Genomic DNA, 230,686 nt, shown 5'->3' with positions numbered 1-230,686 from the left:
GATATCACCAGCGGAACCATGGGTGGCGGGCTCAACGGACAGGTCATCACTCAACTAGCAGGAACCATTCTCATAAACAGCGGCACAGCCAGTTCCCAAGCCTTCGATGGCAGCACAAAATACACGCTGGTCGGGGGCATCTTCAGACGCACCACTTCTCACGTGCTCCGTCTTGGCCAAAACTCTAACATCAGCAGCGTCGAGTTTAACATCGTAGGCGGACTGTTAGATCTATCCTCTTCAGCTGGATCTACCGGACTTGTCTTCATGGGGACCGACTCGGTACTCAACATCTCAGGTGGCACTGTGGATGTTTCAGGCAACCAGATCTACCTCCACGATTCATCCAACCACACCGATACAGCGATCATCAACTTCGAGGAAGAAAGCGCCGGTGATGTCACCTGTGCCTTGCTCAAGTTTAGTTCGGCTAAGCTAGGTTACATCAATTTCGAGACAGGCTCCAACGGTACGCTCACGGTGACCGATGACATCTCCGACGCTAGTACTGGCCTTACTTTCGAAGATCTCTGGAATTCAGGGCGCCTACGCTACATGGACGAAAACACAGGAAATTTCTCAGATCATTTCCAAGTTTCAGGAAGTACCCTTTCCCTGAAGTAGGCTTTCCAAAAAAATAACCCACTTCGCGTAATACAAACGCATTTCAGGTCATCTAATGGTAGGCGTATTCAGCTCATTAGAGTTGGGTCGCCTCTACCTCAATTACACACACTGAAATGAAACGAACCATACTAGCTACACTTGTTAGCTCAACCCTCGGTATCGTGGTCAGCCAGGCAGCCACGATTTCTCTCTCACAAGCGATCGATGACACAACGGCTGGAGATTTAGTCAATGCGACTGCTCCCGTCAGCGGAGAGGTCTTTGATACAGAGACTGAAGCTCTGACCTATCTGGTCACCATTGATGATAGCGCAGACACTGGAGCCATCTTCACCGCCCATATCAACCTCGTAGGCATCTCCGGCTCAACAGCCACCAATGGCAATGACGGGCTGTTCTGGAACAGCGCAGGCATTGTGATGAGCTCTGATAACAACCAGACACGTAATGTCACCTTTACTCTGTCAGACATCACCCAAACCTCCGGCCCAGCTGCGAGTCTTAACTTTGATGGCTTCACCGCCTTTGGAATCAACAACGGTGGAGGCTCCAAGCTCTATTCACTTGATGGTGCAGACGGCAGCGCCCTAACAGCAAACTCTGGCACAGAGACTCTCGCTTCTCCTGTCAGTACCTTCACCGTGTCTGCCCACAACAGCGCTACGGCCAATTTTCGCATTGATGAAGTTTCTGCGGATTTCACGGTCTCTGCGATTCCTGAACCAAGCACCTCGGCCATGATCGGTTTGGTCGGTCTTGGCTTGATCGCTCGCCGCAGGAAGTAATCACTCGCCACTTCTCACTCAGCCCGGCTAGCACACTGCTTAGCCGGGCTTTTTCTATAGGCAAAGTCAGGTAGCACGCGTAACTTAATAACATGCACGGAAAATCATGCTGCAGCCCTAGCAAGCAAGCCGGAGACTCTACGGAGAGACCCGACACGCAGCCTAGGATCCTCTCCCCCATGGCTGGCAGCCATGAGGCCATGAGCTTGATTCCTGCTGATTCTTTTCTGATGGGCGATGATAGCGAAGAGATTTGGGTGGATGATGCCGAAGCCCCCGTGCGCGAGATCACTCTGGATGCCTTCTACATCGATCAATATGCCGTTACTAACAAAGACTTTGAGTCCTTCGTCGAAGCCACGGGATACCAGACCGATGCCGAACGGCACGGCTGGTCCTTTGTTTTCTACCTGCAGATTACTGAATCCCACTTCAAGCGCATGACGCTGGAGACAGCCGAGGGCACCGAATGGTGGATCAAAACGCCCAAAGCCTGCTGGAAAAGGCCCGGCGGCCCGGGAACAAACATCCGCCAAATCATGGATCACCCAGTCACCCATGTCTCCTGGAATGATGCTCAGGCTTTTGCCGTATGGGCGGGCAAACGTCTCCCCACCGAAGCCGAGTGGGAATGTGCCGCCCGTGGAGGTCTGGTTAGAAAACATTTTCCATGGGGAGATGAGCTCACCCCCGGCGGCAAACACCGCTGCAATATCTGGCAGGGCCAGTTCCCCATCGAAAACACCGAGGAGGACGGCTACCTCTTCACCGCACCGGTCAAATCCTTCCAGCCTAATGGCTACCAGCTTTACAACACCTCGGGCAATGTCTGGGAATGGTGCCAGGACTGGTACGACTTGGACTTCCCCGTGCATGGCAGCAGGGTGAACCCGACTGGCCCGGATCAGGGCAGCGAGCGCATCATCCGCGGCGGTTCCTTTCTCTGCCACGCGTCCTACTGCAACCGCTACCGGAACTCAGCCCGTACCAGCGCCACTCCGGACTCCTCTACCAGCCACATGGGCTTCCGCTGCGCCATGAATGCGTGAGTTTACGCATTCATTCTGTGCCACTTGCGAAAAAAGACTCCTAAAATGTCTATTTTTTTCTAAGTTCTCCTCTCTTGGTGTGTCCTAACTAATAGGAAGGCTTTTGTCACAAATGAAGGCATGCACGCCAATAAAGGTAATGGAACCAGAAAGCGACACAGTACCGGTATCGCCCAGCGATAAAGCACCGATCGAGGATTGGTTCCAGAACGAGGAGTCACCACTCCTGCGCTACGCCTACACCCTCGTCAAACGCAGGGAAGTGGCTGAAGAGGTCGTGCAGGAGGCCTTCATGCGTTTGCATCAGCACTGGCATGAAGTCGACCAGCCCAGACCCTGGCTCTACCGGGCCGTGCGCAATCTTTCCCTCAACCACCTCCGCAAGCACAAGCGCGAGGACCTGACGGAGAGAGAAGACGAGAGCTCGGAGCAGGACTGCCCGGACGATCAGGCCAGCCGCATGGAAGTCATGGTCAACGTGCGCATGCTGATGGCAGAGATGAAGCAAGATGACCGCGAGCTACTCCGCCTCAAGTACGAGGAAAACCTCTCCTACGCTCACATCAGTGAGAAACTCAACATCGGAATCGGGAACGTAGGCTACCGCCTGCACAACGTCCTCAAAACGCTTGGCGATTCGCTGCGCCAGGCAGGCATAGAAGGGAGCAAAGGATAATGCACTCCCACCCAACGCTAACAAGTAAAGGAGCACAGTCATGAGTGATGATAAGATAGAAGCCTGGAATGACCCGGAAGTCGAAGCCCGCATCATCGCGATGGTAATGGGTGAGGCCAGCGATTTCGAGCAGGCCGAGCTCCAGCGCCTCATGCAGGAGGATCCCGCCCTGCAGCGCTTTCACGATGAAATGCTCGCGCTGCACGAGAACATCGCTCTGGCCTCGGCACCAGATCAGGACGACGAGTGGAAGCTTCCCCCAAAGAGACGCTCTGAACTGCTAGAACACTTTGGCACTAAATCCGAGGACGAAACGGTGGCTCTCCCGACACCTTTACCTCTCACCTCCCCCTACAAGACCTTTAAGCATCAATGGCGAAGTGCTACAGGCATCGCGGCCTGTCTCGTCATCACGGTGGTCATCGTCGCTGTGATGAATCCCAATCAGGAGATCTATAGACAAGTGGCCCTAGCAAGCAAAGAAGCTCCTGAAATCATGAGCTTCTCGGCCGGAAGTGACGCCGACATGAGCCAGGAGAAACCAGAGGTCGCCAATCAGGTCGAGCGCAAGCCTTCCGCCCCCTCATCCAGCATGGCCGAGGTCATCGCATCACAGACAAAATCCCCCATCATTGTACCCGCACCCCAAATGGAAACAAACCAACCATCGATCGACTTCGGCGATGGTGACGACTTCGGCGGAGGCTGGGGCAACGCTGATGGACAACTTGCAAAGAATGAAGCTTCACATTTCGCAAGAATAGCGAAGGAAGACGCTTTTAGTGATGAAGTAAGGGTCGAGTATGGAGCAAACTACGACTACGGAATATCCAACGAATCTAGCAAAGCTGATTTGGCCAAAAAGAAGTCAACTACAGCCCAAGAAGACCCGACCGCCAGATTCTCCTATCGATCAGGATCCAGCCAGATGGCTAAGGGCAGTGTGGGAAAAACCAGTGCAGGCGTTACTGTGAATGATGTCAGGGGTGGCTTGAAATACGATCTTGCAGCTGACATCACCCGCTCCAATGCCGAAGACACCGCAGACAGTCAGGTCATTCTGGGTAACCTCATCCAACGAGAAGTGGCCGTGAGAGCCAGTAGAACCAATGAAGCTGATGCAGCCTTCCTCGCAGGCCGCAAAGCCTATGCTGAAAAGGATTACGAAACGGCCATTGCTGAATACCGTAAAGCAGAGGCTATGCTACCGGCAGGGCCTGTTGCTGAACAGCGTCGCAAAGCTTTTCAGGACCATCTGCATGACGGAAACATCGCACTGAGCCAGCAGTACCGCCGCACTGGCCGCTATCAGGAAGCACGACAGCTACTCCAGCAGGTCTTGGAAAAAGATCCTAGCCATTCTGATGCAAAGCAACAGCTCACTTATCTGGAGTCACCTATTCAAACGAGCCCAGTGCTCACCTATGAGCATGCCAAGCAAGTCGACGAAGTCCGCAAGGGGCTCTATCAAGCAGAGGGGCTGACCAACCTGGGTCGCTTCGACGAAGCAGAGGAAAAATACAAGGAAGTGCTCCGCAGCGACCGTTACAACCAAGCCGCACGCCGAGGCCTGGAGAAAATCGCCAAGTTGAATAGCGACTACTACCGCGCGGCTTATGACCACACCCGCTCCGAAATGCTGCGTCAGGTGGATCAGGCTTGGGAAATAGACGTTCCTCCAACTCTGCTCTACCCAACAGAGTATGAGCCACCGGAGCTCCCGAATGACACTGCACAGAAGTCCGAGAGCTACGAAAACTTGCTCGCCAACTGGATGAGCGAAGAGCAAAGCGTCAACAACAACGACCTAACACATCTGCTTCCTTCACTAGAATCAGACAAGACTCCAGATTCCGAGAGCTCCACAAAAAAGTTGGAAGAGAAAAAACAAGCTCCGCCTCTCAACGAGGAAATTCCTGCTGCCGAGCAGCCTGAATCCACCTTCTCCCTCAACGTCAGTGATGTCTCCTTCAAGCTGGCCCAGGCAGCCATGCTGGAGCGCAACACCTGGCCAGCAGCGGAGAGCGTCCGGATTGAAGAATTCGTCAATGCCTTCGACTACGCTGACCCGACACCGAGCATGCAGGAAAAGGTTTCCTGCGCCATCGAGCAATCCGTGCATCCCTTCCGTCAGCAGCGCAACCTCATGCGCATCTCCATGAGTACCGCAGCGCAGGGGCGTAACCAACCACTGGACCTCACCATCCTGCTAGATAACTCAGGGTCCATGGACCGCGAGGACCGTGAAGCCGCCGTACTCAAGGCCATGGAAGTGCTCGGCAAGCAGCTGGGACCGAATGACCGCATTACCCTGATGAGCTTTGCTCTGGATACCCGCCTGCTCGCCGACCGCATCACTGGAGACAAGGCAGCCGGGCTGGTAGAGCTCGTCTCCCGCATCCCAAGTGAAGGCGGCACCAATCTCGAGAAAGCCGTCAAAGCGGCTCACAAGCACGCCCTCAGCTCACGCCGTGAGAATAGCTCCAGCCGAGTCATCATCCTGACAGACGGCGCAGCCAATCTAGGCAATGCCGATCCGGAGAAGCTGACCACGATGATCGAGAAGATGCGTGAGCATGGCATCGCCTTCGATGCCTGTGGCATCGGCACCGAGGGGCTGGACGACGGCATCCTGGAAGCCCTGACCCGCAAAGGCGACGGACGCTACTACCTGATCAACCGGGCAGAGGATGCGGATGCCGGCTTTGCCCGCCAGGTAGCTGGAGCCCTCCGCCCAGCCGCCCAGAATGTGAAGGTGCAGGTGATCTTCAATCCGGACCGCGTTTCCAAGTACCGCCTGCTGGGCTTTGAGAAGCACCGCTTGAAGACGGAAGACTTCCGCAACGACAAAGTAGACGCGGCTGAAATGGCCGCGGAGGAAAGCGGAAGCGCACTCTATCAGTTCGAGCCTAATCCAGAGGGCCAGGGAGACATCGGCGAAGTCTTCGTCCGTTTCCGCGACATGGAAAGCGGCCAGATGGTCGAACGCAGCTGGACAATCCCCTACCAAAAGGACGCCACCCATCTCAATGAGGCCAAGCCCTCCATGCAGCTGGCCGCCACCGCAGGTCTGCTGGCAGACAAGCTGCACGGCACCGACTCGGGCACTACGGATTTCAATCAGTACAACAAAGTCCTCGGCTCACTGAGAGCCCAGTTCCCCAGTGACCAGCGCGTCCAGCAGCTGATCCAGATGTGCGAAAAAACCAAATAAGCACACCCCCCTGTTTTTTTTACAAGCTGTTTACACAACTTCTAACATCCATCTTTTACCATTTACCCTATGAAACGATTTCTGTGTGTCGAACGCAAGTCTACCGGACTTGCCACTCTCGTGGCCAGTGCCGCCATTGGGCTTATCCCATTGGCGGCCATTGGCCAGAATCAGATCAATACTTCCACGAGCACTGAAGGCTCCGGAAAGGTCGTCTTTACTGCAGAAGGCTTGCCTCCTAAAGCTCCTCTCTTCTTCACGGCCAAAGCCCTGAATGAGGTCAAGATCCAGCCATCCTCCGTCACACAGACGATTTCGCTGGATTTCAACATCGTGCAAGGGGAAGCAGACAAGCTCAGCCTGGAGATCACGGGGGACACCAGAAACCTCAGCGTGCAGGGGCCGAACCTCAAGCATTGGTCGGTGCGCCACGATGTCAGCACCAACGAAGCCTATCTCGACCTCATTCCCAATGACCCGAAGGCCAAAGCCATCAGCGCCAAGATCCTGAGAAATGCCACCGAGCTGGATAAGGAACTCCAAGTCACCACCCTCAGCCCCGGACAAGCGACAGGATTCCGCCAGGAGACCAAGATCAGCTGGTCGCCGGGTCTTCAAGTGAATCTCCAGCAGGCCAATGGCTGCCAGCCGCTCAAGGTCAACACCTCCAATCCCTACGAACTTTCCCTACTCTCGACGGCAAACAACTCCATCGTGCTCGGAACCAGTGCCAGCGGTGCGACTATCGGCAAGATCAATCTCCAGCAACTCAAACTGAATGCCACTCTCAGTGAGAACAAGGAAAGCGCCACTATCACTCTGAGTGGCACCGCCTCTGTGAGATCCTCTGAAGGCGGGGAAATCACCCTCCTAACCGGCCCGCTCGCCCTGAAAGAATTTCCTCACGGCGCTGGCTACTCACTGGATATTCTCAGAGGCAAAGGACTCAATAGCAGCTACACGCTCAAGTTTAGCGAAGCTGGCGAATACCCCATCAACATGGTCTTCGCCGCCTCACTCTACGAACCTCAGGGCTGGCAGGGCCTGACCTTCTCCATCCCTCACAGCGCCATCGTCCCCCTCACCCTCTCCGGTATTCCTGCCGGCTATAGCTTCAAACAGGATGCGCTCGTCGTCCCCCAACAAGACACCAGCGGAAACTGGACTGGCTTCCTCCCAGCCACGGGGATTTGCCAAGTCTACTGGAAAGACCAGAAAGCCGACGCCCAGGGAGAACTCTTCTTTACCACCAAAGCACTGGTGGATGTGCAGGTCGGTGCAGGCATGCTGAAAGAGCTCACTCGCATCGAGACGAAAATCATGCAGGGGAAAATGCGTACCATGCGCCTCACCTTGGACGGCCCCGGAGATATCCTTGCAGTACACGGTGACCAGGTAGGCAACTGGAAGGTCTCTGGAGAAGGCGACCAGCGTCAGCTGGAAATCACTTTCACAGGTGAACGTAACGTGATCAACCCTATCACCATCCAGACCCAGTACCCTCTGGGTCAGTTCCCAGCCAAGGTCAAACCACTCCGCATCACCCCGGAAAATGCCCTGCGTCATTCAGGTCACGTCAGACTCAGCAACCACGGCGCTGTTAGGCTAGGTGTCTCCAATCAGCAAGGCATGATGCAACTGGCCCCAGAGCAATTCCCTGGAGCCAATCTCCCCAGCAAGCCGCGCCAGGTCTTCGTCTACCGCTTTCCCTCTGCCCAGCGCGACTGGGAAGTCGTGGCCGACCAGATCCTGCCAGAGGTGGGAGTCAACCAGGTCCTCGTCTACAAGCTGTCCGAGGCCGATCGCGAGGTCTTGGCTAACATCGAGCTCGATATCCGCGAGGCACCACTCCGTGAGTGGGAAATGCGTATCCCTGCCGACTACGCCGTAGCCAGCGTCACCGGTGCCGAGGTCGCCCAGATGATCGTGGGCAGCACCGTGACCAACGGAGAGCGCAGCCTAAAAATTAATTTCTCCAAGGAAGTCATCGGCCGTCAGCTGATCCACGTTCATCTCTCCCTCAACAAATCGACCAAGGCCGGCGACTGGAAACTCGTAAAGATCAACTACCCTCAGGCCAAATCCGTACGAGGCAATCTGGGAGTCGAAGCCGCGCTCGGCTGGAGACTCGTCCCGAAGGACATCAAGAAACTCGTAGAAACCCCACTCGCCTTTTTCCCTAAACGTTCCGCAGCTCTGCAGCAGGCATTCCGTCTGCGCGATGCCGACTGGGAAGCCACCATGACTGTGGAGTCTCTCCCACAGAGCATCCAGGCAGACGTCTTCCACCTCTACTCCCTGCGCGAGTCCATGGTCTACGGAAGTGTGCTGATCAACTACTTCGTGGTGGGTTCACCGATGAATGAATGGAAAATACTCGTACCCGGACTGAGTGAGAAAAACGGTCTGGGTAATGTGATTGTGGAAGGTCAGAATGTCCGCAGCTGGAGACAAGATGGCGATCAACTCATCGTCACGCTCAATCAGCCGACACTCGGCGGATCCACTCTGTTAGTTTCCTTTGAACAGCCGATGGACGCCAAGGGTGGCACGCTGGAACTGGGTAAAGTAAGACCGATGGACGCCCTCAATGAAGGTGGATTTATCCAGGTAGTCAGCCCCACTCAGGTCAAACCCTCCATTCTCGTTTCCAATGGCTTGCTCAAGCTTGGCGCATCCGAGCTCCCCGCGGAGTATCGCCTGATGAGCAGTGCTCCCTCTCTAGCAGCCTGGCAATATGCCTCCCGTGACTTCGAGCTCAGCATGAACGTCGAGTGGTATCAGCCAAGTTCCACCCTCGGCCAAGTCGTCGACTTTGCCACCTTGGATACTGTCGTCTCCCGAGACGGACAGGTAGTCACCGAAGCCAGCTTCTTTATCAAGACCCGAGGACGCAAAGCCCTTGAGCTGACCCTTCCTGAGAACTCCACACTCTGGGAAGTTCGTGCAGATGGCGAAAGCCTCAATGCCCGCAAAGACGGCAGCCACATCCTTGTGCCGCTGCCGCCGAAGAACGACCCGAATGCTCCAGTCAAAGTCACGCTTCGCTATGGCAGCACCTCGGAAAATGCCTCACGCCCTACTGCGGGAACTCCATCACTCGCCGCTCCCATTACCATCAGCGAATGGAAAATCACCAGCGACAGTGATCATCTGCTCGAAGTGATAGACGGCAACGCCAAGCCCAGCGAACCCAACCTCACGGAGACAGGATTTGAATGGCAAATGAAGTACCCGTTCCAGATCCTAGGCATCTTGCTCTTGATCATCGCTTCCGTATGGACGCTTCGCAGAGCCAAGAGCGGCGGCTGGATACCAGCCCTGGGAGTGCTCTGGATCATTCTCGCTTTTGTCTTTTCGGTCAACTTGGCCACCAAAGCTTCGAGCGAGCGCAGAGTGAACAAACAGAGTTTTGAAGTCGTCACCCCAGTTGTCTCACCTGAGCAACCACTAGTCATCACCATGTCTAACAAAACAGTCAACGAAGCCATGATCTCGAAAGGATGGATTGCGGTTGGAGCTCTCGGTGCCATCGCATTGATCGGAGGAGTCGCCCGCCGGGAATTACGCAATCCACTCGTCCAGTCAGGAGCTGCGGCACTGATTCTTCTTGGCATCCTTGGCCAGCATGGGGGAGCGATTGCCTTCTACGGCATTCTGGCTGCCATCTGCTGCCTGCTCTTCATCCTGCTTATCCAGCAGTGGCTACAGGGCTCCATGATGCGCCGCGCAAAGAAAGCAGTGACCACGGCCGCCACCGCCGTGCTCGCCATGTCTCTCTGGTTTGGCTCCGGCGATGTCTCCTCAGCCAGCGAGATTGCCGATTCCATTTCCCAGAACTGGAGCATCAAAGCGGAACGCCTGGAGGCCAGCATGGAAGTCAAGTGGACGGCCAAGGCTGGCGAAAGCATTGTGCTCCTGTCCAATCCTGCCGTCTTGAAAAACATCCAAGCGGAAGGCGCCCAAGTCAGCAAAGGCAACAACAATGGCCAGCTTACCTGGTACCTGATCGCGCAGCGTGATGGACTGATCACCGCTTCGGTGAGCTATGAGATGCCGATGCAGAACCTCACGGACCATCTTTGGACCGTACCCACTGGCCCAAGCGCCGCTCATCGACTCTCGGTCACTGTGGATCAACCCAACTGGGAAGTCAGCTCAGCCAATGCCATCAGCCAGGAGCAGAAAACGACACTGGCTGCAGGGCTCAGCGGTGCCGACATGGTTCTTACTCCAGTCACGGCAGCTGCGCTCAGCCTACGCCCTGCCAGCAGAGATCCTGAAAAGGAACCCACACGTTTCTTTGTAGAATCTGCAGACATCTATCTACCGTCTCCCGGCGTTGTCGATGGTTACCATGAACTCTCCATACGTCCAGTCAGCGGCCAAATTTCTTCTCTCACCATCGACACCCCGGCTGACATCATGATCGGTGATGTGATGGGCCACAATGTGGAAAGCTGGCGCTTCAACCCGGACAATAAAACTCTCAGCATCGATCTAGCAAAACCGGCATCACGTGAATTTCAACTCACTGTCACCAGCCAGCGCGGACTGGCCGAGCTCCCACAGGATTTATCCTTGGCTCCCCTGAGCGTTCGCGAGGCAGACACCGTGGTAGGCATCTTAGGCCTGGCATTCTCCGATGACGCCCAGCCGGACAACATCCAGACTGAAGGTCTGGCTACCGCTAACATCGGTGATTTTAAAGCCAGCCTCCTGCAGCAAGCCCAAGCAGTCCACAGCGGCTTCACTCTCCACAAGGTCTACCGCTACAATAAGGAAAACGCACAGCTCTCCCTCAAGATCGAACCCGTGGAGGCCGAACTCAGGGTCACTACAAATCAGGTACTCTCGCTGGGTGAAGAGCGTATAGTCTTCTCGATCACTGCGAATGTGAATATCCTCAGAGCAGGTATTTTCGAACTGCAGTTCCCTATTCCACAGGATCTGGAGATAGAATCTATCAGCAGCCCTGCCCTGCGCGACTGGACCGAGATCGAACGTAACAAGCAACGCATCGCCGTGCTCCAGCTCAATGGCAGAACCATCGGTGCCCAGCAATTCTCGATCACCATGGCCGGACGCTCCCCTGCGGCCAATGGTAGCGCTGCTGAATGGCAAGTCCCGCACTTCAGCATCCTCAATACCGTGAGACAGACAGGTGACCTGCGTATCTCTCCGAACCCTGGCATTCGTATCCGCACCATCAACAGGCAGCACATTTCCCAGCTCGATGCACGCACTGCCGGTAGCAACCGCAAAGGAGACCTGGCATTCAAGCTCCTGCAATCAGACTGGAAGCTCAGCATCGGAATCGAGAAGCTGGATCCCTGGGTCAAAGCGACCGCACTGCAGGAAGTCACCCTGCGTGAGGGCCAGACCAGAACGCGCCTCAGCCTGAACTACACCATCGAAAACGCTGCAGTCAAAACCCTGCGCGTCCAACTCCCCGGCCTTAGCGAGGAAGAAGCCCGCACCGTGCGTGGCAGTGGCGCCTCCGTGAAAGAGATCGTAAAGTTAGATGGAGATATCTGGGAAATTAGGCTCCGCCGTGGAATCATCGGCAATGTGCCTGTGGAAATTGAATTCCAGCGCGCAGTCGAACAACGCGGCTCAGCAGAAAGCATCACGCCCATCAAACTCGTTGATGCCCGCCAGGTCACCCAGTTCGTCACCGTGCGTGCCAGCGGACGGCTCGATATGACACCGTCTGAGACTGCTGGATGGCGCACGCTCGACTGGGCGAACATCCCAGCCCAACTCCGCAACCCAGCTGAGGGCAACGTCCCAGGCCTTTGCTATCAGGTAACTGTCCCTGACATGGCCATGAAGATTGCGGTCAAGCGCCACGACATCGCAGACACTCTGAAGCTACGCATCGTCAATGGCACACTCACTTCAGTCTTCAGCGACCACGGCGCTGCCCTAACCATGGTGGAGTTGAAAGTCCGCGTGGTGGAAAAGCACACCATGCGCGCCATGCTCCCTGAAAAAGCAGAGCTCTTCAGCGTAATCGTCAATGGCGAGAGCGTGGATGTGGTGCGTCAGGGTGACGAGCATCTCTTCTACGTGACTCCGGGAGCCGAGGATGACCGCCACGCGGACGTCCGCATCGTCTACCGTGACCTTGGCGAAGCCGATACTCAAAAGAATATCGCGCTGGATGGCCCTCGATTCAATGCCCCCATCGAGAAGATTGATTGGTTTGTTAGATTACCGAAGGGCTACCAACTCGCCAGCCGCGACCAGTCATTCGACCTCATCGATGCCCATGGTGTAGAGAGCAGCTACAGCGAAAGCCAGTACCAGGAGACCATGCAGTCGAAGCGTCAGGCTGTGGTAGAAAAAGCACAGGATCAGATGGTGCAGGCCAATGACTGGATCAGTAAAGGCGAGTACAAGAAAGCCGAGCAAGTCCTCAACCAAGTCTCCAGCAACAGAGCCGTGGATGCAGCCTCTAACGAAGATGCCCGAGTCCAACTCCGCAAGCTGCGTAACGAGCAAGCCCTCATGGGCCTGAACACCAGACGCCAGAAGATCTACCTCGATAATGCCGCTGTAGGTAATACGGCCAACATGAATGCCGCGCTGGAAGAGGCCGCCAAGATCAACCCGGTTTTCAATGGCGACACCAACTACAACCCATCCGACATCGACAAGCTCCTCAGCGGAAACACGCAGGAAGAACGTCAGGCCATGCTCAGCATTGCCAACCGCATGGTCAGCCAGCAACTCGCCGCCCAGCCAGCTCCGCAGGCGATCGAAATCACCATGCCGGAGAGTGGACAACTGCTCCACTTCCACCGCGGGGTACAGCTCAATGCGGACAGCCCGATGACTCTGGAACTCAGCGTAGCCCCTGAGCACGGATCCAGCTGGTGGATGCCGCTCTATCTGATCATCCTGCTGGGTGCTGCTATCTGGGCCATTCTTCTACTCAGAAAATAAGACCGCCCCTTGCTACTGAAAGATGTCTGGTGATGTGCTAGTATGTTTCTTGCTATTCACTCACCAGACTATCATGAAATCTCTACTTCTTATTTCCGCACTCGCCGTATCCAGCATCAGCTCAGTATTCGCCGAAGAAAAAGTCCCCAAGTGGACCTCACTCTTCAATGGCAAGGACCTCACTGGCTGGGTGGACGTGAACACCTCTCCTGAAACTTGGAAGGTCAAAGACGGCATCCTCATCTGCACCGGCAAGCCCATCGGCGTAATGAGGACCGAGAAGCAATACGAGAACTTCGTCCTGCATATCGAGTGGAAGCACATGGAAGCTGGCGGCAACTCAGGCGTCTTCGTCTGGAGCAATGCCACACCAGCACCCAACCGCCTGCCACTCGGCATGGAAGTTCAGATGTTAGAACTGGACTGGCCCAAGCTCTACCCAGACAAAAACGGTAATCCCCGCCCCATCGCCTACGTTCATGGCGAACTCTTCGGAGCCAATGGTTTGACCGCCGTACCAGACAACCCAAGAGGCCAGCGTAGCAAATCGGTCGAGAATCGCTGCAAGCCGCGCGGTGAATGGAACACCTACGATGTCGTCTGCGTGGACGGCGTCATCAAACTTTCCGTGAATGGTAAATTCGTTAACGGCATGAGCCAGTCCTCCATGCGAAAGGGATACATCTGTCTGGAATCCGAAGGTGCTGAGATCCACTTCCGCAATATCAAGATCATGGAACTCCCCGGCGGCACCGCAACAGCTGAACAGACCGCTCCGGTGATCACCGAGAAACAGAAATAAATCTTCTGTTAGTCTCCCATTGCTTTCCAAAGAAAAAGCCGGTCACGGAATTCCGCGACCGGCTTTAAAGTTACTTAGGTGTAACGGCTGATTACATCATGCCGCCCATGCCACCCATACCGTGGTCATGACCGTGGCCACCACCTGCAGCTTCTGGCTCAGGGATGTCGGTGATGAGACACTCGGTGGTAAGGAGAAGACCGGAGATGGAGCATGCGTGCTGAAGAGCGGAGCGTGTGACCTTAGTCGGGTCAACAACACCTGCTTCAACGAGGTCGCAGTACTCGTCAGTAGCTACGTTGTAGCCGTTGCTACCGTCTGCATCCTTCACCTTGTCAACGATGAGAGCACCTTCACGGCCTGCGTTGAGGGCAAGCTGGCGAAGTGGAGCTTCAACGGCACGGCGAACGATCTCAGCACCTGTAGCTTCGTCACCTGCAAGCTCAAGAGTATCGAGAGCTGCCTGTGCGCGGATGAGTGCAGTACCACCACCTGGGACGATACCTTCTTCAACAGCTGCACGTGTAGCGTGGAGAGCATCGTCTACGCGATCCTTCTTCTCCTTCATCTCTGTCTCAGTAGCAGCACCAACGTTGATCACGGCAACACCACCTGCGAGCTTGGCAAGACGCTCCTGGAGCTTCTCGCGGTCGTAGTCGGAAGTAGTTTCACCAATCTGACGGCGGATCTGGTTCACACGGCCAGTGATGGCATCGGAACCACCTTCACCTTCAACGATGGTGGTAGCGTCCTTGGAGATAGAGATACGCTTAGCGGAACCAAGGTCGTCGAGCTCAACAGCCTCAAGCTTGATGCCAAGCTCTTCAGTGATGACCTTACCACCGGTGAGGATGGCGATGTCTTCGAGCATAGCCTTACGACGGTCACCGAAACCTGGAGCCTTAACTGCAGCGATGTTGAGAGTACCGCGGAGCTTGTTCACTACGAGAGTAGCGAGGGCTTCACCTTCAACGTCCTCAGCAATGATGAGAAGTGGGCGGCCTGTCTTGGCTGCTTTCTCAAGGAGTGGAAGCATGTCCTTCAGGGAGGAGATCTTCTTCTCGTGGATGAGGATGAGAGCGTTGTCGAGGGAGCACTCCATGCTCTCTGGATCAGTCACGAAGTAAGGAGAAAGGTAGCCCTTGTCGAACTGCATACCTTCAACCACGTCGAGAGTGGTTTCGATACCCTTGGCTTCTTCAACGGTGATGGTGCCGTCTTTGCCAACCTTGTCCATCGCTTCAGCAATGATGTCACCGATCTCTGTGTCCCAGTTAGCGGAAACAGTCGCCACCTGAGCGATTTCCTTGGTGTCGGAAACTTCCTTGGAGATCTCTGCAAGGCGAGCAACGATTGCCTCGGATGCCTTGAGAATACCACGCTGGAGGCTGATTGGGTTAGCGCCAGCTGTTACGTTACGAAGACCTTCCTTGTAGATTGCTTCAGCAAGAACGGTCGCTGTGGTGGTACCGTCACCAGCAACGTCGGATGTCTTGGAGGATACTTCACGGATGAGCTGAGCGCCCATGTTCTCGTATGCGTCCTCAAGCTCGATTTCCTTAGCAACAGAAACACCATCCTTGGTGATTGTTGGGGAACCGAACTTCTTGTCGATGATTACGTTGCGACCGGATGGTCCAAGTGTTGCTTTAACAGCTGCAGCGAGCTTCTCCACACCGCGGAGAAGGGACTGGCGTGCCTTTTCGTCAAATTCTAATTGCTTAGCCATAATGTTTATAAAAGTTTTTTGTTAGATCGTTTAATTAACCTACGATGCCGAGGATGTCGGACTCCTGAAGGATGAGGTGATCAACACCATCCACCTTCACGTCAGTTCCGCCATACTTGGAGATCAGAACGACATCGTTCACCTTGACGGAGAATTCGAAGTCGCTTCCATCTTCGTTCTTACCGCCTGTACCAAGGGCAACCACAGTAGCTTCTTGTGGCTTTTCCTTGGCTGTATCAGGGAGAACGATACCGCCTGCGCTGACTTCATCAGCTTCGATGCGCTTAACGAGTACGCGCTGTCCGAGTGGTGTAATGCTAGACATAATGTTTAGTTCGTTTGTTTTATTGTTTAGATTATTGTTTTTGTTAGTTCGCTACATGGAAGCAGCTAAAAAGTTTAGGTCATTAGTCAGGGGTCAATAGTCATTAGGTAGATGCCGCTTGCCCGATGGAGGAAATGTAAGCGTTAAGCCGCTTCTTCAGCGTTTCCAACTTCGCATAGAGCTGTCGTGCCATTTCGTCTGGAATCACCCCCCTTCTTGCAGCTTTTTCCACCCAAGTCTGGGTTTCTTGCAGACTACCTCGAGCATAGAAGCAGAACTTCTGATTCTCCTTATAATGGAAGCGCCCGTAGCCTTCAGTGAGATTCGCAGCTATCGAATCCGTACTGCGTACTAACTGCAGCCCAAGTGAGCTTTTAGCAAAGCCATCCCAGGATACGACCAAAGCCCAGATCTCCTCAGCGAGGCTCATCGCTTCGCGGTAGATTTCCAAGTCGTTGATCGTTTTTGAAGACATAGGCTTTTACTTTTAGCAAAGTCACGGGTGAACCTAACCACCCGTGACTAATGACTTGTCAACTAATGACAGCCGTCAGGCTTAGTCTTCTACGACTTCAGCGTCGACAACCTTTCCTTTAGCTTTCTTTGGCTCGCCAGATTCTGAGTCATCGGCTGGCTCAGCTGTTGGAGCTGGACCGCCTGCTGCACCTGCAGCCTGGGCTGCCTGGGAGAGCTGCTGAAGCATCGCTTCGAGATCAGCCTTGGCAGACTTGATCTTGTCGAGGTCGTCCTCTTTGAGGGCTTCCTTGACGGCATCGATCTTGCCTTGGATCTCAGTCTTGAGTTCAGCTGGAGCTTGGTCACCCATTTCTTCGAGTTGCTTCTCGACTTGGTGAGCCATGCTGTCTGCCTCGTTCTTGACCTGCACTGCTTCTGCACGCTGGGCGTCTGCCTCTGCGTTCTCTTCAGCTTCGCGCTTGGCCTTCTCGATTTCTTCGTCAGAGAGACCGCTGGAGCCTTCGATGGAGATCTTCTGCTCTTTGCCGGACTTTTTGTCCTTGGCGGAAACGTGAAGGATACCGTTGGCGTCGATATCGAAGGTCACTTCGATCTGAGGCATACCGCGTGGTGCCGGCTCGATGCCGTCCAGGCGGAAGTTACCGAGGATCTTGTTGTCTTCGAACATCTTGCGCTCACCCTGACAGATGCGGATGTCCACAGCTGGCTGGTTGTCCGCAGCGGTGGAGAAAGTCTGGGACTTCTTCGCTGGGATGGTGGTGTTACGCTCGATCATTGGAGTGGCGATGCTACCTGCTGTCTCGATGGAGAGAGTCAGTGGAGCCACGTCCAGAAGAAGAACGTCGTTCACGTCACCCTGAAGAACACCACCCTGAATCGCAGCACCGATGGCTACCACTTCATCCGGGTTCACACCCTTGTGTGGTTCCTTACCTGCAAGCGCCTTGGCTGTTTCCACAACCTTAGGCATGCGGGTCATACCACCGACGAGCACGAGCTCGTCCACCTCGCTGGCAGATACACCTGCCTCCTTGAGACAGTCGAGTACTGGCTTCTTCGTGCGAGCGAAGAGGCTGTCAGTAAGCTGCTCAAGCTTGGAGCGGCTGATGGTAAGCTGGATGTGCTTAGGACCGTTCTGGTCTGCTGTGATGAACGGAAGGTTGATGTCGTAGGACTGGGAGCTGGAGAGGGAGATCTTCGCCTTCTCAGCTTCTTCCTTGATACGCTGCAGAGCGTCTGGCTGACCGGAGAGGTCAATACCTTCGTTGCTCTTGAACTCGTTCACAACGAACTCGATGAGTGCGTTATCCCAGTCGTCACCACCAAGCTGGGTGTCACCGTCAGTTGCAAGTACCTCGAAGACACCGTCACCGATTTCCAGCACGGAGATATCGAAGGTACCACCACCAAGGTCGTATACCGCGATCTTCTCGTCGGACTTCTTGTCCAGACCGTAGGCAAGAGCTGCTGCGGTAGGCTCGTTGATGATACGGCGAACTTTAAGTCCTGCGATCTCTCCAGCTGCCTTAGTAGCACTACGCTGGGAGTCGTTGAAGTAAGCTGGAACAGTGATCACTGCTTCAGTGATGGTTTCACCGAGCTTGGACTCAGCATCGCTCTTAAGCTTGCCGAGAACCATGGCAGCGATTTCCTGCGGGCTGTATACTTTGCTTTCTCCAGCTACATCCACCTTGATGTGGGCGTCGCCGTTGTCTGCCTTCACGATCTCATAAGGCATGCGCTTGTCTGCGTCTGTAAGCTCGTCGAACTTGCGACCGATGAGACGCTTAGCGGAGAAGATCGTGTTTCTTGGGTTGGTAACAGCCTGGCGCTTGGCAGCTTGACCTACCAGACGCTCACCACTCTTAGTGAATGCCACTACGGATGGAGTAGTGCGTGCACCTTCGGAGTTTTCCAAAACTGTCGCCTCGCCACCGTCCATGACGGCCATACAGGAGTTGGTTGTACCCAAGTCGATTCCTAGAATTTTAGCCATAATCTTTGTTTCTTTCTATTGAGGTTAAATATCAGCCTGCATGCCTTTGGCGCGCGCAGGCGCGTTCTTACCATTTACTAACGCAGGTTTCATGCCACCCGCCCAAGCAAAGAACCAACCCTCTCTATATCAACAAAACACAATGGAACCCGTAACAGCACGCTCCTTCAAACACCCCTCAAAAGGGACAAAATGACACGCCAGCGCGACACAGTAGCGCGCCATAGTGACACAGAATAAGCGGACAAGCTGTCACGATGACCTGCACACTTTTTAGCTAGTCATCGTCAAAATTCACTCTTCCCATGGCTAACAATGTCCTTTATGAAATGATGCCCTAACGCGCACGTACTCTTACAACGCTATTAATCAACTATACTTAACCTAACTATGAGTAACGCTAAAGCCAGCTCTACCGGAACCGTCATCCGGTTATCGATCATGATGTTCCTCCAGTTCTTTATCTGGGGAGCATGGTATGTAGCCCTCTGGGGATTCCTTGACCAAAACGGCATGACTGCCATCGGTGCAGGTGGATCCTACGACGCGGCCGCCTATACAGTAGCCCCTATCGCAGCCATCCTAGCCCCACTTACCTTGGGACTCATCGCTGACCGATTCCTCAATACAGAGAAAGTTCTCTCAATCCTCTTCCTTATTGGTGCAGCACTACTGTACTACGCACCAAGCCTAGCCTCTGCTGGAGCACCAGACTCACTTCTTGGTCAGTTTAGCCATCCTATGATTCTCTGCTTGTTGGCTTACATGATCTGCTTCATGCCAACTCTCGGCCTGACAGCAAGTCTCTCCTTCAGCCACCTCGACAATGCCGAGAAGCAGTTCCCCATAGTACGCGTACTAGGCACCATTGGCTGGATCGTGGGTAACTGGGTGATGTGGGGATCACGCATGTTCACAGGAGAACAAGCACTGGTCAATGAAGCTAAAGAAGGCCTAGCAGCCGCTACAGAAAGTGGAATCCAGGCAGATATTGCAACAGCTACAGAAAAATTGAATTCTGTAATGGCTAGCATTTCATTCTCTGACAATTCCCAGCACATCTTCACCGCTGCAGCCATTGCTTCTGCGCTACTTGGCATCTACTGCCTCACCCTTCCAAAAACAGCTCCTCCATCCAAAGGTAAGAAAATCGCTGTCGGCGAAATCGTCGGTAAAGACGCTTGGGGCCTCCTCAAAAACAAGAGCTTCTTCGTATTCGCTCTCGCCAGCTTCTTGATCTGTATTCCACTCGCTGGATACTACGCTAAGGGCTACGGATATGTCGGGGAAATGGGCGTCACTCTCTTCGGCTCCACCACAGGCGCCATGAGTACCGGCCAGATGTCTGAGATCATCTTCATGCTCATCATGCCATTCTGCTTCGCCCGACTTGGAGTAAAATGGATGCTCACTATCGGCATGGCAGCCTGGGTAGCACGTTATGGTCTCTGGGGCTATGCATTCGGCCAGGAAGGCCCAATGCTAACTCTGCCAATCTTCATTGGTATTCTCCTCCACGGTATCTGCTATGACTTCTTCTTCGTCACTGGCATGATCTACACCGACAAGAAAGCACCACCAGCCATCCGCAATCAGGCCCAGTCTCTCGTTGTGATGCTTACCCAAGGCCTCGGTCTTGGTATCGGAGCTCAGCTCTTTGGTCAATGGACTGGAATGTGCACCTCAGACGGCGTAATTGACTTTGCCAAATTCTGGTATGTTCCTGCAGCATTTGCTCTGGGAGTCATGGTTCTCTTCTTCATGTTCTTCTGGGACAAAGTGAAGACCGACGATGTGGATCTGGAAGAAGCCGCCGAGGCAGCGACTCCGGATTCCGAGTCTGCCATGTAAGTCACTGGACAGACAAAATCGAAACCTTTCAAACACCCGGCTGCTTAGCCGGGTGTTTTTGTTTCTTATCCTGTCAGGATCTGAAAGATCGTGGTATATGATGGCGTCTCCCTGCTGTGTGATTGCTTGCCGCATTCACGGACGCAAGGACCCAAAAAACGACGAATTAAGCTCATGACTGAAATCAACCGCCGCCAAGCACTCGGCAAACTCGCCACACTAGCCACTGTATCGATTGTTCCAAGCCGCGTTCTTGGACTCTCAGGCCAGACACCACCATCCGAGGAACTCACCCGCGCCATCATCGGCTGCGGCGGCATCTGTACCAATCACCTGGGCCGTCCGGGCCGCTTGCTCGCTCTCTGTGATGTGGATTCTTCCCGTCTCGCTGGCCGCATGAAAGAGGTTCAGGGCAAGGGCAACAAAGAAGTCAAAGGCTATCACGACTTCCGCGAGATTCTCGAGCGCAAGGACATCGACATCATTCACGTAGCCACCCCGCCTCACTGGCATGCCTACATGGCGATGGCTTCCTCCAATGCCGGCAAGGCCGTCTGGGGCGAGAAGCCGATGAGCCGTACCATCGGTGAAGGCATGGCCATGCGCGACCTGATCAACAAGAACCAGACCGCCTTCCGCCTGAACACTTGGTTCCGCTTCAAGAGCAAATTTTATGGCTCCAATGTCCTCGCCCGGGACGTCCGCAAGGTCGTGGCCAGCGGCATGCTTGGAGACGGACCACTCAAGGTCACCCTCAGTGGGGTCACCGGCTTCAACTGGAAATTCAACTGGGTGGGCAAGACCGAACTTCCCATCATGGAGGTGCCTGAGGTACTGGATTACGACTCCTGGCTTGGACCTGCACCGTACCGCCCGTACTCCCGCCACAGAACCCACGGCACCTTCCGCGGCTACTGGGACTACGATGGTGGCGGACTGGGAGACATGGGGCAGCACTACCTCGATCCCGTTCAGTATATCCTCGGCAAGGACGATGAGCTTCCTGTTTCCGTGGAAATCGATGCCGACCCACAGGATACCGATGCAGTCGGCAGCTGGCGCCGCATCACCTACAAGTACGCAGACGGAACAACCATCGTACTGGATGGCGCAAACAAGGACAAGAACGCCGCCTTCATCGAAGGTTCCAAAGGGAAAATCTTCAGAGGCTTCAAGTCGGACATCCCAGACTTCGAGAAAAAGGTCGCCCAACTCCCCGACCCTCCAGCACAGGTCACCGATTTCCACCAGGCCATCCGCGAGAAGAAGCTCTTCGCTCTGAACCAGAACAACGGCTTCAACTCCTGCACCTTGGTCAACCTCGGCAAGATCGCCCACCGCACCAATACCAACATCACTTTTGATCCAAAGAAAATGGAAATCACCAACAGCAAGCTGGCTAACTCACTCATCCATCAGCCGGATCGCCCCAAATGGGATCACCGCAGCCTCATCAAAGGCTAATAGGGCACCATCCACCCTTGCCCCCCGACTCCCCCCCACTTATGAATTCACCAGCACTCAAACTGTAACCACACGAATATGATTAAGATCCTCTGCGCCGGCGCCGGCCACATGGGCCGCTCACACGCACTCGCCTACCACAATATCCCTGAATTCGAAATCGTTGGCATCTGCACCCGCTCTGCAGGTTCCCGTGAAAAGCTTAATGACGAACTCGGTGGCGGCTACGCCCTCTACGACGACTTCTATAAAGCTCTGGAGGAAACCAAGCCAGACGCCGTCTCCATCTCCACTTACCCAGACACGCACGCTCCTTATGCCAAGGCAGCCTTCGAGGCTGGCTGCGATGTCTTCATCGAGAAGCCACTCGCTGAGACCGTGGAAGAAGCCGAGGAAATCGTCGAATCAGCCAAGGCAAACGGCCGCAAGCTGGTAATCGGCTACATTCTCCGCCACCATCCATCCTGGCAGAAATTCATCGAGATGTCCCATGACCTTGGCAAGCCGCTCGTCATGCGCATGAACCTCAACCAGCAGTCTTTCGGCGACAACTGGAACACCCACAAGAACCTCATGTCCTCCATCTCTCCGATCGTGGACTGCGGTGTTCACTACGTGGACGTGATGTGTCAGATGACACGCTCCAAGCCAGTCCGCGTAGCTGGTCTCGGTGCACGTCTCACCGACGAGCTTCCTGAGGGCAAGATCAACTACGGCCACCTCCAGGTCACCTTCGAAGACGGTTCTGTAGGTTGGTACGAAGCTGGCTGGGGCCCAATGATGTCCGAAACCGCTTTCTTCGTGAAAGACGTGGTTGGACCTAACGGCTGTGTCACTATCGAAGCCAAGGATGCCGCCGGCGAAGGTGCCTCTGCAGACGTGGACGCGCACACCAAGACGAATACCCTGCGCCGCCACTTCTCCGAACTCGACGAGAACAACCAGTTCGTCAAAAAGGACGAATGGGTAGAGACTGGCGATGAGCCAGATCACGACGGCCTTTGCCACCGTGAGCAGGAATACTTCCTCAAAGCCATCCAGGAAAACATCGATCTAACCGATCACATGGACGATGCAATCAACTCCATGAAGATCGTAGCCGCTGCGGACAAGTCATTCCGCACTGGTGAGATTGTTCATCTGTAGGCTTGCAGAATCAACTGCCTCCAGAAATTGTAGGTCATGTCTGGAAAACCGGAGTGGATTTACAAATCTGGAGGCAAATTTTTTTATGCCAATGGCGACAACCTCACTACCGAGGTTCAAAGCCAGTTTGCGCAGAATGCTGAAGCTGTAGCCCAGCAGAGCATTCAGAAGAATTCTTGGAAACAATCCTCGGACAATACTCCCTTCGGTATGTCCGCCACCGCTTGGAAGGCTAACAACAGCTGGGAGCACTACACTCCGAAGTTCGAATCGATCTCTCGTGCCAAAGCTGTAGGCGAGGTTTACTACGTACTCAGCCTCCCTAACGTCAGCGGGCTTTTCAAAAAAGACCTCAATAGCGACGAGGAGCACCGGATCTTTCACAAGGACCAGATCGACATTGCCGAGATCCGCCACCACCCCAAGTCCAAGTACATTGCGGCTTCTCTCCGGAACAAGGACAATGCCCACATCGTGGTCATGTCTAACCACAAGTTTGACTACAAGATCCTAACGGATGGAGACGTCTTTGACTCCAGCCCTAGCTGGGACCAAGAGCACGGCACCTCCATTCTCTACCAGAGCAGTGGTATCGGGCGAGATGAAGATGGCTACTACGCAGGCAGGACACCCAGCAGTATCGAGCAGATCTGCGTCAAAACCGGTGAACACCAAACCCTGCTAGAAGATGCCGAGCACGATCTGCTAGCTCCGCAGACTGACGCCGAGGGCAATTTGTATTTCATCCGCCGCCCGATGGAGAACTCTAACCGCAAACTCCCTCTCCACAAAGTGGCTCTGGAGACCATTCTCATTCCATTCAGAATCGCCAAGACCGCTTATCTGGTAGTCGACAGCATTTCCAAGCTCACCAGGAAAAAGCCTTTGGCCAATTTGGGACCTGAGGACAAACCCCAGCAGCCCCAGAAATGGAAGAACATCAAAGGCGTGATGGTCGACCTCAGCAAAACCAAATCCCCTAAAGGTGAGGATGAGGCATCGATTGTCCCCCATTCCTGGAAACTCATCAAACGTCTCAAGGATGGAAGCGAACAGGTGCTCAAGACAGCCCTGCTTGACTTCGACGTCAGGCACGATGGCGCCATTCTGGCCTCTGACGGGCGCAAGATCCTCTCCATCATCGGAGGCAAGACCCAGACACTCCTCAAGACGGACGGAATTGCAGACGAAGTGAGGTGGATGTGAGCCCTTTGAGGGTGGAAATGCAAAAAAATTACAACTACCCCAGAAGCCCAGAATTCCTTGTGGCGCCTGTCTCAGACGAGATTGGCGCCTTCTTTTTGGCAGCCAATTCAAACGACCGAGAGAAAAACCTGCTTTACATGCCAATCGGAACCATGGTGTATTCTATGCAATATTTATTTCTATAACCCGATCTTATATCACGAGAGTTATCATACTCTGTGGTCTGAGATCACATTATAATCAGGTTTACCCCACCCCTGACCTAGAGCCCGTTCTCCCCGGAGAGCGGGCTTTCTTCGTTTTGTCTAACTCATTCTATCAGGGCGCTTGAGCACAAATTTGATTGCGAAAACAACACCCCTCCAGACTCCAACAGCATTCATCTTTTCGATTAAAACCATTAATCCCCCGATACTCACACTATCATAAACCCAAACCATAAACCTATTATGTGCTTCCGCTCGATCACACAACTAGCACTTTTAAGTACTAGTCTCACACTACCGCTCTACGCCCAGAGCACGATGAACCTCAACGCTCTAGCAGACTCCTACGCGAACGCTTCGCGTTCGAATAAAAACTACGGGGAAAGCATCGACCTTACACTCCGCTCCGGCAACAAGATTGCATTCCTCAAATTTGAGGTTCCTGAGCTGCCCGGTGCCATTCTCTCTGCTGAGCTCCAGCTCTATGCCATGAATGCTGCCAGCCAGATCGGTATCCATAACGTTGACGACGACTCTTGGCAGGAAAACACCCTCAACTGGGACCTCAAGCCCGACCACACCCTGACAGCTGCTACCTCTGGTGCTCTCATTGCGAATGCCTACAACACATTCGACGTCAGCTCCCTTGTCAACAGCTCCGGAGTACACAGCCTGGCCCTGCTTTACGGGGACAAAGGCAACATCGATATCAGTAGTCGTGAAACCAACTTTCAACCCATCCTGCACATCACCTATGATGACAGCAATGTGGCACCCAATGGCAGTGATGACGAGTTCTACGTCATCCACGACACAGACCGCACGATTTCCGGCTCCGGTGTACTCAGCAATGACCAAGACCCGAATGGTGACACACTCACAGCCAAGCTGCAATCCGCGCCTACCCGAGGCAGCGTCACACTCAATGCAGACGGATCTTTTGTTTACACCCCCACTCCAGGAGAGTTCGGGGTAGATTCATTCACCTACGTAGCAAATGACGGCTACCTGGACTCGGCACCAGTGACCGTCACCCTCTATCTGCGCGGCTACTCATTCCTTCTCCCCAGCGCGGAACTGGACAAGCTGGAAGGCGATCTGGGGATTGATCTTAGCCTAGACCAAGAACTGGATCTCATCTGGGCAGTCAATCCCCCACCTGCCGACAGCTCCCGACTGAATCAATCCAATGCAAGGATCGAACAACACCGTAAGTCCGACTTCTCACTGAACTTGCTGGATTCAAATGGAGTTCCACTTACCGGAGCCTCAGTCAGCGCAAGCTTGAAGAAACGCCAGTTTCGTTTTGGCGGTGTACTTAGCCTAAAACATTTCGCCGGTGCTAACACCGACGGACTGAACGGTCAGGCATACAAAGATAAGATCAAAACTTACTTCGATGCGGTAGGCCTGATGAACGGCCTGAAACCCAAGCTCAGTGCTGGCAATGAACAATACCTTCCTGACTTCTTCCAGTGGTGCCAGCAAAATGATGTACCGGTGCGCGGCCACTTGCTTCTCTGGCCTGGTGGCAACCACCTCAGTGCCGAGGTCGAAGCCAAGACCACTGCCATCGAGCAAAGCGAAGACCCCACAGAGATCGCCACCCTCACTGCTGAGCTTCGCACTCTAGTCGATAATGAGATTACCACCTGGGCCGCGACCTGGGATGTGTACGAGTGGGACGTCCTGAATGAGATTCTCTCTAACCAACGTCTCCAGAATATCTTTGGCGATGCCGAAATGATTCGCTGGTTCTCACTAGCCCAGCAGAACATGGTCGACCCAAATGCTGATCTATTACTCAACGACTACCAGATCATTTCCTGCAAAGAAGAGAGCCGAATCGCGGCCTACAAAGAGCGTCTGGACTATCTCGTGAATAACGGCGCAGCTATCACAGCCATCGGTTTCCAGTCCCGCTACAAATGGAGACATGAAGACCCGGAAACACTCTACAACCGCTTGGACCAATTCTCTTCCTACAACATGAAACTGGTAGGCACTGAATTCGAAATCAAGACATCCCCTGGAGTATTCGAGCCCAATGAATACACCCGGGCCAGAATGACCGCTGAAACCATGACGGCCTACCTTTCTCACCCTAAGGTCACCTCCCTCTTCGCCTGGGATTTCGGCAAAGACTACAGTGAGCGCGCCTTGTTAGACTCCAGTGGAAACCCAAAACTGAACGGCCTCGTCTGGTACTACCTGAACCGGATCCGCTTCACGAGTGCAGCTTCCACAGATTCCGATGCCGACGGCATGGCGAGCTTCAGAGGCTTCCATGGTGAGTATGAAGTCACGGTAGAGCACGAAGGCAGAAGTTTCACCACGAACATCAATCTCACCGATGGCTCCGCACAGGAGGTCAACCTACCATTCTCTGGCACCGTGAGCAGCAACTACGCTCCATCTGAAGACACATTCGTCTACGATAACAATGAAACCCTAACGCCATACAACTGGCAGCGTTTCGATCTCCGCACGGATCCTGACGGCCCATACAGCAGAATCGCCTATCTGAAGTTCGACCTCTCACAAATGTCTGGGGAAGAAGTGAGCACCATCCTGAGACTCTACTCCGAAGTCGCTACTACTTCACTTTCCATCTATCAGGTAGATGATTCCAGCTGGAATCAAGAGACTCTCAACTGGACGAACAAACCGGATCTGGGAACCCTGCTCGCCACCGTCAGCACCCAGGACAACACCTGGGTAGAGATCCCGCTCAACTTTGCGGATAACCCCGGCGTCATCACCCTAGCGATCATAAACAATCTGGATCAGATAGCCAAAGTGTCTTCCTCCGAGTCCAGCAATCCTCCATCACTGGTGACCACAGAGCCCTACACTGCTCCCTGACATCAGTACATTCTATTTCCCAAAGACCACGGCCTCAGAGCCTAACCAGCTCTGAGGCCTTTTTCTGCGGCTGAAACAATTTACGCATACACACAAGAATCATGAGAAAACTAACAAGCTCGTGAGAAGGTTTCGGCACAGCACTTGCAAAAGCCGATACCTGAGCCCCCCGATAAACATGACCACCCGCACTCTCTACACCCATGCTCACCCGCTCACTAAGCCTGATTATTCTATGCCTGGCCACGATTGTCCCTACGCTCACAGCACAGACCATCGTCGATGTTCCTGTATCTGCTGACACTTGGGTCAATGACGCGCGACCGACGAGGACCTACGGTGACAGCAGCAAGATGCGGCTGAAGTCCTCTGGTAAAATCGGCTTCCTCCAGTTTGACGTAGAGGGCATTCCCGGAACCATTCTCTCAGCCGAGCTTCACCTCTACGCCCTAAGCACGACGAGTGAAATCACGATCCACGATGTTGCAGACGACACATGGGATGAGAAACAGCTCATGTGGGACAACAAGCCGGACATCACCACTCTAGCCACAGCCACAGGCAGCACTACAGCGAATAGCTATACTTCCTACGACCTCGGCAACTTGATCACCATGAACGGCCTTCACAGTCTGGCCCTGCAAACCAGCAGTACCAGTTTCGTGGACCTCGGAACACGAGAAGCCTCACAAGGCGCCTTCCTTCGAATCACCTATGATAACAGCAATGAGGCCCCCGAGGGGAAAGATGATGAGTTTTATGTGATCCATGACACCGCCCGCACTATCAGCCAGCCTGGTGTACTCAGTAATGATACGGATGCCAATGATGACGCCATCACCGCCGTTCTTGAGTCCACCACAACCAAAGGCAGCCTCGCTCTCAGTGCCGACGGCTCATTCGTCTACACTCCGACTCCCGGTCAGTACGGCACGGATAGTTTCACCTACCGGGTCAGTGATGGGAATTTCCAGTCAGATCCCGTAACCGTCACCCTCTATCTTCGTGGGCGCGCGATTCTTCTCAGTGACGCCGAGAGAGACCAATTGGAGAACGATCTAGGCATTACGCTAGGCCTGAACCAAGAGCTCGATCTCATTTGGGCGGTCGATCCACCACCTGCCGACAGTAGTCGTCTGGATCAGGCGCATGCCAGGATAGAACAACACCGTAAGTCTGACTTCACTCTTCAGATCATGGACGCAAACGGCAATGCCCTCCAGAACGCCGCCATCCATGCCAGCCTCAAGAAACGGAAGTTCCGCTTTGGTGGCGTGCTCAGCCTCAAGCATTTTGCCTCGGCAGATACAGATGGCCACCACGGCCAGGCCTATAAGGACAAAATTAAAACTTACTTTGATGCCGTCGGCCTGATGAACGGCCTGAAACCCAAGCTAAGAGGTGGATTCGAGGAATACCTGCCAGACTTCTTCGACTGGTGTTCCAATCATGATGTCCCGGTTCGCGGCCACCTTCTCCTGTGGCCCGGAGGTTCACACCTCAGTGCAGACATCGAAGCCAAGACGACAGCCATCGAGGAAAGTGAAGACCCCACCGAGATTGCCACCCTCACAGATGAGCTGCGTACCTTGGTAGACAATGAAATCACCAGCTGGGCTGCCAAGTGGGATGTCTATGAGTGGGATGTCCTCAATGAGATCCTCTCTAACCAGCGACTGCAAAACATCTTTGGGGATGCGGAAATGATCCGTTGGTACAATCTGGCCGAGCAAAACAAAGTCAACCCAGACGCTGATCTCCTGCTCAATGACTTCCAGATCATTTCCGGTAAAAACGAAAACCGCATCGCCACCTACAAGGAGCGCCTGGATTACTTGATAAACAACGGGGCTCCCATCACAGCCATAGGCTTCCAATCCAGATTCAAGTGGCAGCAGGAAGATCCAGAAACCCTCTATGACCGTCTCGAACAGTTCTCCAGCTACAACATGAGCCTGGTAGGTACGGAATTCGAGATCAAGACTACGCCGGATGTCTTTGAGCCAGATGAGTACCTGCGCGCACGTATGACCGCCGAGATCATGACCTCCTACTTTTCCCACCCTAAGGTGACAGCGCTCTTTGCCTGGGACTTTGGCAAGGACTACAGCGAGCGCGCACTCATCGATCAGAATGGAGACCCGAAACTCAATGGACTGGTCTGGTACTACCTCAGCCGCATCCGCTTCAACACTTCGGCGGACACCAACAGCAATACAGGAACCGCTCAATTCAGAGGCATTCATGGAGAGTACGAAATCACCATTGAGCACGAGGGTCGCTCTTATAGCACCACCATCAACCTGTTAGACAATAACACACAAGCTATCACCATTCCTTTCGCCGCTGCCGAAAGCCGGGAATACTCCGTTGAAGCAGACACTTTCGCCTTTGAGAACAACCCGGACTTAAGCCCGGAGAACTGGCAGCGCCTCGAACTGAGGACACAAGCAGATGGCCCATACACGCGCATCGCCTTCCTGCGCTTTGACTTGCACGGTCTGCACGGCACAAATGTATCCACAATTCTCAAGCTCTATTCAGAACTAGGCAGAGACTCTCTCTCGGTCCACCTTGTAGAAGACTCCAGCTGGAACGCTCAGAACCTGAACTGGAACAACAAGCCCGCACTAGGCACAAAACTAACAACCGTCAGTTTACAGGATGAAGCCTGGACAGAAATACCACTCACACTCTCTCAAGGTAATTCAGGCTACCTCACCTTGGCTCTGGTGAATGACAATGACACCCTCGCGAAGATATCCTCCTCAGAGTCATCGAACCCTCCAAGCTTGTTAGTCACAAACACCTTTGAAGACAACGATCTCGATGGCCAATCTGATCTACTAGACGACGATGATGATAATGACAAGCTCCCGGACAGCTACGAAGCTAGACACGGCCTGGACTACCTCAATATCACGGATGGCAATGCAGACCATGATCTCGACGGAGTAAGCACGGCACTCGAGTTTGTACTCGGCCTCTCTGCCAGCCAAGCTGGCGACTCCCCGGTAAACATCGAACACTCAGCCGATGGCACCACCACTCTTGCCTACCAGCTCAGACAGAACGAGGATCTGACTGGGGGCACGCTTTCACTGGAGTTCTCTACAGAGCTGACTTCCTGGCAGCCTCTCAATGAAACGAATCTGAGCAGCGCAGGTCTATCCCCACTATGGCAACAATCCTCCAAGGCGAACCCTGACGGAGACCTGGAGACCTTCAATATTCAGCTTCCAGATTGCGAGCAAATCTTCATCCGTGCCAAAGTCCAGACGAGCCCTTAAATCAGGATTCTTCTTCACAGCAGACGTACTTTCCAATAGGGTACGTCTGTTATGTGTCGCCATTTCCCCATCCTCTTTTTATTGTCACTGATCTCCGTCTCCTGCGGCGGGCTCGAATACGGAAAAGTCTCCTACTCGGACTCACCCAAAGTCATCAATGTCTCCCACTATGACCCCAAGGAGAAACAGCGCTCCGGGAGGTCCTACACGCCTCTGAACCAAGCCGCGCTACGTGCGAATGGAGCACATGGCCTGATTGCCCGCTGCGCCAAGGGCCCTACCTTGGATACCAAGTGCGCTGACTTTCTGGTAGGGGCAGAGCGGCAAGGCATGCTATTGGGCTCCTACTACTATCTGTTGCCTGACTCAGATCCCCACTACCATGCGCATCGCTTTATCAAGCGACTACGCTCAATCAAGGCTTCACGCGGTCTGCGTACGGACCGGATTCTTCTGGTGGCAGATATCCACACGGACTGCAGCATCAGCCGGGCTGTCCACTTTGTCTCTGAGATCAAAAGCATCACAGGCAAATACCCCGTGATCTATATCGAGAACGGACCAGGCATACGGGCCAGACTCAATGCCGCCAGTGCCCGTGAAAAATCCATCCTCCGCCAATGCCCCTACTGGCTGGCACTGTACTCAGACAAACATGCCGGCTTAGAAACCCCGCTCAGACTCACCCAAGCATCCGGCATCTGGTCCAATTGGGTCATGTGGCAGTACGGTGGAGTCTGGTGGAAGAACGGACGCTCCGTTCCCCACAACTATCACCGTGGCAGCTGGCACACCCCCAAGTATTTCGGTAATCTGGACCGCCCGATAGAACGTAGCGGATTCAATGGCTCTACTTCTGAACTGTATTCGTTCTGGAATTCCCGCGCCTGGAAGTGGTAAGCCATGCGCAACCAAGAACCGCACTGTGAAACTCGACGCCTATCTCGAACAAGCCAGACCTCTTTCTCTCACCGCTCGCGCCGCGATCTCCCTCCACATCACGGAAGCCTACTTCCTGAAAAAAGGACTCAAGCACGAGATCGTTGATGAGTTTTTCGATCATCTCTGGCAACACCCCTTACAGCAAGAACCCAAAGCTTTCTCAGAGTGGGAAGCTCGTCGCGGAGATCTGGTCGATTTCGGGCTGACGGATGACCTTCCCGATGATCTGGAAGGCCTGCTCGAACCCGCTGGTATTACTGTGGAGGAATTGTTCCATGTCGTTGAAGCGCCTGTAGAAATCCTCTGGGGGAACTTCTTCCGAACAGCTGACGATGAAACCTCACTGGCCTACCTGAAGAACTCACTCGTAATCGCCGAGCGCAACGGCATCATCTTTCCCACCCTCAGCCCCTACAAAGAGTCCCTCTTTGCCGACAATCACGGCTGGGGCAACCCGATCTCACAAATCACCCGGGATGAATGGAGAAAATCTGGCAGCATTGGCGCTCTCGGCCATTAGGCACTTGCCAGATTACCCTACACGCGAAACACTCACCATCATGTTCGAACTTAGCGGCAAAATCAAAGTTATCGAGGACACTCAAAGCTTCAGCAGTGGCTTTACCAAGCGTGAATTCGTCCTCACCACCAGCGACTCCAAGTACCCTCAGGACATCAAGTTCGAGACTGTCAAAGACAAGACCAGCATGCTGGACAAGCTCTCCGTAGGCCAAGAGATTACTGTCAGCTTCGACATCAGAGGCAATGAGTACAATGGTCGCTACTATGTGAACCTTAACTGCTGGAAGATCCAAGCCGGTGGTGCCCAGCCAGCGGCAAAAGCCCCGGTTAAGGAGCCAAACTTTGACAACCCGTTTGGTGATGAAGAAGAGCCATCCGCAGATGAGCTGCGTGGCAACTACGATGACGACGACATCCCGTTTTAAGCATCTCTGCTGAGTAGATCAGCAACTACCTCGGCCTGCTTGCGATGAATCTGTAGGTGCAAGCCAAACATCACATGCCAACTATGTGCGTTAAGCATCCCAAACACGGGATGCTTTTTTTGTTCAGTCGATCTCAGTCCTTTGTAGCTATCGACAGCCTTCAGGTAATCCTCCACGGACTGCTTAAACTCATCGAGAGCCTTTTGCCCCAGTTCCCCTTTCGGCATCACATCCTTCTTGGGATCGATCACGTGCTTCATGGGCTCTTGTGTCACCAAGGAGGTCACCACCTCACGGATCGAACGGTTCACTATGGCATTGTGCTCACAGATGTCTAACAAAGACCACTCTCGCATATCCGGGTCCACCCCCATCATCGCGGGAACGCGGACATGTTCCCCCCATTTCTCTCTCGGAACATAATGCATCAGCCCGAGATAGCGCCGGAGCTCATCCCTGATCTTCTCGGTTGCTACCGCCCGGGAAGTCAGTTTCATTCTGGCACGTACCAGAAATCTAATCATCCGCTTATTCACATAGATAGACTACACAAAAAGCTATCTGAAAAAATATGAATTTATGCTACAAATATCCAAGATGTTATCTCTCACGCCATTCGGGCCCAGCGCCTGGCTCGTTCTGCACCCTGATCACTCCAAGCTCAAAGCCCTAGGTAGGGCCCTGGAACAGGAAGCACCCGCAGACTTTGTAGATTACACTCTTGGCTATGAGTCACTACTGATCCTCTTCCGAGTCCCAGTGCCCGAGGCAGTCGTGAGAGTTTATCTGGATTCCCTGACTTTAGACGCTTCCGAAGACACAGCCTCCACGCATCACCACATCCCGGTAAGCTATGACGGCCCAGACCTGGAGGACACAGCCAAAGCGCTGAAACTAACTTGTGAGGAATTAATTCAGCTTCACTCATCTGCGCTCTATCAGGTGCGCTTCCTCGGCTTTAGCCCCGGCTTCCCTTACCTAGATGGACTACCCGAACGCATTCACCTTCCTCGCCGTAGTTCACCCAGACCTCGCATGAACCCTGGTGCTGTGGCTATTGGGGGAGGTCACGCCAGCATCTACAGCATCGCCAGCCCTGGTGGCTGGCATTGGCTAGGCAACACAAACTTTCCCGTCTTCGACCCCCAAAAAAATGATGAGTCCGCCTTTGCCCTAAAGTCTGGTGACACTCTAACTTTCATCCCCCAGAATGACTAAACCTATCGCCATCGCAAAGACCACAGGAGTCGGCCTCAGCTATCAGGATCTTGGCCGCCACGGCTGGACCCAGTATGGAGTAGCCCCGGCTGGAGCCATGGATAAACATGCCTTCAGCATTGCTAACAAACTACTCGATAATCACCCTAATGATCTCTGTCTGGAAATGACACTGGGGTGCGTCAGTTTGCACTTTCTTGCCGATACTTGGATTTCCCTGTCTGGAGCGGCGCGCTGTGACCAACTCCCCCGCTGGTCAGCCCGCAGAGTCAAAGCTGGCGACCAGGTCATCATTCATCCAGCCAAATTTGGAATCTGGAGTTATCTCGCTATTCCCGGCGGCTTCTCAGCCCCCTCACAGTTTGGCAGCGCGTCCAGACATGAACGATCCGCACTAGGCCAGGCCATCTTCCAGAATTCTGAAATCAATTGGAATGCCAAGTCAGATCCCTACCCGGGCATCGCCGCACGTTACATGCACTCCTCAGAAATCAGAGACTATTCCACACCGCCAGCGATCCGGGTATTCCCGGGCCCCCACGAGATCCCTCAAGCAATTCTCGATCAGCTCTTCTCGGACACCTGGTCAGTTTCCCCGCAGTCTGATCGGACAGGCTTCCGACTCGACGGTACAACTCTCGACTTCAAACCCAGTATCCGCAGTCTACCGGTACTGCCCGGCACCATTCAACTACCTCCATCTGGGCAACCTATCGTCACCTTGAACGATGGCCCCACATGCGGAGGCTACCCGATACTTGGTATCATCCATCCAGAGGACCTTTCTTACTTCGTCCAGCATGCTCCCGAAGCATCCGTCCACTTCACCCAATGCCCAAACCCATGATTAAACATATCCTCATCAATTGCGATCTCGGCGAATGGGAAACCTCCGAGAAGACAGCCAGCCTGATGGATCATATCCACTTGGCTAACATCGCCTGCGGAGGCCATGCAGGCAGCAAGGAAACTATCCAGTATTGTGACAGCCTAGCCCGCCAAAAAGGCGTCCTGACCGGAGCTCATCCCGGCATCATGGGGAACAAGGGCCGAACACTACCCATGGGCTTCACTCATGAAGACTTTGTCCACCTGATAGAGAACCAAATTCAATTCTACCTCGATGCCGGTGCTTATCTGCACCACATCAAACTCCATGGCGCCCTCTACCACCTTAGTGAACAAGATACCTCAATCCGTAATACGCTGCTAGACTATGTAGCGAGTCACGATACTAAAATCGTTTGTCTCGCGGGTGGAGCTGTAGCTAGAGCCGCTCAGGATAGGAATCTCCCCATTCTCCAAGAAGCATTTTTAGACAGAAACTATCTCCCCGATGGCCAGCTGGTACCGCGGGACTCTGACAATGCTCACATTCACGACCTAGATCAAATCAAGGCTAGGATCGAAAAGCTTGACCAAAAAGGAACCCTCGAGGACGTGGACGGCAATCCCCTCCCGGTAACTGTTGACACTCTCTGCATCCACTCAGATTCGCCTAACAGCCAAGAAATGGCACGCATCGCCATCAACGCGCTTACTTGATGGTAATCGTGACTTTTTCAGCGTCGTGATCCTTGGTTGTTGGATCCGGCTTGTACATGTAGATCGCAAAACCGCCGGATAGCGGTGACTCCCCATACTGGTAGGGCGAGAATTTGACCGACTCACTGCCACCACGCTTAAACACCATCTTGTGTTTACCGAGCATCGGGCCGTCGATCTCTATCTCCTTACTTTCACCTCCAAATTTCAGCGTCTCCCAGAAATTATATTTCCGCTTGTTCCCGTCGATCATTTCCTGCTTCACCCGGCAACGCTTGGAAAACTTTTCACTGGCGTCCATGTCCGTGGTTTTACCCACGAAATGGCGTACTCGATACACCATATTGTCCTTTGACTGGAGTTCTTGGCTCGGGTCTGCACGAAACCAGGTGGTCACCGCATTTTTCTCAAAACCATAGATCACTTCACAGGTCGTACCTCCGCGCCTGGTACCGACAAAGCGGACTTGTGAGGGGTTCTCTGCTGCTTGGGCATAGTCTTCAAAACTCTCAAACCAGAATTTCTCCCGGTCATTGGCCTGTTGTTCATAGATATCTACATCAATGCTGATGAACCATTTCTCATTCACTTTACCATCCACGATGGGATGGATCTTCATGCTCCCTGACTTGCTCACTCTCGCCACATAGTCATCACCGCGGTAGAGAGCGTACAGCCCCTTACCTTCACCGCTGGCCAACACTGGCAATCTCTTCTGAGAACCACTGACCACCTCCGCAGTTTGACTCTTCTGCCCCTCCAGAAACGCTTGATCCGCCTCACTCAGATCAGAGGCCTTCACCTGAATTTCTCGACCGTTTTGCATCTTCAGGGTCACCACATCGCCATTCTGCTGAATCAGTTCAGCTTCCACCTTGGTTCCCGCCTTGCTCGTCCATTGCCGCTCGGCTGCTACTGCTATCCATGGCCACAAACCACAAAATATCGCCGATAATACCACCACCTGATTCGTTTTCATAGCTATCTCATTACACCATAAACTTAGAGAATCAAGCTGAAATTTGTCATACAGATATAACAACTAGGGCACAAAAAAGGCGCCCCACCAGACCGTGGAGCGCCTCCTGAAAAAGTAATCAGCTAGGCTTACTTCACCAACTGCATCTTGCTGACGCGGCCAGTAGCATTCCAGTCCTGCACGTAGAGGTTGCCCTCTTTGTCAAAACTCAAGCCATGAGGCGCCGTAAAGATACCCAGAGTCTGGTCTTCCGGCTTCACGCCAAAACCAGCCCACTGCTTCTTGTTCGGGTTGTCCCCCACGAAGGAGACAGGAGTGCCGTTCTTGTCGAGAATCACCACGCGAGCTTCCAGCTCAGCTACGGCACAGTAATCACCGAAGAATGAGACTGAGCAAGGACGACGCAGATGTGTGGAGTGTACGCCGATCCAGTTACCCTCGAGGTCCAGGTGAACCAAACGGCGGTTCTCGCGGTCACAAACGAGGAGACGTGGCTCACCGAAACGAGTATCGATACCGAGTCCGTGACAAGTCTTGAACTTGTTCTCACCAGCACCACGGCCACCGAAAGACTTAAGCAGCTTACCTTCCTTATCAAACTTGTGAATGAGGTTAGAACCGTAGCCCATGCTCACGAAAATAGAGCCGTCTGGAGCCACAGCAATTCCTGTGATCCCTCTCGTTCCCCCCTGAATTTCACCAGTCTTTTCATTGGGAATTTCCATGACAACATTGCCTTCCAGGTCCACCTTCACGGCACGCAGTTTGGTTTTCTCCTTCAACTGTCTGTTACCATAAGCGTTGAGCTGAGCTCCGTAAATGAACTGCTTGTCTCCCTCGGTCACCATCTGCATGCCATGGATACCACGGGCTTCAGAAGCAATGGCTCTCACAAAGGTGCCATCCGGCTTGAAGACGCACATGGACTTTTCACCATCCGTACTCACATAAATGAGGCCATCTTTATCCACAGCCACTCCACCATGTGTAGGTCCGAGCTTGGCATTTTCTGGAAGCTTACCAAATCCTGGAACGGTCTCATAAGTGAACTGACCATTACCGGTACGAATCACTTCCGTGATTTCCTTACCCTTTGGCGGGTGCTCGTGTCCTTCGTGAGCGTGAGCCACACCTAGCAGGGTGAGACTACAGAGAGCTGTCGTTATTGCTGTGAATTTCATATCGTATTGTTCTGATTATGCGCGTTCGTCTTACGTGACTGATGGAGGCTAGCTTTCAGTGGTTTGGTATTACAACCGTAAAGAATAGCCTCTGACGAAATATGCACACATTTTTGCATGCAACCCCCGAAAAAACCACTTTAAACCCAATATTGTTTCTTTTGTGAAACTTTATTCTCGTTTAAGATGTACTTAACAAGCAGCAACACCATTCACATCTCATATGAAGACAGACAACATAGCACCAATCACCTCCAGACGCAGCTTTCTCCAAAAAACTGCGCTGGGAGCCTTCTCTCTGCCCGTCCTTTCCTCACTCGCTCAAGCCGAAGAACTGATGAAAGGAAAAGTCGTAGGTCCGGTTCTCGGGCATATCGACGCCTCCACCATCTGTTGCTTCGTCCGAGCGCCCAAGGAGGGGACAATTGGCCTGGAACTCAAAAACTCCAGCGGGAAGACTATCCAGCAACTGACAGCCAAGGCGGTCCAAGACAATGACCTCTGTGTCCAATTTACCGTGACAGGCCTGGAAGCCAATACGGAATACCACGGCAAATTCCTTCATGAACAAGGTCAGCCACTCTTTGAGGGAGCCAATTTCATCGTCCAGACCGCCGCATCCCCTGAAGACAACAAACCCGTCATTCTGGGTATGGGCTCCTGCATCTCCAACGATAAGTTCAATGATATCTGGAAACAGGCCAAGGCTCAGAAGATTGAAGGCTTCTGTCTACTGGGTGATTCACCCTACATCGACAGCAACAAGCTGGAAAAAAACCGCCAGCGCCGGCGAGACTTCTGGACCACGCTCCCCGCTCTCAAATCCCTGGCTCGGGAAATCCCCTTCTGGAATACCTGGGACGATCACGACTTCGGCAAGAATGACTCAGACGGCCTGATGCCGAAAAAAGAAAACATCCGCAAGGCATTCATCGAGTACAATGCACTCGCCAACTACGGCGAGAACAACGCGGGCATCTATACCAGCTTCCGTAGAGGACCGCTGGAAGTCTGGCTGATCGATGACCGCTGGTTCTCTCAGACTGAACCTTCTTGGGCCGACCCAAAGCAAAAGACCTGTATCGGCAAGAAGCAGTGGGAATGGCTACAACAATCACTCAAAGCCTCCGACGCCCCCTTCAAACTTCTCTGCACCGGCATGGTGTGGTACCCCAAAGGGAACAAAGAAAAAGATCACTGGGAAACTTACTCAGCAGAACGCGAGGCAATCTTCCAATTCATCAAGAAGGAGAAAATAGCCGGCGTCGTGCTGATTTCGGGCGACATCCACGTCAGTCGCCATCACGACTACGGTAAGGATCGCCTGGGCTACCCGCTGCATGAATGCGTGGTTTCCCCTATGCATAGCAGTGTGATCAAATCACTGGATGTCCCTCATCCAGCCAAAGTTTGGAGCAAGCCAGCTCCCAATGTCTTCATGACTGTCAAGGCAGACCAGAAACAAGCAGAGTTTACTTGGATCAACATGGCCGGGAAAAAACTGTACCAGTTCTCCCTCTCGGCCGGCGAGCTCACTCAAGCCTGATTCATTCGGCGCAATTAACGGCGAGGCCCACGATAGCGACTCTTGCGAGCGTCGCTATCGTCTTTGGTTTCGTCATCCTTGTAGCCGAGAATACCGTAGCGCTTGAGGTTCTTGATGAAGGTCTTGGCATCTGTCCCCACTTCCTCATCCGTGGTGATCGCCCCCAATAGTCCGTCACCCTCCTCAAGCTTGCCCACCGTGGAACTAGCCTGATCGAGGAAAGCCCCAGCCTTCTTCGCGGTATCACTAAGGCTACTCACGGCAACGGGCACCTCGGCAAGTGCTGGCTCCAGCTTCTTGATTTGCTCGTTGGCAGAGGCAAAGGTCTTGTCCGCAGAATCCGCCGCATTCTTCACGGAAGTGATAGCCCCCCGCAGATCCTGCATAACTGGATCCAATTGCTCACTGGCATTTTTAAACTTTGCAGAAGTCTGCTCCAGATTGGCAAAGGTCTCTCTCAGGTTGTTGGTGTTCTGGTCGTCCAGAATTTCAGAATTCACCTTCTCCAGCGTTTCACTCAAACGGCCTGCAACAGCACGGATGTCATCCAGAGCAGCATCTACCTTCAGGAGACTAGTACGCGCATCCTTCATCAGTCCGCGTGCGTCACGCGCCACAGACTCAGCATCGGACTGCAGGGCATCCAGACCACCGGCACCACCACCCATAATGAAGTCTCCATCTGCATAGTATTGCTCACTCTTAATTTCCGGAGGCACAACCACAACCATCTTGTCCCCTAACAAAGTAACAGATTGGATCAGAAACTCAGACCCTTTGTACAGTTTGACCCTCTCATCCACACTGAGCTCGACCATGACAGTCAAATCATCTGTCAGACGTGGCTTGTTGATCACCTTACCCACCCGGGCTCCGCCCATGCGCACTTCACTTCCCTCGATCAGACCTGACGCATCTTTGAATTCCACAAAGAGCGTGTACTCCCCCTTGAATTTGTCACTGAATTTGCCGAACTGCAAAATCAGCCCACCCAAAGCGAGCAAGCCGACTAGCACGAATAATCCGACAAGCGTTTCCGAGCGCTTTTCTTTCAGACCCATACGCCCATCATCGGCTGATTCCAAATACTTGCAAGCCCGATTTGGCGGAGCGCGTCCCACCAAATCGGGCTTGGATAAATGTTTGCACGGCCTAACACCGAGATATTGTGGGTAAAAATCCTTAGTTCACCCGCTTATTGGTCTTGTTATCGATGATCACTGGCCAGTCCGGGCAAGGCTTGTTATCAGGAGCCGCCTGCTGAGGGCCAGCCCAGTAGTGCCAGGCTTCCAGGCTCACTTGATCCTTATCACGGTCAAAGCTAATCACCGCATAACCTGGAGCACGATCATACAAACGCGCGGGCTCGCGCTCAGTATCCACCATGTTGTTTACGGCATGCATGGTAATCTTGTTACCAAAGCCATCAATGTAGTCACCGGTATAGCGAGGCATCCCTTCCTTCCAGTTCCCGCCTTTATCGTTAGGGAACCAGCGGCGCGGCCAAAGGTTCGCCGTCGCTGGAGTTGAAATCCAGAAAGGACCATCACGGAACTCATCAATGCCGTATTGGCCTGTAGTACCCAGATGCTGGTCACCATTCACATGGATCGCACCTGCCTTTGCCATCAGACGCAGGGCATCGTTACGGCGGTTTTGAGGCCAGCCATTCGAGTCATAGTCACCTCTTGGCACCTCGCCCTCAGGATATTCACCTGGTTTCGGAGCACCGCCAAAGATTACTTTGGCATCATCCTTGATGTCCGGTGGCAGTGTAGAGGTACAGGTCCATGGGGAAGCCGAGAGCACCGCTCTAAACTGAGCATTCTCCGGACGTGTTTCCGACCAGCCTTTAAGGAAAGTCATCTGCTTCTCACCGAGCAAACGGGCATTTTCTACATTCATGCCATCTGTCTTCGGGTTCCAAGTATCACTCTGAGGCCAGCCGTTACGGATCTTAGCCTCTGGCAGCAGTACGCGCGGTGGTGACTTGTATTGGCGGTCTGCAATCACCGCGAAATCAATGCCCGCATACACAAAGGAGGTAAAGTAGTCGGTGATACCAGACTCGTTAGACTTCACTTTAGGCCCATCAGGCAGGTTTCCTGTCTGAGTCCGATGCACGACGTTCACAAACTCAGCATCCATCTTATAGCCACCAAAGTCTTGGCAGCCATAGAAACCATACTTCTTGATATCGGCCAAGCGAGCCCCGTCACCCCAGATATTTCCATGAAATACATCATGATCATCCGGGATAGTGACCGAAGGGATATCCTTCAAGAGACCGCCCCAGCTCCAGCCGTGCATGTAGTACTTACGCAGGTAGCTCAAAACCGCGCGGTCATCACCACGGGCTCCGACGAGACCATATCCTCCAATCGGCTCATAGATCTGGTCACCCAGGAAAGTGATCGCATCCGGCTTTTGTGCCGTCACGTTATCCACTAACAAATTGTGAGGGAATCCAGTGGAGTCGTTACAGGAGAGCGCGGCCAGCTTGACTGTTCCTTTGAGCGGAATCTTGCGAACGTGCCCATCGTAGCGAGCTTCTTCACCATTGGCCTGCTGGTAGACTACCTGATATTGATGGTCTTTGCTCGTGTCTACCTTGGTATCAAAGCGGACAGTACGGGATTTGGGATCAATCTCATCTTCCGCCACTTTCTTGCCATCCACGTGTAGCTCGACCTTGCGCGGACCATTGCCCACAGGAGCCATCAGAGCAACCAACCTCAAATTCCCCTCTTCGGTCAATGTCTGCTGAGTCCACATGACCGGACCAAAAGTTCTATCCTTGTGAACCTTCACTGAGTCCCCGGAGATCTGGACGTCACTGAACGCGAAACGGAATTCCCCGCCGCGCTTCTGACTATTCTTAGCGATGGCCTTAGGAGCTGCCTGCTCTGCTGGACGCTCGAGCAGCTTCTCACCGTGGGCGATCAACGCGGCTCCACCTTCCAACCAGCTACCGTGAACACGACGGCTCGCGCTAGTGAGAGTTTCACCTTTCGCATCCTTAACCACGAGAGTCAGCTGATAGAATTCACCATCCGCCTTGGCATCGATTGCCAGTGTCGTATCTTTCAGTGCTCCATTGACCTTTTTCGTCTCGGTAAACTTTTTCCCAATGAACAAACTACCGTCCGCAGTCACACCGATATCAAAGCCTTTGCCATAGACTGCCGTATCGCGGTAATCATTGAAATTTCCTCGGCGGCCCAACTGGAGGCCAACTACTCCAAAACCTTCTATCTTTTCACTGACTTGGCTGACCTTCACACTGGCATTAAAATCCTTACCAGCCTTTACCTCCACGCCCAGCAAAGCCACGCTGCGATCTCCCCCGGAATGCGTATTAAAAACCCGGCCATCCTTCAGACGCCAGTCTTCCATGGGGTTGGTCCACATGTCCGCTGATGCCCACGGACGGTCAACATTTTCAGGCAAAGCCGACTTGTACTCGTCGGCTTGTAGTCCTGCTACTAGAGTTGAAAAAAGTATCAAAGTGCGTTTCATCTCTAGCAAGCTAATCAAGCAACCCGTTTATGCAAGGCGATTAGAAAGCGGAGACAGCAAAACACCTACAACCAACTCCATATCAGTACCCTTCACCACTCACCACCCGAATCCCCTTCAACGAAATTCTTCAATTCAGGATCTTCAGAAGCCTGCAGTTCCTCAGGAGTCCCCTCCCAGTAGATTTGCCCGGTCTTCAGAAAGACGATCCGGTCTGCAATGCGGAACACACTGCGCATTTCGTGGGTGACAATGACATTGGTCATCCCATGATCACGCTGGAGGCACTTCACCAAGTGATCGATAGAATCCGCCGTGATAGGATCCAGTCCAGCATGAGGCTCGTCGTAGAGCACGCACGCCGGCTTATCCACGATCGCCCTGGCAAGAGCCACGCGCTTGCGCATTCCACCAGACAGATCAGCCGGCATCTTGTCCTCCTGACCTGGCAGCCTGACAATCTCCAGAGACTCAGTCACCAAGCGTTCGATCTCCTTCTCGTCTTTCAGACCAGACTCCAGCAAAGGAAAGGCGATATTCTGCCCCACTGTCATGGAATCAAAGAGCGCCCCATTCTGAAACATCATCCCCATCATCTTGCGCACCGGGCCCAGCTGACGCTCGCTCATCCGGGAAATATCCGTCCCTTTGACCCACACTTTTCCCTCCAACGGGCTCAATAGCCCAAGGAAATGCTTCATCAGCACACTCTTCCCTCCACCAGAACCTCCCAACAACAGTAAGGTCTCTCCCTCATAGACATCCATGGTCACACCACGCAGCACGTGGTTATCACCAAACCTCTGGTGGACATTCTCAACCCGGATCAATGGCTCTCTGTCAGGCACACTTACTAACTAGCCCCGAATCCCAAATCACAAAAGGAAAATTAGCCTTTCTTAGCCTTCAACACCTCTACTGCACGCAAACCTAAAAAGTAAGCTACACACCCGAGCAACCAAGAGAGACACAGCAGTAGTACCAGATAGGAAGTATCACTTTCCATGAACTCAGCTCGTTTCCCGACATTCACATAGCTGTATATATCAAACACGCCTCTGCTCAAAAGCTCTCCCGGATCCTTGAACATTGCCCAGTCAAGCCACTTTCGTCCGCCATTAAAAACAGAGAGGAACGCCAAACCCCAGTAGATGCTCACACCTATTAGCAGGCTCGATGGCAGCCACTCAAAACTCCGAAGAAATTCCTTCCGCTCTTCCGGCGGCCCTCTCCAGAAACAACTCCATCTAGCCTGAAGCTTTTTCAGCAATTTTTTAATAATCCACCCCAACACAGATACTTTCACCCCTTTAATAAAAGAGGTGATCACCATTAACATGGCGAATACAGCGGCAAAATCTCCTTCAGACTCTACCCACTTGTGACAACACCTCATGGCCCACCCGCCATAGATACTCTCACCCTCACGCCATGCGGACTCTCTAAATAACTCCGGATTCCACCACGCCTTCCAATTCTCAGCACTCAGCTCAAGCACCGAAAGCCCAAACGCCAACAACCAGTAGCAGGTCACCAGCACAAACGCATTCCATGGCAACCTCTCTAAACTAAAAATCCGACGCAAGACACCCATCAGGGTCCTAACGTCGGATTAGAAAATTTTCTTAGGCTGCCGCCTAGACGTAAGGAAGCGCCTCGGCAGTAGACTCGATGGAGGCATTGCGGTCCACCAGCTCCTGGATCACATCCCACTTGCCGCTGACCAGGGCCTCGCGGGCACCTTCATCCATGCCGGCCTTGAAGACCTGACCAGCAAAGCTGACCTCCATCTTCTCCATGTCCAGGCTCAGCTCAGCCTCAGGATTGGCCTTCACCAGCTCCATCAGCTTCTCGTTGTCCTCAGGGCTGAGACCTACGCAAGGCATGCCGAGGTTAGTGGAGTTACCAAAGAAGATTTCAGCAAAGCTGACACCGACGATGGCATTAAATCCGGCACGGCGGATGGACTGCGGAGCATGCTCACGGGAAGAACCACAGCCGAAGTTCGGCCCGACCACCATGATGGAAGCACCTTGATACTCGGGTGCATCAATCGGATGTCCTTTACTGTTGCCGTCGGCATCGAATCGTTCGTCGTAGAACATTCCCTCTGCGAGATCATCAAAGGTCACGCACTTAAGGAAACGAGCAGGAATGATCCTGTCTGTATCCACATCAGCACCCGGGACGGGTACTGCCCTGCCTGTTACTTTCTTGATCGCTTCGATTGCCATAACTTGTTGGCGGACTCTTCCTCAGCTTCCCTCAAATTGCAAGCATACATCCCTGCATCACTCAAAGAATCAGAGCACAAAGTGGATCCCCGCCGCCACCACCAGCGGCATGGTGATCACGCAAAGCACATTGGTCGCCACAGAGACCTGCACGGCCACATCCGGACGCCCGCCATAGTGACGGGCTAGAATGATCGGAAAGACTGCCGCCGGCATAGCCGCCTGCACAATGATGACCTGCTTCAGCTCCAGCGTGACAGGAAGCATCGCCACGGCGCCTATCATCATAGCCGGGATGACGAAGAGCCGCACGACCGTACCACCCAGACTGACCCGCCAGTCAAAACTAGCCTTCTGCATGAGATCGTAAATCGTGGTACCCACCGTCAGCAAAGCAATCGGCACGGCACAGTTCCCCAACATCGTAAACACATTGGTCACTGAGCCAGGAATCGAGCCAGACACCCCGAGCCAGTTCACAGACAAGGCAACGACCACCGCCACAATGGGCCCCTTCAAAAACATTTTCAAACTGGGCTTCAGCTCCCCCGTCAACATGGCAATCCCTACCGTCCAGAGAGCCAGCTCCACCCCCACATTGTGAGTCAGCAGGACCCCAAGACCATTCCCACCCGGAAACAAAGCTGCCATCAATGGAATAGCCATGTAGCCGTAGTTCTGAATTCCAGTGGACACAGCGAAGGTGCGCTTGCCTCCCCCCTTTTTAAGGCCCAATAACCCACCAGACAAGTAGCCCACAAGAAATCCTCCTGCCACAAAGACGAAGCCGAGACCTGCTGCCCAGGCGACCAAGCCCACATCCATCAAAGCCTCATTCCCTACGATATTGACCAAGATCAAACTCGGCAGCAGCAAGTGCACCACCAGCAGCATGAGCCCCTTGTCCATCTCCTCCGTCAATACCTTCAGTTTCCTGAGCAAGATGCCTAAGCCGATGATGCAATACACCGGAAACGCGGCCTGAAGAACGGTCCAAACATGCTCCACAAGACCTGTGCTAGCCCCTCAAGCCTGCATGTACAACCCAAGATCGTGTATTCTCCTGCATTTTACCCTTATTCACCAAAATAATCTCCCCGCCTTGACTTTCAGCTCCAGCAGACTTGCCAGCCCTTACCCCGCCTTGCACACAACAACTAACAATCCCCTTGCTAGCAAGCCTCAGACAGTCAGCCAGATCCACAAAGTAATTCCAACGCGGGGAAGCAGGAGAAATCCCGCAACTAATCCTTGCCAAGCCTGCAAGATCAATGTATCACGCGCCCGCTTCGTCTCTCGCCGTCGCATAACAACCGGGAAATCAGACGATTCTAAATTCCCACGCGGCGGGTTTCCCAACAACCTGCGCTTCCCTGATTCAAGGAAAGACACTCAATTACAATGATTAACGAACTCATTCAAGAAATGGTAGACGCTGGCGTCCATTACGGACACCAGACCCGCAAATGGAATCCAAAGATGAAGCCTTACCTCATGAAGGACAAAGGCGGCATCTACATCATCAACCTTGAGGAAACAGTACGTTGCCTCGACAAGGCTTCCGACTTCCTCACCGACATCGCCGGTAAAGGTAAGAAAATTCTCTTCGTTGGCTGCAAGCGCCAGGCTCAGGATGCTGTTAAAGAAGCAGCTGAAGCTTCCGGTCAGTTCTTTGTGAACCACCGCTGGCTTGGTGGTACTCTCACCAACCTTGCTACCATCCGCCGCTCTGTTGAGCGCCTCAAGTACCTTGAGGACATCGAAAAGCAGCCGGAATTCAAGGCCATGTCCAAGAAGGAGCTCGCCGCTCTTTCCCGTGAGCGTGAAAAGCTCTTCCGCAACCTCTGCGGTATCCGCGACATGGAGAAGCTCCCAGACGCTATCGTCATCGTTGACTCCGCACGCGAGACCATCGCTGTTGCAGAAGCTCGCCGCCTGAACATCCCAGTAGTTGCTATCGTTGACTCCAACGCTGACCCATCCAAGGTCGACTACCCAATCCCAGGTAACGACGACGCGATCCGCTCCATCCGTATCCTCCTTCAGAACCTCGTCGACTCCATCGTCGTAGGTGCAAAAGGCTAATACGTCACCGGAAACCATTTGCTCTGCAGCCCCTTCGGCTGCAGAGATTTTCGGCCAAGTCCGATATTTTCCGCCCTATCTCGAACTAATTAAGTATTACTAAGATCATGGCTATTACAGCATCCGCAGTTAAAGAACTCCGCGACAAGACCAACGCTGGTATGATGGAGTGCAAGAAGGCTCTCACTGAGACCAACGGCGACCTCGACGCAGCAGTAAAGCTCCTCCGCGAAAAAGGCATCGTGAAGGCTGGCAAGCGCTCCGACCGTGAAACTTCCGAAGGCATCATCGCCGCTTCCGTTAACACTGACAGCTCCGCTGGTGTTCTCGTTGAAGTAAACTGCGAGACTGACTTCGTTGCTAAGAACGAAAACTTCACCAACTTCGTTGAAGAAGTTACAGGCATCATCGCTGAAGGTGCAGCTGACTCCGCTGAAGCAGCACTCGCTCTCACCTCCGGTGAAGGCACTGTTGAAGACACTCTCAAGGCCAAGTTCATCGAACTCGGTGAAGTGATCGCTGTTAAGCGCGTGACTCGCTTTGAAACAGCAGGCACCGGTTCTGTTGCTTCTTACATCCACATGGGTGGCAAAGTTGGCGTTCTCATCGAAGTTTCCTGCGAGAAGGCAGAAACCACTTCCGCTGACACATTCCAGACTCTTCTCAAGGACATCACACTCCACGTTGCTGCTGCTAACCCAGCTGGCCTCACTCGTGATGACATCGACGCTTCCGTCGTTGAAGAAGAGAACGAAATCAACCGCAAGCAGCTCGAAGCTGAAGGCAAGCCTGCCAACATCATCGACAAGATCCTTGTTGGTAAGATCAACAAGTTCTACAGCGAGCAGTGCCTCGTTGAGCAAGCATTCGTTAAGGATCCTGACACTTCTATCTCCAAGCTTCTCGAAGCTAAGGGCAAGGAGCTCGGCGACACCCTTGAAATCAAGCGCTACGCTCGTTTCAGCGTGGGTGCTTAATTGACCTTTTGAAAAAGCCCCGTTCTTCTGAGCGGGGCTTTTTTTACGACTTGATCTCACTCTCTAAATTCAAGAATCTTCCAGCACTATGATGGCACGTAAGACAATCGAGTTCCTCATCAAGCTCTTCATCATCGCCCTAATCGGCACCGCAGCACTCTACATCTACAAAGTGCTCGACCTGATGGGCGCCGCCTAATTAATGTCTCCTACCATGGAATGGTGGGAAAACCTTAATGTTTGGTATCGTTCCGGCGTCATTCTCGTCGCCGGAATTTTTGTGCACATTCTGATCCGCGTATTTCTAATCCGCGGACTTGAAAAGGTAGCCGCTGCTACCTCAAACGACCTGGACGACCGCTTGGTCTACTTCATCAAGCGCTTCTACGTCCTGATCCTCCTCTTCGTCCTCTTTATCATGGTTCTCAAGAACCACGGAGTAGAGATCACCCCCTTCCTCGCCAGCGCAGGCATCGCAGGCATCGCCATAGGCCTCGCGGCCAAGGAAACACTCGCCGATATCCTTTCCGGCGTCTTCCTCATCGCCGACAGACCCATACGGATAGGTGACCGCATCAAGATCGAACGGCCCGGCAAACACTGGGGTGGCTGGGGTGACGTGGTCGAGATCGGACTACGCCGCACTCAAATCAAGAACACTGATGGAGTGATCGTCGATTACCCCAACTCTATTCTGGCCAATTCAGTCATCACCAACTTCTCCTACCTGGACAAACCTGTCCGCGTCCGCATCCGCTTCCAAGTCAGCTATGATGCCGACCTGGACCAGGTAGCCCAAGTCACCAAGAACGCCATCCACTCCACCGCGGGAGTCATTCCCGACAGTGCCGACATCGTCGTCCGCGGGCTCTGGTCTGATGAAGGCGGCTACCAGCATGCAGGCATCCTCATCGAAGGCCGCTACTTTATCCCCGATGTGCGTCTGCGCACCCGCATCCGCTCGGCAGTCCTCAGCAATCTCGTCTCTCACCTGCGCCAGGCAAAAATCCCTCTGGCAATCCAGCAGCTTAACCTTTCAAAATCTGAATAAGCCCGTTAGATCTCAGCTAATGCAGTCCAACGAATGGTACTACACCCTTGGCGGCACTCGCCGCGGCCCCGTCACCGAGGACAAGATGAGAGAGCTCATCCTGAGCAAACAGCTCACCGCGGACGGCACCCTGGTGTGGTGTAAGCAAATGACAGACTGGCAACAGCTTGGGGAATTGGAAATATTCCAACCCTCACTGGAAATCCTGGCCAAACAAGAACAGGAAGAAAAAAGACGCCAGGCCGCCAAGCGCTCCTACGTCAGGCCCATCAAGCGGGAATACGAAGACCCTGCCATTTACCTCAAGCGTCTCTATTTCTGGGGAGCTCTACGCTCCAGCCTGGCCTGCCTGGCAGTGCTTACTCTATGGGCATGGTTCTATATCCCAAATAACCAATCCTCCCTTTTTATTGCAGCCATCCCGCTGGGTATCGCAGCAGGCCTTTGCTCGGGCATCTATTACCCGGAGCGGAACTGTATTCTCTTTAAAGCCATGGCGGGCGCCATAGCAGCTTCATCCTACCTACTAGCCAAGCTGATCGCATGCGTGATCGACCTCGGAGCCATCACAGGTGAGAACCTCTTGTACGGCATCTTCATCACCCATAGCGTTGATGGCATTACCGCACTCATCTCCAGTTTCTCCCTGATGGATTTCGCCGGAGCAGGCACCTCCTTCTTGATCGCCTTTGCCCTCTCGATTCACGGTCTAACCCTATGGGCCGAGATCTACCGGTACCGATATTCCTGCGATTAACCAGCCACCACCTATTCCACCTAGCGGACAAAGGTCGGCTATTTAACAGAAAATTCATATTTCTTGCTAACCTTTCCCTCCTATCTGCTGTTATTCAGTACCACTGCACCATAGTTAGACCCGTCTGGAGGGACGGGCCTGTGCAGCTGGGTTGCCTTTTTTTTTAGAGTGGAAAGAGGCGACATTATTCTGTGTACAAAATGCGCATGCCTGAGTGGGGCATGCTCAAAACCCATGGGGCCCGGCATACCTAACTATGCCGGGCCTCCTTTTTTTTCACCCGCTAAACACTCAGCGCCAACAAAATACACATGGCTTCCCATTTCATTTCTGGTAGAATCCTTGATTCCCCGAAATGAAACTGCAGGCGAGAATACTTCTTTTGATACTGCTCACTACCTTTTTACCACTGGTGGCCTGCCTCTACTTTGTTACGCGCACCTCCTATCACCACACTCTGAAACACGCCAAACACAGCCAGCAACAGGCGGCATTCAACAACAGCATCACCCTCAGAAACTTCATTAATGCTGAATTTGAGAAAAAGATCGCACTCTTCAATCAAACCGGAAATTTCAGAATCACCTTCATTCAGCACGAAAACCCCGACGTAGAGAAAAACATGGCTCGCCGCCTCGAAGAGAGAGCGAAAGCGATTCCCATCTGGAAGGAAATTCCACATTTGAACGATCCGCGGATGAACTGGCTGACCAACAGCCCGGCTAATCACCAATTCAGGATACACAGGCAAAAGGACGCCAGCCTGCACAGCTTCATTCTCACGGACACCAAAGGCATTCTTCTTGGCGCCCTACCGAAGCCTGAGGAATACGATCAAACCTCCCAAGACTGGTGGCAACAGACTTCCAAGCTCCCCTATGATTCAGTCATCTATAGACCGCTGAAAATAGAGGGATTGCATTATTATGAGCTACTTGTCCCAGTGGCCTACAAAGATCACAAAAATGGAGGATTCAAGATCCATGGCTACTTCAAGCTCATTCTCAAGGCAGACGAACTCTTTAAACAATTCGCCAACTCAAATGCCAGCGACACCTTTAACGGGACGATCAGCCTTTCCGACGGTTCGATTGTCTTCAGCAAAGGCAACATGGCATTACCGGCACAAGTGACTAAAGTCCCGACCATCTTAATGGAGGAGATTCATAATCAACCTTCATGGACGGCTGAGGAGTTTATCTTCCATGGTGAACCCGAAACTCCCCACCTCATCACTTCAGCCAATACCAAGCTCAGCGAATGCCAATGGACGACTATCGCCACCGAGGACATGACCCCTCTCACTGGAACTCTCAAAAGATATCACGCCATGCAGATAGGCGGCGTCATCATCCTTGTCGCCCTGTTCACCACGGTCGGCTTCTCCTACCTCAGAAAGACCGTCACCACACCGGTCAGAACGATGCAAACCGTGTCAGAGAATGTAGCATCAGCCTCCCAAAAGGGGCTCTATCTCAGCAGGACTGAAATCAAGCAGATCGTAAACCCGCTGAACAAGATCCACACCAAGGATGAAATCCAAAAGCTGGCTGAGCATTTCTCCTCTATGGCCGAAGGCATTCTCAACTTCCAGTCCATCCTCGAGTCTGAAGTGATTAGCAAAACCCAACAGATCAATGAAGATCTGGAGATGGCGAAAGAATTCCAGCAAGCCCTTCTTCCTCACGACTATCAATGGCTCCAGCAGCCATCTCCCAAGCACGAGCTTTTACTAGATGTCGCCCACTTCTATCAACCCGCAGCCGCCGTGGGAGGAGACTTCTTTGACATCTTCCCTCTGGATAAAAATCATGTAGGGGTCTTCATCGCCGATGTCATGGGCCACGGCGCCCGCTCAGCCCTGGTAACCGCCATACTCAGAGCTTTGGTCAGACCTCTGGCCATCATCGAGCAGGATCCGGCATGCTTTCTTGAGGAACTCAACAACCAGTTCTCAGATATCATCGTACGCAGTGGCCAGACGATCTTTGTGACTGCGGCTTATCTCATCTTTGACCTTGAGACTGGCCTTGTGAAAGGCTCCCACGCTGGCCACCCCCACATGCTAATCTACCGACAACCCGAAGACAGAGCCAACCGTCTCTTAGGGGATGAAAAAGGAAGCCTCCCTCTTGGCCTGACTGCCGGTGTAGACTACCGCACCAGAGAATGGAGGACTAAGCCTAACGATGTCTTCCTTTTATTTACTGACGGCGCCATTGAGCCGGAAAACCAGCTACAGGAACCTTTGGGCATCAAAGGCCTGAAGCACATCATCCGCAAGCGCTACGATAAGGACAATGACTTCATGGTCAAAGGCATCGCCTACGATGTCATGCGCTACGCCAACGACATGCCAGAGGATGACATCTGCATCCTCTCTATCGCCGTGCATGCAGCACACGCAGCCTCCCACCATGAGCACGAGGCTGAATCTACTGCCGGCAAAGCCTAAATACCCTCGCCCTCACCTTCGGCAAGAAAACCCTCGAAGCCATCCTCCAGCCCGCCGACTTCCACAAAGTCTCCAAATCCGACACTCGGCTCAATGGTCTTTTCTTCCTGCTTCTTCGCATCCGGCAGCACCTGCACATCCCTCACAATCTTCTCCACGGAGGAAGGCCCACTAAGCTCAGCATTCTCGGGCGTAGCGCCCAGCTCTTCAAACTTGCGCGCACTGACCAGCACGCGGGCATCCAGAGAGCCAACGGCTGAGTTAAAGTGATTCACTGTCGTCCCAAGAGATTTACCCATCTTATCGATGTACTCGGTGAAGGTGGTCAGGCGGCTATAAAGCTCGCGCCCCACTGCTGAGATTTCCTGAGCGTTCTTTGCCAGCACTTCCTGTCTCCAGCCATAGGCTACGGCACGCAGCAGAGCGATGAGTGTCGTCGGAGTAGCGAGAATAACGTTCTGGGCAACCCCCTTCTCAATAAGAGAACTATCCTGGGAAAGAGCCGCACTGAAGAAGGCCTCACTCGGCAGGAAGAGAACCACGAACTCAGGACTGGTTTCAAACTGGTCCTGGTATTTTTTCGCTCCAAGCTGCTGGATGTGTTTGCGCACTTGCTCAGCATGACGAGCCATTGCCGCTTCTTTTTCACGTTCGTCCTCAGTTTCAAGAGCATCCAGATAGGCATCCATAGGCGCCTTGCTATCCACTACGATATGCTGTCCACCAGGAAGGTTAACCATCAAATCAGGGCGAAGGCGCTTGCCTTCATCATCTGTCGTCGTGGTCTGAGTCTGGAAGTCACAATGCTCCTGCATGCCACTCATCTCCACCACGCGCTTAAGCTGGATTTCACCCCACTGGCCACGGCCTGTCGGCTGCCTGAGAGCCTTCACCAACTGGCTGGTCTCACGCTGCAACCCCAGCTGAGCCTCTTTCATATGCATCACCTGCTCCTTGAGGCTGGCATAGGCACCCTCGCGTGCTTTTTCCAGATCACCAACCTGCTTCTGAGCTTTCTCCAGAGTTTCATTGATCGGCTTCACCAGGCGCTCCACGGCCTCCACACGCTTACTCATGTCTTCGCTGGAGCTTTTTTGCTGAGCCTCAAAGGTACTCTTAGCCATCTGCAAAAACTGCTCCTGACTCGCCTTCAGCGCATCCGCACTGAGAGCCTTAAAGGCATCGCTAAGCCGCTGCTGGGCATTCACTAGCAGCTGCTCCTTTTCCTTGAGCGCCTTCTGCTCCTCCTCCAGCTGGGTCTTCAGTTTAGCTTCGCTAGTGCGCAGCTCACTCTCGACCTTTTTGGTCGCATCTAATTGATTTTCAGACTTCTCTAAACGTGAGCTTAGATCCGCAGAGCGTTGCTGCTCCCCCTCTAGCTTACCCTTGACCTCTGCTACCGCGGCCTTGCGCCCAGCGGCTGCAATCACCCATGCTAACACAAACCCTAACACCGCTGCCCCACCAATGATTGCCCAAACTTCCGGAGATATATTCATAACCTGATTACTACTTGCGAAATTCTACATCCACACCCATAGTGGGCGTGTCGTTTCTAAACTGCGTTCGTTGATAGCAACACGCAGTTGGGTCCGCAAAACATATCACCAGAAAAAAACAATTATGTCTTACGAATTACCAGAACTCGGATACGCCTATGACGCCCTCGAGCCACACATCGATGCGCGCACCATGGAGATCCACCATTCAAAGCACCACAACGCGTATGTCACCAACCTGAACAATGCGCTCGAGGGCCACGACGACCTTCTCGCTCTCTCCATCTGTGAGCTCGTCCAGAACCTCGACAAGGTTCCTGAATCAAAGCGTACTGCTGTCCGCAACAACGGCGGTGGTCACTTCAACCACTCTCTCTTCTGGAAAACCATCGCTCCAGGCGGTGCTTCCGCTCCATCCGGCAAGCTTGCTGAAGCTATCGACGCCAAGTTCGGTTCCTTCGACGAATTCAAGGCTGCTTTCGGTGCAGCAGCAGCGACACGCTTCGGCTCCGGCTGGGCATGGCTCTGCGTGAAGTCCGACGGTTCCGTGGACGTTTGCTCCACTCCTAACCAGGACACACCAATGATGGGTGACGCTGCAGACACCTGCGGTTGCCCAGCTATCCTTGGCCTCGACGTATGGGAACACGCCTACTACCTCAACTACCAGAACAGACGCCCTGATTACATCGCAGCATTCTGGAACGTAGTGAACTGGGATGTGGTTGCCGCTCTTTATGCTAAAGCAACCGGTGGTTGTGAGAGCGACTCTTGCTGCAATGGCTAATCACTAGCCTGAACCGCTTTTCAAACGCGCTCCACACCGGGGCGCGTTTTTACTTTCCAAGCTTGAAAGTTTCCTAACCAAACACGAGACTATTAGAATGCACCTAGGCATCATCGCTAATCCTCATAAAAATGGATCAGCCGCAACCGTCCTCTCACTCATTGACACCCTTGAGAAAAAAGGGATCTCCACCTCTTTGGAAGACGACACCGCCAAACTCATCGACGGGGTCACAGGCATCCCCGCTCCTGAACTGGCCCAGCAATGTGATGTCGTCGCTGTTCTCGGAGGAGATGGTACGATGCTGGATGCAGCGCACCGCATTGGCCCTACAGACACTCCGGTAGCAGGCATTAATATCGGCAACCTCGGCTTCCTCACCTCCTGCACAGATGATGAATTGGATATCTTTGCCGACGCCTTGCTGGATCTCTCATACAAGGTAGTCCCCCGCATCCTCCTCAAGACGACCATCACCCATCAAGATGGCTCCATCGAGGAAGACTTCGCCGTCAACGAAATTACTCTTTCCCGCGGCCAGACCGGACGCCTTATTTCGATCGATGCCTTTATCGATGGCGCCCTGCTCAACCACTACCATGCTGACGGCTTGATCGTAGCCACCCCGACAGGCTCCACCGCCTATTCCCTGGCGGCCGGCGGCCCACTCATTTCACCTATTGCCAGCGCCTTCGTGGTTACTCCGATCTGCCCGCACTCCCTGTCCAACCGCTCACTGGTTCTGGACGACTCCTCCGTGGTCGAACTCACCACGGCTGAAGAGTCGGAATGCCCCGCACTCTACTCCATTGATGGCCGTGAAGTCCGCGAACTACCGCGCACCTCACGCATCAAAGTGGAAAAAGCCGGGCACAAACTTCACCTCATCCGCTTGCGCGATCGCTCATACTTTGCCACATTAAGACAGAAACTACGCTGGGGATAAGTCTCTTATAGACAAGACTAAGCACAACAAACGCTACCATAGGTAGAAGTCTGTTGTAACCGCAGGGCGATAACCGGCTAATCATAGATACATCAGACAATATCACTCATGAAACTGCGCATCCTTTCCACACTGCTGGCTACAGCCCTCCCACTTCTCGCCCAAGACACCGTCAAGAAAGGCGACGAGATGACCGACTTCATCCGCGTCCATCACACCGAGAAAAACGTCTTCCTCCAGACCGGTGTCACCTCTTACAGCAAAGGCGACGTGAAAGTGGACCTGATTGGTGCCGTCCACATTGCCGACAAGTCTTACTTTGAGACGCTTAATACCACCTTCGAGAACTACGACGTGGTTCTTTTTGAAATGGTCGGAGGAGAGCAGATGGTGGATGGCAAAATGCCGGAGCAAGCTGGCAAGGACAAAGAAGCTGCCCTGGACTTCCTCGGCACCGCCTTCCTCATGATGGAAAAAGCTCTCAGCCTCACTGGCCAGAAGGACCACATCGACTACTCCAAGAAGAATTTCGTCCACGCCGATCTCTCCGTGCGTGAATTCCAGGACCTTCAGAAGAAGAAAGGTGAATCCATCGTAGGCTTCGCACTCGCGCAGCACCAAAACATGAATGAGAAGGCTCAGCCAGACTCGATGAAGCTGCTCCACGCCATCCTTTCAGGCAACCCGGACAAGCTGAAGCTCAACCTCGTCGAGACCCTCGGCAATGGAGACAACCAGGTCGGTCAATTTGCCGGCCAGAGCGTCATCATTGGCGACCGCAACCAGAAATGCATGGAGGTGCTAGCCAAGCAAATGACTGCGGGCAAAAAGAAGATCGGCATTTTCTATGGGGCAGCCCACTTCCCTGACATGGAGGAACGCCTCATCAAGCAAGGTTTCAAGAAGTCCGGTCACAGCTGGATCCCCGCCTGGACAATCGACAAAGAAAAGGCGAACGCCCAGCCAAAACCAGCCGAAGACAAAAAGGCCGCTTAATCTCTCCCCCAGAGATTTCTTTCCCCCCAAGCTCATCTGTGCTAAGGAGTGAGCATGTATCGTCTTGTTTTGCTATGCTCCATACTGGCTCTCGGCACCGCTGCCGCTGAGGACGTCCCTTATGATGTGGTCACCTACGACACCGTGAAGAAGTTCTGTGAAGATAAAAACGTAGAGTTCAAAGACTGGATGCGGGTGTATCAGGACAGAGTCAAGGCTGGGACCAATATCATCTATCCGAAACAAGGACAGATTCATAACCCAAACAGCCCCGACCAGCAGCTAGCACTCATGGTCGCTTTCTATAGCAAAATCCGCAGTGAAAAGGGCTATGCCCTCATCGATGTCGGTGAAAAATTTCTCGTCTTCCAGAAAGGATCGGGTGGAGGCTCTGGGCGTTAAGCTCTTGCTGAGCCCGCGCCAACATTAGAGAGGCATCTCCAGCCAGCTCCTGCAGCCTCCCATGGACTTCTCGTAGTGAAGCTCCAGAGGTTCATCTAATACTTCTACCTTCAGGTAGGCCACGTGGATACTCCCCTCGCTCATGCCCTTGCCCGCCCAGTCAAAGCGCTCACGGATAATCTCTTCTTTCCAGATATGGCGGGAGTCCAGGGACTGCACCTCTGCCCAGTCTGTTAGCGTCTCCGCTTTCAGCACCCTGCAGCGGTACTTGATAGAAACCTGATCCCCTAGCTCCCATGCTTTCCCTCTGGCGAGCTGCGGGGCCAGCTCATCCCAGGGAGCTTTCACCATATCCCCCTGGGCATGAAACAAAGTAGGGAAAAGGTAGAACTCCTCATGCTTGAAGGAGAAGCCCTCCCTCCCCTCATGAATGCCCCCTTTTCGCAGGATAACATCCTGCTCGCCTTGACCTATCGCCTCGCAAATCACAGCCCAGTCCTTAAAAAATACAGCCATCGCCTTCTTTGCTAACAGTATTGTCACTCAAGGGCAAACGTCTTTGCACGCTTTACCCAATGACGCGTTCAACGCAGTGTTATCTTGACGTATTCCACTTATTTAGAATAATTTAACTATATTGATCAGCTAATGAATTAATCTGCAATAAGCATCGCACCTCACTGCCGAGCTAAGTGTTTCACCACAAGAGCCTCCGCAAAGAGAAATTTCACCAACTGATCGCTCTCATACACGCACCCTTATAACACCATTCAGTTCATGTCACTCGGTTACACACCCCAGGAATTTATCCGTAAGCAGCGAGACGGAGAGCCGCTGCCTGACGAAGAACTCGTGTGGTTTGTCAACGGGATCGTAGACGGCACAGTCACCGAGGGTCAGATCGCCGCCTTTGCCATGGCTGTCTTCCAGCGCGGCATGAATGGCGGTGAACTCATCACGCTCACTAAAGCCATGCGTGATAGCGGAAAAAAGCTTTCCTGGGACTTGCCTGGTCCCATTCTTGATAAACACTCTACAGGAGGAGTGGGCGATCTGGTATCCCTGGTACTCGCCCCCTTACTCGCTTCCTGCGGAGGCTACGTCCCAATGATCGCAGGCAGAGGCCTAGGTCATACTGGCGGCACCTTGGACAAACTCGAATCCATTCCCGGTTACAATACCACTCCGGACAACGAGCTTTTCCGCAAGATTGTCTCGGAAGTCGGTTGCGCCATCATTGGCCAAACTGGCGAACTCGCCCCAGCAGACGGTAAAATGTATGCCGTTCGTGATGTGACTGCCACGATTGAGTCAGGCTCCCTGATCTCTTCCTCCATCATCTCCAAGAAACTTGCCGCGGGCATCAACTGCCTGGTACTGGACGTCAAGGCAGGCAACGGCGCCTTCATGACCAAGTTCAGCGACGCCCGTCGCCTCGCTGTCAAACTGGCTGACCTGGGACGCGCGTGCGGCATGAAAGTATCCTCTCTCGTGACAGACATGAGCCAACCCCTCGCAGACAGCGCGGGCAATGCTCTGGAAGTCCGCGAGGCCATCAATTTCCTCACTGGTGACAGCCAGAATGAACGACTCCGTGCTGTGATTGCTGGTCTCGCAGAAGAGTCTCTGCTGAATAGTGACTTGGTAAGAGATGACACGGACGCCAAGATGAAGATCCGACAGTCACTCGAGTCCGGCAAGGCTGCCGAGTACTTCTCCAAGATGGTTTCGACCCTCGGTGGACCAAGCGACTTGCTGGAAAATCCGGACAAGCACCTTCCCAAAGCCAAAGTTATCAAGCCTTTGCTGGCCACACAGTCCGGCTATGTGCACTCGATCAATACTAAACTGCTCGGAGAGGCGGTCAACCGCATCGGTGGAGGCCGCACCAGAGTGGACCAGGAGATCGACCATTCCGTCGGCTTCACAGAAATCACCCATATTGCTGATCGTGTTGAGAAGGATGAGCCTCTCTTGATGATTCATGCTGATTCTGACAAAGACTGGCAAAGTGCAGCCTGGAGAGCAGAGCAGGCCTACAGCATCTCCTCCTCCAGCATCAACCCGAACGATGCCGTCCTGGAGGTCATCCATCCAACCTCACATCGATAGGGCTGACATGGATAGAGCCGAATCACTGAAAAAACTGCTTCATCCATGACACCTCACCTCGAAGCCCGGCTCGGAGATTTTGCTGAGACCGTCCTGCTGCCCGGAGACCCGCTCCGCGCCCAATTCATCGCCGAATCATTTCTCAGCAATTCCAAGCAAGTCACAGGAATCCGCAACATGCTGGGTTTCACCGGTGAATTTGAGGGTAAACGTATTTCCGTAATGGGTTCCGGCATGGGAATCCCCTCCATTTCCATCTACGCCACCGAACTCATCAATCACTACGGAGTCAAGAACCTCATCCGTGTCGGATCCTGCGGTGCCATTGCCCCAGACATTCAGCTCAGAGACATCATCATCGGCATCGGAGCTTCTACCGATTCCGGAGTCAACCGGGCTCGCTTTGCTGGCTTAGATTATGCCGCCACAGCAGACTACACCATGCTCTCAGCCACCACCAAAGCTGCCGGTGAGCTGGATATCCCAGTACAGGTGGGTAATCTCTTCTCTGCCGACCTCTTCTACCACCCGGATCATACGCTTTTCGATACCATGGAGAAAATGAACATCCTCGCCGTGGAAATGGAAGCCGCAGGACTCTACGGAGTAGCGGCGGAATATGGAGCCAAAGCTCTAGCCATCTGCACCGTCTCCGATCACATCCGCCGCCAGGAACAACTCTCGCCCGCAGAGAGGCAGAGCAGCTTCTCAGAGATGATCCAGATCGCCCTCAGAGCCAGCCTCACCATCTGACCCGCCACCCTCATGAGAGAACTCATCGCCGCAGCCACAGAAGCACGACTGAGAGCTTACGCTCCCTACTCGGACTTCCTCGTGGGAGCTGCGCTTCTCACCAGCTCTGGAAAAATCTACGCGGGTTGCAATATTGAGAATTCCTCCTACAGCCTGACCTGCTGCGCAGAGAGAGTGGCCACAGCCTCAGCCATAGCAGATGGTCACCAGAACTTTGAAGCTTTAGCCGTGGTCAGCGTCAATGGATCTTACCCCTGTGGCGCTTGCCGCCAGTTCTTGAACGAGTTCACCCCCGATCTGCTCATCATCATTGCGGATACACACGGCAAGATCTCTGCAGAAACTACCCTCTCAGCACTTTACCCCAGCGCCTTCAGCCCTGACTCCCTGGAACCCTAAGCACTGATTATAAAGGGGGAACAAATTATCCAGCTTCCCAGATTAATCAGGATTATGGGTTGAAAGTCGGCATTTCTGCTCCACAATACGCCCATGATCTCACGCTTTCTCATGCTCAGCTTTTTGAGCATTTTTACCATCTCCTGCAGCTCCACCCAGACGATCGCACAGCAAGGGGTGGACCAGACTGCCGCACAAGAACCAGTTCGCATTGCCACCATCCCGCGCAGCCAGGCTCCTAGTGTCTATGCCAAGCGTGCCATCGTGGTTGATTACGATACAGGACGCATTCTTCATGAGAAAAATGCCCACCAGCGCTGCGCGATTGCCTCCACTCAGAAGCTGCTGACAGCCCTCTGCGTGCTTGATGCAGGCTCTACTCAAAACAAAGTGACCGTTCAAAAGACCGACACTCTGGTTGAGCCCACCAAAATTTATATCAAGCCCGGCGAAACCTACACTCGCTATGACCTTCTCAAAGCCCTTACCGTAAAGTCCGGCAACGATGTCGCCCGCGCACTGGCTCGCGATGTCGCCGGCAGCCAGCAAAGCTTTGCGAATGTCATGAACCGCAAAGCTCGTAGCCTCGGCATGCGCAACTCTCATTTCGTGAACCCACACGGCCTAACCGAAAACGGCCAGTACTCTACCGCCTACGATCTGGCCATTCTCTCTCGTGCCGCCTTTTCCAATCCAACGATCCGCAGCTTCACCCACATCAAGGGATACTACTTCTTCCACCCGGACGGAAAAAGGAAATGGCTCGATAACACCAACAAGGTTCTCAAGCGCGTGCCTTACTGCAATGGCATGAAAACAGGCACCACCAAAGCCTCCGGCCGTTGCCTGGTTTCCTCAGGCACCTACAATGGTCGCACTGCCATCGTGGTCGTACTTGGCTCTAACAGCGCCAATGTCTGGAGCGATTCCGAGAAGCTCCTCCGTTGGGCACTTGAGCGCCCTGCTGCCCAGTAAGCCTACACCACCAGCTTCCGGACGTCATGCGCTCACCCGAGGACGAACTCGCTGAACTCGACGCAGCTTCGCTTCGCCGCACACTCAGGCCAGTGGATTCACCACAGCAACCTGAAAGCATTATTTACCAGAAAGAGGTCACAAGCTTTGCCTCGAATGACTATCTGGGACTCGCCACGCACCCTGCACTCAGGCAGGCGGCGACTGAGGCTATAGAAACGTGGGGCACAGGCTCTGGTGCATCCCGCCTCATCACCGGCTCGCTCAGCCCTCACCGCCAACTGGAGGAGTTCATCGCCAAGGCTAAGAAAACAGAGTCTGCGATCACCTTTGCTAACGGCTACACCACCTCCGTCGGCACACTCTCCGCCCTGTTAGAAAAGGGAGACACCGTCATTCTGGACAAACTTTCCCATGCCTCACTGGTTGACGGGGCCCGTCTATCAGGCGCGACCGTCCGGGTGTTTCCTCACAACAACTTGGATAAACTGGAGAGACTTCTTCAAAGCACAAGCCAATCAGCAGAACCTAACAGAAGGATACTCATCGTCACCGAGTCCGTATTCAGCATGGATGGAGATCTGGCCCCCTTGCGCGAAATCGTCGCCCTCAAAGAGAAGTACCATGCTCTCCTGCTGGTAGATGAAGCCCATGCCCTAGGCATTTATGGATCACACGGCATGGGACTCGCTGAGCAACTCGGATGTTCGTCTGGTATCGATTTTCACATGGGCACCCTTGGGAAGTCCGCAGGCTCCGCAGGTGGTTACATCGCTGGCTCAAAAGCTTTCATCGATCTGATCGTCAACAAAGCCCGCTCCTTCATCTACTCCACCGCCGCCCCTCCAGCCCAGGCAGCAGCCTCTCTCGCCGCACTGAAACTCATCCAATCCGGCGAGGGTGCAGCGTTAAGAGAAAAACTCTGGAGCAACTTGAGGCTATTCTCAGAACTCACAGACTCTCCTCTTCCAGAGAGCGCGATCATCCCATGGATGGTCGGTGATTCTCAGAAGGCTCTCGACTTGTCTAACCAATTGTTTGACCAGCATTCCATCCTTGCTCCCGCTGTGCGTTACCCCACCGTACCACGTAACACCGCAAGACTACGCATCACTATTACAGCGGCGCATAGTGAGAAGAACATCACACAACTCTGTGAGATACTAAACTCACTGGCCTAGGCTTTTTTCAAAGTCACAAAGGCTAAGGCCAAGAAGAGAAGCGTACACGCGATCACAAACCAATCGCCCGCGATCGCATAGACCGTCCACTCAGGGTTCACAGGCACCTTGGCTTGGGCAAAGAGAGTGCCCTTGATGAAATGGTTGCCGGTCTCATCTTCCACCATGTTACGCTTCCCGGTCTCATGGTTCATCAGGCTTCCTACCATATCGATCACGCAGCTCACTCCTGTATTGGCGGATCGAGCCATCGGCCGGCGTAACTCAACGGTACGGAACTTGGCATTCGCCATTTGCTGCATCGCCGCCTCACTCGTGCCAAACCAGCCATCATTGGTGATATTCACCATCAACTGCGGGGCATCCGTACGCACAAATTTTCGCTCCAAGCGGCCGACCGTATCCTCGAAGCAGACCGATGGAATGATCTGCAGATCATCTCCCCTCACCTTAATATCAATAGGATCAGTCACCCCACCTTTACTGAAGTTACTACCGAATGAAGCGCCAGAGCTCATCTCCATGATCGTGTTGAGCAAAGGAAGCTTCGGGATGTATTCCCCGAAAATCACCAAGTGGTTCTTGCCGTAAGTCTTGATACTTTTGGCAGGCTGAACCGTCTCCTTCTTCAAATCGGGCGTAGCGATGGCAAGGGCATTGTAGATCTCGTTGGCTTCCGGATCATAACCGATCCCCCCATTCGGGTACTCCTTGCCCCGCACTAGGTTTGAACCAAAGACCAAATGATGGTTCCCCTGCTTCATGAAATCACTAGTCAACAAGCGGTCGTTCTCCGGCAGCAGATAAACCCCCTCTTCATCTTTCAGGAAGAGCAGCTCTTGAGTCAGAGAACTTTCAGGATAGATGATCAGATCGGGCTGTTTGAGAACTAGCTCGCCTTCATCCCCACTCTCAATCTGCTTTCTAATAGCCTCCGTATTTTCCTGCTCCAGCTTTTCCAGCGCCTGCACGGTAGATTTCTCATAGCCGTCATAGTGCTTGGGCCGCTCCATTTCGTCCCACTTCATCTGCTGCTTGATGTTCTCCTGCACTAGCAAGACACTCACATCCTTGGTGGGAACATTACTGAAATGAGACATGCGGTTCACCCCATAGGCAAAGGTCACCGCGATGATCCCCATACTCACCCCGATCTCCCAGTGTGGCTTGAAACGCCCCACCTTGAGTTCCTCCGCCATCCTTTTGCCGGTCTGAAGCACTGAGGCTCCGATCATGACCGGGAAGAAAGACAAGCCCGTGACGCCTATCAGGTCCGCAGCTTGTGCCATTACCAGCACATCATAGAAAGCCACTCCCAGCCCATTCCAGCCGAAGCCAGTCATCAGCCAGCCACGCAGCCACTCAAGCACCACCCAAAAGCTGGCATTCATGAAAGAGAACTGCAGCACACGCAGCGAGAGCGTAAAACCGCTCGCCTCTTTCTTCTCAGCCTTGGCTGACAGTTTCTTTTCAATGTTAGAAGAGATCTTCTCACCTTCAGAAACACGCTTGCCTCTCCACGGGTTACCGAGTGAAGCCGCAAACATACCCCAAAATCCAAAGTAGAGGGAAAGGTAGAGACTCAAGCACGCCCAGCCAAACATCGCCCCACCAAGAGGCACGGTATCCAGCTCGCCCATGGCAATCAACCACTTCAGATTGATCAGCCAGAAAGTTAGACCCGCCACAAAGCCCACTCCAAAGCCATAGCGTTTACGCTTCTTCTCACCACCACCCAGCCAGAGGGCCAGCATCAGGGGCAGGATCCACAACCACACCAACCAAGACTCTGAGATGAAGCCCGGAAAACAAGCCGCCAACATGGTTCCACTCAGCATAGCCATCACAAGTGGCCATAGTTTCTTGATGATCTTCATCTCTTGATTCTGTTTCTTCGGGTGGTAAGTAAAAAAGGCGGAGCCCTAACAAGACTCCGCCTGATCTAGAAAATAAATTACGCCATACGCTTCTGCGCGTCAGCTTCCAGAGCAGACCACATCGTCTCGAGGGACTTTTGCACACGCTGCTTGCTGGCGCAAAGATCATCGGATGGTTCTTCCATGCCGAAGAGGTAGAACTTGATCTTCGGCTCTGTACCTGATGGGCGCACTGCAAATCGGCGACCATCCTCAAGCTCCACGATGATCATGCCAGCTTTAGGAATCGCATCACCTTCGCTGTCCTCAAAGGACTCACGGGAGAAGTCGAGCACGCGGCTGACTGCCACACCATCGACCTCACTTGGAGGATTGTCTGAGTAGGAATCTGCAAGCGCCTTGATCTGCGCCGCACCTTCAGCACCTTCCATCACCATGGACTTGCCATCCTCTAGGTAATAACCGAACTCGCTGTAGATATCATCTAGCAGACCAGCAATCGTCTTACCAACACTCTTGGCATAAGCTGCAACCTCAGCAAACATGACAGCCGCCATGTTACCATCCTTATCGCGCACGAAGTCAGCACCGAGGTAACCGTAACTTTCCTCACCACCGAAGACAAAGAAGCGTGAGTACTCCAGGCGGAGCTTGCGGCTCTCCTCTTCTCTGAGGTCACGGTAGTCACCCTTCTTATCAGCTGGGATACCGTCCTCATACTTCTGCAGCTTGTCAGAGATAAACTTAAAGCCAGTGAGAGTGTTCACCATATTGATGCCGTACTTCTCGGCAATCGCGGTCTGAAGCTCAGTGGTCACGAAAGTCTTGATCAGCACCGCATGGCCACGGTTGGAATCATTCAGAATTCCCATATCAAACATGGTCTTGGTACGGTACCAAGCCATCAAGCTGCCAATCTGGTTACCAGTGAGCAGCTGCATTTCTCCGGCGTCATTGCGTACAGCCACGCCCATACGGTCACAGTCAGGGTCAGTGCCGATCACGATTTCTGCATTTTCCTTCTCAGCCAGCTCGATTGCCATCTTGAGCGCAGGAGCATTCTCTGGGTTCGGGGAAGCCACCGTCGGGAAACGACCGTCTGCACCATCTTGCTCTGCCACGGTGAGAACCTCGAAGCCGAGCTCGCGGAGCATCGGCACGGAAATGTGACCACCAGTACCGTGCAGATTAGTAAAGACCACCTTGGCACCGCCATTCTCCAGCAGATCCGGGCGGAGAAGCAGTGTACGCAGCTTATCCATGTAGCGGCGGTCAGCCTCTTCACCGAGAATCTTGAGCTCACCTTGCTCACTCTCTGGAAGCGCCTCGTAGGCCTCACTCGTAATCGCGTCTACTTCTTCGATCACACCTGTGGCATGCGGCTCTACCAACTGGGCACCTTGGTTAAAGTAGGCTTTGAAACCATTGTCATGGGCTGGGTTGTGAGAGGCAGTGAGTACCACACCGGAATCCACACGCATTTCACGGATCAGGAAACTCAGCTGAGGCGTCGCTCGTGCAGCCTCGAATAGATAAACGTCACAGCCCAAGTCCGTACAAATCTTCGCGCAAAACTCAGCAAAGGAGCGGGAGAAGTGGCGGGTATCATGAGCAAAGGCAAAACTTGGTTTACGGTCCAGCCCTTCATTGGCGAGGTGCTTCTTCACATAAGCCACCATGCCGCGAATCGCTCTGCCCACGTTGTAGAAATTCATGGTCGCGGTCCCCACGCATGGATACTCAGGAGCGCCCAGTGGGCCACCTTCACCTTGCTCAGCTCCAGTCACTACGCGGCCGACGGTACGCCCACGCAGACCACCGGTACCAAATGCCAGCGTCTTGTAAAAACGGTCATTGAGTTCAGCCCACTCACCCTTCTCAGCCAGTTCAGTCACGGCCTTTTCAGCTACCGGGCTGATCGTACCTGCGAGCAGCGCCTGGATGTTAGTACGGGAGGATTCCAACAAATCGCCGTTCTCCACGGCCTTATCTAGAAGGGATTTCAGATCACTCATTGGCTCCGGATAATAAATACCAAAAATGAGATGGCAACCCTTCAAGCACGCCATAAAGTTACAACATCTCCACGAAAAAGCGAACCAGCCACCACCGTGCACAAGCTCTTCACTACAGCCATTGATAAACGACAACACCTCCTCGATGAGGACACCAACGCCCTGAGACTCTTCGACGGCATCGGTGACGGCATGCCAGACGTCTTCCTGGAGACCTTCGCAGGACGCTGGCTCATCGCCACCCGCGATAGCCGTATGTCACGAGACGTCAAAGACTTCCTCGAAGAGTCCGGCAAGACTGTCTACTGGAAGCGCCTCGACGACCACCAAAAGGAAGACCCGAAACACCTTTGCGGCCCAGAGCAAAACGAGACCTTTCTCGCCCGCGAATCCGGCTTGAACTACCACATCTCATTCCAGTCTGGCTACTCGCAGGGCATCTTCCTGGACCAACGGGAAAATAGGAAAAGAGTCCGGGAATTTTCTCAGCCCGGTCAGCGTATCCTCAATACCTTTGCCTACACCGGCGCCTTCTCCGTGGCAGCCGCAGCTGCGGGAGCCACCACCACCACGCTCGATCTCTCCCAGCCCTATCTCGACTGGGCCAAGGACAACCTCAGCGCCAACGGCATAGATCCGAGCGAGCACTATTTCTGTAAAGGGGATACCTTCCACTGGCTCAAACGCTTTGCCAGACAAGGACGTACCTTCCACGGCATCATCCTGGATCCGCCTACTTTCTCCCGTGACGACAAAGGCAAGGTCTTCCGAGTGGAAAGGGACTATCACCGCCTGACCGAGCTCGCAGCCTCCTGCCTGGAGCCCGGAGGCTGGATCCTCGCCTCCACAAACATCCGCAAGATGACCCTGCAGGAATTCATCCAGGAAGCCAGCCGAAGGCTACCGAAAAATGCCCAGATCACCCCGCTCCACATGCCAGAGGAATACCCGGGTGAACAATATCTCAAGTCACTCTGGATTACCCTTCCCTGATCTAGCAATAGCCACTATCACTAAAGCGCAATGCTCATCAAAGCTACCAATCTTCACAGAGGATACACCGTCGGTAAAAAACGTGTCGAAGTGCTGCACGGTGTCGATCTCACTATCAACAAAGGGGAAAAAGTCTTTCTCTGCGGCCCATCGGGAGCAGGCAAAACAACCCTGATGTATACCCTCGCTGGCCTCGAAAAGCCTGAGGCTGGTACCGTCCTCATCGGAGATGTCGACCTCTACAGCCTGTCCAAACGCAGGCAGGCGAATCTGCGTAACTCACGCATGGCCTACATTTTCCAGAACTACTATCTCCTGCCAGAGCTCACGGCTTTGGAGAACGTCAGCATCCCTGCCCTCATCGGAGGCAGAAGCAATATGGGCGCAGCCGAAGCCGCACTCGAACGCGTAGGCCTCGGTCATCGCCAGGACCACCTCCCTGCCGAGCTTTCCGGAGGGGAGCAACAACGCGTGGCCATCGCCCGTGCCCTAGTGAACAAGCCTGAGATCATCTTCGCGGACGAGCCCACCGGTAACCTGGACTCCAAGAATGGCGAGCAGGTCATGAAGATGTTGCTCGACCTCGCATCCGAGGACGGTTCCACCCTCGTCGTGGTCACTCACGACCAGTCACTCACCAAGTATGGCGACCGAACTCTCATCGTCAAAGACGGGGTCGTCATCTAGAACCCTGTCATGAAAGCCATCCAAGCAGACATCACGACTCTGAAGGTAGACGCTATCGTCAATGCGGCGAACTCCTCCCTTCTTGGAGGAGGGGGCGTGGATGGCGCGATTCATCGAGCCGCTGGCCCAGACCTCGTACATGAATGTCGACTGCTGGGCGGCTGCAAGACAGGCAAAGCCAAGCTCACCAAAGGCTACAATCTCCCCGCCCAATAAGTAATCCACACCGTGGGCCCCGTCTGGCGAGAAGGTCTCAATAATGAAGACATGCTGCTAGAGTCCTGCTACCGCGAATGCCTGCGCATTGCAGCAGAGCATCCGGACATCCAGAGCATCGCCTTTCCCGGCATCAGCACCGGCATCTTCGCCTTTCCTGCGGACCGGGCAGCAAAGATTGCTGTCGAAACCTGTAAAGACAGTGATCTAGACATCACCTTCTGCTGCTTCTCAAAAGCTCACTTGGATCTCTACCAAGCCCTACTAGAGGAATAAAGCCCTAGTCTGACTCCTTTTCCGACTGAACCTCTGCCTCGATCTCCTTGCTCTGCGTGGAGATAGTCGGTGTCGCCCGGAAACTAGGAACCACCTTACGCATCAGCTTCTTAAGCCCTCCCTCTGCCGCCTCCTGCTCATTCTCAGCATCGCGCATGGCACGCTCCCAGGCAGGCGCGAAGCCCGGGGCATTCTCACGCATAGCACTCACCGCAGCTTCCATGACCTCCAGGCGGCGCAACTCAGCCTTGCCGGCCTTTTGTTGGGAAGCATTCAGATTGTGGCGTAAATTCTCATTTTGCTCCTTGAGCTCTTCGACCTGCTTTTCCAGCACCTCATTGCCCTTGGCATTAATTTTGAGTTGGGTATTCAGATGGCGAGTCAGGTCATCCTTCTCCTCCCTGATTCTCTCAAGCTCCTTACGTAGATGAATCACATCCTTACGCATTGACCGCCAGAGCCAAACAATCAGCACCAGGCCAACCAGCAAGCCCCAAGTGAAGGGATGCGACATGATTTCTACAAACAAATCCATGCACTCAACATAGCCTCTAACCGCCAAAATCCAAGTAGATACAGTCATGCCAGCGGGTGAGGCAGTTTCTACCCCGCCTTTCGCGCCAATACAGACTCATTACTGGTTTGCATTTCAGGCGTATTCTCCTAAGAAATCCCAACCACAACGTTTACCTATGAGCGACAACTCAAAAATCTGGCTCGACGGACAACTGGTCGACAAGTCCGCAGCCACCATCTCAGTATTTGACCACGGCCTCCTCTACGGAGACGGCATTTTCGAAGGCATCCGCTTCTACAGCGGACGCGTCTTCAGACTCGAGGAACACATTGACCGTCTTCTTCTCTCTGCCAAGGCCATCTTGCTCGACCTCCCATGGACCAAGGAGGAAATCTGCCAGGCTACCGTCGATACTGTGAAAGCCAACGGTCTCACAGACGGCTATATCCGCCTCGTGATCACCCGTGGCGAGGGAGGACTGGGGCTCAACCCATACCTTTGCCCGAAGCCATCCATGTTCATCATCGCGGCAGCTATCCAGCTCTACCCGGAAGAGAACTACGTGAATGGCCTGGAGCTCATCACCTGTGCCACCCGCAGACCGACTCCTGCTTCACTTAGCCCGCAAATCAAGTCCCTCAACTACCTCAACAACGTCATGGCCAAGATCGAGTGCATCCAGGCTGGCGTCATGGAGGGTATCATGCTCAACGAGCAAGGCTATGTCGCGGAGAGCACAGGTGATAACGTGTTCGTCCTCAAAAACGGCGTCGTCTACACTCCTCCGGTTTCTGACGGATCCCTGGACGGCATCACCCGCCAGGTCATCTTCGAGCTTTGCGCCAACGCTGGTATCGAGATCAAGGAGAAGTCCATGACCCGTTACGATCTCTACACCGCTGACGAAGCCTTCCTCACCGGTACGGCCGCTGAAGTCATCCCGTTCGTCAAGCTTGACCAACGCCCGATTGGAGACGGCAATCCAGGCAAGATCACTCAGCGCCTGATCAAAGACTTCCGCGAACTCGCGAATAGTGAAGGAACTCCCTGCACTTAAAATATCTTTACCATCAAGTGATTCGATTCCAGGCGAAGCTCGATTACGGGCTTCGCTTTTTTCGTGCTGCCACTAGCTGCCGGGTTATCCGACTAACTGTTACACTTAAATGAACAAAAACTCACATTTAGAAATCCGCTAGATTAACCCACATCCTATTGCGGAATAGAAAGTTACAACCAGAGAAGAAAACAATTTGTTAATTTCTATTCAACATTTCCTTGCCATTTCGGTGAGTTCACGCCACATTCCCTGTGTGGCTGGTTCGCCAGTCGCAACGGCCGAGGGTGGTATTTCGGGGGGAATTTTCCGCCCTCGTGCCGACATCTTTTTCACCAATCAAATCTTGCCCAATCAGGCCAACTAAGGCAGATTGGGCTTGCTTTTTATGCGGAACCATGGTTTCCACCTTCTCCGCATATCGGTAAGCGACCCATACTGAATCACCACAAACAGAACGACTGGAACATGGAAGAATCAAACATCATCCCGTTTGAACAACCTAAACCGGTCAGCAGATTTCCAGGAACACCTATGAAAAGCGACCTTGTCGACAAAGCAGCAGAGATCTTACCAGATCCTCAAGTTCTCATCAACGTAGTCTCCCAACGTGTACGTCAGCTGAATAACGGCCGCGCACCGCTTGTCGACACACTTCCAAGCATGGGAGCCGCTGATATTGCCCTAATCGAGATCATCGAGGGTAAGATCAAAGTTACCAAAGAAGAGGAAGAAGCGTAATCTTCTCTCTGAAGAGCGTTCTCTCATTCTCTAGTCATGAGTGCTGAAATATCCAAGAATAGAAAAGCACGCCATGATTACCACATCCTTGAAACCTATGAGGCCGGTATCGAGCTGAAAGGTACCGAGGTGAAGTCTATTCGCGCGGGCAAAGTCAACATTGCCGACTCATTCGCCCGCATCGACAAAGGCCAGCTCTTTCTCTACGGCTGTGACATTCAGCCATGGGAGACTGCTGGCACTTGGTTTCAGCACCAGTCACGCCGTCCGCGTCGACTTCTGGTGCACAAGAGCGAAATTCTCAAGCTCGAGCAGCAAACCGCCCAGAAAGGCTGCACGCTCGTCTGCCTGCGGATGTATTGGAAAAACCGCAAGGTGAAGGTGGAAATCGGCGTCGCCAAAGGCAAGACCCACACTGACCAACGCCATGACCTCAAGAAGAAGGTCGAACTGCGTGAGGCCCAGCGTGAGATGTCCCGCTTCAACAGGCGCTAATCAGCGCCCTACTTCTGGCCGTAATACGCGTCAGGCCCGTGCTTGCGCGTCTGATGCTTCTTGAGCAAGTAATTGGGGATCGCCTCCAAGTCCGGCTGCAATGCCAGGCTATGAATCGCCATCTCAGCGCAAAGTTCCAGCACAAGGGCATTCTGATACGCATCCATCGGCCCCTTACCCCAGGCAAAGGGTCCGTGATTCTTCACCAGAGCCGCAGGGACCTGCTTGGAGTCGATATCATGGAACTGGAAATAACTGACGATACTGCAGCCCGTTCCCAACTCATAGTCTTCATTCACCACGTCCACTGAGGGAGATGGCACACAAGGCACTGTTCCATTGAAATAGTCGGCATGCGTCGTTCCGTAACATTCCAGCCCCTGCCCAGCCTGGGCAAATGAAGTGGCGTACTTGCTGTGGGTGTGTACCACCCCGCGGACGTGAGGGAATGCTTTGTAGATCTCCAGATGGGTTTTCAAGTCCATGGAGGGCTTCAGATCCCCCTCCACTTTCTTGCCGTCCAGATCCACTACCACCATACTTTCAGGCGTGAGCTCATCATAGGGCACTCCACTGGGCTTGATGGCTACAAAGCCCCGCACGTGATCATAGCCACTGGCGTTACCCCAAGTCAGGGGGGCGAGTCCACTTGCCGCCAAGGCCTTGTTAGCGGCGACGACCTCTTCGAGGAGTTGTTTGGAAAAATACATTTGTTAGGAGGAGGTTTTGATGCTGAGTAGTTCTTTCATAACATGCCCCAAGTTCCCCTGCCAGTCAGGAGTACCAAAGGCATCATGGAGTGTACTATAGAGTGTATACAGCTTCTGATAGATCACCTGACTGTACGCGTCTGGCTGATAGACTTTGTCATGGACCTGACACATGACATCCTGCATGGCCTCTAGGCTAGCGTAGCCACAGGTCTCCGTACCTGCCGCCATAGCACCGAACAGCGCCGCCCCCATCGCGCAGGTCTGCTCACAGACTGAGACTTCGATAGGCCGGCCAATCACATCCGCATAGATCTGCATCATCACTGGATTTTTCAGGCTCAACCCTCCCGTACAAACCACCTTATCTATCTTCACCCCGCACTCTTCGATACGGTCGATGATCTTCAGCGCCCCAAATGCCGTGGCCTCGATGTAAGCACGGTAGAGCTCACCAGCCGTCGTGTGCAGCGTTTGTCCTAGCACGAGGCCAGTCAATTGCTGGTCAACCAGGATCGTCCTGTTCCCGTTGTTCCAATCCAAGGCTAACAAACCACTCTTGCCGGGTTTCAAGCTGGCGATCTCTTCCCCAAGCTTTGCAAATTTCTCCCCCAGGTCGCTACCGTACTTCTCAGGCACCAGCTGATTCACAAGCCACAGAAACAGATCACCGACTGCTGACTGACCTGCCTCGATACCGAAATTGCCCGGCAACACCGAGCCATCCACCACCCCACAGACCCCCGGAATCACGCCCGGATCCTGAGGAGCCACCATGATATCGCAGGTACTCGTACCCACGACCTTGGTCAGCACTCCCTCACGAACACCAGCCCCTACGGCTCCCATGTGCGCATCAAACGCCCCCACAGACACCACACAGCGCTCAGTAAGACCGAGCTTTTCCGCCCATTCCGCACTGAGGGTGCCTGCAGCTTCATCGGCCGTGTGCACTTCTTCAAAAAGCCTGTCTCTCAAGTCAGCCAGCTTGGAATCTAGACGCCCAAGAAACTCTTTGTCCGGCAGGCCTCCCCATTTCTTGTGGTACATGGCCTTATGCCCGGCAGAGCAAACACCTCGCTTGATGGATCCAGGATCCTGCTGGCCAGTAATTACCGCCGGAAGCCAATCACAATGCTCTACAAAGCTCGCAGCCGCATCAAACACCTCTTCGTCAGTACGCTTAAGGTGCAGCACTTTACTCCAGAACCACTCAGAGGAGTACACGCCACCGCAATAATCCAGATATTCAGGACGCAAATGACGCGCCAGCTCGGTGATTTCAGTCGCCTCCTTGTGGGCCGTGTGATCCTTCCACAGCCAGACCTTGGCACTGAGCCTGTCCTTGAAGCGCTCATCAAAGGCCAAGGGCTGACAGTTGCCATCCACCGGAATCACCGTACTCCCGGTAGTATCGATCCCAATACCGATCACCTTGGTCTTGTCGAAATCTGTATCCGCCTGATGCGCATGAGCCACCGCCTCAGTGATTGTGTGCACCAGCCCATCCAGGTAATCCTGAGGATTCTGGCGCGCTACATGCACATTTTCAGGACAAGTCAGAATGCCAGCCTCGCCAGAGGGATAGGGAAAAACAGAAGTCCCCAGTTCGCAACCATCCTTCAAACGGAGAACCAACGCTCTGCAGCTGTTGGTTCCGAAATCAACACCAATACTATAGGCCATGACACGCATCCAACATCAGAAAGCCACTGCATGTCGAGAATGAGATCACCTCATGACGTAAATTAACACCGCTCATCAGCAGGATTTTTACGGCCATTCAGCAAAGCCCCAATCCAACCATAGCGAACCACCCACTGATAGACAGGCAGTAACACAATCATCACGACGGCACAGACAATGAGAAACTTCAACCACGCGGGCGCATCCCAGCTTCTCATCCCCATCTGGACACTCATGGATAACGGCAGATGCATCAGATAGAGCCAGTAGGAGGCATCAGACATATACCGAACCTTGCTGGATTCATGCTTCATCAGCTGCCGGAACATCCCCATGCAGGCAAACACCATAACCCAGGCATAAAGCACCTGCAGAATATCGGAAATCGTCTCCCGCCCCCAGGTCAGCCCCTCAAGTATCCCTGTGTAGTGAAATTCCAGCTCTAACACGACTGGAGCCAATACCAGCAGACCGATCACCAGCCCCAGTTTCCAGCGTCTGCCTAGCCTCTTCTCCCCGCCATGGGTGTACAACAAAGCACCAAAGGCAAAGAACACCGCATAGTAACCCAAGACTCTGGGCATTGGTAGCAAACCTGTGGAGGTATCCGGGCCAATGAACCCGTAACCCCGGGACATGAAGTACTGACCAAGCAGCGGCAGCGGCACCAACCAGACATAACACCCTGGAAAGCTCAGCATCCACTCCGGCAGAGTCCTCGCAAGAAACCCAAACCTTCTCAGTAGCCAGACCACCAGAGCGAATCCTCCGAGGAACCAACACAGGAACCAGAGAAACCACAGATGATGAAGTGAGGGTCCATGCATCAGCCACTGTAGCGCCTCATCCACTTTCGTGACCTTCTCCTCTTTGATTTCAATGTTCTGAACAGCTCCAGCCCCCTCCAGCAGAGACCTCACCTTCACTCTATCGGACTCCACAGACGGCTGGTCTAGCACAATACGGTACTCACCCGCCAGCCACTGCACCACACCCCAGGGATGGTAGGCAGAATCCAGCGGTGTATAACCGTACTTGTTCTGAGCCTTTGGATCTGCCCCAGCCTCCAGCAAGAGTGACACCACATCTTCGCGCCCGAACAAAGCCGCCGAATGCAAGGGCGTACCGCCATCACTATCCAAGGTATCCAGCTTGGCACCTTCACCTAACAAATAATCAACACACTCCGTGTTTCCGGTCATTGCCGCAATGGACAGGAGGCTAGCCGATTTCTCAGGATGCAGAGCATTCACATCACCACCTTGCTCCAGATAAGACCTCAAGATCTCCACCTCCCCATTCAGCACCGCATACCACTCATCCTTGGCCTCATCATGATAATCTCTCACCGGCACCGCGGCCTCCGTCTCGGCAGACTTGTCTGCCAGCCACGAGACCAATGGACAAAGAAACGCACCAAACAAAACCAGCGGTAAGAAGATCCGTTTGAATCTATGCGCGACCAGCGCCTTCAAACCACGCTTCTGGTAGAGCATGGCCGTGAAGAAGCCACTCAGCAGGAAGAAAAGCTGCATCCGGAATCCATGCACCAGATTCGCAAAGATATCGAACAGCTCACTCTGATGACTGTCATTCACCAACCACCGGGCCGTGGTATAGGCCACCCCTGCATGCAGCGCGATTCCCAGCAACATGGCTCCGGAGCGGAGAGCGTCCAGATCATGCCTCCGTTTAACCAAATCAGCTGTGGTAGGTGCTTCTAACATCGCGTTTTCCAGCACCTTTCATAGCGACTTTCGCTCCTTCTGGATACGATGAATTTAACCCAGCTGGGATACACTGCTGGCATCCTGCCCCAAAACATAGGCGAGGTGCGGCGCATAGAGGTGCGGCTCTAGCAGGAAGGAATCATGCCCCTTGTCGGAATGAACCGTGATGTGCATGCACTCGACGTCATTCTTCTCCAAGTGACCCACCAGCTCAGCCTGCTCTTCTGGATAGAAGCAGAAATCAGAATCAATACTGAATACCAGAAACTTGTGATTATGCTCACGGCAGGGCTTCAGCAGCGCTTCCACACTACTCGCCTTACCTGTCTCAACCGCATCGTAGCGGGACCACATATCAATGATACGCAGATAGGTATTAGCATCGAAGCGCTTCACGAACTTCTTACCCTGGTGCAGCATATAGCTCTGGAAAGTATCCCTGACTTGATACCAGGCAAGCGTCTCTGTGTCCTGGCGCACGTCATTGCGCGCACGGCGCTCGATGGCATCCAGATGCACAAAGGTCTTGTGAGAGATCATACGTGCCAGCGCCAGCCCATAGTCCGGTGCCGTGCCCTCGTAGTAATCACCACCATTGAAATTACGGTCGTTCTCGATCGCCAAGATCTGCTCGAACAAGATTAGCCTGTTGAGAACCGTGGTCTTGAATCCACTGCAGAGCGGGATCACCGTACGCACCTTCTCCGCATGGCGGGTCGCAAAGGTCAGGGTGATCAGACCACCCACGGACGGACCGATCGCTGCATGCAGCTGCTCGATACCAAGCGCTCCGATCACGCGCGCCATCATGTCTGCCTGGTCGGCGATCGTAAGGTGCGGGAACTGGCTGCCGTAGGGCTTGCCTGTCACTGGATTGATACTGCGCGGACCTGTGGTGCCGTAGCACCCGCCGAGGTAATTCGCACAGACGACGAAATATTTATTGGTATCAATGGCCTTTCCGGGGCCCATGAATTCTTCCCACCATCCCTGGTGCATCTCCTCCTGCCACAGCTCACCTACACCCTCGATCTCCGGGTTGTAGCCCCACGCATGATGGGAACCGGAAAGGGCATGGCACAGCAGGATCGCGTTTGACTTGTCTTCATTCAGCTCACCCCACGTCTCGTAGGCAACCCGGATACCGGGAAGACTCTCACCGAACGCCAGCTCGTAGGGCTGCTCGGCGCTGCCGAACTCCAGGAACTTCGTTTCTACTCTGTTGGTCAAATCTGCCACGCCGCAAACCGTAGTAATAACTCAGGAAATGCCAAGCCCTCATTCAGGCTGTGCTATTTCCCCACAAACTGGGAAATCACCTCAGGATAGAGGCGGTGCTCCTCCACCTGGATACGCGCATGCAGGGTCTCTGCGGTATCATCAGCAAGAACAGGCACCTTCGCCTGCTCGATGATCGGACCAGTATCCATGCCAGCATCCACGTAGTGCACGGTACAGCCACTCTCAGCAGCACCATCTTCCACCGCCTGCTTCCAGGCCATCAGGCCCGGATAATTCGGCAGCAAGGACGGGTGGATATTCAGAATACGCTCCGGGTAAGCATCCAGCATCGGCTGTTTTACCAAGCGCATGAATCCCGCCAAGCACACCAGCTCCACGCCAGCTTCTTTGAGCCTACGAGCCACCTCGGCCTGCTTGTCATCCGGGAACTTGGTCTTGAAGCCACCACAGTCGATCACTTCCGCTCTCAAGCCAGCCTTACGTGCACGCTCCAGAATATAGGCGTCCTCGTTGTCACTGAGAACCAGAACGATCTCGGCATTCAAAGTACCGGCATCAATGGCATCCATGATGGCCTGCATGTTTGAACCTGAACCTGATCCGAGAACTCCGAGTTTGAGCGTGTCGTTTTTCATAAATGAATAGCTGGCCGCCGGGATCGCCCCGCGCGGGAGCCCCACCATCAACAAACCGGGCAAAAAGAAAAGTCCCAAAAACATTCATTCTGCCTTACTTCTCCGCTCCACCCTCACACCTAACGAAAAGAACTCGACTTCAAGGACTTATTCAACCAGACTGCAACGCTGCTTAAGTCGTTTGCCAGCACATTCAACCTATCCCTTGAAATCATGAATGAAGATAAATTGCATCAGTTGGTCGGCCAATTTCTCCAGGATCTCGGCGGAGCCTTTAGTGTCCCTCTCGTCCAAATCGGCGAGAAGCTCGGCCTCTACAAGTCCATCGAAAAGATGGGTCCCTGCACCTCCGCAGAACTCGCTACCGCCACCGGACTAGACGAGCGCTACCTACGCGAGTGGCTCAGTGCCCAGGCTGCCTCCGGTTACGTGAGCTATGATGCCGCGAGCCATAAATTCTCACTCAGTGACGAGCAGGCCTTCCTTCTCTCCAACACCGACAGCCCCTTCTACCTGGCTCCGGCCTTCGGCGCCGCTGCCGCCTTCCAGCACAACGAACCCATTATCCGAGACGCCTTCAAAACCGGCGAGGGCATCCCTTGGGGAGACCAGACCCAGTGCCTTTCCTGTGCTGTCGCCCAGTTCTTCCGCCCCGGCTACCAGAACCATCTCGTTCAGGAATGGCTTCCCGCCGTGGAAGGCATGGCTGAGAAACTCGAAAAAGGTGCTCGAGTCGCCGATATCGGCTGCGGTCACGGCATCACCACCATCCTCATGGCCAAAGCCTTCCCGAATTCCGAATTCATCGGTCTGGACTACCATGAGCCCTCCATCCTCTGCGCCCGCGAACATGCGGCGGAGCACAAGCTGCACAACCTCCATTTCGAGATCGCCTGCGCCAAAGACTCACACGGCAAGTTCGACCTCATCACCATCTTCGACTGCCTCCACGACATGGGCGACCCAGCCGGAGCCATGAAGCACCTCAAGAAATCCCTCAACGAGGAGGGCGCCTGCATGATTGTAGAACCCATGGCTGGAGACTCGCTGGAGGAAAACATCAACCCTGTCAGCAGACTCTACTTCTGCGCTTCCACCATGGTTTGCGTACCAACCTCCCTTTCTCAGGAAGTAGGCGCGGCTCTGGGCGCTCAGGCCGGAGAGAAGAAACTTCGCGAAGTCGTTGTGGATAAGGCCGGCTACAAGCACTTCCGCAGAATTACCGAGACTCCATTCAATATGGTGCTCGAAGCTCGCCCCTAAAAGGCAGTGATTGAGACCCTCCAAAGAGCAGGGGACCGGTCCCCTGGGCACCCCGCTTTGTAAGCGTTCGTTTGAAAAAATCTACATCCACGACTGTTAACTCTTCTTTGCTGATTCTCATTAATAGACGTACATTATCGCGTAATAGTCTCTTATTTCGGGATTTTCGTACTTCACACGCAACTCATCAGCATGAAGGTCCTCACACGCATCCTCACCCTTATTGTATCCACAATCCTCACCTGCTCCGCCGCACCGAACATCATCTTCATTCTCACGGATGACCTCGGCTACGGCGACCTCGGAGTCTTGTTCCAGAACAACAAGGCGGGGACCAAGAAAATGTCTACTCCTGAGCTGGATGCGATGGCTGGTGAAGGGATGATCCTCAACCGTCACTACACTCCGGCGCCCGTCTGTGCCCCTGCACGCGCCTCTCTGTTGCTCGGCGTGCATCAAGGCCACTCAAACGTCCGGGACAACCAATTTGATAAAGCGCTGGAAGACAACCACACCCTGGCTTCCACCTTACAAGCGGCTGGCTACTACACCGCCATCATCGGCAAATACGGCCTCCAAGGTTCTGGTTCCAATCCCACCGGCTGGCCAGCTTACCCGACCAAGCGCGGCTTCGACTACTTTTACGGGTATGTCCGCCACGGAGACGGCCACACCCACTACCCGGATCACGTCACCGCGTCCCGTGGCACCAAAGAAGTCTGGGAAAACAACAACGAAATCTCGGACGACCTCGACAAGTGCTACACTACCGACCTCTTCACTGCCCGCGCCAAGAAACTCATCATTGATGAAACAAACAACAATCCGAACCGTCCCTTTTTCCTCTACCTCGCCTATGATACTCCACACGCAGCCCTTCAGCTGCCAACCGTAGCCTACCCGAGCGGCAAGGGCCTTACTGGTGGCCTCCAGTGGAATGGCACCGCTGGCAGCATGATCAATACTGCCACGGGAACCATCGATTCCTACCGTAACCCACTCTATACCGGGAATGGCTGGTCCGATGGTGACGAGCGCTTTGCCACCATGGTCACCCGTATCGATGACTGCGTTGGCGACCTTGTTCAGACTCTCAAAGACCTGAACATCGATGACAATACCATCATCGTCTTCACCTCGGACAACGGTCCACACAGCGAAAGCTACATCAGCGGTATAGGCCACAGCCCGACCGCGTTCCAGTCCTATGGCCCCTTCGAAGGAGAAAAGCGCGACACGCATGAGGGCGGCATCCGCATGCCCACTCTAGCCTGGGGCCCTACCCGCGTGCAGGCAAATACCATCACCAACCAGCTCTCCCAGTTTCACGACTGGCTCCCCACCTTCTGCGACTTTGCCGGTATCGACGCTCCGGCCCGCAGCGATGGAGTTTCCCTGGTTCCCACCCTCACCGGTTCAGGCTCTCAGAGGGAGCCCATCACCTATGTGGAATACTCTGTAGGCGGTTCCACTCCAGGATACTACACGAACCATGGCGGCACCTCCCGCAACCAGTCCCAAGTCATCTACCTGGATGGCTACAAGGGCATCCGCAACAACGTCACCTCCCACTCCCAGGACTTCCGTATTTACGACACCCTCAGCGATGAGCCTGAGGCCGTCAACCTCGCGAGTAGCTCCGCCTATTTCACCACGCTGCAGCAACGCATGAAGGACCGTGTCCTGCAAATCCGCCAGCCAAACTCATCCGCCAGCCGCGCTTATGACAGTGAACTCGTCCCGGCAGTCAACACCGCCGCCGAGAGCGGGATTGAGGTCTCCAAGTTCGAGGGCAGCTGGGCCTGGGTGCCAGAGTTCCAAGCGATGACTCCGCTGAGCACCGTGGACACTACCACCATTTCCACATCTCACCTCACAACGGATACGGATGCAGGTCTCCTCTACACCGGATACATCGATATCCCGGAAGACGGCACCTGGACCTTCTACACCACTTCTGATGAGGGCACCATCCTGCGCATCCATGACAGCCTCGTGATCGACGATGACTTTAGCCATTCCGGCTCGGAGGCTTCCGGCACCATCAAACTGAAAGCAGGCCTTCATCCATTCCGCCTTTACTACCGTACGGCTGCCGACACCCCTGCACTCAGCCTTTCCTGGTCCGGCCCGAGCACGGCTAAGGCCATCATCCCGGATTCTGAGCTCTACCGCGCCACCCCTCCCTCTCCCATCCCAGCTCCCGAGAACGACCAGGCTCAGACTCAGGGTACCCAATCCGTCTCCATTCCCGTACTGGCCAACGACCTTGATGATGGAGCTCCGTCCGCACTGAGCATCGCCTCTGTAGGCCAGCCACCCTTCGGCAGTGCTGTGATCAATGGGTCTAACATCGATTTCACCGCCAATGCAGGAGCCTACGGCCAGCACGTCTTCGACTATACCGTCACCGACGGAGAGAATGAAGTCACCGCCACCGTCACGGTAAACGTCATCGTGCCTTCCACCGATCTCTGGTTCCCGCTGAATGAAACCGAAGGCAGCCTGGTCTATGAAGCCAGTGGGGCTTATGCGGGCGCCCTCTCTGGTTTCACCGATCTCAATGCCGCCCATATTCTGGGCAAGCACGGCTACGCCCTGGACTTCGACGGTGATGACGACCAAGTCAACCTCAGCGGACTCACCCTTCCCTCTGGAAAATCTGCCCGCACCATCACTGCTTGGCTCAAAGTCCCGGACGGCAGCCCTACGGAAAACCAAACCTTCTTTGCCTACGGCCCTAACAGCAACGGCCAACGTGTCACCTGCCGACTCAACCCCTCTGGCAACGACCAGACTCTCCGCCTCGAAGTACAAGGCGGATACATCTACGGCAGCACCAAGATAAATGACGGCCAGTGGCACCATGTCGCCATCGTGATCGACGACTTTAATACGGATTCCACCCTCAATGTCACCGAGGCCAAGCTCTATGTTGACGGAGTGTTAGAAACCAACCTCACCTCCAGCAGCCAGAGCATGAATACTACGGTTGACGGATCCGCTGTTATCGGAGGCGCCAGCCACGCCACAGGATACAACTTCCTGGGAGCCATTGATGAAGTCCACATCTACAACAGCGCCTTTGACGCTACTGCGGTTAGCAATCACTACCTACTCACCAATCAGGCGAAAGCCGCCTGGGCCTACCGTAACACCGGCAGCACCAGCCCGGACTTCAGCTCCGATGGAGATGGAGACGGCATCAACCTACTACAGGAATACGCCTTCGGAGCTAACCCGCTCTACAAGGATGCCCGCTCCACCCTTCCGTCCATCGTCATCAACCCATCCACAAACAAAGCTGAAATCGTCTACACCCGCCGCACACCGGGAACCCACTCACTCAGCTACCAAGTCCTCGTATCAGACGACCTCAGCACCTGGCTCCTCCCCTCCACCGAGACCCAAGCCATCAGCCACCCGCTGCTCGGCTCCGGATTCCAGCAAGTCACCACCGAGTCAGACTCAACCACACTGCAAAAGCCAAAACTCTTCTTCAAGGTCGAGGCCAGCGAGTAATCTATGATTCTGGCCTATCTCGCCACGAGATAGGCCAGCACACTACTCCGAGACTTTGACTCGGAAAAACAAATGCTCTTTCCCGGATTCTGGCAGGGCATGACGCACGGTCGTTGTCCACGTACCATTTCCATTGCTTTGGGGAGATCCCATCTCTTCAGTAACTCCACCGCTATCCTGATTCGAAACCCAGGACACCAAGTCCTCGGAGACTTCGACCCAGTAATTGGGGGCCTCACTATCATAGCGGCGGATAAAGCTAAGCTCGGCGAAATCCTCTGCTCCGTCATTGATGATGACTGGTGATGAAAGCACACTGAAGACGTCCGGCAGTCTAGGATTTGTTAGGAAAGCATTCTCTAAAAAATTACTCCTCCCATCCCCGTCATTGTCTCCATCGGGATCAATGATCTCAGAATCCTGAAGCTCTGACGGATCATAGTATCCACCCATGTACATCAGAAAAGGATTGCTGTAAATCTGCTGCATCGCCGCAGCATAGCGCTGACCAAGCTCACGCTGAGACCAGGCATCAAAGTGAATCATTTCATTATCCATGCCGCGTAGTCCAATGTTCTCTACACAAGCCGTATTGCTGCGGTGGTTTGGCAGATCAGCCATGGCAGCCTCCACGATGTCACGCTGTGAGGGCCTGTTGTAGTTGATCGTCTGGCCGCTATCATTCACCCAGCTGGATGGCACCAGCTTGCCGCACACAAAGGGCAACCATGCCACACCTGTATCACTGCGCAAGTTATCGACGAGAGCCTGGATACGCTCATCATAGAGATCCCATTCAGCGGCAGGATTCGACTGGCTAGGGTTCGAGTTATACTCGCCTTGATGCCAGAGCACGCCCTTGAGCACTCCGTACTGCTTGGCCGCATTGACTCGCTGGATGGCCTCATCGTAGAGATAGTAAGGCTCACTGGTTCCTGGACGATTCTTTTTTGAATGCGGAGCTCCAGGAGCCCACCACTGGATCGCGGTCGATCCCATGGCATGGTTGATAATTCCCACCACCACCTCGGGGTCCGACTGGCTGGCGAGTAGCGTCTTGCCAAACTCAAGCCCCATGCCAATCACATTGCCATCGACACTCAGAGCTGTCAGCGGATGCTCCGCCTGTAACCATTGCGACTTCATCCCATCGCGACTGCCAAACTGTAAAACCCGGCCTACGCCTGCATCCAATTCCGCATCACGATCACGTCCCGCGCCCTGCATGTTAGACTGACCAATCATCAGATAGAGATGCACCTTCTCCTTCTCGGGTAATCCAACGACTTCGACTGATTGCTCTTCAGTCCCATTTAAAATCAGAGTGTACTTCGTTTTGCCGATCGGAGAAACCAACACACTTCCAAGACCTCCTGAAGTAAGACTAAGAACATCTCCTACATCCGGCTGAATCTCCAGAGAGCTGATCGGCTCCTCCACCTGCCAGCCAAGCTGAATCTGTGCCGGCTTTTGCACGAAACTCTCCGAGGCAGTGAAAGAAGTAATTCCGTTGCCTCCATTTTGCACATCACTAAACGCCAACTCACTCATTCCAGTAAAGCTTGTCCCCCCATGATTGGAAACCACCTGCATGACTACGGATCTAACACCCGTGTAGCTCACTCCAAAGCTCACCGTTTGAGCCGTATTTTGCGCATTATAAACTGCTTGGGCCAAGTTGGAGGAATAGACTTCTCCGATTTGATTACCACCTCCGTTAGCTCCATCATAGAAGGTCAGGGTGTAGGCATTCACCCCGGCACTGGGAGATCCAGAACCATTGCCATTATTCCGATAGACGTAGTTCCAGACATACATCCCATCCAGCTCTACCGCTTCATCAAACTCAAAGGTGATGGAGAAACCTGAAGTCGTTCCAGACGCGGAGGCATAGTTATTGCCCGAGGCGATGTAGTTCACGGTGGTATCAATGACATCACCAGGCCCAGTGAAACCGCCATTCATCAGGTTAGACGGAGCATAACTGGCACTAAACTGACCACCACTAGAGCTCGCGCTGTCAGGATAGATAAACCCCGCAGCACCTGAACTCACAGAGCTGAAGATTGCCAGCAAGCACATGGCTAGCTGGCAAACTTTTGTTAAATACCGATTAGGCATGACGCTTTCGACGTAGACCCAAGAAAGCCAATCCTGCGCCGATCATCACAGTACTGGATGGCTCTGGAACGGAAACAACCTGGAAGCCACTGAGCACCCCAAAACTATCAAGAGCGCCTACACCGTCCTGAACACCAATAGAGATCTCATTAGAGGTGGAGGAAATCCCGCTAAAGAGAACATAGTCTTCCCCCTCCACAAAGGTACCATTACTAGTAGAGCTGGCATCAGCATTTTTGGTAATGCCACCAATGGTGTAGTTCGTATTGAAGCCTGCTGTATAAAGATAAATGTCGTAGGTCTTGGCATCATCCAGACCGCTGATTACCACCGTACCGAGCGCTCCATTCCTTGAGAATAGACGATCCCCCTGTAGATCTGTGGTACCTCCATTACCAAAGGAGCGAAATTGTGTGGTAGAAGTGGAGGGTGAAATGCTTTCCAAACGGAACCCCATACCTGTGGCTACGCCTGTTGAGTCCACAAGGCCTGTCACCTCCGCAGTGGGCACCGTGATGCTGACACCTGATGCTGCAAAGCTTACGTTATTCCAGATGGTTCCAGCATCAGGAGCTGCGCCTGTACCGACATAAGTTCCAGCTCCGTTGGGACCTAGATCCACATTGACTGTTGCAGCCTGAGCGACCGTCACACTGGCAGCCATAGCTCCAGCCAGCATACTTGTTTTAAGGATAGCGTGTTTTTTCATGATTCCATGTGTCTGTTGACCTCATGAACTAAACAATGCGTCCAAGAGGGCTTACTAGGCACATGTCCACCCATCAAAATTCGTGTAGTAAAAATCGACGCTTTTTTATTTTTCGAGGGAACGCGCCATAAAACTCAGCTGCAGATTATCAAAATCCAAATAGCAGCGCTTTGGAGCCCCGGCAGCATTACACATAATCCTCACCTCAAGAGGATCCCCATAGGATACCCCTTCAGGAAGATTCGTCGCATCGTAGCTCAACACCACCTTGGTAAAGGCATTCTTCGGCCCCGGAACTTCATTAGAACGAATCTCCTGCAAGACCCTCCCATGACTCATCAATGAGATCGTATATCCACCATAGGTAGCCGATCGGTTATCCCGAACACCCAGCGCCAGCTGTAGGGTATAAGTACCGGGTTCAGCAAGAACACCGATCTTTCTCTCAATACCTACCTGCTTGGCACTATAGAGAAAGCCAACATTTGCCCCCTTCATCCCATCTAACAATCCACTACTAGGACCTGTATCATCCAGATTTTTGTTACGATAGTAGACCCCATGTCCACGTGGATTAAAATAGCCTCCACTGGTCTTTCCTACCGCTGACCATGCATGAAAGCCCCCACCTCCCACTTCGCCGTCCTTGTATGGATGACTCTCGAAATCATCTGCAAAGACCAGCTGAACAGAGCCTGGCAGCTTAGCGAGGAACTGCCCATTATCATAGTCAGCATCTTCTAACTCTCCCAAGGCACTCACACGAAGAGCTTGCCCCACCTCTAACAACCTCGAATTGTCAGCAGCGTGCACCTCGACCGATCCCTGATTCACGTACACCTCATCACGCTCACCCCAACCTGTCACCACGGTGAAAGCAGTCCCGAGGTCCACCACCTTCATACGCTCCGTCTCCACGGCAAACCCATGACCTTCCTCAGGCACCATGAAGCTACCCCTTCCTTCTACCATGCGCACTAAATCTGCCTCCACTAATTCCACAGTCGCCGGCCCCTCCACGATACCTACAACACCCTTGGGTAAACTTAACTCCACCGCACCATACTCGAGCCTCAACTTCTGCCCGACCTTGAGTTCCGGTGAATGGACACCAGCTTCACCGTCTACCGACCACTTACTACTGTAACTGAAACGCATGTCAGCACGGACAGAAATATCGGATATCATATTCCAGCCCACCCATACACCCATCGTCAGCAGCGCCACCGCAGCGATTCCCGCCCAGCGCATCGCAGACCTCCTCATTGAACTCCCCATGCTCAGTATCTTCCGATGGCTTGAGACACTCTGGGTACCCACCAGATCATCCATCACATGCTCCATCGCTGCGTGCTCTAAATACAAATCACGCAAGCTGACATCCTCACGCATCATCTGCTGTAGACGCTCAAACTCAGCATGGGAGATATCTCCATCGAATAGTTTCAGCATGAGTTCCTCGGCAGCATGATTGCTCACGGTGTCACCTCCCTTAATCTACCCATGACACAATCCTTCAGCTTTATTCTGATTTGCCTTAAGGTGGCCCTAAGCGTACCAGCCTTTCTATTCTGTGACTCGGCATACTGCTCAATGGAAACATCCTTGCTATAGCGGAGCTTCAGCAAAGACCGGTGCCGCTCGCTCAGCCCCTCAAGACAGCGCCTGAGAGCCACCATTCTATCGTCGAGCATCTCATTACTGAGTAAATTCTCACCCTCAGCAGAAAACGCTTCCAGCAGATCATCATCAAATACGATTACATGGGAGCGCTTGAGTTTCCTGCGCTCGTTTAGCACATGATACTTCGCGACCTTGAAGGCCCAGGCCTTAAAATTAGATCCGGGCTCATACTGCTCCTTCTTTTTCCAAAGCGTAATGTTCACTTCCTGCAAGACATCCCGGGGATCGCAATATCCGGGCAAGAGGGAACGGATAAACGCCGTCATCACTGACTGATGACGGGTAATCTCCCGGATAAACTCTTCTACATCATGCTCTTTCACCTTACTGACATTCCTCTACTCTATGCCCATGTCTTCGAGTCCTGAAACGTGTAGAGATTTTCTGAATTATTTTTCCGCCTACTCATTTTGAGACAGCTTTGAGCTCCACTTTGAGGCTTTCCTCATCTTTCCCCTCGAACACTTTCTGAAAGCCATTGATGAAATAGAGCCGTTCCTTCATTTCCGCATCGGGATGGATGAATACCGTCACGTAGTACGAACGCCGCTCGGCGCGCTCCGCATGCAGCGGCAAGCTGAACTCCAGCGTTTTCCCGGCCCGGATATCCATGCCGCTGATCACGACCTTATCCACCTCAGTGGCGGCCACATCTGCAAGTAAGGGGTCAAACTCATAGAGCCTCGCCACCACCGTGACGTCTTTGAGCGACTTTTTAGCCTCAGGAATCTTGCAAGTGAGATCCAGTGACAAGTCATCCGCCTGCAAGGCCAGAGGCATGAACAGACACAACACAGCGAGAGCAAAGTTTTTCACCATAGCTCTCAGCTTATCGCCATGGAGAGCACATGGCAATACAATGACTGCGGGCAGAAAGAATCCCTGCGGACTCATCCCTCAATATTCCATTCCAGAGGCAGATCAGCACCGCACATGAGACAAGTATAGTACCCATCTTTGACGATCGCCAGAGTCTGGCAACTAGGACAAATGCGAAACTCAAACGCAGGATCGAATCCTGACGGGAATTCCAGCCCCGTCCCAGCAAGAGCCCGCTCGACTGCCTGCCATGATTCCGGTTCAGGACAATAACCCGTGGATTGGTTCGTGATGCGGTGAATGTACGGAGTTTCATCCATGCCACTCAGAAAGGCCTCACCCGCTGCAAGTACCCGACCCACCCGCGCACAGGCGACATGCTCGGACCCACGATCCGCAATCCAGAACTGGCCATCCACATCGACCACGTAGGTCGCAGGGATACACTCCTCGATATCCATGTCACTGCGATGATCCTGCATCCAGAGCAAAAGTGCCTCCGCCTCTTCCACCTTCAGGCGCGGTGGAAAATCACCTTTAGGTATGAAGTCTGGGCTACCCACATATTCGTACTCACGCATTTCTCACGTAATGGTTTTTGTAAGCTTCCTCAGAATCCGCGTAGTCTGGAAAATGGGTTAGTCACTCAGTGACCTTCGTCGACCTGTACGGATTGCTTGAACTTCACGTAAAAGGATTTCCACTTCTGGTAGAGTTTATCACTGCTTGCTTGAACTCCAAACTGGGTCACACCACCAGCAGTCTGGGTCGTAGACCCAAAAGCCAGGTAGCGAGTGTAAGCATTGGGATTATCCACGGGCTTCACCGTGAGGTAATTCATGAAGCGGGTTCCATCAGGCTTGCGCTTGAGCACCTGCGCATCCGCACTGGTGATGTACTCGGATTTCGCGCTCAGGAACAGTTTGATCGATCTCGCCCGCTCGTGATAGAAACGGATGCTATCGTCCGGGGAACGGAAATAACCACGAGCAGACGCCGTAGGATTCTGCTCACTCAGATCAACGTATTCAAAGCCTTTGGGAATGACAGCCTCCAACCCGTCTTTGGAATATTGGACAGTTTCTTGACCGCTAGCAAAAAGGGTGAGCGCCAGACTCATCAACACACAGAGAATTTTCATCGTTAGTTTTGGTATGGGGTAAATGTTAGAAGCAACTTTATCTCTACAATTAAGTCAGGACTACCACAAGCATAAGCTGCCCATAAGTCCCATCATCGAACGTCCTCCACCTGGTCGCGCCTATCTATTTTCCCTCCTGCTTCTCACCACCTTCATGCTTCTTCTGATTCCTTTTCTTCTCCGCTTCTATCACTTGCTCGCGCGTCTTGAAGTCGATCTCGATCAGCTCTTCACTCAAGCCACAGATCATCGCAAACAACAGCAGGGAACGCGACGATTCGTAATCTGATTGATTAAAATCCAACTCATCAAAGGTACCATCTTTGGTCACCAGGAATTTATGAACACCCAGAGGCGAATACAAAACCTTGGTCTTCACACCATGCCCCTTAACAAATACCTCACTCACCAGCAAAGATTCTTGAGGAACCCCAATTGTCGTGAGCTCCGCTTCCTTCGCATCATAAGATTTACCAACGACTGTACTTAATACATATAGCTGCGCATCATTGAGAGTAATCGTCTTCGTCTTCTTTTCCGTCGGTGTTTTAAGCTCATAGGTAACCGACCTGTCGCACCACTCAAACTTCATCACAGAGCCGTGGTGCTCATAGGCCAATTTAGCCCACGTCACAGCGTCCTCATTAGTCAGCTCTCTGGGCGTATTCCATGACCCCTTCAGAGCCTTGATGCGAAGCTCAAACGCTTCTAAATCAAAAGTTTCTTCTGCACTACAATAAATTAATCCAGAGACAGCTATTAAAATTGGCATCAAAACCCTCACCTTCGTTCTCATATTATTCTCCTAAATGTTTTTTATAATCTTTCCAAAACTGTTTCCGAGCTTTCAACTGTTTCTGATCGGCTAACCCTCCTCAGTTTTGTAAGCTACCAGACACAAAGAGGATTCTGGTCGAGGGAAGGCAACGGCGGACTTGTCGCTATTCCATTTCGCCCCTTTCAAGCCGCTCGCAATATTCTCTTTGGAGACTTGATGCTCTGTAGCGTATTTCCGAAGCACCTCAAAAGCCTTCTCTTCTCCAAGACCTAGCGTGGCCCCAAGACAAAGCATCAATAATGTTAGAATGGTATTCATTGGTCAGCACACACGTAACTAGAATTGCCCTCTAGGATTAACACACCATCCTCCTTATGTCATTCACTTACTCGGTAGGCACAGCGTACCGGTAGACCGCAGTTGCCTCGTGATCATGCAATCAGCAAACTCATCCAGCAGAGTTTCTTTGCCCGAAGAGTCCAAACTAACTACCAGCCACCAGAATCATGCTCCAGATTGCCATCTTCCACTCAGACCGCTTCACGACTCCGGAGCTGGCACCACTGCGCGAGCAGCTCGCAAGTCTTGGCAAGGTCAGCTACTTCCCCTTCCTCGCGGAAACCCCGGAGAAACTGAAGCAATACGCGGCGGGGGCCGACTGCATCGTCATGGATGATGTCCCACTCACAGAAGACCATCTGCCAGACTTCCCCGAGCTCAAGCTCATCTCCCTGTTGGGCACCGGATTCGACACCATCGACCGGGAAGCCATGCGCCGCCATGGCATCACCGTCTGCAATACCCCTAACTACGGCACCGAAAACGTCGCCCAGCATACCGTGGCGCTCCTCTTCGCCCTCGCCCACCGCATCGGCGAGCAGCATCACCTCATCCAGAGCCAGGGATGGCCCGCCGTCCGCGCCGGAATCATCGAGCAGTTCCCGATCCAGGAGATCCAGGGAAAAACCTTCGGCTTCCTGAGTTATGGACTCATCGCCAGACGAGTACAGGAAATGCTCTCCGGATTCCAACTGCGCTTCATCGCCTCTTCCTCGCGCTCTGCCAATGAACTTCAGGAGCAAGGTGTGGAAAAGGTCGATCTAGAAACCCTCTTTGCCAGCTCAGATATTCTCTCCATCCATTCCAGATCCAGCCCAGCCAACCACCTGGTCGTCTCCGCTGAGCTGCTGGCTCTGATGAAACCCACCAGCCTGCTGATCAATACCGCTCGCGGAAACTTGGTCGACGAGCAGGCACTCGCCACCGCGCTGGCTAACCAGCAGCTCGCAGGCGCCGCACTGGACGTCCTCTCACCCGAGCCCCCGCTGCCTGAGAGCCCGCTGCTCAGCGCCCCAAACTGCATCCTCACCCCGCACATCGCCTGGAATAGCCTACCCGCCTGCGAACGTCTCGCCCACGAGTCCTACCAAAACATAAAAGCCTTCCTGGAAGGCTCCCCGCAAAACGTGGTGAACTAGACAATACCCTTCACACCTCACTGGCTACTTCGTCAGGCTCTCGATTTAGAAAACACCCAGACACAAAAAATCCCAGTAGGGAGATCCTTACTGGGAGAGAGAAAAAATGGTGCAGGGTGAGGGACTTGAACCCCCGACCAACTGGGTGTAAACCAGTTGCTCTACCAACTGAGCTAACCCTGCACTTTTTGGTGAGCCGCTCGGGCGACGCGAAAAATGCACGGTATCTCGGAGCGTTCAAGTAAAAATTGCTACTTGATCAAAAAAAATTTCCAGACACCTTTCCGCCCACATGCAAATGCGCTTCACCGATGAGGAAATGCTGACCCTGGCTGAGATGCTCTCTCTCGCCTGTTGGGTCTCTTCTTTCAACCAGTTACCAGGATCTGACTTCAATGCGGAACGCTACGAAGCCATGCTCGACCGCGTGCTCGAGCGCCTTTCTCAGCTCGGCATGGGAAAATTGATCGAACATGACCCGAACAGTGACCGCCCGCGCCTAACCAAAGAGTTTGAGGAAAAATCCTACGCCTTTCAGTCCTATGATGAGATGCGCAACGCTACTTTTTGGGAAGATTTGATGATCAGGCTCGCCGAGCGCGACATGATCCGCATCCACGGGGCCAAGAAATGGAAGAGCCTGGGTGAAGAGGAACGCCGTGAACTGGCCCGATCCAAAGAAGAGCGCTACTGGACCGAACTCCGCACCAATGGCTTCAAGAACATCCACCTGCTGGCTCCCAAAAACGAGGGCTAGCGGCGCAAAGCTCCACTTCCCTTGCATACCAGCCCTGCCGGTCCTAGTATCCGCGCATGGCTAATAGCATTGAATTCGATCTCGACGGACAACACCGCCCGAACGCCTACCCCATTCTAGCGTCACTCGTCACCCCGCGCCCCATCGCCTGGGTCACCACGGTCGATGCGGAGGGTAATGTCAACGCAGCCCCCTTCTCCTTCTTCAACGTCTTCGGCTCCAATCCCCCGATCGTGGCTTTCGCGCCGGGCAACAAGGAACCTGGCCTCCCGAAGGACACCGCCAAGAACGTCCGCCAATCCCGTGAATTCGTGATCAACCTCGTGGACCAGCCGGTGGCCGAGGCTATGGTAGCCACCTCCGCCAGTCTGCCCTACGGCACCTCTGAGCTGGACGGACTAGGCCTCAGCCTGAGCAAGAGCTCCGTGGTAGCCCCACCGCGTATCAGCGAGGCTCCTGCCGCCCTGGAGTGCCGGGAATACACGACCATGGAGATAGGCACCAATCGCCTCGTGATTGGCACCGTGCACCGCGTCCACGCCCGCGAGGGACTGTTTGACCCGGAATCACTCCGCTTTGACCAAGCAAACTATCACCCAGTGGGGCGCATGGCTTCACCAGACTGGTATTGCCTGACCGATCAGCTCTTCAATATCGAGCATCCTTGATCACCAGGAAAAAGAAAAGCCGGCGCCCTCAGGCACCGGCTTATCAAACAACCAAATTGAAATGGTTCGCTTATCGGCCATTGGCCAGACGATCCGCGAGCACCTTTGGCAGGCCAGCTTCGATGATCTTCTTCTGGGTGGTCTCGATATCGTACTCGAGGCGGCGGAAGGTAACGACCTTGGCATCCATGTCATAGATGCAGTAGGAGGCCTTCCACTCGCCGTCACGAGGCTGGCCTACGGAACCGGCGTTGATGAAGTACTTCATGCCGGCCTCGATAGCCACTGCCTCTGGCTGGACTTCCTGGACACGGGCACCTCTCACGAATACGCGAGGCACGTGCGTGTGACCATGGAAACACACCTGAGTGAACTGGTATGAGAAATTGGACATCGCATCGAACTTGTTGGTCACATAGTTCCATACGTTAGGTTGATCGAGTGTAGAGTGGACGATGGTGAAATCCTCGACTTGGCGGACCATACGCATGCGAGCCAGCCATTCACGTTGTTCGGCGGTGAGTTGGTCACGAGTCCACTGCAGGGCTTCCGCCGCTGTAGGGTTCATCATTTCCAGGGAGTGTTCACCTCCAGCATCTTCGTCATGGTTACCCTTAACAACCGGGCAGCCCATTTCACGAATTTTCTCCAAACATTTGACGGGATCCGCATTGTAGCCCACCACGTCACCAAGACACACGTAGCTGTCGCAGCCCTGGACCTCTGCATCAGCAAGGACGGTCTCTAGCGCTTCCCAGTTAGCGTGAATATCTCCAAATAAAGCTATTTTCATATAATGAGGTGGTTTTGCAGACGGAAAGAAGCAATGAACGCTAGGCCACAAAAGGAAAAGAAAAAAATGCCCTTGATCACGGTGACTTCTATTATTTTAGCGGTCCATAAGGGAACAGGCGCTGCTCATTTCTAACCCCTAATTCGCTCTCTAGCTTCTTCAAAGCTTCCTCTACACCATAAGGAACGTCGTCTGAGCCCTTTCCCTTCCAATAATTCCGCAAATTCCGGTATGCGTTCATCTTGTCACCATAAAGCTCTTCCAGACTCAGGCGCCGCTTGATTTTTACTGAAGGATTATTCTGCAGAATGAATAGCCGGCTTAGCACACTTGGGTAGTGCTGGCTGTCCCCCTCACTCCAAAGCTGGTATGCCTGATCATAGGCTTCCTGGGATTTTCCGGGGATCCGGGCCAGTGTATAGAGCACCATACGCTCCATCATCTTACGCTCCATTTGTGGCACATTGTCGTACTCCAGCGCCTGGCGCAGAGTCTTCAGCACCAGCTCATGGTCAGGTATGAGATGAACATTAGCCCACATGCGGGCCTTCAGGAACGGTAGGCGCCACTCTTTCGGGCTCATCAAAATCCCTTGATCCAAAAAATCTGAGCCTTTGTGAACGTAATCTTCGAACATGGCCTGGCGCTTCAAGGGCGGGTAATCCGTGTTCTCCTTACTGGAGACAGCGGCATTGGTCCCGATGTGCCAGGATCCCAGGTCCCAGTAATTCACGTTACCGGGATCCAGCAGCACAATATCCTTGTACTCACGCTCCAAATTTTCCCAGTCACTATCCACATGATACTGCGTGGCAGTCAGGCTCATGATCGCCGCCAGCGTGGGCCTTAGACTCCCGAAAGTGGAGGCCAGCCCCTTCTGCTTCAGAGAGGCCCGTGTATCCAGACTCATCGGCGCTGGCAGCAGCTCTCTCTCCCGCATCTCTGAGGACAATGCACTCTCATAGCCCATCCTCCACCAGCCAAAGGCCAGCAGGACGCAGATTACGATCACCGCATTGAGCCACTTGTTTGCCATCAGACTTCTTTTCTACGAAATACGAACCAAGAGAGCACGGTATACACCGCACAATAGAGAAAGGCCACCCAGCACACGCGCCCTAGGATAGAGCCCGGAACTTGCTTGCCATCAATAACTCCATCCTCGACTCCCAGCAGCTGGAAATCAGGGAACAATAGGGCAACCCAGCGGGTCACCTCAGACATCGGCGTGATGATCCCCAGGTCTTCCTGGCGCATGAAATACTCACGGGCATCCGCCTGGATAGTACCGATCAGCGCCACGATCACGGTAATGATGATGGTGAAAATCGTCGACGTAGAGAAGGTGGAGACCAGCATGGCGATGGAGGCAATCACGGCAGCCTTGAGAAACACCGCCAGCACACCGATCTGGAGATTCCAAGTAACTCCCTGGCTGTAGATCTCTTCGGACTGGCGCTCGATCACGGCCGCCGACAAGCCTCTGGCGCCCAGCATGGACTGAGTCTCAGCCACAATACCCTCTACCTTGAAATGCAGGATGGCACTGAATAGCCCATCCATCACCAGAAGGGAGACCAGGATCAGACACAACACGCCGCCCAGCTTGCCCAGCAGGTAATCAAGCCGGGGCACCGGCTTACAGAGAATGGTGTAAAGAGTCCGGTCCTCGATATCCTTTGGCAGCAGCAAAGCTGTCGCCGAGAGCGCCAGGATAAAGGCAAAGGTATTCATCGCAAAAAATCCCGCGCTCTTCAGCAAGCGCAGATCCTGGTTCATATTGGAGACGCCACTTACCGAGTAGGGCATCTCCACCATCTGTACACCGATCAGCAAGACGGCAAACACAGAAAGCAGATAGAATACCTTCATCCGCACCAACTGCGTGAAGGTATGGCTTGAGATCGTGGTGATCCTGCGAAGCGATATAAATGATGTGGTCTTTCCAGCCATGTTCCTGATTCCCTTTACTTCGATGATTTGCCTCGTTTCCTCGCCGTCTCAATGAACAGCCTCTCCAGGGTAGTCTTCGGCTTGCCATGGCTCACCCACTCGGCCGCTGCATCCTGCTGCACCAGCTGCTTGATCTTGGTCAAGAGTTCCTCACTGGCTCCCTTGAGGATGATTTCATCGTGATCATCCACGGTCGTCAGCTCCTTCAAGGTGCCTTGCTGGACAATCTTCCCCTCGAAAATGATACCTACTTGGTCACAGACCTCCTGCACCTGCTCCAGCAAATGGGAACATAGGAAGATCGTGACACCCTCATGTTTCAGCTTGAGGATCAGATCCCGGATCTCACGAGACCCCAGCGGATCCACCCCGGCAGTAGGTTCATCCAGTACCAGCAGGCGCGGCTTTTGGATCAAGGCCTGAGCCAAACCTACCCGCTGCAGCATCCCTTTGGAATAGCCGCCGATTCTACGATTCCGCGCATTCTCCAGAGACACCAGCTCGATCAATTCATCAACCCGGCTCGTCAATTCCTTGCCGTGCATCCCGCACAGCTTGCCATAAAACTTCAAGGTCTCGGCCACCGTCTGGTGCTTGTAGAAGTAGGGATTCTCAGGAAGAAAACCGATCTCACGGCGCGAATCTACCTTGATGGACTCGGCTCCAAAAACCTTGCAACTCCCCTCAGTGGGAGTCACCAGGCCGATCAAAGCCTTCATCGTGGTGGATTTACCGGAGCCATTGGGGCCAATTAGTCCGTAAACTTCCCCTTCCCCGATTTGTAGTGACACATCATCCACGGCACGAAACAGCCGTCGCTTGAACGATGAGCGATAACACTTCACCAAATGGCTGATTTCAACGGCGTTTGCTTTTTCCATACCCAGAAACTGTAAAGTCAGAACTTACCTCTCACTCCTACACTGACAACGAAATTCCCCCTAAATCCACCAAGCTCCTAACATTAAATTCACATTGCTGCGCAACTCCTCCTCAGACTTCTTGTTATATCCCTATGAATTACCTATACTTGATATGATTATGAAAACTCCATTCTACCTCTGCCTCATCGCTGCCGTCACGATCTCCACTCAGGCTGACGCACAACGTAAACGCGGCCCCCATCACCGAGGCAAAGCAGTCGCCAAAGCTGCTGCCGCTGACCATGCGGAACTTGGAGCCCTCAAAGACAAGTTCCTCGCCTTCCGCACCGCTGTCTATGAAGGCAACGACTACTATACAGATAAGGATATTGACCTGCGCGCAGCCCACCGCGGCCTCTATCTGCTCATCTGTGACTCACTCATTGAGGACCGCATTCGTGAGGACGCTGGCTTCTTCTACAATGAGCAACTTTTCCTCATCGCCGAGGACGCCAAGAAAATGCGCGGCAACAAAGATGTCCTGCCAGAATACCAGGCCAAGAAAATCAAAGCCAAACTCACCAAACTCCGTGATGACCTCAAGAGCGAGCGTGAAGACACCGTGAAACCTGAGATCCTCACCCCTCAGCTTAACCGCATCCAGATCAATCTGGAGGAGCTCGTGAAATTCGGACAAGACGAGGACATTCTCAGCTCTGGTGAAGCCAGCAGCATCCGCCGTAAAATGAACAACCTCTCCCGTGACGAGAAAAAAGCCAAATCAGACAAAAACGTCAGCGACAAAGAGAGAGAGAAGCTCATGGAAGAGGCCAGGGAACTCCGTAGAGAGACCATCAAACAACTTCTGGACTGATTACAAACACGACTTGCGTTTATAATGAATGATTTCTGAGATTTATGCTCTAATATAGTAAGTCGACGGACATAAATCTCAACCAATCAAGAATCATCCCATGAACGAAGAAACCAATCACGAAGAATCATGCTCCGAGAAGAAGCATTACGACTCCTTCTCTGACGCCATGAAATCCGCTAGCGAGGACGCCAAAGCCAAAGCTCAAGAGGCTGCTCCTAAAATCAAGGATGCCCTTGCCAATGCCGCCTTTGACGTAGCCTACGGAGCTGCCTACGGGACCGTATTTGCCGGAGCCTTCATCAATGAGTTCATCCCGAAGAACCTCAAAGAGGGACTCGCCAAAGGGGCCGCAGCAGGTAAAGAGGCTGCTCAGAAAGTCCATGAGAAAGTCACCTCTCCGGCTCCTGAAGCTCAAGCGCTAGACGGGGATCTTCCCGAGGTAAGCCCAGCCTAAAGCTGGCTCACCAAACCATTTCATAGATACGCACAGCCACCCTGATGGGTGGCTGTTTTACATTCTACTGCCTGAGGTTCAGATCGTGGATCCCGTCAACAGCCAGAGAGACATCTTTGGCTGTTCTGTAGAGAATGGAAAGGTAGATCAGGGCATTGACTGACACAGCCATCAGAGTCTTGAAATGATCCAACTGCGGGAACTGAGTCACCAGATCTCCAGCCAACATTAAGAGAATTCCATGAATGATGGGTGCCAGGAAGGGATAGATACAAAATGCCATCAACCACTTCTCACTCGGGCTTTCAATATAGCGGTACTGAGGATGTGAGGAGATAATCACATTAAAGTCCCTCGCCCACCACCAGACGCTGATGAAATTCCAAAGATAATTCACACCAGGGACCCACATCAGCAGGGCAACCACCCACGCAGGCACTTTGGAACCATATTGATTGGTCACTCGCCATCCATCGTAAATCCAACGGGTAAAGCGCCCGTAGGCCAGAACACTGAGCATCAATGCCACCCAAGCAATCGCCTGCGCCGTAACAGCACCACCTTCTGGCGCCAGTCCACCAAAGGGAATAAACCAGTAGAGAATGCAAAGCACTGGAATCATCAGCCCCAAGGCGGCGAGAGTCGGCTTGAGCCACTGCCCCAAACGCGCCTTCTTCACATCCACCACAATGATAGGAGCCTGAGTTTTCCAGGCCTCTCTGGCAATCACCTCAGGACGCACCTGGGTCTTGGCACGGTGAACATGCTCATAAATAGCATCCAGCTCCGCTACCGTGAGCCAAGCCTGGCTCCCATCGTGCCGAATAAAATCCAATCTGGGATCTAAACGCCCGGATTCTGCCAATTGCTTAAGATGCACCAGATTGACTGGTCCATACTCTCTTCCGACACGACGATAGTACCACACTGACTTTGCCGGGTGCTCCTGTTGAATAACCGCTGACATCTAGCAGAAGTTATAAGGCGCCAACAAGAGATGACAATGCAAAATGCTTTTCACCCGGCAATCTTTACCGCGCAAGGCGGCCATCGCTTAAAACATGTCTTTGCGTTTCAGTTGGTGCTCAAGGTTTTCTAAAAATGTTTCTACCGTTTTGAATTGGGAGGCAGTGAAGCGATTGAATTCTTCACCCTCCTGGTCAAACAGAATAACCGTCGGCACACCCTTCACTTTATACTTTTTCATCACCTTTGAATTCTGCGCCTTCAACTCCGGATTTGAGTTGGGAATATCTATCTTCACCAAGACATATTTCTTGGAGGCTTCCTCGACAAACTCCGGCTTGGAAAACACTTCCTTCTCCATCATCTTACACGGTGGACACCAGTCCGAGCCCGTGAATTCCACCATCACCGCTTTATCAAGCTCCTTGGCCTTCTTCACAGCCTCGTCGATATCAGTCATCCAGCCTTCACCAGCCATTAATTGGACACTAGCAAACAAGCTCAGCATAAAAACAAGTAGTGCATTCATTCTCTTCATCTCCCCATTATATCGTCACAAATGGCTTTTCCTATCTATCTTTTCGTCGGACAATGCCATCAATTCACTCAGAGACATCATGAAATCCATCCTCATCGCTACCCGAAACGCCCACAAAACAGAGGAAATCCGCGAGATGCTTGGAGACCAGTTCCAGGTCAGCGACCTCAATGGACTGGAATTCCCTCCCGTAGAAGAAACTGGAACCACTTTCCTAGAAAATGCCACTCTGAAGGCTGTCGAAATCAGCAAGCAAACCGATGAACTCGTCATCTCTGACGACTCCGGTCTGGAAGTGGATGCTCTGGATGGCGAACCTGGAGTCTATTCCTCCCGCTATGGAGGTGAAGACGGCAATGACCAGCTGAACAACGCCAAACTGATGGAGAAACTCTCCCTGCTGAGACCTGACGTGAAGCGCAGTGCGCGCTTCCGTTGTGTCATGGTTATCGCCAGGAACGGGCAGCGTCTCGCCCATTTCTCTGGCAGCGTGGAGGGCCGAATCATTGACGAAAAGCGCGGCGATCACGGCTTTGGCTACGACCCCCTCTTCATCCCGGATGGGCACGAAAAGACCTTTGCTGAGCTAGACGGACAGATAAAGAACAGCCTGAGTCACCGGTCCAGAGCCCTCACACAGGTTGTTGACTGGCTCTCACAAACTGCCTGACTTTGCATGCTGGTTTGCGCTATTTCATCAATACTCTTAAAAGTACAAGGTTCCAAATGAGTGGTTGCCATGTGCCGATCAATCGCTATGACTAAGCCCATCCCAAGAGCATGGTAGAGCACTTGAATCCCTCCCGGGCAATTCCTCATCACTAAGCAGGAAAAGCCTATCTCTCTCCACTGAGACTGCAACTACCATCTCTCAACACACCAATTCTCACACTCAAACGGACGCTAAGCACTATGGCGGACAAAGAACGATACGAAATACTCAAACTCCTTGGCAAAGGGAGGACTGGCGGCGTCTATGAAGCCGAAGATACCGTATTGAACCGTAAAGTCGCACTGCGTCGATTCTTTTCGGAGACAGGAGGACACGACAATTCCAAGCTCAACGAGGACTTTGCCAACATCGCGCAAAACCTCTGCAATCTCCAGAATCCCAACTTGCTCACCATTTTTGATGCAGGTACTGATGAGGACGGGGCCTACATGGTATCCCAACTACTCGACGGCACCAGCCTAGCAGATCAGGTTGCCAAGTCCTGTCTTGATGCATGGGATGCCTGTGATCTAGCCAGCCAAATGTTGGACGCGCTTCAAGCAGCACACTCTGCTGGCTTTATCCATGGCGCTCTAACTCCTGGCTCTATCATGATGCTAGACCGTGCACGAGGAGGCCACCTCTACGTGATTCTCGACCTAGGTCTCTGCAGGCTAGCCCCCCTCATTCAGGGATCTGACTCACAAAACTCCATGATGGCTGATCCTGCCCTCATGGCACCCGAGCTTTTTGATGGGGAATCCGCCACGGAACAATCTGACCTCTACATGCTAGGGCAGGTCGTCTACACCACCCTGGCCGGTGGTCACCCACTTGCTGGCCTCTCCATCCCTGAGGCAGCTGCGAAACATAAGGCTGGTGATCTACCACGAATCACCGATTACAGGCCTGAGCTCGACCCCGCCTTTGCGGATTGGCTCCACAAACTCATTTCCCCGGATCCTAACCAGAGACCGGAATCCGCCCAAGCCGCTGCGGAAGAACTCCCGGAGGTGGAAAAAACCACTCCACAGACCACTACGACCAGACAGCAAAGGGTCAAGCTAGTCACTAGCTCCGTCCCTAGCAGAAAAACAACGGCAGTCACACCGATTACCGGCCCTCAGGTAACCATACCTCAAGCCATTAGTGACCGGGTCACGGTTTCCTCCAGCGTTCAGAGCGCTGCACTTCCTGCCGCTGAAGCCAGTAACAAGTCTGTCAACATCGTCTTCCTCATCATTGCGGCAGTACTCGCCATCATCATTGGCGGCATCTTTATGGTGATGCGCGGCGGCAACACCACCACGACTGCTGACAAGCTTAAGAAAGATCAGGAACAAGTAGAGGAATCACTCCCCTTTGCCTCTTTCTCATCCATGTACGCCAAGCCGAGCATTGGTCAGACACCGGAGAACCAGGTGAACATGGCAGACGCGGACACCTTGGACTGGCTCATCCTCACAGGCCTGCCAATCAAGGACAATATGATCCTCCGCTACTCTGGAGGCATCATCAAGGAAACCACTCCCACGAACAAGCTGCAGCCCGTCTCGTATCCACAGCCCCAAGAAAAGTTCACCATCTCCAATGGCAAGACTCTCCATCCGGCCGTTAGACTGGATACGAACAAAAGCGGTCTCAGCACCAAGGAAGGCTGGATAATCAAGCTCAAAGCTCCAGCCAAGCTGGACGGACCTCTCAAAGTTTCTACCTATTTTGTAGCCTGGAAGTGTGATGTACGCTTCAGGATCAAGACTGCCAGCGGCAAATATCTGGAAGATGACTACCTCTTCAAGTGTCACGGCCAGAACGTAAGTTCGGAAGTAACGGCTACCATCCATGACCTCAAGCCAGGTGATGACTTCTCCATCGAGCTGCTGGTAGACGAGTTCCATTCGGGCTCCAATCCAGCCATCATGCTCTCCGCCGTAGCCATCCCAAAACCCTAGGACCTGAAAAGTCCACTTGCGATACTCAGCAAGTAATCCACCTTACGTGGCAACTGAGAAAATCAATACTCGCACGTGGACTCTATCACACAAGCTACTCTGGGCGCCCTTTGCGGCGAACTCGTTCTCCGCAAGCAGCTCGGCTGGAAAGGCGCGGCTTGGGGACTTTTCTTCGGCACTCTTCCTGATCTGGATATTCTCGCCGCCCCGTTTCTAGATGGTCTGGAGTGGCTACGTTTTCACCGTGGAATCTCCCATGGTTTGTTAGCGGTCTTTCTGGGGCCATTGCTCTTAGCCTGGCCATTCACCAAAATCCACAAGCAAGTTTCCTACAGGCGCGCCTATCTTTTCCTCTGGCTCACTTGGCTCACGCACGTCCTGATAGATTGCTTCAACAGCTACGGCACCCAGCTCTTCGCCCCTTTCTCGGATCGCCCGATCGCGTTTAACAACATTGCCATCATCGACCTCTTCTTCACCTTGCCCACGCTCTTCGGTCTGATCATCTGCCTTTTCAGGAAGAAGGATAGCAGGGGGCGCACCATCCTTGTGACCCTGATTACAGCCTGGATCTGCACCTACACCGCCTGTAGCTTTGCCATCCAGCAGAAGGCACGCCAGCACTTCAGCCAAGTCCTCGAGGCCAACGACCTAGCGCCAGACGACTTCACCGTCTCGCCCACGCTCACCAATATCTTCCTCTGGCGCATGCTCGCCCGCACGGATGACAGCTACTACGTCTGTTACTGGTCCATCTTCGACCCCAAGGACGCAGTTCCCCGCATCGACCACATCCAGCGAGCACCTGAAACCGTGAGTGAATTCCGCGGATCCCAGGCATTTGAGACAATCGACTGGTTTTCCAGCGGATACTGGAAGGCCTACTTTTATCCCGACAAGCCGAATTCAGTCTACCTGGCAGACATGCGCTTCACGGAAATGCATGCCCAGATAGGCTCCAAAGCCGTCAAGGTCCCACCCTTCATGTGGAAACTCACCAAAGACGGAGCAGACGTGAAGATCCAGCGTTCATCTGGCCGATCAGCGACAGGCAAAGAGGGTGAATCCATGCCTCAAAAAATCTCCCGTTTCCTGGACCCTCTCATTACCCGAATCAAGGGAGACACGACAGCCTGGGAAAAGGATGCCCGCTGGCCCTGGGATACTGCGGAACTGGAAAGTACATACTTCCCTGCCGATAGCACACAACCATGACTGGCCAACCAGCCGGTTAGCTGTGCCCATCAGGCTTATTCCTCATAATCTTCAGGCTCGCGCCCCAAACGCTTGTCGATCTGCTCGATCAATTTCCAGGAACAACGGCGGCGCTGGTACTTACGGAACAGGACGTTTCTGAGCATCACCCAGACATCTTCATCCACTTCTTCCATTTTTTCCAGTTCCGTCTTCTCGCGGCGACTCCCCTTCATTCCGGTGAAGAACACCCATTCTTTGGCATGATGGACCGCACGGTACAAACGTGTACCTTCATCCGTCTCCACCTTCCATTCGTGTTTCTGTCGCTGCATGCCGTGAGTGTGAGAGTAAGCTGGTAAAAAATCAAAGCCATTTCCGCGACAAGATTCATCCCGCCCACTCAGTTAATCCTCGCATGCACCCCGGAGCTCGACTACTCTGCCTGCACAGACGCAACTGCCTAACACAGCTCACCGTGAAACGCCTTCTCAGCCACGAACTCACCAAACTGATCCTTTTTGTCGTACTCAGCTTCACCGCGGCAGCCATCATCGCTCCCCACCTCTACACTGCTGGTAAAGACCTCGCAGCTGCCCATGCTCCCCTCCCGAAAGACCCTCCCTTTTCCGCCTCCCCAACCGTCTGGTTGGCCGAAAAATGTGACTCGGCCGAATTCTCTCGCTACTTCAACCGAGCACTTATGGCCTCAGCCTTGCTGCTCCTCTATCCTTTGATCCGCTCTCTGCGCAGCAGTGGCACCACAGAAGTAAAGCCACCTCTGAAGAACAGGATCAATCCACGGGCCCAAGGCTGGAAAGATATCGCCGTGGGCCTCTGCCTCTCCATGGGCTTTCTGATCCTTCTCGGCTTCATCCTGCAGAACCTCGGCTGGGTCACTCCGGAAGAAAAATGGAATCTGGGGAAAGCCATCCGCAAAGCCATTGCCCCGGCGATCATCGTATCCATCCTGGAAGAGTGGCTCTTCCGCGGCGTGATCTTTGATATCCTGATGCGGAAACTCAGCACAGCAAAGACTATCATCTCCCTCTCTCTGATTTTCGCCGCCCTGCACTTCCTCAAACCACCTGAAGGTGTAGATGTCGTGGATCCGCGAAATGCTCTGGCCGGTTTTGAAATGCTCGGCCTGATCGGTCACAAATTCCTCAACCCCGCCAGCTTCTTTGGAGTCTTTCTGACTTTGTTCACCGTAGGACTAATCCTGGCCTACACACGCCACAAGACGGGCTACCTATGGCTCTCCATTGGCCTGCACGCAGGTTGGATCTTCTCCCTGAAGACATTCAACAAACTCACTGACCCCACTGGAGAAGCTCCGGAGATCCTCTTCAATGAAAATATCACCGACGGCCTCCTGCCGCTTGCCACACTGGTTCTAACTGGTAGCGCGGTTTACCTCTATCTCAGACAAAAGAAACCCATGCTGTGAAACGGCTAGGCTCCAGACTGCTAGATATCATCTACCCTCCCAGCTGCCACTTTTGCGAGGAGCCTCTGGAGCTAGGCAGATACCTCTGCACAGCATGCAGGCAAGACCTCAAGGAAATCACCGCCCCATTCTGCAGCATCTGCTCGGAAGCCTTTGAGGGAGCCATCGACGCGGAGTTCTCCTGCCCGAATTGCCACGACCTTCACTTCCAATTCGACTTTGCACGTTCCGCCCTGGCTCGCACCACGAGCTCCCACCAGCTGGTGATCGACTTCAAATACAACAAGCAGAGACACTTGGCCCCCATACTGGCCAGCTATTGCGCACGGGTCATTCTCCAGACCCCGGAGATAAGCTCACTCACCTCTCCAGTCATTCTCCCAGTCCCCCTGCACTGGACCAAACGTATCCGCCGCGGCTTCAACCAGTCGGAAGAAATCGCCATTCACCTCTCCAAGGAAACAGGAATCCCCTGCTCCAGAGCGCTCAGGAGAAAGCACCACACACGCACCCAGACCAGACTTACCCGAAGCCAGCGCATGGCAAATCTCAAGAACGCCTTCGCCGGCGGCCGCCTGCCCACCAAGTTCCAGACCGCCATCCTGCTGGATGACGTCTTCACTACAGGATCCACCGCCAACGCCTGCGCTCAAATCCTGAGGAAGAATTCACCCCACCTCAAAAAGATCATTGTGGTCACGGCACTACGGGGATAGAAGCTTTTGCCCTCTTTCGCATATAAGCTATTCTATCACCACTCCAGAGCCTTCATTGCGATCATGACATCCAGACTCCTACTCCTAGCTTCCTGCCTGCTCCCATTCTCCACGCTCCACGCGCTTGAGATCACTCAATCAGGCACCGGCAAAACTCTCGAAGTCACTCCAGTCTCCTTCAGAGGCAAAAACATCACTTTCAAACAAGGCGGCAAAACCTTCTCCCTGCCGGCCTCCTCCCTGACTCCTGAGAGCAGACAGAAAATCGCCAGCTGGTTCATCTATGAGCGCGAACGCAACGCGGAGAAATACAGCGCCATCCAGCAAGCCATCGGGCACGAGCTGTTCAACTCCCGCAGCAGCCTTTGGAACGAAAAGGCCGAGACTGTCGCCAAACGCTTGAACTGGCGTCCAGAGTCATACACAGGCGTCCTCAGCTTCCGCTCCTACCCGTCTCCAAAATACGGATTCCTGAACGCGCACCCCTATTGCTGCACTCTCTACGCCGACGAAAACAACAAAGTCAGCCACCTCTCCCTCGTCTTTGCGAACAAAGGAGATTACGGCAGCACCGTTGGATTCGGCCAAGATCACTTCCAGCCTCAGGGCGACCTACCATCCCCATCAAACCTGAACGAAGCCATTGCCAGGGATGCCAAAAGCATCAGCACCCAGCTCACAGCCATCCTCGGGGAGCCGACCGAACAACGTTACGGAGAAAAAGAAGACAGGAGAAATGCCCTCCGATGGGATTTCCTAGACCACGCCTTCATTCTTTCCGAACGCTCCCATGAATACACCCACCTCCTGATCGTCCCCTCAGACATAGCCGACAACGAGGGCAAACAGGACTTCATCAAGGATCAGGACCTGCGCGAAATGCTCAGTAAGAATATCGCCAGAAAAGAGAATGGCGACACCTATCTGGATAACATCCCCATGGTGAATCAGGGCCCCAAAGGCTACTGCACCCCGGCTACTTTCGAGCGTGCCATGCGCTACATGCAAGTGCCAGCAGACATGTACCTGCTCGCCACCATCGCCACCGCGCAAGGCGGTGGAACCAACCCCGCCCGCCTGGCAGATGAAGCCAAACGCATCATCCGCTCCAAGGCCCGCCGCATCAAAGACCTCGATCTCAGATCTGAGCTCGATATGAAACTCGTCCAGAAGTACATCGACAAAGGCGTCCCCATCCTCTGGAACATGCGCTCCCTCAGCAAATACAACGAGATTGCCAACTCACGCACCAAGGAGCGCGAGTCAGTCAAAGACTTCGACGTCTGGGCAACCGCCATTCAGGAAGAGGCCGAAAAAGCCCTCCCCTTGCTGAGAGACAACAGCAACCACCACACTTGCATGATCATTGGCTATAACGCCAAAACGAATGAAATCGCCGTCAGTGACTCCTGGGGCCCCCGCTTCGCCCTGCGCTGGATTCACTTGGATATTGCCACCGCCGTCTCCGGAGGAGGAGGCTTCGTGATCGACCTGTAATTGTAACGCTTTGCTAAAAACAATGGTTGTCGTTAGCGCTTAAGACAGCTAGGCTCCCTCCATGGACGCATTTCGGGAAACGCTCCCAAATGCATGAACCACTGACTATCAGACATTCACTATCTAGTCCCATGGGTATTTTCGAAAGACCAAGACTCCGCAACAACAAGCGCAAGGACATGCCAAATGACCTTTGGACCAAATGTCCCGAGTGCGGAAACATGATCCACACCCTCGATCTCAAGCAGAACGATCAAGTCTGCACCCACTGCGAGCACCACTTCCTGCTCGGCTCCCGTGAGCGCATCGCCATGATCGCAGATGCCAACAGCTTCGAGGAAACAAATGCCGGTCTTTTCTCTAAGAACCCACTTGGCTTCGATAAGTACGAATCCAAGATCGAAATGCTGCGCGCCAAGACAGAGCTCAACGATGCTGTGGTTACTGGCCGCATCACAGTCGAAGGCTCCCCTGCCATGATCGCTGTGATGGACTTCAAATTCTTCGCTGGTTCCATGGGCTCCGTCGTCGGTGAGAAAATTACCCGCGCCGTCGAGACAGCCATCGCTGAAAAGCGCGGTATGATCATCGTCTCCGCCTCCTCCGGTGCACGCATGCAGGAAGGCATGCTCTCCCTCATGCAAATGGCCAAGACCTGTGGCGCACTGGCTAAACTTTCTGATGCAGGACTTCCCTACATCTCTCTTCTCACCCACCCGACTACTGGTGGTGTGACAGCCTCATTCGCCACAGTGGGCGATATCAACCTGGCTGAACCAAAGTGCATGATCGGTTTCGCCGGCCCTCGCGTGGTCAAGGAAACCACTCACCAAGACCTGCCTCCTGGTTTCCAGACTGCTGAATTCATGCTCGAGCACGGCCTGGTGGACTCCATCGTCAAGCGCAAGGACCTTCGCAAGAAGATCGCCCAACTCCTGCGCTACATGCTGCCAGCTTAGCCGAAGGAATGATCACCGCTTGCATCTGGATACTTCACATCCTTTTCCTTTATGCCTTCATCAGCTGCTTCGCTGAGCAGGCAAAAGGCACAGCTATCCTATGCTTGATCATTGCCGTCGCTGCCTATGTGGGCCGCCCGTTTATTCTACCATACATAGGCATCGCCTACATTCACTACGTCATCATTGCAGTTCTCACTGTCTACATGCTGAAGAAGAGCGGCTCACTTTTTGACACGTGGTGATCTGAAAGAATAGCGACTCTGGTATAACTTAACAACGTACACACGTTCTCCGCATGACCTATCAGGAAGCTCTCGACTGGCTCTACTCCACTCAGACCTTTGGCATCAAGCTTGGCCTCGATGGTCCACGCAAGCTGCTGCGCCAGTTTCTAGCCTTCCCCAAGTCAGGAGTCAAAGTCATCCATGTGGCTGGCACCAATGGTAAAGGCTCTACCTGCGCCTTCATTGACTCGCTTTGCCGTAGTTCTGCCCACCGTACTGGTCTTTTCACTTCTCCCCATCTCGTCGACTATCGTGAGCGCATCCGCGTGAACGGTGAAATGATTCCTGAGGAAACCGTTGCGGAATACCTCACAGAACTCCGCGAACTCGTCGCCGAGTGGGAACACCATCCCACCTTTTTCGAGCTGACCCTCGCCGTCGCCATGCGTCACTTCCGAGAGACTGAGTGCGAAGTCATTGTCCTGGAAACAGGCATGGGTGGAAGACTGGATGCGACTACCGCCGTACCCGCAGACGTCGCCGTCATCACCCCGATCGCCCTCGACCACTCCCAGTGGCTGGGCGACACCTTAGAGAAGGTCGCCTTTGAAAAAGCAGGCATCATTCTGGAGGACAAACCCACCATCTCCGCCAAGCAAGAGCGAGAGGCCGCCATCGTCATCGCCGAGCAGGCTAATGAAATGCGTTCCCCGCTCACCGTGATCGAAGCGCCACTCACCGGCTACAGCCTCTCACTGGCCGGACCACATCAGGCTTACAATGCCCATCTCGCGCTGGAAGCTGCCAACGCCATAGGCATTCCACTCAACTTCGACAGCGTCCAGTACGCAATGTCCCATACGAACTGGCCGGGCAGATTCGAGACCGTCTCAGACTCCCCCACCATCATCATCGATGGTGCGCACAACCCGCATGCTGCAGCAGCACTCCTCCAGACCTGGGAACATCAATTCGGCAGCAAGAAGCCTATCATGCTTTTTGGCGCCGTGGAATCCAAGGACGTCTCCGGCGCTCTCAAACTCCTCTGCCAGCTCCCGAGCGAACTACACCTGGTCAAAATCAACACGGCCAGAGGCCTCCCCACAGAAACATTGCTAGAAGCTCTGCCTGAAGACTGCCCGCCACACACAGAGCACGATTCCCTTCAGTCAGCTCTTGATGTTGTCATCCCGGCGGCTGTAGAATCCGGCACACCCATCCTCATCTCGGGTTCACTCTTCCTGATCGGCGAGGCCAAATCCATCCTGCAAGGTGGGTCTTTCCAAGCCTCCACTCAGTAGGCGGTCCACGCTAGGATTCAGGCACTACCACCTTGGCCGTCTCTTCGATAGACACTTTACCCTGCCCCTTCACCCTGAGGTTCTTGTTAGGCGAGCCGGACAGCACGACAGTCCCTGAGAGCTTGGACTCCAGATCTACATAATACTTCAAGGAGCGCTTGATCGTCCCCTTCATTTCCATGCTCATCGTAAAATTTTCCCCATCAGGCTGACCATCAACTTTGTAGTGGACGGAAAACACGGCGCATTCCTGCCCCTGGAATTCCTCCACCCCCATGAACATCAATTTTACAAAGCCACTCTTCGCGTCCTGCAGTTTAACCTTCTTCACATCCACTTCCCACTCATCCCCCAGCCTCCTCGGGTCCGCTCCATAGATTTTGAGATCTTCACCGATGGACTCGCCCATTTTCCCAAGCATACCACTGATTTCATCAGTCAGCTTGCTCTCATCCTCTAGCTTGGCAACCCATGCACCATCCACTCTTTCGTAAAGAACGGGAACATTCAGCAGAGGCGATGGATCAGCTTCTTTCCCGGGGACCATTTTCCCACCAAAACCTACCGACTGCCTCTTTTTATCCACCAAGATGGTGTCCCGGAATTTGTCCGGGCCCAGACACTGGCGCCATTCCCGTTTGGAAGTCGCTATCTCCATCTCCCCTGAGTTCGAGATGCCCTGAGAGATAAACTCCATCTGCACATCATACATGTGCTGCTTCTTGATCATATCCACCGAGTTCCCCACTAGGTGCTCCATTCCCTCTTTGGCTAGCACATACTCTTTGGATGCCGCTTCGATAGCCTCTGCACTGTCCTTACCGCCCGCCGGAGTCACACTTTCAATAACCTTCCGTTCGCAGGAAACAAGCAGGCTAAGCAGGGCTGCTGGCAGAATAATACGCTTCATGAAAATATTGTAATATTTCACTGCCCGCTCTAGCTCAAGGCAAATTCTCTGCTCCCTTGCTAATACTCCTACAAAAAACCTGAGATTTTTCCCGCCAAACGCATTTCGACCCCGACCATTTAGCCCCCGCCAATGGCGGAAATATCACTTGCGGGAGCAAAAAAGTGAATTACGGTTCAAAAAATGAATCGCGATTCAGAAATTTCTCTAGAGGCCACTGACCGCCGCTCCCGCAAGCGAGAGGAAAAGCGTCAGACAATCATAGCTGCAGCCGAGCGGATATTCCACGAGAAAGATCTCTCCCACATCTCGATGGAAGAGATTGCCCGAGAAGCCGATGTGGCCGCAGGCACGCTTTACAACTACTTCCCGGGCAAGGAAGCCCTCTTCCTTGAAGTTTTCGTGAACAAGCTCACCCCTCTGTTTGACGAAGCACTAGCCGAGTGGGAATCAGACGCCCCCTTCAAGGAAAAGCTGCGCCTGGTAGTGAACCTGCACATGAGTTTCATCCACTCACACAAAGGCTTCTACGAGTTCCTCATGACCCTGGGTCAGCCCGACTTTACCGCCCCGGGTCCCTTCACCGGCCTCGTAGAACTCTGCGAGGGCTACCTGACTCGTCAGACCAGAGCCTTCGAACGAGCGCAAAAAAGCGGAGAAATATCGAATACTCTCTCTCCTAAATTCCTCGCACGTGCGCTCCGCAGCCTCTGCTGGGGTATGGCCACGGAGGCCGTGAACCGCCGCAAGACCCAAGACCTCGACTCGGAGGTCGAACCCATTCTCGAACTTTTTTGGAAAGGCATCACCCAATGAAATACGCATCACTCACCCTAGCTTCCTCTCTCGTCCTCAGCAGCTGCGTCCTTGGACCTGACTACAAGACCCCTGAGACAGCTGACCTACCGGCTAAGTTTGACAAGATCCCGAGCGGCTGGAAAGCCGCCTCCCCAGCTGACCACCTGGACAGAGGAGATTGGTGGAAGCGCCTAGGTGACTCCAAGCTAAACCGCTACATGAGCCAGGTAGAGAGTGCCAACCCGAATGCCCAGGCCGCACTCGCCCGCCTGAGACAGTCCCGCGCCGTAACTGCAGCCTCTCGGGTAGCCCTCCAACCCGCTCTCAATCTTAATGGTCGTGCAGGTTCCACGCGCAGTTCTGAAAACACCTTCCGCTCCCCTCAAGCGATCAATCAGCAAGGCCTCACCAATGATTCCTTCAGACTTCCATTCGACCTGACCTGGGAGATCGATCTCTGGGGACGTGTTCGCAGAGAGCAAGAAGCGGTCCTCGCCAGTGAACAAAGCGTGATCGCCTCCTATAAAGGAGTCATCCTCAGTCTCCAGGCCGACTTAGCCCAGTCCTGGTTCTCTCTACGCGCCACCGACAGTGAGATCGAAGTACTTAACGAGACACTTAAACTGCGCAAGAACGCCCGAGATCTACTCGCCAACCGAGTCAAGGAAGGCGCCGGAAGCGACCTGGATCTCGCACGCAGTGAGGCAGAACTCGCCTCCACCGAGGCGGACATCGCCAGCCTTCGCCGCCGCCGTGCTGAACTCGTCAGCGGTATCGCTCTCATTTTAGGCAAACCTGCCCAAGGCTTCCAGATTGCCCACTACCCGCTGGACTCTGAGCCACCGCGCGTACCTATCAATCTTCCTTCCGAAGTGCTGGAGCGCCGTCCGGATATCTCCCAGGCCGAACGTAATCTCGCAGCAGCATCGGCTCGCATCGGTTCCACCCAAGCCGCTCTCTTCCCGAAGATCGGCATCGATGCCTCACTGGGGCTCGCCAGCCGCAGGGCCGCTGATCTTCTGGAAACCTCTAGCAAGACCTGGTCCTACGGGCTGGATGCCTCCGTTCCCATCCTTCGCCGCACCATCCTCAAGGCCGACGTCAAACAGGCAGAAGAGAAGTACAACGAACTGCTCGAAGAATACCGCCAGACCGTCCTCACGGCCCTGCGTGAAGTCGACGTTTCCCTGAACTCTATCAAGTGGCTAGGCAGACAGCAGAGCGCTGTAGACCGCCAGGCAGCAGCCTCCAAGAAAGCAGCCGACCTCTCGAACACCAGATTCCTCGAAGGTCTCACCTCCCTCCTTGAGGTGATTGATGCCGAACGTACCCGGCTCCAGGCCTCACGTGCCCAGATTCAAGTGCGCAACGAACGCTACACCGCCACCATCCAGCTGATGAAAGCTCTTGGCGGCAGCTACCACAGCCCAAGCAAATAATTCTACCCCGTTCCTAACTAACAGAACATCATGTTTACCAAGTCCATCTCCACACTCGCCTTGGCATCGGCCATTGTGCTGACCTCATGCTCGGACAAAGAGAAAGATCCAGCTGCCGAGGCTATGACCAATGCCCCACGGAAGGTAGAAACCACCACGGTCTCGCGCACAGACATGCGCAGCATCCTTTCTCTCGTAGGCTCGATTGAAGCCAACGAGATCGCTGACATCCGAGCTGAAATCTCCGGCAATCTTGAAAGCATCAACTTCAAGGAGGGCGATCAGGTGAAAGCCGGCCAAGTACTCGCCAAGGTCGATGACCGAGAGATCGTCGCCCAGCTTGAGGAGACAGAAGCCCAGCTCAAACTCGCCAAGCAGACCAGAGACCGTTACCAGCGACTCATCGCCACCAAGTCCATCCCCCAAGCGGATTTGGATGAGGCCGAGTCCCAACTCTCTACCCTGCAAGCCACCGCGCAGCGCCTCCGTGTCCGCCTCTCTAAAACATCCATCAAAGCCCCTTTTGATGGAACAGTAGGCGCGCGTAATGTATCCCCAGGTGATTACATAGACCCGTCAAAATCCATCACCACAGTGGTGGACACTTCAAAGCTTAAGATCAGCTTCCAGGTGCCGGAGAGATACTACGGCCAGCTGAGAGTAGGTGGTGACATCGATATCCGCACCTCCACCACCAACGGTTCCAAAACCAAAGGTTCCGTCTACTTCATTTCCTCCGTCGTCGAACGCGCCACTCGCTCAGCTCAAGTCAAAGCCTGGATCGAGAACCCGCCAAAGACTCTCTACCCGGGCATGTTCACCAATGTGGACCTCATCCTCGAAGTGCGTGAGAAAACACTCACCGTACCTGAGCAGGCTCTACTTGCCTCCGCTCGCGGCGACTCCGTCATCGTTCTCGGTCCGAGCGAAGGTGGTTCCAATCCTATCTCTATCGTACCCGTAAAGACAGGTCTCAGGGAAATCGGCACAGTCGAGATCGAGCCAGTCAAACCTGGTTCCATCAAGGAGGGCACCGAAATCGTCGCTGCGGGCGTAGGTGGCCTTCCTTTATTCCCTGGCATGCGGGTCATCCCCGTACCGATGCGCCCCGACCCGATCCGCACTGGCTCTACTCTACAAACGGGCTCCTATGATGAAATTCTCACCCCCGACAAGAAGGGCAAGAAAGCTGAACAGGCCCAACCTGAGTCCAAACAATAAGACACCGCGACCGAACAGCCTGTTCACCTAATTCACACAATCTAACAAAATGGTTTTATCTGACATTTCCATCCGCCGTCCGGTGGTTGCGCTGGTGATATCCATCGTAATCATCCTGCTTGGCGTACTTTCATTCAAATCACTTCCAGTCAGGGAATACCCGAACACGGATGCTCCTGTAGTCTCTGTGACCACGGTACTCCAGGGTGCGGACGCCGCCACCGTGGAGTCCACCATTACCGAGCCTCTGGAAGAGCAGATTTCCACTATCGACGGTATCAAGCTACTCAAGTCTGAATCCCGCGAACAGGTCTCACAGATCACCATCGAGTTCAACCTGGACCGCGATGTAGATGAAGCAGCCAATGATGTTAGAGACAAGGTCTCCCGTGCTCGCGGCCGCCTACCCGATGAGATTGACGAGCCTCAAGTTTCCAAGCAGGAAGCGGATGCTTCCCCGATCATCTGGTTCTCAGTGAACTCCGACCAACGCTCTCTCTTGGAGCTTTCCGATCTTGCCGACCGCATCATCAAGCAGCGCATGCAAACGGTGCCCGGAGTAGGTAACATCATCATCGGTGGTGAGAAGCGCTTCGCCATGCGCGTCTGGCTCTCAGCCGAAAAGCTTGCCGCCTATGACCTGACCTCCAATGACATTACAGCTGCACTACGCAACCAGAACGTCGACATCCCAGGTGGCCGCACCGAGGCTTTGACCCGTGAATTCACTGTCCGTATCGAAGGAGACATGAAAAGCGCGAGCGAGTTCAACAAACTCATCGTAGCCCACCGCAACGGCCAGCCTGTCTTCCTGGAAGATATCGGCCGCGCCGAACTCGGCTCCGAGGACTACCGCACCCGCACCTTCTTCAATGGCAGCCCCACCGTCGGTATCGGCATCGTCCGTCAATCACAGGCAAACCTACTTGAGGTAGCCGAGGGTGTAAAAAAGGAGGCGGAGACAATCACCCAGGCGGGCTTGCTACCACCAGACGTCAATCTGGAGCTAGCCTACGATTCCTCCATCTTCGTACAGCGCTCCGTAGACGAAGTGTACGTGACCTTGGCACAGGCTGTTGGCCTAGTGGTACTGGTCATCTTCCTTTTCCTACGTGACTGGCGCGCCACCATCATCCCACTGGTCACCATTCCGGTATCCTTGATCGGTACCTTCGCGATAATGGCCGCACTTGGCTTCACCATCAACGTCCTTACCCTGCTTGCTCTCGTACTGGCAGTTGGTCTAGTAGTCGATGACTCCATCGTGGTTCTTGAGAACATCTACCGCCGAATCGAGGAAGGTGAAAACCCGATCCGTGGTGCCGTACGCGGATCCCGTCAAGTGGCCTTCGCCGTGATTGCAACCACTCTCACCTTGGTAGCCGTATTCCTGCCCGTGGCTTTCCAGTCCGGCACCACGGGACGCTTGTTCTATGAGTTTGGTATCACCATGGCAATCTCGGTGGTGATCTCCTCCTTCGTGGCCCTGACACTCGCGCCGATGCTCAGCTCCCGTATTCTGAACATCAAGCAGGTGGATGGACACGCTAAGCACAACTGGTTCTACGAAAAAACAGAGTTCATTTTTGAAGGCATGACCAAAGGCTTTGCCAAGGTTCTGCGTGGCGCCATGAAAGTAGGCTTTGTAGCCTTCATTCTAGTCATCGCAGCCTTCTTTGCAGTCTCCACTCTGTACCCCAAGCTCAAGCGCGAACTCGTGCCCCTAGAAGACCGGGGTCTATTCATCTCCCTGTTCTTCGCTCCTTTAGGCTCCACCTCAGACTATACACAGCGCTATGTAGGCACCATGGATGGCATCGTCCGTGACAAGGAAGAGACCGCCTCTAACTTCTCCGTCACAGCCTTAGGCCGTGGTACCCCCGGCTCAGGTGATCAGGGCCTGATGTTCACCAGGCTCAAACCGTGGGAGGAACGCGACCGCAAGACTCAGGAGGTCATGGGCGAGATCACAGCTGACTATGCCGACCAAGTGACCGGCGGCATGGCTCTTGCCATTCCCCGCAAGCCACTAGGTGGTTCATCCCTAGGCTCCAACCTTCAGTTTGTCCTGCAAGGGTCCAACTTCGACAAACTCGAGCAACTCGGCGGCCAGATGATGGGGGAAATGCGCCAGAGCGGCATCTTCACCAGCGTCCGTCCTGAACCAAAGACCAACAAACCCGAGCTGAAAGTCACCCCGAACCGACTCAAGTGCGCCGACCTCGGAGTCGAGGTAGCCGAGGTCGCGGAGACACTGCAGACAATGTTTGGCTCCACCGAAGCTACCCGCTTCAAGAAGAACGCCCGCCAGTACGACGTCATTGTCCAGCTGGACGATAAAGAGCGTGCTACCCCAAAAGACCTGACCCGTGTTTATGTCCGCTCCAGAGGCGGTTCCATGGTTCCACTTGCCAGCCTTGTCGACGTAAAGGAAGGCGTAGCTCCGGAAAAATTCCCGCGCTACAACCGCCTCAATGCTTACATCATCAGTGCAGAGCTCCTACCAGGCAACAGCTTGGGCGACGGTGTTGAATGGCTGCAGGCAAAGTCTGACGAGCTCCTGCCACAGGGCTACTCCTACACCTTCGACGGAGAAGCCCGTGAGTACGTGGAAAGCTCTAGTGACACCATGATGCTCTTCTTACTGGCTCTGCTGTTCACTTACTTGATTCTGGCGGCCCAGTTCGAAAGCTGGATCCACCCGATCACCATCTATACCGGGGTAATCATCGCGATCGCTGCAGGGGTAACCGCCATCTGGGCGACCCAGTTCCCATGGTTCTCTGGCCTCTTCGGCTTTGGCCAACTCACCGACAACCTCTTTACCAAGTTTGGCTTCATCATGCTCATCGGCATGGTTGCCAAGAACGGAATTCTCATTGTGGAATTCGCCAACCAGCTTCAGCTGGAAGGAAAAACTGCCCGCGAGGCAGCCTACGAAGCAGCTGTTATGCGCCTTCGTCCGATCCTGATGACCGCCATCTCTACGGTCTGCGGCGTGGCTCCGATTGCCTTCGCTACTGGCGCGGGCGCGGAAACACGGAACCCACTGGGCTTCGTGGTGGTGATTGGTGTCGGCGTCTCCGCTATGCTTACCCTGTTCGTCATCCCTGTGTTCTACCTCTTCTTTGACTGGTTGAAACGCAAGATGACTGGCAGTGGATCTGCCCACGGATTGCAGCAATCTGACAAGATTGCCTCAGACATGGCCAAAGAGGACCAAAGAAAACTTCTGGAAGCCCAGTAAAACACCATTAGATTCACAAAAGCGGGGAATATTCCCCGCTTTTTTGTTTCCTAGCAAAAAGTTAGCCGAGCCTCAAAAACTCGGCTTATTTTGCATAAAAATTGCAATTATCATTTGTACCTAACCGCTTTTATCGGCTATAAATACCCTGATTATGTGTGCGCGCATTCAGGACGTATCAGTCTGCGTGTCATGCGTGTCGTTTCAACCTCAGAGATTACTCACAGATGCAAGACTACAAAAAAATCATCGTTCCCATCGGCCTTCAGGATAAAGACGCAGGAGCCATCGCTTGGGCATGCCGCATTGCCCGATACACTGATGCCGACGACATCCTCTTCATCCACCCGTATGATAACCATGACATGCCGGAATCTCTGCGAGGTGATGATTCATTCACCAACGAACTGTTAGAAGAAATCAAAAAACTCGTCGCAGAGAACTGCGGCTCCAGTGAAGAGATTAATTTCCGCTTTGATGTCGTTACAGGAAAAGGTGAACTCACCTCCCTGCTGGAAGCCATCTCTGAACAAGACTCTGATCTAATTGTTATCGGAAAAGACTCTTTTGGTTCTTCCATGCCAGTGAGGCTCGCCCGTCAGGCTCCCTGCTCAGTCATGTCTGTGCCAGTGGAATGCCCGCCGAAGCTTACCAAGCTCATGGTGACGACCGATTTTTCCAAGTACGCTAAAGAGGCGCTGGAGATCGCCGTGCAAGTAGCACAAAGCCGTGGCCTGAAGGAGATCGAGAGCGTGCACGTCTACAATCTGGGCCGGCAATCCCACAAGCTCACGATCCCGGAATCCACCCAACTGGAGATCGCCGCGGACTTTGCCCGTGAGCGCCACGAGGAATTCATCAACGACGTAGACCTGCAAGGCGTGAAGGTGAATATGCACAATTACAACAACCGCTATGTCTACGATGCTCTTCAGGCTGCCACCACTGAACTGGGCGCAGACATGATCATCGTCAGCTGCCGCGGCAAAAACGCACTCACATCCTGGCTGCTTGGCAGTGTGGCAGAAAACCTTCTTAAGGAAGCCAATGTCCCTGTTCTCGCTGCAAAGATGAGAGGCACCGGACAGAACTTCCTCAACGTCCTCCTAGGTGACTAGATGACAAGACGCTGACAAGCATGCCAGAACTACTCCCCTGCATACTGCTTCTCCTATTACTCCCCTGCTTCATCATTCCGGCGTTGGGGAGTTTTAGCAGTAGTCGATTTGGCTGGCTCATGTGCCTGCCAGCCTTTGCTGCGTTCTTTCTGCTCCTCAAGGCCGCTCCCGGCATACTGGATGGCCAGCCAGTGGAGTACCGTGTCCCTTGGGTTCCTCTACTCAATGTAGACTTTTCCCTGCATCTCTCGGGCATACGCTTGGTCCTCGCTCTCTTGGTCACAGGCATAGGAGGCTTCATCCAGCTCTATGCCTATGGCTACATGCATGGCCCCTCGCCCACCAAACGCATGGCGATCCTGCTCTACCTGTTCATGTTCGCCATGGCGGGCGTATGCCTGGCAGACCACATGATTGTCTTCTTCATTTTCTGGGAAATCACCAGCGTGAGCTCCTATCTGCTGATTGGCTTCAATCACGCCGACAAGATCTCCCGGAGAAATGCACTACAGGCTCTCTTGGTCACAGGCCTGGGCGGCGTCAGTCTCCTACTGGGCTTTATCATGATGGCCTCGGTCACAGGAGTCTGGCATCTCAGTGAGATCTCCGCGTTCCAGCCGCAGCTGGTGAGCTCCTCATTTTATCCGGCGATATTAACCTTGGTCCTCTTGGGGGCATTCACCAAGTCAGCCCAGTTCCCCTTCCACTTCTGGCTTCCGAATGCCATGGCGGCCCCCACTCCCGTCAGCGCCTACCTGCATTCTGCCACCATGGTGAAAGCCGGCGTCTTCCTGCTCTTCTTGATGACTCCCATTCTCGGCATGACCACCGCCTGGTCCACCGCACTACTCATCTCAGGTGGCATTACCTTCTTCCTCGGCGGCGCCTTTGGCTTTGTTCAAAACGACCTGAAAAAGATCCTGGCAGGCAGCACCCTCGCCATCCTCGGCATGATCACCTTCTTGATCGGCATCGGCGGCTCAAAAGCCATCCTGGCAGCCGTCCTCGTTCTCCTAGCCCACGCATTCTACAAAGCCAGCCTGTTTATGATCGCTGGCTGTGTAGACCACTCCACCGGCACCCGTGACATCCAGGTGCTGGGCGGGCTCAAAAAAGCCATGCCACTCACAGCCCTAGCCGCCGCGTTGGCAGGTCTCTCCATGTCAGGACTCCCTCCCTTCTTGGGGTTCATCGGCAAGGAATATGCACTCAAGGCAGCCCTCTACAGTCCGGATAAAATCATCCTGCTGAGCACCATCATCGTGAGCAGTATGCTTATTGTAGGGCTAGCACTCAAAGCCGCCTACAAACCATTCTGGGGCACACCACAAGCCCCCAAGGAAGACATTCATGAAAGCTCCACGAGCATGCTGCTGGGACCACTCATCCTCTCCTGCCTGGGTATCCTCACCGGTCTCCTGCCATTCACAGTTTCCCAACTGGTCATTTCCAGCACGGATCAGCTCAGCACGAGTGCCTATAAGGACGGCATCCACCTCTGGAGCGGCTTCAACCTTCCCCTCCTCTTGAGCACTATTTCGATAGGACTAGGCATCACGCTATACGCCTTTAGAGATAAGGTCACCCCCGCCTTGGCCATCATCAAGCCGCAGTCCTTCGACAGCCTCTATGAAGGCACGCTCAACGCGATCCTGAAGTTTGCCAGCAAGCTTACCACTGGCCTGCAATCCGGCTTCCTCCGCCATTACATCATTATCATCATTCTCTCCACCTTTGTCCTGATCTACCAGAAGCTCATCACCTTTGGGGTCTCTAACATTTTTAATTCAGCACTACCCTGGAACATCCCAGTAGTTGTCATCACGATTCTGATGTTAGGAGCCATTCTGGTAGCCGTGAACTCTAGATCACGACTCACCACCTTGGTAGCTCTTGGCCTGATCGGCTATGGCGTAGCCTTCCTCTTCATGGAGTACAGTGCTCCAGACCTAGCCATTACGCAGATTCTCGTGGAGACCCTGACAGTGGTTCTCTTCGCCTCCGTGGTACGCAAACTGCCCGACCACAAACCACTCTCGAGCACACGCAGCAAGATCTACGATCTCACGCTCTCCATCGCCTTCGGCACCATGATCACACTCTTAGTGCTCAAGTCCAACTCTCTGAATCTGGGCCATGGCATCTCGGACGCCATTTCCAGACTTTCCTATCCGGAAGGCAAGGGCAGCAACATCGTCAACGTCATTCTGGTAGACTTCCGGGCCCTAGATACCTGGGGAGAAATCTGCGTTCTCGCCATCGCTTCATTAGGCGCGGCATCCATCCTCAATACAGGCATTAGAAAACGGGAAAAATAAGCCATGCACTCTACCATTCTCAGCCTATCCACCCGCTACCTGGCCCCTCTTCTGATCGGCCTCTCCCTGATCGTGCTCTACCGCGGTCACAACATGCCAGGCGGTGGCTTCATTGGCGGCCTCATCGCAGCTTCTGCCGTCTTACTACGCTCACTAGCTATCAAGTGGGATGCCGCCAAGAAAACCATCCCTCTACCTCCCACCGTGCTGATGAGTGTGGGACTCATGTTGGCCATGGCTAGCGGCCTTCCCGCCTTGATCGATGGTGACTCATTCCTCACCTCACGCTGGCTACCAACTTTCACCGTACCACTGTTAGGCGATGTCAAACTCGGCACCCCACTGCTGTTTGATGTCGGTGTCTACTTCACGGTAATCGGCTTTACACTCAAATGCGCCATCGCACTCGCTACAGAATCTGACTCATGAATATTTTTATCGCCATACTTATCGGAGCCTTGTTTGCGGCCGGCCTTTATTGCCTGCTGCGGCGAAGTATCATGAAGCTCATCGTCGGCACCATGCTTCTCAGCCAGGCCGTCAACCTGCTTGTCTTCTCATCTGCCGGACTGAACTCAAGCACCCCAGCCTTTGTGGACCCTGAGACAAAAGAGCCACCCGCTATCCATGCGGACCCACTCTCCCAAGCACTGGTTCTCACCGCCATCGTGATCAGCTTTGGCCTGGTCATCTTCACCATCTCTCTCCTCCTGAAAGCCCACCGTGCTGTAGGTAGCGAAGACCTGAATGACTTCAACCACACGGATAGACTCTAATGATCTGGCTCCTCAATACGATCCTGCTCCCTTTTCTATCAGCTCTTCTCTGCCTGATTCTAGGACAACGCCCTCGACTCGCCAGAATTGCGTCGGTAGTAGGGGCTTCACTGACCTTCCTTAACTCGATCCTACTGCTGAACGCCACCATCCGGGAAGGCTATATCAGTTTCCAAGGAGGGAGTTGGGACGCACCGATAGGAATCACACTGATCGCGGATGTCTTCAGTGCCTCCATGGTCTGCATCACGGGAGTGGTGACTTTGGCGGTCGCCGTTTACTCGATCAAAGACATCAACGACCCACTGGTAAAAAAACATTTCTTCGCCCTCTTTCATTTCCTCATCATGGGAGTGAGCGGAGCCTTCATCACTGGAGACCTTTTTAATCTCTACGTGTGGTTTGAAGTCATGCTCCTGGCATCTTTCGTGCTCGTCACTCTGGGTGGCTCCAAAGACCAGCTGGAGGGGGGCGTCAAATACCTCGTCATCAACATCATTTCCTCCGTACTCTTCCTCGCAGGACTGGGACTTCAGTACGGCAAGTTAGGAACGCTGAACATGGCTCACATCGCTCAGAAACTGGCCGTCACCGATGATGCCTTCTTTGTGAACAGTAGTGCCATGCTTCTGCTCGTCGCCTTCGGTATCAAAGCTGGCCTGTTCCCCTTCTTCTTCTGGCTACCAGCATCCTACCACACCCCCCGAGTCTCCGTATCCGCAGTCTTTGCCGGACTTCTCACCAAGGTAGGAGTCTACGCCCTAATCCGTGCCTACACACTTTTTTATCACAGCCAGTTTCACGTCGTCCAAGACCTGCTTCTCTGGCTAGCAGCCGCCACCATGGTCACGGGCGTATTGGGTGCGGCCTCGCATTTCGATATCCGCAAAATCCTCTCCTTCCACATCATCAGTCAGATTGGCTACATGGTGATGGGCTTGGCCATCGGCACCTCTCTAGCCGTCACCGCTGCTATCTTCTACATCCTTCACCACATCATTGTGAAAACGAACCTCTTCCTGATAAGCGGTCTGATCATGAGAAAATCAGGCAGCTCTCACCTCTACCTGATAGGAGGACTCTACCGCATGGCTCCGTGGATTTCGCTGATCTTCCTCATTCCCGCCTTCTCACTCGGAGGCATCCCACCGCTATCCGGCTTCTGGGCCAAACTGGGTGTCATCCAGGCTGGCGTGGACTCAGGCTACTACGCCCTCGTCATCACCTCTCTGCTCGTGGGTATCTTCACGCTCTTCTCTATGACGAAGATCTGGGCGGAGGCCTTCTGGAAAAATCATCCCGATGCCGATAAACCCCACACCATGGAGCAACAGCCGAACCTCCCCCTGGAGCCCTCGCTTGTGGCACCATGTGTGGTACTTTCCCTAATGACCCTCGCCATCGGGCTCTATAGTGAACCGCTCTTCGAGCTCGCCGAGCTGGCCAGCAAGCAGCTGCTGTCTCCAGATCTCTACATTCAACATGTCCTCAAACAGTCACTATGAAATCCCCTCTCTCCATCATTATCTGGTCAGGACACTTTATCAGGCTGTTCACTTTCTATCTATGGGAAGTGCTCAAGAGTAATCTAAACATCGCCTACGAGATCCTGACTCCGACCCACCACATGAAACCGGCCATCATCAGCGTGGATGTCTCCAAGCTCACCGAGCGCCAACTTCTCGTCGCCGCAAACATGATCTCCATGACACCGGGCACGCTCAGCCTCAACGTGACCGATGACCAACACTACTTGCAGATCCACAGCATGTACGTCGAGAACCCCAAAGCGACTGCCAAAGAACTCCAAGAAAAATACTTCACCAAGGTTTGCCATGTATTTTGATCCCATAGAATTACCCTCCTGGGTCTACATACTCTCCAAATCCATGCTCACCCTCGCCATGCTATTCACAGCCTGGCGCATGTGGCTGGGCCCCACCGTCATGGACAGGGTCGTCGCCCTGGACCTGCTCGCTGCCCTCATCATGGGCCAATGCGTGATCCACACCATGGAGACTGGCTTCATGTCTTATCTTGATATCGCCACGGCCATTGCCATCATCAGCTTTTTGGCCACCGTGGCTTTCGCCCGCTATCTGGAAAACAAAAACGCCCCGCTATGACTACCATCATCGTCAGCACCATTCTCATCCTCGGCTCTCTGTTCGGGCTCTTGGCTTCGATAGGCGTCATGCGCATGCCGGACCTCTTCTGCCGTATGCACGCCGCGACCAAAGCGGGAGCCTTTGGGCTGGGAACCATGCTACTGGCCTTCATCATCGCGAACCCCAACCCGCGTAGTCTGATTCAGTCCTCACTGATCATCATCTTCTTTTATCTCACCGCCCCCGTTGCAGCCCAGATGATCGGCCGCGCCGGCATCCGCAGACGGGTCCACCTCTTCAAAGGGACCAAAGGGGTGAATACCCAGAAAAACGAAAACATTCAGCAGGATTCACAATACCCCTAACACGTGAACCCTGCTGATTTATATTCGAGGGGAAAAGCTGAATCGTTTGCTAGAAACGGTACACCACATTGAGCCTAACCTGACGAGGCTCTGCTGGATGAATGTGCTTTCCTTCCACACCATTCATTTCGCTCGGCAACCTGCTCTCATAATAATACTCGATGTCGTTATCATTCCGGTCGAGAACGTTAAGAACATCCAAGGAAACCTCCCAATTTTCCTTCCTATAGCCTACCCTGGCATTGACGATAAAACTTTCATCCGACTTCACAGAGCCTGACTCCTCCAGTGGGCGTGGCGTGAAATAACGGGCGCGCAGACTACCGAAATAGCCTTCTTCTCTACCTAGCGTGATGCCCGCAGACACCGCATGCTCGACTGCATTTGGAATATCCTTCATTCCCGAAGGCACGCCCACGAACTGGGCATGACTCCAGGAATATTCCCCATCCAGATGGATCCAATCATTCGCATGCCAGTATGCAGCCAGTTCAACACCCCAGCGTTCTGAGCCATCACCAGCTTCACTCGTGCCAGCGTCGCCCACATACACCAGTTCACTGTCGCTTTCCAAATACCACAGGGCCAATGTTGTGGTGAGATTTTCCACAGCATTACTGCGAACACCCCATTCCAGCCCCTTAGTCCTAACCAAAGGATCCACTTGGTCCAGAGGTGTCACCCCGTCGGTTGGATCGACTTCAATAGTAACGCCACGGGCATCGTTACTGTGGAACCCGAGTCCTGCATTAAAATAAAATTCAGTTTCATTCCATGGTCCCATGACCACTCTGAATTTGGGACTGACAATACCATCCGTTTCACTTCCGGAGTTAGCCTCCAAATCACTATCCACCTTGAAACGGAACCCATCTCCCCGGAGACCTCCTCCGACCTTCAGCCAATCATTGATTCTCGTCTCGTGGTCCACATAGACTCCCAAGCTCCCTACATAGACATCATCCTTACGGATCGTCTCATAGCGGTCTCGTGCTTCGGTCAGATGTAAGCCGATATCATTGATCCAATCATTTCGAGATTGCAGCCCTACACGCGTTCTCGCCTCACGCCCAAACACTTCGTGCTCCCATTCGTGCCATAAGTCGAAGCCTGCAAAGATGCGTGAATCACTCTGCTCGAACTGATCCCCTCTAACCGGGTCATTCAGGTTATAAGTGAAGTTAGAGAAAAGCTCCATGTCATAGTATCCCACCCAAGTGTCCAGGTGAGTCTTCGTCCCCCCCTCGCTCATTTGCCACTGAGAGGACAAACTGTAGCGTGAGCTTTCCCCTCCTGTTGTGGGATCCACTGCGTCATAGCGATCAAGCAAGCCACCCTCAACGGCCCGGAGTGGAATTTGGTCCGAAGAATCCCACTGTCCCTGATACGCCAGAAAGGTGCTGTTCCAATAATTGTCTGCATCCCCTACATGGTAGCGGGCAAAAATATTGTAACGGTCAAAATCATCACCTTTCTTCCATGGTCCGTTCTCATGGCTGTACTCCATACCAAACGAAAGATGCCCTCGACCCAAGGCCCAACTATCACCATAGAGGAAGCGATAGTAGTCATAGGAGCCGTAGCTTAGTGAGAGCATCCCCTCTGGCAGTACATCGTAGAGCTGATACTCAGCATGACCAGCCGTAGAGAGATCACCAAACCTCGTATCAAACGGGCCTTTGCCGTAGTCCAGTCTTTCGACAAATTCTGGAACGATGAAATTGATATCCGCGTAGCCTTGTCCATGACCGTGAGTCCGGTAGTTGGCAGGCATTCCATCAAGCCCGACGTGAAAGTCCGTACCATGGTCCAAATTAAAACCTCTCACGAAATACTGGTTCGCCTTCCCCCCGCCTGCGTGCTGGGTAACAATCATACCTGGCACCACCTCCAAGAGCTCTCCCCGCCTCAATATGGGGCGACGACTCAGTTCATCACGCCCTGCCACACCAGAGCTTGCTGCATCAACTTCTCCTATTAGGTAGTCCGACTTACTGTAGACCACTGATGGAGCCAGAGTCTCCACCTGTTCATCTGCATAGCCCATCCCGCAACCCAAAATCCCCGCTGCGGCAAAAGCGCCTGTTGCCAGATGTGATAAGTTTTTAGTTTCCTGCATACTGCCTTAGACGACATTGCAGCAAACGCCCCACGAAAAAACTGCTCAATTTCCGAAACCCGCCTCATGGCTGACTTTGCCACCATACCTCTAGGCGCTTGCGTGCACGATAGAGCCTCCCCTCAACCGCCTTGACCGAGCACCCCAGGCACTCAGCGCACTCTTCGTGACTCATCCCTTCCACACTGGTTAATATTAGGACAGCCCGATACTTTGAAGGCAAGCTTTGCATCCCCTCCTCCAGCAGCCTCAAATCATCTCTGCTGTCCAGCCGTGCCCCTTGGGTCTCTTCCTTTCCCCCATGAGATATCAGAAACGCCAAACACTTCTGCCGGAACCGCCTCCCGGCACTCTTCCAGTCATCCCGGCAATGGTTCACGGCGATACGATAGAGCCAGGTCGACAAGCTCGACTTCCCATCAAAGTCCGGCAGAGCACGATAGGCTTTTACAAAGACGTCTTGGCAGGCCTCCATCGCATCATCGGGACAACCAAGCAGCCGCCGACAAAGTTGATAGACCCGCTCCTCATGCATTTCCATCAGCAGCCGGAATGACGGTTCATGCCCTTGTTGTGCATACTGAATACACTGTTGTTCCCGTGCCTTACTGAGTAGTGCCCCCTCCTCATCTTCCCTTCTCAGGCCAGGTGAGTACACTCCACCGGGAAAATCAATGATGTGGCTGTTCATGCTCATGCTGTATTCCATCGTGTAACCACTGGAGCATCTTCTCCGCTTGCTCGGGCTCCAGGTACTCTTTCATCTCAAAGAAATGATCCAATGAAGCCCGCTGCATCTCCCCCTGGATATGATTCACCCTCTGGATCGCCGTTTCTAGCTCCGGACTCCCTTTGCCATGCTCCCACACAGCATGGGCCAAAGCGGCCTTAGCCTCTCCCTGCTCCTTCAGCAGCTGGGCCTCCTTCTTATGAAAAGCAGCCTCAGACGCATGCATCTCCTTCTCCTGCTGCTCACTGAGTTCAAGGTTCTCGTGGATCCAAGCATGGAAGTTCTCACCACCTGCACCATGTCCATGCTCACTTCTCGCATGCCAATGAAGCGCAAACCAACAACCTAAGGCACCAGCTATAAAAGCAACCAGTGCCACGAGAATGATAAATCTCGGCTTTCTCATCATTCTGCCGGCTGACTAAAAATCATGGGCTCACCTCCTGCCTGAAAAGAGGGCATCTGGCCTCCGGGCGACTTTTCTGCATAACGAGAAACAACCATGAATGAGAGACCTACCGTCACTAAGGCTACCACCATAAGCCCCTTGGTTATAGACAAGGGCATATCTGTACTAGCCTCTATCTCCGCCATGACTCGATCAGCACAGCTGCGTGCTGGGCCACCCCTCGTGTGCTCGCGATATGCATCGATCAGTTGACTATCCAAAGACTCCATGGTCGTACTTATTTCTTACTCTTTATAATAGCGGCGCAGTTCAAACGCCTCAAAGACCTGCTCGATGTCGTAGCCCACAAAGTAGCCTTCGAACTCCGGGAAATAGGTATCTCCCTCATAGTCTTCAAAGACACGGGAGACCAAGAGCTCGGACAAGTGCGGCAAAAAGGCCTCATAGATCTGAGCGCCACCGATGATGTACACCTCTGAAGCCATCAGCTCGAGCTGGTGAATATCCTCCGGCGCATGAATCACCTCGACTCCCTCGGCACTCCAACCCTTGTCCCGGGTAATCACGATGTTCTGCCTGTTCGGCAGGGGTCTGCCGATAGAATCATAAGTCTTGCGCCCCATCACAATGGGATGACCGCTGGTGGTCTTCTTAAAGAGCTTCAAATCCTCTGGGAGATGCCAAGGGAGATCATTCCCTTTACCAATCACCCGGTTTGAAGTCATGGCAACCATGCCAATCAGTTTGTTCGCAGACATGCCGCCAATTTGCCCACATCCAGACAAAAGCGAAAATAACAAAATATTTTTATTTGGCAGTTCGCCCCCTAACTCGCTGACGATAGGACGGCAGCAATTTTAACCATAAACATCTGTTCATACTTGCCTTCTCATTCTACTAATACAATGTTAGTACGTTCGTTCTACAGGCACAATGGCTAGACTACCTAACAAGACATCAGTCAACGTCACCCGCATGCTCTACCTTTTGGTATGCGAGCTGGCGGGTACGGCCATTGCCCTGCAAAGCTTCGGCCCGGAGCTCATGTGGATCGGCATCATCATCGGTCTCTCCGTGGGTGCCTTCTTCATCATGGTAGAGAGCCTGATGAAGCAATTCACCCTTCGTGGCTTCTCCACCGCGACCTTCGGCCTCGTCATTGGTCTCTTTTGCGCGTGGTTGCTGACCACGGTCAAAATCGCCAACCTCTTTGCCTCCACTTTCGACGAGTTGGTCAAACGCCCGGATGACTTCATCCTGACCTTTAACGTCACCCTCTACGCGACTCTTGGCTTCATCGGAACGGTACTCGCCCTACGCAGTAACCAAGACGATTTCGCCTTCATTATTCCCTACGTACGCTTCCGCCAGGAAGATCGCGCCGGACGCCCACTCTTGATCGATGGCGATGTCATCACCGATGGCCGCCTGCCAGCCCTCATGGAATCAGGCTTCCTGGAGAACAACCTCATCGTCCCTCGCTTTGTCTTGGACGAACTGCAGGTCATGTCCAACTCCCCATCACCTGGCCGCCGTCAGCGTGGCCAGCGGGGCTTGGATTGCTTGGAAGAACTGCAGAGTGACAAGCACATCCGCATCACCATCCACGATTCGGAGTCCAAAAACAGCGAAGAGACTCACGACTCCTTGCTTATGCAGATTAGCCGCCTGTTGAATGCCAAGCTGCTCACCACAGATGAAAATCTCACCAAGGTCGCCCGACTTCAAAACATCGATGTGCTTAACATCAATGATTTGAATGAAGCACTCAAACCGAAGGTCAGTGTCGGTGCCCAGCTACGCCTCGCCATCGTCCGTACGGGCAAGGAAGAGCACCAGGGCGTAGGCTACCTGCCTGATGGCACCATGATCGTGGTGAACAACGCCATTTCCAAGATGGGAACCACCCAGGACGTGACCGTCATCTCCACCCTGAATACCTCTGCCGGGGTCATGGTCTTCGCCGAGCTGAACGAAAACCTCTAACCGTTCCCAAACAGCTTTCTCCCGCACCACGCGGAACCTCTTGCTTTTCCTTAGATTCCAGTGCCCTACGGGCACTACTCACATGTTATTCACATTCCTGTAATTTTTTTCGTAAAGAAACACACAAGCAATCCTTTACAAACGCGCACCTAGTAGGCATACACCGACAAATTTACTGCAGACACTCCATGCCTAAGGACACTTCGATTAAGAAAATTCTCGTGATTGGCTCCGGCCCAATTGTTATCGGTCAAGGTTGTGAATTCGATTACTCAGGTGTTCAGGCCTGTAAGGCCCTGGCTGAAGAGGGTTACAAAGTCGTTCTCGTCAACTCCAACCCGGCCACCATCATGACCGACCCGGAGTTCGCCTTCCGCACCTACATCGAGCCGATCACTCCTGAAGTCGTCGAAAAGATCATCATCAACGAGGCTCCAGATGCCCTGCTCCCGACTCTCGGCGGCCAGACAGCGCTTAACACAGCCATGGAGCTCTTCAAGTCCGGCACCTTGGACAAGCACAACGTGCGCATGATCGGCGCCAATGCTGACGCGATCGACAAAGGTGAAGACCGCCTCCGCTTCAAGGAAGCCATGCTGAAGATCGGCCTCGATCTCCCTCAGTCAGGCGTCGCCCACACCATGGAAGAAGCTCACGTCATCCGCGAGGAAATCGGCTCCTTCCCACTGATCATCCGCCCAGCCTTCACCCTCGGTGGTACTGGCGGTGGTATCGCCTACAACATCGAGGAATTCGAAACCATCTGTAACCGCGGTATCGACCTCTCCCCAGTGAACGAGATTCTCGTAGAAGAATCCCTCCTCGGCTGGAAGGAATACGAAATGGAAGTCATGCGTGACTGCGCCGACAACTGCGTAGTGATCTGCTCCATTGAAAACTTTGACCCGATGGGCGTGCACACAGGTGACTCCATCACCGTAGCACCTGCGCAGACTCTCACTGACCGTGAGTACCAGATCATGCGTGACGCCTCCTTCGCCTGTATCCGTGAGATCGGCGTTGAGACCGGTGGTTCCAACATCCAGTTCTCTGTGAACCCGGAAGACGGCCGCTGCATCGTGATCGAGATGAACCCACGTGTATCCCGTTCTTCTGCTCTCGCTTCCAAAGCGACAGGCTTCCCGATCGCCAAGATCGCAGCCAAGCTCGCAGTCGGCTACACCCTGGACGAACTTTCCAACGACATCACCCGTGAGACCCCGGCCTCCTTCGAGCCGACCATCGACTACGTGGTGACCAAGCTCCCACGCTTCACTTTCGAAAAGTTCACCACAGCTGACCCAGTCCTCACCACTCAGATGAAGGCAGTCGGCGAGGCCATGTCTATCGGCCGCACCTTCAAGGAGTCCATGCAGAAGGCACTCCGCTCCCTCGAGACCGGCCGCTTCGGCTTCGGCTTCGACGGCAAAGGACCTAAAGAGCCAACCCGCGAGGAAATCGAACGTAAGCTTATCGTTCCTAACGCCGAGCGTATCTTCTGGCTGCAAGTCGCCTTCAAGAACGGCTGGACTGTGGAAGAAGTCTTCGAGGCGACAGCCATCGACCGCTGGTTCCTGGAGCATCTCAATATCATCGTCGATGAAGCCAAGAAAGTCGCTGAGACTCCAAACCTTCTCGAGGACGCCTACAGCCTGCGCCGCGCCAAGAAACTCGGTTTCTCTGACGTTCAGCTCGGCCACCTCCTCGACAAGGATCCGGACGACGTCCGTGCCGCCCGCAAGCAGCACGGCATCATCCCAACTTACCGCTTGGTAGACACCTGTGCGGCTGAGTTCGAGGCCTACACACCTTACTACTACTCCACCTACGGCGACGAAAACGAAGCGCGTGGCGGAGACAAGAAGCGCATCATGATCCTCGGCGGTGGCCCGAACCGTATCGGCCAAGGCATCGAGTTCGACTACTGCTGTGTGCACGCTTCCTTCGCACTCAAAGAGCTGGGTTACGAGACCATCATGGTGAACTCCAACCCTGAGACCGTGTCCACAGACTACGACACCTCAGACAAGCTCTACTTCGAGCCTCTCACCCTTGAGGACGTTCTCAACATCTGCGACCAGGAGAAGCCAGACGGCGTCATCGTCCAGTTCGGTGGCCAGACTCCGCTCAACCTCGCAGCAGACCTCGAGCGCCACGGCGTACCTGTTATCGGTACTTCACCAAAGTCCATCGAACTCGCAGAAGACCGCAAGTACTTCTCCGCACTGCTCGACCGCATCGGCCTCAAGCAGGCGGAAGCTGGCACAGCGGTCTCCGAAGATGAAGCATCTGCCATCGCGGACCGCATCGGCTTCCCGGTACTCGTCCGTCCATCCTTCGTTCTCGGTGGTCGCGGCATGATGATCGTCTACAATGACGAAGAACTCCGCCGCTACATCCGCGAAGCCGCAGACGTGACACCAAACCGCCCGATCCTCGTTGACCGCTTCCTCGAGGGAGCAGTTGAGGTGGACGTTGACTGTATCTCAGACGGCGAAACATCCGTGGTAGGTGCCATCATGCAGCACATCGAGGCGGCTGGTATCCACTCCGGTGACTCCGCCTGTGTGATCCCGGCTCCATCCCTCTCCGAGGACATCACCGCCCAGATCATCAAGGGTGCCAAGGACCTCGCTCGCGAGCTAGACGTCAAAGGCCTCATGAACATCCAGTTCGCGGTGAAGGACGAAGAACTCTACGTGATCGAAGTGAACCCACGTGCCTCCCGTACCGTGCCGTTCGTTTCCAAGTCCATCGGCATCCCACTCGCCAAGCTCGCCGCCAAAGTCATGGCCGGCAAGACCCTCAAGGAGCTCGGCTTCACCGAGGAAGTTCTTCCTGAGCACTACTGCGTGAAAGAAGCCGTCTTCCCATGGCCTAAGTTCCCAGGTATCGATATCGTGCTAGGCCCTGAGATGAAGTCCACTGGTGAAGTGATGGGTATCGACGCTGATCTCGGTCTCGCCTACGCCAAGGCTCAGATCTCCGCCTTCAACCCACTGCCAACCGAAGGAAACGTCTTCTTCTCCGTCAATGACCGTGACAAGCCTGAGTCTCTCGAGATCGCCCGCGAGCTCGTCGACCTCGGCTTCACCGTCTACTCCACTGGCGGCACCTACAAGTTCCTCAAGGCTGAGGGAGTACCAGTAGAGCGCCTCTACAAGCTCGCCGAGCAGAAGCGCCCGAACGTCATGGACATGATGAAGAACGGAAACATCTCCTTCGTCATCAATACCCCATCCGGCCACGAGGCACGCGAGGACGAAGTCACTATCCGCTCCGGCGCGGTTACCAACAAGGTCTCCCACTGCACCAACCTCGCAGCGGCCAAGGCCTCCGTTCAGGCCATCCGCTCACTCAAGGAGAAGGAATTCACCGTGACTCCTATCCAGAAGTACCACGGCTTGATCTAAGCATCAGAACCAACACTTTCCCTCAAAGGCGGCAGATCATTCTGCCGCCTTTTTTATGGTCTGGCAGTAAAACCAGACCAGTAGATACCACCATGCATTTTGGGCATTCCTGCGTTTATGTGTAAAATAGGATCACTTTACACACGCATGTCTCTCATACACAACATCACTACATTCACTGGACTCATCCTGCTGTCAGCCGAGTTCGCTACGGCCCAAAGCAGCCCTCCCGGAACCCCGGTAGCCTGGTACAAGTCCGACCAAGGCCTGGTTACCGACGGCACGAATGTCACCAGCTGGGAAGACCAGATCGGCAGCAAGCACCTGGATCGCGTCATCGGCACACCGACCTTCCTCACCCAATCCACGGCCAGCTCAGAAGCTCCCGTGCTCAGATTTGATGGCAACGACTCTCTATGGATTGCCAGCAGCTCCCTCAGCTACACTGGCGACCGCACCATTGTCGTCTATGCCCGCATCAATGACACCAATGACGGTTTCCTTTTTGACGGTTCCAGTAATGCCGGCCTGAGCCGCGCCCAGATCCGCAGCAACCAGTGGCAGGCTGGCATCCAGCCCAGCGGGAACGGTGACAGCGCAGACACCGTCACAGGCTCCGTGACGACTGGCCAATGGCAGACTCACACCTTTGTCTTCAACCAATGGTGGAACTCGGGAAACACAAGCAATGACCACACTGTCTACCACTACATCAATGGAACACTAGAGCATCAGTACGACACGGAAACAAACACAGGCCTGGCCGGACTCATTCTTGCTGGCAATGTAGCGGGTCAACGAAACCTCAACACAGACATCGCTGAAGTCATCGTCTACGATAGCGCGTTGACAAGCACTCAAGCGTCCGACGCTCACTCCTACCTGTCCACCAAGTGGGGACAACCCTCGGACGTGCCAATGTCACTCGCCAGTGCGGATACCATCCAGAACAGCCAGATGGTCCTCACCACCCAGGCAGCCACCTATCCACTCGTTGCTTTGGAGCTCAATACTACGGGCACCCTCTCCCCCTTTAACCTCACATCCATCCAGTTTGACCTGGCTGGAACAACCGATCTGCAAAACATCTCCGCAGTCAAAATTTTCACAGGATCAAACCCAGACTTCAGCGGAACTGCGGATGCGGTGATCACCAGCGGTTTGGATTCCACCCTGTCTGTGGATCTGAGCCACACCCTGAGTGAAGGCACCAATGCCATCTGGGTAGCCGTACAAACCCAGACTCCACTCAGCACGGGTAATCTCATCGACGGCCGCATCCTCGGCTACACCATCACAGGCCCTCAAGCGGGCAGCTACAGCCCAGTAAACACAGATCCCGATGGAGCCCTCACTGTAGGCTCAGGAGTCTATGCCCATGTTCTCCGCAAAGGTGGGGATGATGGCTCCAGCAGCTACCGCATCCCCGCCTTGGTCACCACCAATGCCGGCACCCTGATTGCAGGCTTCGACGTGCGCTGGAATCACTCTGGCGACCTTCCCGCCAATGTGGACACCGCCATCATGCGCTCCACCGATGGAGGAATCACCTGGGGCCCCATGCAAATCATCATGGACTTCGATGCCAACGAACCCGGCAGCTCAGGCAATGGTGTCGGCGACCCAGCTTTACTGGTAGACAGAGTGACCGGCCGCATCTGGTGTGCCGCGCTCTGGTCATTCGGCAACAACGGCTGGGCAGGCTCAGGCCCTGGCCTCTCCGCCGAAGACACCGGACAGTACATGCTCAACTATTCTGATGACGACGGCCTCACCTGGTCCACTCCACAGTCGATCACGGCCTCCATCAAGGACTCATCCTGGAATCTCTACTTCCAAGGTCCAGGTAAAGGCATCTGCACACGCGATGGAGTACTGGTTTTCCCCTCACAGTATCGTGACTCAAGCGGCGTACCGCGCTCCAACTTCATCTACTCCACGGACCAGGGGACTACCTGGCACACAGCGGCTCCCACCATCCCTTCCGGCTCTCCCTGGACGACCGAAGCTCAGATCGTCGAACTGGACAGTGGCGACCTCCTCATCTCCATGCGTAACCACGACGGACGCAAAGAGCGCCTCTGGTGCACCTATTCCTGGGATCATGAGACCGAGACTATTGCCGACGGCTCATGGGGAACTCCCTGGTTCGACCAGAACTGCCCCACAGTCATGGCAAGCGTACAGCGCCACAGCTCTACCCTGGATGGCCACCCCTACTCCGTTATTTTGTTCTCCAACCCGGACAATCCCTCGGCACGCAGCAAGATGACCATCCGCGCCTCAATCAACGAAGGCCAGAGCTGGGACTACTCACGCAAGATCGATGACCGCCCGGCAGCTTATTCCTGCATGACCACACTCCCTAATGGGGACATCGGCATCCTCTATGAAACTGGGGATTCATCTTCCATCGCCACACTCACCTTCATGCGCTTCCCACTCTCATGGCTGGTCGGCGACACGGATTCAGACGAAGACGGGATACCTGATTTCTACGAAGACACAAACGTCCTGGATAAAAACAACGCCGCAGATGCCACTGAAGACGCTGACCAGGATGGCCAGAACAACCACGCGGAATACCTCGCCTCCACCAATGCCCAGGATGCCAGCTCACAGCTCGCGATGAAGCAGCTCAACAAGACCGATTCAGGCCTTCAGCTCCAATGGAAGTCTGTACCAAACAAGATCTACACCCTCGAGTATTCATCTAGCCTGCAGCAGGGATCCTGGCTCCCCGTACCCGGCATGGAAAACATCAGATCCAACTCAGTACTCAGCAGCCTGGAGATTCCACAAGGCAACACCCCGCAAGGATTCTACCGAATCCGGGCCAACTAATTCACAGAAATACTGAAAAGCTCTGTTCACATTTCAGCACTTCTCATCCTCAGACTACTAGAGCCACCGTTTGCAAGACTCTAGTCGAACAGAGGATCCTTACTCTTAGACGGCAGCTCGTTCTGCCGTCTTTTTTTCGCAAAAAACTGCGGGATTCCATGAGTTAATTCATTTTACCTAGGCGAATTACACTCCTATAGAATAAAAGACACACTCACAAACTCCTCTTCACACAGCCCATACCACACTCAACATGAAACCTTCCTCACTCGCATTCTCCACGAGCATGCTCAGCTTGATCGTATTCGCGACCACGGAGTCATTCGCAGCCTCCACCTGGACCAATGCCGGAGGAAATGGGGATTTTTATACCGAGGCGAACTGGGACAGCGATCCAAACACCGCAGGCACCCAAGCTCCCGCCAATGGCTCGATCGATGCAGGAAGCTCAATCACGGAGAATCTCATCATCTCAGCTAGCAGCATCACAGGTGTCAGCTCCGCTCCCATCCTGGATGGCTCCAGCCTAGATCTACTCAATGGTGCCAGCCTCACCATGAGCAATGGAACTGGCATCGGCAGCACCACCACAGCAAGCTCTCCAGTCACTCTGGATGGAAGTACCATGCACGCGATGTTCCTCGCCCGCATCAACTTGCAGATTACCGGCTACTCCACACTCACTCTCGATGGCCCGGGTAATCCGGTGAATAGCTCCACCATCAACTTCCTTACCCCCACAGATGCCACCCTGCGCTTTACGGGTGAATCCATTAGCAATGTACGCTCAGAGCACCTTTCAAAGATCACCTTGGACGGTCAGTCAGTCACGGAGGGGGTCGACGTAGAAATCATAGACCTCTCCGGAGTCACCACGGTTCGCTTGCTGAATACGGACACCGATAACGACAACCTCCCCGATTCCTGGGAGATTCAATACTTCGGAGATTTGAGTCGCGATGGCACGGGAGACTTCGATAACGATAACCTAACAGACTCAGAAGAATACAATCTCGGAACTCGACCAGACTTAACAGATACTGATGGTGACACTCTGGAAGACGGAGACGAGCATCTTGCAGGTTTGGACCCCAACAAGAAGGACACCGATGGCGACCTCTTCGATGACAACGTAGAGACGGATACCGGATTTTTCCTCTCTGCATCCAATACAGGAACTGACCCTTTAAACAAAGATACCGACGGTGACCGCATTCCCGACGGAGTAGAGTATGCTCGGGGATTCAACCCTCTGGATTCCAGCAACTACCCTCAAATGCCGAATATCATTCTCATCCTGGCAGACGATCTTGGCTATGGTGAGCTCGGCAGCTATGGGCAGCAAAAGATTCTCACGCCACGCTTGGACCAGATGGCCGCGCAGGGAATGCGCTTTACCCAGTTCTACTGCGGCAGTGCCGTTTGCGCTCCCACACGCGCCATGCTGCTGACGGGAAAACACTCCGGCCAAGCTCCGATCAGAAACAACGGGGAAGTAGGAAACGGCTACCAGACTCCTCTCCCAGCCGGCAGCACCACCATCGCCACTATGCTGAAACAAGCAGGCTACGCCACTTCCTGCATTGGCAAATGGGGACTCGGTGGCCCCGGCACGACAGGTGAACCGAAGCAGCAAGGCTTCGACCACTTCTTTGGTTATCTCGGCCAAGTTCAGGCCCATCATTACTACCCTTCTTACCAGTGGAGAAATGATGAAAAGGTCATCCTCAGTCAAACCTTGGCTAGCCAGCTAGGAACCACTGTCGATGTCACCGGAGCCAACAACAGCACAGGCTTTGATAACCTGTCCCTGAGTCTCGCTAACAAGAACAACGATGGTAACGTGCACTCGCACGACTTACAGACCAAGGAAGCCATGGACTGGATCACAGCCCACCAGAGCGAACCCTTCTTCATGTACCTCGCCTACCCTATTCCGCACGTCTCCGTTCAGGCTCCTGCCCATATTGATGATCTCACGGATGCTGACGGCATCGTCTTCACCAATGACCGCAATGGGAAAGGTGGCCGCACCTGTGTCGATGAATTCTATCCTGTCGACACCAATACAGGCCTCCGCCCCTTTGGCGCCCCGATCTATCACAACGGCAGCGGCCATTACACCTACACGGACGACAAGCGCCATGAATACGCAGCCATGATCTCCGCCATGGACCGTGACATTGGCCGCATTGTCGACCTACTGGAATCACTCAACCTCGATGACAATACGCTGATCATCTTCACTTCTGACAACGGAGCCACCTTCCTAGGCGAAGTAGACCGCACCTACTTCGACTCCATGGGGGGACTGCGTGGTGCCAAAGGCAATCTTTATGAGGGGGGCGTTCGTGAACCTTTCATCGCCTGGTGGCCAGGAAAAATCCCTGCCGGCCAAGTCAGTGAACTCGTCGGCCATCATGACGACCTCATGGCCACCTTCGCGGAAGCCACTGGCACCACTCATGCCCCAGACACCACAGGCCGCTCGATTCTTCCCACCCTGCTCGGCAACAGCGCCGAGCAAAGCCCACGTGAAACCTTCTACTGGGAATTCAGTAACAGCTCTAACTGGACACGTACTCTCCGCAAAGGCGACTGGAAACTTCATCGGGTTACAAACAAAAGTACCGGGGCAAGATCCTATGAACTCTATGACCTTTCCACTGACATCACCGAGTCTAACAACGTAGTTAATACCAACCCCAGCATCAAAGATGAACTAGAACGGCTGATGGATGCAGAGCACTCCCCAGCACCTATCAGCACCTTCTTCCGCCCTACGGATGAATTCCAGACACACTCCGGGGTCACGGTCAGTTTCGACACGCTTGGCTTTAGCCTCAGTGGCACAGGCCAAGTCATCACCCCGTTAACTGAAGACATCAGCGGCCCTGCATCCTTTGACCTCACTACCAGTAGAGGCGGAGGATTCGCCTTCGGATCTGGAGACAACTTCGCCAACATGGTTCAAGTTTCTACTACCAGCAACCTGTTCACGCTGACCTACAATGGCCAGAGCACCTCTGCCGCCTACCCTTCCGGAGACCCAAGCACGGTGAGCATCAAGCTTACTTGGAACCCTGAGACCAGCACGGTCACTGCCGACTTCAATGGCACCCAGCTTCAGCTCGTCCTCTCCACTCCACCAGCCTTGATCGACTACATCGCCTACTCGGTCAACGGAGGAAGCAGTAGTTTCAATTCCGCCACGATCTCCCTACCCTTGCCCGCCTTTGAGCTCACCCATATCACCCCCCAGATTTCTGGTGATCAACTGATGCTTCACTACCATAGAAATCAGAGCGGCAGCTACGTCTACGAATTCTCAGACACACTTGCTTCAAATAGCTGGACCACCCTCTCCCCACTGCGCGAACAGCCCGTAAATCTCTTCGGTAACCAACAGTCGGTTATGAGCTCTTTCATCATCAGAGAGGATAAGCCCAAGCGCTTTTACCGCGTGCGCCACGTCACCCCCTAGTTTGACCTCTTACCCCAAGCCTCTTTGAGATAGGCGCAGATTTCCGGATCATAGTCTAACAATTCCTGGTACACGTATGGGTAGAAATCATTGTAGCCATAATAGGCTTCCACCGCCTCTGCAAAGTACTCCTTGTGATTACTCGCAGCGTAATGCGCTTTCACCTTTCCTCCGCCAATCTTGCGGGCCTCCTGGTATTTGCCACTTTTCAACGCACTCTCATAGAGCGCGATGATTTTCGGATGATCGAACCCTAACACCTGATCATGGTAAGCATGGGCCAGCTCATGGAGAAGCATACACGGTTGATTGATCGTCCACTTGAGAAACTTCCCAGGGTCATTCAGCTCCACAGACTTCTCCTTCTCGGGTCGGTAGCCATTCTTGATCAGCCATTGTTTGTTCGGATGGTAGCATGCACAGCTCGCCACCTCCTGCTTGAGATCAAAGAAAATTTTCACCTTCTGCATCTCCTTCACCACCTCTTTCGGCAAGCGCCTCTTGATCTCGAATAACTGGCCATCCAGCACACGTCGGCAATCAGCCCAGCGGGCATCTTTCACCAGATCGTGATCTACCCACACATTCCACCCTTGGATCTCCTTCAGGCTATAATCCCCCTCTAGTACGGCCGCCAACTCCCCCCCTTGATCCATTCTTTTCCCCTCTTCAGCTTCCGCCGATATGGGTTGCAGAAAGAACATGGCAGTCATCAACACCGTGACCATCTTGTACCGATCCACTAAGTCAGACTTCATCATGCCTTACTGTACGGAATTTCGCTCAGGATTCATACAAATTGCGCATCTGGCACATTCCATAACCCCATAGCATTATGATCATTTAGATAGGAAGTGCAGAGAGTAGTACGTAGTAGACCTCACTATGAAACGACTCTGCTTCATCTATCTCACCAGCGTACTCACCGCTTGGGCTCACAATGCCCCCTCGCCTTTGATGCACTGGGACTGCCAGAAGAAGTTCCTCAAGGACGGGGAACTGGTAGCCCAGAAAGGCTTCAATCTGAAAATCAATTCCCCGCTTCCTGAGCAGAAGGTCGCCGGCATTCCCTCACTTGGCAATCCTGGTAAAGAAGCCTGGATCGCCAGCCAGAAAGTCTCCAAGCTACAGATGCCAGAGCTGGCGCTCACCGTCTCCTCCTGGATCTCCGTGGACAAAGCGATCCCTACTGGCGGTATCGTTGGTTATTTCCAAGACAACGGGAACAGTGAGTCCGGCTGGGTGCTTGGCTATGACAAGGAACATTTCTCCATCGGTCTCGCATCCGCCGGCAATCAGCGCATGACCTACCTGCAGGGGAAAACCAAATACCAGACAGGCAAACTCTACCACGTCGCAGCCACCTATGACGGTAGCGAACTACGCCTTTACGTGAACGGCAAACTGGATGCATCCAGCAAGGATCAGACCGGGGCCATCCGCTACCCTGACCAAGCCCGTCTGGCCCTAGCCGGCTACGTGGATAGCAATGAGAACTTCCCTCACACTGGCACAATCAGAGAAGTCTACATCTACGACCTCTGCGCCACGGATGAAGGCATTGCCCACGAGTTCGATCACGGCAAGAGCATGACAAAGGAAAGCCTCAAACCAACTCTAGCCTTCGAGCACGAAGCTCCTCCCTTCCTGCAAATGGCCACCCAGAACTCCATCGGGGTCAACTGGGCGACCACCCTACCCTCCACCGGCACTCTGTTCTGGGGAGAAACGGCGGAATGCAAAAACACCATCCCGGTGACTGAGTTGGATAAATTCCACCACATGACCATCACCGGCCTACAGCCAGATACCCAGTACTTCTACCGGACAGAATCCATCAGCCAGTCAGGCAATGTCCTCAAGACTAATGTCAGCACCTTCGAAACCGCGCCGGAAGCTGACTCTCCGATCGCCTTTGCCATCATCTCAGATACCCAGGGAAATCCCAAAGTAGCCCATAAAATGGCGACATACGCCTGGGCCCAGCGCCCGGACTTCTTGGTGATTCCGGGAGACTTGACCAGCACAGGTACCGACCACACACACTGGACCGAGCACTTTTTCCCCTCCATGGATGTCTTGATCAAGCGTGTTCCCATGTACCCCGTGCTCGGCAACCACGAGCGTAATGCTCACTGGTACTACGACTACATGAATCTGCCGGATCCTGAGTACTACTACACCTTCCACTACGGCCCCGCCCAGTTCTTCATGATTGATTCCAACAAGAAATGCACCCCTGGCTCCGAGCAGTACGAATGGCTGGAAAAAGAGCTCAAAAAATCTCAGGCCAAGTGGAAAATGATCGTCCACCATCATCCCGTCTACAGCTCGGATGCCAATGACTACGGAGATCTCTGGAAGACCAATAAATCCAGCCGCGGCGACATGAACGTCAGGGCCATGAGCAAACTCTACGACCAATACGGAGTCGACGTTGTCTTTAACGGCCACATCCACAGCTACGAGCGCACCTGGCAGGTCAAGGAAGGCAAAGTCGTCCAGAGAGGCGGCATCCAGTACTTCGTCACCGGTGGTGGCGGCGGTCCACTGGAAGAGGCTGGCCCTAGCCGCCCGAAGTTCCAGAACACCGTCAAAAAAGGGCACCATTACGCCATGGTGCGCATCAATGGCGATGTCTTCGAGTTCCAGGCCTACGATGAACAAGGCAAGCTCTTCGATTCACTGCGCTACACACGTCAGCAGAAATAGGTAGATTTCAGCATTATTGCATCACCCTCACAAAAAGCTCACTCCTTATCTGGAGTGAGCTTTCTTCTTGGTACCTACCAAGCCAAGGCTATGTTAAGCTTACGACAATCGGTTGGTCAGCATTGCCCCGAGTTGGGAATATAGCAGTTACAGGCATGAGCCCTCTGAACCCAAAACACCCTGAAAGAGAAATCATCGACTCCCGGACACTGGTCCAAGAGTTCGAGTCTCTACGCCCAAAGCTCAGGGGCTACATCCTATCCATCTTACCCCACCCCAGCGCCATCGATGACATCATGCAGGAAACCATGATTCTTCTCTGGGAAAAACGTGCGGATTACACTCAAGGCACAAATTTCAAAGCCTGGGCCTTCAAAGTCGCCTATTTCAAAACTCTCAGCTACCGCAGGGATCTCCAGCGCAACAAGGTAGTCACTCTCTCAGAAGATTTGCTTCACCGGATTGCCGGTGCCGCTGAGGAGCAGACTGAGGAGTATGACGGTCGATTCCTGGCACTCCAAGATTGCCTGGATTCCCTAGCCCCCAAGGACCAACAACTTCTCAAGGCCACCTACGTGGACAAGCAATCACTGACAGATCAGGCCCGGCAGCTGGATGTCCCGCCCAACCGCCTGCAAAAAGCTGTCTCCAGGACACGCATGGCCCTTCGTAGCTGTATCCAACGCAAACTTTCTCAAACACCATGAGTGCACCTTCACCAGAATTAAGAAATCTCATCGATCTTCTACTCATAGAAGAGCCGCTTACCCGTGAGCAAATGGCTCATTTGGAAGACCTCCTGGAAGATGACCAGAACTTGGCCTACTACGTAGAGACCATGCAGCAGGAAGCCATGCTTCCCGAGGGCCTCAGCATGACCACTGCCGCACCTCAAGCAGTCAAGCCAAGCAAGCATCTCCGCATTTCCGCCATCGCCGCTCTGGCTGCCTGCCTGACTTTCTTCATCGGACTTTACATCGGTTTACAGCAAGACGGCTCTCCTGACATCAGTCAGACAAGCGCGCCAGCCCCCACATATCAGCCTGAGGATCTAGCGAAGCCCGCCATGGCCCGCATTACCGGACTCGTGGGAGTGCGATGGGATAATGAGACCAGTAACAACCTGCTAGCCACACAGGGAGAAGCCGAGCAGCTGACCATCAAGTCAGGCCTGATGGAAATCACTTATGCCAGCGGCGTCAAACTCACCATCGAGGGCCCTGCCAAGTATGCCGTCACCTCCGCCACCTCAGGCCACCTCACCCAGGGCAAACTAGTAGCCTCCGTGCCCAAAGGCGCTGAGGGATTTCAGATCGACTACGCCAAGGGCAAAATCGTCGATTTAGGCACGGAGTTCGCCCTGAACCTCCAGCCCAATAAGGCTCCGGAGATCGGAGTCTTTGACGGTGAAATTGAAGTGCACACCAAAAATAACACCAAGCCAGTCTCACTCTACGAGAATCAGGCTGTCCGCCAAGAACCAGGTTCAGAGCAAGAGGAGTTCACTGCCATCCCCTTCAACCGGGACGCTTATGTGCGTAAACTCCCCTCAAGGGATTTCGCTTGGGAGATGCACTCCCCGAATGCTAAAGAAAAGGTATTTGATGTCTCCCACCTGGTTTGGAAAGCGGCCTCCTATCGAGCCATCTTCAAATGGATCAATGGCCATGATGGGGTTTCCGTGCGCAATGTAGAGCTACGCCTTGATGGCAAACTCATCGCCAGCGACAACCACTTGGGACATTGTGGCGCCCTCAGGACAGCCAGAGACAGCATCTTCGCTCTCGATATCGATGAAGATCGATTTCAGAACGGCAAATGGACCCTGCATGCCTGGATAGAAGCCCTACCACGCAAACCAGGTGGCGCTACAGGCCCATACTTCAGCAGTGGCATCCTCCAGTTTGAAGAAGGACTCGTCAGCGAAGCCCTTGCTGAAGACTTCACCGGCAAATGGTCTTACCGTCACCTAGGACGGAACTATATAAGGCATTTCAAGCCAGACGGCACCATCATGCTCTACTCAAACGGAGTACACCTGAAAGGGAGCTTCCGTGACAGTACTTGGTCTGTATCCAATGGCATTCTGCGCGTCAACATGCCTCACGACAATGCCTATGAGGATCATGTTCTGCGTGACAAAGAGACGCTTATTTTCGTGAACCAGCCCTACGAAAACGCCAAGAAAATTCCTTAAGCCACAAAATCTTAAAAAAATCGGTCAGCATTTCATCTCGAGGGAAATTAGAGAGTAAGCACTTACCATGGAGGTATGGGCTCTCTACTCAACAACCCTTAAACAATGAATAAAACTGTTTTTACAACACTCGCTGTACTCTCAAGTATCAACCTCAGTACCTATGCTGCCACGATAGTCGTCGATAACGCCGATTTTTCCTCACTCGTAGACGCAGGAACCGCGACATCCTGGGCAGAGGTCGAAGCAGGAGGCGGTTCCATCTACTATGATCCTTCGGAAGCAAGCGCTCCGGACTTCCGTGCCTACATCATGTCTTCCGGCTCATCATCAGATCCGGATTTTAAGGCGATCATTCAGAACCTCAGCACCTTCAATGGCGGTCTCAATGCCAGCACTTACACCAACTACACAATCAGTTTTGATGCAGGTTTCCGCGATGACCTAGGTCAGACAGGTACAGTCAACATGCGTGTAGCCTTGGTCGACCTGGGCGCCGATGGCATCTACCAATCCTCTGATTCTATCCTAGACAGTGCCACCTTCACTCGCTCCGGCGACGGAACTCCAATGGACATGTCTGCTGAAGTGGCCAACCTGACCATCGCGAGTGCCTCCACTAATGACATTGGTCTGGTCTTCCTCAACGAAAACACAGGCACCACTTTCCAGCAAACAGCCACAATCGATAACATCTCTGTAGTGGCTGTACCGGAGCCTACTTCATCCGCCATGTTCGGACTCGCTGGCCTGGCACTCATTCTGCGCCGCCGCCGATAATCCCCTCACTGAAGCTGAATCCCGCTCACGGTGATCTCTACTTCTGGCAGCTTGCCTCCAATGGTGAGCTGCCACCCCATTACCTCGCAGTACTTCTTCACGAGGTTCAAGCCCAAGCCTAGGTGCTCACCACCTGACCTCGCTGCATCTTTTCGCCAGAACGGTTCTGTAAGAAACTCTCTATCACCTTCTTCTAACAGTGAACATTGGTTGCTCACCACGATAGAGGCTCCATCATTATCTAGCTGAGACCATACCCGTACAGCCGTCCCTTCGTCTGCATAGCTCAAGGCATTATTGATCAAGTTATCCATCACACGGGAGAGAAGCCCCTCATCAGCGAGAATTTGTGCATTCGCTCCATCCAGTTCCAATGCTATTTGCGTGTCAGGATAACCCTCCGCATTTTCCTCTATGCGCTTCTGCAGGAATTCTACCAGATGGATTGACTTTTCCTTCAGACTCAGCTCTTCAGACCTTCCTCCCATCAGTGTGAGCAAGGTCACTAGCAGGCTTTCCATTTTCTGAACGACTTCATCTCCATCCTGGAACATCTGCTTCAGGTTGCCTTCGGCCATACTGTCCCCGACTTGGAGGATAGCCTTGAGCTCAGCCAGAGGAGTTCTCAACTCATGCGCGGCACTGGCAGAAAACCGCCGTTCACGGGCAAACGCAGTTTCGATCCTTTCTAACAAGTCATTTAACTTTTCTCCCACTGGCCTAAGTTCTTCCGGAAGCTGAGCAAGCTCTACCCGATAGCTTAGGTCGGTCACATCCACCTCACTGACCTCATGAGCCAGATCATTCACGGGAGAAACCCCGCTCCGCACACTCCACCAACAGGCCGCCACGGCAAGCACGACCAGCACACTTCCACACAGGATACTACCCAGCATGATAGAACTTAGGATCTCCTGAATCTCCTGCGTGCTCCGGTAGACGACAAGGGACCACTTCGGCTCATCTACACCAGCTTTACGTGGTAAAAACTGGATCTTCAGGATTCGAACCTCCCCTTGCAGTGCCCGGCGTTTTTCCGCCAAATCAATGAATCTGCTGTCAGCATAAGGCGATTGGGTGACGACTTCACCCTTGGCATTGAGGAAAATATAGCCATTGCCTTGGTCATCCTGCTCGTAGGCTGGCAGCTGGAAATCATCCGTCTCGATATCGATCTCCCTATGCTGGACGCCATTCTTATCTGTCCATCGTTCTATCTCGATCAAGAGCGAGAGAGCCTGTGCATCCTCGGCTAGCTGCCTCTCCAGCTTGTTGTAAAGTACCCCACGCACATAGGAATACAGGCCACCAGCAAACATGAAGACCAAGAGAGTCAACAAGAGAGCCTGAGTCACGAGCAAGTGCTTACTGATGGACCTTATCTTCATTCAATGCAGTATCCTAATCCCCTGCGGGTCTGAATCATCTGTCCCGCGCCGCCTTCTTGCAACTTTTTACGCAACAAGCTGATGGTCGAATTCACGACATTACTCATCAGGTCAGCATTCTCATCATAAACATTCTCCTCGATTTCGCTTCGTGTCACCACCTCACCCCGGCGGCGCAGCAAATATTCCAGCACGAGATACTCCCTGCCGGTCAAGTGAAGCTCTTGCCCATGTACTGACACTTTTTTGGCCGTCAAATCCATCTCCAGTTCACCAATCCGAATGACTGGAGATTTCTTTCCACAGGCTCTTCTGGCCAGAGCCTCCACCCTGGCCATGAGTTCCTCCAGGTCGAAAGGCTTGATCAAGTAGTCATCCGCTCCAGCACGTAAGCCTGCCACTTTGTCTGACACTGCATCCTTGGCCGTCAGAAGAAGAACATGAGTATCATCGTCCGCCTTCCGAATCCTTCTGAGCACCTCAAGCCCATCTATTTTGGGCATCATGATATCAAGCAGGATCACATCATAGCGATGTGACTCAATGTACCATAAACCGTCTTCACCATCAGCCGCACAATCCACTGCGTAGCCCTGATTCTTCAGCGCCATAGACAAGTAATTCCTCAAATGCTTTGAGTCCTCTACCAGCAGTATTCTCATTTCTCACCAAACTACACTACCGGACACCATAGGGAAACATCCTATGCGCGTCCGGCAGCTGAACTCATGTTTTTACACACTCAATGATGATCAATTAATCATCATCTCCTTCTTCCTCATCGTCCTCATCATCGTCGTCATCTTCATGCTCTTTCTCGATTTTCAGGATCTTTCCTGCTGCTGAAACTTCAATCTCCAGCTCCACCTCTTTTCCCTCTTCCTCGATTTCGAGTTCCACTTCATAGATCTTACCCTCTTTAGTTGTGATCTCTTCCGCTTCTTCAATCTCCGCTTTCGGATACTTGGCCTTGATCGCATCCACTACGGCCTTGGGCAGATCTTTAACGGCGATCTCCTTCTCGTTCTTGTCGTCATCGGCATGCAGCGCACTGCACACTCCAAGACTGGCGATGGCTAATAACAGTAGTTTTTTCATTTTGTCGGATTGTTGCTTTTCACACACCACTTCTCGCGGTGATTAAAAGACCAATACCAAGTCAGAGATTACGTTATCGTTATGCTCTGATTTTTAGAAACATGCTTGCCGAGCCCGCACTAACTAGCGCACAGAAGTCAGCCTCAGCAATTGTCATCGCCTACCACTTTATAGAGAACCGCGCCAAGCGCACCACCTACAAGTGGAGCTACCCAAAACAGCCAGACCTGAGCCAAGTATCCTCCACCTGCAAACACCGCTACCGCCAGACTACGGGCAGGATTTACCGATGTATTGGAGACGGGGATACTGATCAAATGAATCAAGGTAAGGCACAAGCCAATCGCGATGGGAGCCAGTCCAGCCGGTGCTCTCTCATCCGTAGCCCCCATGATCACATAGATGAAGCCAGCGGTCAGCACCACCTCGGTCACCAGCACAGCGGTCATGCTATATTTCCCGGGTGACAAATCCCCGTAGCCATTCGAAGCAAATCCAGCACTCACATCAAACCCGGCAGTCCCTGAGGCAATCACATACAAAACCCCGGCCCCCGCGATACCCCCAACCACCTGCGCCAGGATATAAGGGATCAAGTCTTTCGAGGGCATCCGCCCACCCACACACAGTCCCAACGATACCGCCGGGTTCAAATGACAACCGGATATATGCCCGATCGCAAAGGCCATCGTCAGCACGGTCAGACCAAAGGCCAGAGCCACTCCAAGTAGACCTATCCCAACATCCGGAAAGGCCGAAGCGATCACTGCACTTCCACAACCGCCAAGCACCAACCAAAAGGTTCCGAAAACTTCGGCCAACAATTTTTTCTGCAACGTTACCATTGTTCTTACGGGGGGTTAAAAACCAGATCCACGACACAGTGGTATCTAGCAATAAATCTATTAGCATATTTCCACCTCTCAGACACTCCTCCTCTACCTCTGCGTTTCCAAGCTCCCCCTGAAATCCCTACAACTCGTAGGGATCCCCCGCTTCCTACGGTCATCTTATCCCTTTACCTAAACAATCAAGTATGATTAAATAATATGCATGAAATGCATGCTTTGGGTCCGAATCTCCGTTGCCATGGCCGCATTGGCGTCATTGCTCAGCCTCAGCTCCTGCTCTTCCCAGATGAAGGCAGAGGGCAAGCATCTCAAACACAGCTTCATCTACGGCAAGACAGCCTACATTGGCCCCGATGGCAAAGCCCAGGCTCCCCCAAGTGCTCCAAAGTCAGTCCACAAAATGGTGGCCGCAGCGAATGATCTGATCGATAAACCCTACAAATATGGCGGAGGACACCGCAGCTTTTATGATAATGGCTACGATTGCTCAGGAGCCGTTTCCTACGTCCTCTACAAAGGAGGCAAACTAGACTCCCCTCTCGTTTCTCAGCAGTTTTTCGACTACGGGAACAAAGGATACGGAGACTATGTCACCACCTACATCCGTGACGGCCACGTCTTTCTGGAAATCTGCGGCCTCCGTTTTGACACAGGAGGCACCTGGAATTCCACAGGCCCACGCTGGAAGCCCGAGCGTCGCGGTCTCAGCGGCTATTATGTGAGACATCCGAGAGGTTTGTAACCTCGGATCCACTTTGAGCGAAGATAGAGAAACCGCCTAAGAAATGGCGGGCCTGTTGCGTTGTATCCGCAACCTAAGCTCAATCACATTGCACTCATGAAATATCTTCACCTTATCGCATTCGTGCTGCTTGGCGGCATGGCTCATGCCGGTACAGTTCGCGATATTACCAACGAATTCGGCAAAACCATCAAGGTCGAACTCATCACCAAGACAGATCTCACCGTCACCTTCAAACTCCCGGGCAGCTCCAAAACCTACACCGTGGATCGCGCTTCACTCAGTCAGTCTGATCAGGACTTCCTACAGGATTGGGAACCTGAGGCTGCAGCCGTAGAAACACCAAAAGAAGAAGCTGAAGTCGCCCCATCAAGCAGACTTTACCCTAAATCCAAAGAAGAGATCCGCTCCACCGTCCGTGAAATTCTCGGCAGAAAAGCCACGAATGGAGCCAGAAAGGAGCAGGATGCTGTCAACCTCCTCAATGTCTACCGCTACCTCTGCGGAGTCCCCTACAACGTGACTCAAGACAGCCAGCTCAACAGCCATTCCGAGGCCGCAGCGAAAATCTGTAAGGAGAAAGGACAACTTTCCCACGACTTCGGTCACTACACCGACAAGTGCAACCTCTTCTCAGGAGGAGATATGGTGCACTCTGTGGAGGCCTACATTGATGATTCCGGTGACAACAACCGTGAGCGCCGAGGCCACCGCCGCTGGTGTCTGAACCCGGGCATGGAGAAGACCGGCTTCGGCACTGGAGGCAGCGCCTACTCCGCCATGTGGTCCATGGACGGAGCATTCCGTAAAACCCGACATAAGCGCTGGAGCTATCCAGGCGAGGGCTTCTACCCGCGTGAGTACATGCACGGCACAGGCTGGTCACTCTACCTCGATGAAGCTGCTCCTGAGAAAGACCGCCTAACCATCACCATTCACAAACTCAGGAAGCGCCCGGAGAAGCCAATCTCCTTCAGCCAGGAACCGGATGGTAAAGACATCGGGGTTCGCTACATCTACACCTACAATAACACCATCAACTTCGAACCTGCCGACTTCTCCGCTGGCGACCGCGGCATCTACTGCGTCACCGTCAAAGGCGGAGGCGTGCGTGAGCGCTACATTGTAGAGTTCTTCTAATTCTGGATTCTTTTCGTGACCCGTGCCGCTCAGGCGGCACGGTCTATTTGAAGTCAATCGTCACACCACTCTGGGCGTAGTACTTGGCGAAGGACTTCTCTAGCTCCTCAAAGCTGCGACCGTTCAGCAGCGCCTTCAGCGCCTCTTGCTCAGACCCACCACGCTGGAGCGTCTTGATATAGCTCTTGATCCTGGCCGCATCTCCATTGCCGTCCTCGTGATAGAAGTAATAGGTCAGTAGAAGTGCTGCCCCGTAGTTCAGATTCGCATTTGGTCCTGCAAACTGGCCGTATGGCATGGTCATGAAGCGGCTCAGTTTCGGCATGCTAAAGCGGCGCCCCAGCATCCTTCCATACTCCCCGGGCTTCAGCTTGTCATCTGTCACCAGATCAATGACCTTCGGCTTGCTGTTGTAGACATGGAAGACAGCATGATTATAGGGAGTCGAGGAAACATACTCCGCACTTCCTTCCAAGAACCAGGGAGCAAAAGATGTCCCTGCCATCAGCTGGTGTGTCAGCTCATGACTGATCGTGCTGTTATCCTTCCCCTTCTCATAGATCCATCTGGTACCCTGCTTCCTGACCCCCAGACTCTGCAGCGGAATCAGACAAATCCCTTTGGAAGGTATAAAAACACCTGCAGCCCTAGGGTGCCCACCGGCTCTCACGTAGAGCTGCATGGACTCAAACAGGTAGATTGGGAATTTATGGCCTTTCACCTCGTAGCGGGCGGCCACGTTAATGGGTAGAGCCATGTTGTAGCGGTGCGTCGTCTCAAAAAGCACCGAGAAGCGCTGCACCACCTTGGAGTCGAGTTTGGCATCACAGATGAACTGGTAGTTTTCTGTCTCAAAGACGTATTTGCCGTTCTTGGAGAGATCGTGCCTTACCTTCAGCGGAGGATTTGCCGGCCCATAGACCGTCTTCGGCCAGGACTTTGAAAAAGCGGAGTCCGGAGACTTGATCCACGAAGCATACTTCAGCGTGCCCCCTTGCGCTCTTACCCAGCTACTCACCTGCTTCTTACTTCGATCTGTAAGGGCATCAAGTGAGACCGTATAGCTAGCCCCTCCATTCGTCTTGAATATCAGTTGAGAATCCCTCACTTGCCTGAATGCGCAATCGTAGCGCTGCCCTGACTTCAATTCCAATTGGACCGTCGCTTCCGCCGCACTCGCCAGAAGACAGCAGCACAACACACTCTGTAAGATCAGCAATCTCATTGCGCGAGGTTAAAAGCCTACACACCTCAGTGCCAGATTTTTGGCACAAAAAAAGCCGCAGGTGTTAACCTGCGGCTAATGAAAAAAACCTTGTTGCCGGCTGGAAGCTTAGGCTTCGACTGGCGCTACGTTTACGCGGCGACCGCTCTGGTCGAAGTAAACGTTACCTTCAGCGAGTGAGAAGATAGTGTGGTCTTTACCAAGACCGACGTTCTTGCCTGGCTTCCACTTGGTGCCACGCTGACGGATGATGATGTTTCCTGGGATCACAACTTCGCCGCCGAATTTCTTAACGCCGAGACGCTTGCTGCGTGAGTCGCGTCCGTTCTTAACGGAACCTTGTCCTTTCTTATGAGCCATGGTGTCTGATTAGTTAGTGGTTTACGGATTAACCAATGCTTGTGATTTCAAGCTTGGTCATGTGGCGGCGTGAGCCTTTGGTCTTGTGGTAACCCTGGCGACGCTTGAATTTGAAAGCAATCACCTTCTTACCGCGGAACTGGTCAACGACCTTGGCCTTAACGGTAGCGCCATCAACTACAGGAGCACCCACTTTAGTGCTGCTACCGTCGTTAACGAGGAGTACTTCGTCGAAAGAGACTTCGGAGTCCACATCAGCGCTGAGCTTCTCAACGTCGATTGTGTCACCTGCTTGAACGCGGTACTGCTTACCGCCTGTTTTGAAAACTGCGTATGCCATGGTCTGACAAGTTAAATGGTTAAAATCGATAGTCCTGCACGGAACCGTGCCGGGCGGGCGCGAAATTCAACACAAGATCGCCTGATCGGCAAGATTTTTTTTGAACTTCTCCCTAATAAAGTTCAAAAATTTACCCGTGCAAGGTCTATTCCCCACAGAAATACTCGATCCAGAGGCCATGAAGCGCTTTGGAGCCCAGATTGCCAATCATTTACGTCCTGGCGACATTGTCGCCCTTGTGGGCGATCTTGGCGCGGGAAAAACCCATATCACCCAAGGCATCTGCGCTGCTTTAGGCCACCAGGGTGAAGTCACCAGCCCCACTTTCGCCCTCGTCAACGAATACACGGACAGCACCCCGCCCATCATGCATTTTGACCTCTACCGCATGGAAAACGCCCAGGAGCTGCTCGATATCGGCTGGGAGGACTATTTGGAGCGAGACGCCATCCTCATCGTCGAATGGGCCGATCGCTTTCCAGAGCTCATCCCTGAGGGCACCCACTGCATCCACATCGAGCACCTCCCCCAAGGCCGCCGCCTCAGCTACGACCGGGTTTAGATCTCCCTCTATTCACTCCCATTGGATAGTTTCATCTATAGCGTCACGAAACCATGCCCATAGATCCGGGTACTCACCGCTATCTTCCCATCCTGGAGAGGCGAAGTCATGGATGATTTTCACCGCTTCATCCGCCTCTCTCTCCCAGCAGGCAACATCATCACAATCCTGTCTACACGCGAACGGAAACAATTGCCGGCAGGGATACCGATCCTGAAGACCTTTGTACTTCTTCAGCGCCTCCTCAGTGGTCATCAAATGCCAAGGCCTCAAATCCACCAGAGATTGCTCTACAAGCCTTCTATAGGCCGCAGGATAGTCCAACCATACGGGTCTATGTTCATCCCCAATCAAATATTCGCGTGCATCCATCTTTGCTGACCATAATCAGCCCGCCACAAAAAAACAACCCGGTGTGAGGATCCACACCGGGTTGCGATAACTGATAATTGATTTCTTGATTAAGCGGCGCTTAGTGCTGACGCTTGCGACGCTTGAGGTTGAGCTTGGCTAGGTTGAGGGCGATGGATGCCTGAAGATGGGCAACCTCCTCGAGATCCTTGCTGTGATCAACATTCTGAAGAGCTTCCTCAGCACGCTGGATGGCGGCTTCGGCCTTCTCTTCATCGATTTCAGACTCGCCAAAGGCGGAGTCGGTAAGAACGCTCACCTTCTCTTGCGTGACTTCGGCAAAACCGGAACCAATAGCAAGTTCGTGATCCTGGCCATCCTTCTTATAGCGGAGTTCACCAGGGGCCAGAGCGGTAACGAGAGCGGCGTGGAGTTCCAGCACACCGAGCTCACCATCTGCACCAGGAAGGTAAACGTCCTGCACTGTGTCGGAGAAGATGGTCTTCTCAGGTGTTACGATTTCGAGATGAAGCATGATTTAAGTGAAAAGTTGAATTTGCCAGTGATTAGTTGGCAGAGAGCATGGCGGTCTAGTCGACCGCCATGATCTAGAATTAGTCGCGAGGAACGCTGTCGATACCAGCCTTCATGTAGAAGTTACCTTCTGGCACGTCATCCCACTTACCTTCGAGAATCTCGGAGAAGCCTTTTACGGTCTCGTCGATGGAAGCGTAAACACCAGGAACGTTGGTGAATACCTCAGCAACGTGGAACGGCTGAGTGAGGAAACGCTGGATCTTACGTGCACGGAACACGGTCATCTTGTCGTCGTCGGAAAGCTCGTCCATACCGAGGATCGCGATGATGTCCTGAAGCTCTTTGTAGCGCTGAAGAACGTTCTGAACGCCACGTGCCACACGGTAGTGCTCTTCACCGACTACGTCAGGAGCAAGCGCCTTGGATGTGGAAGCAAGTGGGTCAACCGCTGGGAAGAGAGCCTGCTCAGCGAGGGAACGCTCAAGAACCACTGTCGCGTCAAGGTGAGCGAAGGTGTTAGCTGGAGCTGGGTCAGTCAAGTCATCCGCAGGAACGTAAACCGCCTGGAGGGAGGTAATGGAACCCTTCTTGGTAGAAGTGATTCGCTCCTGGAGACCGGCCATTTCCTCAGCGAGTGTTGGCTGGTAACCCACAGCAGATGGCGTACGGCCAAGAAGCGCGGACACCTCAGAACCTGCCTGGGAGAAACGGAAGATGTTGTCAACGAAGAGAAGAACGTCCTGACCTTCTTCGTCACGGAAGTACTCAGCCATGGCGAGAGCGGAAAGAGCAACACGGAGACGTGCACCTGGAGGCTCGTTCATCTGGCCGTATACGAGCGCTACCTTGGAACCGTCAGCGAGAACTGGGTTGCCGTTTTCGTCGAGCTTAGGATGACCATTTTCATCCTTCTCGGTAGCGATAACGTTGGATTCGATCATTTCCCAGTAAAGGTCGTTACCTTCACGAGTACGCTCACCCACACCGGCGAACACGGAGTAACCACCGTGGCCCTTAGCGATGTTGTTGATGAGCTCCATGATCACAACGGTCTTACCTACACCAGCACCACCGAAGGCACCCACTTTACCACCCTTAACGAACGGGCAGATAAGGTCGATCACCTTGATACCTGTCTCCAGGATCTCAGCGGAGGAAGTCTGGTCTACAAGCGCAGGAGCTGGCTTGTGGATGGAACCACGCTTCTCTGGGTTAGGAAGTGGCTTGTTCTCGTCTACGAGAGCGCCTGTTACGTTGAAGATACGTCCGAGAACCTGCTCACCCACTGGTACAGTGATTGGTGCGCCGGTGTCGGTGATGGTCATGCCACGCTTGAGACCGTCAGAGGTGCTCATCGCAACGGCGCGAACCCAGCCGTCACCAAGGTGCTGCTGCACCTCAAGTACGAGTGTGGATTCTTCACCATAAAGATTGTAGGAAACTTCCAGAGCGGAGTAGATGTCCGGAAGCTTAGCTGCTTTTGAGAAGTCAGCGTCGACAACAGCGCCGATGACTTGAACGATTGTTCCTGTATTGCTCATAGTATTGTTTATCAGTTATCAGTTAGTAGTTTTCAGTGTGCAATGGCTGCTGTTGCTGAAATTATTCCATAGCCTTCATGGCTGTTGTGATCTCGAGGAGCTCGGCAGTAATTGCAGCCTGACGGAGCTTGTTGTACTCGAGAGTGAGGTCATCGATCATGCCCTTCGCGTTGTCGGTAGCAGCCTTCATGGCCACCATACGTGCGGAGTGCTCAGATGCGCGTGCCTCAAGCAGCATCTGGTAGATCTGGAAGTTGATGTAAAGAGGAAGGATGTTGTCCAACACAGCCTCTGCGCTTGGCTCGAAAAGGTAGTCCTTCTCCATCGCCTTAGCGTGGTCTGTCTCCTTGATCTCATCCTTGCCCACACCTTCGTAGTCACGCTTCTCAGCAAGCTTGTCAGCCTCGATAGGAAGAAGCTGGGAGACGTGTGGTGTCTGGGTGAGGGTGGAAACGAAGTTGGTGAATGCCACCTTGACCACGTCATACTCACCACTGAGGAATTGCTCAGTCAGGTACTTGGCGATCGGGCGGGCTTCGCTGAATGGAACCGGGTCAACCACGACGAAGTCAGCCTTGAGCTCTTTCTTCGCTTTGGCGAGCTGCAGGCGTAGCTTACGACCTACTGTGAGGTAGTGCACTTCTTCACCTTCAGCTTCTGCCTTCTTAACCGCCTTCAGGAGGTTGGTGTTCAGACCACCGCAAAGACCTTTGTCTGTGGAAATCACCAGAGTGAGGGTCTTCTTGCCTTCACGCTTTTCTAAAAGAGGGTGAGCCTCTTCCGTGGTGTTCTCCTTGAGATTGACCAATACCTGGTTGAGCTTGTCCGCGTATTCACGGCCAGCCAGCGCCTGGTCCTGGGCTTTCTTCATTTTCGCCGCAGCAACAAGCTGCATCGCACGGGTGATCTGTGCTGTGTTTTTAACCGACTTGATGCGTCGGCGGATGTCTCTGAGGTTGGCCATTGTTCAGTAGAATGTAGCGATAGAAAGTAAGGAAACTTCAACATCGGGCGGCACTACACCGCCCTCCGTCAGCATTTGGAATTACTTCCAAGAACCCTTGAAGTCGTCGAGGGCTTGTGTGAGGGCGTCTTTGACACCGTCAGTAACTGCCTTCTCGTCAGCAATGAGCTGAAGGACGTCAGCCTTACGTGTGGTGAGGAACTCTTCGAGAGCTGCCTGGCAGTCCTTGATGCGGTCCACTGCTACATCATCGAAGTAGCCGTTCTGCATGGAGAAGAGAATCGCAACTTCCATCTCCATAGCGAGTGGGGAGTATTGGTTCTGCTTGAAGAGTTCAACGATGCGCTGACCACGCTCGATCTTCTTCTGGGTAGCTGCGTCCAGATCGGAACCGAACTGAGCGAAGGCCTGAAGTTCACGGAACTGAGCAAGGTCAAGCTTGGTTGTACCGGACACCTTCTTGATCGCCTTGGTCTGCGCTGCGGAACCCACACGGGAAACGGAGAGACCAACGGAGATCGCTGGGCGGATACCCTGGTAGAAGAGGTCAGTCTCAAGGAAGATCTGACCGTCTGTGATGGAGATCACGTTAGTCGGGATGTATGCGGATACGTCACCAGCCTGTGTCTCAATGATTGGAAGAGCTGTGAGGGAACCACCACCTGCGTTCTCGGAGAGACGTGCGGAACGCTCGAGAAGGCGGCTGTGGAGGTAGAAAACGTCACCAGGATACGCCTCACGACCGGAAGGACGACGAAGAACGAGGGATACCTGACGGTAAGCTACAGCGTGCTTGGAAAGGTCATCGAATACGATCAAGCAGTCCTTGCCCTGATCCATGAGGTACTCAGCAATCGCACAACCTGTGTATGGCGCGAGGTACTGGTTAGCAGCGGAGTCAGATGCGGAAGCAGCAACGATAGTGGTGTACTCCATGGCACCTGCTTCTTCGAGAGTCGCCATGGTGCGGGCCACGTTGGAAGCCTTCTGGCCGATCGCTACGTAGATACAGTAAAGTGGCTTGTGGTTCTTCAGCTTACCCTGCTCTGCAGCACGGTTCTGGTTAGCCTGGGAAATGATGGTATCGATCGCGATGGTAGTCTTACCTGTCGCACGGTCACCAATGATAAGCTCACGCTGGCCACGGCCGATTGGCACCATTGCATCGATCGCCATGATACCGGTCTGAACAGGAACAGAAACGGACTTACGCTTAATGATACCAGGAGCAATCTTCTCAATCGGGTACTGAGCAGCTGCTTCGATCTCGCCCTTGCCGTCCACTGGTGCACCAAGGGTGTCTACCACACGACCGAGGAGAGCTTCACCTACTGGTACAGAAAGAAGCTTACCTGTAGTCTTGCACTCGTCGCCAGACTTGAGGTGAAGGTACTCACCAAGAAGAACGACACCTACTTCACCTTCTTCAAGGTTCATCGCAAGACCGGTCACTCCACCTGGGAATTCGATCATCTCATTAAGTTGAACGTCGCTAAGACCTTCTACTTTGGCTACACCATCACCGATTTCACGGACGGTACCGACGTTGGCTTTGGAAACAGAGGTCGTTACGTTAGCGATCTCTTGTTCGAGTTCCTGAAGGATGCTGCTCATGGCTTCTTTATTAGTTAGATTGTTGTTTGCCCGGTTGTTTGTTTAGGCGGATTTCGTTTTCTGATGTTTAGAACGCAGAGGCGAGGCGATCGAGACGAGCCTTGATGCTGCCGTCCCATACGTCATCACCCTTGCGGATGCGAATTCCGCCCAGCAGGGCGGGGTTGACCTTGTATTCGAAAGTGAGGCCGCTTCCGTGCTCTGTTGTGAGCTTGGATTCCACTGCCTGCTTGGTATCGGCAGTGAGTTCTTCGGCGCTTTCGACGGTTACGTGCTTCTTAGCCAGCTCCAGGCGAATGAGACGCTTGAAGGTGTAGAGGATACCACGGTAGTTGCGTGGCTTCTTATCGGCGATCGTTTTGATCACTGTACGCAGCTTGTCCTCGTCCAGACCTTGCTCGGTCATGCAGAGGTTGAAGAGTCTGCGTGCGGCGGCTGCGGCATCCTTGCTTACTTTCATGGCTAGTTAGCTTCTTAAAAAATTCTGGGGAGATTAGCCCTGCACGCTGGCAACGGCTTCATCGTTGATACGCTTCTTATCCTCTTCGGTGAGAACCTTGCCAGTTACGCTGGCTGTGGTTGCTGCTACCAGCTTACCGAAGTCGGCCTTAAGCTCGTTGACCATCTGAGCACGCTCAGCCTTAGCTGCGTCCTCTGCCTTGGCAAGGATGGCTTGAGCGGAAGCGATAGCCTCCTGGGACTTCTGCTCAGTCAGGTTAGCGGCGCTCTCCTTAGCTTCATCGATGAGGCGCTTGGCATCTGCATTGGCCTTCTCAAGGGCGGCTGCGGTGCGCTCTTCGCTCTCAGCAAGCTGAGTCTCAATGCGCTTAAGCTTCTCCTCACCTTCAGCGATGCGATTCTTACGCTTCTCGAGGATCTCAATGATTGGACCGAAGGCGAACTTCTTGAGAACAATGATCACAATGATGAAGTTGATTACCTGAGCAATCAACCATGGCCCATGAACACCGAATTGCTCCGTGAGCATTGTGAACTTATTAGCATCTGCTGCGAGTGTCGTGATCATACCGTGATATGTATTTAAAAAATGGTGAGGTGCTTTCTAAAGCGGTTTGGAAAAATCTGCCACCGCCCAGTGCGGCGGCAGATAAATTGGTGTCTTTGGCTGCAATTAAGCAACGAAGAGAGTAAGAATGAAGATACCCTCACAAAGAGCTGCGAGAATGATCGCAAGAGTAAGGATAGGACCAGCTGCACCTGGGTTGCGGCCAGTAGCTTCAGTAGCTTTGAAACCTACGAGACCGATACCGATGGCTGCACCGAGTGCTGCAAGCGCGATTGCGAATGGCTTAGTGAACATAATAATTAGTTAGTTTGTTGTTTTTGTTGTTGTCTTCCGGAACCCCCCACGGTCGCTATGCTATGAGTCTGATTCCTGAAATTGGATAAAGTTTTATTAGTGAGCCTCTGCGTGCTCTTCGTCGTGATCGTGGTCACTGTGCTCACAGATCAGCTTGAGGAATACGGCACTGAGGAGGGTGAACACGAGAGCCTGAACACCACCCACGAGAAGCTCCATGAAGTAGAAGGGAAGTGCTGGCAGGAAGGCGAGATAGTCACCGCCGAGTCCCATTAGAATTTCAAGAGTCTGCTCACCACCGTAGATATTACCAAAGAGACGGAAGGTGAGAGCAACCGGACGAATACCGATGGAAACCACTTCAAGTACACCAACGAGGCCAAAGATCAGAAGCATCATCACCATCATAAGGCCACCGAATTTACCCTTAGGAGCGAAGATGTGCGCCATAAACCCTTTGAAACCATTCTCAGTGATCGCCCAGTAGAACCAGAGAATTGCGAAGGTGAAGGCCATCGCAGCAGTCATGTTTACGTCTGCGTTACCACCACGAAGCATTGGAGCAAAGGAGCCGTCCTCACGGAAACGAACGATAGTACCCACACCAGGAAGAAGGCCAAGATAGTTCACCAAGATGATCAGAAGGAAAGTGGAACCGAAGAACCAGAAGGTACGCTTCACCAAGTGCTCACCGAGAATACCACCGAAGAAATTATAGAGAGACTCAATCAACCACTCAGCAAAGTTCTGGAAACCCTGAGGAATCATGGAGAGCTTACCTGCTGCTGCGCGGCAGAAAAGCACGATTATCAATACCGCGATCCAGACAGAAATCATGGAGTTAGTCAGAATACCAAGCGGATGTGACTTATCATCGTGCAGGGCACCTTCCGGATGCAGCGGAAGCTTGTGAACACCACCCTCGTGGGCATCGTGCTCGCCATGCTCACCGTGAGCAGCATCATCATGACCATGCTCAGCATGCTCGACAGCATCATGACCAGCATGAGCAGTATCTGCAACCGTGTCAGCAGCTACGTAACCTACTGACGCTAACAGGAAAAAGAGTGCGGAAAAAATTGTTTTCTTAGCCATGATTTCGGATCGCCATTACGGCGGGCGCCCGCTGAATAACCCCCCAATTAAAACGGAGCAAGCCTATTTGTGAAATTTTTCACAAAGTCCGGTTAAAGCCCTGATTTCGAGAGAGTTTATCCACCGATCCCGGCCGTGACTACTCTGACACAGTTTGTTAGGAATCCTTAATCAGGCCCTCAATCCCAGCAGGATTTGTAGCTCCCCTGCAGAATCGGTCTGACATCCTCGCCCATCTGAACCTTGATTCCACGCACCCCATAAATCGCCACTGGCTCGAAATTTCCAGAGCTTATCGCCTGATCCAGCATATTCTCGGCAGAGAGACATTTCCTGCCCGCATGATCCTGTAACTGGAAGCTCACCTCTCCCACCGCATGGTAAGACCTATAGACCACCTCCGTGCAGGCCAGGCGATCCGCACGACTGAAGTCAAAGAGGAAGTCATAGCGCTTGCCGGCATGACTCATCGCCTTGCGCACCGCCTCCAGCCGCTCAGCCTCATTCAATTTCGGGCGCAAAATCACAAAAGCATCCACCGTGAGCGTTTCTGCCAGCTTCCGGTATTTTACCCCGTCCTTCTTGGCCTCCACCACATCGGCCTCCAAGCCCAGCTCATCCTCCAGCCCCATTCGCACCCTTTGCTCATAGCTACCTATATAGAAGGCGGCATGTGGCCAGAAACCCGGCAAGAAGAGATTACTCATCGCATCATCGTGCCTGGTAATAATAATGTCACCCGGTTGCAACACGGACCAGGCCTTAGCCAGCACCCGCGGCGTCACCCGCTTGCCCGCCTTCATCTGCGCAATAATTGGCTGCTTCATCTCCGCAATCGCGCTACCACTGAGCCGGAAAATGTGAAACATCGCCTTTTTATAGCCGGTGTGATGCCTCCGAACAAAGGAGTGCAGCGTGTAACGAAGGCGCCTTTTGAGGTAGTCACGCTTGCGAAACTCTAAAAATTCCTCCTCCTCTTTTAAAATTTCTACAAGCTCAGCAATCACCCCGCCCTGCTCAGCCAGGGCATAAATCTCCTCTTTATGCAGCTCATAGAAACGAATCGATTCATAGAATCTCCACATCCTTCGCGATGAGGTGAGATTCTTAAACACCGCCGAAAACGAGTTCTTAGCGATACCATATCGCAGCTCTGCTTCATCCAACTTTTTCCAAACCAAAAACTGATCCGCTGCGATATCCACAATGTACTTCGCGCTGCGCACGAGAACCGTTGCCGCAGCAAAGGCCGCTGCAAAGGTACACATACGATCCTCCCACTCCATCTCCTCTCTGCCAATAGCGAAAGGCTCCAGAGCCACGATAGACTCAAGCAATACAGTGCGTGTACGCAGATAGCGGCGATACATTTCCCTCAACCGCTCATCTTCATCCGGCAGAAAATATCCACGCTCTATAGCCTTGGACACATCATCCCTTACTTCTAACAGACTTTCATCAAGCGGCATCGCACGACATGTCGACGCGATAATTTCTGCGTGGTCTAGAAACGTATTATGAGTGGTCGGCATGATTTCGTTTTGGGTTCATTTTCGCATCACCAACACACATCATGGAACAACACTTAGAAAACCTAACAGACTCTAACAACTGTTAATCCCCTATAGTTGGTAAAATAGCTTACGCGATTACTATTATTTTTCGCCGTTTGACAAGCCTAAAACCCTTATAGCTCAAGGAAACTTTTTATATTATTTTATCTTTACAAAACACTGCAAGTTGGCGAAAAAGACATCGCTATGAATAAAGCCGAACTTGTCGAAGCAGTACAAAAAGCCCTCGGGAAAGACGCAACTAAGCGTGCAGCAGAAGACGCTCTTGCAGCCGTTCTTGATTCCATCTCAAAAGGCATCAAGAAAGACAAAAAAGTCCAACTTATCGGTTTCGGTACTTTTGAAGTGAAGAAGCGTGCAGCTCGCATGGGTCGTAACCCTAAGACTGGCGAAGCAATGAAGATCAAGGCCTCCAAGACCGTTGGTTTCAAAGCTTCCTCCACTCTCAAGAACTCTCTCTAAGTTACTTGCAGAACAATCTGATCACCTCACCTTGCTAGCAAGGTGAGGTTTTTTTGTGCCTCATAACATCTTTCTGGATAGAAGGCTGGATCACTAGAATGACTTTTTCCCCTTTCTGCGATCCTCAAGCAGCTGCTCCACAGTCTTGATCTCACCGCTCTTCTCCCACTGATCGACAAGGGCCTCGATCGCCTTCCAGGACTTTTTAGCCCCTTCGGACAGCAGATCTTCTTGATCCTCGTAGACCTCCTTGGTCAAACCCAAGTACCTGTGTGCCAATTGGTAGGCGATCTGCCTATCAGCATCTGCAGGGCTATTCCCGGGCTTATTACGCTCCCAGGTGATACGAGCCAGACGCTCTACAGCCGGAGCCGATATCTCCAGACTATTCAAATAACTCGCATAGATCTGGCCGTATGAGACAATCGCATCCTCAAACATCCCTCGTTCATCGTAGGATTTAGCGAGCATATAAGAAACTTTCGCCCGCTTAGCATCATGCCCCTTTTGCTCGAGATATCGCTTAGCCCACTGCGTCACCTCTGGCCACCGGCCACGAGCCGCATAGGACTCGACGAGTACAAGCAGAGCTTCATCCCCCATTTCATCACCTGCACTCCGAGCGATGACATCCAGCAGTAATAGCTCAGCTCGCTCTTTATCACCGTCCTCATCACGCTTGTTCAACAACTTGGCCATACCCAGCTGCGCCTCAATATGCTCACGGATCGTTCCACGCTTGATCACTTCTTCGTAATAAAGCAAAGCACGCTCCGGCGTATCAGTCTCCTCCACGAGATAGCTTGCCACATTGAGCATGATATAGGGCGCCAATGCTTCAGGGGGATAGTCAGCGATCAGGTCCTTCATCAGGATCCTTCTTCTGGCATCATTCAGCAGAGCTCTCGAAGCATCCTTTTTACCCTCTGCCTTGTTTTCAAAACCATCATACGCCCGAGCGAAAGCATCGCGATACACTGCGGACAAGCGTACTGGAGGATGCCATCTGCTCAGCTCCTGATATACTTCCGAGAAGGTTTTCCCCTCCTCCTGAAGCAACCATAGATAGGTATCCATAGCCAACTCCAATCCCGGAGTTCGATCACGCGCTGACATCTGAGAAATCACTTTATGGAAGAGCGTCAGATACTCGCCTGAACGATCAGCTTCACGCATGGCAGCCATACCGGCCACCAACACCTGGGCCGCATACTCGGAATCAGCATACTTTTCCATGAACGCATCAAAATACGGCAGAGCTTCTTTCAGGTTTTTATTCTTTGCCCCATTGACTTGCTCCTGCCCCAAGAGAGCCACCAGATAAAACAACGACTCCTGAATCAGCTCATCTTCCCCCAATTCCTGCCCCAGCTTCAGTGCCTTCTCGTAAGATTCCCTAGCCTCTTTTCTTTCACGTAACGATTGCTGGATATTCCCTAACAGATTGAGTGCCGTAGCCGCCAGAGTCTTATCCGGATCATCAAGCAAGCTTGCCAACGACTCTTGAGCCGCATCCAAGTCAAGCCGCGCAAACTCAACCTGGGCTTTCTCGAGATGCGCCAATCGGTAAAATTCCGAATCCGCAGCCCCTCGATCCTGATAGTGCTCTGCAAGAAACTCCTCGGCCTCTGGCCACAACTGCATCCTCACCAAACTCGCAAGCTTATAGTAGCTCACCTCCTCCCGCCTAAGCTTATCCGAGATATCCGCCTGGTATTGTTCCATCAGCTCAAGCACTTGTGCGTACTTGGCACCCAAGTAGGCCGCTCGAATCAATAGAAATGCTTCATCAGCCACCAAATGCCCCTGCCCACGGTAGAGCTCCTGCACTTGATCGTAGCTCCCGAGCTGCAGTAGAGAATCTGCGAGATAAGCACGAAGCTCTCGTGCAATCTCCTCCTCTTGAATCCTTGCAAGGTAAGCGTCTGCCAGCTTAACCACCTCCTCATCCTTTTTTTCAAGATGCGCAAGACGCACCAGCTGCAGCACACAACGATCCAGCTCCGGGGACGGCTCCAAACCCTTCAGCATTTCATGGCATAAGGAGACCGCCTCATCTACCTTACCCAGCTTTTCAGCGTTATAAGCAGCAAGCTCCAATGCCCGTGTCAGTACTTCAGCATCACCACCCTTCACCCCCTCTTCACCTAACAGATTTAAATCATTCGCCCCTTTATTCCACGGAGCCATTTGATATGGCAAACAACTCAGGACCATATTCGAGGCATCATAAGCCTCCATTTCAGCAGCACGAATCGCCACCCGCAAAACCTGCCTCCTAACAGACTCCCCAGAACGGGCCACATCAGTCAATGATTCTCGGCAAGCCTCCACCAGAGCCACATACTCCTTTTCTTTTCCTTTCTCTAGATAAGCCTCCATCGTGGACCCCAGAGATCTAACAAGCTGAACATCGTCAACCTTCCAACGCTCTCGATTAGTCACCGCGTCCTGGAAGGCACCAGAGGCTTGCTCAAGATCAGGCTCAGCTTTGAGACTGTAGCAGATGGCCAGATTCACCAACATCACCCCCCGCTCGTAAGTATCCCTAAGCTGATCTCGCTCCAGCAGAAAGCGATCATAAAACGCCAGTGCTTCATCATACTTTTCCAGAGCCTGCGAAATTGCCCCCTGATAGAGTAGCGCCCGTTTGCGGTAGACATTCAGATCCTCCCCTTCACCCTTCAGCCGGGCACAGGCATCCAGCATCGCATAGGCCGCCTGTAAGTCCTGCTCACCCTCCTTCACACGACCACTCTCCACAGACTGAAGCCCCCGCTTCATCAAGGCGTATCCATGATGATAGCTGATCGCCCCTTTCTGATAGACTGTCTGCTCCGGCTGAGATTTCCCGATCTCCTGCAAGCGCTCAATTGCCACGTTCCAATTCGAGTCATCCAGAGCCTCCACAGCCCTGGTCATCCCCTCATCGAACTGCTGGGCCTGCAAGGGCCCAGCGAGGCACACACAAGCTAAGACAGATCCAGCAACCCTCTTTAACAGCCCATCAGTCATGTCATTGATTCTATCCATGTATACTCAGCACTTACGTCCCATGAAGTGTAACGATTCACCTCTTAGTATTCAACGCATCAGCTCAGCTATTTCTTGGATCAAAAACAGGCAAGCATCTCGAATCAAGGACACAAAAAACCCGCTGGCCAGCAACCAGCGGGTTTGAATCATTGAATTCTTTTCAGATCAGAAGCTTATTCCTTTGGCGCTGCTTCCTGCTCTTTAGGAGTGAATTTCAGGAACTTGGCATACTCAGCTGGCAGCTTTACGCCAGCGCCTAGACCTGCGGACTCATAGAGTCTAGCAAGACCATTGGCTTCCAGCAGAGCGAGATAGCCGTCAGTTGTCTTGTCTTCATCATCTGTACCCCAGAGCTGCATCGCGGTCTTCACTTCATCACGAGCAGCAAACATGCGCAGGGAGTTCAGAGCCGCTTGTCTCACAATGACCTCGGACTTACCGAAGTCTGCAGTCATTGCTGTAGCGTAGGCAGTAAGAGCATCCTGCTCCTGCTTCATACCCTCCAGAGCCATACCGTGAGTGTAGGCAATCTGGGCACGAATGGAGATCGGCACTCGCTTCTTCTTCCACTCTTTCGCCATGAGATCCAGACGTCTCCAGTTCTTGCTGCGTGCAGCATCCCAGAACTTGTACACCTCGATCTGCTGCAAGTAATCAGCACGCTTGATAGGATCCCAGATGAAATCCTTCAGTGATTTCGCCAAGGCATCGAGATCCATCAGCTTGCGATGACACTCCAGCTCGTAATAGCCAGACAAGGTAAAGTGGTTGTTCGGCATTAGCTTGAACTTGTCGTACTTCTGCTTCACTTCACCAAACTTGGTAAGAGCCTGCTGATACTTACGCCCCTCGAAAAGAGCCATAGCTTCACGGAACTCTGGTGGCTCCATGATGTAAACGTTAGCAACACCAACGAGGCGCTCCGCCTGGATGTTTACCTGTCTGGGGTTCTGCACGTAGTACACGTTAGCTTTGTCAGAACCAAGCAAGTACACATTGGTGAACTCGCTGTTCGGCTTAATGATAACACCTGGTATCAAGATACGTTCATTCTGAGCCTGAACACCAAGCACAAGAGCCATAAACGCTGCGAGAATTGTCTTAAATAGTTTCATTTGAATCTAGGTTTATAGGTTTCGCTTATCGTGATTATCGGCCTTCTCTCTCCTTCTTGATTTCCTCAAGAGTCTTGATCTCACCGCCTGCTTCCCAGGTTTTCACTCGAGTCTGGATTTCGAGCCACTTCTCAGCCACCTCATCGTCCAGATCATCCTTGATCTTGTTAAAGGACTCTTCAGAGCTGTTGATGAATCGTGCCGCAGCCTCATAAGCCTTCTGCTTGTCACCCTTTTCCCACATCAGCTCGGTAGAGCGTGAGATGGCTGGGGCTGAGATGGCGATGTTCGCCATGTTAGCAATGTACACCTCGGTGTAGGCTTTGATCGCCTTCTCCACATTGCTCATGCTTTCGTAAGCCTGGGCCAAGAGGAACATGACACGTGCTTTCTCAGAGGAGTACTCCTTCTTATACTTCTCAGCATTTTCAGCGAGAGCCTTCCAGTCCTTCTCTGTGTTGTTGATCTCAATAATACGGTAGAGAGCTTCGTCACGAATCTTGCGGTCTGCACCGCCCTCTTCGTTCGCGGCTTCGATCACCTCATTAAGGATGGTGACAGCCTGCTTACGCTCACCAGCATTGGAGGACTGACCCAAAATGTCTGCCTTACCGAACTGAGCATTGATGCGTCCATTCACCTGCGGGCGCTTCAGACGCTCGTCATAGTAGGCAAGAGACTGACGTGGATTGTCTGTCTTCTTACGCAGGTAGTCACCCACACGCACCAACACGAAGTTGGAGAGCTTCTCGACAGGGTAATCCGCCTTCAGATCATTGAAGAGAACCTTGATACGTGACTGACTGAGATTGATCGCAGCTTGATCTTTAGCCGCCTCGGCTTTCTTCAAGTTATCTTCGAAGACACCAATGATCGCGATACGCAGCATGGCCAGCGTTCTGGTATCATTGAAATCAACGCCAGGGAACTTGTAGTAGTGGTCTTTCAGCTGGTCTGCTGTCTTGCCACTCTCAAGATAAGCCTTGGTGTAGGAACCAATCGCTGCGTCCAGACCTGCTGGATTCTCCTTCTTGGCCATCTCAGCAATCACTGCCTGCAACTTGGCAAGAGCTTCGTCAGAACGACCCGCCTCCTTCATCGCCGGCATACCGGACACAGCAACCTGTGCCTTGTATGGAGAATCCGGGTATTCTTTCCAGAACTTGTCATAGAATGGAAGGGCATCCTTAAGATTTGGATTCGGCTCCTTGCCGATTTTCTCCACACCAAGGAGACCTACGAGGTAGTTGAGCGACTCACTGGCAACTATGCCATTGCCCTTGTGCTCTGCGAGTGTGAGAGCCTTGTTGTAGTAGGTAAGAGCACCTTCGCGATCACCATCACTCTGCATGATGTTACCCTTGAGGTTGTAGGCCATCTCTTCGATTGAGGTTCCTTTGAATTCTTTCTCAATACGGTTGAGAAGCACCAAAGCTTGCTCATTCTCACCTTCGGAGTAGTGGACATTCGCACGGTCATAGAGAGCGAATGGAATGTACACGTTCTTTGCTGGATCCGGGTACTTCTTGAGGAATTCGTCCAGCTTGAGGGCTGCCTGCTTCCAGTCCTGTAGACGTGACAGGTTGGAGGCCACGAAGAACTCAGCGGCGATCTTGTACTCACTCTTTGGATACATCTTCACGTGATCCAGAAGGAGCTGATGACAATCCACGAACTTACCGAGGTAGAACTTGGAACCACCGAGCACGTGCAGACAGAGGTCATGCTGCTTGGATGGCTTAGCCAGTTGGCCGATCATAGCGCCCGCCACCTCTTCACACTTCTCGTACTCGCCGGAAGCAAAGAGACTGGAAAGCATGAAGCTACGCACCTGGCTTTCATGCTTGCTGCCTGGGTAGCTCTTCAAAAATTCAGAGCCATATTGCTCGGTAAGCATCACCTCACCGATGCGAGCAGAAGTACGCACAAGGTTGTAAAGGTTCTCTTCACGCTTCTTGGACTTGTTAAAGTAGAGCTCAAGCTGCTCGTAGGCGGCAAAGGCACCGCGTACGTTACCCTTGCTCTCATGCGTAAAGGCTAGAGCGGAAAGCGCCAAGACCTCATGAGGGTCACCCGCTCTGTCCTCGGTACGAAGCTTGGTAAGATTCTTGTCAATGTCCGCCTTGGCAATGACGTGTGGTCCATCCTTGATACCGTCACGTGGATAGAGAGCCAATTCACTCTTAAGCAGCTCCAGCTCGCTGATGGATACCTTCGTGCCTGGAATCAACGCAAAGAGATTGAAGGCGGCGTACATCATGTCTTCTTCCATGGCCTCGACAGCCAACTTCTGGAAGAATGGGGTGAACTTCACCATCTCGAACGGTCTCAGAGTGATCGCCGCACGATTCTGATTAAGGAAATCAATCAGGGCCTGCTCATTCTTGGTCTTGATGACCGCTTCGGTCAGGGCCTGAAACGCGGTAACGATCGCTTCGTCCGGAGTATTCCACTGATCCTTGTTGTTGAGAGCCGTCTCGAAGTACTGGATACCCTGCTTCATGTCAGGCTTCTCCAGCTTGAAGTGACAGATGGCCAGACTGAGAGCCATGATGCCCTTGTCATATTCATCACGGCCTTCTTCACGCTCATCGAGGAACTTCTTATACTGAGTGATCGCCTCTTTGTATTCCCCCATGGCCTGGGCGGATTGACCCCAGTAGTAGAGACTTTTCTTGTGGTAAGTATTCTTACCCTTGTCGTCACTTGGGAACTTGTAGCAGTTCGCAAAGGATTGCTTGGCCATCTCGTAATACTTGTTGGCCTTGTCCAGGTTCTCTGGACCACCGGCAGCCTTCAGCTTGCCACCGATCTTGAGCTCGCAGTATCCCTTGTTGTAGTAGATGACGCCAAACTTGCCACCATAAAGCTGCTTGGCACGCTCTGCATAGACGTCCACTACCTTGGCTAGAATGCTTTGGGCTTTCTCCCAGTTACGGCCATTCATTTCTTTGAATGCCATGGGGACCGCCTCATTGATGTCCTGCGCCTGCACGTCTGCCGGAGCCATACCAAGCATGGAGGCTCCTGCCAGAGTGATCGCAAATGTGACTGATCGTTGGATTTTCATGTGTGTAGGAATGTATTTTCTGAATGATACAGGGTTTTCTTGAGAATAAAAAGGACGCGATCTACAGAAAGCGCCCTTGGATGAGCCAAACTAATCTTCGCTACGGTGCAAACGATTGTCAGCTAATTTTTCTTAGACCTGAGGACAAAGCTAGTTGCTGAAGTCCGTGAAGGTCACCTTGTCAATCTGGAGACCGACGAGGCAGTTGATCACATCAATGACACTGGACTGTGGAGCCTCACCGCTGACTGAGATCTGAACGAGTGGTTCCGTACCCGCACCAGACGCCAACTCCTTGTAGAGCTGAAGACGGTTGGAGAGCTTCGGCAGCTCACGCTGCTTACCTACAGCACCTTGGTCGAGACGCTCTTCCTTGTTCACGATGATCCCACCGCTGTCATCCACCTGGATCAGCATTGGCTGGATATCTGGCGGAGTGTCGCTTGGATTCGCTGATGGCAGAGTCATCGGCAAATCCGCCTCACGCGGCTGGATCGTTGTAGTGACCAAGAAGTAGATGAGGAGGAGGAAACACACGTCAATCAGTGACGAGATGTCCAACTCTGGTTCATCCTCTTCGAAAGCAGGTCCCTGTTTTCTTCTAGACATGGTTACTTGAGATTTTTGTTCGGTTATTGAGCGAAATCGAAGGTCGAGAAGATCACATGATTCACTCCAGCTTCAGCGGCTGCCTTGATCACTTGACGGGAATACTTGAAGAGCGCCCTGTTATCACCGCGCAGGTGAAGTCTAGCCTTGTGGCCCTGGGCTTCGATACGCTCGCGCGCCTCTTTCACGTACTCCTTGATCGCATCATCATCAGCCAAGATATTTGGTGTCTTGTCAGCCTTGACGAATTTTTCCGGAGTAAAAGTTCCGTCTTCGCGCACGTTGACAACGATACGACCATGTTTCTCCTCAGCCTTCTTGGCATTGTACGCCACTGGCGGCTTCACAGCGCTGTCCTGCTCAACAATCATTGGACTGGATACCACGATGAAGAAAATCAGAAGAAGGAAAACCATGTCAATCATTGGAGACATGTCCATTTTCAACTCCTCATCAGGCTTAGCATTCAGAGCGCGTAATCTATTAGATGCCATATATTTATTCCTTGATTGGGTTAATCACTGGCGTTTCTCGGATTCGGGCAGGAACCGTGGTTCTCCGCCCGACCTACATAACAGCCCTTAGGGCTTAAACGGCGATACCCTCAGGAATCTTAGCAAGATGTGCTTCGCCATTCACGGTCTGCACAGAAGCGTTGAGAAGCTCTTCAGCAGACTGGTGGCACTCAGCTACAAGAGCGTTGTAACGACCCTTGAAGAAGAAGTAAGCGATCACCGCAAAGATAGCCACAACCAGACCCCACATGGTGGTCAAGAGAGCTACGGAGATGTCACCCGCAAGTGCGGTTGGATCAGCAGAACCACTTGTCTTCAGCGTACCGAAGGCTGCGATCATACCGAAAACTGTACCGAAGAGACCCATCATCGGAGCGGACTGAGCTACGAGTGAGATCAGGTTGATCCAGGTCATTTGCTTGCGGTTCTCGTTGATGGAGAAATCAGCAATCGCATCTTCCACGTGGTCACGGCCAAGATCTTCTGGCTGAGTCGCGTCGATGTTTGGAAGCGCATAGGCAAGCATGCGGCCGAGGTAACTTGGGTGGGAAGCGGAGAGCTCGATGGCGGAACGCACGCGGCAGTTCACCATGTGGTCGAGCAAGGCTGCTTTGAGATCGTCTGGGCAGAACTTCGCTTTGGTAAGGTTGATGAAATTGTATACAGTCAGACCGATCAGGGAAAGCAAACCAACTGCCACGATGATAATGGTCAGCGGACCACCATCGAGAAGGTAAGAGTGAAGGGCATTTGTATTTGGCTTATCATCTTGAGCCATAAGCGGAAGGGCTGTCATCAGGCCTGTCGCCATGGTTACGCCAACGGTCTTGAGCGGTCGAATCGCAAGGTTTTTCATAATGGTACTTGGACTGGTACTGTTTGTAAGTGTGTGTTCTGGTCTGTATATTAGTATCAGAAAGAGGTATCTATTTCCACTAAACGCCCCCTGTTCGTAAAGAAGCAATTTTAGGATTTTTGCACCTAGTAGGAGAAATTGACCCTTTCGCGCACTACAACGCCCTGAATTTATAGTTTATTAGAGGAAAAATCATAGTTTTTTTTAAACCCTCTATCTTAAGCATCTAAGCTGCTGAATTGTTACAGATATGCTAAGTTTCTCGGTCATTTCTTCGTGACGACAGGTGTTTTCCGCGCTGGATAGAGTGTCGTACAGATCTCACAGACCGTGCCATCACATCCTCTTGCCGTACAATACTCTCGACCGTAAAAGATGATCTGCAGGTGAAGCTTGTTCCAGCTTTCCTTGGGGAAAAGCTTTTTGAGATCCCTCTCCGTCTGTTCGACATTCTTGCCATTGGTGAGCTTCCAGCGCTGAGCCAGACGGTGGATATGGGTATCTACAGGGAAGGCCGGCACCCCAAATGCCTGAGCCATTACAACGGATGCCGTTTTATGCCCGACTCCAGGAAGAGACTCGAGAGCCGCAAAATCCTCCGGCACCTCCCCACCGTACTGCTCCACCAAAATTTTGGACAGATCAGCAATCGCCTTCGACTTACGAGGCGACAAACCACAAGGCTTGATGATTTCCCGAATAGCCTCCACCGGTATGTGCTGCATCGCCGCAGCATGATCAGCCAGTTTGAACAAGGCCGGCGTCACCTTGTTGACCCGCTCATCGGTACATTGCGCAGACAAGAGCACCGCTACCAGCAGCGTGAATGGGTTCGTGTGATCCAGAGGGATGGGAGTTTCAGGATACAGTTCCTCCAATCGCTTCAAAACCCAGTTTGCTCGCTCCGCTTTTAACATGCGCAGACTATAAGCAGCTCCAGGAATTTGACAAGAATCTCAAGCGATTGAAACTTTAGCGATTACTCTGCGTAATGCTTAAGTTAGCATGCTCCAAGTGTCGCCTACTCTCTGGCTGAAAAGCTCACTAGTGATTTCCTGTTTTGTCACAGGCTGGCTCCTTGCGCCTTGGTTTGGGCACCAGAAAAACCTCACCTCAGCAGAACCGCTTCCGGACAGCCCCCTCACCACGACGGGTCTCAGCGACACTGAACTCACTACCCAGTGGGAAAAGAACATCAAACCCTTACTCCAGTATTACTGCTACGACTGCCATGGCGACGGCAGCCACAAGGGCGGCCTTTGCTTGGACGACTTTGATGATCTGGCCTCCATCCGCTCAGACCCTAAAACCTGGGAGCACATCCTCTCTAGAATAGATTACCAGCTCATGCCTCCAGTGGACGAGGAACAGCCTGCTGCCCACGAGATCACCCAGATGGTCGACTGGATCAATGACACCGTTTTCCCCACCTATGAATCCCCTGACGATCCGGGCCCCAGCACCACACGCAGACTAAACCGCCTCGAATACCAAAACACCCTTCGAGACCTCTTGGGAGTCGACGTGGACATCTTGGAAATGTTGCCACCTGACGACTCCGCGCATGGCTTCGACAACATCAATGCCGCCCTCACGCTGTCCCCCGCCCACATCGATCGCTATCTCAAGGCTAGCGATCTCGCCTTGGACAAAGCCATCGTCATCGGCCCCATGCCTACACCCCTTACCCGCCTCAATCTCAGCAAGGCCCAGACCGAGGGGAGAGTCAGAGACGAAGGCATTTTTCTGCACACCCGGGGCTCCGCCATTATCCTGCAAGAAGTAGAGCATGAAGGAGAATATGTTCTGCACGTCACCGCCTCCGCCTCCCGCTCAGGAAACGAATACGCCAAGCTCGAAGTGGGCCATTCAGACGCCTCGATCACCACCTTCAGCATCGAAAACCCGATGCACCGCCCTAAGCAATACACCACTAAACTCAAGCTCAAGCAGGGCACGAACCGCATTAGCCTGACTTTCATCAACGACCATTGGGATCCCGAGCACCCCAACCCCAAGCTACGCGACCGGAATCTGATGATCCACAAGGCCACTCTCGTGGGACCTTCAGGCCTGAAGCGGGACAAACCAGCCAGCCACCACGCCATCTTCCCACCTCGCAGCCCAAACACCAGTGATGAGGATTACGCCCGCGACACGCTTCAGCAATTTTCAAAACGCGCCTTCCGCCGCCCGACCAATGCCGAGGAAATCCAGCGCTATGTCCAGCTAGCCCAGCAAATTGCCTCCCAGCAAGACAGCTCGATTAATCAGGGGATCAGAGGAGCTATCCAAGCCATGCTGGTCTCCCCGTCTTTTCTATTCCTCAACCTACCGACACAAGAATCCAAGAACGACACCGAGTTCCACCTGGTGTCTGAGCACCAGCTCGCCAGCAGACTCTCCTACTTCCTCTGGAGCAGCATGCCTGACGAGACACTACTGGATCTTGCTGATAAGAACCAGCTGCGCCAGCAGCTTGATTCCCAGATCGAACGCATGCTCAGGGACCCGCGCGCTCATGCCCTGACCAAAAACTTCGCCGGCCAGTGGCTCCAACTACGCGACCTCGACGCTATCTCCCCGGACCGCAAGACCTATCCGGATTTTAACCCTAAGCTCAGGAGAGACATGCAGAGGGAAACCACACTTCTGGTCGACGAGATCATCCTGCAGGACAAAAGCCTCCTGAACCTGCTCGACGCCAACTACAGCTACCTCAATGGCCGACTCGCCAGACATTACGGCATTCAGGATGTAGCAGGAGAGAACTTCCGTAAAGTCAGCCTCGCCGGCACCCCGCGCCGCGGCATTCTCACCCACGCCTCCATTCTTACCCTCACCTCGCAACCGACTCGCACTTCGCCAGTGCTACGCGGGAAATTCGTACTCGAGAACATTCTCCACATTACACCACCACCTCCTCCACCCAACCTCCCTCCACTGGAAGACGCTGGCGCACACAGCGACAAGCTGAGCCTCCGCCAGCAACTTGAGCTCCACCGGGAAAAGACCTCCTGCGCCAGCTGCCACAATCTAATGGACCCGATTGGCTTCGCCTTAGAAAACTTTGACGGCATCGGCGCCTGGCAAGACTCACTCGACGGACAAGCCATCGACACCTCAGGCCAGCTAGTCACCGGAGAAAAGCTCACCGGCGCCGACTCGCTACTCAAAGTACTGAGCCAAAACAAGAAAGAGGAATTCCTGCACAGCCTGACGGCCAAGATGCTCACCTACGCACTTGGTAGAGGCACTACGCGCGCAGACCGCAATCACATCGCAACCATTCTCAAGCAGCTCCATCAAAACGATTACCGCGCCCACTCGCTGATACGCGCCATCGTTCACAGTCCCACCTTCCAGTATCAGCGCAACTAAACCCCATACTTACCATGCACCGTAGAACATTCCTCAAAGGCCTAGGCGCCGCCATGACCATCCCCAATCTAGAGTCACTGGGACAAAACATGAGCACCAGCCAAGCTGGAGAACACCCGCTGCGCATGGCATTCGTCTATGCCCCCAATGGAGTAAACTTGGACAAATGGCGCCCGACCGGCAGCGGCAGCAACTATCGACTCAGCGAATCACTCCAACCTCTCGCCCAGCTACGCCAGCATTTCCAAGTCGTAGGCGGACTCGACCACGACAAGGCTCGCCCAAACGGAGACGGCCCCGGCGATCACGCCAGAGCCAATGCCACCTTCCTCACAGGCTGCCAAGCCCGCAAAACCACAGGTGAAGGAATTCACCTAGGGGTCTCGGTAGATCAAATCGCCGCCCAGCAGATTGGCCACCTCACACGACTTCCCTCCCTCGAGCTCAGCACAGATCCACCCCGGAAATCTGGTCATTGTGATTCCGGTTATTCCTGTGCCTACCAGTTCAACCTCTCCTGGCGCAGCGCCACCACTCCTGCCCCGGCGGAACGAGACCCCCGGCTAGTATTCGAAAAACTCTTCGGTTCAGGCAATGCCAAGGAAGACGCCAAACGTCGCGCTCTGAACCAAAGCGTGCTCGATTTCGTCATGGAAGACGCCAAGCGCCTGCACCACAAGGTCAGCTCCAGCGACCGGGACAAACTCGAGGAGTACATGACTGCCATCCGCGAAACCGAGCAACGCATCAGCCGTCATGAAAAATTTCAAAACAACTACCCGGCAGAACAAAAGCCCAACGGCATCCCAGACAGCTACCGCGAGCACATCCGAAGCATGTATGACCTCATGGCCCTGGCATTCCAGACAGATTCCACCCGCATCAGCACCTTCCTTCTGGCCCATGATGGATCGAACCGTTCTTTCCAAGAAATCGGTATCTCTGAGGGGCATCACTCCCTTTCCCACCACCGCAAGAAGGAGGACCACCTAGAAAAGATCGCCAAGATCGACCGCTTCTACATCGAAGAATACGCCCGCTTCCTCTCCAAACTCCGCGGAATCCGGGAAGGCGAAGGCTCTTTGCTGGACAACACTATGATCGTCTACGGCGGCGGCATAGCCGACGGCAACCGGCACAACCACGACAACCTGCCCATCATCCTGGCCGGAGGTGGTGCCGGCAGCTTGCAGCCGGGAAGATATATCCACGCCCCCGAGGGAACACCCATGACCAATCTCTACCTCTCCCTGCTGGAACGTATGAACGTGAATGCGAAGCGTGTGGGAGACTCCAACGGCATGCTGAAAAACATCTAGGCATAAAAAAACCGCTCACCCGGAGAGTGAACGGTCTTAGGTAATATGAAAGGTGTCTGTGCTAAGCAGGCCTAGAGAGCATCCATGTTATCGTTCTCAAGCTTGGCGTAGTTACCACTACGCACCTTCTTCACGATCTTGTTGTACATGTCTCTGCAGTGCCAGTAGCCACGGCGACCTTTGAGCAATCTGCGGCTGCGCTCATAGCAACCCCACTGGACGACTGTGATCTCCACGTTACGTGTACCCCAGTCTCTCATCCCTTTGAGGGTCGGCTTAAAAATATCGATGGTGTTGGTATTAGCCAAAGCTGAACCGTAGTCATCCACCACATAGGTGTAAGGCTGACCCTTGATCTTAAATTTGGTTCCCAGCGGATAAACTGACCAGTCTGCTGCGGCACTGCGAATATTCTTACCGTACTTCAGGATAGTACCGGCTGCATTCTTACGACCAGGAGCACCAGGCTCTTTTTCCATGTGGGAGAAGGAAGTGGTACGCACGTAGCGCTTGCGATCAGAATCTTTGTAGCTAGCCATCCCGTGCTTGTCCTTCTTGTAGGTGACGGTCTTGGCGATGAGGGCCGGCGATGGCTCCGCGGGTTGAGGATCCTTACCGTATCCTCCACTCGCATAGTCATCCTGAACGCCGCAGCTGCTCATGGCAAATCCTGCAACTAGGCTAAGACCGGACTTCACTAGTAAACTAGACATAATCATTGTTTTGAATTGTGGTTGTTCAGTAACTGTTGAGAATCAACAACTCCCATGGGGTTCCACCCTTCGGGACGAATTTTTAGAGGCGTCGGCCCCTTTTCGCAAATCTTTTTTACTCAGCAGCTTGTCACCAGTCGCTCCCGCAGACTGACGAAAATGCCACAATCCCTGTAACCACGGGGGATAGAGCCGCCCCTACCTCCATTAAAAAAAAATCATTTATTTGAAAGAAATTTTAGACCCCACCCGTACGCGGATCCGAAAATCGTCTACATTGTATATCAATGAGTTACACAAGTTAAATGTTTACATCACTTGGAATCAAAGAAGCATCAGTGGCCTCATCCATCGCCAAGCGCATCTGAAACTTCAAGGTTTCATGGGCAATCGGAGGCCGGTAATCACGCAGACAAGTCAATAGCGCATCTAGATCACCATGCTCACTGGTTTTACTCAGACGGAAGGTCTGTACTGAAATCGTCTCAGCCGCCCCGGGCGTGAGTAAATCCGGCACCAAAGCCTCCACGACAGGGAAGTCCTCCTCCTTGATGGAAAGATCCCTGCGCTTACACAAAGCTCGGATCAGACTAAAGCCCTCCTGCTTATTCAAAGTAGGAAATAGAGGGATTTTCACATCCACCCTACCAGGACGCTTCAGATCCACCTCGATCAAATCAGGGCGGCTCGACGCCAGCACCCACATGATCTTACCCCGGTTGCGGGTATTGGACATCTCCTTGGCCATCATCGAATAGACGCGGCTTGACACTCCGGAATCACCGGATCCACCCTGGCGCTTACCCAGCGCCTGATCCGCCTCATCCACAAAGACAATACAGCGCCCAAGCGCATGCAGCAGAGCAAAGATTTTCTCCAGGTTAGCCTCGGTGGATCCTACCCACTTGTCACGGAAGTTTCGCATTGTCACCACAGGCACCCCTGCCTCACCCGCCAGGCACTCGGCCAGATAAGTTTTGCCAGTGCCCACCGGCCCACAGAAGAGATAACCCATCGGCAAGGCCTCCAGTTCCCCCTGTTTCCAGAGCTCTATATCTTGCCTCAACCACTGCTTCACGCCATCCAGCCCTACCACATCGTCCAGTGTGCGGTCCGGCTCCACGAAATCGATCAAGCCATCACAATCTCTCTCCACCAGATCCTTTTTCAGATCCGCCAGACTATCATCATCTAGTGGCTTCTTGTCATGTTCACGCCTTTTAAGCAAGGCCTCCACCGAACTTACCGTAGCCCCCGTCAACCTGCTGGCTACCAAGTCAAGCTGATCCACAAAATCTCCCAGCGCCTGCGGACAATCCGGCTTCAACAGCTCCAAGGTAGCCGAAATCTGCTTGGCTGCCGGCAAGGGGATCTCCACAGGATCCATATTCGGGCAGTCTGCCACCAGAGGATGCAAGCCATTCATATTCTCAGATATCAAGAACGCAGCCTGGCCAAACTCGCACAGTCTACCATCAGCAGCCCACCCTCTGAGTAGCGAGGCCATCGAACTCAGCTCATAGTTCAGCAGATTAGGAATCGCCGGGCACACCAGATGGGACTGACGCACAATCACCGCCACCTTAGGCGCCTTCTGGCCCATGATTTTAAGATTCCTGCAATACTGCATGTAGTGCGTGAGCGTCCTAATAGCAGGCAAAGGAAGATGCGGAAGTTCAGGGGTATCCCCCAGACTTGGCCATTCACTGAAAACCTCCCCGCCCCTCTCGACACGCATGCCGAAGCCCAGGTCGTAAGACAGAACTACGTCAAATCTAGGCAAGAGTGCACGCATCAGGAACTCACTCAAGTTACCCAGGCGCAACGAACCATCAGGCCTCGGCACGATCAGGCGATCGTTCACATTCCCGTGTAATACAAAACATCCTGCCGCACCACTCTCGTAAGATGCGATCACTTCATCCGCCCAAGCAGGAAGATTATTCATGACATCACTAAACAATGAAGGGCCCGCCTGCGGCAAGACCCTTCGATAAAAAACGATAAACTAACAGGCTAGCTTTACTCAGTCACGCCCGGCCCCATAGTACCGGAGGACTTGGTCTGCTCCTCAGTAGAACTTGGAGGCGCCTGGTTGTCCGTAGTCTCGATCTGCATGCCTTCAGCGGCAGCAAAGTCAGCCAAAGCCATTTCAGCAAGAGCATCCTGCTCGCTCTCCTTCATGGAGATATCAGTCATATCGAGACTGTCCTTGGCGACACGGGCACGACCTGCTGCCTTGGTGCGCTCTTCTTCGACGATCTCATCAAGACGGCTCAAGGTATCCCCGGAACCTCCAATGTCGGTCACCATACCAGCGGCCATCTCATTGAGCTCAGCCATAGCCTTCTGCACCTTCATGTCGTCGATACCGCGTTTCAGGCTCTCGATCTTGTCACGAGCTTCCTTCACGGATACGTCGCGAGCACGGATCAGCTCCTTGTAACGCTTCTCGGCGTCTTCCAACTGGACCTTCACATCATCGTGCTCAGCATCCACCTTCTTGAGTTTGAGAGCAAACTCACCGGCCAACTTACGGTTGCCAGCTTTGAGGTGAGCAGCAGTCTTGGCGCGCAGCTCATTCTCCTCCTTGTCCAGCTTACGCACTTGAGCGACTAGCTTCTCCACCAAACCGGCATGCGTAGCCAGGCCTTGGTTGAATTTGGCGATCTGCTTGCGCAGGTTCTCCTTCTCCACTTCAAGCAGAGCTTCAGGATTACGCTTCTCCAATCCTCCGACGAAGAGTCCGAAAAAGCCTTTGATGAGATTACCTAAACGTTTGAACATAGATTTGTTGATGAATTGCTAGAGGGGACTCTGAGCGATTCTACTCTACATCGCAAGTATAAGACTTAAGAGAATTTGCAATGGCCTTAGTGACTGAGATGCTCAGCAAGCTTGATGATCTGCTGATTCAGCTCGACCTTGCTATCAGTGACCTTATCGATCGCAAGGCGACCAAAGTCACCGTCGCGGAAGATCATGATCTTGTTGGTCTCGCCGTCAAGCAGGGCGTCCACGGCTTCGACTGCAAACTTGTATGCCATGATGCGGTCACGCACTGTAGGTGAACCACCACGCTGCACGTGCCCCAGAACGGTGAGACGAGCATCCATGTTCAGGTTAATCTTGATCCAGCGGGTCAAATACTCAGCCATGTTGGTACCTTCAGCCACCATCGCAATGATGTAGTCGCGGCCGTCATTCAGATCAGAGCGAAGACGCTCGCCGATCTTCTCAAGGTCGTATTCGACCTCAGGAACCAAGCAAATTTCCGCACCACTTGAGAGAGCACTCACCATGGCCAGGTAGCCGCAGTGGCGCCCCATGGTCTCAATCACGAAGGCACGGCTGAAGGATGTCGCGGTGTCACGGATGGAATCCACAGACTGACGGATCATGTTGAGAGCCGTATCCACACCAAGACAGTAGTCGGTGCCAGGGATATCATTATCGATGGTCGCAGGGATACCGGCGAACGGCACGCCGAAATCAGAATAGAACTGGTTGAGCGCATTGAAGGAGCCATCACCACCGATCACGATCAGCTTATTGATACCAAGCTTCTGGAGATTATCATAAGCTTGCTTGCGGTAATCGTATTCAAAGAAACGCTGGGAACGAGATGAACGAAGTACCGTTCCGCCTCGGTGCATGATCCCGGATACATCCTCGCGGGTTGCTTCCGAGATATCCCCATCAATCATTCCACGCAGGCCATTGCGAATAAGGAATGGTTTGAGGCCTTTTTTGCGTGAATAATCAACCGCACATTTCACGGCTGGGTTCATTCCGGCGGCGTCACCGCCCGAGGTCATGATTGCAATTCCTTCCATAAAATCTTTTAGCTTAGGTTCTGAAGCCAATCAGGCTTCGATATATTGGACTTACTAGTGTGCGATACAGCAATTAGCAAGCCATCCCTGAGACATTTATGGTGAAGAATGTGACCGATTGATAACACCCGGGGCCCGGCGGACTCTGGAGCACATGCACGGAGAATTTATTAACAATCTCCCAAGGAGAAAGCGGCCACTTAGTGACCGTAGCGGTAATGACCTCTTACCGTATAGATGAACAAAGAATTCTCCCAGCGGGTCCCCTCACCTGCATTGTGGACAACCCACTTCTCTGCAGAATGTGAACCCGGCCCTGGAACGACGATACCGATGTGGGACTCCCCGTCGTGAAGATTCCAAACCACGATATCGCCAAACTCGTAATCCTCAGCTTTTCGAGTAACTGGAATCTCTTGCCCCTTGCGCTTAAAGAAACGCTGCAGGTTTGGAACGCGGCGGTGGTCAATGTTCGTATCCGCCTCGGTCTGTCCCCAAAGCTGCGGATACAATCTAAAGTGACTCTTCATATCCTCATGCACCAGCTGCTGAAGATCTATCCCCATAGCACGGTAGCTGCGGATAATGACATCTGAACTCACCCCCTTGTTCGCGGGTACGTCACCCATCGGATACTCAATCTGATAGTAAGCTCCATCATAACGAACATCCACCTTGGTACGCTGCAGAGCCGCGATCGCCAGCTTGTTCCCAAAACTCTCACTTTGGCTCAACTGCATCACAGCGATATCCACCTTGTCTGCTGTGGCCGTGTCTTGAGCCTTGCGCACGTAATCCGCGAAGGTTGGCCAAGCGAAGTAACTAACAAACAAACCAGCCATCAATAGAATGACCCAGCCGCCCAAAGCTGGTCTGCGAGATTTCTTCTTAGGTTGTGGTCCTATATACTCAATAGCATGCATTTTCGATGCATCTGGGAGGGGTGTGTGGGTTATTAATAATGACTACGTAATATATACTGACGGGGGCAATCAATCTTTTTCATCAAATCTCAAAAAATAATCTAACAGATAATACAAAGCTTAACCATACTTAAATAAAACCACTCTCAAAAAGAATCCATTCACGGCTTCCCTAATCTCACCAGACTGCTTGAATACGCGCATGAACATTGAAGTGGCACAGGAACAATTGTTTTGGGGACACCTTAATCTATCGCTCTTTGGCGTAAGCAAAGACTGGCACGGTGAGGAATTGGAAAAGCCCGTCGCCTTTGGCTTTGCCGTCGATCACAGCCACCTCTGGTTCGTGGCCTGCCATCAGTCCCCCGCCTCTATTCACCCCCAGGCACGCCCTGGACAATTTCAAGCAGAACTCTGGAAACACGATGCAGCTGAATTCTTTCTGTTAGACCCGCAGACAGGTAGATACCTGGAATTCAATCTGGCCCCGAATGGCGCCTGGTGGTCTGCCGAGTTCACTGCAGCCCGGGTCAGAGCTGAGGAAGAGGACTCCCCATTCCCAGATGTCGCGACTTATGCCGACCTGGCTCCGGATGGCTCATGGATGTGCGCCGCCGCCATCCCCCTGAAGCATCTACGAGAACGCTTCAACTTCGGGCCCGAGACCAAACTCAACGCCGCCTTCATCCTGAACTCACCCGAGCAAAAATTCCTCAGCGCAGCCCATCTCGGCGATGGAGAACCCGACTTCCACAGACCGGACAAGTTTCCCACCGTTCGCTTTTTCCACAACACACCTCAAGCGTAGACACGCCGCTGCTCCACAACACACCTCGTAGACACAAAAAACCCCGGAGGTCAGACCACCGGGGTTTGCATTGAGATTTATGGGAGTGACTTAAAACGGGATATCATCATCATCGTAGTCATCCTCCATGTGCTGCGAGGGTGAACCGCCCTGAGCCGGCTGGCTCTGTGGACGCTGCTGACGCTGCTGCTGAGGAGCACCACCGCCACCATTGCCGCCCTGACCTCCACCTCCGGAGCCCAGGAACTGCATGTTTTCCCCTACCACCTTCAATTTACTGCGCTGCTTACCAGTCTGACTGTCGGTCCAGGTATCCATTTGCAAACGACCCTCGATGAATACCGGGCGCCCCTTGCTCAGATACTGTCCAGCGAGTTCAGCAGTACGCCCCCAGAGGGTAACGTCCACGAAGGTAGTCTCATCGACCCACTCTTCTCCCTGCTTTACTCGACGGTTAGTCGCGACTCCAAGATCAGTAACAGCTGTGCCTTTGGGCGTATAACGCACCTCAATATCACGGGTCACATTGCCCATGATCATTACTTTGTTAAAACTAGACATGATAGGTGGATACTAGGCAACCAGCATCAGCACGCAACCTGAAAAGAAGCTGCGCGCTGATAAAATAGTGCATTAACCTACGCGGCGGTACTGATGCATGTAGATGCCGTCAGCAAGGTCGAGGCTAGCCTTGATCTTGTCCACAGCTTCAGCTTCAGCAGTGAAAGTGTATGTCACGTAGTGACCACCTTCGATTTGACGTGCGTTGTAAGCGAACTTCTTGCGTCCAATCTGCTGCACCTCGTCGAGGGTAGCACCTTCAGCTTCGATGCGCTTGCCGATTTCGCTCACCATCTCTTCGACGGAGCCTTCTTTGCCTTTGGTGTCGAGAACAACGAGACCTTCGTATTTTCTGCTCATAATTTTTAAATGCTTTTTGGTTAATTATTTTTTGACATTGTAAAGATTCGCGGCGGCTTCCACCCCATCCGATAACGCACGCTGCACAGCTTCTGTCGCTGTATCAAGGGCGTTTTCGATTTCGGGTTTCTCAGTAGGTTTGAACTTACCTAGCACATGCCCCACCATTTCACCCGGTTTCGGGCTGCCGATGCCGATCTTCAACCGGGGGAACCGGTCACTGCCGAAATGCTGGATCAATGATTTCAGTCCATTGTGCCCCCCTGCTGAGCCACCCATCCGGAACCGGAGAGAGGCCACAGGAAGATCGACATCATCATAGATGACCAGCACCTCTTCAGGATTCCATTTATAGAACCTGAGTGCCGACCCCGCTGCCCTGCCGCTTTCATTCATGAATGTCAGCGGCTTCATCAGCATGGCCGTCGGTAGCTTTGCGATCTGCGCATTCCACTTCAAGTGCTTCACAAACTCCGCACCAGCCTGGCCTGCCAGACGATCCAAGACATCGAACCCCACATTGTGCCGGGTTTGATCGTACTTGCGTCCGGGATTTCCCAATCCGATGACTAGTTTAATCGCCACTTGCTTGTGAAAAGCACCAGCCTGCTTTGCCTAGGCAGCTACAGGCTGGCTGTGAAACATTACAACGTCGAGGTCAGGCTTACTTAGCAGCTGCGGCGCCTTGTGCGGACTGAGCGGCACGAGTCTTAGCAACGAGGGCTACGAGAACCTTGCTATCAAGTGTTGGAGTTACGCCTTCTGGGAAATTGATGTCACCAACAGTGAGGTTGTCGCTCACGTCGAGGTGAGATACATCAGCATTGATGGTAAGCGGGAGATCCTTAGGAAGAGACTTCACCTTCATGGAGTGAACCAGCTGCTCGAGGAGACCACCGATCTTCACACCCTTAGGCTCACCGTTAAGCTTGATTGGAAGCTTAGCTGTGATGGTTGTGTCTTCAGTCACTGCACGGAAGTCAGCGTGAAGGATCGCGCCTGTAAGTGCGTCGAACTGGATGTCCTGGATGAATACGAGCTTCTCAGGCTGGTCTTCTACCTTGAGGTTAACAAGGATCTGGGAAGATGGATGCTCATTGAGCATGTCACGGAAGGTCTTCGCGTGAACCTTCACGTTTTGGTTTTCAACCGCTCCATAAACTACGGAAGGAACAAAACCTTCACGGCGCATGGAATTGAGTACGCCAGAACCAGTCCTTTGGCGCAAAGTAGCTTCAAGTGTTTGTATAGCCATTTGTTGTTGTTTCTTTTTGAGTTAGACATCGCCCGAAGCTGCTTTATCGGACGTTTCTAGTATTGTTACCCTCGCGAAAAGTTGGCTGGTAGTAGAGAGAGATGATATTTCTTTCCGCGAGCGGGCGCGCTCCTTAACCCACTGGAGCTAAAATGTCAATCATATCCGAAAAGCAAAAAACGCCCCGACTTGAAATCGGAGCGCCTTGTGCTAGTGCCGCATGGATTGCGACGGAAGTAATCAATATCTCTTAAATATCGAAGAGAGAGGAGACACTCTCACCGTGGTTGATACGGCGAATCGCTTCACCAAAGAGCGGGGCAACGGAGATTGGCTCCACATTGGTACCGTATGCCTGAGGAACGGAATCGGTGGTCAGCAGACTCTCGATGGCAGATTCTTCGATCCTGCGGCGGGCGGAATCCCCAATGACAGCATGTGACACTCCGGCAAAAATGCGCTTGGCTCCCTGTGCCTTGAGAATGTCAGCAGCGGCACAGAGAGTACCACCAGTCTCAGTCATATCATCGATCAAGAAGGCGTCCTTGCCTTCAACATTACCGATGACGTTCATCGCCTCGACCTTCGTAGCGCTGACTCGGTGCTTGGCAACAATCGCCAAATCGGCACCGAGGGCATCAGAATAAGCCCGGGCATTTTTCACGCCTCCCACGTCCGGGGAGACAACAACAAGATTCTTAGGATCCAGACCACAATGCTCACGCAATTGCTTGATGAAAACTGGGCGAGCGTAGAGATGATCCACTGGGATATCAAAGAAGCCCTGAATCTGGGCAGCGTGGAGATCCATGGTCACCACGCGGTTCACACCAGCTGCGGAAATGAGATTGGCAACAAGCTTCGCGGTGATCGGCACCCTTGGCTTATCCTTACGGTCCTGACGAGCGTAACCGAAGAATGGCATGACTGCGGTAATTCTGCCGGCGCTTGCACGGCGAGCGGCGTCCACCATGATCAGCAACTCCATCAAGTTGTGATTCGTTGGCGGGCAGGTCGGCTGCACGAGGAAGACATCCTCACCACGAATATTCTCATTGATTTGAACATAGGTCTCCCCATCAGGAAACGTATCCACGGTAACATCGGCGACCGAAGTCTCCAGATAGGAGGCAATATCCTCCGCCAATTTATTGTGCGCTGAACCTGCGATGATCTTCATAGCCCGCACGCAGTCTGAGCACCCAACTCGCCACGATCAACTGCGAAGTACATTTTTCTTTCAATTGTTACCATAAAATGAAGAAGGCTGACTATCCTAGTCAGCCTCTACATCTATCTAGCACCCTACTTGGCACCTCGACCAAACAGGACGGCCGGAATGGTCATGATCAAGATCTTGAAATCCAACCAGAGCGACCAGTTGTCGATATACTTCAGATCCATCTCCACCCATTCCTCGAAAGAGGTGATACTGTTGCGTCCACCAGCTTGCCATGTACAGGTGATCCCCGGCTTCACACTGAGACGACGCCTGTATTCCGCCTTTTCAAACTCCTTCACCTCATAGACAGGCAAGGGACGCGGCCCAACCAGACTCATGTCACCAGACAGCACATTCAGCAGCTGCGGCAATTCATCAATACTCCACTTGCGCAGGAAGCGGGCAAAAGGAAAGACCCTGGGATCATTATCGACCTTGAAAACAGGGCCCTGCATCTGGTTACCCACCGTCTCCTTCACCTCAGCAAGCTTTTCTTCGGCATCCACCACCATGGTGCGGAACTTCCACATCTTGAAAGATTCACCATACTTACCCGCCCTCGCCTGCTTGAAGAAGATCGGTCCCGAGCTCGTCAACTTGATCCCCAGGGCCGCGATGACCCATAGTGGAGAGGTTAGCAGAATAATCAACGAGGCTGCGCAGCGATCAAAAAGAGACTTCAGCAACAACGACCAAGAAAGCTCCGGGGTAGAGCGCAGCACCAACATCGGCTTACCACCGAGAGTATCAAAGGCCGGGCGCGAAACCTGAGCGCGGATGAAATTAGCCGCCACCCACACCTCAAGCCCCTGCGCATCGCAGAACTCAACCGCCTGGGAAACCTTCTCGAACTGGGTGTTCTTTGGACTGATAATCACACGCTCAGCTGACTGCTTCTCAATCATATCCTTCAACTCCATCGGATCATCGCTATCAAGATCGAAGCGACCAACTACCTCCCAGTAGTCCGTGACCCCCTCTGGCATCTCCTTGAGGAAATCATCAATATCCTTGGGCGTCCCCGCCAAAATCACTCTCTCCCTGCCTGCACCATTGGCAATACGCCTCCTCACGATCGTGCGCACCCAATAGAAGCGCAGGAAGATGAATACCACCGAGAAGACTGAACCCAAGCCAAGCACCAGACGAGATGATGGATCCACCTGAAAGATGATCACCATCGCTCCCACAGCAGCACCCATCACTCCACCAGCTTGGCAGATCTGGAATACAGCACTACTGAGCTTCTTGCGCTCGGCATTCCGGTAAAACCCAAAAAGCTCTAACAGCAGCGGTGAAAAGGGCACCACCATGTAGAGCAACCAAACAATCGGGCCCAGACCACCGCCATCACTCTCCGTCCCAAACACATTCCATCTCAGCACCGACGCCAAGGCAAAGGCCGACCAGACCAGACAGGCGTCTGCAATCTGCATGGCTTGCAGCGAAAAGGATTCTTTTCTGGAAGAGGCGAACATGGGTGGAACTAACTAGGAGAGGTAGTGACTACGAGACTTCTATAAGGAGTGGGAACACAGAGGTTATGATTCTTGATCCAAAATGAGAGGAAGCAATTGCTGGATAAAGTCAGACAGAGCTTCTCTCGTTTGATCTTCATCCCTGGATGGAATCAGAGAATTCCAATTACCTTGATCCACATAAGCAGAAGTTACTGCCGTGCTGAAAGTAGCATAGGCCCACTGCTGATCAAAGCCTCCAACGATCCTATCCTTAATATCTTCCCAGGTACGCTGGTAGTGATCAGAAACGACCTTGTCCCGGCCGATGTAGGTATAGAACTGGATGCGCTTATCATACATCGGCTCCCCTTTACCGTTCATCACTGGTTGCTTATCTTCCCCTATGCGTGGACGCACGCATACCAACTCTTTCACGGGAAGATCTGAACCGTCTGGCATCACACCATCCAACTTTATGTGGCGTTGCCCAACAAACTGCCACCCCTGAGCCACCAAACACACCTCCGGACGGTGCAGACTGTTATTAATATCTTTGCCCGAGAAGACCACAGATACCTCGAAGCCGTGATAATCTCTCGCCGGATTCTCTGGATCAAAATAAAATCTGCGGGCAAACTCGGTATCGTCCGCCAGAATCTCTTTTTCCTTATCGCTGACTTCACGGGGCACGCTTTGCCAAAGTCGGCAAGTATCGGGCAATTTTTTCGACAAGCGGGAGGGCACCATCTGCTTTTGATCCGGCAGTAACCAGATCGTCGAAAAGCCTACCGCCAACATACCAAACAGGATCCAAGCTCTCCTTGTCATTTTCTGAAGATTTTTCATGGTGATCGATTCAAGCCTAGGCTTGCTGCCTCACTTTCACTTTTTTGCGGTGACGACGGAAATTCAACAACCTGTCAGTCAAGAACAGCCCCAAAAGCGCTGCCGGGAAAAAGAATAACAGACCAGCATAGTCATGGTAGGCATTGGCAGCAAACTTATCGAAGCCCATCTCAGCAAGCACCAGGATCGTGAAGACCCGGAAGAAGTTACCCACCAAAGCCAAGGGGAAGGCCATGGCAAACATAAACGCTTTCTTCCAGAATTCTTTCTGTGAGTAGTAGGCATAGATGGCAGCAATCATCAGCAGCGCCATCAGCGAGCGAATACCACTGCATCCCTCAGCAATATCAAACTCCCATTTATCGGTGGCAGAGGAGATCGTGTTACCGACATTGACCAACTCCATACCCATGGCGGTACCCACATGGTAACAGGCCTGGGTCACGATCACCTGTAGATGGTTGGTAGTTTGCTGAATCCCGGGAATAGGAATGGCAAAGTACCAGAAAAAGGCGGGAAAGAGCATGTGCTTGCCTGCCTTCCAGCCACACAAATAGATCGCAGAGCCTGAAATGATGAATGGTAGACCAATCAAGGCCAGACGCGGCTGGATCGTTCTCGCAGAGGCCACGAAAAGCAGCATCCCAATCAACAAGATGAAGATGCCAGCCACTCCGCTGGAGTCAGGCTCTTTGCGCATGGCCTTGATTCCCCAGTAAGAGAAGAGAACAAAGAGAAACGGCACGGCATATCCGTGCAAGAGGTCATTCCGCTCATTCCAGGAATCCATCATCCAGAAGAAGACCTCACTCTTGCGGTTCTCCAGAACGGTGTAGACGTTACAGATACAAAGGTAATAGATAAACAGCACCCCAATTAACGCCAATGGTATGGCCAGGGGGGACTTGAGCGCGCTTTTGATTCTTTCGTTCATATCAGTCTTTAAGTTTCGCCATATAGCCTGCTGACAAGACTATATACCCCATGAAGATGAGGAAGGTAATGGCTCCGTAAACCAAATAGACCATTGCGAATTTACCCGGGTCAACCATAACCAGAAAAATAAATGGAAACCATCCATAGTCGGTGACCTGGTGAGAGAGCTTGAGCAGCCTCACTTTACCCTGACTCTTCTTATCAGACATCCTCTCGATCAGACCGTCCCCCGCGATCAAGACCTTGAAATTCCAAGCGAAAAAATACAGCGCTGATCCGGTAATATTGAGCACCATGGCGACAAAGCACAAACTGACTTCCAGTCCGTGCACTTCCGGCCGGCTGATAAGCACCCACCCGATACAGAAGTTCACCAAGAAAATCTTACCCGCATCCACCAAGTGGTCTAACCAGGCCCCAAGCTTGGAACATTGCTGCGTCGCTCGTGCAAGCTGGCCATCAGCACAATCCAGCACATAACCAACGGCCATCAGCACAAAGACCACCACCGAGGCCCACAGAGTACCCAGCCCCGTGTAACCCAGGATGCACACGGCCACCAATACGCAGAGCGCACTGACCAAAGTCACGACATTGGGTGACAATCCCAGCCTCGAAGCCACAAAGGCCCCCATAGCCCCCAAATGGTGGTAACCACGTGTCAGCCATTGCCCTCCTCCGGCATGAACGAGCTCGGCGAAGCGAGACCACTCAGGCTTAGGGGTTTTACTCATTGTGCCATCCATAAATGGAAAAATGTACTATCCAATACGCACCACGCTGCTCAAGAACTGCTTCATCTGATCGATATCAGGATGAATGTCCACCTCTCTCCAGCGTTTATCTGCATCGAAAAACCATGGTAAAGCAGGAGTACCGCTTTCGTAAAGGCTGGGAAATACCCTCAGCCAAAAATCCTTCAAACCACTCTCCGTCCTCATCAAGCCCTCCAACTCAGCGGCGAAGGCTTCTCTAGCCTCCGCCCCCCGGATAAGACACAGGCCGGGAGACTCCGCATCCCGCTTACCGTCAACAATGTCTTTGGCCACATTACTAACTGCACCGTCTTGGAGCGTGACCTTCATATCGTCATCGTCAAAGACCTTCTTCTCTCCTAAGGAGAGATAGATTCCCTCTTCTGAACACGCCGCATCAAACTCAGTAAAGACAGGCACATCAAAAAGGTTATCGCCATTAGTCACCATGAAATCCGAGTCCATTGCCTCTCTGGCTATCCAAAGACTGGCCAGATTGTTGGAGCAATCATAAAAAGGATTATAGATCGTGCGTAACTCCAACCCCTCATGATCAATCTGGTCTATCCGCGAATCCAATTTATCCGCCAAATAACCAGTCACTACCACGACCTCATCAAAGACCCCACTATCACTAACCCTGTGGAGCTGCTCCTCTAGCAGAGTCACACCATCAGACACTTCGATCAATGGCTTGGGGGTATCTTTGGTAAGTGGCCACAGCCGCTCACCTTTTCCGGCAGCTAGAATGATTAGTTTCAAGTTAGTGGAAGGTTATTTTTTAGGGACAAGTACAGGTCATCACACCCACTTAATATCCTCAAGTTAAACTTTAACCATTGATCCATCACACCCCCCGTTTGGCTAGGGTCATAAAATGGCATGTTCTTCAGGGGCACAGGGAAGCCCACTTTAGGTCTCTCGATAATTTCATGAGGAATCACACTGCGGTAGATACGCTTCAAGGGCAGCTTCACATCATCTCTCCCCATCCGGTAATCAAAAGGGACTCCAGCCATGCGCTCGACCAAACGATGGTCCACAAAGGGCACTCTGGCCTCCACGGAAGCCAGCATCGTACTGAAATCCAAACGCCTCAACAATCCGTGCAAGTGACCCAACTGGAAGAATCTAGCCACTCCCCCGAGCACGGATCCCTCCATACTAAGGTATGGTGAGATGACTGCGTCCAGAATCTCATCATCACGATGACTTCCATAGCTGTAATGGCGGTCAAATTCCCTCAGGGAAAACTCCGACTGGTCATGAGCCCAACGAAAAATTCGGTCGTAGCCGAAGAATAGCTCGTCAGCCCCCTCTCCGCTGAGCACGACGGTGTTCTTGGTCTTCACCTGCTGGCTCATCAGATAGATCAAGACCTCATTCGGCACACTCAATGGTTCACGGCGCTGCTGAATCATCTTCTTGGCCGTTTGTTGGAAACTCTCCGGAGTGGCGACACAGGCATGGTGCTGCATGCCGAACTGGTCAGCAGCCAACTGCGCATAGGAAAACTCATTGTGGTCCTCAAAGCCCACCGACCAGACATGGTCCGCGCCCGCCAAACGCGCAATGATCGTGCTATCCAAGCCTCCACTCAAGTAGGAACCGAGAGGCACATCAGCCATGCAGCGCAGCTTCACGGCATCCCTGAGCAGAGCATCCACCTCCTCGTCACCCGGAGCCTCTTGATCCCCCTCGGGCATTTGCCAGTAACGAATGATTCTCCCGTCATCATAGTAGCAGCCTGCCGGGAGCTGCTCGATATTCTGGTAGACGGTATTACTCCCAAAACAAGTTCTCAGCTTAATGTACTGCCTGAGCCCTTCGACATCCCATTCATAATGACCGTCAAGCTCCAACAAGCTGGCCACTTCAGAGGCAAAAGCCGGCTGCTCTCTTCTTCGATCAATATGTAGAGGCTTGATACCAAGGCGGTCTCTCGCAGCAAAGACCTTACCGCTATCCGTATGAAGAACCACAAAGGCAAACATCCCGTTCAACTCCTGCAAGCATGCTGCCCCGAGCTTCTGGTAGAGTAATAGAAGAACCTCGGTATCGCTCGTGGTATGCAGATCCAGATGGTGCTTCCGCGCGAGCTCTTTGTGGTTATAGATCTCACCATTGTAAACTATAGCCAGCTTGCCATCCGGCGAATAGAATGGCTGGTTACTACGCGCATCCAAGTCCACGACGATCAGCCTCCGGTGCCCAAGCACATAGCCCCCCTGATGCATCTCTCCAGACGCATCCGGTCCACGATGGTGCATCACCTCAAGAGCCCTTGAGAAATTGGCTTCGTCTCGCTTTGCACTGAATAGAAATCCACACATGGTGTAAAAAATATGAGGCCTTTAAAAACCAGCCACTCCTAACAACTTTAATTGCTGATCGATGTAGTTAATACGCTCCAGCCTCCAACTTTCCTGCTTACCGGATATGTTTTGGTCATCTACAAAGAATTGCCTGGCCTTCTCAAACAAGACTTTTGCCAATGCCGGGTCCCTCTTTTTCCACTCACTGGCGGCAGACCTCATGTAGAGTTCACCAAGTGATCGGTGCACCCTAGCCTCCCGGTCATGGATCACCCATACGGGCAATATCTCATTCACCTCAACCCATAGCTGAGCAGACTTATCGTAGTTCTCTGCAGCCATAGCCAACCTGATACGGTTGATGTAGATATCCCGCATAAACTCCAAGCGAGGTTCCGATTTTGACGAAGCCTTCCCAAGAAGCTCGATCGCCTCCACCAGACAAGTGTCCGCCCCATCCCAATCACCAGACTCGGTCATTTTATAAGCTTGGTAGGCCTTATTCCTTGCCCAGGTAAGATAGAATTCAAACCACCAGTCTCTGGCCGCTGCGTAGGTCTCGATCGAAGCGTAAACTTCATCCGCTTTCTCGAATTGCCTCTGTCCCGTATGGATACCGGCCAAGCCCAGCGCAGCGACAACATTATAGGGGTGACGCTCCAACGATTTCTCGTAATGGGCAACTGCCGCCTCTGCAGCCCCCTCTTTACTTAGGTCCGTATGATAGAGTCTGGCTAGATTAAGATAACGTCTGAAATCAGGAGAAGCCTCGCTTGCGCGCTCCAATTCCCTGAGTCGGGCAACTTTGGTATCAACCTCCCAAGCGCCATCCTCTCTCACCTGCTGGCTCTCGACCAACGATCGACCAGCCCAAGCCTCACGAGCAGCGTAGCTTCCAACAGCCAATGATATTCCAATCTGAAGCATCACAAGGGCGACTTGCAGCCATTTCCCGGAAGACTGTGCTTCACGGTCTTTCATCGCCACTCTCGGGTAGCACCAGGCAAGACACATGGCCGCCAAGCATAGATTCCATGGCAGCCTTTGAGGGAAATCTGTGAGGCTGTGCACCATGACTACCGTGAGGCCGATCAGTCCTGCCACCGCGACCCAATGACGGTCCTCGTCCACTTCCTGCTGATACAGACGATACACGGCCACCCCCCAGTGACTCAATAGAGCAGCCAACATAAGCAACAAGCCTACCAACCCGTAGTCAGACCAAGCCTGCAGGTACTCGTTATGAACAAACTCGGGATTGGCCTCGATGGTTTTGAGATTGGTATTCCAGTGACGGAAACATTCATAAGAAAAGCTTCGCGCGCCAGTGCCAGTCACCGGACTATCCATGGCTTGCTCTACAGCCATCCCCCAATAGGCTAAACGAATATTGGTTTCAGGCATCGCATCCCCTTCACCCGCTCTCTCTGCAAAGGTCAGGTATCCAAGCACTCCCAGGCCAACACAACCTGCGAGTGTAATGAGCACCAAAGAAGTCCTCACCCTCTGACGCAAACGATAGGCAAAACGCTCCGAGTACACCCAACTCACCACACTGTAGAGCACACCGGCGACAGCAATCGACATAATCGCAGAACGCGACCCAGACATCATTGCCACTACCAAGGTCAAGACCCCGACGACTGCCATAGCCACACGCAACAGCTTTGCTTTATCTCTGGCCCAGGTAGCAAAGCACAAGAGCACCCAGCCCATGATTGCCATGCCATTACCAAGAGCTCCGTAATCCTGGAACCACCCGAAATCCGCCGATTGCTCAGCCCTCACACTCACAAGATCCATGGGCACCATAGGATCCAATTCCAGTTTCTGCAGACCAAAATAGCTGATGTTGACCACAGCAACCACAGCCAGCACCAACATCCACGCTCCACAAAGCCGCCCGCAGCGGCTCACTAAATAAACAACCAGACCTAGCCCTAACAAAAGCGCATCCTCCTTCGCCAAGTCCCAGACCGGTGAACTCCAGGCCCTATAAAAGAAATACACCGAGGCAGCCAATAGAAGCATACCTGGGACACTCCATCGCTGACGTGAATAAAATCCTGCAGCCGTACCGAGCACCCCGGCAAACGCTACGCACAAGGCACTCATCGCCAGCATGACCCAGCTCAAAGTAACCCCGAAGCCTGCCACAAACAGTAGCGCGAGCACCCAAATACATTTTACCAGTATCGCCATCATCAATTTAGCTAACTTGAAGCCGCAGTCTCCGCTAACACCCTTTCCATCCTCTCCAGAAAGACCTGCTTCGTATAATTCTTCTCATAAAATTGCTCCGCATTGATCGCCATCTGACTGCACAGGGCTTCATCAGCGATAAACTTAAGTAAAGATTCCGCATACTCTTGGGGCGATTTGATCCCACACAAAACGGCGGCATCACTTCCCTCTACCAACTTTGGAATCCCTCTCCAATGGGTAGTCACAATGGGCAAACCGCAAGCCATGGCCTCGATCAACACCAAGGGGAAGCTCTCGGACGCATAGTGCGTGGGGAAAAAGAAACAGTTTGCCCGCGAAAAGGCCTCCCACTTGGCATCTCCCGTCAGCACACCCGCAAAGGTGATCATGCCGCCCAGCCCGCTCGCTTCAATCTCTCCCAGAACCTGCTGCTTGTACACCTCATCACCCCAGTCTCCAACCACATTGAAATGCACAGATGCACCAGCCTCTCTCATCAAAGCCGCAGTTTTCACGATATTGGAAATGCCTTTGCCTTCGACCAAGGCACCAACATAGAGCACTTCTAGTCGTCCGTTGAAGATTTTCTTTTTCTGGTGCAGCACAGGCACATCCAGCCCATTGGGAATCACGACCTTTCGCTTGGCCTTAAAATAATCAGAGGGAGCAAAGTCGTTCTCAGAAAGTTCGATACCCACGTCAGCCCCAGAGTAGACTAACCGAGCCAGAGGCTTCAACCACCCGGACTGGTCGATGTATTCAGCCAAGCCCCCCGCATGATAGTGGAATACCAGCTTGGGAAACAACCAACGCGTCATGGAGAGATAAATCACATCTCTCAGAACAGGCACTTTGTTAGGACTAGCCGGAAGATAATACAAAACCCTCGGTCGCTCACTGAGGGCCGAAACCCATGTCTTGTAGACAAGGTAGAACAAGTGAAACACCTTCTGCAGTGAAAACCTGCCCACTGAGTCAATCGACTCACTATACGCCATCCTCAGCAGAGACACTTTCACCTTGCTCCAGGTATGATCAAAGAGCATCCCTGTAACGATTGCCTGCCCATGAAACGGCGGGGGCGTTTGCCCCACCAGAAGGCAATCTACACTCTTTCTTTTTTCCAGCATTCAATCAAATCACGATGATTCAGTTTCAACACGTAGTGTGAATAGAACAGGTAGATGCCCAGCCAAGCCTGAACTTGCCCCCCCCAGCCGGCATGATGCAGGTAGTCTCTGCCCTCATTTGCTCCCCACTCCAATGCTGCCTTCAGAGCCTCAGAGGCTGACATTTTCTTTACGAGAATCAGGGGCTGGATCAGGTAGTGAGCCACATCCAAACCAGCTACACCATCAGGTCTACAAAATTCCCAGTCTAACACCGCAACCCCGCCTTGGCTCAGACATTTCACATTCCAAGGCGTAAAATCTCCATGAATCACGGATTCCCTCAAATTCAGATTAGCATATCCGTCCAAGATTGCGCGTTCTTCATTCGAAGCAACCATTCTGTAGAGCTCCTCCCAAAACGGCAGTTCCCTGACAGCTACTTTAGCGATTCCTCTCTCCCAGGACCTCAGCAGATCTAACAAATAACCTTGATCCTTTACCGAAGGTGAACGACCATCCATCCAAGGCACAGCGTAATAGGCGTACTGATCTTCGATCTGAGAGGATAAAATTTCTGGCACTCCTTCTAAACCACGAACATCCCCCTGAAGAATTTCAATTTCTTTCACCACAGTATCCCGGGACCTCCCACCGACACCAAACTTCCCGACGAGGCTCTGACCGTCTTTCTCATAGAGACAGATGAGTCGCCGGGCATCCCTTGTAGGATTACCAAGTAGAAAGCCAAACTGCCCATCCCCCGCAATGTGCGCCAGTGGACTTGACTCCCTGATCTCCAGAGAAATCGGTTTGAGCAACCTAACTCCCCCCAATCTAACAAACCATGTAAACAAGACTACCAGAGCCTTCACCAGGGTCTTCTGCGGCTGATAGAGGCTCAGGGTCTTCAAGGAGAGCTTCCTATCCTGCGGCAAGACAAGTAGCAAATTTCCATACCTGGACAAGCCGTAACACTTGTTGGCAGAGACAATGCTCCCCTGCCCTTCAATGGACTTCAGGAATTCCCGGTCTTGCTTACAGAAACTATTCACTTCTCAGGCTGGTTTAGCAGCTTCAATGGAAGCTTATACATCTTGAAAAGGTAAAAGAGAATACAATCCACCACACAATTGAGGTGGTCCGACTTGAACAAACAAATCCCATAGACCCTGCGGATGGCACGTGACTCGGCAAAGAAAAGTTGCAGGCTGAGCGCCTCATCCACTCCATCTTTACCGAAATGTCTCTGACTGATATTTTCGCCATGCATGCGGAAATCTGCCAAGACTCTCGGGAAGTGTATGAACTTTTTACCCAGAGCAGCCAGTCTATTGTAGTACTCACCGTCCATCACACACTTGAATCTGATGTTCAGCAAGTGTCCCTCGCTGATGGTGGTCTCTCTTTTCAAGAAAGTAGACGTAGAGCCAATGTAGCACCCATAGTGGCAGAGCATCAGCTTCTTAAACGGGAAGACCTGCATAGTGCGCATGAAGCCCCCTTTCTTATCGATAAAATCCCAGGCCCCGTAAATAACATCGGCTTCAGGGTGCCTCTCTGCAAAATCCTTGAACCTTAAAAGAGCATCCGGCTTTAAGCGGTCATCCGTGTTCAGCCACATGACCCACTTCCCCTTGGCAGCCTGAAAGCCCTTGTTGATGGCATCCGACATCCCCTTGTCAGGCTCGACCACGAGTTTCACGTGCTCATACTTCCGGATGATATCCAGAGTCCCATCGGTTGACCCGGCATCAAAAATCAGATGCTCGAATTCCACTCCTTGCTGCCGCTTCACACTCTCCAAGCATTCCTCGATATATTCGGAATAATTGTAGCTGGGCGTCACTATCGTAATCAGTGGGTTTTCTCTGCTCACAATCTCTCGCTTGGGTTATCTTTGCGTCGCTTCAGCATAGTAGTTCATCATGCGATCAAACTTAGTTTCCCATGAGAACTTTTCGCTAGCCCTCTGTCGAGCCCTTAAGCCCATTTGCTGCCTCAAGTCATCATCCTGTGAAATATTCACGATCGCTTGCGCTAAATCGTCTATGGATCCCTCGATATCTTTGGGTTCTAGTCTGATCGCCGTGTCCTCACTCGTGATTTCAGCGACTCCCTGATGTGACAAACAAACAATAGGTAAACCACATGCCATGGCCTCAAGGTTCACGCTAGCGGAGGTATCCCGAATACTAGTAAACAAAAATACGTCAGCCTTCGTGTAACTCCTCAGAACCTCATCTCTAGAGATGGCTCCTGAAAAGGTGACCGCTTTTGATAGACCTAACTGAGCAGCCAAGCCTTTCAGCCTGGATTCATCAGGTCCGCCACCAATGATATTCAAAGTAACCTCCTTTTCCCCGTCGAGAAGAAGACGAGCCTTGGCCAGAGCTCTCAATTGCAGCTCCAGACCTTTCCGTCTTTCCAGCCGTCCAGCATAGACAAACCTGACAGGCTCACCAGCACTCGAAGTCGGCCTGATCACATCCGCAGGAACATCCGGGCACCCTGTGTCCAGCAAGACCTCGCTTGTCCCGATTCCGGCTGACTGCAAGATCAACTGTGTATCTGTATTGGCCGGCACCACCACACTCGCTTTAAGATAAGTCTCCTTTATAGTCGGGATTTTATCGAAATTCCTGACGACCCATGCCCTGCCTCTCTGCACGAGACCACCCAATCTGCCGAACAATGGCAGAAATGCTTCGGGAACTATCGGTCCACCGACCGGACCGACAACAAACTTGGCATGATCAACACGCCAGAAACCGGGACAGAGGATGCTGCAGAAAGTCAGGTGATGCACAAGGTCGTGCTGATTGGCCTCCTCTCGATATCTCGTAGCTACGAGAACTTGCCAAATGATGTAGTAGACGAGCGTGGGCAAGATGCCTTTCTTTTTCAACCAGGTAAAAACGCGAGGCAGATCACAATAGATGAACTGCACCCGTCTCAAAGGACTTTCTTCAGGGGCAGCCAACACAGCCTCCTCGATGGACTGCCTTTTACTTCTTCGCGTCAAAACCGTCAGTTCCACCCTATCCGACAAACCTTCGGTCCACCTCCAGCCTACTCCCTGCTCCGAACCTCGATGGGGAGCACATGCATACGCAGACAAAAACACCTTCATTTCACCGTAGCTTCACGCACCTTTGATACCAGCTCTTGCACCACCTCTTCGAGTGAAGCGTTGGCATCCAGAGTCAGACACCATCTCTTACCGCGACCGAACTCCTCCAATTTATCCTGGTAGTGACTAATCTCCTCCAAACTGAGCTCCTGCTTTCTTGCTCGGATAATTTCCGGTGACCCCAGGAGCGAGATCAGTAAATGAGGGCGCGGCAGACATTTTACTAACAGGTCTAGCACCCACTCCGGAACATCCAAGCGGAAACGCTCGGGATCAAAGTACATATCATAAATGTAACGATCACCAACCACGAGCTGATTACGTATCAGGCGTGGGTAAATCCCTGTCAGCCAGCCAGCCCAAAAACCTAACCAGTGATAAGCCAGATAACACAGGGACAGCAATTTCCCTCGTTTCTCAGAACTACGGGGATCAACCGCTGAGTTTGGCTCCAATGAATTACCAAAGGCCTTCCTACGTGGCTTCCAATGGAACATGACAGGCTCTTTCACACAGAGAACTTCCGGCAAAGCCGTCATGGCCTTCCTGATCACGCTGGATTTCCCCACCCCATCTGCACCTTCGAATACGATAAATACCCCAGGAGGACTTATCATCCTCTTGAGAACTCTTCGCCAATATCTCCAGAGGCCACTGAAGCTATCAGCAAAGCGATGCCGCCACGCCTGTGACTTCACCGCTCTCCTGAATGAATCTGCGCGCCCCTCCAAGTCATCCCAGTGCCCTTGCTCTACCAATTGAATAAACTGGGCCGCAACATCTTTTCCAAAAGACGCGTGACTCAGGCTAGCAAAACGCTCTCTTTCCTTAGAACTTTCCAGCGCTTCATATAGTGAACGATGCTTTTCCCTCACCTCAGATGAATATAATAGGCGATTGACGACATTCATGAAGCACCTATCCGCAGTACCAGGCACCGACAAACCATCTACAATCACTGCATGCTCCAGCACTGAACCACTCCGCATGTAGGGCAGGTAATGCCATTCAATATGCTCAAAATAATCGATCACTAACTTTACGGAGCCTATCTCCTCGCCCAAAGCATAGGTCACGGAGATCGGACTAAACTCCAGCTGCTGTACCTCCTTCCATCCGAGCTGCGACAGTGCTACATTGACCAACTTGATGGCCTTCCCTCTCTCTCCAGTGCTGAAGAGAAGATCCGCATCGTTTTCCAACTCTTGCGGAAGCCCCTCAAACCCTCTCAGAAACACATAGCTCAGCCCCTCTTGCTTCAACGCACTGCAGACAGCGAACACTGCCTCTACTCTAGGGTCTATGGTCTTTGTTTCCAAATCAACTGATACTAATGAATGAGTGACCATTCGACGTCACCGCGGATTTACCTTACTCATGGCCAATTCAAGCGTTTCTAACCCTAGTCAAATCTCTCAGAGAAAAGCTCTCTCTAATAATTTACTCATCCCTGATGATTCCATCGTGCTTTCATCTTCCTCAACTCATCATCGGAATAGAAATGATGTGCATATTTAGAATCATAGGCGGCCGCCATTTCTTCTTGTGAAAACTTAATCTGCTCATAGAAAGTCTTCATTAAACCTGAGTACCATTTACCTGACGACAGATTCTTACTTTTGAGTTCCTTATATGTAACTCTATCCCCGTAACGCCTACTCACAAAATCATTCAGCGCATCGACATGGTTGACGGAAATGTCCTCATACCGCAGAATTAGCACACGCCACTTCCCCTGCTCAATGATCTGCCAGCCTTTATCTTTTTCGAAAGGATTGGCATAAACATCAATTCCAGTGGCACTAAAAAAATGCTTATCAAACCAGCCTGTCGCCTCTTCAATTCCCTCCTGCCAGGTTTGAAAACGTCTCAACAATTCGTCCATCCCCGCATCTAGCACTTTTTCTTGGCTACCAAACGCATAGTCATATGGCCCATCTATTATGTTCTGAAAAAAGGTCGATACCTTCCTACTCACTGGATCTCGTGTGGCCGTTATAAGCTCTATTACCTGCTCGTTATTATTGTTGCGCTCTAGCTTACTTATAAAATCTTCAGCAGTATGGCTATGATAGATTCGATACTGCAGCTGCAGGGTATTCATGTGGGTATTGGAGCCCACCTTACCCATTTGAAATAAATAGAGGGGAGGTTGAAAATATCCAACTAACCGCCGTATAGCATAACGAGGGCTTTGCCTGAATTGGTGGATAAAACTTTTTACCTTGTGATCGAACATATTCAAATTAAACGCGAAAATACCACAGCCACATTAATCTATCAACCGACACATGAAGCCTATGTCGGTTTATTCCTCAGGATCAACCAACCCGTGATGATCAACTGACATTTCATCATCGACACTGTTATGTCCACTTACATAGTGCAAGGTCCATTGGTTGGGTGAAGGTCCGACCCCCACATCAAAATTCCGTGTCGTATTTGACATGATATTAACAAGGTTAGACTCATTCCCAACAAGTATTCCAGTAGATCGTTGATCACTGTAGTAGCCATTCACCACTTTCTGCACACACTGGATAATGTTGTCCCGCACAACGGTATCATTTCCTCTGAGAGCTATACCGGTAGATTTCACACTAATAGGACTTACAATCGTATTTGAAGAAATCAATGCACCACTAGAGAAGGTGGATATTCCGTATTTAAAGCCACTACTCCCCTGTGACGGATCCCTCATCTCAATGAAATTGTTACACATCAGCACCCCATCAATACCCGGGAAGACTGGTGTAGCTGCCTCCTGGTAACATAAGAGGCCCGTCGTAAAGCCTACCACCACATTATCACTAATCCGTCCTTTCGTAGCGAGTACGATTCCAGCTCCATTAGTATACTCCGCACCATGTGGCAAACGGCCATCCACATAATTGTGACGGATATCCGCATAATTTCCACTGTCTACCTGTAAATAGACGGGCTTACTCTTTTTCATGAATGTCCCAGGCGCATCATTACCCTCATATCCATCATTTACAAAACTGAGCTGCGATGATGAATCCGTATAACCGACAATTCTGAAAATATTGTTTTTGCCCGGAGTCACTCCATCATGAGGCCTGCGTATAGAGATCAACTGACCTGCGACATAGCTCGATGACTCTCGCATGACCTGAATCGAGACCACCGTGGTGCCATCTGCCGGGGGTATTTCAAACGCCTCCTCGGTAGTGGTCATGTAGGTTGATTTATTCGTTTGAAATACAGCCTCGACCCCCATCTTGCGCACAATATTATTATAGAATTCCAATCTGAGAGGATTGCCAAAATGACACCCGTCCTTTAGTCGCCCCGCAGGACAATAATAATGGTCACTCATGTCCTCTCCCCCACCCTCAAAAATGCAACTTTCGTAGACAGCTCGCTTTACCCATGCCCGAATAACGATTTGCTGGCCTCCTCCCCAGTGAGAGCCTATGTCTGTAGTATTCGTACCATAGGGGTTAAGCACCCTACATCTTTGTAAGATCAAATTCTTACAATTACCGCGAGTGTCTGTGCCCCGTCCATAAGTAGCCAAGGCTCCGTGACAGTTGTTAAACGTACAGTCCTCAAAGCGGATCTCGTAGACATCACGAGAATCAACACGCACGAGAGAGACTCCGTCGGCTCCATCCGCTGGTCCAGCCTCTAGAGGCGTTTTGCTCTTTTCAAAGCTTATATCATAAACCGCCAGACTTCTAAAACTCGCCATCGCTACAAGAATGTGGGACCTCTTCGGACTGACGTCTGAATACAACACAGCGCCAGGTTCACCCCGAATCACAAGATCCCTATTGGCCAGGTCTGTCTCCCCGAGTTTGAGATGCTTATAGCGACCATAATATGTCTCATCTCCAAATTTTCTGGTTGCCAGACGGTATTTCCCTGCTGGGAAATAGAGGGTATTTTTACTTGAGTCAGCCTCCAACGCGTTGATTGCCGCCTGGATTGCCTGTGTATCATCGGTATAGCCGTCCCCTACCGCTCCATAGTCTCTGACGTTCAAAGAAAGCTCTCGGATCAAATGCACTTTACCCACCGTAGAGCCATCAAAATGAAATCCATTCGCTTGAACATTCACATACACTGTCCTGAAACTAGTGAGCTGTGACTGCGCCAGAGGCTGAACTTCCAAATCCACATACTCTCCACCAAAGGGGATCTCAGCCTCGCCACTCAGAGCCATATAGTCTGTATCTGGGACAGCCGTACCACTAATCGCATAAGTAAAAGAAATCTTATCTACTCCACCACCAACGCGTCTCACTCTGATCTTCGCTGGACTTAAGTCTGAGACGTTAGCCACCGGGTCAACTATTTCGACAGCCACAGTTTCCGTCTGAACATTAAGTCTCTGCTGAACCACCGCAGAATCGTCACCGCTTCTTGGGTCTGTGGTGGCCAAGAAAGGATCCAAGCCAATCTCATACTCTTCCCAATCAGTGACTCCGTCACCGTCGCTGTCTAGATCTTCGGCATCCAGTAAATATTCGGCGCCCAAATCTTGTTCCACAATCACCGTAATCTGCTGACCTGACCCTTTACGCTTTGCTCCCTCAGTTTTCCATTCTCCCCCAGACTGCCGCTTATAAAGTTGATAAATTTTACCCTTCTCACTCTGCCATCTGAGTTTCGTGACCGGTGAATCGATAATGGAGGGGTGGAGAACATTGGCTGCATTGATCACGGGGTCAGCTCCCATCAGATATTCATGAACATCCGCGATGCCGTCCTGGTCACTGTCTGGAAGCTCATCCAAGCTGCTGACCCCTGTCCCCTCTGGCAAACGACTCACAGTCTTCACCCGATAAAAAGCCGCTTCTTCCTCTTCACCTTCCAATACAAGACTCAGCTGTCCACCATCTCCTGTCATCACTTGCCCCAGAGATTCCCAAGTTTCTGCACTCAGGCTTTTATTGTACTCTACTTGATAAGAGACTCCATAAGCTGACGGCCACAAGAGATAACGTTTCGACCCTCCGATCTCCTGTCTATCTATCGCCAGTGCTGATTCTGCATCATATGGATCAGTTCCAGCCTTACGCTCATCAAAATCCGTTATCCCATCGTTGTCACTGTCTTCCCCTTCTACTAATGCATCCACTCCATACTTCTTTTCCCACAGCCCATAACTGGCCTGCAATTGTGTAGAAAAGCTCAATACACAAGTTAAAGTCAGAACGCCTAGAAGATTAAAATTTAGTAACATAAGTCAGTGGTTACCTGATTTGGCCTCCAAACATGAGTGTCCCAACTGACTTATCAAGCTAAAATCTTCGAAGGTTTTGCTCTTCTTGATTCTACGCCTATTGATAAAAGCCCTAAGAAAAAATCGAATAAAATGATTTGTAAGGACGAACTCTTGCCAGCCTGCAAGCTTAGATTCCGTGAATAGATGTAAGCCTTTATCGATAGACAGATAATGACATCCCAGTTTATCAGCCATCATCTCAAGAGTCTTTTTCTGATAAAAGCTTATATGCTGACCACCATCGAACACATAATACCACCAGTCTCGCGAAGGTATTGAGTCGCCGTACAATAAGGTCGAGAATATAAAATTGCGACATTGGTAGCGCTCTTGGGCCTCCTCTATAAACTCGAGTGGATTTTCAATATGCTCCATGACCTCAAAGGCAAAAATACAGTCGGCCTTGAAGCCCTCATCAGGTTCAAAATATTGAGCAAATAGGTTTTCACAGTATGGATCTGTTGAATAGCAATCAAACCCTTTGTCCCTGAGCATCCGAGTAAGTAGTCCATATCCACCTGCAACATCGACAAACTTTCCAGCCTCCCACCCTAATATTTCCAATATAAAAGCGAGCTGCTGGCTATTGCGCAGGTTTCTGGCGACAAGGCCCACATCCGTCGCCACAATGGCATCCGAGTATGCTTCGTCCAACCAATACGGCGGCTCTGTTCTCATCAGCCCACTCTCTGGACAGTGAAAATAGTCAACCTCATACTTCCTGAGCACCGTTTCACTGAAAAGAAAATCCATATCTTTACCACTGATTGGGCAAGTTACTTTTTTTGTTTCCATATCTATCACATTACTATCCGTTATCACCCTCTACCCAGGACAAAACGGACCATTGATTTCAGGCCTGCCACCATCCCTTCAACTCTCGTATTATAGTACAGCGTCATTTCCGGATTCAAAAACTGCCTGCCAAAACCTCGATTACGAACTGCACGGTGCAAAGCGACATGCTCGCAGTCCACCTCGACACGAGGATCTCCCTGCTGATTGTCGTCACAGGTATAACGAACCCCTTTCAAGGCTTTAGCCCTATAGATCGCCAACGCATTGAAACCCGACTGAACCGGAATTAACGGCATTTCACTAGTGAGACCTTTCAAACGATATTGATTAGCCACCATCATCTCCTCTGTACAAATATCCGAATCACAGTACTCGGAGAAGGCATAGGTATCATAGTAATAATTACCAAACAAACCCGTCTTCAGCCTACCGTTAGCATGAACCACATCCCAGTACTTACTCAGACCGAAACTGTGACGAATTCCCTCAAAATTTATTTTCCTAACATCTGGATCCAACATAATAACCCAGTCCAAATTATCTAATCCCACTTTCTCCTCCATGAGGTCCAGATAGCGGTTTCTATAGCTCGCCATCTTCTCGATTCTGTACTTCGAATAGGAAGGATTCACTCCTGAATCCGTAGATTTCAACAACGTCTTGCTACCACTATTGAACGAATCCACGAACACTCTGGGTGAAGACTTTTGATATTCAGCCAGATACTCTTTAGTCCCATCTAAACTATCATTCTCGATAATGAAAACATATGTATGCTGAGTATAACTTTGAAGCCTGCTAATGATTGGTAGATTTCTCTCTAATCCATCACGACAGTCTCTAGCCAGACAACAAATAGCCACGTGCATGTCCTGCATTTGGCGGTCGCCCTCCTCAAGAATGCGAGCTCTCCAACGTTTATAATATGTTTTTCGTTTGTTCACAGCAAAAGACAATCAGCTTATTTTGGCCTTAGCACTTCGAACCAGCTCAAAAACCCTATTCCGCTCTTGGGCGTCAAGAATTACATAAACTAGCAGAATAACCGCTGCCAAACACCATACTATCGTCATGATGAACAACGACAGAAACTGCAGCTCACTCCCTGCCAACCATTTATATAATACCATTACGGCCACACACAGTGGCAGAGCAGATTTGAGCATGAGCATGAAGACATTCGAATAAGGCCTAATCGTCAAAATTGACAACCACTTGATACCAAACAAGAGCGAGCCTCCCGTCAAACTTGCTAAATTAGCAACCAATAAGCCTGTCAATCCGTAGCGAGGAGTTAGCCAATATACCAATGCGACGTACAAAGCCATTTCCCAAATCAACGGAAACTTCACTTTTCGTAACTCTTTAAATACCCCCAAAGAGAGCACGAACACATAGTGTATGATATAGCGGACAGGCATAAATGCAATCAACACCAAGTGCATTCCATCCAGTGTCATTTCCTCACCCACCCACAGGGACACTATATAATTACCCCATAGTAGATAACCACCACACGCCAAAAGAGACAGAAAAATAGAGCCTTTAACTACCAGCTTCCACCATTTATAGAAATCATCGATTTTCTCCTCACTCACTAACTTCATCAATACAGGATCTGCTGAACCTGGAATACGCTGCAGTATCTGATTGATGGTGTTTATGAGCTTCATATTTACGGCCAGTACAGCGGTGATACCCAGCGATAGTAGATTACCACTGAAGATAAGCAATGTACTCCCCAAGACTACTGTATAGACCGAGCCAATCGCCACATCCAACCCAAGCTTGAAAATCATCTTCACATTTTCAGCTTTGACATCCGCCCAGTAGAACTTCCGGGATGAGCCCAAACGTTTGGAATAGTGCCTGATATAATAGGACTTAAACAACGTCGTGCTGAATACGGCTATCACATAGGACCACAATCCAAAGTCCAGCTTGATACAGCAAACAAAGATCACCAGATCAAGCAAGGCCCCCACGATTGCAATGATATTGACCACGTACAATCTCTGGCCCGCTAACATGGCAGCGGCATGCACACTTAGAACATAATTTAAAGCTGTGATAATGCCCATGGCGCAGAAGACCTGCGTACCAAGTGCCCTCAAGTAACCATCCAGATTATACAAAGCCCCGATGAAGGGAGCGATGGTTGCCACTGTCACAAGGATGACTCCTCCCTGTAGCAAGAAGACAAAAACAGCCGAGGACCACATCTGCGCATACCTCTTTTCATCTTTGACCTGGACATCCACAAGAAGACGAACACACGCAGCACGCACTCCAATCTCAGCCAGACGTATGGTATTCATCAACTGTGCAATGACAGCAAACAGCGCGAACTCGGCATTCGACAAAACCGACAAGGCCACAGGGATCATCAAGAGCTGAGTCACTGTAACAACGACGAGTGAGCCCCATGAACTGGCTACGGTTTTCGATAACTCCTGCTTGATATTCATCAGGACGACAAGTCAGCAATGCATAAACGCGCTACAATACGAGCGGCTCTCCCTCGGGATCAGGTGACTCTTCCTCAGGCCTAGGATAAGGGATGTTATTCTCCAGCATACGAATCAGCCCACAACCCAACAGAAGCGTCGCCGCGTCATCTTGGAAAGAGCCATAGACAAAAATGAAAAAGATGGGGAAAACGATCAGAGGAATACCCACCATTAACGCTAGTGGTAACCACTCGGTATTTTTACACCTCTTAATCAAACGATGGGCATGCACACAGAGCCTGAGCATCATGAATAGCATCAGTGCCAGTCCTACATAACCAATCACACGAACAGCACTCACCGGGCCACTGTGATAATCACCATTTACTAGGATTGTTTCACGGTGCAAATCGAATCCTGACAAGCCCATGCCTCCGACATAGGTACCAAAGTTCTGCTGCATCGCCAGCTCAGTGGCCGTATACCCCAAACCGTCACCTAGGATCTTGTTTTCAATCCAGTTATCAGTAAGCAAAACCTCTTCCCAAATTTCAAAGCGCCAGTTCGTAGACTCCTCCGCATCATCTACATACTGCTCTTCCCAAGAGCCGGGAAGCCAGGAAAGTGAACGCTGAATGTTAGCCGGTAGTGGAACAGCCATGTTAAGGACAGTCAAGCTAGTCAGAGTCAGAACCAACAACATCAATGAGGCCATCAATGACTTTATCCCACCTCGGTAACAGATACCTACCAGATAAGTCAGACCCACAGTAACCACCACATTTCGGTACCCGGAAAGACCCGCAGCGGCAAAGGAAAAGAGAATGAGAGGGGCCCACAAAACTTTAAAACAGGCTTTCAATGGGTTCACAAAAGAGGAAACCCACAGGGCTACGTTGGGTCCTGTATTCTTGATGAAGTCCATACGCGTGGCAGCGTCTGGGTTATAATAATGAAACTCCAATTCGGCTGACTTTTGCCTGAAGGTCCCAGTGTAGGCTGCAACAATTGGGATAAAATAGCCTATCACCCCGATCACAAAATTAATGATCCCTCCGATAATCGTAATTTTCACGAAAAGCTTCAGATCCCTCGGGAGGATTCTAATCCCACTCAGTAAGATTGCACACAGAAGCGTCACTCCATAAATGACATAAGGCTTACCACCCACACTTTCCGTCCCAAACAAGCTGAAACCAGTAGGATTTCGCACATACACCTGAAGGACCATCAGCGTCATCAAGCCCATCAAAAACTCTATCTCCGTAAACCTGAAGTGGAACAGACTGCTCCGCATCGCGAAGATCATACACCCAAACCCGACAAACAATAATTGGCCAAGCAATAGAGTCGATGGATTTCCTGGCAAGGCCAACTTAAGACCTACCGCGTAAGTGAAAGGAATCAGCATCCAGATGTTTCTTCCCAATACGATACAGATCAAAATCACCCCGACCCCGAGCACTTCCAATGCAGTCTGGAATTGCGAAGTAGCGATACCCATCCCCACGTAGATCGCCATAATAATGGCAATCACGGTAAATATGATCAGCTTAACGGTATTGTTCATAAGATTCTTTTTTGCAGTTTAGAGCTAAGACCCAGCATGGCCAGCTCTCGTTCTGAGATATTTTAAAAAGACGATGACTAGACCAACAGCCAGCCAGACGAAAACCACTCCCCAGGACACAATGTCGATCTGGGTAGAGACCGGGGTAAAGCGTATTTGCAGCCATGTAGCGCCAGAATTGGCAATCCAGCAGGCGCCATCCACACCTCTTTCAACAGGTTGCCATTCAGCGTCTTCAGATTGGCGCCATTGCCATCCGGGATGCCAGTTCTGCCGCCACCTCAGCCAAGCTACATCACTGGGGAGTTTGACTGACACCGCGTTCATGGACTGCCACACTGGCTCTATGGGCATTGCCTTCTGCAGATTCATCGAAAGGCTCTCCAAATCAGCTGGGGCATCCCCCTCACCCACTAAAATAGAGGCAAGGCTCTCAGGATTTTCTCTCCACTCAAACCCCTCTGCCTGATGAACAACCTTCCACTCCTCAGTCCCCTTAAAAGGTCCATGGTCTATCGGGTTAATCGCTATTTTCACCCCAGCAAGAGAGAGGCGTTCATGCTCTTCCAATGATTCAGTGACCCGATATATTGAACGGTACTGGATGCTCTCGTAGGCATCCAGAGCATGAACGTCATAGGCCGACAAGAGGTTCGGGCCCGCAAAACACTGTGGCATGCTTAACTCACTCATTCCCTGCAGAACCAGATCTCCACCAGCTATTTTTTTGGTGAAGGTAATCGATTCATGACGAGGCCGGATATCCTCCTTATCCGAGTAAGTGACATAAGCGCGGTAAAAGGTCATCAGCTCGGCTGACGAAGCCACGAGAATCAAGCAAACTCCGACCAGCTTGAGTTTTTTGGAGAATTTGCTCAACATCTCAAACCCCACACTCCCCAGCACGAGCAAGCCATAGACCCACAGGGTATGCGTATTCCCTATACTAAAGCGATCCACCCACTCCAGAGCACGTGCCTTAAACCACGCCTGGTCACCGGAAAACTGAGCATTTTCTGAGGCGCTGATCGCAGCAGCTACCACCTTGTTCTCTATACTGCTCTGCAATGATCCAGGCAAACACTCTCCCACGATGAGAGCTAAACCAATCATAGCGACCACCCCAACCAATCCCCTATTGACGAATCGAGGTAAGGGCTTTTGAGAGCAGTAGGCTAACATTTCAGCCGCCATCCAACAGCCTCCCAGGATAAACAAGATTTGTACCCGATGATACAAGGGTCCCACCAAGGGTGTAAGGGGTAATAAAACCCCAACCAGAATAAGCCACTTCGCCTGACGGGGCATCTTTTTAACGAAGAGACCGATGTAAGCCAGAAGCATGGGAATCGTCCCAAAGTAGGCCACGTTCATATAATTCATTTTAAGTAGCTTCCAGCCATCCAGAGTCTGAGCATCGCCCACCAGCCAAGGCCATACTTGTGCGGGAATCCCAACCAGGTTGTAGAGCGGCTGAAGGATCCCATGCGGATAACCAATCCCCCCCCTCGTGTGACCAACGTCCACATTCGTCTCGTAGGCCATCAACTGGGGAACCAAAGTATACGCTACCATCACCAAGGCGATGCTTCCCACCAGTCCCCATCCAAGTAATTCACTCTTTCCTTGGCTTATCAAGCTATTGGCCCTCAGGCTCCCGGCCCATAGGCACATGCAAGCCAACACGATGAAGGCTACATGCTGCAACGATCCGCCAGCCATCGCCAAACAGAGGAATAAGGGCAGCCACCACACACGGCCCCATAATCTCTTGAGAGCGAGTCCGTCCGAAGCAGCCCACAGCACCCACGGCATCCAACAGAATGAACCCAGAGCCCAGCGGTGGTTGATCCAAATAACGAACTGAGTATTCCCCATATAGAACAAGGCGCCCGCCACAGAAACAATCCATCCTAGCTTTCTACTTTTCAGGAATGCCAGCATCCCCAGCCCAGCTATCATCAATTCGATAGCGATCGACCAGTTCCAAGCACAGGTGACACTGGTGTACTTCAAGAGGTGGGTACTCCAACTCCCAGGCAAAGCCATGGTATTGCCTGCCATGTTAGAGCCTCCCATGGAATATGGATTCCACCCTACATAACCATCATCATCCAGCGATTGCTTGGCATGAATCCGGTAAGGCAAATACTGGGTGACAGCATCTGAAGTGAAGTGATTATGGGGCTTCTCGCCCGCATCAGCACTCCCCCATGGCGGCAGCATTGTCTTGGTGATATCAGCTGGAGCAATGACCTTGTCTCCGAACAGAGCCGGACTCAAGGCTGCCACCACACAAACGATAATCAACAAACTGCTAAAGATGCCTTTCAGCACATTAGGTTTGATGGTCATGAATCTAATCAGTTAGAGAGTAATAAATGAAGAGACTATTGTAGGTGAAATACCTTTTAAATAACCTTCTTGGTTCTTTGCAGAGCCTATAGGCCCATTCACACCCCATTTTTTGAATCCAAGGCGGAGCCTGGGAAACCTCACCTGCATGAAATGCAAAGGCGGCTCCGATTCCAAAGTAGACAGCAGGAGGAAGTTGTTCCTTATATTGCGCAATCCACTTCTCTTGCTTTGGGCAGCCCAATCCAACCCACACCACATTGGCTCCGGACTCTTGAATTTTTCGACTAATGCGCTCGAATTCATCGGCGGGCCACTCGCCAAAAGGAGGCGAATAAGAGCCCGCGATCTTGGCATCCGGATAGTCAGTTTGGAATCGCTCAGCCAAACTATCTAGGGTGCTTTGCGCACCACCTAAGAGGAAGTGTTTGATCTTTTGATTTCGCTCTGAAGCTTTGATCACCTCTAACATAAGAGTGGGGCCATAGACTCGATCCGTCAATCTCTCTTGCGGATCCAAGCGCCTATTCACTGACCAAACCAATGGCATCCCATCGGGACAGACCAAATCAAATTTTGCCATCACCTCACCAAACTGCTTATTGTGTCTGGATAGAGCGGCAACATGCGTATTCGCCGCCTCAACGGCATAAGCCCGGTCACCACGTATTGCGTGCTCGCATGTCCATGCCACAGCTCTGCCATAGTCCGTAATGGCTATAGGCAGACCTATGACATCAATCGTTTTCATTCCTGCTAAATCAGGAGAGAGAATCAGACAGCTCTCACGCTGTCATCATCCAGAGAGGCCCTGAAGTCCTCGTAGGCAAGAGCCAAGCCCTGCTTGAGATCCACGGATGGTTTCCATCCCAGCTCTCGGAGCAGCGTGTTATCCATAAGCTTGCGCGGTGTACCGTCAGGCTTGCTGGTATCATTGAGAATTTCTCCATTGAAACCAACTGCTTCAGCCACCGCTTTGGCCAGCTCTTGGATAGAAACATCATCGCCGTAACCACAGTTGACCCAATCCGGTGGAGTCTCTTGCTGCATAATGTGGAAGCAGGCATCTGCGAGATCATCCACATAGAGAAATTCTCTGCGAGGAGTCCCTGTTCCCCAGATAGTCACTGACTCAGCTCCTGATTCCTTGGCTTCATGAAAGCGGCGGAGCATCCCTGGAATGACGTGGGAGTTCTCAGGGTGATAGTTGTCACCTGGGCCGTAGAGATTAGTGGGCATCGCGGAATGGAACAGTACCCCGTGCTGCTTGCGATAGTATTGGCAAAGCTTGAGTCCGGCGATTTTGGCAATCGCATAAGCTTCATTGGTCGGCTCCAGTTCGCTGGTGAGCAAACATGACTCCGGCATCGGCTGTGGAGCAAACTTCGGGTAGATACAGGAGCTCCCCAAAAACAGCAGCTGCTTGACGCCAGCCAGATAGGCCCCCTCGATCGCATTCGAGGCGATCATCAGATTTTTATAAATGAAATCCGCCGGATAGGTGTTGTTCGCATGGATACCACCTACCTTGGCAGCCGCCACGATCACCTGATCTGGCTTGTGATCAGCCAGGTAGGCATGCGTCTCCGCTTGGCTGCATAGATCCAATTCCTTGCTCGAAGGCTTGAGAACCTCCGCATAACCAGCATTCTCAGCGTGGCGGATCAGAGCGGACCCGACCATGCCAGTAGCGCCCAGAACAAGTAGTTTCGACTGTGATGAGTCTAACATAGAAAGTATCAATGAGTATTGAAGAGCCTGGACTACTCGACAGCTACGGAAATCTCATGGCCGTGAGCCTTGAGCAGGGCGTGCCTTCTAGCCTGATCCACATCATAAGCCACCATCTCAGAGCACATTTCTTCCACGGTAATCTCCGGTACCCATCCCAATATCTCTTTCGCCTTGGCCGGGTCACCTAGTAGGGTTTCCACTTCGGCGGGACGGAAGTAACGTGGGTCAACCCTCACGATTACATCACCCACCTTCACTTCTGGGGCGATGTCTGTATTCACTGACTTCACTGTGGCAATCTCATCGACACCTTCACCAGAGAACTCTAGTTCGATACCCGCTTCACGGGCTGACATCTGGACAAATTCACGCACGGAAATCTGCTTACCTGTGGCGATCACGAAATCTTCGGGTTGCTCCTGCTGCAGCATCATCCACTGCATGCGGACATAATCCTTGGCATGACCCCAGTCACGCAGCGCATCCATATTCCCCAGGTAGAGACAAGACTCGAGGCCTTGTGAGATATTAGCGATAGCACGGGTAATCTTACGGGTCACAAAGGTCTCACCACGTCGTGGTGATTCGTGGTTAAACAGAATACCGTTACAGGCGTAGATACCATAGGACTCACGATAGTTTACCGTGATCCAGTAGGCGTACATCTTCGCTACCGCATATGGGGAACGCGGGTGGAACGGTGTAGTTTCCTTTTGTGGAATCTCTTGCACCAAACCGTATAGCTCTGAAGTAGAGGCTTGGTAAAAACGAGTCTTCTTCTCAAGACCAAGGAAACGGATCGCTTCCAAGAGGCGAAGGGTGCCCAGGGCATCCACATCCGCTGTATACTCAGGAGCCTCAAAAGAGACGGCCACGTGGGATTGAGCTCCGAGATTGTAGATTTCGTCTGGCTCAACTTCCTTAACGATTCGGATCAGGTTTGAGGAATCTGAGAGATCTCCGTAATGGAGGTGAAACCGCTGATGTTCGATATGAGGATCCTGATAAATGTGATCGATGCGGTCGGTATTGAACAGGGATGCACGACGCTTGATGCCGTGAACTTCATAACCTTTCTCAAGAAGGAACTCTGCCAAGTAGGATCCGTCTTGTCCTGTGACGCCAGTAATAAGTGCTTTTTTCATGGGGTACTAATAAAATGTGTATTCAGGTTTAGAGTCTAAAACTCTAAACATTAATCGTGTTACGAAAATATTCGATCGTGCGGTCGAGGCCTTCGTCCAGACTGACGGTTGGCTGCCAGTCGAGATGCTTTTGAGCCAGGGTAATGTCCGGCTTGCGCTGTTTAGGATCATCCCCGGGAAGTGGGTGAAAGCTCAGCTTGGTTTTACCACCTACTTTGGCGATCACTTTTTCAGCAAGTTCGAGCATGGTGAACTCACCGGGATTACCAATATTGATGGGGCCAACTACCTCATCCTTATTCATCAGGCGCAGGAAGCCCTCGATAAGATCGTCAACGTAGCAGAATGATCTGGTCTGTGTGCCATCACCATAGATCGTGATATCCTGCCCACGCAATGCTTGAACAATAAAGTTAGACACCACACGTCCGTCATCAGGATTCATACGAGGACCGTAGGTATTGAAAATACGGACAATACGGATATCCACGTTATTCTGGCGGTGGTAGTCGAAGAACAAAGTCTCGGCCACACGCTTGCCTTCATCATAACATGAGCGGATCCCAATCGGGTTCACCTTGCCCCAGTAGCTTTCGGGCTGAGGGTGAACTTCAGGATCACCGTAGACTTCCGAGGTGGAAGCTTGGAAGACACGAGCCCCTACACGTTTCGCCAAGCCCAGACTGTTGATGGCGCCCATGACCGAGGTCTTGGTCGTTTTGATCGGGTTGTGCTGGTAATGAGGTGGTGAAGCCGGGCAGGCCAAGTTGTAGATCTGATCCACTTCCACTTTGAAGGGGTCGATCACATCATGCCTCAGCAGCTCGAAATTCGGATTCCCAAACAGATGAGCGACATTGCTCTTACTGCCAGTAAAATAGTTATCCATACAGATCACCTCATGACCCTGTTCGATCAGTCGGTCACAAAGATGGGATCCGAGGAATCCTGCTCCTCCTGTTACTAGTACACGCATGCTTGAAATGGTTTTTCTATTGGATTTTCGTCTAGTGCTTATGCCTGAGCATCAAAGGCGGCGACCACCTGGTCGATTTCCTCGTCCTTGAGATAAGGATTCATCGGCAGGCTGATCCCTTGGCTGGCTACCCGCTCAGTAACTGGGAAGTCTCCAGCTTTGTGGCCAAGTCCAGCAAAGACTGGCTGAAGGTGAAGGGGAACAGCATAATAACTAACGGCTGGAACCCCTGCAGCCTGCAGTCTCTCATGCAGAGCATCGCGATCTGGAGAGAGCATGGTGTATTGTGCCCAGACTGAGGTATTGCCATCTGCCACTTGAGGTAACTGTAGTCCGCCCTTCACAAAATCTGACTGGCTGATGGCCTGGCTGTACTTGTCAGCTACTTCCTGACGCTTTGCGACCTCGGCATCAAACAGACTCATCTTGGAGAGAACGACTGCCGCCTGGATAGAATCGAGTCGTCCATTGACACCTAGTACAGGATGATGATGCTTCTCTTTCTGGCCGTGCACCCTGATCTGCTTCATCAGGTCAGCCAGTTCATCATCATTGGTGAAGAGGGCTCCTCCATCACCATAGCAACCGAGAGGCTTGGACGGGAAAAACGAGGTGCTCCCGATCGTAGCCAGATTACAGGATTGAGAACCGTGATGTGTGGCTCCGAATGACTGAGCAGCATCCTCGATCACTGGTAGATTGTATTTCGCCGCAATCGCATTGATCGCGGTCATATCTGCTGTTTGGCCGTAAATACCCACAGGCATAATGGCCTTGGTTTTTTCCGTGATTGCAGCCTCCAGAAGGGTTGGATCCATATTCCAGGTATCCTCCTGGATATCCACAAAGACTGGAGTGGCACCGGCAAGAGCAATCATCTCCGCGGTTGAAATCCAGGTGTAAGGCACCGTGATCACCTCATCACCTGGACCGATTCCTAGCGCCATCAGCGCGATCAAGAGTGAGTCTGTACCACTGGCTACGCCGATACAATGCTTTGCACCAGTGTAGTCGGCGAGGCATTGCTCCATTTCTTCGAGTTCAGGCCCCATGATGTAGCGACCATGGTCCAAAACAGCCATGATGCGCTTTTCCAAATCAGCACGGATCAGTGCCTGCTGCGATTTCAGATCGATAAACTCCATGATATAAAGTGATTTGTTTCGGAATCATGGCACTGGGTGCCAATAACCATGAAACCTAGGACGGGGTAAAACCTTGCGGATGAGATTGATGCCATTTCCAGGCACTGGCAATAATGCTTTCCAGGTCATTGACTTGAGGCTGCCAGCCCAGTTCGCTCTGCACCTTTAAGCTGTTTGCGTAGAGTACAGCAGGGTCACCTTCTCTGCGGGCGGCCATTTCATATGGAACCTCAAGCCCACTGACTTTGCTGACCGTATCGATCACCTGCTTCACCGATGATGGAGTTCCTGTGCCGAGGTTGTACTCCAGGAAATTGCCCGGCTCCATGAGACGTTCAAACACCGCAATGTGCGCACGAGAAATGTCATCCACATGGACGTAGTCTCTGAGGCAAGTGCCATCCTCTGTCGGGTAATCATCCCCAAAGACTTTCAGCGCTGGTCTGAGCCCTTGCGCCGCTTTGATAGCCAGTGGAATCAGATGGTTTTCCGGCGTATGATCCTCGCCAATTCTGCCGTCCTCAGCAGCTCCAGCAGCATTGAAGTAACGAAATACCGAAGCAGACCAGCCCTTGGACTTACACATCCAACTCAGTACATTCTCAATATCGAGTTTACTCTGGCCGTAGGGATTGATCGGTTTCTTGGCCGCCGTCTCGACGATCGGGCATTCATCCGGCTCACCATAGACAGCTGCCGTGGAAGAGAATACGAAACGACTGACTCCGCTGGCTTCCATTGCACGGAAGAGGGAGATCGTCTTGGCTACGTTGTTATCGTAGTATTTCAGAGGGTCGACCACTGATTCCCCCACAGCCGTGAAGGCTGCAAAGTGCATCACCAGCTCAATTTTTTCATCCTGCAGGATCTTACAGACCGTTTCGAAATCACCCAAATCTGCCTGATAAAAAGGAACCGAAGAGGCGACCGCTTCACGGTGCCCATAGCAGAGATTGTCTAGAACAACTGGATGATGACCAGCCGCCTGTAGCTGACGAACACAGTGACTACCAATGTATCCTGCTCCGCCTACTACAAGTGTGTTTACTGAATCTAGCATACCTAAAATGGTCTCCCTTCCATCAGGGAGTCGTGGAAACTATCCCTTTCCGATCGGGCGGAAATCAAAGCCAAGTTTTCTGGTTTCCTCAACTGGAAGAATATTACGGCCGTCGAACAGCAACGCTGGCTTCAACATTTGCTGATAAATGGACGCCCAATCCAAAGTCTTGAATTCATCCCATTCGGTCAAGATCGCCGCAGCGTGAGCTTCCTTGGTGGATTCTTCTGCGGATTCGGCAATATGCACCTGCTTGTCGATCGTCTCCTGGCTAACACCCAGATAAAGTAGATGCTGAGTGACACCTTCCAGTTTCACCTGGGGGTCATAGATACTGAGCTGGGCACCTTCCTCGAGTAGATCACGACAGACATAACCGGCAGCCGCTTCACGAGTATCATTGGTGTCCTTCTTGAAGGCATATCCGAGAATAGCGACCTTCTTACCAATGACCGTGTTGAAGAGTGCTTGCACGATGTTCTGGGCAAAACGACTCTTCTGCCAGTCATTGATTTTGACGACCTGATCCCAATACTCAGCGACTTCCGGCAACCCGAAATGCTCACAGAGATAGACGAGATTCAAGAGATCCTTCTGGAAACATGAACCACCAAAGCCAACGGAAGCTTTGAGGAATTTTGGACCGATACGGCTATCGGCACCAATCGCTCTGGCCACCTCATCGACATCAGCCTCAGTGCGCTCGCAGAGAGCCGAAATAGAGTTAATGGAGGAAATACGCTGAGCAAGGAAAGCATTGGCTACCAACTTGGAGAGCTCGGAAGACCAGAGATTGGTGGTGAGGATTCTCTCGCGAGGGACCCAGTTCGCGTAGACATCGACCAGGACCTGAAGAGCTGCTTGACCACCTTCGGTGTGCTCACCCCCGATGAGAATTCTGTCAGGCTCGAGCAGGTCATCGATCGCAGTGCCCTCCGCGAGGAATTCTGGGTTGGAAAGCACTTGGAACTGGCCTTCTTCTGAGTTGGCCTTAAGGATCGTCTTGATCGCCTCGGCTGTTCGCACAGGGATCGTACTTTTCTCAACGATGATCTTAGGTCCTTTGGCACAGCGGGCAATCATGCGAGCGGCAGACTCGATGTAGCAGAGATCTGCGGCACGACCAGCTCCGTGGCCATAAGTCTTCGTAGGAGTACCTACGGATACGAAGATGATATCCGCTTCGCGAATGGCATCTTCCACCCCAGTACCAAAGAAAAGATTCTTGCCGCGGTTACGTTCCACGATCTCTTGAAGACCGGGTTCATAGACAGGGAGGGTATCGGAATTCCAGGCCGCGATACGCTTCTCGTTAATGTCGACCACTTCTACGCGGATGTGCGGACACTTCTCCGCGATCATCGCCATGGTAGGACCGCCGACATAACCAGCTCCAATACAACAGATCTTTTGTTTGAACATGATGGGTGTATTTTAAAATTCGTGATAAGATTCACGCCGCGCATGTCATGCGCGGCGTCATCTTGGACAAAAGGTCATGTTCTGCAAGCCTACAGGAGATATGCAGGCTTTTTATGTGACGCTATGATCAAATTAGATGATCATACCGGCCGCAACAGTCGCATTCGTCTGCGGATCGATCAGAATGAAGGAACCGGTGTGACGGTTCTTACTGTAGGAATCCACGTGCAGAGCTTTAGCTGTACGAACTTTGATTCTACCGATGTCGTTCATCTTGAGAGTCTCCACCTCATCGAGCTTGTGGAAGGTATTCACATCCACCTGGTAATCAAGGGACTGAACCATCGCCTTGGTTTCCTGCTCGGTGTGACGAATGATGTACTTACCACGTGCCGCCATTGGAGTGTCACCAAACCAGCAAACCATCGCTTCCAGATCCTGGGTGCTGTGAGGAGGGTTGTTCGGCTTCACGATCATATCACCACGAGAGATATCAATCTCATCAGCCAAGGTAATGGAAACGGACTGAGGAGCAAAGGCCTCTGCCAAGTCACCGTCAGCCGAGTGAATGCTCTTAACCGTAGATTTAAAACCGGATGGAAGCGCCAAGACTTCATCACCAGGCTTGAAGACACCACCCGCAACACGTCCAGCGAAGCCACGGAAGTCATGCCACTCGTTGGAGTGAGGGCGAATCACCCACTGAACAGGGAAACGGGCTTCCACATGGTTCTCAACACCACCTACATAGACATTCTCCAAATGGTAGAGAAGTGAACCACCCTGATACCATGGTGTATTCTCAGAAGTATCCACCACGTTGTCACCACGGAGTGCGGAAATAGGAATCGCCTTGATATTCACGATGTTACCGAGACGGCTTGCCAACTCTTCAAACTCCTCGACAATTTCATTGAAACGCTCTTCGGAGTAATCAACAAGGTCCATCTTGTTCACCGCAACCACGACGTGTTGAATACGCAGCAGGTTAGCAATGAAGGAGTGACGCTTGGTCTGCTCGATCACACCCTTACGGGCGTCGATAAGAATGATAGCGAGGTCAGCAGTCGAAGCACCAGTCACCATGTTACGGGTGTACTGGATGTGACCGGGAGTATCTGCGATGATGAACTTGCGCTTCGGAGTTGCGAAGTAGCGGTAGGCTACATCAATGGTAATACCTTGCTCACGCTCGGCTTTCAACCCGTCGGTCAGAAGGGCGAGGTTCACCTCTTCATCACCACGCTTCTTGGAGCTTTGCTCCACCGCTTCGAGCTGGTCTTCGAAAATTGATTTTGAATCGTAAAGCAGGCGCCCGATAAGCGTCGACTTACCGTCGTCAACGGAACCTGCGGTTGTAAATCTAAGTAAATCCATGAGAATGTCTGTGTTCTTGTTTCTGGTCTAGTGTCTTCCTGGCCTGAGGCTAATTCTTAAAAGTAGCCTTCCTTCTTTCTGTCCTCCATGGAAGTTTCAGAGCGCTTGTCATCAGCACGGTTGCCACGCTCGGTCTGCCTGGCCGCAGCCACTTCTTCGATGATCGCATCGTAGTCAGTCGCGGTGGACTCCACTGCACCAGTGATAGTCGCATCACCCATCGTTCTGAAACGGATGCTCTTCTTCTCGACCACTTCACCTTCACGAGGCTGAACGAACTCGGAAATGGCTAGGATGGTGTTATTACGAACCAAGCACTCACGTTCGGCCGCAAAGTAGAGACATGGTAGCTCGATGTCCTCCTCTTTGATGTACTGCCAGATATCCATTTCTGTCCAGTTGGAGAGAGGGAAGACACGGAAGTGCTCACCCTGAAGCTTACGACCATTGAAAAGATTCCAAAGCTCTGGGCGCTGGTTCTTCGGATCCCACTGACCGAAGTCATCACGGTGGGAGAAGAAACGCTCTTTCGCACGGGCCTTCTCTTCATCACGACGACCACCACCGAGGCAGGCGTCATAAGCGTTCTCCTCGATCGTATCCAAAAGAGTCACTGTCTGAAGCGCATTACGGCTGGCATCTGGACCAGTCTCCTCCTTCACCTTACCCTCGTCGATAGACTTCTGAACGCTACCGACTACAAGACGGGCACCCAGCTTCTCAACGAAGCGGTCACGATACTCGATGGTTTCCGGGAAGTTATGGCCGGTGTCCACGTGCACCAACGGGAAAGGCAACTTAGCTGGGTGAAAGGCCTTGTATGCCAAGTGAGCCATAACGATGGAGTCCTTACCTCCGGAGAATAGAAGTGCCGGATTCTCGAACTGAGCTGCAGTCTCACGCAGCACGTAGATAGCCTCAGCCTCCAACTGCTTTAAGTGATCAATGATGTAATTGGACATATAAATTAAATGATAAGTTTCAAAACTTGGGCAACGCTTTCTTCCACACTGCTCTCTTCTGTATTGATCGTAAGATCTGGGGTTTCCGGCTCCTCAAAGTTTGAGGTTTTGCCGGAGAAATTTTTCACGCCACCAGCGGCGGCTTTAGCATAGAGGCCTTTGACATCACGTTGCTGGCACGCCTCGAATGATGCTTTCACATAGACTTCCTTGAGGTCATCTGTACCGACGATTTCGCGAGCCATCGCGCGGAATTTTTCCTGCGGGGTAATCAAGGTCACCAGGACAATGGCTCCATTGTTCACCAGCAGCTTCACCACCTCACTGGCGCGGCGGATATTCTCCTCACGGTCTTCATCAGTGAATCCCAGCCCGGCATTCAAGCCGCTGCGCAAGTTATCACCGTCCACCATGACCACGTACCTCCCTTGCTCATGAAGAAGCTTTTCGAGAGCATTGGCGATGGTGGATTTGCCTGATCCGGAGAGTCCGTAGAGCCAGATCGCCTGCCCCTTTTGCTTCAGCAGCTCTTCTTTCCCCTGACGGGGAATCTGCCTTTCGAATTCTGGATAGATGTTAGTCACTTTTTACTAAGCTACTTGTTCGGCTTGCGAATCGTCAGATTTGCTGCTGCGAGGAGTCCACTGCCAGGCCCTCTCATGCAAGTAATAAACCCCGAATTTGATAAAGAACTCGGCAAAGGCAATTTTACCCGCAGTACTCACCTCTCCGGTCCACAGCAGCGCGATGAGGTAAGTTGTCGCAGTTGCCAAGCATCTCCAGGTGAGACCTTTCAGGACACTTCGGCGTCGGGATTCTTTTAATCTTGTGTTCACTTGGCGGCTTGCTAAGGATTAACCGGATTTTTGACAAGCCTGAAGCAAAACTATTTTTGTCATAAGCCTTTCACCATCTTTGCGGCACGCTACCGCCCTTGGTCAGAATCCGCGAAATTTCGCAGAAAAACCTTTAGCGTGAGATCCTTACAAGAACATTGTTCAAGAAACCGAGCCATGATGCACAGCTTCACTATACAGTGAAGACACCAGAGGGCTTATATAGTTCAATAAAAAATGAACTTATTTACCCAGCCAACATTTTAGGAATACTAAGCAATTTTCCTTACTGACTTTATAAAGTATTCCAAGGAGACTTAGTGACCCATCTCGCTGGGTCTCCCAGGCAGCAGGAGAGAATACAAATTCAAGTCAACCCTCTGTGACTGGCCCAGCAGCTCGATGAGCAAACTCACACGTTCTTTACCCGGCAAAACCTCGATAACTTCCCCCTGGATACCACTCAAGGGACCACTAACAATCTCATAGGACCCGCCGACATCAACCTGATGCTGCAAGCGGATTTCCTCTGAATCACCAAGCTCTTCTAGCAAGGCCGAGATAAAACTATCCGGGACCGGAGGCACTACCTGGCCAAATTTAACCATCGACAGCACTCCCTGAGCATAACCCACCTGCCTACCTAGCACCTCTGGATCAAACTTGGCGAAAAGGTAGCCAGGGAACATGGCTTCGCTCCACCATATCTTGCCCCGGCGCGTCGCCTTTTGGAACTTCACTACCGGGGCTAAAACGGGAATATTGAGAGTTTCACGCAAGGTGCATGCAGCCAAGCGCTCTCGCTTGGTTTGACTACGAACGGCATACCACTTGGGCTCTGACCTTTCTACACTCATCAGCTTCCCAAGAATTTCTGCACTACCGGCAACACCAAAGCTGCCTTCTTTCTCCAAGTCTCAAGCTTATCAATGCGAACCTGCAGGAACTCGTCCTCTTTCGCTTCCTCCTTCAAAGTAGCAATCTTCCCCTTGGCACTATCCAAGTGAGGTCGCACCTGCTCCCTGATGAATCCGCCCACTAGACTCTTCAATTCTATATCCGCCTCGTAGAAGGTTTTGCGGCTATCTTCACCGGATGCCACCTTCACCGCTCCGAGCGTGCGAAGCATTTTCAAACCTTGAGACCCCGTACCCTTACTGACATCCAACCTGGAAACCAGATCATCCAGCGATTGAGGCTCTTTGCTCGCATAGAGAAGTCCGTAGATCTCCCCTACTGATTTAGGCAACCCTAGTAAGCGGGCTCCATCAGAGAAAACCTCCACGATGCTCCCCTGGACCACTGTCAGCCCATCCTGTTGTTTCGAACCAGCCATTCTAGGTATATGAGTATCCAGACAAGCCCATCTGTTCAATTATTTCTGAACTTAATAGGCACTCGGCTAACCTACCAGCTGGCGGATAACACCTTAGTCGTACTTTTCGTACTTATCGACGGGCTCAGTCTCGTGAGTAACATTGAGACCGGCTGTTCTCCCCACCGTTTGAATAAGACTTCCTGGTATCCGAGCAGCACTCTGCGCGAGGCGACAAGAGGACAAGGAGGTGATGCAAACCAGGGAGAATAGTGTGAGGAAAATCTTCATAACAATCGTTGTTTCTAGGCGTAGCGCACCATAGTCAGACACCTTATTTGGTCAAACCAAAAACCAACTTGCGCCTTCACCACACAAAAAAAAGCCGCCACCCGAGAAGGGTGGCGGCCACGTTAAAAATCTCTGACTACCTTATTTGGTAGGTGTTACTGGGATTTCATTGAAAGTTGGCAACGGGCGAAGCTCAGGTGCTTTTGCTTCACCTGTGCAGCAGCCACAGGAGCTAAGAATGAGGGAACCCGCAGCAGCGGCAGCGATTGTGATGATACGTAGTGCTTTCATAGATTTTTTGAATTTCGCTGTGCATATTGAATCTTAGCGTTATCCACGCAAGAAAAAAGCGGGCTCTCCGTTAGGAAAGCCCGCCAGAATTGAGTCAGTCAATTACTTGGTGTACTCAACTGATGGCACTGGAGCTGGTGCTGGCTCAGCGGAAGAACCGCAAGAAGCTGTAAGAGCGATACCAGCAGCTGCAGCTGCGAGAGTGATAACTTTAACGAATTTCATATTACTTTGTTCTATGGTTTTGGTTAATGACCGTGATGGTCAATCGATTCCCGCTGGAGACCAGCGGATCCCTCTGAACTTACATGCAACCGCAGCAAGAACTGAGAAAAGCGACGCTTGCCGCACAGGCGACATATACGATAGTACGGATAAATTTCATATCAGAAAATCTAAAATTATTTAGCAGGTGCTACGTAGACAGGGGTAGGTTCCGGAGTGGAATCATTGCAGCAGGAAGCCGAGAGCATGGCTCCAGCAGCTGCCGCGATGAGTGTGAACAGTTTAACAGCTTTCATTCTTCTTGTTAGGTTGATTAATCTAGTTGAATAACAGCGTGCTACTTAAGTTCACACACCATAATGCCATACTAGGCCAGACCCTTGTGGAATCAAGCTATAATGATGTTTTTATCAGGCTTAGAGCTACCTCCTCGCCCTACTAGCAGCATAAATCTCTCACTCTTAGTCATATCCCCTAATTCCGTCATTCTGATAACTATCATTGCCATCTGGGGAAGTCTGGCTATGGTTCCCGCCCCACTCGACTAGATAAATCTATGAACGAAGCAAAGCACATCGCAATCGTAGGAGCTACCGGAGCGGTAGGAGAAGAAATGTTAGCCTGTCTCGACGAGCGCAACATGAAGATCTCCGAGATTACCCTCTTAGCCTCCGCTCGCTCAGCCGGCAAAACCATTCCATTTCGCGGCGAGGATATTATTGTGAAAGAGCTTACTCATGATGCCTTTGAAGGAGTGGACGTGGCACTCTTCGCAGCAGGTGGCGGAATTTCCGAGGAGTTCGCTCCATCCGCAGCCAAGGCAGGCGCCATTGTGATCGACAATTCCTCCGCCTTCCGCATGGATCCAGAGGTTCCTCTGGTAGTTCCAGAGATCAACCCGCAGGCCATCAAGGAAGCCAAGAAAGGCATCATCGCCAACCCTAACTGCACCACCATCATTTCCCTGATGGCACTCTACCCACTTCACAAGAAGTACGGCCTGAAGTCCATCATCGCCTCATCATACCAGGCAGTTTCTGGTAGTGGCGCTCAAGGAATCGCAGAACTCAAGCAGCAGGTTGAGGCCATCGCGAACAACCAAGCGATTGAGTCCAAGGTGTACCCGACTCAAATTGCCTTCAATGTGATTCCACAAGTCGACGTCTTCAAGGAAGGCGGATACACGAAGGAAGAACTCAAGATGCTCAACGAAGGACGCAAAATCCTGGAACTTCCCGAGCTCAAGGTTACCTGCACCTGTGTGCGCGTACCAGTCTACCGCTCACACTCCGTATCCATTACCGCAGAATTTGAGAAGCCTGTGGATGTAGAGGAAGCTCGTGCAGTATTTGCTGGCTATCCAGGCATCGCAGCCAAGGACAATCCAGATGAAGCTCTTTACCCAGTCCCTCTGGATACGACCAATAAGGACGACTGTCTGGTAGGCCGTATCCGTAAGGACAATGTTCTGGATAATGCGCTCGCTCTCTGGGTCGTAGGTGACCAAGTGCGCAAGGGTGCAGCTTTGAATGCAGTTCAAATCGCTGAGCTTATCTAAGCAGATATCATGAGCGACCTCAAAGACTGGCTAAAGGCGGCGCAAAAGCGTGTGGACTCCGAGCTGAAGCGTCAGCTTCCCAGGGAGTCCGCTCGCCCACAGACCATCCACAAGGCGATGCGCTACAGCGTGTTCGCCGGAGGCAAACGCCTGCGTCCTATTCTCTGTCTCGCAGCTGCAGAAGCCTGTGGTGGTGACAGCGAAAAAGCGCTTCTCCCAGCTTGTGCTGTAGAGGTCCTTCATACTTATTCACTGGTTCATGATGACCTTCCATGCATGGATGATGACGATCTCCGCCGCGGCAGGCCGACAAGCCACAAAGTCTTCGGTGAAGGCATCGCCGTTCTCACGGGAGATGCCCTGCTCACTGAGGCATTCATCATGCTCGCCAACACTCCAGCAACCAAACGCTACAATGTCGGCGACTATGTGAAGGAACTGGCTGAGACCGGTGGCAGTAAGAAACTGATTGGTGGTCAGGTCCTTGATCTTGAAGGTGAAGGCCAACAGCTCAACAAGCAGCAGCTCATCCGTATTCACGAGGCAAAAACCGCCGCATTGCTCACAAGCTCCATCCGCCTTGGCGCCATGACAGCCAATGCTACTCCTGCCAAGCTAGAAGCTCTCACCACCTTTGGCTATAACCTAGGCCTCGCATTCCAGGTGATCGATGACATTCTAGATGTCACCCAGACTACTGAGGTCCTGGGAAAGACAGCGGGGAAAGACGAGTCTGTAGACAAATCCACTTACCCGGCGATTCTTGGTCTGGAGAAATCCAGAAAAGAAGCGGCACGACTGACCAAGAAGGCGCTCGGTGCACTCGAGCCATTCGGCAAAAAAGCTGCTAGACTGGAGCAGATTGGCCGCTATCTGCTAGACCGCGAATATTAGCCCTACGCCTATAGGTCGGCGAAACGCCAGACGTGGATGTAGTAGAATTCCCTCATCAGGAATTTCAGTCTGCTTTCATCTGACTTATACATGGTAGTCAGTGTAGCAGACGGCCTATTCTGCATCTCATACTTCTCCGCGATAGCGTGAGCCCTCTTCAGGTGCCAGGGGTCACTCACCAGCAAGGCGCTCTCCATGCCAAACTTGTCCATTAACTTCTTTGCCTGGGCAATATTCTGTTCAGTCGTCTTGGACTCCGTTTCTTTATAGAGATCTTTGTCCGGGATTCCATTTTTCAGGCAGTACTCATAGGCCACCTCGCTCTCGGCAAACTCGGCATCTTTTCCAAATCCTCCGGTCAGGATGACTTTCTTCACTCTACCTTCCTTGTAAAGCTTGATCGCATGATCAATCCTCGCCTTAAACACAGGAGAGGGCTTGTTATAATAAGCAGCAGCCCCTAACACGATAGCGCAATCGGCCTGGCCACCGTCATCGACATGTCCATAGCGGTGGATATCCCAAATCTGCCAACTGGCATAGACAGTAAGAATCAGCAGTACAAACAGGAAACGTTTGCACCATTTTCTGAGGCGGCTGGTTCTTTTGGTATTTCGTTTAGACACCGCGGCACATCCTCAGCCAGAAAGCCCATATTGCAAACATAATCTCTGGCGCTACAGCAGGCTCGAACATCATTCCACACTCGGAACCACTCTCGTCTGAGTCAGTTCCTTCATCGTCTGCGCCCTCTGCTTTTCCTCCCAGCGCTTGCACCACTGAGCACTATCCTTGCTCAATAACAGGACTAGGCAAGAGAAGGCCCCTACCCAAGTGATCGAGATATAGCTGATATAAGCGGCAGAGTCATACATAACAGGTGTACCCCACCATTCATGCTGCCAGATATCCCAATGACTCTCAAACACTCCTAGTATAATAAGCCCGGAAATCAGCAGTGAACAGCATTTGATAGATAGCACCGTGATACTGGTTAGCCGGCTCCAGTTCGCACCCCGGATCAACCAGAAGTTCACAAAATAGAGCATGCACACGATCAGCAGGAACAAACCAAAGAGGTCCTGTCTGGAGCCCTCCCACGGCACCTCCACAATAGACCTGGCATGAACCGCTGCGATGTTTGTAAAATGATAAGACATCCTCAAGCACTGCAGTCCCAAGAACAAACCGAGCCAGGCTGGCATCTTCAGCCCATGCTCATCCTTTGCCCATTTCCAGATGATTAACACGCCCACGAGCCCCCATATCACCCAGCTAAAATACAGCAACCACCCGAGTGGGTGCTTGAAGTACCCCAGAGCCTCCCGCCCGTAGACATAAAAGACCCGGACGACACCAGAGGCTGAATAGGTGGCCACCAAGTCACCGTCACTAGAGAAACGCACCAAAGGCACGTCCGCCTTTGAGATGAACAAAGGAAAGAGACTGGGGTTTTCGTCCACTTTGGAGATCCATGGCTCGCTTCCTGTAAAGACGACGCGCTCTCCAGAGGGATCCAGATAGAAGTGTTCTTGAGAAAGTCCCCGCACAGGTTTCCTGCCTATTGGGCGCTCCTTGATGATAGAGAACGGCAGCTCATTCATCACCGTTCCCGTATCCACCTCATAACTCACCAGTACCTGCTCACCATCCAGCATCTGCCTCAGGTAAAACGTATCTGGCGTGCCCAGGAAATGAACCTCGTCACACTTCCCTTCGCGTTCCGTTTCCCAGATGACCTGATTTTCGGCCATATCCAGAGCCTGGATTCTAGTCTTTCTCTTGCTCGGATTATTTTCATCCAGATGATTGGAGAACAGCAGAATCAGGGTCTTACCATCCTGCGTCATCCTGGCCTCAGTAGGCATGGAATTCCGCATCTGGGTATTCTCAGCGATTTGCTTCTCAAGCTTGATAGACGCCTGATCCATCTGATTGATTACCTGCTTCAAATCCGTGTCAATGGAGGTATCGACCATCTTCAAGGGATCCCCTGTCCATTCGTAGACGATCCCACCAGACACGAGTGAGAACACCCGCACTTGACCTCGATCACCTAACATCACCAATCCCTCATCTGGAGAAATATCCATCCTCGGCTGGCCATCCTCCATCTGCATGACACCTGGAATCTTCCACATCTTGTAGGTTCGCAGATCAATCACCACCGAACTGTCATGCTCTGCATCAGCAACTAGCATGGAGACCCCCGCCGCTTTCCTCGCTCTCGCACCCACCTTGACGGGCACTTCTCTGATCACCGCTCCCTCTAGATTATAGCTCGTAAGCCTATCGCTTGATAAAACATGCAGCACATCCCCCTGAAAACCCACATAGCGGGCTCTGGTATCAGCAAAGCTGGCTGGACTGGTGACTTGCGCCGCACCCCGGCGCCACAATTGAGAGCCATCCATTAGATCCCATAATTCGATCGTTCCATCATTGTGGGTCCGGGCCATCAAGACCCCTGATTCATGGATATCCACCCACTGGTTGACTGCCCCCTTCCATTCCGCGTCGCTGTTCTCAAGCTCCTCGTCTAGCACCATCACTTGCTTCCATACGGACCAATGAGTGCTCATCAGCTTTACATTGATAGAGTAAAGCAAAGCACCGACCAGCAACCACACAGCCATCCTTACCGCATATGAACATAATTTGTTCACAAACAATATCTAATCTTAAGTTATGGATGTCTATCAAGTTAATTACGGTTCAGAAGCCCTTCATGAAAGCAATTTAATAAATCGTTCATATTCAGACAGATAGAAAGAAATCAGGAAGCAACAAGCCGTCCACCAAAACAGAGGTTGCAAGGAAGCGGCGAATCTTACTAAATCCCTTTGCTGCATGAGCCCCCGCAAAGCAGTTTACTCCATCGACCTGAACTAAATCACACCTTTATGCTCATTCTCACCACTGGCGGCACCATTGATAAAATCTACTTCGACGCGAAGTCAGAGTACGAAATTGGAGAACCCACCATCACGCACATTTTCCAGGAAGTCGGAGCCACGCTGCCACATGAGATCATTTCTCTGATGCGCAAGGACAGCTTGGAAATCAACGATGAGGACAGGGCCTTGATCCGCAAGAACTGTGTGGAGTGCCAGGCGAGCCAGATCCTGATCACCCATGGCACCGATACGATGTGTGAAACCGCAGCAGCCCTGCAAGACATACCGGGAAAAACCATCGTGCTAACAGGGGCACTGGCTCCAGCGCGCTTTAAAATCACCGATGCAGTCTTCAATGTAGGTACGGCTATTGGAGCGGCCCAGTCCAAGCCTCCGGGAGTTTACATTGCCATGAACGGGCAGATTTTTGAGGCGGGAACGGTAAGAAAAAACCGAGAAGCCGGAAAGTTTGAGCGCATTTAAGGTCTGACGGCGCTACAATAGTAGATCCGCCTATTCAAAGAACGCATCATGAAGCTGCTGACCCTTACCCTTATCACCCTGCTGACTCTGAATGCCTCCTCACAGGAAGCATTACAAAAGAACTATGATGCCATCCTCAAGGAACTGTCCGCAGATGACTACACGGTCCGCAGTAATGCGCAGACGGAGCTAGAGCAACTCTCGCTCGAGCACCCAAAAGCCGCAGCCCAACTTCTCTACCGCAGCTACAAAGATCATCCACATCCAGAGATTCGTCAGCGTAGCTTCGGAGCACTGCGAAAGCTGTACAAAGCGAAATTTACGCCACCCAAGAGAGGATATCTGGGAGTGCGCCACGATCCGGATATTCTCAAGGTTGATGGCAACCGGATCAATGCAGTGAACATTCTGGAAGTTGTCCAGAATTCACCAGCCAGTAAAGCAGGACTCAAAAATGGCGACCACATCACCGCCGTTGGGGACAAAGACCTGACCAAAACCCCCATCCGCGAAATCTCCTCGGCATTCTCTGCGGCAATCAAATCCCATCCCGCCGGCTCAGACGTGACCATTACTCTGTACAGGGGCGGAGAGAAAATGAAGGTCAAGGCAACGCTGGGAATCTATGAAGACCGCTTTGGGATCACTCCAGACCGTCAAGAAGAAGAATTCGGCCTCTGGCTGAAATCCCTTGAGCCGAAGAAGAAGTAAGCTACCGGGTCTCCACTTACATCATCGGCCTAAATTTACCCACCTCTGCCTGCAAGGCTTTGGTGATTTGCCCTAGGGTACACGTTTCTACGGTATCAATGAGTTCCTCAAAGACATTGCCATCGCTCCTGACAACTTGACCGAGGCGCTCTAATGCCGGGCCAGCTTTATCTTGATTGCGTTTTTTGAAATCTTGAATCCGGAGCACCTGCTCTTCTTTACGCTCATTGGAGATCCTGACCAACTGTGGCTCCGGATGCTCTACCCCTTCAGCGTAGCGGTTCAGGCCGATGATACGGCGCTCATTCTCCATGATCTGCTGCTCATATCTGTGGGAGGACGCTTGAATCTGGCTGCGCTGGTAGCGGTGCTCCATCGCTCCTAAGACCCCACCTAGCCGGTCGATCTCTTCAAACTCCTCAAGAATAGCCTGCTCCACGGCTCGCTCTACCGCCTTCATCCCCGGGGATCCGCTGACGCCATTCATCATGTGACGGAACAACCCACTTTCTTCTAACATGATCGACTGAGCATGGGAGGCCAGCTTAACGTATTCCTCGCTGGGAGTGGTGAATGGTTCATCCGCGCTGTTGCTGTGGCAGGAATTGGTGGCATTCATGTAGGCCATCAGCAACTCCACCGCAGTCCGGGTAAGATTGTTTTTAAACTCAGCAGCCACCAGACTACGCCCACTCGTCTGTGTGTGTAGTTTGAGTTTTTGGCCGCGCTGATCCGCTCCGTAGACATCCCGCATCCCGACAGCCCAGATTTTACGGCAGATTCGTGCTAGAGCCATGAATTCCACATCCAGTCCACAATCCAGGAAGAAGGAAAAGCGCGGGGCAAAATCCCGCACATCGATACCTCTGCCCCGCATCATCTCGGCATAGGCAAAGCCGTTGGATAAGGTGTAAGCGGCTTGCTGCACCGGAGTCGCTCCGGCCTGGGAAATATGATAGCCGCTGATACTGACCGGATACCAGCGCGGGATTTTCATCACGCTGTACTCCATCATATCCAACAAGAAGCGCAGCGATGCTTGCACAGGGAAAAGCACCTCGTTCTGCCCCTGCACCTCTTTGAGGATGTCTGCCTGCACCGTACCTCTGAGCTTTTCCACCACCCCATCTCCAAACCTACGCTTCGCCGCAGCTACAAACATGGCCATGACCGTGGGTGCCGGACCATTGATGGTCATACTTACCGAGGTGGAAGCAGCAGCTAAATCAAATCCAGCAAAAAGCACTTCCATGTCTTCAACGGTATCAATGGCCACCCCGCCTTCGCCTATTTTACCAAACACGCCAGGCTCATCACTATCCATGCCATAGAGCGTAGGACCATCAAAGGCGGTACTCATCCGGTGACTGCGCTGGTTCTTAGTCAGGAAGTGGAAACGCTCATTGGTATCCTTCGCCGTACCCAGACCAGCGAAGAGACGGGTCGGCTCCTCCGGTGGCACCTCGTGAGGATCCATGGGATCCAGATACATTTCCGCATAGCTGGAGCTGAGATAAGGGAACTCCCCGGGCAGGCCCTCACCGTAAAGATATCGGGCAATGGCGCCCGGCTCGTCGAGCAGCGGCAGAGGAAGCCGGGGCAACTTCAGGCCTGTCGGAGTCTCTACCTCTGGTACGGCCTCTTGAATCTCCCGCCACTTTTCTAACAAAACCTTAGCCTCTTCGGGATTTTCACGAACCTCTTTGACCCTGGTTTCTACCGAGGCATTAAATGCTGCTAGTTGCTGGCACACTTTTTTCAAGTCACCCATGGCTGATCTCCTTTCTGAATTTAGCCACCCCTTCATCGGCATGTTCGCTTGCCTGAGTCGCATAAAGCGGCACTCCGCGCTGACTAAGCTTTCTTCCCACTTCATCCAGTGCTCTCGCTGCCCCGCGCCAGTCACACTTGTTCACCACCACCGCATCCGCCACCTCCAACATAAGGATCTTCTGGAGCTGCAGCGCGGCTCCGTATTCGGGATGCAGCACCAGCACTTTGGTATCCACCAAGCTATCCTCAAAAGGAAGGGCCTCCTGGCCCGTGC

At 52.7% G+C, this 230,686-nt stretch carries 204 protein-coding genes, 1 tRNA gene and 1 pseudogene (2 of these 206 only partly in view); 87 read left to right on the top strand and 119 right to left on the bottom strand.

All coding sequences use genetic code 11. The annotated features are described in order from the left end of the window. From BUB27_RS04225 to BUB27_RS04195, 7 genes are all read left to right on the top strand, one after another. On the top strand, window positions 1-624 hold the 3' portion of the coding sequence (locus tag BUB27_RS04225; RefSeq protein WP_143158291.1) for a sulfatase-like hydrolase/transferase. It extends 1,869 nt beyond the left edge of the window; only the last 624 of its 2,493 coding nucleotides appear in the window; the start codon falls outside the window, past its left edge; its stop codon occupies window positions 622-624. A 116-nt stretch (window positions 625-740) separates the two neighbouring features. After that, entirely contained in the window at window positions 741-1,412 is a 672-nt protein-coding gene (locus tag BUB27_RS04220) for a PEP-CTERM sorting domain-containing protein (RefSeq protein ID WP_143158290.1), read from the top strand. A 92-nt stretch (window positions 1,413-1,504) separates the two neighbouring features. Further along, on the top strand, window positions 1,505-2,461 hold the full coding sequence (locus BUB27_RS04215) for a formylglycine-generating enzyme family protein (RefSeq protein ID WP_143158289.1): 957 nt from the start codon (window positions 1,505-1,507) through the stop codon (window positions 2,459-2,461). 139 nt (window positions 2,462-2,600) lie between these two features. Beyond that, window positions 2,601-3,137, top strand: coding sequence for an RNA polymerase sigma factor (locus BUB27_RS04210; protein WP_159434795.1), 537 nt, complete (start codon window positions 2,601-2,603; stop codon window positions 3,135-3,137). 40 nt (window positions 3,138-3,177) lie between these two features. Further along, entirely contained in the window at window positions 3,178-6,351 is a 3,174-nt protein-coding gene (locus BUB27_RS04205; protein WP_143158287.1) for a YfbK domain-containing protein, read from the top strand. 69 nt (window positions 6,352-6,420) lie between these two features. Beyond that, entirely contained in the window at window positions 6,421-13,302 is a 6,882-nt protein-coding gene (locus BUB27_RS04200) for a hypothetical protein (RefSeq protein WP_143158286.1), read from the top strand. A 73-nt stretch (window positions 13,303-13,375) separates the two neighbouring features. After that, window positions 13,376-14,104, top strand: a complete 729-nt coding sequence (locus BUB27_RS04195) for a 3-keto-disaccharide hydrolase (protein ID WP_143158285.1) — start codon at window positions 13,376-13,378, stop codon at window positions 14,102-14,104. A gap of 91 nt (window positions 14,105-14,195) precedes the next feature. On the opposite strand, the gene groL is transcribed toward BUB27_RS04195, so the two are convergent. From groL to dnaK, 4 genes are all read right to left on the bottom strand, one after another. After that, the gene (gene groL / locus BUB27_RS04190) at window positions 14,196-15,833 is read right to left on the bottom strand and encodes a chaperonin GroEL (RefSeq protein ID WP_143158284.1); all 1,638 of its coding nucleotides are present in this window, start codon (window positions 15,831-15,833) and stop codon (window positions 14,196-14,198) included. 34 nt (window positions 15,834-15,867) lie between these two features. Continuing rightward, window positions 15,868-16,158 (bottom strand): co-chaperone GroES, encoded by a 291-nt coding sequence (locus BUB27_RS04185; protein WP_143158283.1) that lies wholly within the window; start codon window positions 16,156-16,158, stop codon window positions 15,868-15,870. A 103-nt stretch (window positions 16,159-16,261) separates the two neighbouring features. After that, window positions 16,262-16,633 carry a four helix bundle protein gene (locus tag BUB27_RS04180; protein WP_143158282.1) on the bottom strand — a complete coding sequence of 124 codons (372 nt, stop codon included), beginning with the start codon at window positions 16,631-16,633 and terminating at the stop codon, window positions 16,262-16,264. Between the two features lie 81 nt (window positions 16,634-16,714). Continuing rightward, window positions 16,715-18,631, bottom strand: coding sequence for a molecular chaperone DnaK (gene dnaK, locus BUB27_RS04175; RefSeq protein ID WP_143158281.1), 1,917 nt, complete (start codon window positions 18,629-18,631; stop codon window positions 16,715-16,717). Window positions 18,632-19,021: 390 nt separating this feature from the next. Between dnaK and BUB27_RS04170 the strand changes: the two genes are divergently transcribed. The 9 genes from BUB27_RS04170 to BUB27_RS04130 all read left to right on the top strand — a co-directional run bounded on the left by BUB27_RS04170 (window position 19,022) and on the right by BUB27_RS04130 (window position 32,548). Beyond that, window positions 19,022-20,482 (top strand): MFS transporter, encoded by a 1,461-nt coding sequence (locus BUB27_RS04170; RefSeq protein ID WP_143158280.1) that lies wholly within the window; start codon window positions 19,022-19,024, stop codon window positions 20,480-20,482. Window positions 20,483-20,656: 174 nt separating this feature from the next. Next, window positions 20,657-21,946 carry a Gfo/Idh/MocA family oxidoreductase gene (locus tag BUB27_RS04165; protein ID WP_143158279.1) on the top strand — a complete coding sequence of 430 codons (1,290 nt, stop codon included), beginning with the start codon at window positions 20,657-20,659 and terminating at the stop codon, window positions 21,944-21,946. A 78-nt stretch (window positions 21,947-22,024) separates the two neighbouring features. After that, the gene (locus BUB27_RS04160) at window positions 22,025-23,092 is read left to right on the top strand and encodes a Gfo/Idh/MocA family protein (protein ID WP_143158278.1); all 1,068 of its coding nucleotides are present in this window, start codon (window positions 22,025-22,027) and stop codon (window positions 23,090-23,092) included. A gap of 36 nt (window positions 23,093-23,128) precedes the next feature. Beyond that, complete coding sequence (locus BUB27_RS04155; RefSeq protein WP_143158277.1) at window positions 23,129-24,298, top strand: hypothetical protein; 1,170 nt, start codon at window positions 23,129-23,131, stop codon at window positions 24,296-24,298. 524 nt (window positions 24,299-24,822) lie between these two features. Next, window positions 24,823-27,369 carry a CBM96 family carbohydrate-binding protein gene (locus BUB27_RS04150; RefSeq protein WP_159434794.1) on the top strand — a complete coding sequence of 849 codons (2,547 nt, stop codon included), beginning with the start codon at window positions 24,823-24,825 and terminating at the stop codon, window positions 27,367-27,369. Between the two features lie 203 nt (window positions 27,370-27,572). Next, complete coding sequence (locus BUB27_RS04145; protein ID WP_143158275.1) at window positions 27,573-30,659, top strand: CBM96 family carbohydrate-binding protein; 3,087 nt, start codon at window positions 27,573-27,575, stop codon at window positions 30,657-30,659. A 51-nt stretch (window positions 30,660-30,710) separates the two neighbouring features. After that, the gene (locus BUB27_RS04140; RefSeq protein WP_143158274.1) at window positions 30,711-31,559 is read left to right on the top strand and encodes a GH25 family lysozyme; all 849 of its coding nucleotides are present in this window, start codon (window positions 30,711-30,713) and stop codon (window positions 31,557-31,559) included. A gap of 25 nt (window positions 31,560-31,584) precedes the next feature. After that, the gene (locus BUB27_RS04135; protein WP_143158273.1) at window positions 31,585-32,121 is read left to right on the top strand and encodes a hypothetical protein; all 537 of its coding nucleotides are present in this window, start codon (window positions 31,585-31,587) and stop codon (window positions 32,119-32,121) included. 40 nt (window positions 32,122-32,161) lie between these two features. Then, window positions 32,162-32,548 carry a DUF3127 domain-containing protein gene (locus BUB27_RS04130; protein WP_143158272.1) on the top strand — a complete coding sequence of 129 codons (387 nt, stop codon included), beginning with the start codon at window positions 32,162-32,164 and terminating at the stop codon, window positions 32,546-32,548. Here BUB27_RS04130 and BUB27_RS04125 read toward each other — a convergent pair. Beyond that, window positions 32,545-33,045 (bottom strand): hypothetical protein, encoded by a 501-nt coding sequence (locus BUB27_RS04125; protein WP_143158271.1) that lies wholly within the window; start codon window positions 33,043-33,045, stop codon window positions 32,545-32,547. The genes BUB27_RS04130 and BUB27_RS04125 overlap by 4 nt on opposite strands. A gap of 100 nt (window positions 33,046-33,145) precedes the next feature. On the opposite strand from BUB27_RS04125, the gene BUB27_RS04120 reads away from it, so the two are divergent. The 3 genes from BUB27_RS04120 to BUB27_RS04110 are packed head-to-tail and all read left to right on the top strand — an operon-like array spanning window position 33,146 to window position 35,311. Beyond that, window positions 33,146-33,766 (top strand): 5-oxoprolinase subunit B family protein, encoded by a 621-nt coding sequence (locus tag BUB27_RS04120; RefSeq protein ID WP_159434793.1) that lies wholly within the window; start codon window positions 33,146-33,148, stop codon window positions 33,764-33,766. After that, window positions 33,759-34,613 carry a 5-oxoprolinase subunit C family protein gene (locus BUB27_RS04115; RefSeq protein ID WP_143158269.1) on the top strand — a complete coding sequence of 285 codons (855 nt, stop codon included), beginning with the start codon at window positions 33,759-33,761 and terminating at the stop codon, window positions 34,611-34,613. Before BUB27_RS04120 ends, BUB27_RS04115 begins: the two co-directional genes overlap by 8 nt. Beyond that, window positions 34,610-35,311, top strand: coding sequence for a LamB/YcsF family protein (locus BUB27_RS04110; RefSeq protein ID WP_159434792.1), 702 nt, complete (start codon window positions 34,610-34,612; stop codon window positions 35,309-35,311). The genes BUB27_RS04115 and BUB27_RS04110 overlap by 4 nt, the downstream gene beginning before the upstream one ends. On the opposite strand, the gene BUB27_RS04105 is transcribed toward BUB27_RS04110, so the two are convergent. Beyond that, window positions 35,304-36,290 (bottom strand): SHD1 domain-containing protein, encoded by a 987-nt coding sequence (locus BUB27_RS04105; protein WP_143158267.1) that lies wholly within the window; start codon window positions 36,288-36,290, stop codon window positions 35,304-35,306. The genes BUB27_RS04110 and BUB27_RS04105 overlap by 8 nt on opposite strands. Window positions 36,291-36,418: 128 nt before the next feature. Next, entirely contained in the window at window positions 36,419-37,471 is a 1,053-nt protein-coding gene (locus tag BUB27_RS04100) for an NHL repeat-containing protein (RefSeq protein WP_143158266.1), read from the bottom strand. Window positions 37,472-37,694: 223 nt separating this feature from the next. On the opposite strand from BUB27_RS04100, the gene BUB27_RS04095 reads away from it, so the two are divergent. Next, window positions 37,695-39,017, top strand: coding sequence for an alkaline phosphatase D family protein (locus tag BUB27_RS04095; RefSeq protein WP_143158265.1), 1,323 nt, complete (start codon window positions 37,695-37,697; stop codon window positions 39,015-39,017). A 14-nt stretch (window positions 39,018-39,031) separates the two neighbouring features. On the opposite strand, the gene BUB27_RS04090 is transcribed toward BUB27_RS04095, so the two are convergent. The 6 genes from BUB27_RS04090 to BUB27_RS04065 all read right to left on the bottom strand — a co-directional run bounded on the left by BUB27_RS04090 (window position 39,032) and on the right by BUB27_RS04065 (window position 45,778). Beyond that, window positions 39,032-40,102 carry an MlaD family protein gene (locus BUB27_RS04090; RefSeq protein WP_159434791.1) on the bottom strand — a complete coding sequence of 357 codons (1,071 nt, stop codon included), beginning with the start codon at window positions 40,100-40,102 and terminating at the stop codon, window positions 39,032-39,034. A gap of 97 nt (window positions 40,103-40,199) precedes the next feature. Further along, the gene (locus BUB27_RS04085) at window positions 40,200-42,536 is read right to left on the bottom strand and encodes a metallophosphoesterase family protein (RefSeq protein WP_143158263.1); all 2,337 of its coding nucleotides are present in this window, start codon (window positions 42,534-42,536) and stop codon (window positions 40,200-40,202) included. Window positions 42,537-42,628: 92 nt separating this feature from the next. Then, window positions 42,629-43,384 carry an ABC transporter ATP-binding protein gene (locus BUB27_RS04080; RefSeq protein WP_200797059.1) on the bottom strand — a complete coding sequence of 252 codons (756 nt, stop codon included), beginning with the start codon at window positions 43,382-43,384 and terminating at the stop codon, window positions 42,629-42,631. 41 nt (window positions 43,385-43,425) lie between these two features. Beyond that, a complete protein-coding gene (locus BUB27_RS04075; RefSeq protein WP_143158262.1) occupies window positions 43,426-44,130 on the bottom strand; it encodes a hypothetical protein in 705 nt (234 codons plus the stop codon). A 43-nt stretch (window positions 44,131-44,173) separates the two neighbouring features. Beyond that, window positions 44,174-44,770, bottom strand: coding sequence for a 3-isopropylmalate dehydratase small subunit (gene leuD / locus BUB27_RS04070; protein WP_143158261.1), 597 nt, complete (start codon window positions 44,768-44,770; stop codon window positions 44,174-44,176). Between the two features lie 69 nt (window positions 44,771-44,839). Beyond that, window positions 44,840-45,778 carry an AEC family transporter gene (locus BUB27_RS04065; protein WP_143158260.1) on the bottom strand — a complete coding sequence of 313 codons (939 nt, stop codon included), beginning with the start codon at window positions 45,776-45,778 and terminating at the stop codon, window positions 44,840-44,842. Between the two features lie 393 nt (window positions 45,779-46,171). Between BUB27_RS04065 and rpsB the strand changes: the two genes are divergently transcribed. The 5 genes from rpsB (at window position 46,172) to BUB27_RS04040 (ending at window position 52,095) form a co-directional block, all read left to right on the top strand. Further along, window positions 46,172-46,855 carry a 30S ribosomal protein S2 gene (gene rpsB, locus BUB27_RS04060; protein WP_143158259.1) on the top strand — a complete coding sequence of 228 codons (684 nt, stop codon included), beginning with the start codon at window positions 46,172-46,174 and terminating at the stop codon, window positions 46,853-46,855. A 107-nt stretch (window positions 46,856-46,962) separates the two neighbouring features. Next, window positions 46,963-47,832, top strand: coding sequence for a translation elongation factor Ts (gene tsf, locus BUB27_RS04055; protein WP_143158258.1), 870 nt, complete (start codon window positions 46,963-46,965; stop codon window positions 47,830-47,832). A 214-nt stretch (window positions 47,833-48,046) separates the two neighbouring features. Beyond that, on the top strand, window positions 48,047-48,883 hold the full coding sequence (locus tag BUB27_RS04050) for a mechanosensitive ion channel family protein (RefSeq protein ID WP_159434790.1): 837 nt from the start codon (window positions 48,047-48,049) through the stop codon (window positions 48,881-48,883). Window positions 48,884-48,902: 19 nt separating this feature from the next. After that, window positions 48,903-49,640, top strand: coding sequence for a DUF4339 domain-containing protein (locus BUB27_RS04045; RefSeq protein WP_159434789.1), 738 nt, complete (start codon window positions 48,903-48,905; stop codon window positions 49,638-49,640). 355 nt (window positions 49,641-49,995) lie between these two features. Beyond that, complete coding sequence (locus BUB27_RS04040; RefSeq protein ID WP_143158255.1) at window positions 49,996-52,095, top strand: SpoIIE family protein phosphatase; 2,100 nt, start codon at window positions 49,996-49,998, stop codon at window positions 52,093-52,095. On the opposite strand, the gene BUB27_RS04035 is transcribed toward BUB27_RS04040, so the two are convergent. Continuing rightward, entirely contained in the window at window positions 52,092-53,594 is a 1,503-nt protein-coding gene (locus tag BUB27_RS04035) for a DNA recombination protein RmuC (protein ID WP_143158254.1), read from the bottom strand. The genes BUB27_RS04040 and BUB27_RS04035 overlap by 4 nt on opposite strands. 124 nt (window positions 53,595-53,718) lie before the next feature. Here BUB27_RS04035 and BUB27_RS04030 point away from each other — a divergent pair, with 124 nt between their 5' ends. From BUB27_RS04030 to BUB27_RS04015, 4 genes are all read left to right on the top strand, one after another. Further along, window positions 53,719-54,381 (top strand): superoxide dismutase, encoded by a 663-nt coding sequence (locus BUB27_RS04030; RefSeq protein ID WP_143158253.1) that lies wholly within the window; start codon window positions 53,719-53,721, stop codon window positions 54,379-54,381. A gap of 97 nt (window positions 54,382-54,478) precedes the next feature. After that, a complete protein-coding gene (locus tag BUB27_RS04025) occupies window positions 54,479-55,327 on the top strand; it encodes an NAD(+)/NADH kinase (protein ID WP_143158252.1) in 849 nt (282 codons plus the stop codon). Between the two features lie 108 nt (window positions 55,328-55,435). Beyond that, on the top strand, window positions 55,436-56,323 hold the full coding sequence (locus BUB27_RS04020; protein ID WP_143158251.1) for a hypothetical protein: 888 nt from the start codon (window positions 55,436-55,438) through the stop codon (window positions 56,321-56,323). A 54-nt stretch (window positions 56,324-56,377) separates the two neighbouring features. Next, on the top strand, window positions 56,378-56,725 hold the full coding sequence (locus BUB27_RS04015) for a hypothetical protein (RefSeq protein WP_143158250.1): 348 nt from the start codon (window positions 56,378-56,380) through the stop codon (window positions 56,723-56,725). Between the two features lie 24 nt (window positions 56,726-56,749). Here BUB27_RS04015 and BUB27_RS04010 read toward each other — a convergent pair whose 3' ends face one another. Continuing rightward, on the bottom strand, window positions 56,750-57,241 hold the full coding sequence (locus BUB27_RS04010; protein WP_143158249.1) for a DUF1802 family protein: 492 nt from the start codon (window positions 57,239-57,241) through the stop codon (window positions 56,750-56,752). A gap of 261 nt (window positions 57,242-57,502) precedes the next feature. Here BUB27_RS04010 and deoA point away from each other — a divergent pair, with 261 nt between their 5' ends. The 5 genes from deoA to bioF all read left to right on the top strand — a co-directional run bounded on the left by deoA (window position 57,503) and on the right by bioF (window position 62,145). After that, the gene (gene deoA, locus BUB27_RS04005) at window positions 57,503-58,837 is read left to right on the top strand and encodes a thymidine phosphorylase (protein ID WP_143158248.1); all 1,335 of its coding nucleotides are present in this window, start codon (window positions 57,503-57,505) and stop codon (window positions 58,835-58,837) included. Between the two features lie 45 nt (window positions 58,838-58,882). Beyond that, entirely contained in the window at window positions 58,883-59,590 is a 708-nt protein-coding gene (deoD, locus tag BUB27_RS04000; RefSeq protein WP_143158247.1) for a purine-nucleoside phosphorylase, read from the top strand. 12 nt (window positions 59,591-59,602) lie between these two features. Further along, window positions 59,603-59,989 (top strand): cytidine deaminase, encoded by a 387-nt coding sequence (cdd, locus tag BUB27_RS03995; protein WP_143158246.1) that lies wholly within the window; start codon window positions 59,603-59,605, stop codon window positions 59,987-59,989. A 93-nt stretch (window positions 59,990-60,082) separates the two neighbouring features. Beyond that, window positions 60,083-60,964 carry a D-alanyl-D-alanine carboxypeptidase family protein gene (locus tag BUB27_RS03990; RefSeq protein ID WP_200797058.1) on the top strand — a complete coding sequence of 294 codons (882 nt, stop codon included), beginning with the start codon at window positions 60,083-60,085 and terminating at the stop codon, window positions 60,962-60,964. A 26-nt stretch (window positions 60,965-60,990) separates the two neighbouring features. After that, window positions 60,991-62,145 (top strand): 8-amino-7-oxononanoate synthase, encoded by a 1,155-nt coding sequence (gene bioF, locus BUB27_RS03985; protein ID WP_143158245.1) that lies wholly within the window; start codon window positions 60,991-60,993, stop codon window positions 62,143-62,145. On the opposite strand, the gene lnt is transcribed toward bioF, so the two are convergent. Both lnt and BUB27_RS03975 read right to left on the bottom strand, forming a co-directional pair. Next, window positions 62,142-64,022 (bottom strand): apolipoprotein N-acyltransferase, encoded by a 1,881-nt coding sequence (gene lnt / locus BUB27_RS03980; RefSeq protein ID WP_143158244.1) that lies wholly within the window; start codon window positions 64,020-64,022, stop codon window positions 62,142-62,144. The genes bioF and lnt overlap by 4 nt on opposite strands. 77 nt (window positions 64,023-64,099) lie before the next feature. Beyond that, complete coding sequence (locus BUB27_RS03975) at window positions 64,100-66,037, bottom strand: phospho-sugar mutase (RefSeq protein ID WP_143158243.1); 1,938 nt, start codon at window positions 66,035-66,037, stop codon at window positions 64,100-64,102. A gap of 30 nt (window positions 66,038-66,067) precedes the next feature. Here BUB27_RS03975 and BUB27_RS03970 point away from each other — a divergent pair, with 30 nt between their 5' ends. The 3 genes and pseudogenes from BUB27_RS03970 (at window position 66,068) to BUB27_RS03960 (ending at window position 68,209) form a co-directional block, all read left to right on the top strand. Further along, complete coding sequence (locus BUB27_RS03970; protein ID WP_143158242.1) at window positions 66,068-67,030, top strand: class I SAM-dependent rRNA methyltransferase; 963 nt, start codon at window positions 66,068-66,070, stop codon at window positions 67,028-67,030. A gap of 30 nt (window positions 67,031-67,060) precedes the next feature. Further along, complete coding sequence (locus BUB27_RS03965; protein WP_143158241.1) at window positions 67,061-67,717, top strand: ABC transporter ATP-binding protein; 657 nt, start codon at window positions 67,061-67,063, stop codon at window positions 67,715-67,717. 9 nt (window positions 67,718-67,726) lie between these two features. Then, window positions 67,727-68,209, top strand: a pseudogene (locus BUB27_RS03960) (O-acetyl-ADP-ribose deacetylase). A 4-nt stretch (window positions 68,210-68,213) separates the two neighbouring features. Here BUB27_RS03960 and BUB27_RS03955 read toward each other — a convergent pair. Then, entirely contained in the window at window positions 68,214-68,792 is a 579-nt protein-coding gene (locus tag BUB27_RS03955; RefSeq protein ID WP_143158240.1) for a hypothetical protein, read from the bottom strand. A 109-nt stretch (window positions 68,793-68,901) separates the two neighbouring features. On the opposite strand from BUB27_RS03955, the gene ilvE reads away from it, so the two are divergent. The 3 genes from ilvE to smpB all read left to right on the top strand — a co-directional run bounded on the left by ilvE (window position 68,902) and on the right by smpB (window position 71,019). Then, window positions 68,902-69,783, top strand: a complete 882-nt coding sequence (ilvE, locus tag BUB27_RS03950; protein WP_143158239.1) for a branched-chain-amino-acid transaminase — start codon at window positions 68,902-68,904, stop codon at window positions 69,781-69,783. A 534-nt stretch (window positions 69,784-70,317) separates the two neighbouring features. Further along, on the top strand, window positions 70,318-70,524 hold the full coding sequence (locus BUB27_RS03945) for a DNA-directed RNA polymerase subunit omega (RefSeq protein ID WP_143158238.1): 207 nt from the start codon (window positions 70,318-70,320) through the stop codon (window positions 70,522-70,524). Between the two features lie 36 nt (window positions 70,525-70,560). Continuing rightward, window positions 70,561-71,019 (top strand): SsrA-binding protein SmpB, encoded by a 459-nt coding sequence (smpB, locus tag BUB27_RS03940; RefSeq protein WP_143158237.1) that lies wholly within the window; start codon window positions 70,561-70,563, stop codon window positions 71,017-71,019. Window positions 71,020-71,027: 8 nt separating this feature from the next. On the opposite strand, the gene araD is transcribed toward smpB, so the two are convergent. The 5 genes from araD to purN form a co-directional block, all read right to left on the bottom strand. Further along, window positions 71,028-71,729, bottom strand: a complete 702-nt coding sequence (gene araD / locus BUB27_RS03935) for an L-ribulose-5-phosphate 4-epimerase AraD (RefSeq protein ID WP_143158236.1) — start codon at window positions 71,727-71,729, stop codon at window positions 71,028-71,030. 3 nt (window positions 71,730-71,732) lie between these two features. After that, complete coding sequence (locus BUB27_RS03930; RefSeq protein ID WP_143158235.1) at window positions 71,733-73,415, bottom strand: ribulokinase; 1,683 nt, start codon at window positions 73,413-73,415, stop codon at window positions 71,733-71,735. 62 nt (window positions 73,416-73,477) lie between these two features. Further along, window positions 73,478-75,142 carry an acyltransferase family protein gene (locus BUB27_RS03925; RefSeq protein ID WP_143158234.1) on the bottom strand — a complete coding sequence of 555 codons (1,665 nt, stop codon included), beginning with the start codon at window positions 75,140-75,142 and terminating at the stop codon, window positions 73,478-73,480. 54 nt (window positions 75,143-75,196) lie between these two features. Further along, entirely contained in the window at window positions 75,197-76,384 is a 1,188-nt protein-coding gene (gene metX, locus BUB27_RS03920; RefSeq protein ID WP_200797055.1) for a homoserine O-acetyltransferase MetX, read from the bottom strand. A 53-nt stretch (window positions 76,385-76,437) separates the two neighbouring features. Next, on the bottom strand, window positions 76,438-77,022 hold the full coding sequence (purN, locus tag BUB27_RS03915; RefSeq protein ID WP_143158233.1) for a phosphoribosylglycinamide formyltransferase: 585 nt from the start codon (window positions 77,020-77,022) through the stop codon (window positions 76,438-76,440). A gap of 213 nt (window positions 77,023-77,235) precedes the next feature. On the opposite strand from purN, the gene BUB27_RS03910 reads away from it, so the two are divergent. Together BUB27_RS03910 and BUB27_RS03905 are read left to right on the top strand one after the other, a co-directional pair. Next, window positions 77,236-78,285 (top strand): class I SAM-dependent methyltransferase, encoded by a 1,050-nt coding sequence (locus BUB27_RS03910; protein ID WP_143158232.1) that lies wholly within the window; start codon window positions 77,236-77,238, stop codon window positions 78,283-78,285. A gap of 192 nt (window positions 78,286-78,477) precedes the next feature. Continuing rightward, window positions 78,478-81,807, top strand: coding sequence for a sulfatase-like hydrolase/transferase (locus BUB27_RS03905; RefSeq protein WP_143158231.1), 3,330 nt, complete (start codon window positions 78,478-78,480; stop codon window positions 81,805-81,807). 42 nt (window positions 81,808-81,849) lie between these two features. Here BUB27_RS03905 and BUB27_RS03900 read toward each other — a convergent pair whose 3' ends face one another. The 9 genes from BUB27_RS03900 to BUB27_RS03860 form a co-directional block, all read right to left on the bottom strand. Continuing rightward, entirely contained in the window at window positions 81,850-83,889 is a 2,040-nt protein-coding gene (locus BUB27_RS03900) for a sialate O-acetylesterase (RefSeq protein ID WP_159434788.1), read from the bottom strand. A gap of 31 nt (window positions 83,890-83,920) precedes the next feature. Then, window positions 83,921-84,637 (bottom strand): PEP-CTERM sorting domain-containing protein, encoded by a 717-nt coding sequence (locus tag BUB27_RS03895; RefSeq protein WP_143158229.1) that lies wholly within the window; start codon window positions 84,635-84,637, stop codon window positions 83,921-83,923. A gap of 105 nt (window positions 84,638-84,742) precedes the next feature. Then, the gene (locus BUB27_RS03890) at window positions 84,743-86,116 is read right to left on the bottom strand and encodes a FecR family protein (RefSeq protein ID WP_143158228.1); all 1,374 of its coding nucleotides are present in this window, start codon (window positions 86,114-86,116) and stop codon (window positions 84,743-84,745) included. Continuing rightward, complete coding sequence (locus BUB27_RS03885; RefSeq protein WP_143158227.1) at window positions 86,113-86,643, bottom strand: sigma-70 family RNA polymerase sigma factor; 531 nt, start codon at window positions 86,641-86,643, stop codon at window positions 86,113-86,115. The genes BUB27_RS03890 and BUB27_RS03885 overlap by 4 nt, the downstream gene beginning before the upstream one ends. 82 nt (window positions 86,644-86,725) lie before the next feature. Further along, window positions 86,726-87,139 (bottom strand): hypothetical protein, encoded by a 414-nt coding sequence (locus BUB27_RS03880; RefSeq protein WP_143158226.1) that lies wholly within the window; start codon window positions 87,137-87,139, stop codon window positions 86,726-86,728. A gap of 71 nt (window positions 87,140-87,210) precedes the next feature. Further along, the gene (locus BUB27_RS03875; protein WP_143158225.1) at window positions 87,211-87,720 is read right to left on the bottom strand and encodes a hypothetical protein; all 510 of its coding nucleotides are present in this window, start codon (window positions 87,718-87,720) and stop codon (window positions 87,211-87,213) included. A 65-nt stretch (window positions 87,721-87,785) separates the two neighbouring features. Continuing rightward, window positions 87,786-88,280 carry a hypothetical protein gene (locus BUB27_RS03870; protein WP_143158224.1) on the bottom strand — a complete coding sequence of 165 codons (495 nt, stop codon included), beginning with the start codon at window positions 88,278-88,280 and terminating at the stop codon, window positions 87,786-87,788. Between the two features lie 124 nt (window positions 88,281-88,404). Next, window positions 88,405-89,076, bottom strand: coding sequence for a hypothetical protein (locus tag BUB27_RS03865; RefSeq protein WP_143158223.1), 672 nt, complete (start codon window positions 89,074-89,076; stop codon window positions 88,405-88,407). Between the two features lie 69 nt (window positions 89,077-89,145). Beyond that, on the bottom strand, window positions 89,146-89,376 hold the full coding sequence (locus tag BUB27_RS03860; RefSeq protein WP_143158222.1) for an ANTAR domain-containing protein: 231 nt from the start codon (window positions 89,374-89,376) through the stop codon (window positions 89,146-89,148). Between the two features lie 188 nt (window positions 89,377-89,564). Here BUB27_RS03860 and BUB27_RS03855 point away from each other — a divergent pair, with 188 nt between their 5' ends. Further along, a complete protein-coding gene (locus tag BUB27_RS03855; RefSeq protein WP_143158221.1) occupies window positions 89,565-90,536 on the top strand; it encodes a 2-hydroxyacid dehydrogenase in 972 nt (323 codons plus the stop codon). A gap of 107 nt (window positions 90,537-90,643) precedes the next feature. On the opposite strand, the gene BUB27_RS03850 is transcribed toward BUB27_RS03855, so the two are convergent. Next, a tRNA-Val gene (locus BUB27_RS03850) sits at window positions 90,644-90,719 on the bottom strand. A gap of 109 nt (window positions 90,720-90,828) precedes the next feature. On the opposite strand from BUB27_RS03850, the gene BUB27_RS03845 reads away from it, so the two are divergent. Then, window positions 90,829-91,293 (top strand): hypothetical protein, encoded by a 465-nt coding sequence (locus tag BUB27_RS03845; protein ID WP_143158220.1) that lies wholly within the window; start codon window positions 90,829-90,831, stop codon window positions 91,291-91,293. A gap of 56 nt (window positions 91,294-91,349) precedes the next feature. Continuing rightward, window positions 91,350-91,961 carry a flavin reductase family protein gene (locus tag BUB27_RS03840; protein WP_200797054.1) on the top strand — a complete coding sequence of 204 codons (612 nt, stop codon included), beginning with the start codon at window positions 91,350-91,352 and terminating at the stop codon, window positions 91,959-91,961. 70 nt (window positions 91,962-92,031) lie between these two features. On the opposite strand, the gene BUB27_RS03835 is transcribed toward BUB27_RS03840, so the two are convergent. From BUB27_RS03835 to BUB27_RS03820, 4 genes are all read right to left on the bottom strand, one after another. Then, window positions 92,032-92,754, bottom strand: coding sequence for a metallophosphoesterase family protein (locus BUB27_RS03835; protein ID WP_143158219.1), 723 nt, complete (start codon window positions 92,752-92,754; stop codon window positions 92,032-92,034). Window positions 92,755-92,845: 91 nt separating this feature from the next. Next, window positions 92,846-93,790 carry a hypothetical protein gene (locus tag BUB27_RS03830; protein WP_143158218.1) on the bottom strand — a complete coding sequence of 315 codons (945 nt, stop codon included), beginning with the start codon at window positions 93,788-93,790 and terminating at the stop codon, window positions 92,846-92,848. Then, window positions 93,790-94,707, bottom strand: a complete 918-nt coding sequence (locus tag BUB27_RS03825) for an ABC transporter permease subunit (RefSeq protein WP_143158217.1) — start codon at window positions 94,705-94,707, stop codon at window positions 93,790-93,792. Before BUB27_RS03825 ends, BUB27_RS03830 begins: the two co-directional genes overlap by 1 nt. A 14-nt stretch (window positions 94,708-94,721) precedes the next feature. Beyond that, on the bottom strand, window positions 94,722-95,588 hold the full coding sequence (locus tag BUB27_RS03820; protein ID WP_143158216.1) for an ABC transporter ATP-binding protein: 867 nt from the start codon (window positions 95,586-95,588) through the stop codon (window positions 94,722-94,724). Window positions 95,589-95,748: 160 nt separating this feature from the next. Here BUB27_RS03820 and BUB27_RS03815 point away from each other — a divergent pair, with 160 nt between their 5' ends. Together BUB27_RS03815 and BUB27_RS03810 are read left to right on the top strand one after the other, a co-directional pair. Further along, complete coding sequence (locus BUB27_RS03815) at window positions 95,749-96,444, top strand: hypothetical protein (protein ID WP_143158215.1); 696 nt, start codon at window positions 95,749-95,751, stop codon at window positions 96,442-96,444. Between the two features lie 100 nt (window positions 96,445-96,544). Then, window positions 96,545-96,901, top strand: coding sequence for a hypothetical protein (locus BUB27_RS03810; RefSeq protein WP_143158214.1), 357 nt, complete (start codon window positions 96,545-96,547; stop codon window positions 96,899-96,901). 64 nt (window positions 96,902-96,965) lie between these two features. Here BUB27_RS03810 and BUB27_RS03805 read toward each other — a convergent pair whose 3' ends face one another. Both BUB27_RS03805 and BUB27_RS03800 read right to left on the bottom strand, forming a co-directional pair. After that, entirely contained in the window at window positions 96,966-97,868 is a 903-nt protein-coding gene (locus BUB27_RS03805) for a GYF domain-containing protein (RefSeq protein WP_143158213.1), read from the bottom strand. Window positions 97,869-97,955: 87 nt separating this feature from the next. Continuing rightward, on the bottom strand, window positions 97,956-98,396 hold the full coding sequence (locus BUB27_RS03800; protein WP_159434787.1) for a thioredoxin family protein: 441 nt from the start codon (window positions 98,394-98,396) through the stop codon (window positions 97,956-97,958). A gap of 88 nt (window positions 98,397-98,484) precedes the next feature. Between BUB27_RS03800 and rdgB the strand changes: the two genes are divergently transcribed. The 3 genes from rdgB to BUB27_RS03785 all read left to right on the top strand — a co-directional run bounded on the left by rdgB (window position 98,485) and on the right by BUB27_RS03785 (window position 102,284). Then, on the top strand, window positions 98,485-99,075 hold the full coding sequence (gene rdgB / locus BUB27_RS03795) for an RdgB/HAM1 family non-canonical purine NTP pyrophosphatase (protein ID WP_143158211.1): 591 nt from the start codon (window positions 98,485-98,487) through the stop codon (window positions 99,073-99,075). A 242-nt stretch (window positions 99,076-99,317) separates the two neighbouring features. After that, on the top strand, window positions 99,318-101,069 hold the full coding sequence (locus BUB27_RS03790; protein WP_143158210.1) for a serine/threonine protein kinase: 1,752 nt from the start codon (window positions 99,318-99,320) through the stop codon (window positions 101,067-101,069). A 75-nt stretch (window positions 101,070-101,144) separates the two neighbouring features. After that, the gene (locus tag BUB27_RS03785; protein WP_143158209.1) at window positions 101,145-102,284 is read left to right on the top strand and encodes a metal-dependent hydrolase; all 1,140 of its coding nucleotides are present in this window, start codon (window positions 101,145-101,147) and stop codon (window positions 102,282-102,284) included. Window positions 102,285-102,319: 35 nt separating this feature from the next. Here BUB27_RS03785 and BUB27_RS03780 read toward each other — a convergent pair whose 3' ends face one another. Next, window positions 102,320-102,598 carry a hypothetical protein gene (locus BUB27_RS03780; RefSeq protein WP_143158208.1) on the bottom strand — a complete coding sequence of 93 codons (279 nt, stop codon included), beginning with the start codon at window positions 102,596-102,598 and terminating at the stop codon, window positions 102,320-102,322. A 143-nt stretch (window positions 102,599-102,741) separates the two neighbouring features. Between BUB27_RS03780 and BUB27_RS03775 the strand changes: the two genes are divergently transcribed. The 6 genes from BUB27_RS03775 to BUB27_RS03750 all read left to right on the top strand — a co-directional run bounded on the left by BUB27_RS03775 (window position 102,742) and on the right by BUB27_RS03750 (window position 108,413). Beyond that, window positions 102,742-103,713 carry a CPBP family intramembrane glutamic endopeptidase gene (locus BUB27_RS03775; protein ID WP_159434786.1) on the top strand — a complete coding sequence of 324 codons (972 nt, stop codon included), beginning with the start codon at window positions 102,742-102,744 and terminating at the stop codon, window positions 103,711-103,713. Further along, complete coding sequence (locus BUB27_RS03770; RefSeq protein ID WP_143158206.1) at window positions 103,710-104,429, top strand: ComF family protein; 720 nt, start codon at window positions 103,710-103,712, stop codon at window positions 104,427-104,429. The genes BUB27_RS03775 and BUB27_RS03770 overlap by 4 nt, the downstream gene beginning before the upstream one ends. Window positions 104,430-104,492: 63 nt before the next feature. Then, a complete protein-coding gene (locus BUB27_RS03765) occupies window positions 104,493-105,926 on the top strand; it encodes a hypothetical protein (RefSeq protein WP_143158205.1) in 1,434 nt (477 codons plus the stop codon). A gap of 131 nt (window positions 105,927-106,057) precedes the next feature. Next, complete coding sequence (gene accD / locus BUB27_RS03760) at window positions 106,058-106,885, top strand: acetyl-CoA carboxylase, carboxyltransferase subunit beta (RefSeq protein WP_143158204.1); 828 nt, start codon at window positions 106,058-106,060, stop codon at window positions 106,883-106,885. Window positions 106,886-106,893: 8 nt separating this feature from the next. Beyond that, window positions 106,894-107,130: a hypothetical protein gene (locus BUB27_RS03755; protein WP_143158203.1), complete on the top strand. Its 237-nt coding sequence runs from the start codon at window positions 106,894-106,896 to the stop codon at window positions 107,128-107,130. A 53-nt stretch (window positions 107,131-107,183) separates the two neighbouring features. Next, window positions 107,184-108,413 carry a bifunctional folylpolyglutamate synthase/dihydrofolate synthase gene (locus BUB27_RS03750; protein WP_143158202.1) on the top strand — a complete coding sequence of 410 codons (1,230 nt, stop codon included), beginning with the start codon at window positions 107,184-107,186 and terminating at the stop codon, window positions 108,411-108,413. A gap of 10 nt (window positions 108,414-108,423) precedes the next feature. Here the strand turns inward: BUB27_RS03750 and BUB27_RS03745 are convergent, their stop codons facing one another. Then, entirely contained in the window at window positions 108,424-109,323 is a 900-nt protein-coding gene (locus BUB27_RS03745) for a hypothetical protein (protein ID WP_143158201.1), read from the bottom strand. 183 nt (window positions 109,324-109,506) lie between these two features. Between BUB27_RS03745 and BUB27_RS03740 the strand changes: the two genes are divergently transcribed. The 12 genes from BUB27_RS03740 to mnhG all read left to right on the top strand — a co-directional run bounded on the left by BUB27_RS03740 (window position 109,507) and on the right by mnhG (window position 122,713). Continuing rightward, window positions 109,507-110,139: a TetR/AcrR family transcriptional regulator gene (locus BUB27_RS03740; RefSeq protein WP_143158200.1), complete on the top strand. Its 633-nt coding sequence runs from the start codon at window positions 109,507-109,509 to the stop codon at window positions 110,137-110,139. Continuing rightward, on the top strand, window positions 110,136-111,560 hold the full coding sequence (locus tag BUB27_RS03735) for an efflux transporter outer membrane subunit (protein WP_143158199.1): 1,425 nt from the start codon (window positions 110,136-110,138) through the stop codon (window positions 111,558-111,560). The genes BUB27_RS03740 and BUB27_RS03735 overlap by 4 nt, the downstream gene beginning before the upstream one ends. Before the next feature lie 30 nt (window positions 111,561-111,590). Further along, the gene (locus tag BUB27_RS03730) at window positions 111,591-112,781 is read left to right on the top strand and encodes an efflux RND transporter periplasmic adaptor subunit (protein WP_143158198.1); all 1,191 of its coding nucleotides are present in this window, start codon (window positions 111,591-111,593) and stop codon (window positions 112,779-112,781) included. A 49-nt stretch (window positions 112,782-112,830) separates the two neighbouring features. Continuing rightward, the gene (locus BUB27_RS03725) at window positions 112,831-116,028 is read left to right on the top strand and encodes an efflux RND transporter permease subunit (protein WP_143158197.1); all 3,198 of its coding nucleotides are present in this window, start codon (window positions 112,831-112,833) and stop codon (window positions 116,026-116,028) included. A 227-nt stretch (window positions 116,029-116,255) separates the two neighbouring features. After that, a complete protein-coding gene (locus BUB27_RS03720) occupies window positions 116,256-117,146 on the top strand; it encodes a universal stress protein (RefSeq protein ID WP_143158196.1) in 891 nt (296 codons plus the stop codon). A 20-nt stretch (window positions 117,147-117,166) separates the two neighbouring features. After that, a complete protein-coding gene (gene mbhE, locus BUB27_RS03715) occupies window positions 117,167-119,464 on the top strand; it encodes a hydrogen gas-evolving membrane-bound hydrogenase subunit E (RefSeq protein WP_143158195.1) in 2,298 nt (765 codons plus the stop codon). A gap of 3 nt (window positions 119,465-119,467) precedes the next feature. Continuing rightward, the gene (locus BUB27_RS03710) at window positions 119,468-119,893 is read left to right on the top strand and encodes an MnhB domain-containing protein (RefSeq protein WP_143158194.1); all 426 of its coding nucleotides are present in this window, start codon (window positions 119,468-119,470) and stop codon (window positions 119,891-119,893) included. Beyond that, window positions 119,890-120,240, top strand: coding sequence for an NADH-quinone oxidoreductase subunit K (locus tag BUB27_RS03705; protein WP_143158193.1), 351 nt, complete (start codon window positions 119,890-119,892; stop codon window positions 120,238-120,240). The genes BUB27_RS03710 and BUB27_RS03705 overlap by 4 nt, the downstream gene beginning before the upstream one ends. Then, a complete protein-coding gene (locus BUB27_RS03700) occupies window positions 120,240-121,745 on the top strand; it encodes a Na+/H+ antiporter subunit D (RefSeq protein ID WP_143158192.1) in 1,506 nt (501 codons plus the stop codon). The genes BUB27_RS03705 and BUB27_RS03700 overlap by 1 nt, the downstream gene beginning before the upstream one ends. Next, window positions 121,742-122,086, top strand: a complete 345-nt coding sequence (locus BUB27_RS03695) for a Na+/H+ antiporter subunit E (RefSeq protein WP_143158191.1) — start codon at window positions 121,742-121,744, stop codon at window positions 122,084-122,086. Before BUB27_RS03700 ends, BUB27_RS03695 begins: the two co-directional genes overlap by 4 nt. Beyond that, complete coding sequence (locus BUB27_RS03690; protein ID WP_159434785.1) at window positions 122,076-122,366, top strand: MrpF/PhaF family protein; 291 nt, start codon at window positions 122,076-122,078, stop codon at window positions 122,364-122,366. Before BUB27_RS03695 ends, BUB27_RS03690 begins: the two co-directional genes overlap by 11 nt. After that, a complete protein-coding gene (gene mnhG, locus BUB27_RS03685; RefSeq protein ID WP_143158189.1) occupies window positions 122,363-122,713 on the top strand; it encodes a monovalent cation/H(+) antiporter subunit G in 351 nt (116 codons plus the stop codon). The genes BUB27_RS03690 and mnhG overlap by 4 nt, the downstream gene beginning before the upstream one ends. Window positions 122,714-122,762: 49 nt before the next feature. On the opposite strand, the gene BUB27_RS03680 is transcribed toward mnhG, so the two are convergent. From BUB27_RS03680 to BUB27_RS03665, 4 genes are all read right to left on the bottom strand, one after another. Then, window positions 122,763-124,832, bottom strand: coding sequence for a TonB-dependent receptor (locus BUB27_RS03680; protein ID WP_143158188.1), 2,070 nt, complete (start codon window positions 124,830-124,832; stop codon window positions 122,763-122,765). A 64-nt stretch (window positions 124,833-124,896) separates the two neighbouring features. Next, window positions 124,897-125,523, bottom strand: coding sequence for an RNA polymerase sigma factor (locus tag BUB27_RS03675; protein WP_159434784.1), 627 nt, complete (start codon window positions 125,521-125,523; stop codon window positions 124,897-124,899). After that, window positions 125,504-125,971, bottom strand: a complete 468-nt coding sequence (locus BUB27_RS03670; RefSeq protein ID WP_143158186.1) for a periplasmic heavy metal sensor — start codon at window positions 125,969-125,971, stop codon at window positions 125,504-125,506. The genes BUB27_RS03675 and BUB27_RS03670 overlap by 20 nt, the downstream gene beginning before the upstream one ends. A gap of 284 nt (window positions 125,972-126,255) precedes the next feature. Beyond that, window positions 126,256-126,729 carry a dihydrofolate reductase gene (locus tag BUB27_RS03665; protein WP_200797053.1) on the bottom strand — a complete coding sequence of 158 codons (474 nt, stop codon included), beginning with the start codon at window positions 126,727-126,729 and terminating at the stop codon, window positions 126,256-126,258. Between the two features lie 175 nt (window positions 126,730-126,904). Here BUB27_RS03665 and BUB27_RS03660 point away from each other — a divergent pair, with 175 nt between their 5' ends. The 4 genes from BUB27_RS03660 to BUB27_RS03645 all read left to right on the top strand — a co-directional run bounded on the left by BUB27_RS03660 (window position 126,905) and on the right by BUB27_RS03645 (window position 137,698). After that, window positions 126,905-127,957 (top strand): PIN/TRAM domain-containing protein, encoded by a 1,053-nt coding sequence (locus BUB27_RS03660; RefSeq protein WP_143158185.1) that lies wholly within the window; start codon window positions 126,905-126,907, stop codon window positions 127,955-127,957. A gap of 188 nt (window positions 127,958-128,145) precedes the next feature. Further along, window positions 128,146-131,370: a carbamoyl-phosphate synthase large subunit gene (gene carB / locus BUB27_RS03655; protein WP_143158184.1), complete on the top strand. Its 3,225-nt coding sequence runs from the start codon at window positions 128,146-128,148 to the stop codon at window positions 131,368-131,370. Window positions 131,371-131,517: 147 nt separating this feature from the next. Then, window positions 131,518-134,214, top strand: coding sequence for a sialidase family protein (locus tag BUB27_RS03650; RefSeq protein WP_159434783.1), 2,697 nt, complete (start codon window positions 131,518-131,520; stop codon window positions 134,212-134,214). 253 nt (window positions 134,215-134,467) lie between these two features. Continuing rightward, window positions 134,468-137,698 carry an arylsulfatase gene (locus BUB27_RS03645; protein ID WP_143158182.1) on the top strand — a complete coding sequence of 1,077 codons (3,231 nt, stop codon included), beginning with the start codon at window positions 134,468-134,470 and terminating at the stop codon, window positions 137,696-137,698. On the opposite strand, the gene BUB27_RS03640 is transcribed toward BUB27_RS03645, so the two are convergent. Next, window positions 137,695-138,459: a hypothetical protein gene (locus BUB27_RS03640; RefSeq protein WP_143158181.1), complete on the bottom strand. Its 765-nt coding sequence runs from the start codon at window positions 138,457-138,459 to the stop codon at window positions 137,695-137,697. The two genes, BUB27_RS03645 and BUB27_RS03640, sit on opposite strands and share 4 nt — an antisense overlap. 124 nt (window positions 138,460-138,583) lie before the next feature. Between BUB27_RS03640 and BUB27_RS03635 the strand changes: the two genes are divergently transcribed. The 4 genes from BUB27_RS03635 (at window position 138,584) to BUB27_RS03620 (ending at window position 143,387) form a co-directional block, all read left to right on the top strand. Continuing rightward, entirely contained in the window at window positions 138,584-140,410 is a 1,827-nt protein-coding gene (locus tag BUB27_RS03635) for a metallophosphoesterase (RefSeq protein ID WP_143158180.1), read from the top strand. Window positions 140,411-140,565: 155 nt separating this feature from the next. Beyond that, entirely contained in the window at window positions 140,566-141,117 is a 552-nt protein-coding gene (locus tag BUB27_RS03630) for a sigma-70 family RNA polymerase sigma factor (protein ID WP_143158179.1), read from the top strand. Further along, entirely contained in the window at window positions 141,114-142,607 is a 1,494-nt protein-coding gene (locus BUB27_RS03625; RefSeq protein ID WP_143158178.1) for a FecR domain-containing protein, read from the top strand. The genes BUB27_RS03630 and BUB27_RS03625 overlap by 4 nt, the downstream gene beginning before the upstream one ends. A gap of 105 nt (window positions 142,608-142,712) precedes the next feature. Beyond that, window positions 142,713-143,387, top strand: coding sequence for a PEP-CTERM sorting domain-containing protein (locus BUB27_RS03620; protein WP_143158177.1), 675 nt, complete (start codon window positions 142,713-142,715; stop codon window positions 143,385-143,387). 5 nt (window positions 143,388-143,392) lie between these two features. On the opposite strand, the gene BUB27_RS03615 is transcribed toward BUB27_RS03620, so the two are convergent. The 4 genes from BUB27_RS03615 to aqpZ all read right to left on the bottom strand — a co-directional run bounded on the left by BUB27_RS03615 (window position 143,393) and on the right by aqpZ (window position 146,709). Continuing rightward, window positions 143,393-144,775 (bottom strand): ATP-binding protein, encoded by a 1,383-nt coding sequence (locus BUB27_RS03615; protein WP_143158176.1) that lies wholly within the window; start codon window positions 144,773-144,775, stop codon window positions 143,393-143,395. Then, entirely contained in the window at window positions 144,772-145,437 is a 666-nt protein-coding gene (locus BUB27_RS03610; RefSeq protein ID WP_143158175.1) for a response regulator transcription factor, read from the bottom strand. Before BUB27_RS03610 ends, BUB27_RS03615 begins: the two co-directional genes overlap by 4 nt. Before the next feature lie 94 nt (window positions 145,438-145,531). Continuing rightward, the gene (locus tag BUB27_RS03605) at window positions 145,532-145,873 is read right to left on the bottom strand and encodes a PepSY-like domain-containing protein (protein WP_143158174.1); all 342 of its coding nucleotides are present in this window, start codon (window positions 145,871-145,873) and stop codon (window positions 145,532-145,534) included. A 143-nt stretch (window positions 145,874-146,016) separates the two neighbouring features. Continuing rightward, complete coding sequence (gene aqpZ, locus BUB27_RS03600) at window positions 146,017-146,709, bottom strand: aquaporin Z (RefSeq protein WP_343124694.1); 693 nt, start codon at window positions 146,707-146,709, stop codon at window positions 146,017-146,019. Between the two features lie 226 nt (window positions 146,710-146,935). Here aqpZ and BUB27_RS03595 point away from each other — a divergent pair, with 226 nt between their 5' ends. Both BUB27_RS03595 and BUB27_RS03590 read left to right on the top strand, forming a co-directional pair. After that, window positions 146,936-147,466, top strand: a complete 531-nt coding sequence (locus tag BUB27_RS03595; RefSeq protein ID WP_143158172.1) for an NlpC/P60 family protein — start codon at window positions 146,936-146,938, stop codon at window positions 147,464-147,466. Window positions 147,467-147,562: 96 nt separating this feature from the next. Next, window positions 147,563-148,606: a CAP domain-containing protein gene (locus BUB27_RS03590; RefSeq protein ID WP_143158171.1), complete on the top strand. Its 1,044-nt coding sequence runs from the start codon at window positions 147,563-147,565 to the stop codon at window positions 148,604-148,606. 43 nt (window positions 148,607-148,649) lie between these two features. On the opposite strand, the gene BUB27_RS03585 is transcribed toward BUB27_RS03590, so the two are convergent. From BUB27_RS03585 to rplU, 3 genes are all read right to left on the bottom strand, one after another. Beyond that, entirely contained in the window at window positions 148,650-149,831 is a 1,182-nt protein-coding gene (locus BUB27_RS03585; RefSeq protein ID WP_143158170.1) for a hypothetical protein, read from the bottom strand. A gap of 108 nt (window positions 149,832-149,939) precedes the next feature. Beyond that, on the bottom strand, window positions 149,940-150,191 hold the full coding sequence (gene rpmA, locus BUB27_RS03580; RefSeq protein ID WP_143158169.1) for a 50S ribosomal protein L27: 252 nt from the start codon (window positions 150,189-150,191) through the stop codon (window positions 149,940-149,942). Between the two features lie 28 nt (window positions 150,192-150,219). After that, window positions 150,220-150,531, bottom strand: a complete 312-nt coding sequence (rplU, locus tag BUB27_RS03575) for a 50S ribosomal protein L21 (RefSeq protein ID WP_143158168.1) — start codon at window positions 150,529-150,531, stop codon at window positions 150,220-150,222. Window positions 150,532-150,667: 136 nt separating this feature from the next. Between rplU and tsaE the strand changes: the two genes are divergently transcribed. Continuing rightward, the gene (tsaE, locus tag BUB27_RS03570; protein WP_143158167.1) at window positions 150,668-151,093 is read left to right on the top strand and encodes a tRNA (adenosine(37)-N6)-threonylcarbamoyltransferase complex ATPase subunit type 1 TsaE; all 426 of its coding nucleotides are present in this window, start codon (window positions 150,668-150,670) and stop codon (window positions 151,091-151,093) included. 12 nt (window positions 151,094-151,105) lie between these two features. On the opposite strand, the gene BUB27_RS03565 is transcribed toward tsaE, so the two are convergent. The 10 genes from BUB27_RS03565 to BUB27_RS03520 all read right to left on the bottom strand — a co-directional run bounded on the left by BUB27_RS03565 (window position 151,106) and on the right by BUB27_RS03520 (window position 160,048). Continuing rightward, window positions 151,106-151,465: a hypothetical protein gene (locus BUB27_RS03565; protein ID WP_143158166.1), complete on the bottom strand. Its 360-nt coding sequence runs from the start codon at window positions 151,463-151,465 to the stop codon at window positions 151,106-151,108. Between the two features lie 100 nt (window positions 151,466-151,565). After that, window positions 151,566-151,979 (bottom strand): ATP synthase F1 subunit epsilon, encoded by a 414-nt coding sequence (gene atpC / locus BUB27_RS03560; RefSeq protein WP_143158165.1) that lies wholly within the window; start codon window positions 151,977-151,979, stop codon window positions 151,566-151,568. Window positions 151,980-152,058: 79 nt separating this feature from the next. Then, entirely contained in the window at window positions 152,059-153,522 is a 1,464-nt protein-coding gene (gene atpD / locus BUB27_RS03555; protein WP_143158164.1) for a F0F1 ATP synthase subunit beta, read from the bottom strand. Between the two features lie 61 nt (window positions 153,523-153,583). Next, window positions 153,584-154,486 carry an ATP synthase F1 subunit gamma gene (gene atpG / locus BUB27_RS03550; protein WP_143158163.1) on the bottom strand — a complete coding sequence of 301 codons (903 nt, stop codon included), beginning with the start codon at window positions 154,484-154,486 and terminating at the stop codon, window positions 153,584-153,586. Between the two features lie 81 nt (window positions 154,487-154,567). After that, complete coding sequence (gene atpA, locus BUB27_RS03545) at window positions 154,568-156,100, bottom strand: F0F1 ATP synthase subunit alpha (RefSeq protein WP_143158162.1); 1,533 nt, start codon at window positions 156,098-156,100, stop codon at window positions 154,568-154,570. Window positions 156,101-156,167: 67 nt separating this feature from the next. Further along, the gene (gene atpH / locus BUB27_RS03540; protein ID WP_143158161.1) at window positions 156,168-156,560 is read right to left on the bottom strand and encodes an ATP synthase F1 subunit delta; all 393 of its coding nucleotides are present in this window, start codon (window positions 156,558-156,560) and stop codon (window positions 156,168-156,170) included. A 33-nt stretch (window positions 156,561-156,593) separates the two neighbouring features. Next, a complete protein-coding gene (gene atpF, locus BUB27_RS03535; RefSeq protein ID WP_143158160.1) occupies window positions 156,594-157,127 on the bottom strand; it encodes a F0F1 ATP synthase subunit B in 534 nt (177 codons plus the stop codon). A gap of 105 nt (window positions 157,128-157,232) precedes the next feature. Further along, window positions 157,233-157,421: an ATP synthase subunit c family protein gene (locus tag BUB27_RS03530; protein WP_143158159.1), complete on the bottom strand. Its 189-nt coding sequence runs from the start codon at window positions 157,419-157,421 to the stop codon at window positions 157,233-157,235. A gap of 96 nt (window positions 157,422-157,517) precedes the next feature. Further along, window positions 157,518-158,516: a F0F1 ATP synthase subunit A gene (locus BUB27_RS03525; RefSeq protein ID WP_143158158.1), complete on the bottom strand. Its 999-nt coding sequence runs from the start codon at window positions 158,514-158,516 to the stop codon at window positions 157,518-157,520. A 179-nt stretch (window positions 158,517-158,695) separates the two neighbouring features. Beyond that, a complete protein-coding gene (locus BUB27_RS03520; RefSeq protein ID WP_143158157.1) occupies window positions 158,696-160,048 on the bottom strand; it encodes a YiiX/YebB-like N1pC/P60 family cysteine hydrolase in 1,353 nt (450 codons plus the stop codon). A 228-nt stretch (window positions 160,049-160,276) separates the two neighbouring features. Between BUB27_RS03520 and BUB27_RS03515 the strand changes: the two genes are divergently transcribed. Continuing rightward, entirely contained in the window at window positions 160,277-160,552 is a 276-nt protein-coding gene (locus BUB27_RS03515) for an HU family DNA-binding protein (RefSeq protein WP_143158156.1), read from the top strand. A gap of 93 nt (window positions 160,553-160,645) precedes the next feature. On the opposite strand, the gene BUB27_RS03510 is transcribed toward BUB27_RS03515, so the two are convergent. The 7 genes from BUB27_RS03510 to nth form a co-directional block, all read right to left on the bottom strand. Then, entirely contained in the window at window positions 160,646-163,585 is a 2,940-nt protein-coding gene (locus BUB27_RS03510) for a tetratricopeptide repeat protein (RefSeq protein ID WP_143158155.1), read from the bottom strand. Window positions 163,586-163,761: 176 nt separating this feature from the next. After that, window positions 163,762-164,703 carry a Mul1B family putative transporter subunit gene (locus BUB27_RS03505; protein ID WP_143158154.1) on the bottom strand — a complete coding sequence of 314 codons (942 nt, stop codon included), beginning with the start codon at window positions 164,701-164,703 and terminating at the stop codon, window positions 163,762-163,764. Between the two features lie 34 nt (window positions 164,704-164,737). After that, window positions 164,738-167,773, bottom strand: a complete 3,036-nt coding sequence (locus BUB27_RS03500; RefSeq protein ID WP_143158153.1) for a tetratricopeptide repeat protein — start codon at window positions 167,771-167,773, stop codon at window positions 164,738-164,740. Window positions 167,774-167,923: 150 nt separating this feature from the next. Next, entirely contained in the window at window positions 167,924-168,382 is a 459-nt protein-coding gene (locus BUB27_RS03495) for an ExbD/TolR family protein (protein WP_143158152.1), read from the bottom strand. 23 nt (window positions 168,383-168,405) lie between these two features. Then, window positions 168,406-168,876: an ExbD/TolR family protein gene (locus tag BUB27_RS03490; RefSeq protein WP_143158151.1), complete on the bottom strand. Its 471-nt coding sequence runs from the start codon at window positions 168,874-168,876 to the stop codon at window positions 168,406-168,408. Window positions 168,877-168,970: 94 nt separating this feature from the next. Continuing rightward, window positions 168,971-169,753 (bottom strand): MotA/TolQ/ExbB proton channel family protein, encoded by a 783-nt coding sequence (locus BUB27_RS03485; protein WP_143158150.1) that lies wholly within the window; start codon window positions 169,751-169,753, stop codon window positions 168,971-168,973. Window positions 169,754-170,019: 266 nt separating this feature from the next. Continuing rightward, window positions 170,020-170,670, bottom strand: a complete 651-nt coding sequence (nth, locus tag BUB27_RS03480; protein WP_143158149.1) for an endonuclease III — start codon at window positions 170,668-170,670, stop codon at window positions 170,020-170,022. Between the two features lie 88 nt (window positions 170,671-170,758). Between nth and BUB27_RS03475 the strand changes: the two genes are divergently transcribed. Both BUB27_RS03475 and BUB27_RS03470 read left to right on the top strand, forming a co-directional pair. Then, window positions 170,759-173,134, top strand: a complete 2,376-nt coding sequence (locus BUB27_RS03475) for a DUF1592 domain-containing protein (protein WP_143158148.1) — start codon at window positions 170,759-170,761, stop codon at window positions 173,132-173,134. A 14-nt stretch (window positions 173,135-173,148) separates the two neighbouring features. After that, window positions 173,149-174,453 carry a DUF1552 domain-containing protein gene (locus tag BUB27_RS03470; protein WP_143158147.1) on the top strand — a complete coding sequence of 435 codons (1,305 nt, stop codon included), beginning with the start codon at window positions 173,149-173,151 and terminating at the stop codon, window positions 174,451-174,453. A gap of 71 nt (window positions 174,454-174,524) precedes the next feature. Here the strand turns inward: BUB27_RS03470 and BUB27_RS03465 are convergent, their stop codons facing one another. The 5 genes from BUB27_RS03465 to BUB27_RS03445 form a co-directional block, all read right to left on the bottom strand. Next, window positions 174,525-175,166 (bottom strand): 3D domain-containing protein, encoded by a 642-nt coding sequence (locus BUB27_RS03465; RefSeq protein ID WP_159434782.1) that lies wholly within the window; start codon window positions 175,164-175,166, stop codon window positions 174,525-174,527. Between the two features lie 301 nt (window positions 175,167-175,467). Further along, window positions 175,468-177,114: an ATP-binding protein gene (locus tag BUB27_RS03460; RefSeq protein ID WP_143158145.1), complete on the bottom strand. Its 1,647-nt coding sequence runs from the start codon at window positions 177,112-177,114 to the stop codon at window positions 175,468-175,470. 74 nt (window positions 177,115-177,188) lie between these two features. After that, window positions 177,189-177,953: a PspA/IM30 family protein gene (locus tag BUB27_RS03455; RefSeq protein ID WP_143158144.1), complete on the bottom strand. Its 765-nt coding sequence runs from the start codon at window positions 177,951-177,953 to the stop codon at window positions 177,189-177,191. 86 nt (window positions 177,954-178,039) lie between these two features. Continuing rightward, window positions 178,040-179,002 carry a 6-phosphofructokinase gene (locus BUB27_RS03450; protein ID WP_143158143.1) on the bottom strand — a complete coding sequence of 321 codons (963 nt, stop codon included), beginning with the start codon at window positions 179,000-179,002 and terminating at the stop codon, window positions 178,040-178,042. Between the two features lie 200 nt (window positions 179,003-179,202). Beyond that, complete coding sequence (locus BUB27_RS03445) at window positions 179,203-179,925, bottom strand: DUF1287 domain-containing protein (protein ID WP_200797051.1); 723 nt, start codon at window positions 179,923-179,925, stop codon at window positions 179,203-179,205. A 202-nt stretch (window positions 179,926-180,127) separates the two neighbouring features. On the opposite strand from BUB27_RS03445, the gene BUB27_RS03440 reads away from it, so the two are divergent. Next, entirely contained in the window at window positions 180,128-180,733 is a 606-nt protein-coding gene (locus BUB27_RS03440; RefSeq protein WP_143158142.1) for a DOMON domain-containing protein, read from the top strand. 90 nt (window positions 180,734-180,823) lie between these two features. Here BUB27_RS03440 and ssb read toward each other — a convergent pair whose 3' ends face one another. The 40 genes from ssb to BUB27_RS19170 all read right to left on the bottom strand — a co-directional run bounded on the left by ssb (window position 180,824) and on the right by BUB27_RS19170 (window position 222,096). Then, window positions 180,824-181,294, bottom strand: a complete 471-nt coding sequence (ssb, locus tag BUB27_RS03435; protein WP_143158141.1) for a single-stranded DNA-binding protein — start codon at window positions 181,292-181,294, stop codon at window positions 180,824-180,826. Window positions 181,295-181,366: 72 nt separating this feature from the next. After that, the gene (gene rpsF / locus BUB27_RS03430) at window positions 181,367-181,654 is read right to left on the bottom strand and encodes a 30S ribosomal protein S6 (RefSeq protein ID WP_143158140.1); all 288 of its coding nucleotides are present in this window, start codon (window positions 181,652-181,654) and stop codon (window positions 181,367-181,369) included. Window positions 181,655-181,678: 24 nt separating this feature from the next. Then, window positions 181,679-182,239, bottom strand: a complete 561-nt coding sequence (pth, locus tag BUB27_RS03425) for an aminoacyl-tRNA hydrolase (RefSeq protein ID WP_143158139.1) — start codon at window positions 182,237-182,239, stop codon at window positions 181,679-181,681. 79 nt (window positions 182,240-182,318) lie between these two features. Further along, window positions 182,319-182,909, bottom strand: a complete 591-nt coding sequence (locus tag BUB27_RS03420; RefSeq protein ID WP_143158138.1) for a 50S ribosomal protein L25 — start codon at window positions 182,907-182,909, stop codon at window positions 182,319-182,321. Window positions 182,910-183,159: 250 nt separating this feature from the next. Then, entirely contained in the window at window positions 183,160-184,089 is a 930-nt protein-coding gene (locus tag BUB27_RS03415; protein WP_143158137.1) for a ribose-phosphate diphosphokinase, read from the bottom strand. A gap of 125 nt (window positions 184,090-184,214) precedes the next feature. Then, complete coding sequence (locus tag BUB27_RS03410) at window positions 184,215-185,609, bottom strand: sugar transferase (protein WP_143158136.1); 1,395 nt, start codon at window positions 185,607-185,609, stop codon at window positions 184,215-184,217. Window positions 185,610-185,672: 63 nt separating this feature from the next. Continuing rightward, window positions 185,673-186,437: an exosortase-associated EpsI family protein gene (locus BUB27_RS03405; protein ID WP_143158135.1), complete on the bottom strand. Its 765-nt coding sequence runs from the start codon at window positions 186,435-186,437 to the stop codon at window positions 185,673-185,675. A 16-nt stretch (window positions 186,438-186,453) separates the two neighbouring features. Next, on the bottom strand, window positions 186,454-187,371 hold the full coding sequence (locus BUB27_RS03400; RefSeq protein ID WP_143158134.1) for an exosortase/archaeosortase family protein: 918 nt from the start codon (window positions 187,369-187,371) through the stop codon (window positions 186,454-186,456). Between the two features lies 1 nt (window position 187,372). Beyond that, window positions 187,373-188,107 carry a CDP-alcohol phosphatidyltransferase family protein gene (locus BUB27_RS03395; protein WP_159434781.1) on the bottom strand — a complete coding sequence of 245 codons (735 nt, stop codon included), beginning with the start codon at window positions 188,105-188,107 and terminating at the stop codon, window positions 187,373-187,375. 27 nt (window positions 188,108-188,134) lie between these two features. Further along, entirely contained in the window at window positions 188,135-188,890 is a 756-nt protein-coding gene (locus tag BUB27_RS03390) for a phosphocholine cytidylyltransferase family protein (RefSeq protein WP_143158132.1), read from the bottom strand. Then, on the bottom strand, window positions 188,887-190,461 hold the full coding sequence (asnB, locus tag BUB27_RS03385; RefSeq protein WP_143158131.1) for an asparagine synthase (glutamine-hydrolyzing): 1,575 nt from the start codon (window positions 190,459-190,461) through the stop codon (window positions 188,887-188,889). The genes BUB27_RS03390 and asnB overlap by 4 nt, the downstream gene beginning before the upstream one ends. Before the next feature lie 21 nt (window positions 190,462-190,482). Continuing rightward, window positions 190,483-192,618 carry an O-antigen ligase family protein gene (locus tag BUB27_RS03380; RefSeq protein ID WP_159434780.1) on the bottom strand — a complete coding sequence of 712 codons (2,136 nt, stop codon included), beginning with the start codon at window positions 192,616-192,618 and terminating at the stop codon, window positions 190,483-190,485. A 38-nt stretch (window positions 192,619-192,656) separates the two neighbouring features. Next, window positions 192,657-193,694, bottom strand: coding sequence for a glycosyltransferase family 4 protein (locus BUB27_RS03375; protein ID WP_159434779.1), 1,038 nt, complete (start codon window positions 193,692-193,694; stop codon window positions 192,657-192,659). A 59-nt stretch (window positions 193,695-193,753) separates the two neighbouring features. Next, window positions 193,754-194,812: a phosphotransferase gene (locus tag BUB27_RS03370; RefSeq protein ID WP_143158128.1), complete on the bottom strand. Its 1,059-nt coding sequence runs from the start codon at window positions 194,810-194,812 to the stop codon at window positions 193,754-193,756. Further along, window positions 194,809-195,636, bottom strand: a complete 828-nt coding sequence (locus tag BUB27_RS03365; protein ID WP_159434778.1) for a glycosyltransferase family 2 protein — start codon at window positions 195,634-195,636, stop codon at window positions 194,809-194,811. Before BUB27_RS03365 ends, BUB27_RS03370 begins: the two co-directional genes overlap by 4 nt. A gap of 15 nt (window positions 195,637-195,651) precedes the next feature. Then, window positions 195,652-196,782 carry a glycosyltransferase family 4 protein gene (locus BUB27_RS03360; protein ID WP_159434777.1) on the bottom strand — a complete coding sequence of 377 codons (1,131 nt, stop codon included), beginning with the start codon at window positions 196,780-196,782 and terminating at the stop codon, window positions 195,652-195,654. 104 nt (window positions 196,783-196,886) lie between these two features. Next, window positions 196,887-198,173 carry a dTMP kinase gene (locus BUB27_RS03355; RefSeq protein WP_159434776.1) on the bottom strand — a complete coding sequence of 429 codons (1,287 nt, stop codon included), beginning with the start codon at window positions 198,171-198,173 and terminating at the stop codon, window positions 196,887-196,889. Window positions 198,174-198,334: 161 nt separating this feature from the next. Then, a complete protein-coding gene (locus tag BUB27_RS03350; protein ID WP_159434775.1) occupies window positions 198,335-198,994 on the bottom strand; it encodes a putative capsular polysaccharide synthesis family protein in 660 nt (219 codons plus the stop codon). A gap of 204 nt (window positions 198,995-199,198) precedes the next feature. After that, window positions 199,199-202,102, bottom strand: a complete 2,904-nt coding sequence (locus tag BUB27_RS03345; protein WP_143158123.1) for a thrombospondin type 3 repeat-containing protein — start codon at window positions 202,100-202,102, stop codon at window positions 199,199-199,201. A gap of 3 nt (window positions 202,103-202,105) precedes the next feature. Then, window positions 202,106-202,939 carry a class I SAM-dependent methyltransferase gene (locus BUB27_RS03340; RefSeq protein WP_143158122.1) on the bottom strand — a complete coding sequence of 278 codons (834 nt, stop codon included), beginning with the start codon at window positions 202,937-202,939 and terminating at the stop codon, window positions 202,106-202,108. Window positions 202,940-202,962: 23 nt separating this feature from the next. Beyond that, on the bottom strand, window positions 202,963-203,886 hold the full coding sequence (locus tag BUB27_RS03335; RefSeq protein ID WP_143158121.1) for a hypothetical protein: 924 nt from the start codon (window positions 203,884-203,886) through the stop codon (window positions 202,963-202,965). 12 nt (window positions 203,887-203,898) lie between these two features. Then, window positions 203,899-205,410 carry a lipopolysaccharide biosynthesis protein gene (locus BUB27_RS03330; protein ID WP_143158120.1) on the bottom strand — a complete coding sequence of 504 codons (1,512 nt, stop codon included), beginning with the start codon at window positions 205,408-205,410 and terminating at the stop codon, window positions 203,899-203,901. A gap of 31 nt (window positions 205,411-205,441) precedes the next feature. Further along, window positions 205,442-206,962, bottom strand: coding sequence for a hypothetical protein (locus tag BUB27_RS03325; RefSeq protein ID WP_143158119.1), 1,521 nt, complete (start codon window positions 206,960-206,962; stop codon window positions 205,442-205,444). Window positions 206,963-206,986: 24 nt separating this feature from the next. Next, a complete protein-coding gene (locus BUB27_RS03320) occupies window positions 206,987-209,317 on the bottom strand; it encodes a YfhO family protein (protein WP_143158118.1) in 2,331 nt (776 codons plus the stop codon). 4 nt (window positions 209,318-209,321) lie between these two features. Beyond that, window positions 209,322-210,068, bottom strand: coding sequence for a WecB/TagA/CpsF family glycosyltransferase (locus BUB27_RS03315; protein WP_143158117.1), 747 nt, complete (start codon window positions 210,066-210,068; stop codon window positions 209,322-209,324). Between the two features lie 23 nt (window positions 210,069-210,091). After that, the gene (locus BUB27_RS03310; RefSeq protein ID WP_143158116.1) at window positions 210,092-211,048 is read right to left on the bottom strand and encodes a GDP-L-fucose synthase family protein; all 957 of its coding nucleotides are present in this window, start codon (window positions 211,046-211,048) and stop codon (window positions 210,092-210,094) included. A 32-nt stretch (window positions 211,049-211,080) separates the two neighbouring features. Continuing rightward, a complete protein-coding gene (gmd, locus tag BUB27_RS03305) occupies window positions 211,081-212,196 on the bottom strand; it encodes a GDP-mannose 4,6-dehydratase (protein WP_143158115.1) in 1,116 nt (371 codons plus the stop codon). Between the two features lie 43 nt (window positions 212,197-212,239). Then, window positions 212,240-213,172 (bottom strand): UDP-glucuronic acid decarboxylase family protein, encoded by a 933-nt coding sequence (locus BUB27_RS03300; protein ID WP_143158114.1) that lies wholly within the window; start codon window positions 213,170-213,172, stop codon window positions 212,240-212,242. A 38-nt stretch (window positions 213,173-213,210) separates the two neighbouring features. Continuing rightward, window positions 213,211-214,317 (bottom strand): DegT/DnrJ/EryC1/StrS family aminotransferase, encoded by a 1,107-nt coding sequence (locus BUB27_RS03295; RefSeq protein WP_143158113.1) that lies wholly within the window; start codon window positions 214,315-214,317, stop codon window positions 213,211-213,213. A gap of 55 nt (window positions 214,318-214,372) precedes the next feature. After that, window positions 214,373-215,377: a UDP-glucose 4-epimerase GalE gene (gene galE / locus BUB27_RS03290; protein WP_143158112.1), complete on the bottom strand. Its 1,005-nt coding sequence runs from the start codon at window positions 215,375-215,377 to the stop codon at window positions 214,373-214,375. A gap of 39 nt (window positions 215,378-215,416) precedes the next feature. Continuing rightward, entirely contained in the window at window positions 215,417-216,799 is a 1,383-nt protein-coding gene (locus tag BUB27_RS03285; RefSeq protein ID WP_143158111.1) for a UDP-glucose 6-dehydrogenase, read from the bottom strand. 132 nt (window positions 216,800-216,931) lie between these two features. Continuing rightward, window positions 216,932-218,176, bottom strand: coding sequence for a sulfate adenylyltransferase subunit CysN (cysN, locus tag BUB27_RS03280; protein ID WP_143158110.1), 1,245 nt, complete (start codon window positions 218,174-218,176; stop codon window positions 216,932-216,934). 56 nt (window positions 218,177-218,232) lie between these two features. Then, window positions 218,233-219,138, bottom strand: coding sequence for a sulfate adenylyltransferase subunit CysD (gene cysD / locus BUB27_RS03275; protein ID WP_143158109.1), 906 nt, complete (start codon window positions 219,136-219,138; stop codon window positions 218,233-218,235). A gap of 5 nt (window positions 219,139-219,143) precedes the next feature. Next, on the bottom strand, window positions 219,144-219,722 hold the full coding sequence (cysC, locus tag BUB27_RS03270) for an adenylyl-sulfate kinase (protein ID WP_143158108.1): 579 nt from the start codon (window positions 219,720-219,722) through the stop codon (window positions 219,144-219,146). A 6-nt stretch (window positions 219,723-219,728) separates the two neighbouring features. Beyond that, entirely contained in the window at window positions 219,729-219,974 is a 246-nt protein-coding gene (locus BUB27_RS03265; protein WP_143158107.1) for a DUF2061 domain-containing protein, read from the bottom strand. 317 nt (window positions 219,975-220,291) lie between these two features. Continuing rightward, a complete protein-coding gene (nusG, locus tag BUB27_RS03260) occupies window positions 220,292-220,831 on the bottom strand; it encodes a transcription termination/antitermination protein NusG (RefSeq protein WP_159434774.1) in 540 nt (179 codons plus the stop codon). Continuing rightward, a complete protein-coding gene (locus BUB27_RS03255; RefSeq protein ID WP_143158105.1) occupies window positions 220,831-221,310 on the bottom strand; it encodes a GbsR/MarR family transcriptional regulator in 480 nt (159 codons plus the stop codon). Before BUB27_RS03255 ends, nusG begins: the two co-directional genes overlap by 1 nt. Before the next feature lie 93 nt (window positions 221,311-221,403). Then, entirely contained in the window at window positions 221,404-221,580 is a 177-nt protein-coding gene (locus BUB27_RS18855) for a hypothetical protein (protein WP_159434773.1), read from the bottom strand. A 141-nt stretch (window positions 221,581-221,721) separates the two neighbouring features. Further along, on the bottom strand, window positions 221,722-221,871 hold the full coding sequence (locus BUB27_RS18850) for a hypothetical protein (RefSeq protein WP_159434772.1): 150 nt from the start codon (window positions 221,869-221,871) through the stop codon (window positions 221,722-221,724). Between the two features lie 102 nt (window positions 221,872-221,973). Next, the gene (locus BUB27_RS19170) at window positions 221,974-222,096 is read right to left on the bottom strand and encodes a hypothetical protein (protein ID WP_268793959.1); all 123 of its coding nucleotides are present in this window, start codon (window positions 222,094-222,096) and stop codon (window positions 221,974-221,976) included. 556 nt (window positions 222,097-222,652) lie between these two features. On the opposite strand from BUB27_RS19170, the gene BUB27_RS03250 reads away from it, so the two are divergent. Together BUB27_RS03250 and BUB27_RS03245 are read left to right on the top strand one after the other, a co-directional pair. Next, window positions 222,653-223,654 carry an aspartate-semialdehyde dehydrogenase gene (locus tag BUB27_RS03250; RefSeq protein WP_143158104.1) on the top strand — a complete coding sequence of 334 codons (1,002 nt, stop codon included), beginning with the start codon at window positions 222,653-222,655 and terminating at the stop codon, window positions 223,652-223,654. 9 nt (window positions 223,655-223,663) lie between these two features. After that, on the top strand, window positions 223,664-224,548 hold the full coding sequence (locus tag BUB27_RS03245; protein ID WP_143158103.1) for a polyprenyl synthetase family protein: 885 nt from the start codon (window positions 223,664-223,666) through the stop codon (window positions 224,546-224,548). An 8-nt stretch (window positions 224,549-224,556) separates the two neighbouring features. Here BUB27_RS03245 and BUB27_RS03240 read toward each other — a convergent pair whose 3' ends face one another. Next, entirely contained in the window at window positions 224,557-225,174 is a 618-nt protein-coding gene (locus BUB27_RS03240; RefSeq protein WP_143158102.1) for a YdcF family protein, read from the bottom strand. Window positions 225,175-225,243: 69 nt separating this feature from the next. Further along, a complete protein-coding gene (locus BUB27_RS03235; protein WP_143158101.1) occupies window positions 225,244-227,184 on the bottom strand; it encodes a WD40 repeat domain-containing protein in 1,941 nt (646 codons plus the stop codon). 267 nt (window positions 227,185-227,451) lie between these two features. Between BUB27_RS03235 and BUB27_RS03230 the strand changes: the two genes are divergently transcribed. Continuing rightward, window positions 227,452-227,928 (top strand): asparaginase domain-containing protein, encoded by a 477-nt coding sequence (locus BUB27_RS03230; RefSeq protein ID WP_143158100.1) that lies wholly within the window; start codon window positions 227,452-227,454, stop codon window positions 227,926-227,928. Between the two features lie 48 nt (window positions 227,929-227,976). Next, window positions 227,977-228,639 carry a PDZ domain-containing protein gene (locus BUB27_RS03225; RefSeq protein ID WP_143158099.1) on the top strand — a complete coding sequence of 221 codons (663 nt, stop codon included), beginning with the start codon at window positions 227,977-227,979 and terminating at the stop codon, window positions 228,637-228,639. Window positions 228,640-228,655: 16 nt separating this feature from the next. Here BUB27_RS03225 and BUB27_RS03220 read toward each other — a convergent pair whose 3' ends face one another. Both BUB27_RS03220 and BUB27_RS03215 read right to left on the bottom strand, forming a co-directional pair. Next, window positions 228,656-230,410 (bottom strand): methylmalonyl-CoA mutase family protein, encoded by a 1,755-nt coding sequence (locus tag BUB27_RS03220; protein WP_159434771.1) that lies wholly within the window; start codon window positions 230,408-230,410, stop codon window positions 228,656-228,658. Then, window positions 230,403-230,686, bottom strand: partial view of a cobalamin-dependent protein gene (locus tag BUB27_RS03215; RefSeq protein WP_143158097.1) — the 3' portion only. It continues 829 nt past the right edge of the window; only the last 284 of its 1,113 coding nucleotides appear in the window; its start codon lies off the right edge, out of view; it ends in the stop codon at window positions 230,403-230,405. Before BUB27_RS03215 ends, BUB27_RS03220 begins: the two co-directional genes overlap by 8 nt.

Origin of the sequence: Rubritalea squalenifaciens DSM 18772 (assembly GCF_900141815.1) — a bacterium.
GTDB lineage: Bacteria > Verrucomicrobiota > Verrucomicrobiia > Verrucomicrobiales > Akkermansiaceae > Rubritalea > Rubritalea squalenifaciens.
Note: the sequence above shows the minus strand (reverse complement) of the source record. Positions and strands in the feature narration are given on the sequence as shown.

Excerpts from the sequence above, each read along its gene's own strand:
- BUB27_RS04220 (WP_143158290.1), top strand. The coding sequence starts at position 741 with ATGAAACGAACCATACTAGCTACACTTGTTAGCTCAACCCTCGGTATC.
- BUB27_RS04215 (WP_143158289.1), top strand. The coding sequence starts at position 1,505 with ATGCACGGAAAATCATGCTGCAGCCCTAGCAAGCAAGCCGGAGACTCT.
- BUB27_RS04210 (WP_159434795.1), top strand. The coding sequence starts at position 2,601 with ATGGAACCAGAAAGCGACACAGTACCGGTATCGCCCAGCGATAAAGCA.
- BUB27_RS04205 (WP_143158287.1), top strand. The coding sequence starts at position 3,178 with ATGAGTGATGATAAGATAGAAGCCTGGAATGACCCGGAAGTCGAAGCC.
- BUB27_RS04200 (WP_143158286.1), top strand. The coding sequence starts at position 6,421 with ATGAAACGATTTCTGTGTGTCGAACGCAAGTCTACCGGACTTGCCACT.
- BUB27_RS04195 (WP_143158285.1), top strand. The coding sequence starts at position 13,376 with ATGAAATCTCTACTTCTTATTTCCGCACTCGCCGTATCCAGCATCAGC.
- groL (WP_143158284.1), bottom strand. The coding sequence starts at position 15,833 with ATGGCTAAGCAATTAGAATTTGACGAAAAGGCACGCCAGTCCCTTCTC.
- BUB27_RS04185 (WP_143158283.1), bottom strand. The coding sequence starts at position 16,158 with ATGTCTAGCATTACACCACTCGGACAGCGCGTACTCGTTAAGCGCATC.
- BUB27_RS04180 (WP_143158282.1), bottom strand. The coding sequence starts at position 16,633 with ATGTCTTCAAAAACGATCAACGACTTGGAAATCTACCGCGAAGCGATG.
- dnaK (WP_143158281.1), bottom strand. The coding sequence starts at position 18,631 with ATGGCTAAAATTCTAGGAATCGACTTGGGTACAACCAACTCCTGTATG.
- BUB27_RS04170 (WP_143158280.1), top strand. The coding sequence starts at position 19,022 with ATGAGTAACGCTAAAGCCAGCTCTACCGGAACCGTCATCCGGTTATCG.
- BUB27_RS04165 (WP_143158279.1), top strand. The coding sequence starts at position 20,657 with ATGACTGAAATCAACCGCCGCCAAGCACTCGGCAAACTCGCCACACTA.
- BUB27_RS04160 (WP_143158278.1), top strand. The coding sequence starts at position 22,025 with ATGATTAAGATCCTCTGCGCCGGCGCCGGCCACATGGGCCGCTCACAC.
- BUB27_RS04155 (WP_143158277.1), top strand. The coding sequence starts at position 23,129 with ATGTCTGGAAAACCGGAGTGGATTTACAAATCTGGAGGCAAATTTTTT.
- BUB27_RS04150 (WP_159434794.1), top strand. The coding sequence starts at position 24,823 with ATGAACCTCAACGCTCTAGCAGACTCCTACGCGAACGCTTCGCGTTCG.
- BUB27_RS04145 (WP_143158275.1), top strand. The coding sequence starts at position 27,573 with ATGCTCACCCGCTCACTAAGCCTGATTATTCTATGCCTGGCCACGATT.
- BUB27_RS04140 (WP_143158274.1), top strand. The coding sequence starts at position 30,711 with ATGTGTCGCCATTTCCCCATCCTCTTTTTATTGTCACTGATCTCCGTC.
- BUB27_RS04130 (WP_143158272.1), top strand. The coding sequence starts at position 32,162 with ATGTTCGAACTTAGCGGCAAAATCAAAGTTATCGAGGACACTCAAAGC.
- BUB27_RS04125 (WP_143158271.1), bottom strand. The coding sequence starts at position 33,045 with ATGAAACTGACTTCCCGGGCGGTAGCAACCGAGAAGATCAGGGATGAG.
- BUB27_RS04120 (WP_159434793.1), top strand. The coding sequence starts at position 33,146 with ATGTTATCTCTCACGCCATTCGGGCCCAGCGCCTGGCTCGTTCTGCAC.
- BUB27_RS04115 (WP_143158269.1), top strand. The coding sequence starts at position 33,759 with ATGACTAAACCTATCGCCATCGCAAAGACCACAGGAGTCGGCCTCAGC.
- BUB27_RS04110 (WP_159434792.1), top strand. The coding sequence starts at position 34,610 with ATGATTAAACATATCCTCATCAATTGCGATCTCGGCGAATGGGAAACC.
- BUB27_RS04105 (WP_143158267.1), bottom strand. The coding sequence starts at position 36,290 with ATGAAAACGAATCAGGTGGTGGTATTATCGGCGATATTTTGTGGTTTG.
- BUB27_RS04100 (WP_143158266.1), bottom strand. The coding sequence starts at position 37,471 with ATGAAATTCACAGCAATAACGACAGCTCTCTGTAGTCTCACCCTGCTA.
- BUB27_RS04095 (WP_143158265.1), top strand. The coding sequence starts at position 37,695 with ATGAAGACAGACAACATAGCACCAATCACCTCCAGACGCAGCTTTCTC.
- BUB27_RS04085 (WP_143158263.1), bottom strand. The coding sequence starts at position 42,536 with ATGAAACGCACTTTGATACTTTTTTCAACTCTAGTAGCAGGACTACAA.
- BUB27_RS04075 (WP_143158262.1), bottom strand. The coding sequence starts at position 44,130 with ATGGGTGTCTTGCGTCGGATTTTTAGTTTAGAGAGGTTGCCATGGAAT.
- leuD (WP_143158261.1), bottom strand. The coding sequence starts at position 44,770 with ATGGCAATCGAAGCGATCAAGAAAGTAACAGGCAGGGCAGTACCCGTC.
- rpsB (WP_143158259.1), top strand. The coding sequence starts at position 46,172 with ATGATTAACGAACTCATTCAAGAAATGGTAGACGCTGGCGTCCATTAC.
- tsf (WP_143158258.1), top strand. The coding sequence starts at position 46,963 with ATGGCTATTACAGCATCCGCAGTTAAAGAACTCCGCGACAAGACCAAC.
- BUB27_RS04050 (WP_159434790.1), top strand. The coding sequence starts at position 48,047 with ATGGAATGGTGGGAAAACCTTAATGTTTGGTATCGTTCCGGCGTCATT.
- BUB27_RS04045 (WP_159434789.1), top strand. The coding sequence starts at position 48,903 with ATGCAGTCCAACGAATGGTACTACACCCTTGGCGGCACTCGCCGCGGC.
- BUB27_RS04040 (WP_143158255.1), top strand. The coding sequence starts at position 49,996 with ATGAAACTGCAGGCGAGAATACTTCTTTTGATACTGCTCACTACCTTT.
- BUB27_RS04035 (WP_143158254.1), bottom strand. The coding sequence starts at position 53,594 with ATGAATATATCTCCGGAAGTTTGGGCAATCATTGGTGGGGCAGCGGTG.
- BUB27_RS04030 (WP_143158253.1), top strand. The coding sequence starts at position 53,719 with ATGTCTTACGAATTACCAGAACTCGGATACGCCTATGACGCCCTCGAG.
- BUB27_RS04025 (WP_143158252.1), top strand. The coding sequence starts at position 54,479 with ATGCACCTAGGCATCATCGCTAATCCTCATAAAAATGGATCAGCCGCA.
- BUB27_RS04020 (WP_143158251.1), top strand. The coding sequence starts at position 55,436 with ATGAAACTGCGCATCCTTTCCACACTGCTGGCTACAGCCCTCCCACTT.
- BUB27_RS04015 (WP_143158250.1), top strand. The coding sequence starts at position 56,378 with ATGTATCGTCTTGTTTTGCTATGCTCCATACTGGCTCTCGGCACCGCT.
- BUB27_RS04010 (WP_143158249.1), bottom strand. The coding sequence starts at position 57,241 with ATGGCTGTATTTTTTAAGGACTGGGCTGTGATTTGCGAGGCGATAGGT.
- deoA (WP_143158248.1), top strand. The coding sequence starts at position 57,503 with ATGTCACTCGGTTACACACCCCAGGAATTTATCCGTAAGCAGCGAGAC.
- deoD (WP_143158247.1), top strand. The coding sequence starts at position 58,883 with ATGACACCTCACCTCGAAGCCCGGCTCGGAGATTTTGCTGAGACCGTC.
- cdd (WP_143158246.1), top strand. The coding sequence starts at position 59,603 with ATGAGAGAACTCATCGCCGCAGCCACAGAAGCACGACTGAGAGCTTAC.
- BUB27_RS03990 (WP_200797058.1), top strand. The coding sequence starts at position 60,083 with ATGATCTCACGCTTTCTCATGCTCAGCTTTTTGAGCATTTTTACCATC.
- bioF (WP_143158245.1), top strand. The coding sequence starts at position 60,991 with ATGCGCTCACCCGAGGACGAACTCGCTGAACTCGACGCAGCTTCGCTT.
- lnt (WP_143158244.1), bottom strand. The coding sequence starts at position 64,022 with ATGAAGATCATCAAGAAACTATGGCCACTTGTGATGGCTATGCTGAGT.
- BUB27_RS03975 (WP_143158243.1), bottom strand. The coding sequence starts at position 66,037 with ATGAGTGATCTGAAATCCCTTCTAGATAAGGCCGTGGAGAACGGCGAT.
- BUB27_RS03970 (WP_143158242.1), top strand. The coding sequence starts at position 66,068 with ATGGCAACCCTTCAAGCACGCCATAAAGTTACAACATCTCCACGAAAA.
- BUB27_RS03965 (WP_143158241.1), top strand. The coding sequence starts at position 67,061 with ATGCTCATCAAAGCTACCAATCTTCACAGAGGATACACCGTCGGTAAA.
- BUB27_RS03955 (WP_143158240.1), bottom strand. The coding sequence starts at position 68,792 with ATGACTGTATCTACTTGGATTTTGGCGGTTAGAGGCTATGTTGAGTGC.
- ilvE (WP_143158239.1), top strand. The coding sequence starts at position 68,902 with ATGAGCGACAACTCAAAAATCTGGCTCGACGGACAACTGGTCGACAAG.
- BUB27_RS03945 (WP_143158238.1), top strand. The coding sequence starts at position 70,318 with ATGAAAAGCGACCTTGTCGACAAAGCAGCAGAGATCTTACCAGATCCT.
- smpB (WP_143158237.1), top strand. The coding sequence starts at position 70,561 with ATGAGTGCTGAAATATCCAAGAATAGAAAAGCACGCCATGATTACCAC.
- araD (WP_143158236.1), bottom strand. The coding sequence starts at position 71,729 with ATGTATTTTTCCAAACAACTCCTCGAAGAGGTCGTCGCCGCTAACAAG.
- BUB27_RS03930 (WP_143158235.1), bottom strand. The coding sequence starts at position 73,415 with ATGGCCTATAGTATTGGTGTTGATTTCGGAACCAACAGCTGCAGAGCG.
- BUB27_RS03925 (WP_143158234.1), bottom strand. The coding sequence starts at position 75,142 with ATGTTAGAAGCACCTACCACAGCTGATTTGGTTAAACGGAGGCATGAT.
- purN (WP_143158233.1), bottom strand. The coding sequence starts at position 77,022 with ATGAAAAACGACACGCTCAAACTCGGAGTTCTCGGATCAGGTTCAGGT.
- BUB27_RS03910 (WP_143158232.1), top strand. The coding sequence starts at position 77,236 with ATGAATGAAGATAAATTGCATCAGTTGGTCGGCCAATTTCTCCAGGAT.
- BUB27_RS03905 (WP_143158231.1), top strand. The coding sequence starts at position 78,478 with ATGAAGGTCCTCACACGCATCCTCACCCTTATTGTATCCACAATCCTC.
- BUB27_RS03900 (WP_159434788.1), bottom strand. The coding sequence starts at position 83,889 with ATGTGCTTGCTGGCAATCTTCAGCTCTGTGAGTTCAGGTGCTGCGGGG.
- BUB27_RS03895 (WP_143158229.1), bottom strand. The coding sequence starts at position 84,637 with ATGAAAAAACACGCTATCCTTAAAACAAGTATGCTGGCTGGAGCTATG.
- BUB27_RS03880 (WP_143158226.1), bottom strand. The coding sequence starts at position 87,139 with ATGGTGAAAAACTTTGCTCTCGCTGTGTTGTGTCTGTTCATGCCTCTG.
- BUB27_RS03875 (WP_143158225.1), bottom strand. The coding sequence starts at position 87,720 with ATGCGTGAGTACGAATATGTGGGTAGCCCAGACTTCATACCTAAAGGT.
- BUB27_RS03870 (WP_143158224.1), bottom strand. The coding sequence starts at position 88,280 with ATGAAAATTCTCTGTGTGTTGATGAGTCTGGCGCTCACCCTTTTTGCT.
- BUB27_RS03865 (WP_143158223.1), bottom strand. The coding sequence starts at position 89,076 with ATGAGAACGAAGGTGAGGGTTTTGATGCCAATTTTAATAGCTGTCTCT.
- BUB27_RS03860 (WP_143158222.1), bottom strand. The coding sequence starts at position 89,376 with ATGAATACCATTCTAACATTATTGATGCTTTGTCTTGGGGCCACGCTA.
- BUB27_RS03855 (WP_143158221.1), top strand. The coding sequence starts at position 89,565 with ATGCTCCAGATTGCCATCTTCCACTCAGACCGCTTCACGACTCCGGAG.
- BUB27_RS03845 (WP_143158220.1), top strand. The coding sequence starts at position 90,829 with ATGCAAATGCGCTTCACCGATGAGGAAATGCTGACCCTGGCTGAGATG.
- BUB27_RS03840 (WP_200797054.1), top strand. The coding sequence starts at position 91,350 with ATGGCTAATAGCATTGAATTCGATCTCGACGGACAACACCGCCCGAAC.
- BUB27_RS03835 (WP_143158219.1), bottom strand. The coding sequence starts at position 92,754 with ATGAAAATAGCTTTATTTGGAGATATTCACGCTAACTGGGAAGCGCTA.
- BUB27_RS03830 (WP_143158218.1), bottom strand. The coding sequence starts at position 93,790 with ATGGCAAACAAGTGGCTCAATGCGGTGATCGTAATCTGCGTCCTGCTG.
- BUB27_RS03825 (WP_143158217.1), bottom strand. The coding sequence starts at position 94,707 with ATGGCTGGAAAGACCACATCATTTATATCGCTTCGCAGGATCACCACG.
- BUB27_RS03820 (WP_143158216.1), bottom strand. The coding sequence starts at position 95,588 with ATGGAAAAAGCAAACGCCGTTGAAATCAGCCATTTGGTGAAGTGTTAT.
- BUB27_RS03815 (WP_143158215.1), top strand. The coding sequence starts at position 95,749 with ATGAAAACTCCATTCTACCTCTGCCTCATCGCTGCCGTCACGATCTCC.
- BUB27_RS03810 (WP_143158214.1), top strand. The coding sequence starts at position 96,545 with ATGAACGAAGAAACCAATCACGAAGAATCATGCTCCGAGAAGAAGCAT.
- BUB27_RS03805 (WP_143158213.1), bottom strand. The coding sequence starts at position 97,868 with ATGTCAGCGGTTATTCAACAGGAGCACCCGGCAAAGTCAGTGTGGTAC.
- BUB27_RS03800 (WP_159434787.1), bottom strand. The coding sequence starts at position 98,396 with ATGAATGCACTACTTGTTTTTATGCTGAGCTTGTTTGCTAGTGTCCAA.
- rdgB (WP_143158211.1), top strand. The coding sequence starts at position 98,485 with ATGAAATCCATCCTCATCGCTACCCGAAACGCCCACAAAACAGAGGAA.
- BUB27_RS03790 (WP_143158210.1), top strand. The coding sequence starts at position 99,318 with ATGGCGGACAAAGAACGATACGAAATACTCAAACTCCTTGGCAAAGGG.
- BUB27_RS03780 (WP_143158208.1), bottom strand. The coding sequence starts at position 102,598 with ATGCAGCGACAGAAACACGAATGGAAGGTGGAGACGGATGAAGGTACA.
- BUB27_RS03765 (WP_143158205.1), top strand. The coding sequence starts at position 104,493 with ATGACATCCAGACTCCTACTCCTAGCTTCCTGCCTGCTCCCATTCTCC.
- accD (WP_143158204.1), top strand. The coding sequence starts at position 106,058 with ATGGGTATTTTCGAAAGACCAAGACTCCGCAACAACAAGCGCAAGGAC.
- BUB27_RS03755 (WP_143158203.1), top strand. The coding sequence starts at position 106,894 with ATGATCACCGCTTGCATCTGGATACTTCACATCCTTTTCCTTTATGCC.
- BUB27_RS03750 (WP_143158202.1), top strand. The coding sequence starts at position 107,184 with ATGACCTATCAGGAAGCTCTCGACTGGCTCTACTCCACTCAGACCTTT.
- BUB27_RS03745 (WP_143158201.1), bottom strand. The coding sequence starts at position 109,323 with ATGAAGCGTATTATTCTGCCAGCAGCCCTGCTTAGCCTGCTTGTTTCC.
- BUB27_RS03740 (WP_143158200.1), top strand. The coding sequence starts at position 109,507 with ATGAATCGCGATTCAGAAATTTCTCTAGAGGCCACTGACCGCCGCTCC.
- BUB27_RS03735 (WP_143158199.1), top strand. The coding sequence starts at position 110,136 with ATGAAATACGCATCACTCACCCTAGCTTCCTCTCTCGTCCTCAGCAGC.
- BUB27_RS03730 (WP_143158198.1), top strand. The coding sequence starts at position 111,591 with ATGTTTACCAAGTCCATCTCCACACTCGCCTTGGCATCGGCCATTGTG.
- BUB27_RS03725 (WP_143158197.1), top strand. The coding sequence starts at position 112,831 with ATGGTTTTATCTGACATTTCCATCCGCCGTCCGGTGGTTGCGCTGGTG.
- BUB27_RS03720 (WP_143158196.1), top strand. The coding sequence starts at position 116,256 with ATGCAAGACTACAAAAAAATCATCGTTCCCATCGGCCTTCAGGATAAA.
- mbhE (WP_143158195.1), top strand. The coding sequence starts at position 117,167 with ATGCCAGAACTACTCCCCTGCATACTGCTTCTCCTATTACTCCCCTGC.
- BUB27_RS03710 (WP_143158194.1), top strand. The coding sequence starts at position 119,468 with ATGCACTCTACCATTCTCAGCCTATCCACCCGCTACCTGGCCCCTCTT.
- BUB27_RS03705 (WP_143158193.1), top strand. The coding sequence starts at position 119,890 with ATGAATATTTTTATCGCCATACTTATCGGAGCCTTGTTTGCGGCCGGC.
- BUB27_RS03700 (WP_143158192.1), top strand. The coding sequence starts at position 120,240 with ATGATCTGGCTCCTCAATACGATCCTGCTCCCTTTTCTATCAGCTCTT.
- BUB27_RS03695 (WP_143158191.1), top strand. The coding sequence starts at position 121,742 with ATGAAATCCCCTCTCTCCATCATTATCTGGTCAGGACACTTTATCAGG.
- BUB27_RS03690 (WP_159434785.1), top strand. The coding sequence starts at position 122,076 with ATGTATTTTGATCCCATAGAATTACCCTCCTGGGTCTACATACTCTCC.
- mnhG (WP_143158189.1), top strand. The coding sequence starts at position 122,363 with ATGACTACCATCATCGTCAGCACCATTCTCATCCTCGGCTCTCTGTTC.
- BUB27_RS03680 (WP_143158188.1), bottom strand. The coding sequence starts at position 124,832 with ATGCAGGAAACTAAAAACTTATCACATCTGGCAACAGGCGCTTTTGCC.
- BUB27_RS03675 (WP_159434784.1), bottom strand. The coding sequence starts at position 125,523 with ATGAACAGCCACATCATTGATTTTCCCGGTGGAGTGTACTCACCTGGC.
- BUB27_RS03670 (WP_143158186.1), bottom strand. The coding sequence starts at position 125,971 with ATGATGAGAAAGCCGAGATTTATCATTCTCGTGGCACTGGTTGCTTTT.
- BUB27_RS03665 (WP_200797053.1), bottom strand. The coding sequence starts at position 126,729 with ATGTCTGCGAACAAACTGATTGGCATGGTTGCCATGACTTCAAACCGG.
- BUB27_RS03660 (WP_143158185.1), top strand. The coding sequence starts at position 126,905 with ATGGCTAGACTACCTAACAAGACATCAGTCAACGTCACCCGCATGCTC.
- carB (WP_143158184.1), top strand. The coding sequence starts at position 128,146 with ATGCCTAAGGACACTTCGATTAAGAAAATTCTCGTGATTGGCTCCGGC.
- BUB27_RS03650 (WP_159434783.1), top strand. The coding sequence starts at position 131,518 with ATGTCTCTCATACACAACATCACTACATTCACTGGACTCATCCTGCTG.
- BUB27_RS03645 (WP_143158182.1), top strand. The coding sequence starts at position 134,468 with ATGAAACCTTCCTCACTCGCATTCTCCACGAGCATGCTCAGCTTGATC.
- BUB27_RS03640 (WP_143158181.1), bottom strand. The coding sequence starts at position 138,459 with ATGATGAAGTCTGACTTAGTGGATCGGTACAAGATGGTCACGGTGTTG.
- BUB27_RS03635 (WP_143158180.1), top strand. The coding sequence starts at position 138,584 with ATGAAACGACTCTGCTTCATCTATCTCACCAGCGTACTCACCGCTTGG.
- BUB27_RS03630 (WP_143158179.1), top strand. The coding sequence starts at position 140,566 with ATGAGCCCTCTGAACCCAAAACACCCTGAAAGAGAAATCATCGACTCC.
- BUB27_RS03625 (WP_143158178.1), top strand. The coding sequence starts at position 141,114 with ATGAGTGCACCTTCACCAGAATTAAGAAATCTCATCGATCTTCTACTC.
- BUB27_RS03620 (WP_143158177.1), top strand. The coding sequence starts at position 142,713 with ATGAATAAAACTGTTTTTACAACACTCGCTGTACTCTCAAGTATCAAC.
- BUB27_RS03615 (WP_143158176.1), bottom strand. The coding sequence starts at position 144,775 with ATGAAGATAAGGTCCATCAGTAAGCACTTGCTCGTGACTCAGGCTCTC.
- BUB27_RS03610 (WP_143158175.1), bottom strand. The coding sequence starts at position 145,437 with ATGAGAATACTGCTGGTAGAGGACTCAAAGCATTTGAGGAATTACTTG.
- BUB27_RS03605 (WP_143158174.1), bottom strand. The coding sequence starts at position 145,873 with ATGAAAAAACTACTGTTATTAGCCATCGCCAGTCTTGGAGTGTGCAGT.
- BUB27_RS03595 (WP_143158172.1), top strand. The coding sequence starts at position 146,936 with ATGCTTTGGGTCCGAATCTCCGTTGCCATGGCCGCATTGGCGTCATTG.
- BUB27_RS03590 (WP_143158171.1), top strand. The coding sequence starts at position 147,563 with ATGAAATATCTTCACCTTATCGCATTCGTGCTGCTTGGCGGCATGGCT.
- BUB27_RS03585 (WP_143158170.1), bottom strand. The coding sequence starts at position 149,831 with ATGAGATTGCTGATCTTACAGAGTGTGTTGTGCTGCTGTCTTCTGGCG.
- rpmA (WP_143158169.1), bottom strand. The coding sequence starts at position 150,191 with ATGGCTCATAAGAAAGGACAAGGTTCCGTTAAGAACGGACGCGACTCA.
- rplU (WP_143158168.1), bottom strand. The coding sequence starts at position 150,531 with ATGGCATACGCAGTTTTCAAAACAGGCGGTAAGCAGTACCGCGTTCAA.
- BUB27_RS03565 (WP_143158166.1), bottom strand. The coding sequence starts at position 151,465 with ATGGATGCACGCGAATATTTGATTGGGGATGAACATAGACCCGTATGG.
- atpC (WP_143158165.1), bottom strand. The coding sequence starts at position 151,979 with ATGCTTCATCTCGAAATCGTAACACCTGAGAAGACCATCTTCTCCGAC.
- atpD (WP_143158164.1), bottom strand. The coding sequence starts at position 153,522 with ATGAGCAATACAGGAACAATCGTTCAAGTCATCGGCGCTGTTGTCGAC.
- atpG (WP_143158163.1), bottom strand. The coding sequence starts at position 154,486 with ATGGCCAACCTCAGAGACATCCGCCGACGCATCAAGTCGGTTAAAAAC.
- atpA (WP_143158162.1), bottom strand. The coding sequence starts at position 156,100 with ATGAGCAGCATCCTTCAGGAACTCGAACAAGAGATCGCTAACGTAACG.
- atpH (WP_143158161.1), bottom strand. The coding sequence starts at position 156,560 with ATGAAAGTAAGCAAGGATGCCGCAGCCGCCGCACGCAGACTCTTCAAC.
- atpF (WP_143158160.1), bottom strand. The coding sequence starts at position 157,127 with ATGATCACGACACTCGCAGCAGATGCTAATAAGTTCACAATGCTCACG.
- BUB27_RS03530 (WP_143158159.1), bottom strand. The coding sequence starts at position 157,421 with ATGTTCACTAAGCCATTCGCAATCGCGCTTGCAGCACTCGGTGCAGCC.
- BUB27_RS03525 (WP_143158158.1), bottom strand. The coding sequence starts at position 158,516 with ATGGCTAAGAAAACAATTTTTTCCGCACTCTTTTTCCTGTTAGCGTCA.
- BUB27_RS03520 (WP_143158157.1), bottom strand. The coding sequence starts at position 160,048 with ATGCCGACCACTCATAATACGTTTCTAGACCACGCAGAAATTATCGCG.
- BUB27_RS03515 (WP_143158156.1), top strand. The coding sequence starts at position 160,277 with ATGAATAAAGCCGAACTTGTCGAAGCAGTACAAAAAGCCCTCGGGAAA.
- BUB27_RS03510 (WP_143158155.1), bottom strand. The coding sequence starts at position 163,585 with ATGGATAGAATCAATGACATGACTGATGGGCTGTTAAAGAGGGTTGCT.
- BUB27_RS03505 (WP_143158154.1), bottom strand. The coding sequence starts at position 164,703 with ATGAAACTATTTAAGACAATTCTCGCAGCGTTTATGGCTCTTGTGCTT.
- BUB27_RS03500 (WP_143158153.1), bottom strand. The coding sequence starts at position 167,773 with ATGAAAATCCAACGATCAGTCACATTTGCGATCACTCTGGCAGGAGCC.
- BUB27_RS03495 (WP_143158152.1), bottom strand. The coding sequence starts at position 168,382 with ATGTCTAGAAGAAAACAGGGACCTGCTTTCGAAGAGGATGAACCAGAG.
- BUB27_RS03490 (WP_143158151.1), bottom strand. The coding sequence starts at position 168,876 with ATGGCATCTAATAGATTACGCGCTCTGAATGCTAAGCCTGATGAGGAG.
- BUB27_RS03485 (WP_143158150.1), bottom strand. The coding sequence starts at position 169,753 with ATGAAAAACCTTGCGATTCGACCGCTCAAGACCGTTGGCGTAACCATG.
- nth (WP_143158149.1), bottom strand. The coding sequence starts at position 170,670 with ATGTTAAAAGCGGAGCGAGCAAACTGGGTTTTGAAGCGATTGGAGGAA.
- BUB27_RS03475 (WP_143158148.1), top strand. The coding sequence starts at position 170,759 with ATGCTCCAAGTGTCGCCTACTCTCTGGCTGAAAAGCTCACTAGTGATT.
- BUB27_RS03470 (WP_143158147.1), top strand. The coding sequence starts at position 173,149 with ATGCACCGTAGAACATTCCTCAAAGGCCTAGGCGCCGCCATGACCATC.
- BUB27_RS03465 (WP_159434782.1), bottom strand. The coding sequence starts at position 175,166 with ATGTCTAGTTTACTAGTGAAGTCCGGTCTTAGCCTAGTTGCAGGATTT.
- BUB27_RS03460 (WP_143158145.1), bottom strand. The coding sequence starts at position 177,114 with ATGAATAATCTTCCTGCTTGGGCGGATGAAGTGATCGCATCTTACGAG.
- BUB27_RS03455 (WP_143158144.1), bottom strand. The coding sequence starts at position 177,953 with ATGTTCAAACGTTTAGGTAATCTCATCAAAGGCTTTTTCGGACTCTTC.
- BUB27_RS03450 (WP_143158143.1), bottom strand. The coding sequence starts at position 179,002 with ATGGAAGGAATTGCAATCATGACCTCGGGCGGTGACGCCGCCGGAATG.
- BUB27_RS03445 (WP_200797051.1), bottom strand. The coding sequence starts at position 179,925 with ATGCATGCTATTGAGTATATAGGACCACAACCTAAGAAGAAATCTCGC.
- BUB27_RS03440 (WP_143158142.1), top strand. The coding sequence starts at position 180,128 with ATGAACATTGAAGTGGCACAGGAACAATTGTTTTGGGGACACCTTAAT.
- ssb (WP_143158141.1), bottom strand. The coding sequence starts at position 181,294 with ATGTCTAGTTTTAACAAAGTAATGATCATGGGCAATGTGACCCGTGAT.
- rpsF (WP_143158140.1), bottom strand. The coding sequence starts at position 181,654 with ATGAGCAGAAAATACGAAGGTCTCGTTGTTCTCGACACCAAAGGCAAA.
- BUB27_RS03420 (WP_143158138.1), bottom strand. The coding sequence starts at position 182,909 with ATGGCTATACAAACACTTGAAGCTACTTTGCGCCAAAGGACTGGTTCT.
- BUB27_RS03415 (WP_143158137.1), bottom strand. The coding sequence starts at position 184,089 with ATGAAGATCATCGCAGGTTCAGCGCACAATAAATTGGCGGAGGATATT.
- BUB27_RS03410 (WP_143158136.1), bottom strand. The coding sequence starts at position 185,609 with ATGTTCGCCTCTTCCAGAAAAGAATCCTTTTCGCTGCAAGCCATGCAG.
- BUB27_RS03405 (WP_143158135.1), bottom strand. The coding sequence starts at position 186,437 with ATGAAAAATCTTCAGAAAATGACAAGGAGAGCTTGGATCCTGTTTGGT.
- BUB27_RS03400 (WP_143158134.1), bottom strand. The coding sequence starts at position 187,371 with ATGAACGAAAGAATCAAAAGCGCGCTCAAGTCCCCCCTGGCCATACCA.
- BUB27_RS03395 (WP_159434781.1), bottom strand. The coding sequence starts at position 188,107 with ATGAGTAAAACCCCTAAGCCTGAGTGGTCTCGCTTCGCCGAGCTCGTT.
- asnB (WP_143158131.1), bottom strand. The coding sequence starts at position 190,461 with ATGTGTGGATTTCTATTCAGTGCAAAGCGAGACGAAGCCAATTTCTCA.
- BUB27_RS03375 (WP_159434779.1), bottom strand. The coding sequence starts at position 193,694 with ATGCTCTTTGATCATACCTGGAGCAAGGTGAAAGTGTCTCTGCTGAGG.
- BUB27_RS03350 (WP_159434775.1), bottom strand. The coding sequence starts at position 198,994 with ATGAATACCCTGCAGCTGCAGTATCGAATCTATCATAGCCATACTGCT.
- BUB27_RS03345 (WP_143158123.1), bottom strand. The coding sequence starts at position 202,102 with ATGTTACTAAATTTTAATCTTCTAGGCGTTCTGACTTTAACTTGTGTA.
- BUB27_RS03340 (WP_143158122.1), bottom strand. The coding sequence starts at position 202,939 with ATGGAAACAAAAAAAGTAACTTGCCCAATCAGTGGTAAAGATATGGAT.
- BUB27_RS03330 (WP_143158120.1), bottom strand. The coding sequence starts at position 205,410 with ATGAATATCAAGCAGGAGTTATCGAAAACCGTAGCCAGTTCATGGGGC.
- BUB27_RS03325 (WP_143158119.1), bottom strand. The coding sequence starts at position 206,962 with ATGAACAATACCGTTAAGCTGATCATATTTACCGTGATTGCCATTATT.
- BUB27_RS03320 (WP_143158118.1), bottom strand. The coding sequence starts at position 209,317 with ATGACCATCAAACCTAATGTGCTGAAAGGCATCTTTAGCAGTTTGTTG.
- BUB27_RS03315 (WP_143158117.1), bottom strand. The coding sequence starts at position 210,068 with ATGAAAACGATTGATGTCATAGGTCTGCCTATAGCCATTACGGACTAT.
- BUB27_RS03310 (WP_143158116.1), bottom strand. The coding sequence starts at position 211,048 with ATGTTAGACTCATCACAGTCGAAACTACTTGTTCTGGGCGCTACTGGC.
- gmd (WP_143158115.1), bottom strand. The coding sequence starts at position 212,196 with ATGAAAAAAGCACTTATTACTGGCGTCACAGGACAAGACGGATCCTAC.
- BUB27_RS03300 (WP_143158114.1), bottom strand. The coding sequence starts at position 213,172 with ATGCGTGTACTAGTAACAGGAGGAGCAGGATTCCTCGGATCCCATCTT.
- BUB27_RS03295 (WP_143158113.1), bottom strand. The coding sequence starts at position 214,317 with ATGGAGTTTATCGATCTGAAATCGCAGCAGGCACTGATCCGTGCTGAT.
- galE (WP_143158112.1), bottom strand. The coding sequence starts at position 215,377 with ATGCTAGATTCAGTAAACACACTTGTAGTAGGCGGAGCAGGATACATT.
- BUB27_RS03285 (WP_143158111.1), bottom strand. The coding sequence starts at position 216,799 with ATGTTCAAACAAAAGATCTGTTGTATTGGAGCTGGTTATGTCGGCGGT.
- cysN (WP_143158110.1), bottom strand. The coding sequence starts at position 218,176 with ATGGATTTACTTAGATTTACAACCGCAGGTTCCGTTGACGACGGTAAG.
- cysD (WP_143158109.1), bottom strand. The coding sequence starts at position 219,138 with ATGTCCAATTACATCATTGATCACTTAAAGCAGTTGGAGGCTGAGGCT.
- nusG (WP_159434774.1), bottom strand. The coding sequence starts at position 220,831 with ATGAGTGTAGAAAGGTCAGAGCCCAAGTGGTATGCCGTTCGTAGTCAA.
- BUB27_RS03255 (WP_143158105.1), bottom strand. The coding sequence starts at position 221,310 with ATGGCTGGTTCGAAACAACAGGATGGGCTGACAGTGGTCCAGGGGAGC.
- BUB27_RS18855 (WP_159434773.1), bottom strand. The coding sequence starts at position 221,580 with ATGAAGATTTTCCTCACACTATTCTCCCTGGTTTGCATCACCTCCTTG.
- BUB27_RS18850 (WP_159434772.1), bottom strand. The coding sequence starts at position 221,871 with ATGAAAGCACTACGTATCATCACAATCGCTGCCGCTGCTGCGGGTTCC.
- BUB27_RS19170 (WP_268793959.1), bottom strand. The coding sequence starts at position 222,096 with ATGAAATTCGTTAAAGTTATCACTCTCGCAGCTGCAGCTGCTGGTATC.
- BUB27_RS03250 (WP_143158104.1), top strand. The coding sequence starts at position 222,653 with ATGAACGAAGCAAAGCACATCGCAATCGTAGGAGCTACCGGAGCGGTA.
- BUB27_RS03245 (WP_143158103.1), top strand. The coding sequence starts at position 223,664 with ATGAGCGACCTCAAAGACTGGCTAAAGGCGGCGCAAAAGCGTGTGGAC.
- BUB27_RS03235 (WP_143158101.1), bottom strand. The coding sequence starts at position 227,184 with ATGGCTGTGTGGTTGCTGGTCGGTGCTTTGCTTTACTCTATCAATGTA.
- BUB27_RS03230 (WP_143158100.1), top strand. The coding sequence starts at position 227,452 with ATGCTCATTCTCACCACTGGCGGCACCATTGATAAAATCTACTTCGAC.
- BUB27_RS03225 (WP_143158099.1), top strand. The coding sequence starts at position 227,977 with ATGAAGCTGCTGACCCTTACCCTTATCACCCTGCTGACTCTGAATGCC.
- BUB27_RS03220 (WP_159434771.1), bottom strand. The coding sequence starts at position 230,410 with ATGGGTGACTTGAAAAAAGTGTGCCAGCAACTAGCAGCATTTAATGCC.